The 230,686-nt window shown below is 42.6% G+C and carries 198 protein-coding genes and 1 tRNA gene (2 of these 199 only partly in view); 100 read left to right on the top strand and 99 right to left on the bottom strand.

Features of this window, described 5'->3' with window-relative positions; genetic code table 11:
• The 5 genes from G457_RS0104580 to G457_RS21035 form a co-directional block, all read right to left on the bottom strand.
• Positions 1-951 carry the 5' portion of a 6-bladed beta-propeller gene (locus tag G457_RS0104580; protein WP_081701378.1) on the bottom strand. Its footprint begins 174 nt before the window's first position, so 951 of the gene's 1,125 nt are visible here — the first part of the coding sequence; its start codon is at positions 949-951; its stop codon lies off the left edge, out of view.
• 48 nt (positions 952-999) lie between these two features.
• Positions 1,000-4,188: an efflux RND transporter permease subunit gene (locus G457_RS0104575; RefSeq protein WP_026945411.1), complete on the bottom strand. Its 3,189-nt coding sequence runs from the start codon at positions 4,186-4,188 to the stop codon at positions 1,000-1,002.
• A gap of 1 nt (position 4,189) precedes the next feature.
• On the bottom strand, positions 4,190-7,234 hold the full coding sequence (locus tag G457_RS0104570) for an efflux RND transporter permease subunit (RefSeq protein WP_026945410.1): 3,045 nt from the start codon (positions 7,232-7,234) through the stop codon (positions 4,190-4,192).
• A 3-nt stretch (positions 7,235-7,237) separates the two neighbouring features.
• Positions 7,238-8,308: an efflux RND transporter periplasmic adaptor subunit gene (locus G457_RS0104565; RefSeq protein WP_026945409.1), complete on the bottom strand. Its 1,071-nt coding sequence runs from the start codon at positions 8,306-8,308 to the stop codon at positions 7,238-7,240.
• Between the two features lie 241 nt (positions 8,309-8,549).
• Positions 8,550-9,053, bottom strand: coding sequence for a septal ring lytic transglycosylase RlpA family protein (locus G457_RS21035; protein WP_155847080.1), 504 nt, complete (start codon positions 9,051-9,053; stop codon positions 8,550-8,552).
• 533 nt (positions 9,054-9,586) lie between these two features.
• Here G457_RS21035 and G457_RS22180 point away from each other — a divergent pair.
• The 12 genes from G457_RS22180 to G457_RS0104485 all read left to right on the top strand — a co-directional run bounded on the left by G457_RS22180 (position 9,587) and on the right by G457_RS0104485 (position 28,277).
• Complete coding sequence (locus G457_RS22180) at positions 9,587-15,166, top strand: MBG domain-containing protein (RefSeq protein WP_051260702.1); 5,580 nt, start codon at positions 9,587-9,589, stop codon at positions 15,164-15,166.
• A 4-nt stretch (positions 15,167-15,170) separates the two neighbouring features.
• On the top strand, positions 15,171-15,665 hold the full coding sequence (locus G457_RS0104545) for a hypothetical protein (protein ID WP_035483132.1): 495 nt from the start codon (positions 15,171-15,173) through the stop codon (positions 15,663-15,665).
• The gene (locus tag G457_RS0104540) at positions 15,665-16,276 is read left to right on the top strand and encodes a hypothetical protein (RefSeq protein ID WP_035483130.1); all 612 of its coding nucleotides are present in this window, start codon (positions 15,665-15,667) and stop codon (positions 16,274-16,276) included. The genes G457_RS0104545 and G457_RS0104540 overlap by 1 nt, the downstream gene beginning before the upstream one ends.
• Positions 16,251-16,787 (top strand): hypothetical protein, encoded by a 537-nt coding sequence (locus G457_RS0104535; protein WP_155847079.1) that lies wholly within the window; start codon positions 16,251-16,253, stop codon positions 16,785-16,787. The genes G457_RS0104540 and G457_RS0104535 overlap by 26 nt, the downstream gene beginning before the upstream one ends.
• A 754-nt stretch (positions 16,788-17,541) precedes the next feature.
• Complete coding sequence (locus tag G457_RS0104525) at positions 17,542-18,117, top strand: DUF4402 domain-containing protein (RefSeq protein ID WP_026945405.1); 576 nt, start codon at positions 17,542-17,544, stop codon at positions 18,115-18,117.
• 61 nt (positions 18,118-18,178) lie between these two features.
• On the top strand, positions 18,179-18,997 hold the full coding sequence (locus tag G457_RS0104520) for a fimbrial biogenesis chaperone (RefSeq protein WP_026945404.1): 819 nt from the start codon (positions 18,179-18,181) through the stop codon (positions 18,995-18,997).
• Positions 18,998-19,048: 51 nt separating this feature from the next.
• Positions 19,049-21,712 carry a hypothetical protein gene (locus tag G457_RS0104515; protein ID WP_026945403.1) on the top strand — a complete coding sequence of 888 codons (2,664 nt, stop codon included), beginning with the start codon at positions 19,049-19,051 and terminating at the stop codon, positions 21,710-21,712.
• 207 nt (positions 21,713-21,919) lie between these two features.
• A complete protein-coding gene (locus tag G457_RS22500) occupies positions 21,920-22,141 on the top strand; it encodes a YgaP family membrane protein (protein WP_081701377.1) in 222 nt (73 codons plus the stop codon).
• A 258-nt stretch (positions 22,142-22,399) separates the two neighbouring features.
• Entirely contained in the window at positions 22,400-23,629 is a 1,230-nt protein-coding gene (locus G457_RS0104500) for a metallophosphoesterase family protein (protein WP_026945401.1), read from the top strand.
• On the top strand, positions 23,626-26,658 hold the full coding sequence (locus G457_RS0104495; RefSeq protein WP_026945400.1) for an AAA family ATPase: 3,033 nt from the start codon (positions 23,626-23,628) through the stop codon (positions 26,656-26,658). Before G457_RS0104500 ends, G457_RS0104495 begins: the two co-directional genes overlap by 4 nt.
• Before the next feature lie 106 nt (positions 26,659-26,764).
• Positions 26,765-27,337, top strand: coding sequence for a hypothetical protein (locus tag G457_RS0104490; protein ID WP_026945399.1), 573 nt, complete (start codon positions 26,765-26,767; stop codon positions 27,335-27,337).
• Positions 27,338-27,452: 115 nt separating this feature from the next.
• A complete protein-coding gene (locus tag G457_RS0104485; protein ID WP_026945398.1) occupies positions 27,453-28,277 on the top strand; it encodes a sterol desaturase family protein in 825 nt (274 codons plus the stop codon).
• 5 nt (positions 28,278-28,282) lie between these two features.
• Here the strand turns inward: G457_RS0104485 and G457_RS0104480 are convergent, their stop codons facing one another.
• Positions 28,283-29,371 (bottom strand): DegT/DnrJ/EryC1/StrS family aminotransferase, encoded by a 1,089-nt coding sequence (locus G457_RS0104480; RefSeq protein ID WP_026945397.1) that lies wholly within the window; start codon positions 29,369-29,371, stop codon positions 28,283-28,285.
• Entirely contained in the window at positions 29,352-30,641 is a 1,290-nt protein-coding gene (locus G457_RS0104475; RefSeq protein ID WP_026945396.1) for a glycosyltransferase family 4 protein, read from the bottom strand. The genes G457_RS0104480 and G457_RS0104475 overlap by 20 nt, the downstream gene beginning before the upstream one ends.
• Before the next feature lie 153 nt (positions 30,642-30,794).
• On the opposite strand from G457_RS0104475, the gene G457_RS0104470 reads away from it, so the two are divergent.
• Positions 30,795-31,670 (top strand): bile acid:sodium symporter family protein, encoded by an 876-nt coding sequence (locus G457_RS0104470; protein WP_026945395.1) that lies wholly within the window; start codon positions 30,795-30,797, stop codon positions 31,668-31,670.
• A 120-nt stretch (positions 31,671-31,790) separates the two neighbouring features.
• Here G457_RS0104470 and G457_RS0104465 read toward each other — a convergent pair whose 3' ends face one another.
• Positions 31,791-33,245: an NADP-dependent isocitrate dehydrogenase gene (locus G457_RS0104465; protein ID WP_026945394.1), complete on the bottom strand. Its 1,455-nt coding sequence runs from the start codon at positions 33,243-33,245 to the stop codon at positions 31,791-31,793.
• Positions 33,246-33,444: 199 nt separating this feature from the next.
• Between G457_RS0104465 and G457_RS0104460 the strand changes: the two genes are divergently transcribed.
• The 17 genes from G457_RS0104460 to G457_RS0104380 all read left to right on the top strand — a co-directional run bounded on the left by G457_RS0104460 (position 33,445) and on the right by G457_RS0104380 (position 58,030).
• Positions 33,445-34,230, top strand: a complete 786-nt coding sequence (locus G457_RS0104460; RefSeq protein ID WP_026945393.1) for an enoyl-CoA hydratase/isomerase family protein — start codon at positions 33,445-33,447, stop codon at positions 34,228-34,230.
• An 18-nt stretch (positions 34,231-34,248) separates the two neighbouring features.
• Positions 34,249-35,748 carry a lipopolysaccharide biosynthesis protein gene (locus G457_RS0104455; protein ID WP_026945392.1) on the top strand — a complete coding sequence of 500 codons (1,500 nt, stop codon included), beginning with the start codon at positions 34,249-34,251 and terminating at the stop codon, positions 35,746-35,748.
• Positions 35,749-35,858: 110 nt separating this feature from the next.
• Positions 35,859-37,589, top strand: coding sequence for a tetratricopeptide repeat protein (locus G457_RS0104450; RefSeq protein ID WP_051260701.1), 1,731 nt, complete (start codon positions 35,859-35,861; stop codon positions 37,587-37,589).
• Positions 37,590-37,677: 88 nt separating this feature from the next.
• Positions 37,678-38,322 carry a DUF4292 domain-containing protein gene (locus G457_RS0104445; RefSeq protein ID WP_248602818.1) on the top strand — a complete coding sequence of 215 codons (645 nt, stop codon included), beginning with the start codon at positions 37,678-37,680 and terminating at the stop codon, positions 38,320-38,322.
• The gene (locus G457_RS0104440; RefSeq protein WP_026945389.1) at positions 38,322-39,575 is read left to right on the top strand and encodes a murein hydrolase activator EnvC family protein; all 1,254 of its coding nucleotides are present in this window, start codon (positions 38,322-38,324) and stop codon (positions 39,573-39,575) included. The genes G457_RS0104445 and G457_RS0104440 overlap by 1 nt, the downstream gene beginning before the upstream one ends.
• A gap of 111 nt (positions 39,576-39,686) precedes the next feature.
• Positions 39,687-39,884, top strand: a complete 198-nt coding sequence (tatA, locus tag G457_RS0104435; RefSeq protein ID WP_024285007.1) for a twin-arginine translocase TatA/TatE family subunit — start codon at positions 39,687-39,689, stop codon at positions 39,882-39,884.
• Positions 39,885-39,903: 19 nt separating this feature from the next.
• The gene (gene gatA, locus G457_RS0104430; protein WP_026945388.1) at positions 39,904-41,334 is read left to right on the top strand and encodes an Asp-tRNA(Asn)/Glu-tRNA(Gln) amidotransferase subunit GatA; all 1,431 of its coding nucleotides are present in this window, start codon (positions 39,904-39,906) and stop codon (positions 41,332-41,334) included.
• A gap of 3 nt (positions 41,335-41,337) precedes the next feature.
• Positions 41,338-42,741, top strand: coding sequence for a lytic transglycosylase domain-containing protein (locus G457_RS0104425; RefSeq protein ID WP_026945387.1), 1,404 nt, complete (start codon positions 41,338-41,340; stop codon positions 42,739-42,741).
• Positions 42,742-42,867: 126 nt separating this feature from the next.
• Positions 42,868-43,965, top strand: a complete 1,098-nt coding sequence (locus G457_RS0104420; RefSeq protein WP_026945386.1) for a DUF4837 family protein — start codon at positions 42,868-42,870, stop codon at positions 43,963-43,965.
• A gap of 22 nt (positions 43,966-43,987) precedes the next feature.
• Positions 43,988-46,255, top strand: a complete 2,268-nt coding sequence (locus G457_RS0104415; protein ID WP_026945385.1) for an NADP-dependent malic enzyme — start codon at positions 43,988-43,990, stop codon at positions 46,253-46,255.
• On the top strand, positions 46,252-46,848 hold the full coding sequence (ruvA, locus tag G457_RS0104410; RefSeq protein ID WP_026945384.1) for a Holliday junction branch migration protein RuvA: 597 nt from the start codon (positions 46,252-46,254) through the stop codon (positions 46,846-46,848). The genes G457_RS0104415 and ruvA overlap by 4 nt, the downstream gene beginning before the upstream one ends.
• 90 nt (positions 46,849-46,938) lie before the next feature.
• A complete protein-coding gene (gene sov, locus G457_RS0104405; protein WP_456151122.1) occupies positions 46,939-54,003 on the top strand; it encodes a T9SS outer membrane translocon Sov/SprA in 7,065 nt (2,354 codons plus the stop codon).
• 56 nt (positions 54,004-54,059) lie between these two features.
• Positions 54,060-54,440, top strand: coding sequence for a glycine cleavage system protein GcvH (gene gcvH, locus G457_RS0104400; protein WP_026945382.1), 381 nt, complete (start codon positions 54,060-54,062; stop codon positions 54,438-54,440).
• Between the two features lie 7 nt (positions 54,441-54,447).
• Entirely contained in the window at positions 54,448-54,801 is a 354-nt protein-coding gene (locus G457_RS21020) for a VanZ family protein (RefSeq protein ID WP_134202375.1), read from the top strand.
• Between the two features lie 67 nt (positions 54,802-54,868).
• Positions 54,869-55,546 (top strand): energy transducer TonB, encoded by a 678-nt coding sequence (locus G457_RS0104390; RefSeq protein ID WP_026945381.1) that lies wholly within the window; start codon positions 54,869-54,871, stop codon positions 55,544-55,546.
• Between the two features lie 149 nt (positions 55,547-55,695).
• The gene (locus G457_RS0104385; protein ID WP_026945380.1) at positions 55,696-56,367 is read left to right on the top strand and encodes an energy transducer TonB; all 672 of its coding nucleotides are present in this window, start codon (positions 55,696-55,698) and stop codon (positions 56,365-56,367) included.
• 91 nt (positions 56,368-56,458) lie between these two features.
• Complete coding sequence (locus G457_RS0104380) at positions 56,459-58,030, top strand: N-acyl-D-amino-acid deacylase family protein (protein ID WP_026945379.1); 1,572 nt, start codon at positions 56,459-56,461, stop codon at positions 58,028-58,030.
• Here the strand turns inward: G457_RS0104380 and G457_RS0104375 are convergent.
• Genes G457_RS0104375 through G457_RS0104365 form a run of 3 tightly spaced genes read right to left on the bottom strand, consistent with a single transcriptional unit; the run spans position 58,017 to position 63,288 of the window.
• Positions 58,017-58,889 carry a YicC/YloC family endoribonuclease gene (locus G457_RS0104375; protein WP_248602817.1) on the bottom strand — a complete coding sequence of 291 codons (873 nt, stop codon included), beginning with the start codon at positions 58,887-58,889 and terminating at the stop codon, positions 58,017-58,019. The genes G457_RS0104380 and G457_RS0104375 overlap by 14 nt on opposite strands.
• A gap of 21 nt (positions 58,890-58,910) precedes the next feature.
• Positions 58,911-62,219: a biopolymer transporter Tol gene (locus G457_RS0104370; protein ID WP_026945377.1), complete on the bottom strand. Its 3,309-nt coding sequence runs from the start codon at positions 62,217-62,219 to the stop codon at positions 58,911-58,913.
• Between the two features lie 22 nt (positions 62,220-62,241).
• Positions 62,242-63,288 carry an NAD(P)/FAD-dependent oxidoreductase gene (locus G457_RS0104365; protein WP_026945376.1) on the bottom strand — a complete coding sequence of 349 codons (1,047 nt, stop codon included), beginning with the start codon at positions 63,286-63,288 and terminating at the stop codon, positions 62,242-62,244.
• 54 nt (positions 63,289-63,342) lie between these two features.
• Here G457_RS0104365 and G457_RS0104360 point away from each other — a divergent pair, with 54 nt between their 5' ends.
• From G457_RS0104360 to G457_RS0104340, 5 genes are read left to right on the top strand one after another with little or no spacing between them, the layout of a single operon-like run.
• The gene (locus G457_RS0104360) at positions 63,343-63,996 is read left to right on the top strand and encodes an MBL fold metallo-hydrolase (protein WP_026945375.1); all 654 of its coding nucleotides are present in this window, start codon (positions 63,343-63,345) and stop codon (positions 63,994-63,996) included.
• A 3-nt stretch (positions 63,997-63,999) separates the two neighbouring features.
• Positions 64,000-64,692, top strand: a complete 693-nt coding sequence (pssA, locus tag G457_RS0104355) for a CDP-diacylglycerol--serine O-phosphatidyltransferase (protein ID WP_026945374.1) — start codon at positions 64,000-64,002, stop codon at positions 64,690-64,692.
• Entirely contained in the window at positions 64,689-67,934 is a 3,246-nt protein-coding gene (gene porU / locus G457_RS0104350) for a type IX secretion system sortase PorU (protein WP_026945373.1), read from the top strand. The genes pssA and porU overlap by 4 nt, the downstream gene beginning before the upstream one ends.
• 47 nt (positions 67,935-67,981) lie before the next feature.
• Positions 67,982-69,145, top strand: coding sequence for a type IX secretion system outer membrane channel protein PorV (gene porV, locus G457_RS0104345; protein ID WP_051260719.1), 1,164 nt, complete (start codon positions 67,982-67,984; stop codon positions 69,143-69,145).
• Positions 69,145-70,416, top strand: a complete 1,272-nt coding sequence (locus G457_RS0104340) for a M16 family metallopeptidase (RefSeq protein WP_026945371.1) — start codon at positions 69,145-69,147, stop codon at positions 70,414-70,416. The genes porV and G457_RS0104340 overlap by 1 nt, the downstream gene beginning before the upstream one ends.
• Here the strand turns inward: G457_RS0104340 and G457_RS0104335 are convergent, their stop codons facing one another.
• The 3 genes from G457_RS0104335 to G457_RS0104325 are packed head-to-tail and all read right to left on the bottom strand — an operon-like array spanning position 70,417 to position 72,699.
• On the bottom strand, positions 70,417-71,370 hold the full coding sequence (locus G457_RS0104335) for a glycosyltransferase family A protein (RefSeq protein WP_026945370.1): 954 nt from the start codon (positions 71,368-71,370) through the stop codon (positions 70,417-70,419).
• Positions 71,371-71,372: 2 nt separating this feature from the next.
• Positions 71,373-72,287, bottom strand: a complete 915-nt coding sequence (locus G457_RS0104330) for a hypothetical protein (RefSeq protein WP_026945369.1) — start codon at positions 72,285-72,287, stop codon at positions 71,373-71,375.
• Position 72,288: 1 nt separating this feature from the next.
• Entirely contained in the window at positions 72,289-72,699 is a 411-nt protein-coding gene (locus tag G457_RS0104325) for a sugar 3,4-ketoisomerase (protein WP_026945368.1), read from the bottom strand.
• Between the two features lie 105 nt (positions 72,700-72,804).
• Between G457_RS0104325 and G457_RS0104320 the strand changes: the two genes are divergently transcribed.
• A complete protein-coding gene (locus G457_RS0104320; protein ID WP_026945367.1) occupies positions 72,805-73,431 on the top strand; it encodes an IMPACT family protein in 627 nt (208 codons plus the stop codon).
• On the opposite strand, the gene G457_RS0104315 is transcribed toward G457_RS0104320, so the two are convergent.
• From G457_RS0104315 to G457_RS0104305, 3 genes are read right to left on the bottom strand one after another with little or no spacing between them, the layout of a single operon-like run.
• Positions 73,411-74,010, bottom strand: coding sequence for a 3'-5' exonuclease (locus tag G457_RS0104315; protein WP_026945366.1), 600 nt, complete (start codon positions 74,008-74,010; stop codon positions 73,411-73,413). The two genes, G457_RS0104320 and G457_RS0104315, sit on opposite strands and share 21 nt — an antisense overlap.
• Entirely contained in the window at positions 74,007-75,470 is a 1,464-nt protein-coding gene (nhaC, locus tag G457_RS0104310; RefSeq protein WP_026945365.1) for a Na+/H+ antiporter NhaC, read from the bottom strand. Before nhaC ends, G457_RS0104315 begins: the two co-directional genes overlap by 4 nt.
• Positions 75,471-75,513: 43 nt before the next feature.
• Positions 75,514-76,641, bottom strand: a complete 1,128-nt coding sequence (locus G457_RS0104305) for an NAD(P)/FAD-dependent oxidoreductase (protein ID WP_026945364.1) — start codon at positions 76,639-76,641, stop codon at positions 75,514-75,516.
• Between the two features lie 79 nt (positions 76,642-76,720).
• Here G457_RS0104305 and G457_RS0104300 point away from each other — a divergent pair, with 79 nt between their 5' ends.
• The gene (locus tag G457_RS0104300) at positions 76,721-77,200 is read left to right on the top strand and encodes an Mpo1 family 2-hydroxy fatty acid dioxygenase (protein WP_026945363.1); all 480 of its coding nucleotides are present in this window, start codon (positions 76,721-76,723) and stop codon (positions 77,198-77,200) included.
• On the opposite strand, the gene G457_RS0104295 is transcribed toward G457_RS0104300, so the two are convergent.
• A complete protein-coding gene (locus tag G457_RS0104295) occupies positions 77,194-79,470 on the bottom strand; it encodes a patatin-like phospholipase family protein (RefSeq protein ID WP_026945362.1) in 2,277 nt (758 codons plus the stop codon). The two genes, G457_RS0104300 and G457_RS0104295, sit on opposite strands and share 7 nt — an antisense overlap.
• Before the next feature lie 297 nt (positions 79,471-79,767).
• Between G457_RS0104295 and G457_RS0104290 the strand changes: the two genes are divergently transcribed.
• Positions 79,768-80,259 (top strand): DUF4494 domain-containing protein, encoded by a 492-nt coding sequence (locus G457_RS0104290; protein ID WP_026945361.1) that lies wholly within the window; start codon positions 79,768-79,770, stop codon positions 80,257-80,259.
• Positions 80,260-80,269: 10 nt separating this feature from the next.
• Here the strand turns inward: G457_RS0104290 and G457_RS0104285 are convergent, their stop codons facing one another.
• Positions 80,270-80,878, bottom strand: a complete 609-nt coding sequence (locus G457_RS0104285) for an HD domain-containing protein (protein WP_026945360.1) — start codon at positions 80,876-80,878, stop codon at positions 80,270-80,272.
• 100 nt (positions 80,879-80,978) lie between these two features.
• On the opposite strand from G457_RS0104285, the gene G457_RS0104280 reads away from it, so the two are divergent.
• On the top strand, positions 80,979-82,013 hold the full coding sequence (locus G457_RS0104280) for a PAS domain-containing protein (RefSeq protein WP_162142687.1): 1,035 nt from the start codon (positions 80,979-80,981) through the stop codon (positions 82,011-82,013).
• A gap of 60 nt (positions 82,014-82,073) precedes the next feature.
• On the opposite strand, the gene G457_RS0104275 is transcribed toward G457_RS0104280, so the two are convergent.
• Positions 82,074-82,946 carry an SDR family oxidoreductase gene (locus tag G457_RS0104275; protein ID WP_026945358.1) on the bottom strand — a complete coding sequence of 291 codons (873 nt, stop codon included), beginning with the start codon at positions 82,944-82,946 and terminating at the stop codon, positions 82,074-82,076.
• Positions 82,947-83,107: 161 nt separating this feature from the next.
• Between G457_RS0104275 and G457_RS0104265 the strand changes: the two genes are divergently transcribed.
• A complete protein-coding gene (locus G457_RS0104265) occupies positions 83,108-83,905 on the top strand; it encodes a hypothetical protein (protein ID WP_026945357.1) in 798 nt (265 codons plus the stop codon).
• Between the two features lie 48 nt (positions 83,906-83,953).
• Here the strand turns inward: G457_RS0104265 and ahcY are convergent, their stop codons facing one another.
• Both ahcY and G457_RS0104255 read right to left on the bottom strand, forming a co-directional pair.
• Complete coding sequence (gene ahcY, locus G457_RS0104260; protein ID WP_024284973.1) at positions 83,954-85,273, bottom strand: adenosylhomocysteinase; 1,320 nt, start codon at positions 85,271-85,273, stop codon at positions 83,954-83,956.
• Positions 85,274-85,338: 65 nt separating this feature from the next.
• Entirely contained in the window at positions 85,339-86,115 is a 777-nt protein-coding gene (locus tag G457_RS0104255; protein ID WP_026945356.1) for a biotin--[acetyl-CoA-carboxylase] ligase, read from the bottom strand.
• Between the two features lie 64 nt (positions 86,116-86,179).
• On the opposite strand from G457_RS0104255, the gene rsfS reads away from it, so the two are divergent.
• The 4 genes from rsfS (at position 86,180) to G457_RS0104235 (ending at position 90,378) form a co-directional block, all read left to right on the top strand.
• Entirely contained in the window at positions 86,180-86,530 is a 351-nt protein-coding gene (gene rsfS, locus G457_RS0104250; protein WP_026945355.1) for a ribosome silencing factor, read from the top strand.
• A 67-nt stretch (positions 86,531-86,597) separates the two neighbouring features.
• Positions 86,598-88,694, top strand: a complete 2,097-nt coding sequence (gene ftsH, locus G457_RS0104245) for an ATP-dependent zinc metalloprotease FtsH (RefSeq protein WP_026945354.1) — start codon at positions 86,598-86,600, stop codon at positions 88,692-88,694.
• An 80-nt stretch (positions 88,695-88,774) separates the two neighbouring features.
• A complete protein-coding gene (locus tag G457_RS0104240) occupies positions 88,775-89,551 on the top strand; it encodes a UDP-2,3-diacylglucosamine diphosphatase (protein ID WP_035483123.1) in 777 nt (258 codons plus the stop codon).
• Positions 89,548-90,378 (top strand): hypothetical protein, encoded by an 831-nt coding sequence (locus G457_RS0104235; protein ID WP_026945352.1) that lies wholly within the window; start codon positions 89,548-89,550, stop codon positions 90,376-90,378. Before G457_RS0104240 ends, G457_RS0104235 begins: the two co-directional genes overlap by 4 nt.
• A gap of 64 nt (positions 90,379-90,442) precedes the next feature.
• Here the strand turns inward: G457_RS0104235 and G457_RS0104230 are convergent, their stop codons facing one another.
• Positions 90,443-90,871: an FKBP-type peptidyl-prolyl cis-trans isomerase gene (locus tag G457_RS0104230; RefSeq protein WP_026945351.1), complete on the bottom strand. Its 429-nt coding sequence runs from the start codon at positions 90,869-90,871 to the stop codon at positions 90,443-90,445.
• Between the two features lie 195 nt (positions 90,872-91,066).
• Here G457_RS0104230 and G457_RS0104225 point away from each other — a divergent pair, with 195 nt between their 5' ends.
• Both G457_RS0104225 and G457_RS0104220 read left to right on the top strand, forming a co-directional pair.
• Positions 91,067-92,449 (top strand): sigma-54-dependent transcriptional regulator, encoded by a 1,383-nt coding sequence (locus G457_RS0104225; protein ID WP_026945350.1) that lies wholly within the window; start codon positions 91,067-91,069, stop codon positions 92,447-92,449.
• Positions 92,439-93,782 carry a sensor histidine kinase gene (locus G457_RS0104220; protein WP_026945349.1) on the top strand — a complete coding sequence of 448 codons (1,344 nt, stop codon included), beginning with the start codon at positions 92,439-92,441 and terminating at the stop codon, positions 93,780-93,782. The genes G457_RS0104225 and G457_RS0104220 overlap by 11 nt, the downstream gene beginning before the upstream one ends.
• Positions 93,783-93,855: 73 nt before the next feature.
• Here G457_RS0104220 and G457_RS0104215 read toward each other — a convergent pair whose 3' ends face one another.
• Positions 93,856-95,205: a Gfo/Idh/MocA family protein gene (locus G457_RS0104215; RefSeq protein WP_035483227.1), complete on the bottom strand. Its 1,350-nt coding sequence runs from the start codon at positions 95,203-95,205 to the stop codon at positions 93,856-93,858.
• Between the two features lie 248 nt (positions 95,206-95,453).
• Here G457_RS0104215 and G457_RS0104205 point away from each other — a divergent pair, with 248 nt between their 5' ends.
• Positions 95,454-96,263, top strand: coding sequence for a metallophosphoesterase family protein (locus G457_RS0104205; protein ID WP_248602816.1), 810 nt, complete (start codon positions 95,454-95,456; stop codon positions 96,261-96,263).
• Between the two features lie 3 nt (positions 96,264-96,266).
• On the opposite strand, the gene G457_RS0104200 is transcribed toward G457_RS0104205, so the two are convergent.
• Together G457_RS0104200 and katG are read right to left on the bottom strand one after the other, a co-directional pair.
• Positions 96,267-96,998 (bottom strand): class I SAM-dependent methyltransferase, encoded by a 732-nt coding sequence (locus tag G457_RS0104200; RefSeq protein WP_026945346.1) that lies wholly within the window; start codon positions 96,996-96,998, stop codon positions 96,267-96,269.
• A 155-nt stretch (positions 96,999-97,153) separates the two neighbouring features.
• Positions 97,154-99,382 (bottom strand): catalase/peroxidase HPI, encoded by a 2,229-nt coding sequence (gene katG, locus G457_RS0104190; protein ID WP_035483119.1) that lies wholly within the window; start codon positions 99,380-99,382, stop codon positions 97,154-97,156.
• A 367-nt stretch (positions 99,383-99,749) separates the two neighbouring features.
• On the opposite strand from katG, the gene G457_RS0104180 reads away from it, so the two are divergent.
• Together G457_RS0104180 and G457_RS0104175 are read left to right on the top strand one after the other, a co-directional pair.
• Positions 99,750-100,511 carry a DUF6090 family protein gene (locus G457_RS0104180; RefSeq protein WP_026945344.1) on the top strand — a complete coding sequence of 254 codons (762 nt, stop codon included), beginning with the start codon at positions 99,750-99,752 and terminating at the stop codon, positions 100,509-100,511.
• Between the two features lie 268 nt (positions 100,512-100,779).
• Positions 100,780-101,136, top strand: a complete 357-nt coding sequence (locus G457_RS0104175; RefSeq protein WP_026945343.1) for a hypothetical protein — start codon at positions 100,780-100,782, stop codon at positions 101,134-101,136.
• A 168-nt stretch (positions 101,137-101,304) separates the two neighbouring features.
• On the opposite strand, the gene G457_RS0104170 is transcribed toward G457_RS0104175, so the two are convergent.
• Both G457_RS0104170 and G457_RS0104165 read right to left on the bottom strand, forming a co-directional pair.
• The gene (locus G457_RS0104170; RefSeq protein ID WP_026945342.1) at positions 101,305-103,779 is read right to left on the bottom strand and encodes a S9 family peptidase; all 2,475 of its coding nucleotides are present in this window, start codon (positions 103,777-103,779) and stop codon (positions 101,305-101,307) included.
• Between the two features lie 89 nt (positions 103,780-103,868).
• Positions 103,869-104,831 (bottom strand): glycosyltransferase family 2 protein, encoded by a 963-nt coding sequence (locus G457_RS0104165; protein ID WP_026945341.1) that lies wholly within the window; start codon positions 104,829-104,831, stop codon positions 103,869-103,871.
• 199 nt (positions 104,832-105,030) lie between these two features.
• On the opposite strand from G457_RS0104165, the gene G457_RS0104160 reads away from it, so the two are divergent.
• A complete protein-coding gene (locus G457_RS0104160) occupies positions 105,031-105,906 on the top strand; it encodes a UDP-2,3-diacylglucosamine diphosphatase (RefSeq protein ID WP_026945340.1) in 876 nt (291 codons plus the stop codon).
• Between the two features lie 2 nt (positions 105,907-105,908).
• Positions 105,909-107,033 carry a glycosyltransferase family protein gene (locus tag G457_RS0104155; RefSeq protein WP_026945339.1) on the top strand — a complete coding sequence of 375 codons (1,125 nt, stop codon included), beginning with the start codon at positions 105,909-105,911 and terminating at the stop codon, positions 107,031-107,033.
• Positions 107,034-107,047: 14 nt separating this feature from the next.
• Here G457_RS0104155 and G457_RS22175 read toward each other — a convergent pair whose 3' ends face one another.
• Positions 107,048-109,312: a M56 family metallopeptidase gene (locus tag G457_RS22175; RefSeq protein WP_051260699.1), complete on the bottom strand. Its 2,265-nt coding sequence runs from the start codon at positions 109,310-109,312 to the stop codon at positions 107,048-107,050.
• On the bottom strand, positions 109,312-109,677 hold the full coding sequence (locus G457_RS0104145) for a BlaI/MecI/CopY family transcriptional regulator (RefSeq protein WP_035483116.1): 366 nt from the start codon (positions 109,675-109,677) through the stop codon (positions 109,312-109,314). The genes G457_RS22175 and G457_RS0104145 overlap by 1 nt, the downstream gene beginning before the upstream one ends.
• Before the next feature lie 274 nt (positions 109,678-109,951).
• On the opposite strand from G457_RS0104145, the gene G457_RS0104140 reads away from it, so the two are divergent.
• Positions 109,952-112,624: an MGH1-like glycoside hydrolase domain-containing protein gene (locus G457_RS0104140; protein ID WP_026945337.1), complete on the top strand. Its 2,673-nt coding sequence runs from the start codon at positions 109,952-109,954 to the stop codon at positions 112,622-112,624.
• Positions 112,596-113,201 carry a ribonuclease HII gene (locus tag G457_RS0104135; protein WP_026945336.1) on the top strand — a complete coding sequence of 202 codons (606 nt, stop codon included), beginning with the start codon at positions 112,596-112,598 and terminating at the stop codon, positions 113,199-113,201. Before G457_RS0104140 ends, G457_RS0104135 begins: the two co-directional genes overlap by 29 nt.
• Position 113,202: 1 nt before the next feature.
• Here the strand turns inward: G457_RS0104135 and G457_RS0104130 are convergent, their stop codons facing one another.
• Genes G457_RS0104130 through tsaD form a run of 5 tightly spaced genes read right to left on the bottom strand, consistent with a single transcriptional unit; the run spans position 113,203 to position 116,449 of the window.
• Positions 113,203-113,652 (bottom strand): hypothetical protein, encoded by a 450-nt coding sequence (locus G457_RS0104130; protein ID WP_026945335.1) that lies wholly within the window; start codon positions 113,650-113,652, stop codon positions 113,203-113,205.
• Positions 113,653-113,691: 39 nt separating this feature from the next.
• On the bottom strand, positions 113,692-114,204 hold the full coding sequence (locus tag G457_RS0104125) for an HNH endonuclease (protein ID WP_035483114.1): 513 nt from the start codon (positions 114,202-114,204) through the stop codon (positions 113,692-113,694).
• A 2-nt stretch (positions 114,205-114,206) separates the two neighbouring features.
• On the bottom strand, positions 114,207-115,004 hold the full coding sequence (locus G457_RS0104120) for an SH3 domain-containing protein (RefSeq protein ID WP_155847078.1): 798 nt from the start codon (positions 115,002-115,004) through the stop codon (positions 114,207-114,209).
• Positions 114,967-115,434, bottom strand: a complete 468-nt coding sequence (gene smpB, locus G457_RS0104115; protein ID WP_026945332.1) for an SsrA-binding protein — start codon at positions 115,432-115,434, stop codon at positions 114,967-114,969. Before smpB ends, G457_RS0104120 begins: the two co-directional genes overlap by 38 nt.
• Position 115,435: 1 nt before the next feature.
• Positions 115,436-116,449: a tRNA (adenosine(37)-N6)-threonylcarbamoyltransferase complex transferase subunit TsaD gene (gene tsaD, locus G457_RS0104110; protein WP_026945331.1), complete on the bottom strand. Its 1,014-nt coding sequence runs from the start codon at positions 116,447-116,449 to the stop codon at positions 115,436-115,438.
• A gap of 29 nt (positions 116,450-116,478) precedes the next feature.
• Between tsaD and G457_RS0104105 the strand changes: the two genes are divergently transcribed.
• From G457_RS0104105 to G457_RS0104090, 4 genes are read left to right on the top strand one after another with little or no spacing between them, the layout of a single operon-like run.
• Positions 116,479-121,053, top strand: a complete 4,575-nt coding sequence (locus tag G457_RS0104105) for a translocation/assembly module TamB domain-containing protein (protein ID WP_051260718.1) — start codon at positions 116,479-116,481, stop codon at positions 121,051-121,053.
• A gap of 45 nt (positions 121,054-121,098) precedes the next feature.
• Entirely contained in the window at positions 121,099-122,397 is a 1,299-nt protein-coding gene (locus G457_RS0104100; RefSeq protein WP_026945329.1) for a cryptochrome/photolyase family protein, read from the top strand.
• The gene (locus G457_RS0104095; protein ID WP_026945328.1) at positions 122,394-123,344 is read left to right on the top strand and encodes a Smr/MutS family protein; all 951 of its coding nucleotides are present in this window, start codon (positions 122,394-122,396) and stop codon (positions 123,342-123,344) included. The genes G457_RS0104100 and G457_RS0104095 overlap by 4 nt, the downstream gene beginning before the upstream one ends.
• Before the next feature lie 3 nt (positions 123,345-123,347).
• Positions 123,348-124,181: a hypothetical protein gene (locus G457_RS0104090; protein WP_026945327.1), complete on the top strand. Its 834-nt coding sequence runs from the start codon at positions 123,348-123,350 to the stop codon at positions 124,179-124,181.
• Here the strand turns inward: G457_RS0104090 and G457_RS0104085 are convergent, their stop codons facing one another.
• Positions 124,182-125,339, bottom strand: a complete 1,158-nt coding sequence (locus tag G457_RS0104085) for a cystathionine gamma-synthase (protein WP_282705547.1) — start codon at positions 125,337-125,339, stop codon at positions 124,182-124,184. It lies immediately after the preceding gene.
• 196 nt (positions 125,340-125,535) lie between these two features.
• Here G457_RS0104085 and G457_RS0104080 point away from each other — a divergent pair, with 196 nt between their 5' ends.
• Positions 125,536-126,114, top strand: coding sequence for a TVP38/TMEM64 family protein (locus G457_RS0104080; protein ID WP_162142686.1), 579 nt, complete (start codon positions 125,536-125,538; stop codon positions 126,112-126,114).
• Here G457_RS0104080 and porU2 read toward each other — a convergent pair.
• On the bottom strand, positions 126,111-131,129 hold the full coding sequence (porU2, locus tag G457_RS0104075; protein ID WP_051260697.1) for a putative type IX secretion system sortase PorU2: 5,019 nt from the start codon (positions 131,127-131,129) through the stop codon (positions 126,111-126,113). The two genes, G457_RS0104080 and porU2, sit on opposite strands and share 4 nt — an antisense overlap.
• Positions 131,117-132,214 carry a putative type IX sorting system protein PorV2 gene (locus G457_RS0104070; protein WP_446698886.1) on the bottom strand — a complete coding sequence of 366 codons (1,098 nt, stop codon included), beginning with the start codon at positions 132,212-132,214 and terminating at the stop codon, positions 131,117-131,119. The genes porU2 and G457_RS0104070 overlap by 13 nt, the downstream gene beginning before the upstream one ends.
• Before the next feature lie 409 nt (positions 132,215-132,623).
• Between G457_RS0104070 and G457_RS0104060 the strand changes: the two genes are divergently transcribed.
• From G457_RS0104060 to G457_RS0104020, 9 genes are all read left to right on the top strand, one after another.
• Positions 132,624-132,953, top strand: coding sequence for a PadR family transcriptional regulator (locus G457_RS0104060; protein WP_026945322.1), 330 nt, complete (start codon positions 132,624-132,626; stop codon positions 132,951-132,953).
• A 139-nt stretch (positions 132,954-133,092) separates the two neighbouring features.
• Positions 133,093-135,063, top strand: coding sequence for a PspC domain-containing protein (locus G457_RS0104055; protein ID WP_026945321.1), 1,971 nt, complete (start codon positions 133,093-133,095; stop codon positions 135,061-135,063).
• A 62-nt stretch (positions 135,064-135,125) separates the two neighbouring features.
• Complete coding sequence (locus G457_RS0104050; protein WP_026945320.1) at positions 135,126-136,526, top strand: MBL fold metallo-hydrolase RNA specificity domain-containing protein; 1,401 nt, start codon at positions 135,126-135,128, stop codon at positions 136,524-136,526.
• A gap of 55 nt (positions 136,527-136,581) precedes the next feature.
• Positions 136,582-137,004 (top strand): carboxypeptidase regulatory-like domain-containing protein, encoded by a 423-nt coding sequence (locus G457_RS0104045; RefSeq protein ID WP_155847077.1) that lies wholly within the window; start codon positions 136,582-136,584, stop codon positions 137,002-137,004.
• 201 nt (positions 137,005-137,205) lie between these two features.
• Entirely contained in the window at positions 137,206-137,775 is a 570-nt protein-coding gene (locus G457_RS0104040) for an RNA polymerase sigma factor (RefSeq protein WP_026945318.1), read from the top strand.
• Positions 137,768-138,523, top strand: coding sequence for a hypothetical protein (locus G457_RS0104035; RefSeq protein ID WP_026945317.1), 756 nt, complete (start codon positions 137,768-137,770; stop codon positions 138,521-138,523). Before G457_RS0104040 ends, G457_RS0104035 begins: the two co-directional genes overlap by 8 nt.
• A 30-nt stretch (positions 138,524-138,553) precedes the next feature.
• Positions 138,554-139,591, top strand: coding sequence for a porin family protein (locus tag G457_RS0104030; protein ID WP_026945316.1), 1,038 nt, complete (start codon positions 138,554-138,556; stop codon positions 139,589-139,591).
• A gap of 43 nt (positions 139,592-139,634) precedes the next feature.
• Positions 139,635-140,465 (top strand): outer membrane beta-barrel protein, encoded by an 831-nt coding sequence (locus tag G457_RS22170; RefSeq protein WP_051260696.1) that lies wholly within the window; start codon positions 139,635-139,637, stop codon positions 140,463-140,465.
• A gap of 107 nt (positions 140,466-140,572) precedes the next feature.
• Entirely contained in the window at positions 140,573-141,502 is a 930-nt protein-coding gene (locus G457_RS0104020) for a DUF4097 family beta strand repeat-containing protein (RefSeq protein ID WP_035483104.1), read from the top strand.
• A gap of 56 nt (positions 141,503-141,558) precedes the next feature.
• Here G457_RS0104020 and G457_RS0104015 read toward each other — a convergent pair whose 3' ends face one another.
• Together G457_RS0104015 and G457_RS0104010 are read right to left on the bottom strand one after the other, a co-directional pair.
• Complete coding sequence (locus G457_RS0104015) at positions 141,559-142,050, bottom strand: hypothetical protein (RefSeq protein WP_155847076.1); 492 nt, start codon at positions 142,048-142,050, stop codon at positions 141,559-141,561.
• Positions 142,051-142,054: 4 nt separating this feature from the next.
• Positions 142,055-143,158, bottom strand: a complete 1,104-nt coding sequence (locus G457_RS0104010) for a ferredoxin--NADP reductase (RefSeq protein WP_026945313.1) — start codon at positions 143,156-143,158, stop codon at positions 142,055-142,057.
• Between the two features lie 200 nt (positions 143,159-143,358).
• On the opposite strand from G457_RS0104010, the gene purB reads away from it, so the two are divergent.
• On the top strand, positions 143,359-144,702 hold the full coding sequence (gene purB / locus G457_RS0104005; protein ID WP_026945312.1) for an adenylosuccinate lyase: 1,344 nt from the start codon (positions 143,359-143,361) through the stop codon (positions 144,700-144,702).
• A gap of 51 nt (positions 144,703-144,753) precedes the next feature.
• Here the strand turns inward: purB and G457_RS0104000 are convergent, their stop codons facing one another.
• The 4 genes from G457_RS0104000 to G457_RS0103985 form a co-directional block, all read right to left on the bottom strand.
• Entirely contained in the window at positions 144,754-145,266 is a 513-nt protein-coding gene (locus tag G457_RS0104000) for a UpxY family transcription antiterminator (protein WP_026945311.1), read from the bottom strand.
• 85 nt (positions 145,267-145,351) lie between these two features.
• Positions 145,352-147,100, bottom strand: a complete 1,749-nt coding sequence (locus G457_RS0103995) for an ABC transporter ATP-binding protein (protein ID WP_026945310.1) — start codon at positions 147,098-147,100, stop codon at positions 145,352-145,354.
• A 100-nt stretch (positions 147,101-147,200) separates the two neighbouring features.
• Positions 147,201-147,596: a DUF1573 domain-containing protein gene (locus G457_RS0103990; RefSeq protein ID WP_026945309.1), complete on the bottom strand. Its 396-nt coding sequence runs from the start codon at positions 147,594-147,596 to the stop codon at positions 147,201-147,203.
• Between the two features lie 124 nt (positions 147,597-147,720).
• Positions 147,721-149,142: an ATP-dependent DNA helicase gene (locus G457_RS0103985; protein ID WP_026945308.1), complete on the bottom strand. Its 1,422-nt coding sequence runs from the start codon at positions 149,140-149,142 to the stop codon at positions 147,721-147,723.
• 15 nt (positions 149,143-149,157) lie between these two features.
• On the opposite strand from G457_RS0103985, the gene G457_RS0103980 reads away from it, so the two are divergent.
• From G457_RS0103980 to coaD, 4 genes are all read left to right on the top strand, one after another.
• Positions 149,158-149,667 carry an NUDIX domain-containing protein gene (locus tag G457_RS0103980; protein ID WP_026945307.1) on the top strand — a complete coding sequence of 170 codons (510 nt, stop codon included), beginning with the start codon at positions 149,158-149,160 and terminating at the stop codon, positions 149,665-149,667.
• 52 nt (positions 149,668-149,719) lie between these two features.
• Complete coding sequence (locus tag G457_RS0103975) at positions 149,720-150,301, top strand: hypothetical protein (RefSeq protein WP_026945306.1); 582 nt, start codon at positions 149,720-149,722, stop codon at positions 150,299-150,301.
• 11 nt (positions 150,302-150,312) lie between these two features.
• A complete protein-coding gene (locus G457_RS0103970; RefSeq protein WP_026945305.1) occupies positions 150,313-151,131 on the top strand; it encodes a DUF3822 family protein in 819 nt (272 codons plus the stop codon).
• A 120-nt stretch (positions 151,132-151,251) separates the two neighbouring features.
• A complete protein-coding gene (gene coaD / locus G457_RS0103965) occupies positions 151,252-151,707 on the top strand; it encodes a pantetheine-phosphate adenylyltransferase (RefSeq protein WP_026945304.1) in 456 nt (151 codons plus the stop codon).
• Here coaD and G457_RS0103960 read toward each other — a convergent pair.
• Entirely contained in the window at positions 151,700-152,374 is a 675-nt protein-coding gene (locus G457_RS0103960) for an NUDIX hydrolase (protein ID WP_026945303.1), read from the bottom strand. The two genes, coaD and G457_RS0103960, sit on opposite strands and share 8 nt — an antisense overlap.
• Before the next feature lie 135 nt (positions 152,375-152,509).
• On the opposite strand from G457_RS0103960, the gene pyrE reads away from it, so the two are divergent.
• On the top strand, positions 152,510-153,151 hold the full coding sequence (gene pyrE / locus G457_RS0103955) for an orotate phosphoribosyltransferase (protein ID WP_024284917.1): 642 nt from the start codon (positions 152,510-152,512) through the stop codon (positions 153,149-153,151).
• Positions 153,152-153,159: 8 nt separating this feature from the next.
• Here pyrE and G457_RS0103950 read toward each other — a convergent pair whose 3' ends face one another.
• From G457_RS0103950 to G457_RS0103920, 7 genes are all read right to left on the bottom strand, one after another.
• Positions 153,160-154,356 (bottom strand): hypothetical protein, encoded by a 1,197-nt coding sequence (locus tag G457_RS0103950; RefSeq protein ID WP_026945302.1) that lies wholly within the window; start codon positions 154,354-154,356, stop codon positions 153,160-153,162.
• Between the two features lie 6 nt (positions 154,357-154,362).
• Positions 154,363-155,196 carry a type 1 glutamine amidotransferase gene (locus G457_RS21005; protein WP_035483101.1) on the bottom strand — a complete coding sequence of 278 codons (834 nt, stop codon included), beginning with the start codon at positions 155,194-155,196 and terminating at the stop codon, positions 154,363-154,365.
• Between the two features lie 38 nt (positions 155,197-155,234).
• Entirely contained in the window at positions 155,235-156,353 is a 1,119-nt protein-coding gene (locus G457_RS0103940) for a carboxylate-amine ligase (protein WP_035483099.1), read from the bottom strand.
• Positions 156,354-156,370: 17 nt separating this feature from the next.
• Positions 156,371-157,327, bottom strand: coding sequence for an ATP-grasp domain-containing protein (locus G457_RS0103935; RefSeq protein WP_026945300.1), 957 nt, complete (start codon positions 157,325-157,327; stop codon positions 156,371-156,373).
• A gap of 21 nt (positions 157,328-157,348) precedes the next feature.
• Positions 157,349-158,062, bottom strand: coding sequence for an esterase family protein (locus G457_RS0103930; RefSeq protein WP_026945299.1), 714 nt, complete (start codon positions 158,060-158,062; stop codon positions 157,349-157,351).
• A 98-nt stretch (positions 158,063-158,160) separates the two neighbouring features.
• A complete protein-coding gene (locus tag G457_RS22165; protein ID WP_026945298.1) occupies positions 158,161-158,682 on the bottom strand; it encodes a hypothetical protein in 522 nt (173 codons plus the stop codon).
• 69 nt (positions 158,683-158,751) lie between these two features.
• Entirely contained in the window at positions 158,752-159,273 is a 522-nt protein-coding gene (locus G457_RS0103920; protein ID WP_051260695.1) for a gamma carbonic anhydrase family protein, read from the bottom strand.
• A gap of 113 nt (positions 159,274-159,386) precedes the next feature.
• On the opposite strand from G457_RS0103920, the gene G457_RS0103915 reads away from it, so the two are divergent.
• From G457_RS0103915 to dinB, 3 genes are read left to right on the top strand one after another with little or no spacing between them, the layout of a single operon-like run.
• A complete protein-coding gene (locus G457_RS0103915) occupies positions 159,387-160,109 on the top strand; it encodes a YceI family protein (RefSeq protein WP_026945296.1) in 723 nt (240 codons plus the stop codon).
• 56 nt (positions 160,110-160,165) lie between these two features.
• On the top strand, positions 160,166-161,401 hold the full coding sequence (locus tag G457_RS0103910; RefSeq protein ID WP_051260694.1) for an anthranilate synthase component I family protein: 1,236 nt from the start codon (positions 160,166-160,168) through the stop codon (positions 161,399-161,401).
• A complete protein-coding gene (gene dinB / locus G457_RS0103905) occupies positions 161,391-162,491 on the top strand; it encodes a DNA polymerase IV (protein ID WP_026945294.1) in 1,101 nt (366 codons plus the stop codon). Before G457_RS0103910 ends, dinB begins: the two co-directional genes overlap by 11 nt.
• Positions 162,492-162,502: 11 nt before the next feature.
• Here the strand turns inward: dinB and G457_RS0103900 are convergent, their stop codons facing one another.
• Positions 162,503-163,807 (bottom strand): pyridoxal phosphate-dependent aminotransferase, encoded by a 1,305-nt coding sequence (locus tag G457_RS0103900; RefSeq protein ID WP_026945293.1) that lies wholly within the window; start codon positions 163,805-163,807, stop codon positions 162,503-162,505.
• Between the two features lie 210 nt (positions 163,808-164,017).
• Here G457_RS0103900 and G457_RS20995 point away from each other — a divergent pair, with 210 nt between their 5' ends.
• Positions 164,018-165,325, top strand: a complete 1,308-nt coding sequence (locus G457_RS20995) for a metallophosphoesterase (protein ID WP_211230219.1) — start codon at positions 164,018-164,020, stop codon at positions 165,323-165,325.
• Here the strand turns inward: G457_RS20995 and G457_RS0103890 are convergent.
• From G457_RS0103890 to ettA, 3 genes are all read right to left on the bottom strand, one after another.
• Positions 165,256-166,458: a 6-bladed beta-propeller gene (locus tag G457_RS0103890; RefSeq protein WP_026945292.1), complete on the bottom strand. Its 1,203-nt coding sequence runs from the start codon at positions 166,456-166,458 to the stop codon at positions 165,256-165,258. The genes G457_RS20995 and G457_RS0103890 overlap by 70 nt on opposite strands.
• 52 nt (positions 166,459-166,510) lie before the next feature.
• Positions 166,511-166,708: a hypothetical protein gene (locus G457_RS0103885; protein ID WP_026945291.1), complete on the bottom strand. Its 198-nt coding sequence runs from the start codon at positions 166,706-166,708 to the stop codon at positions 166,511-166,513.
• A 121-nt stretch (positions 166,709-166,829) separates the two neighbouring features.
• Positions 166,830-168,509 (bottom strand): energy-dependent translational throttle protein EttA, encoded by a 1,680-nt coding sequence (ettA, locus tag G457_RS0103880; protein WP_026945290.1) that lies wholly within the window; start codon positions 168,507-168,509, stop codon positions 166,830-166,832.
• A gap of 130 nt (positions 168,510-168,639) precedes the next feature.
• On the opposite strand from ettA, the gene G457_RS0103875 reads away from it, so the two are divergent.
• Together G457_RS0103875 and G457_RS0103870 are read left to right on the top strand one after the other, a co-directional pair.
• Entirely contained in the window at positions 168,640-169,887 is a 1,248-nt protein-coding gene (locus tag G457_RS0103875; RefSeq protein ID WP_026945289.1) for a DUF349 domain-containing protein, read from the top strand.
• 77 nt (positions 169,888-169,964) lie between these two features.
• Positions 169,965-170,186: a DUF2795 domain-containing protein gene (locus G457_RS0103870; RefSeq protein WP_024284896.1), complete on the top strand. Its 222-nt coding sequence runs from the start codon at positions 169,965-169,967 to the stop codon at positions 170,184-170,186.
• A 48-nt stretch (positions 170,187-170,234) separates the two neighbouring features.
• Here the strand turns inward: G457_RS0103870 and G457_RS0103865 are convergent, their stop codons facing one another.
• The 5 genes from G457_RS0103865 to queA all read right to left on the bottom strand — a co-directional run bounded on the left by G457_RS0103865 (position 170,235) and on the right by queA (position 174,837).
• Entirely contained in the window at positions 170,235-170,963 is a 729-nt protein-coding gene (locus tag G457_RS0103865; RefSeq protein ID WP_026945288.1) for a LytR/AlgR family response regulator transcription factor, read from the bottom strand.
• Positions 170,960-172,000, bottom strand: coding sequence for a sensor histidine kinase (locus G457_RS0103860; protein WP_026945287.1), 1,041 nt, complete (start codon positions 171,998-172,000; stop codon positions 170,960-170,962). Before G457_RS0103860 ends, G457_RS0103865 begins: the two co-directional genes overlap by 4 nt.
• A gap of 28 nt (positions 172,001-172,028) precedes the next feature.
• Positions 172,029-172,874 (bottom strand): LiaF transmembrane domain-containing protein, encoded by an 846-nt coding sequence (locus G457_RS0103855; RefSeq protein ID WP_026945286.1) that lies wholly within the window; start codon positions 172,872-172,874, stop codon positions 172,029-172,031.
• A gap of 127 nt (positions 172,875-173,001) precedes the next feature.
• Entirely contained in the window at positions 173,002-173,685 is a 684-nt protein-coding gene (locus tag G457_RS0103850) for a 2-C-methyl-D-erythritol 4-phosphate cytidylyltransferase (protein ID WP_026945285.1), read from the bottom strand.
• Between the two features lie 102 nt (positions 173,686-173,787).
• Positions 173,788-174,837 carry a tRNA preQ1(34) S-adenosylmethionine ribosyltransferase-isomerase QueA gene (queA, locus tag G457_RS0103845; RefSeq protein ID WP_026945284.1) on the bottom strand — a complete coding sequence of 350 codons (1,050 nt, stop codon included), beginning with the start codon at positions 174,835-174,837 and terminating at the stop codon, positions 173,788-173,790.
• A gap of 119 nt (positions 174,838-174,956) precedes the next feature.
• On the opposite strand from queA, the gene G457_RS0103840 reads away from it, so the two are divergent.
• Positions 174,957-176,207: an ABC transporter permease gene (locus G457_RS0103840; protein ID WP_026945283.1), complete on the top strand. Its 1,251-nt coding sequence runs from the start codon at positions 174,957-174,959 to the stop codon at positions 176,205-176,207.
• A 361-nt stretch (positions 176,208-176,568) separates the two neighbouring features.
• Here G457_RS0103840 and recA read toward each other — a convergent pair whose 3' ends face one another.
• Positions 176,569-177,597, bottom strand: coding sequence for a recombinase RecA (gene recA, locus G457_RS0103835; protein ID WP_026945282.1), 1,029 nt, complete (start codon positions 177,595-177,597; stop codon positions 176,569-176,571).
• Positions 177,598-177,768: 171 nt separating this feature from the next.
• Between recA and G457_RS0103825 the strand changes: the two genes are divergently transcribed.
• From G457_RS0103825 to tsf, 8 genes are all read left to right on the top strand, one after another.
• Positions 177,769-178,557, top strand: coding sequence for a DUF3108 domain-containing protein (locus G457_RS0103825; protein WP_026945281.1), 789 nt, complete (start codon positions 177,769-177,771; stop codon positions 178,555-178,557).
• 154 nt (positions 178,558-178,711) lie between these two features.
• Positions 178,712-179,401: a response regulator transcription factor gene (locus G457_RS0103820; protein WP_026945280.1), complete on the top strand. Its 690-nt coding sequence runs from the start codon at positions 178,712-178,714 to the stop codon at positions 179,399-179,401.
• Positions 179,402-179,404: 3 nt separating this feature from the next.
• On the top strand, positions 179,405-180,481 hold the full coding sequence (locus tag G457_RS0103815) for a sensor histidine kinase (protein WP_026945279.1): 1,077 nt from the start codon (positions 179,405-179,407) through the stop codon (positions 180,479-180,481).
• A gap of 204 nt (positions 180,482-180,685) precedes the next feature.
• On the top strand, positions 180,686-181,396 hold the full coding sequence (locus tag G457_RS0103810) for an RluA family pseudouridine synthase (protein ID WP_026945278.1): 711 nt from the start codon (positions 180,686-180,688) through the stop codon (positions 181,394-181,396).
• A 256-nt stretch (positions 181,397-181,652) separates the two neighbouring features.
• Entirely contained in the window at positions 181,653-182,096 is a 444-nt protein-coding gene (gene rplM, locus G457_RS0103805; RefSeq protein ID WP_026945277.1) for a 50S ribosomal protein L13, read from the top strand.
• A 10-nt stretch (positions 182,097-182,106) separates the two neighbouring features.
• On the top strand, positions 182,107-182,493 hold the full coding sequence (gene rpsI, locus G457_RS0103800) for a 30S ribosomal protein S9 (RefSeq protein ID WP_026945276.1): 387 nt from the start codon (positions 182,107-182,109) through the stop codon (positions 182,491-182,493).
• A gap of 39 nt (positions 182,494-182,532) precedes the next feature.
• Entirely contained in the window at positions 182,533-183,294 is a 762-nt protein-coding gene (gene rpsB / locus G457_RS0103795) for a 30S ribosomal protein S2 (protein WP_026945275.1), read from the top strand.
• A 146-nt stretch (positions 183,295-183,440) separates the two neighbouring features.
• Positions 183,441-184,271 (top strand): translation elongation factor Ts, encoded by an 831-nt coding sequence (gene tsf, locus G457_RS0103790; RefSeq protein WP_026945274.1) that lies wholly within the window; start codon positions 183,441-183,443, stop codon positions 184,269-184,271.
• A gap of 170 nt (positions 184,272-184,441) precedes the next feature.
• On the opposite strand, the gene G457_RS0103780 is transcribed toward tsf, so the two are convergent.
• From G457_RS0103780 to G457_RS0103725, 12 genes are all read right to left on the bottom strand, one after another.
• Complete coding sequence (locus G457_RS0103780) at positions 184,442-185,641, bottom strand: phosphoglycerate kinase (protein ID WP_026945273.1); 1,200 nt, start codon at positions 185,639-185,641, stop codon at positions 184,442-184,444.
• Between the two features lie 83 nt (positions 185,642-185,724).
• Positions 185,725-186,690, bottom strand: coding sequence for an L-threonylcarbamoyladenylate synthase (locus G457_RS0103775; protein ID WP_026945272.1), 966 nt, complete (start codon positions 186,688-186,690; stop codon positions 185,725-185,727).
• A 2-nt stretch (positions 186,691-186,692) separates the two neighbouring features.
• Positions 186,693-187,400, bottom strand: coding sequence for a tetratricopeptide repeat protein (locus G457_RS0103770; protein WP_035483097.1), 708 nt, complete (start codon positions 187,398-187,400; stop codon positions 186,693-186,695).
• A 32-nt stretch (positions 187,401-187,432) separates the two neighbouring features.
• A complete protein-coding gene (locus G457_RS0103765; protein ID WP_035483095.1) occupies positions 187,433-187,846 on the bottom strand; it encodes an acyl-CoA thioesterase in 414 nt (137 codons plus the stop codon).
• Between the two features lie 20 nt (positions 187,847-187,866).
• A complete protein-coding gene (locus G457_RS0103760; protein WP_026945269.1) occupies positions 187,867-188,418 on the bottom strand; it encodes an NUDIX hydrolase in 552 nt (183 codons plus the stop codon).
• The gene (locus G457_RS0103755) at positions 188,411-189,010 is read right to left on the bottom strand and encodes a hypothetical protein (RefSeq protein ID WP_026945268.1); all 600 of its coding nucleotides are present in this window, start codon (positions 189,008-189,010) and stop codon (positions 188,411-188,413) included. The genes G457_RS0103760 and G457_RS0103755 overlap by 8 nt, the downstream gene beginning before the upstream one ends.
• Positions 189,003-190,919, bottom strand: a complete 1,917-nt coding sequence (locus G457_RS0103750) for a RecQ family ATP-dependent DNA helicase (protein ID WP_026945267.1) — start codon at positions 190,917-190,919, stop codon at positions 189,003-189,005. The genes G457_RS0103755 and G457_RS0103750 overlap by 8 nt, the downstream gene beginning before the upstream one ends.
• On the bottom strand, positions 190,920-191,696 hold the full coding sequence (locus G457_RS0103745) for an enoyl-CoA hydratase/isomerase family protein (RefSeq protein ID WP_026945266.1): 777 nt from the start codon (positions 191,694-191,696) through the stop codon (positions 190,920-190,922).
• A 46-nt stretch (positions 191,697-191,742) separates the two neighbouring features.
• Positions 191,743-193,659, bottom strand: coding sequence for a ComEC/Rec2 family competence protein (locus G457_RS0103740; RefSeq protein ID WP_026945265.1), 1,917 nt, complete (start codon positions 193,657-193,659; stop codon positions 191,743-191,745).
• 82 nt (positions 193,660-193,741) lie between these two features.
• The gene (locus tag G457_RS0103735; protein ID WP_026945264.1) at positions 193,742-194,308 is read right to left on the bottom strand and encodes a DUF3575 domain-containing protein; all 567 of its coding nucleotides are present in this window, start codon (positions 194,306-194,308) and stop codon (positions 193,742-193,744) included.
• Between the two features lie 46 nt (positions 194,309-194,354).
• Positions 194,355-194,789: a GNAT family N-acetyltransferase gene (locus G457_RS0103730; RefSeq protein ID WP_026945263.1), complete on the bottom strand. Its 435-nt coding sequence runs from the start codon at positions 194,787-194,789 to the stop codon at positions 194,355-194,357.
• Positions 194,758-195,747, bottom strand: coding sequence for a PhoH family protein (locus G457_RS0103725; protein WP_026945262.1), 990 nt, complete (start codon positions 195,745-195,747; stop codon positions 194,758-194,760). Before G457_RS0103725 ends, G457_RS0103730 begins: the two co-directional genes overlap by 32 nt.
• A gap of 103 nt (positions 195,748-195,850) precedes the next feature.
• Here G457_RS0103725 and G457_RS0103720 point away from each other — a divergent pair, with 103 nt between their 5' ends.
• From G457_RS0103720 to G457_RS0103700, 6 genes are all read left to right on the top strand, one after another.
• Positions 195,851-196,621 (top strand): SAM hydrolase/SAM-dependent halogenase family protein, encoded by a 771-nt coding sequence (locus G457_RS0103720; RefSeq protein ID WP_026945261.1) that lies wholly within the window; start codon positions 195,851-195,853, stop codon positions 196,619-196,621.
• Between the two features lie 3 nt (positions 196,622-196,624).
• Positions 196,625-196,924 carry a putative quinol monooxygenase gene (locus G457_RS0103715; RefSeq protein ID WP_026945260.1) on the top strand — a complete coding sequence of 100 codons (300 nt, stop codon included), beginning with the start codon at positions 196,625-196,627 and terminating at the stop codon, positions 196,922-196,924.
• A 248-nt stretch (positions 196,925-197,172) separates the two neighbouring features.
• Positions 197,173-197,254 (top strand) — tRNA-Leu (locus G457_RS0103710).
• A gap of 50 nt (positions 197,255-197,304) precedes the next feature.
• Complete coding sequence (locus G457_RS0103705; RefSeq protein WP_026945259.1) at positions 197,305-197,553, top strand: GIY-YIG nuclease family protein; 249 nt, start codon at positions 197,305-197,307, stop codon at positions 197,551-197,553.
• 25 nt (positions 197,554-197,578) lie between these two features.
• Entirely contained in the window at positions 197,579-197,764 is a 186-nt protein-coding gene (locus G457_RS22730) for a hypothetical protein (RefSeq protein WP_155847075.1), read from the top strand.
• Between the two features lie 219 nt (positions 197,765-197,983).
• Positions 197,984-199,180 (top strand): ATP-binding protein, encoded by a 1,197-nt coding sequence (locus G457_RS0103700; RefSeq protein ID WP_026945258.1) that lies wholly within the window; start codon positions 197,984-197,986, stop codon positions 199,178-199,180.
• A gap of 12 nt (positions 199,181-199,192) precedes the next feature.
• Here the strand turns inward: G457_RS0103700 and G457_RS0103695 are convergent, their stop codons facing one another.
• The 3 genes from G457_RS0103695 to G457_RS0103685 are packed head-to-tail and all read right to left on the bottom strand — an operon-like array spanning position 199,193 to position 201,886.
• A complete protein-coding gene (locus G457_RS0103695) occupies positions 199,193-199,657 on the bottom strand; it encodes a hypothetical protein (RefSeq protein WP_026945257.1) in 465 nt (154 codons plus the stop codon).
• Between the two features lie 46 nt (positions 199,658-199,703).
• Positions 199,704-200,399 (bottom strand): ABC transporter ATP-binding protein, encoded by a 696-nt coding sequence (locus tag G457_RS0103690; RefSeq protein WP_026945256.1) that lies wholly within the window; start codon positions 200,397-200,399, stop codon positions 199,704-199,706.
• On the bottom strand, positions 200,396-201,886 hold the full coding sequence (locus G457_RS0103685) for a DUF5687 family protein (RefSeq protein WP_026945255.1): 1,491 nt from the start codon (positions 201,884-201,886) through the stop codon (positions 200,396-200,398). Before G457_RS0103685 ends, G457_RS0103690 begins: the two co-directional genes overlap by 4 nt.
• Positions 201,887-201,978: 92 nt before the next feature.
• Between G457_RS0103685 and G457_RS0103680 the strand changes: the two genes are divergently transcribed.
• Positions 201,979-202,710, top strand: a complete 732-nt coding sequence (locus G457_RS0103680; protein WP_026945254.1) for a nitroreductase family protein — start codon at positions 201,979-201,981, stop codon at positions 202,708-202,710.
• Between the two features lie 83 nt (positions 202,711-202,793).
• Here G457_RS0103680 and G457_RS0103675 read toward each other — a convergent pair whose 3' ends face one another.
• The 12 genes from G457_RS0103675 to G457_RS0103620 form a co-directional block, all read right to left on the bottom strand.
• Positions 202,794-203,789, bottom strand: coding sequence for an adenosine kinase (locus G457_RS0103675; RefSeq protein WP_026945253.1), 996 nt, complete (start codon positions 203,787-203,789; stop codon positions 202,794-202,796).
• A 156-nt stretch (positions 203,790-203,945) separates the two neighbouring features.
• Positions 203,946-205,109 (bottom strand): hypothetical protein, encoded by a 1,164-nt coding sequence (locus G457_RS0103670; protein WP_026945252.1) that lies wholly within the window; start codon positions 205,107-205,109, stop codon positions 203,946-203,948.
• Between the two features lie 115 nt (positions 205,110-205,224).
• Positions 205,225-206,541, bottom strand: coding sequence for a toxin-antitoxin system YwqK family antitoxin (locus G457_RS0103665; protein ID WP_026945251.1), 1,317 nt, complete (start codon positions 206,539-206,541; stop codon positions 205,225-205,227).
• Between the two features lie 148 nt (positions 206,542-206,689).
• Complete coding sequence (locus G457_RS0103660) at positions 206,690-207,367, bottom strand: LytR/AlgR family response regulator transcription factor (RefSeq protein ID WP_035483091.1); 678 nt, start codon at positions 207,365-207,367, stop codon at positions 206,690-206,692.
• Positions 207,364-208,374 (bottom strand): sensor histidine kinase, encoded by a 1,011-nt coding sequence (locus tag G457_RS20990; protein ID WP_051260693.1) that lies wholly within the window; start codon positions 208,372-208,374, stop codon positions 207,364-207,366. The genes G457_RS0103660 and G457_RS20990 overlap by 4 nt, the downstream gene beginning before the upstream one ends.
• Positions 208,371-209,273, bottom strand: coding sequence for a hypothetical protein (locus tag G457_RS0103650; RefSeq protein ID WP_026945249.1), 903 nt, complete (start codon positions 209,271-209,273; stop codon positions 208,371-208,373). Before G457_RS0103650 ends, G457_RS20990 begins: the two co-directional genes overlap by 4 nt.
• Positions 209,274-209,464: 191 nt before the next feature.
• Positions 209,465-210,778: a 30S ribosomal protein S12 methylthiotransferase RimO gene (gene rimO / locus G457_RS0103645; protein WP_026945248.1), complete on the bottom strand. Its 1,314-nt coding sequence runs from the start codon at positions 210,776-210,778 to the stop codon at positions 209,465-209,467.
• Between the two features lie 174 nt (positions 210,779-210,952).
• A complete protein-coding gene (locus tag G457_RS0103640; protein WP_026945247.1) occupies positions 210,953-211,753 on the bottom strand; it encodes a pseudouridine synthase family protein in 801 nt (266 codons plus the stop codon).
• A 55-nt stretch (positions 211,754-211,808) separates the two neighbouring features.
• Entirely contained in the window at positions 211,809-212,420 is a 612-nt protein-coding gene (locus G457_RS0103635) for an alpha/beta hydrolase (RefSeq protein WP_026945246.1), read from the bottom strand.
• Positions 212,413-213,369, bottom strand: a complete 957-nt coding sequence (locus G457_RS0103630) for a ring-cleaving dioxygenase (RefSeq protein WP_026945245.1) — start codon at positions 213,367-213,369, stop codon at positions 212,413-212,415. The genes G457_RS0103635 and G457_RS0103630 overlap by 8 nt, the downstream gene beginning before the upstream one ends.
• An 85-nt stretch (positions 213,370-213,454) precedes the next feature.
• Positions 213,455-213,982, bottom strand: coding sequence for a YceI family protein (locus tag G457_RS0103625; RefSeq protein WP_026945244.1), 528 nt, complete (start codon positions 213,980-213,982; stop codon positions 213,455-213,457).
• A 78-nt stretch (positions 213,983-214,060) separates the two neighbouring features.
• The gene (locus G457_RS0103620; RefSeq protein ID WP_026945243.1) at positions 214,061-214,513 is read right to left on the bottom strand and encodes a MarR family winged helix-turn-helix transcriptional regulator; all 453 of its coding nucleotides are present in this window, start codon (positions 214,511-214,513) and stop codon (positions 214,061-214,063) included.
• Positions 214,514-214,874: 361 nt separating this feature from the next.
• On the opposite strand from G457_RS0103620, the gene G457_RS0103615 reads away from it, so the two are divergent.
• Together G457_RS0103615 and G457_RS20985 are read left to right on the top strand one after the other, a co-directional pair.
• The gene (locus tag G457_RS0103615; protein WP_026945242.1) at positions 214,875-216,293 is read left to right on the top strand and encodes a COG1361 family protein; all 1,419 of its coding nucleotides are present in this window, start codon (positions 214,875-214,877) and stop codon (positions 216,291-216,293) included.
• A gap of 64 nt (positions 216,294-216,357) precedes the next feature.
• Positions 216,358-217,245 carry a glycoside hydrolase family 16 protein gene (locus G457_RS20985; protein ID WP_222584659.1) on the top strand — a complete coding sequence of 296 codons (888 nt, stop codon included), beginning with the start codon at positions 216,358-216,360 and terminating at the stop codon, positions 217,243-217,245.
• A gap of 26 nt (positions 217,246-217,271) precedes the next feature.
• On the opposite strand, the gene G457_RS0103605 is transcribed toward G457_RS20985, so the two are convergent.
• The 10 genes from G457_RS0103605 to G457_RS20975 all read right to left on the bottom strand — a co-directional run bounded on the left by G457_RS0103605 (position 217,272) and on the right by G457_RS20975 (position 228,376).
• Positions 217,272-218,072 (bottom strand): alpha/beta fold hydrolase, encoded by an 801-nt coding sequence (locus tag G457_RS0103605; protein ID WP_026945241.1) that lies wholly within the window; start codon positions 218,070-218,072, stop codon positions 217,272-217,274.
• Positions 218,073-218,096: 24 nt separating this feature from the next.
• Positions 218,097-219,725 (bottom strand): amidohydrolase family protein, encoded by a 1,629-nt coding sequence (locus G457_RS0103600; RefSeq protein WP_026945240.1) that lies wholly within the window; start codon positions 219,723-219,725, stop codon positions 218,097-218,099.
• A 133-nt stretch (positions 219,726-219,858) separates the two neighbouring features.
• Positions 219,859-220,674 (bottom strand): enoyl-ACP reductase FabI, encoded by an 816-nt coding sequence (locus G457_RS0103595; protein ID WP_026945239.1) that lies wholly within the window; start codon positions 220,672-220,674, stop codon positions 219,859-219,861.
• Positions 220,675-220,736: 62 nt separating this feature from the next.
• Positions 220,737-222,389, bottom strand: a complete 1,653-nt coding sequence (gene recN / locus G457_RS0103590; protein WP_026945238.1) for a DNA repair protein RecN — start codon at positions 222,387-222,389, stop codon at positions 220,737-220,739.
• 35 nt (positions 222,390-222,424) lie between these two features.
• Positions 222,425-223,327 carry a type IX secretion system protein PorD gene (gene porD, locus G457_RS0103585; protein ID WP_026945237.1) on the bottom strand — a complete coding sequence of 301 codons (903 nt, stop codon included), beginning with the start codon at positions 223,325-223,327 and terminating at the stop codon, positions 222,425-222,427.
• Positions 223,328-223,348: 21 nt separating this feature from the next.
• Positions 223,349-224,563: a bifunctional phosphopantothenoylcysteine decarboxylase/phosphopantothenate--cysteine ligase CoaBC gene (coaBC, locus tag G457_RS0103580; protein WP_026945236.1), complete on the bottom strand. Its 1,215-nt coding sequence runs from the start codon at positions 224,561-224,563 to the stop codon at positions 223,349-223,351.
• Positions 224,563-224,874 (bottom strand): DNA-directed RNA polymerase subunit omega, encoded by a 312-nt coding sequence (locus G457_RS0103575; protein WP_024284823.1) that lies wholly within the window; start codon positions 224,872-224,874, stop codon positions 224,563-224,565. Before G457_RS0103575 ends, coaBC begins: the two co-directional genes overlap by 1 nt.
• Before the next feature lie 2 nt (positions 224,875-224,876).
• Positions 224,877-225,785: an outer membrane protein assembly factor BamD gene (locus G457_RS20980; protein WP_155847074.1), complete on the bottom strand. Its 909-nt coding sequence runs from the start codon at positions 225,783-225,785 to the stop codon at positions 224,877-224,879.
• Positions 225,786-225,851: 66 nt separating this feature from the next.
• Positions 225,852-226,568 carry a T9SS type A sorting domain-containing protein gene (locus G457_RS0103565; protein WP_026945235.1) on the bottom strand — a complete coding sequence of 239 codons (717 nt, stop codon included), beginning with the start codon at positions 226,566-226,568 and terminating at the stop codon, positions 225,852-225,854.
• Between the two features lie 134 nt (positions 226,569-226,702).
• Positions 226,703-228,376 carry an OstA-like protein gene (locus G457_RS20975; RefSeq protein ID WP_051260690.1) on the bottom strand — a complete coding sequence of 558 codons (1,674 nt, stop codon included), beginning with the start codon at positions 228,374-228,376 and terminating at the stop codon, positions 226,703-226,705.
• Between the two features lie 48 nt (positions 228,377-228,424).
• Between G457_RS20975 and tilS the strand changes: the two genes are divergently transcribed.
• From tilS to mdh, 3 genes are all read left to right on the top strand, one after another.
• Positions 228,425-229,747 (top strand): tRNA lysidine(34) synthetase TilS, encoded by a 1,323-nt coding sequence (tilS, locus tag G457_RS0103555; RefSeq protein ID WP_026945234.1) that lies wholly within the window; start codon positions 228,425-228,427, stop codon positions 229,745-229,747.
• Positions 229,747-230,262 (top strand): Crp/Fnr family transcriptional regulator, encoded by a 516-nt coding sequence (locus tag G457_RS0103550; RefSeq protein ID WP_026945233.1) that lies wholly within the window; start codon positions 229,747-229,749, stop codon positions 230,260-230,262. The genes tilS and G457_RS0103550 overlap by 1 nt, the downstream gene beginning before the upstream one ends.
• A 132-nt stretch (positions 230,263-230,394) precedes the next feature.
• A protein-coding gene (gene mdh, locus G457_RS0103545; protein ID WP_024284817.1) for a malate dehydrogenase crosses the window boundary here: on the top strand, positions 230,395-230,686 show its beginning. Its footprint extends 644 nt past the window's final position; 292 of the gene's 936 nt are visible here — the first part of the coding sequence; its start codon is at positions 230,395-230,397; its stop codon lies off the right edge, out of view.

The raw sequence follows: 230,686 nt of genomic DNA, 5'->3' as shown, positions 1-230,686 counted from the left end.
CGGAAATTGATCTTGGGTAATTTCTATTTTTCGTTTATCACCGCTCAAGCGATCAATGATTAAAAGCTCCTTTCGATAGTCCCTTTCACGTTGTAAAACTATATCTATCAGAAAATATTTCTCGTTTTCGAAAATTGAATAAGAATCAGCAAAACCGTTTTTATTCAATTGCTCAAAGAGCTTAAATGGATCTTCAATCTCCCAGATTTCATCAGGAATGGAATAAGTCCCAAAGTCCATCTTATAGACTAGTTTCAAAGAATCTCCCTGTACTTCATATATCTCGGGAAATAGCGGCTCACGAAACAAAAGTCTTTCTCCCCCATCAAAAAATGACTTTTCGGTAAAGGGAATTAAGGCATCACTGAAGTCATTAAACAGGCGCTTTTCAATAATTTTACCTTTCTGATCGATACGCTGTAGCCGATAATCTCCTACAGCTTTGTTCAGCCCTGAATACAACCAAAAACTCCCATCTTCATTGGGATAAAAAGAAAAAGCAGAAGCTTCTGTTTCAATGGTTTTGACTAGGCGATGTTCAGGAATATGAAAGAAATTCAAATCGATGTGATCCCCCTTTCCAGTATTTACAATCAGTGTATCTTCAAGAATCCGAAACTCTTCAAAGCGTAAAACCTGACCTGGAGCCTCTCCCACTTCCACTATTCGTCCGAGATGCTCTCCTTCCATTGAAAAGTGATGAATCGCCTTTGGTCCATTGTAATTGGAAACAAAAAACCCATGCTCGGAAAATTCAGCTCTAAGTTCACTTCCCAATAGATCCAGACTATCTGATCCCAGTAAAATCGCCCGATCGATTAGTAATTTATTTTCTTGGATAGGAATTTTATCAAGCTGAATGGTTATTGCTCGATTTGAGTCCTCTTCAGAAGAGGTACATGCCAAAAAGCCCATCAAAACACTTAGGTATAAAAATTTGGACCATTTCATAATTCTTGAATTAAACTGGATTTGAGTGATAGTATTCGAGTAGCAGGATCAGTTTTTTTTGTCCCTCTTCCAAAACTTCCAATTCCGCTTTTTCTTGACCTTTTTCTCCTTGACTTGAACCTTATTGGTTAGCGCAACTTTCTCCTTTTTCCATAGGAAAACCGGCAGAGCCCAAAACACTCCCAGCATACTGAAAACCAGTCCCCCAATCGTACCGATCGCCAATGAGAACCAAAAAATCTCATTTTGACCTTCCATGATAAAGGGGATCAAACCAAAGCAGGTAGACAAAATCGTGAGCAAAATCGGAATGGCTTTTCCTGCTACGGATTTCAGCACGTTTCGATTATAGGCTCCTGTAGTTCGGTTGTTCAGGTCATTGACAATAAAGATCCCGGCATTCACAGCCAAGCCTCCCAGCATGACAAAGGCCGCATAGCCTCCCTGATCGAAGTAGAAATCAAAAAGCGAAAAGATCAAAAAGAGCCCGATAAAGCTGATCGGAATGATGGCAATGATGTACACAGGCTGCTTTAGATTCTCAAAAAGCACTGCACAAATCATAAAAATCCCCACAATCAAAAAGGCCAGCAAAGAATACTGTCTCTTTGCTTTTTCATAGCTGAAAGACCAGGTTCGCTTTTCAGCTGTATAGCCGATCGGCATGATTTGTTTCATCTCATCGAGTACTTCATCCAAGTATTCATTGCCAAATTTGGCGGACCCCATGTACTCAAAAGCCACTGCTCGGATGTATTGTCGATCTTCCTTATTGAGCGCATTGGTTGTAGTTTCCTTGGTAAGCGTTCCATAATCGGAAATCTTATAAATCCGCTCAGAACCACCAACCAGCCCTTTTTGCTCCAAATCAAACTTGCTGAAATCATTGGATTTAGCTTCCCGGATGACCATCCCGTAGTTTTTCTCCTCCAGTGTCAGCGAACCGGTAGGTCCTTGCGGTTTACTTAGGTCCAGCATGGTATTAATCAACTGGAATTGATTGGTCTGCCCTAGGGCGATTTGATTCTGATCCAGACGAAGTACGTATTCCTCAGTTTTCTGCTCACCCCAACCCAGTCTCTCATTGGTATTGACCTCCTGAATCCGCTTATGCTTCAAGAGTTTTTCTGCCAAAATCTCCGCCTGCCGTTCCAATTCATCGAAATTGTATCCCTTCATCGTCACCCGAAAAGAGGGTATTCCTTCCCCTCCTGCTCCGGTATAAAATCCCTGTCCTACTCCATAGATATTCCATTGGGCACCGCTCCAATCCGTGGATTTGACGGAGAGTTTTCCTTTGAGTTGATAGGGCAAAGCAGAATTTTCATAAGCCTCTTTAAATGTTATCTCAATTTGGGCACGCTGACCGGACATTACATAAGTCACAAACTTATCAATCCCCTCCACATCTTTCAGATAGGCTTCAAACTCCCTCATGATGAAGTCCATCTGATCCAGAGTATTCCCAAAAGGCAGTCGTGCAGAGACATACAATCGGGTCTTCGCGGCTTCACGATAGGAGCTTTTCTCAAAAACTCCCCTCACAAACATCCGCAAAGAACCACCCAAGGCCTTGTCCACGTAGGGTCTTATTTCCTCCTGATAAAAGGTGTTTCCGACGGTTTTATTGTACCACTCTTGATCATCCCACTTCGCAGGAAGATAGAAAATCGGAATGCCAAAAAGCAAAATGATCAGTGTGATAAATGCTTTGCGATAGCGAGCCGTCCAGGACACCGTCCGCTCAAATCGATTCAAGTATTTCGCCCGCTTTCGAAGTTGCGGGATACTAAGCTTCCGCCCCTTTTGAGAGGACTCTTTGAAAAGCACTTCGTAAAATGCCGGAGTAAAAAAGAGTGCAATCAACAATGAAATCCCCAACATCACAGAAACGACGATGGAAAACTCCGTCAAATTCTTTTGGTCTTCCTCAGGAAGGAAAAAGACAATCATTAATGCCGCGATCGTCGTCAGCGAGGCTGCCAGCAAGGCCAAAAACACCCGTCTGTTTCTATGCTTGTGCAGGTGATCGATCATGATGATGGCATTGTCCACGATCAATCCAAAACTAATTGTCAAACCGGCCAAGGAGTAGAGATGAATATCTACCTTGAGGAAATAGAGCACAATCGCACAAAGGCTGAGATTGACCAAAATACCTAAGAAAAGAACCGATAGGTATTTCAGATTGCGATTGATCAAAAAGATGAACACAATCAAAATCAGGATAGAAAGCCCAGAGCGCTTGTAGATTTTATCGAGCTCCTTGTCGAGAAACTCCGTATCATCCCGCTCCAAGCGAACTTCAAATCCTGCCGGAAGAAGGACTTTTGTGTTTTCCACAGCTGCCTTAAGATTTTGCGCGAGCAAGACCTTATTGACTCCATCTCGATTGAAGATGGTCAGGGTCACTGAATTATTTCCGTTGATTCGGTAGTAGGATGAGGGCTCAGCTTCTTCCAAGGTCAATTTAGCCACGTCCCGGAGCAGCACATCCTTGCCCTGTACTTGGGCAACCCGCAGATTCTCCAATTGATCCATGTCCCGAAGCGAGCGATCCACTCTGACGAAAAGGGTCTTGCCCTCATTGTTCAGCACCGAGCCAGGAAAAATCCGCCCGAATGCCTGATTGATCTGGGTGTTCAGCTGACCGCGACTCAGACCATAAGCTTGTAGCTTTTGAATGTCAAAAGTGATGTACAATTGTAAGTCCGTAGCTCCCCGGACCGACACTTCCTCCACTTCCTCAAAACGTGTCAATGCCGGCTTGATAATATCCTCGGCAATCTTTTTGATCTCAAAAGCCGCAAAGGGTCCATTGACGGAGTAGGTCAGAATCGGGGTCTTCTCATCGGTTCGGGCTTGATCGCTTTGAGATACCGTGGGATAGCTGAGTCTGGAGTCTAATTGTGGATAGATCTGCCGAATGAGCGAAAGCACTTCAAAGCGCTTCAATTCCATATCAGCTTTCTTATCAAATCTTAGCGTAATTTGACCTCGGTCATAGTTGGAAATGGAAGTGATATTTTTTAGCTCCGAAAGTTGGGAGAAAGCACCTTCCAGAGGCGAAGTGGCCAGTTTTTCGATAATCTCCGGCGAACTTCTAGGAATCCCATAGGCAATGGTCAAAACGGGTTCTTTTTCGCGAGGATTTAGATCAACCGAAAGCAAGGGAATGACCGCCACTCCAAGAATGGCCAATACAACAAATGCAACTAAAACCCGAAATGGTGTCATCTTACGCCTCCTTCAATTTTTTCTTTGACACAAAAAACCAATACGCCAAGGGAACAAAATACAAGGCTGTCAGTGTACCGATCGTCAGACCACCAATCACCGAAAATACCAAAGGCCGCTGCAAATCCGCTCCCAAGCCCGAACTGAAAATAATCGGAATCAAGGCCAAGATCGTGGTGATCGAAGTCATCAAGATCGGCTTCAATCGTATCTGACCCGCTCGGTGCAAAGCCATTTCCAAAGCCTCTTTCGGATCGATCTCCGGACTTTCCACGTATTCCTTTCGAAGTCGATTGATGGTATCGATTTTCAAAATGGCATCATTCACCATGATCCCCAGCATCACTACCAAGCCAATGGCAGACATGACATTTAGGGAGGCTCCGGCTAGGAGCAATACCGAAAATGCCCCAGCAATACCCAATGGCAAAGTCAAAACCACAATCAAAGGCTGAATAAAGCTTTCGAATTGCGCAGCCAAAATGAAGTATAGCAAGAGCACAGAAATCAGTAAAATCCCGATCAATTGCTGAATATTTTCCTGATCCTTGAAGTATTGCCCCACCATACTGACGCCGAGATTCCGATCGGCACCCCATCGGATAAATTCCGAATTGTAGCTATCGGGATTGGATGCTGTAACAAGGACGGATTGGTAGATTCCCCCTTTATCGGCAGTCACATATTTGTAGTGATCTTCATAGCGGAAGTCTACAAATTCACCCAAGGTATAAAAGGACGAATCGGAAGTAGTCAACTGCGTGGTTCGAAGCAGATCCTCAAAGCGAGTTTCTGATTCTTTCAGACGAATCGGAGTAATCTCTCCAAATCGACGGATATCGGTGATGGTGTAGGTACCAAACAAGCGGGACAGCTGCTCCTGCACCTGATCGACTGCAATACCATAAGTGGCCAAGCGATCTGCTCGGAGTGTAAAAACCACCGAAGCTTCTTTTTGCAAGCCCGGACCACGCTCCCAGTCTGATACGGGGAATTGACTGAGCCAAGGATCCATTTTCCGCTCCTCGATCGGCTCTTTTGATGTCAGGTCTTTCCAGCGCACTTCATAGTAAGGTAGTGTGGAATTGAAAAGCTGATCGAAGGCGTTTGGTGCATCGCCTAGTTGGAAGTTGGCAGTCGGGTAGTTTTCTGACAAGTAGCTTTCCAACTCCTTCAGCCGCTCTTCTTTGGCTTCAGTAGAGGAAAAAAGAAAATAAAGCAAGGACTGCTGAATGGAGTTTTCTCCATCGAACAGAAGAAATTGACGGACTCCCACATCCGCTTCTGCCTTTTCGTAGCGACCACCCAAAGAGCGCATCAAAGCGATGACCCGATCCCGGTTTTCGGATGCTGATATCGGTTCATTCCAGTCGATTTCCAGCGTGGCATCATACTTTTCGATTTGTGGCAAACCCTCCGAATCCAGTAAAACACTCAAGCCCAAACCTAGGGGAATCAAAATGGCAAAAATGGCCAAAGCGATTCTTCTGCCTCCAAAAACCGCCGCATAACCTCGATCATAGAGTTTCAGAACTTTACTAAAAAATGCACCTTCTCCACCCTCTTCGGTCTTTTTGCTTCTGCTGAAAAAGAGAAAGTACAATAGGGGCAAAAGAATAAAGGCCACTGCCAGTGAAACGGATAGAATCGCCGCCACTGCCACCGCCTGATCGAAAAACAAAGCTCCGGAAATTCCACTCAAAAAGACCAAGGGTACAAATACTGAAAGTGTCGTCAGCACCGAACTGATCAAAGCACTCATCACTTCATTGACACCGGCCACGCAGGCTTCGAAGAGCGAAAGCCCCGATTCACGCTTTCGGGTGATATTATCAAGTACAATGATGGAATTATCAATCAGCATTCCGATCCCCAATGCCAAACCTGAAAGGGAAATGATATTGATGGAAATGTCGAAGAAGTAAAAGACCAAAAAGGAAATCAATAAGGAGGAAGGTAAACTCACCCCAATAATGATCGGAAGTCGATAGTCTTTCATGAAAAGGAATAGAACTCCAAAGGCAAAAAGTCCACCGAAAAGTAAAGAGGTCTGTAGATTGGAAATAGCTGCGTTGAGTAAGTTGGATTGATCTTGGGTCAGCTCGAAATCCACCTGAGGATAATCGGTCTTGAAGAGCTCCAAGGCTTCTTTCAGCTCTGGAATCAGCTCATTCATTTTGGCAGCTGCCTGCTTGTGCACGGTGATCACCAAAGCCTCATTTTCCCCGAAAAGGTGATAGCCAAGCATTTCCTGTGCCTGATAGCTCACTTTAGCCAGCCTACCCAAAGGGATAATTGCCCCCGAAGGAGCTGAGACAGGAAGACTCTCGATATCACTCGGGGTATCGACCCGGGTAGCTAGTCGCAGGTAGTAGCGAAACTGACCATCCTTGACAGAAACTCCCGGGAGCTCAGAATTTCCTGCTTGAATTGCATTGATCACGTCTTGTTGTGTCATTCCCAAAGCTCGGATAGCAGCCTCATTGGGTTCGACCGTGATAATGCGTTCTTTTTTCCCATTGATATCCACCAAGGAAACTCCGGGTAGTTGTTCAATTCGCTTTTTCAGCACATTCTCCGCCAAAAGGCTCACCTCAATCTCATCCACTCCCTCTTTGGGAATGACCTGCACACGGGCTACGGGGATATCTGAGGTATTGATACGGATCACTTCCGGGCGGGTCAGGCCTTCTGGAAGTGAGTTGGTGATGCGGTCGATCTTTTCATTGACATCGATGTAGGCCAGTTCCATCTGCGTGGAGTAGTCGAAGGTAAGCCGGATGGTACCCACTTCAGAGCCGGCTTTGGAGTCCATTTCCTCCAAGCCATTGAGAGTAATCAAGCCTTCTCTTATGTTCCGGAGGACATTTTGCTCGATAGCCTCCGGAGAAGCATTGGGATAATTGACCTTGACCACGATCTGCGGCACATCAATCGGCGGAAGAAGTGAAATCGGCAACATCCGCAAAACAATGAATGAAAAGACCATCAAGGCCGAAAAAGTCATGAATACAGCAATCGGCCGCGCGAGTAAAAATCTTACCATGACTTATTCGCTTACGATTTGAACAGGTGCTTGATGGGCAAGTTGCAGGTTGTTGGTGGTGATGACAGTGCTGCCTGAGCTGATACCATCCAAAATCTCGATTTCCTGCCCATTATCTTTTCCTACTTCCACATAATTCCAGCGGGACTCATTGTCCTCGATGGTAAAGACCACCGCCCGGCCGGAGCGATAGACCACCGCATCTTTGGGAACAACCAAGGAATTGGACTGCGGAGCGCGGATGATGGCCCGGGCATTCATACCCGGCAAAAGATTTTTGGAACTTGTCAATCGGATGGCCACTTCCACTAGGCCATTTTCATCCACTTTGGGATTGATCGCGATTACTCTGCCTTCTAAAGCTTCTTGGGTATTAGAAACCGGATAAACTTCCGCTTTTTGATTGATAGAGATCAGGCTGATATCTGATTCGAGTACTTTCACCCGAAGCTCCAGATTATTGGTGCTGAGGATTTCACAAAGCTCAGCATTGGAACTGATGAGACTGCCCATTTTAAATTTGAGATCGGCCACTTTCCCACTGATTGGGGCTTTTACTTCACAGCGCTCGAGGTTGAGTTCGGCTTCTTTGAGTTCGATTTCGGCGAGAAAGACGCCATTCTTTGCTTTGAGCTGTTGTTCTAAAAATGTCTTCCGCTCTTCATCCCCTGATGCAAAATCACGGGAGAAACCCAATTTGTCATTTTCGAAGGATGCCTGCGCATTTTGAAGGGCGATTTGGGCTTTTTGAAGCCGGATCTCCGCTTCGGTGGGGTCGAGCTTCGCAATCACCTGCCCTTTGCTGACAGACTGACCTTCACGGATAGGTAGCTCGATGAGATAGCCCGGTTGCTCAATGACCGCCTTGACTTGGGCGGCAGCCTCCAGTTTCCCGGTGGCATTGATCAGGTAGTCAAAGCTTTTGGTTTCGGCCTTCGCCACCCGGACTTCCGTGGCGGCCACTTCATTTCTGAAAGATTCAGCAGGGATTTCTTCCTGCTTTTCGGTGTCTTCCTTGCAAGAAAAACTCAAGCCCATCAAAAAGATAAGCACAAAATAGCGGTTGTAGTTCATCTAAATAATCGTTAGAACCCTAATAAACTAATTAATTGAATTGAAACAAAAATTGATGTAAAAAAAGACTGTTAAAAATGGTGAATTGGGTTTGATACAAAAAAGTTAAGTCGCGTTCAAGAAAGCTATATGATACCCCAAGAGCTTGAAAACACCCTATTTAGCCGAAGTAAAAAGTCAATTTATATTGATTGAATATTTTTAGTTTCAAAACGATCCTATTTTTCAAAGAATCAACCCCTTACCAAATCGGCCAAGCCCAGGAAACCGGTCTTTTTCGAAATACTACAGCCTCCTCAAAATACCGAATCCGGAGTGTACCGGGCGCTTCCCCTTCGAATTGATCATACAATTCATTCATGGCGTCTATCGAAGTTACTTCAAGTTTGACCTGAGTGATTCCATCATCGAGCATTTGAAGTTGGGAGGCTGCATGCCTTGACAAATCAATGATCCTTCTGGAGGTTTTTGGTAGGCGGTCATTGATTCGCACCCATACCATATCACCGGTATCCAATCGGGTGACCTTCACCCGGGTACCAAATGGAAGATACTTATGCGCAGCCGTCAGACTGTCCACATGAAAGATCTCCCCGTTGGCGGTTTTCCGCAAATGAAAGCGCTTGCCATAAAAACTCGCCCATCCTGTCTGAATCTGTACAGAATCCGCTCCCTGAGCCCTGCTATCCCTGGGAAATCCAAAAATCAGAAGTAAAAGGAGCGGGAGTATAGATTTATTCATCATCAGATTCAGGTCAACAAGAATGCCAATTTCCTTCCAGCATAGATCTACCGATAATCAAATGGTTGAAGATAAAATATCCAAATATTGGTACTCAAATAAGCCTTTGGGAATATCTTCTTTGTTGTTTGTCCCTAGACGGTGGGAGAGTAAAGCAAGATGCTTCCGGATTAAGTTCCATTCAAGGCATTCAACTCTTCTCACTTTTTTTGCTTGAGATAAAATAGAAAATCATAAAAAATTTAGAGAAACTTATAACCCTATAAAAACCTAATCAAATATTAGAATAAGTCAATTTTCAATTAAAGAAAGAAAGAATTTATAACTTTTTAAACTTTAAATATTTTTGAATGAAAAGACACTTTTTTGAATTTCAAAACCATTAATAATATTTTGAAATACATTTTTTTGCGTTTCAAATATTAGCATGCATATTTGCGCACGATTAGACACCCATCTCTTCCCGGTAGCCCTAAACTGAATTTGTACAATTTTGTCCAAAGTACTAAACACGAATTTACCCTTGAAAAAAACCTATGATCTCTAGAATTTCCAAAAATATTCTTTCGAGGTTTTCAGCTCAAATGAAAGTCGTGGGGCTATGTTGGCTTTTGGCCTGCATAGGATATTTTAGCAATATTTCAGAGGTAAAGGCTCAGTTCCCGGTAATCGAATCCACCGCTACATTTCAGAATAATTCGAGACCGGATAATCATGATGTAGACTTACCAAATGGAATCCAAAATGGGGATTTGCTTTTGATGATTTTGAGACCACAACATAGTAGGTCAATCAGTATTCCCTCTGGATGGAGTCAATTAAGTACAAGAAACAGTAATGGTCGATCATATGTCATCTATCGAGAGGCTAATGGTAACGAAGGGACCAGCCAAAATATCAGGTTAAACGATGATGGACGACTTGCTGCAATTACCTACCGGATATCGAATTGGGAAGGTACTCCCGAGGCAGTTGTCGAAGATGACAACACTACCGATCCACCTTCTTTGACCACTTCTTGGTCGGCTAGCCCTACCTTGTTTCTAGCAGCGATCACCAACCGAATTAGTAACAACAGTGTCTCCGGAGCTCCAAATGGATTTTCAGATTTAATTAGCATTGCTAACCCAAATAATAATAACACCTCAAGAGTTCGAGTTTCTTCCGCAACTAAAAATTCTACAAATAGAACAGAAAACCCTGGTGAATTTTCCACATCTGGAACCTTCAATAGCCCTCACGCTTTTACCATCGCCATCAGGGGAAAGGCTGTAGAGAAAGTCTTAACGGTCACAGCCAATCCCATTACTAAAGTTTATGGGCAGTCCGACCCTGAATTAACCTACACCGTATCTGGATTTCAAGGCAGTGATAATTCCAGTATCCTTACCGGCACCTTATCTCGGACAGCCGGCAACAATGTGGGGACTTACAGCATCAATCAGGGTAGCTTAGCAGCACCGGATTACTCGATAGAATTTACAGGAGCAAATTTCTCCATCACTCCTAAGAATCTTACCATAACCCCTGATGCAGGCCAATTCAAACTTTTAGGTGAGGCAGACCCTAGCTCTTTCAGCTATCAAGCCTCTGGGTTTGCCTACGCTGATAATTCCTCCATTCTATTGGGCAACCTCTCACGGGATGCAGGTGAATCTGCCGGCTTCTATGAAATCAGGCAGGGCAGTCTAAGCAGTTCAAGTGGCAATTACACCATTGATTTTGTCTCGGGAATATTCTTTGAAATCCAGTCAAGGGTCTTAACAGTCACAGCTAATCCAATCACCAAGGTTTATGGGCAATCCGACCCAACCTTGACTTATTCGGTATCTGGTTTTCAAGGGAATGACAATGCAAGTATTATTACTGGCTCTTTATCTAGAGCTAATGGTCAAGACGTAGGTACCTACGCCATCAATCAAGGAAGTCTTGCTGCTCCAGGTTATACCATAGCCTTCACAGGAGCAAATTTGTCCATCACTCCTAAAAATCTTACCATAACCCCTGATGCAGGCCAATTCAAACTTTTAGGTGAGGCAGACCCTAGCTCTTTCAGCTATCAAGCATCTGGGTTTGCCTTTGCTGATGATCCCTCCATTCTCTCGGGCAACCTCTCACGGGATGCAGGTGAATCTGCTGGCTTATATGAAATCAGGCAGGGAAGCCTAAGCAGTTCCAGTGGCAATTACACCATTGATTTTGTCTCGGGAATATTCTTTGAAATCCAGTCAAACCCAACTCAATACCTAGTCACCGTTTCTTCTCAAAATCCAAAAAAAGGCAGCTCGATTACTATCACAGCTCAATTAGCAGATGTCAATGGGAATTCTGTATCAGAAGCGGGAAGATTAGTTTCCTGGTCCGAATTGAATGGAAACTCTGGCACATTCTCATCTTCCACATCCACTACAGACGGAGATGGAATTGCCACCATAGAATTTACTGTCGCTAATTCAGTAGGAGTTACAACTCAAATTACTGCTTCCGGATCAGGAGGACTATTCGGAACCTCCCCAGAAATCACTACGGTGGATGCCATTCCGACCCAACTGGTCTTTGTCCAAGACCCCTCAGGCAGTACGACAGAAGCGGGACAACCTTTTGCTCAACAGCCGATTATTGAAATTCTGGATGCAGATGGGAACCGGGTAGAAAGTGCTTCAGTCCTTGTTTCTTTAAGTTTGGAATCAGGATCTGGAGAGCTACGCGGGGAAATCGAACTTCAGGCAGTCAATGGTTTGGCGACTTTTTCGGGATTAAACATTGACTTGGTGGGAAATGATAAGGTGATTTTGGCAGAATCCGAGGGATTAACATCTACCTCCAGTGGGCAATTTGCTATCTCGGTAGGACCTGCTGCATTATTCACTCGCTATGCGGGAATCCAACAGGTGGCTCCCACAGGATTGGCGGTCACCACTCCTCCAGCAGTTAGGGTTCAGGATATTTTTGGGAATCCAATTTCAGGGGTTTCGGTAAGTTTTTCCGTCACTTCTGGTGGAGGCAATATTGAACCAACCACGGCAGTTTCTACGAATTTGGCAGGGATAGCCTCCTTGACTTCTTGGATTTTGGGTGAGTCTCCTGGCCAAAATACACTAACTGCAAGCTCTTCAGGTTTCACTTCTCTGACATTTACAGCCCTTGGCACCGAAGATGCAATACAAGAATTCAATACCAGTACCACTTGGACTGTGCCTCCGGGTGTGAACAGCATTATGGTCGAAGCTTGGGGCGGCGGTGGAGGCGGAGGCGGATCTGGTGCATTTTTCGGCACTGGTAGAGGTGGCGGAGGCGGAGGCGGAGCCTACTCTTCAGCCACCATTTCAGTCTCTCCGGGACAAACACTTAGCATCAATGTTGGTGTGGGTGGTATAGGAGGCGCTAATACTGATGGTCAAAATGGTGGTTTTTCTAGTATAGAAACCGGAGGCACCGAGCTAATGAGTGCCAATGGAGGAATAGGTGGCCAAGGAGCTGCTGGTGTTTTTGGAACATTTAATGGCAACGGTGGAAATGGAGGAAGTGGAGAAGGAAGTACTCCTGGAGGAAATGGGGGTAATGGAAATAATAATTTTGGAGGAAATGGGGGTGGAGATGGCGGAAGCGGCGGATCTGCGCAATCGAGTGGAAATGGAAATGATGGAAACTCCCCTGGAGGAGGTGGAGGAGGTTCAGTCAGTTCTGGATTTGGCTCAAATCAAGGCGGTAATGGAGGCTCAGGCAAAATCATTATCACTTACCCGAAGCCTGTCAACCAATTCCGTGCGGTAAGCTCCGGCAACTGGGAGGATGAAAATACCTGGGAGCAGCAGTTCTCGAATGGACAATTTGCAAAGATCAACTCCAAACCTGGGACAAACTCCATGGTGATGATTTCAGGAGAAAACACCAAGGTCAATGTCTCAGACAATCTTTCTATCTCAGGTTCAGTCAGCATAAACGGAAAAGGTGAACTGAGTCTAGCCTCCGGAAAATCCTTAAGCTTAAACTCAGGCTCAACGCTGACTGTAGGGAATGAAGGAATCCTTAGTCTCCCAGCCGAAGGCACTGTAAATGGAGCTGGAAATGTAACGATTAACAAAGGGGCAACCTTAGCTATTGCACATCCAGATGGAATAAGTCTTTCAGGAAATAATGGAGCAATTCAAAATACTGGAACCCGTACTTTCAGCAATGAAGCTAATTACATGTACAATGGGTCCGAAGCCCAATCGATAGGAAGCGGCTTACCATCAGTGGTCAACTCTCTGATGATTGACAATAGCTCGGTAGTCACACTGGATAGACCTTTAGAAGTTACATTGGATTTAGTCATGAATTCAGGTTCATTAGAACTCGAACAATCTCTGATAGTGGACTTGGGGATGACCCTAAATGGCTCTTCCCAAGTTCTGGTCAAAGAAGGGGTGTCTTTCACAGCTGATCTGCTGTCCAATCTGACTACCAATCAGAATTCCCGAATTGTATTAAAACCAGGAGCTAAATACAGTAATCTAGGAATCAGTGCCCCTACTATCGAAGTACAGCAACTTTTGACTGGGGTGAAAGGATGGAGAATGCTAGGTTCTCCTGTAAACGGAGCAACTTACCTCAATTTCTTGACTGGGCTGGAAAGCCAAGGCTTTACAGGAAGCTCCAACCCTAGCCTTCAGCCCAATGTACTTTGGTGGGACGAAACAGATGGTGGCACTACCCTGCAAGGATGGAGACAACCTTCCAATATAAGTGAGCAAGTTCCGAATGGAAGAGGCCACTATGTGTATGTCTTTGACGGAGGTTCCAAGGCTTCATCTGGCAATTACACCGATAATCTCCCCATAACCTTATCCGCTTTGGGGTCTGAGGTGAATTTGAACAATGGTGGATTTGATTTTGGAGTGACCTACACTCCACGCAATGAAGATTTCAAAGGCAATGTAGAGTCAGGGACCTACACGCAAGTGGAAAGCGCCGTGGAAGGCTTCAATTTACTTGCCAATCCAACAGCCAGTTTTATTGACTTTTTCAAAGAAAGCGGCTGGACTAAATCTGGAATCGATGAAACCATCTACATCTGGGATCAGAATTTCAACAATGGCCAGGGAGATTTTAGAGAAGTGACGGAAGATACCCCAGAGGCAAATCGGCTAATAGCTCCTTATCAGGCTTTTTGGGTAAGGGCAAGCCAAGAAAACCCAAGCCTGACACTTTCCAACGAAGCCAAGTCCTTTGCTTCAAGTATGTTCTATGGAAGAGTTATGAATGAAGTACCTACCACCACTACCTCTAAAATCAATCTTTCGATTCAGGGAGAGGAATTAAAAGCGAATGCCAGTCTGAGAATTTCCGATCAAGGAGAAGATGGCTTAGACCCTTGGGATGCATTCCAGCTGGAATCTCTCAACAGCACCTGGCTCAACCTCTACTCTTTAGGATCTCCCGATCACTTAGACCCATTGGTTATTAATCATTTAAGCTTGCCTGAGCAGGGCGAAAAATCAATCCCGCTTTACGTGGCAGCCGCCAAGAATGGTCAGCCTTTCTCAGGGAGCTACACATTAAATTGGGAATTACCGCTTGATTGGCCTTCTGATGTACAGGTGGTAATGATGGACCACATTTCCAAAACTGCTATTGACATGCGGGAGCTGCAATCTTATGAATTCAGCTTTGAGGCACCCACTTCTACCAATATGCGGATTCGAACAGAGGACGGGGAGATGAAACAACCACAAGCAGTGGTATTTTCGCATGAGATCAAAGACGGGGAAGGACAGAATTTCAGAACCAAAAGCGGTCAAATCACTCGTCCATTTACGATCATTATCGGCTACACAGGCGATGGAGCCAATCCAGAGTATCGTCCCGAAATACCAAAACTCTACAGCCCCTACCCTAATCCTTTTGTTGACCGTACGATGATCAAATTTTATCTTCCGGTAGAGGATGCTGCTGAAGTCAAAATTTACGATATGCAGGGGAGAGAAGTCGGAAGTTTCGAAAAGCAACTTTACCCAGCCGGAATTCACACTTTGGAATGGATGCCAAATGCAGTTCAATTACCAAAAGGAGTGTATCTAATTCATCTTCAAACGAGTAATCAATTGATGGTCCAAAAAGCAATTAAATTATAACTCAATGTCAAAAAAATTATTCCTGATTATGCTTTTTGGGTTTTTTGCGCTGCAAACTTATGCTCAATCGTCCTCTTTTTCCATCAAGGCTACAGCCGTGGTGATGGAAAATCTTCAGATGATCACGATTCGGGATATGGATTTGGTGAGTCCTCCTATAGTTGGAAATACCATTACGGTAAATCCGATCACGAGCACCTATGCTGGACTTTTTAAGATTTTGGGAAGTCCAAATGCCCGTGTTCAGATCAATTTTACCCCAAGAGAAACTTTAGTGGAGCAAAATGAAGGAATTGGAGTAGTCCAGGCAGTATATTCTATGAGTGCTGCTCCAGAAGATAATCAATCAGCCAGCTTTTTGCTGACTCAAGGAAATGCTGATGTCACTATTGGCCCGATGGGGGAGGTATTTATATGGCTTGGAGCGGAACTGGATATTTCCCAAGCTACTCAGGGGAATTATGTATCAGAATTTGTCATAGAATTTGAATACATGTGATGAAGAAGATTGCAATTTTGATTGGGCTTTTACTTTTATCGAATCTAGTGATCAGCGAGGCGATTGCTCAGCGGATCAATTTCTCAACTTGGACTGGAAGTGAGGACGTAAGCATTCGGTCAATTGGATCGGTGATTTCTTCCTTGAGATTCAATGAAAAGCAGCAGGTTCTTCTAGCAAACACACCCGCTATCGCAATAGCTAAAAATGACCCACAAGTTGCCATTTTTGAAATTGAAGCACCTTCTGAATTTGATATTACTGTAGAACTTCAGGCCCCTAACTTTCTGGCTAAAGAAGGCGATCCGGAAAATGGAACTATCCCTTTCGCCTTACAAATGTCATACAGCAATCAGGGACTACCCAATGAAATTGCCGCCCTCGGATCATCGATGGATGTACCCTTGGGTTTCACAAGCGTGACTTTTCCGGTTCATGCAGGAAGAAGAGGTGTACCCCTTCCTCCAAACCCAGAATTGTATGGAAATGCGCGACCAAAATCAACAGTCTACCTGTTTGTTTATGGCACTTTAGGCCCGATCGGACAGGTTAGTGCAGGAAATTATATCGGTGAAGTGTTAATTAATGTATATGTATCAGGTGGCGATTAAGGTATTCTTCTTAGTCTTGGGCATTGGCCTTGGTTCTTTACAAAAAGGATTCACTCAAAGTCAACCTGTCCGAATCAGTATTGAACTCCCAGCCGGGGTAGGCCTGAGCTCTAAGACTCCTTCTGCAACTAGCACAAAAGGAGGGAATTCTGGAACTTCCTCTTCTTCGGGAATTTCGGAATCTGAAAAGGTAGACTTTGCTTTGATTGCTGAAGACGGGACACTAATTCCACTCACCTGGATCCAAATGAGAAGCTTGGAAAACAGCCAATTTTTGATCGACCTTCGAGATGAAAAAGGTGTTCAAATTAAATTTCCTATTTACTTTTTGAATGATCAAACGGATGAACTTTCATCATCCAAAGCTTATGAAAGACTTCCAGCAATAATGCAATTCGATCGGTCTTCCCTACTAATTAGAAATAAAACACCCCGTCAAACTTCAGTTCGAGCTTGGTTGGGAATCCCGAGTCTGGTCCCTGGGACCACCTTGGTTTTGGAGTACTTTTGATCTGACTTCAAAAAGAGAAATTCAACTCCTCAAAACTCCTGGTAAAAGTAGAAGTATCGATTTTTTGACTTCACAATTTTTAGCTAAAGCTTGCAAATTTCCCATTCAATTGAAGTAGTAAAGTTTAGAAATCTGTCTTGTAAAAATTCTCTCAAAAGACTCACAGACAAGAGCAAAAAAAAGTCCGAAAACACCCTTTCCTGCCGCAGTTTTCGATTGCCTTAGCTGATTACTAATTACAGTATTTCTTGTTTGAATTCAATATGAATTCCATCAAAATAAAGGAGTTTACCATGAATCAATATTTTCTTTTTAGGCATTGATTCTTAAAAATTTATCATTTAAATAGAATTCTTTCTGATGAGTTAAAATTTCTTTTAAAAGAGCCCTGATTTTATAGATAAAAAATAAATTTTTTTCGAGTAAATTTAATATTAGTAAAATACAATTTTTATTAAATTATTGGTTAATTATTTTTATTTTTTATAATCCTACTTATTTATTTGAGAAATCCAAAAAACACGGTTTTTAATTTGAAATTATTTTTTATGTATTTCAAATACATTTATTTGGGTTTTAAATCATCTTTGCAGTATATTTGTAACAGTGAAAGTGATTTAAGGAACTCTTGATCAAAATTTAACTATTTCAAGATTACAAGAGGTCCTGAAAGTCAGTTTTCACTACCTAGGTAAAATCAAAATTGAAACACAAAAACAAACCTTAAACAATTAAAATCAAACAAGTACAAACCATGAAAAAACTAGTAAAAATTTTCGTTGTGGCGGCCTTCGCCATTGGATTCGGAGTAACAGCTCAGGCCCAAAACAGAGCTGCTGACATGAGTGCATCGGCTACTGTATTTGATGCTATTTCAGTAGAAAAAGCAACAGACTTAAACTTCGGTCAGGTGATGAAAGGTGCGAAAAAGTATATTTCCCCAGGAGGTACCGCATTTTCTTCAGATAACTCTGGTGTCTCTACTGCAGGCATCCAAGCAGGTTCTTTTAAAGTATTTGCCGGTGCTGGTTCTAGTGTGACACTTTCCTTCAATAACTTGACGGAATTAGCTAATGGGGATGCAAAAATGCCGATCATCTTTAATGAAGACCAAGGTGGTACTGCGGTGACTTCAATTGGCTATGGAACTGAAGCCTCCAGTTTGACTAAATTAAATGTCGCTACTTCAAATCCGATCACATTTCCTACATCCACTGTCGACGGAAAAAATGGCACCTATGTATATGTGGGAGCTACAGTAAATGCGGCTGCTGATCAAGAAAGTGGTTCTTATTCAGGCACTTTGACTTTGACTGCAACTTATAATTAATTCAAATCAACTGAATACCGGTAGAAAAGATTATTTCTACCGGTATTTCATTCAAAAATCAATGAAATCTCTCATCCTATCGATTCAATTTCTACTTGTCTTTGGCATTGTTCAAGCACAAGTTTCATTAGCTCCGACTACCGTATTTGCTGATGCAAATGGGATCGGTACTATGTACGTTTCTAATGGTTCGGATAAACCTCAAGAAGTTAATATCAGCTTTCTGTTTGGCTACCCCGGTAATGATGCTGAAGGAAATCTTTCGATGATCTATTCCGACAGTATCAGAGAAAATCAGTCTGGCTTAGGAGACCGAATTCGAACATTTCCGAGATCTTTTATTTTGGCTCCAGGTCAACAACAAGCAGTGCGCTTCCAAGTCCGTCCGGATAGAAACAGACCAGATGGAATGTATTTTACACGAGTCAAGGTAGCCTCCAATGAACAAACCGCTAGCGTAGAAGAAACTATCACCGAGGGCATCAGTACGCAGATTAGCTTAAGATTGGAACAAGTCATAGCCGTTTTTCAAAAAAATGGAGAAACCTCCACAGGATTGGAGTTCCAAGAACTGGCAGCAAGCAGAAAGGAAAATTTTATCAAGGTAGATTCTAAATTCACTGTATCGGGCAATTCCCCATATTTAGGAAGCCTGGAAGCGGTAGTGAAATCGAATTCAGGTGAAATAGTCGCAAGACATCAGCAGACGGTAGCCATGTATTTCGAAGGTTTTAGAAGTTATTCCATTCCACTTCCCGAGGAAATTACTCCGGGAGAATATGAAGTAGAGCTCCTATTCAAAACAGAGCGCTCTGACATCTCCAGTTCGGACTTGGTTCAGGCTCCTCCGATTAGCAAGAAACTGAGCATAACGCTCTAAATCAAGAAAATCCTTCTCCAAACATCCTAACAATCAGTCAAGGTGGACATAATGAATCCAGTTGTATTCTTCTGGAAGCGGGTTTTTTGTGCCCTTTCAATACTTGCTTTTTGCCTAGGTTCCATACCCGAACTGCAGGCTCAGCAAGAACCTGATGGAGAAGCCCTGTTGACTTTTTCCCACCCATCCATCGGACAATATTATGTAAATGCCGCCTTTTTTGAAGATGTAGCATTCTTACCACTCGGTGAATTCCTTAGCCTCACTGAGATTCCTTACGAACAAACAGATAATAAACTGGGGCTGCAAGGAGGTTATCCCAGCCCAGAAGAAATTTGGAAAATCGACCCTGTAGCAGGTTTCATTTGGATCAATGGAGTATCCGAACCCCTTCCTGCAGATAAGTTTTACCTGGGTGAACTCGACCTTTTTCTCCATCCAGAGTATTTCCAGCGAATATTTGGCATCGAGTTTACAGTAAATCCCTATGCCCTTTCTATGTCCCTCAAATCGGAGCGTCCACTTCCGATCGAAGAGAAAAGGAAACGGGAGGCTATCCGAAAAAAATTAATGGCAAGAGGAGGTTCTCAGGAAGATATTCCTATGGCCTTGCCTCGAGATCGGGCAATTTTAGGTTTGGGTATGCTGGACTATGCTGTCAATTTTGATCAATCCTCCGAAAATACAGCTACCTCCTTTCAGCTCAGAGCCGGTGGCGAGTTTTTAGGTGGGGATATTCAGGGAGCCTACACCGGTTCTGTAGGTGCAGAGGGCTTGAGCAGCCAATTCTCGGGATTGCGCTGGCGATATGTATTGCCGGGAGGATTAGAGCCCAACAAAAACGTCCTGCTGAGTAGCATCACCCTAGGTCAAATCAACACAACCAGTCTGACAGACGCCGTTTCTTTGACGGGCTTTTCACTGACAAACAATCCTGTAATTCCCCGGCAAGAGCTGGATGTCTATGTGATCGATGGCTACACCGAAAGAGATTCTGAGGTAGAGTTATTGATCGGGGGGCAATTAGTAGACTTTATGAGGGCCGATGACGTCGGCTACTATCGATTTAATGCCCCGGTGACCTATGGCACGGTCCGTTTAACGCTGAGAATCTACACTCCTCAGGGAGAAGTGATCGTTCAGGATCGTCAATTGCAGATCCCTTTTTCCTTCCTGCCCAAGGGGTTTTTGGCTTACAATATTCAAGGAGGTCGGCTTCAAAATGCAGCAGACTCCCTTCCGTCCGATCTTGTGGGGCATGCGGACCTTGCATTTGGATTGAGCAAGTCAACGACAATACGTGCAGGCATAAATTATGGGGACTACTTTGGCATAAGTAGACAGAATACTTCCTTTGGGTTGTCTACCCGTTTGTTTCAGCAATACCTCTTCAACGTAGATTATTTGCCCGAGCGCTACTATCGAGCCAATGCGAGTGTTTTTTATGCTAATAACATCAACATCAGTACGCAGGCCACCGAATATCTGACTCTTCCAAATGAAGAGAATGCGAGTAGCCAGCCGATCCGTGATGCCAATCTGAACGTCTTTATTCCATTTAAGCTTTTTGGGAGATTTTCGGGGATTCGATTCGGTGGAGAAAAGCAATGGCTAATGGATGGATACAAGGGAAATCTCCAGGCCGATTTTAATATGCAAATAGGAAAACTTGCCGGGCGCTTTAATTATCGGGCACAGCTATTGGGCCAAGGAAGTGGTGATGACCTTTCTTCCGAATTCGCTCCTGGTATTTTGACAGGCTCTTTCACTTACTCTCTTCCACGAAGCCCCAGTTTACCGGTATTTGTGAAAGGGATGTTTATCCGATCTCAAGTCAGGTACCATACTGCCTCCTCCCAATTGTCTAATCTGAATATCCAAGTTTCACAAACGCTATTTAAACTGGGACGTCTAACCATGGCGTATGATCGGGACTTGATCAATGGTTCAGGTCAGTTTCAGATTGGCTTTTTGTATGATTTTAACTTCTTCAGATCTTCAACCCAATTTTCTACACGAAAACAAGGGTATTCCGCTCGACAAAGCATCAGTGGATCCATCGGAATAGATCCAGTAGCTGGAGCCCTATTACCTTCCAATCGAGATCAAGTGTCTAGGTCAGGAGTATCTGTGCGGATGTTCATTGATGAAAATGAAAATGGGAAGTTTGATAAAGGAGAGGAAATAGTCCCTGCAAAAGCGGTGCGTCTAGATAAATCCGGAAATATGCTATTAGGATCTGATGGCGTACTGAGAATCACCCAATTGCAGAGTTATTGGACTTATGCACTGGAAATTGATACGCAGTCCTTACCCGATCCTACCTTGGCACCTAAAGAAAAGAAATTTGGCTTCGTAGCTGAACCGAACCGATTCAAGGTAATCGATATTCCGCTTTACCGAACAGGGATCATAGAAGGGGCAGTGCTTATGAAGCAAAAGTCCGGAGAACAAGGAATAGGCGGACTTAGATTGCTACTTACCAAAAAAGGAACAGGTGAACTTATAGAAACCCTTCGGACTTTTGCCGATGGATCCTATTACGCATTTGGTTTACTCCCAGGGAATTACCAGTTGGAGATAGATCCTAAACAGCTGGAGTTTTTGAATGCCAATGTGGATCAAAGTACCATCGAATTTGAAATCAAACCGCTGATAGATGGAGACTATTTAGAAAATCTGAATTTCACTCTTTCGAAGATCGAAGAAGAGTAGGCTTTGAAGACTCAATTAGTTTACCCTTAAGGCAATAAAATTGAACCTATTATGAACAAATGCATTCAAGATCAAGTTGATTTTGGGCGGTTTATATCTTGTGAGAGTAAAAAATCTATTGACTTTCGCTATTTTGTTGACAAATCGCAATCATTTAAATTTACATTTAAGCGAAACCCAATAATCTTATAATCACTAAAGTAAGCCATGAGAATTTTAGACAAGAATATGGGATCACTTGATATTGGGATAAGAATAATTCTCGCTGCGGTATTATTCACGCTATTTTTCACCAATACAGTTACCGGAACAATAGGTTTTATTGATTTGGGCGTAGCCATATTATTCACAGTTACTTCCTTTGTCGGATTTTGTCCTCTATATAAAGTTTTCGGATTTAAAACCTGTCCGAACAAGAGGCTAAAGTAAATTTCCTGAAAAAGAGACTCGAAGGCTCGATGGGATGAACCCTTTTATCGATTCATTTTTACCAAAATTCCTGAGGTAAAACCATACCCAAACAGCCAGAAAATCAGCATCAATATAAATGTGAGCAGGATTTGATTCATTGGCAGTCCCGTGTGAACAAAAATGCCAATTTCTGTCCAATTTAGTTTTTCCTTTGGAGGATCTCCCTCCATCAGGTATCTTGGATTAAGATTTTAAATTCAAGTTTTTTCATTCCAAATGCTCAAAATCCTTCATACTGCAGACTGGCACCTTGGCAAGCGCCTACAGGAATTTCCCAGAATCGAAGAGCAAAAGCACGTTCTGGATGAAATCTGCCAGATTGCCGATGAACAGGAGGCTGACCTTGTCCTGTTGGCGGGTGATATCTTCGATAGTTTCAATCCGGCACACGAAGCCGTGGAATTGCTCTACAAAACGCTCCGCAGACTATCCAAAAATGGAAATCGTCCCATCATCGCCATCTCTGGCAATCATGACAGTTCCCAATTTGTCGAAGCACCTGATCCCCTTGCTCGGGAAATGGGCATCTTTTTTTATTCCCGCTATGACAGTCTTATTCCCAGTGGAACACTGGACTCAGGAGTTAAAATTCTACGGACAGACCGAGGTTTTATGGAATTAAAGCTTCCAAAAATTAACTTTCCTATTCGGTTGATTTTGGCTCCATATGCGCATGAGGTCAGCTTACGCACCTATCTAGGAGAGGAAAACCGGGAGGAAGAATTTCGGAATCTCCTTGCTGATAAATGGAAAAACCTCGCTGATCAATACTGTGATTCCAATGGAGTGAATGCCTTTGTCGGACATTTCTTTTTTGCCAAAAAAGGAGCTCTGCTGGAAGCCGAACCTGAGTCAGAGCGCCCAATCCTACATGTGGGTGGTACACAGGCACTTTTTACAGAGAATCTCCCCGCACAAATTCAATACGCAGCGCTAGGACACCTGCATCGCTACCATGCGGTGGATAAAAATCCTTGTCCTGTCGTCTACTCCAGCAGTCCGCTGGCATATTCCTTTTCGGAAGCAGACCAGGAAAAGCAGGTAGTCATCGTCAGCTTAGAGCCTGGAAAAGCCGCTGAATACAAGCCGATTCCCCTAAAATCAGGGAGACCCCTTTACCGAAAAACCTTTGATAATCTGCCTGATACTTTGGATTGGCTGGAAAAACACCCTTATTGTTTTGTTGAGTTGACCTATCAAACCGAGCACTCGATCAATGCCAGTACTCGCAAAGCAATTAATCAGGCGCATGACGGTATCGTCAATCTGATTCCCCAAATCAATAACCCTCAAGGGCAAAAATCGCTCAGCCTGAAAGCTGAAGATCTCGAAAAAGACATGCTCAGCCTTTTCAAGCTTTATTTTCAGAGCGAACGTGGACAAGAACCGAATGAAGAGCTCCTCGAAATTTTCAAAGAAGTAATCAGTCAAGATTCCAACGCATGATTCCTGTACAGTTAGAAATTCAAGGTCTCTACTCCTACCGCGAAAATCAGACGATCAATTTCGATCCCCTGACAGCCGCTGGCCTTTTTGGTATTTTCGGAGCCGTGGGAAGCGGAAAGTCCTCTATCCTGGAGGCTATTTTGTTGGCGCTCTATGGCAGCACCGAACGTCTCTCTGATCGGGGTGAAAAAAACTCCATGCTCAACCTGCAGAGCGATCAGATGCTGATTCGATTTATCTTTCGCTCTGGAAAAAACAATACCCAAACCTTTCTCGCTCGCTATGAAGCCAAGCGCAATAAAAAAGATCCCGAACGGGTAGATCCGGCTTCTCATATTTTCTATCAGCAATCAGGTTCAGATTGGGAAGCGATCGATACTAAAGCTGAGGAAATCATTGGGATGAAAAAGGAGCATTTCAAGCAGACAGTAATCATTCCTCAGGGGAAATTCCGGGAATTTATCGATCTCACTCCGGGTCCACGGGCAGAGATGATGAAGGAGCTCTTTGGCTTGGAGCGCTTTGACTTGTCAGGTAAAACGGGTCATCTTCTTCGTGCTGTAAAAGATGAAAAAATCCGATTAGAAACTCGATTACAAAGCCTGGAAGCTTATTCCGAGGAAGGGGTAAAAGAGATTCAAACCCAATTGGAAGCGACTCAGAAAAGTTGGGAGAAAAGTCTGTCCGAGTTGGAAAAGCTAGAGAAAATCCTGAAAACCCAAGAAAACCTTCAGGAAAAACATGAAGCTTGGCAGCAAAACCAAAAGTCTTTGGCTGAGCTCAAAGCACAGAAACCTCAGATTGAAGAAAAGCGACAAATTCACAGGGATTTTATCACCGCAAAAACCTACCTGAGACCTGTTTGGAATCAGCTACAAGAGCTTCAAAAAGATGTCGAAAAATACCGGGTAAGCATTACGGACGCAGAGCGATTCGCAGTAGAATTTGAAAAGGAAATTGATCGACTACAGCAGGAGGAAACTGCCCTTCGGCAAAAGAATCAGGACAGACCCAAGCGGGAAGGAAAGATCCGCGACCTCAAGAAAGTCTTGGAAATTCAGGAACTGGACTCCAAGTTTCAGCTTGCCAAAAATGAACTGGATCAAATCCTTCCTGCTATTCAGACATTTCAGGCAAAGCGAAAAGATCTGGAAAGGGAAATTCTGGAAAAAGAAATACACCTACAGTCCGAATCAAGTACGGATGTCAATCAGCTAGCCGAATTAAAAAATCAATTGAGTTCCTGGAAGGATCTTTTGGAGCAGTTGGCACAAAAGGAAAGGCTCATTTCCCAATTTGAAAAGGAAAGCAAGAATGTAGAAAACACACTGGAGAAATTGCGGCATAGCATTCCGAGCGAATTTAAGACACTCGATCAGTGGCAACAAGCGCAAAAAGAAGTGATCAATAGCTGGGATGAAAAACGGGAAAATTTACTTCGCAAATCCGGACTTCACAGCCATGCCCACTTGCTGGAGGATGGAGAACCCTGCCCGCTTTGCGGTTCCTTAGAGCATCCCAATCCTTTGGAAAAATCGGCTGCTGACCGAAGCTTACGCGAAATCGAGCAAAAGATCGGTCAAGAAAAAGAGGAGCTGGAGAAAATCCTACTCATTCGGCAGCAGCTCAAAGAGCAAGAGATCTATCAGCAAACACATGGTGAAAACCTGAAAAGAAACCGTTCAGAAAAATCACTTCTAACAGAGAAACTTGAAAATTTGACTTCAAAGCTTACTGCCCAATCCATCCACCAAGTCGAAGAATTGGAGGCTTTCATCGAAAAGCTGGAAAATCAGAGCCGTTTGCGGGAGCAAAACCTTAAGCAGCTTCAAATCCTCAGAAAAGAGTTGGATCAAGCTCAGAAGCAGCTGGACAATTCGCGGGAAAACCTCCAAAAAGCCCAACTGAAAAAGGAAAGCACACTCACAGCAATCCAATCCAAAAGAGAGGAAATCAAGGACCCTGAATTTTGCAAAGGATTTTTCTCCAAATCCCCTGAGAGGGTACAGGAGACGATCCAAAAAGTAGAACGAGATATTGAGATCGCAGCTGAGGAACTCGAAAGCAAGCAAAAATACCTACAGGAAGTCCGAACCAAGGCCACGACCAACCTTGCGGACCTGAAGAATTTCAAAGCGACACTTGCATCTGTGACTTCGAAAAATGAAAATCTAAGTGCAGAATTTGATCAACTGAAAGTGGAACATGGGTTTCAGGATGAAGAGAAATTGATCGAACTATTCGAGCATTCACTCGATGCAGAAAAGACCGCAAAGGAAATTCAGAATTTTGATCAGCAATTGGCATTGGTAAAAAGTAAAATTGAAGAATTGGAGCAGGATCAATCGGTCGTTACTTTCGATCAAGCTGCATTTGAACAGTTGCAGAACGACTTAAGTCTTTCCAAAAATGAGTCAAGGGAGATTCAGAATCGCTTGACACTACTTCAGGAAGAGCTTAAAAACACCAACCAAAAACTGGAAGAGAAAAAAGAGCAGGAGAAGCTTCTAGTCGATGTAGAAAAGCGGGAAACTTACCTTCGCGAACTGGAAAAACTCTTCAAAGGAAGCGGCTTTGTCAAATACGTGAGCTCGATCTATCTCCGTGAACTTTGCCATACGGCCAATCAGCGATTTATGAAGCTCAGTAAAAACAGCCTGGCATTGGAGATTGATTCGGATAACACCTTTTGGGTGATCGATTATCTCAATGGAGGCAAAAAACGACTGCTAAAAACGCTTTCCGGAGGTCAGACTTTTCAGGCTTCCCTCTGTTTGGCTTTGGCTTTAGCTGAAAAAGTCAAAGCCCTCAATCAGGCAGATCAAAGTTTCTTCTTTTTGGATGAAGGATTTGGAGCTCTGGATCGAAATTCCCTCCGTGTTGTCTTCGAAACTCTCAAGTCCCTTCGCCACGAAAACCGAATCGTCGGAATCATCAGTCATGTGGAAGAATTACAGCAGGAGATTGGGGTCTTCGCTCAAGTCGAGCTAGACCCTGAGGTAGGTTCGCAGGTGAGTTATTCTTTTTGATGTGTGGATTATCATGGCGATCAGGCGCGGTAGAGAAGTCGCAGTGACGGGGTAAGACTCTTCCAATTTTTCCTTAAATTGATATCACCATCAAAATCTAATCCTCATGAGAACCCTAATCAGCATTTTCGTTTTATCGCTAAGCTTTTCAGCTTTCTCCCAAAATACACCGAGCAAAGACATTCAAATCAAACTGGCCCTTTTGGCTGCTCCTGAAGATCAGCGAAGCGAAGCCACTGTCTATGCCTATGATGGAACGCTCTTGAGAAAAGGAAGCAATCACACGATTTGCCTCGGAGACGACCCAAACCGGGAGGGGCTAAGCGTTTCATCTTACCATATCAGCGCACAGCCATTTATGGAGCGTGGATGGGCGCTTCGAAAGGAGGGAAAAGGTTTTCAAGAAGTCTTTGACACCCGAGAGGCTGAGGCAAAAGCAGGAAAGCTGCAACTACCCGATCAGGGCTCCGTACTTCATGCGCTGACAGCTGATGAGGCTGATGTCAATTGGGCAACCGGAGAGGCGCAAAATACTTATACGCGATCTGTGGTCTATATTCCTTGGGCTACTGCGGAAAGTACAGGTCTCCCACTGAAGCCCGCAGGTCCAGGGCTGCCTTGGATCATGGACCCTGGTACCCACAGAGCTCATATTATGATCAATCCTCCAAGGAATTAGTTTTTTTCGATTCTGAATTTTCAAAGAAAAATTCAGAAGAAAAGTATATTCAGTAGCCGTATATTAAACAAAGCATCGGAATTTGATTTTATATTAGCAGAAGAACAATTGAATTATGGAACAGTACATCTCCTTTTTCGAAGATTTGCCTGCGCTTTACAAACTCACTTGGGTAGTTGCCTGCTTGGGCTTGGTTTGGACACTTGAACTGGTCATTCCACTTGTCAGGCATCAATACGACAAGCTTAAACATGATGGTGTGAATTTGGTATTCCTGAGCATGTCCATGGTCATCAATGTCTTGGTTGGTATTGCTACCGTAGGTGTTTTTTATTGGATCAGTACTTCGAAAGTCGGGATTTTACAGTGGGTTGAATTGCCATTTTGGGCCGAACTGCTGATTGCAGTGATGGCCTTGGACTTTATCGCTCAATATGTAGCTCATTACATGCTTCATCGAGTGGCTTGGATGTGGAAGTTTCATTTGGTACATCATAGTGATACGAAAGTAGATGCCACCACAGGTACCAGACATCATCCGGGCGATTACTTTATCCGGGAACTCTTTTCGATTGCGACAGTGATCGTTTTTGGCATTCCAGTTGCCTTTTATGTTTTCTATCGCATTTGTACAGTATTTTTCACTTACATCACCCATGCAAATATTGAACTACCCCGATGGATTGATAGACCGCTGAGTTTCATTTTTGTCACCCCCAACGTGCACAAATTTCACCATCACTTTGAGCGGCCTTGGACAGATACCAATTTTGGAAATATTTTCTCGATTTGGGATCGGCTATTCGGAACTTTTGTATACGATGACACCAAAAAAATCCAGTATGGAGTCGACGTGACTGACCCGCTTAGAGATGAAGATTTACGCTACCAATTGGGTTTACCACTGAACAAATCGATCAAAACAGACAAGGATTTGTAGTCAGTTCATATTCTAAAAAAATCCACAATATAATCAGCAACATAATTCACTTCATCCTTGGTAATCCATGGATTCAAGGGTAGAGACAAGCCTTGTTCAGTGAGCTTTCTGGCGTTAGGAAAATCTCCATGTGATCGATATGGCTCCATATCTGGGATAATTTTTGGGTAATGGATCGCAGTTCCGATTCCTTTTTCTTTCAAAAAGTTTCTAAGCTCATCCCGTTGGTTAGTCTCCACGACAAAAAGATGAGCGTTATGATCGTCAGCAAGAATATCCTCAGGCAGACCAAGTTTTGGGAGTCCACCCAATTTTTCCAGATAGACTTTGGCCAAGTCCTTTCGTCTCTTTTGAAATACATCAAATCTCCCCAAAAACAAATTCAGAAAAGCAGCCTGAATCGTATCTATTCGACTATTGCGACCGACAGAAACATGCTCATCCCGGCTGACTTGACCATGATTGATTAAAATCTGGATTTTTTTGGCGATTTCTTCATCTTGAGTCAAGCACATGCCTGCTTCCCCCAATGCTCCTAGATTTTTGGTAGGGTAAAAGCTAAGACAGCCGATATCAGCCCAAGTCCCTGCTGCTTTTCCATTTCTTGTCGTCCCAAAAGCCTGAGCAGCATCCTCAATGACAGCAATTTTCGAGGCCTTGGCTGCTTCACAAATCGACTCCATATCTGCCATTCGTCCATACAGGTGAACGGGAATCACTGCTTTGGTTTGTTTGCTAATAGCTTTCACCCAATCCGCCCGCAAAAGCCCTTTCTCATCCGTATCCCAAAAAATCGGCTTCGCTCCTACTATCCTGACAACCTCGGCTGTACTGACCCAAGTGAGTGCCGGTACTATAACTTCATCCCCAGGTCCAATTTGAAGAGCCCGAAGAGCCAGTTCCAAAGCATCCGTCCCATTGGCACAGGCAATCGCATTTCTTATTTTTAGCTGGTTTTGAATCGATCTTTCGAATAAATCCACCTCTTCTCCCCCAGAAAAAACCCCCTTGTCCAATAAAGCAGCGAATTTCTGCTTCAACTCCTCTTTGAGTTCAGAATCAATCCTGCTTAGGTCAAGAAAGGGTACTTTCATCGAGTATTTTAGCTAGTTGTTTACTTAGATTTTTTCTGGAAAAATGAATAATCTTCTCAGGATTTGAACGTGAAAACTTACCGCTACTTAAAGCATTTAGGCTAGATCGGATCCCTTGCCTATCTTCCGCCGCAACTACCTTTCCACCCTTGGATTCCTTTAATATTTTAGCCGTATCACCCCCCGGATCACCCAAAGCCAATATCGGAATACCTGTCGAAAGGTATTCAAACAACTTCCCGGGGATATTTCCTTTGGCATTTTTAGTGGTGGTGAGAATCAAGACAAGCGCATCAGCCTGCGCGTAGTAGTCAAAAACCTCCGAATGGCTAACATAGCCGGGGAAATGAACATGGACACTCAACCAATAGTCATTATTTACAAATTCCCTTACCTGCTCACTGACTTTTCCAACGAAGGTAAATTTGACATTTTGTTCAGCCTGAGAAAACTCATCCCTTAAGGCATTCAAAATAGGTCTCGGATCTCGAATAGAGTCGATGACTCCAGTGTACACCAAGTGCAACTCGCCGGCATGAAATTTTTTGGGCTTAAAATCAGCGGGTAGATCATCCGGATCAAACCCATTCGTAAGCAAATCAATCTTCCTCCCTGCTATACGCTCTAAATCTGCTTGAAAGCTGGGAGAAATAGTCAAAACATGATCTGCTTGAGTCAACACTTCTTTTTCCAACTTTTGATGTTTTCTCCTCACCGTCGAAGTCATGGGAAGGGTATCCAAAAACTCCCATTCAGACCAAGGATCTCGAAAATCAGCCAACCAAAAAACTCCTGTTTTTTCCTTTAGCTGCTTCCCTATCAAATGCATGGAATGAGGAGGACCCGTCGTGATAATGGCCTGATAATGGCCTGACTGTACCGCTTCAAGAAGAAACTTTACTGAGGGTTTGATCCAAAATTTCCGCGGATCGGGAACCAGTAAATTTGCACGTACCCAAATGGCCATTTTTTCCAAAAGACTATGTTCCTTTTGCTCTTGGATTCTTGCTGGATGTGACTTCTTTTTACCTCTTAGTTTTGTCAAAAGGGAGTATGGTTCCCAAATCGGAAACTTAATTACTTCCAGATCCTTAGAAATCTCCCTCTCCAAACTTGCATCTTGAATATCAAAATCCGGATTTTCCGGGGTAAAAATGACCGGTTCCCAATCAAATTCGGGCAGGTATTTGGCAAACTTCAGCCAACGCTGTACGCCAGAACCTCCACTCGGTGGCCAATAATAGGTGATGATGAGAACCCGTTTTTTCATTCCTCTACAAAGTAGTAGCTAGCAGTGAGAAAGTGCAAGTTTGCTGAAAAGATTCTTACTTGGGTGAAAACTGATAGGAAAATTGGCAGTGAGATAAAAATTTCAGAACCGTGCTTTTCTTCCTATATTTTCCCAGCCTAAAACCTTGACAACATGGAAGGAAACATATTGACTGAAGTTTTTCTACCCCTGACTCTTGCAGTCATCATGCTTGGGATGGGGCTCAGCCTGACTGTTACAGATTTCAAAAGGATTTTTATTTATCCAAAAGCCGTGACTTTAGGGCTGATCAATCAATTGGTAATCCTACCCTTGATCGCTTTCTCATTGGCAATATTTTTTGATTTGAACCCGGGCCTTGCAGTGGGCTTGATGATTTTGGCAGCTTGCCCAGGTGGCCCCACATCCAATCTGATTTCCCATTTGGCAAATGGTGATACGGCACTCTCGATTACTCTTACCGCCTTTTCTTCCCTGATTACGGTGATTACCATCCCTTTTATCGTGAATTTCTCAATCTCCTATTTTATTCCTGGTGGAGAACAGCCCCCGCTGAATATATTCGGTACGGTGATTTCAGTATTGGCAATTACCATTATTCCGGTTGCGATCGGCATGTTGATTTTCAAAAAATCACCTCAGCTTGCACGAAAAATGGATAGACCTTTTCGGATCTTTTCCGCAGTTTTTTTCGTGGTGATCATTCTTGCAGCCATTCTGAAAGAGCGAGAAAACATAGTAGACTATTTCAGTCAAATTGGTCCGGTTGCGCTCGGCTTGAATGTTTTAACCTTAGCTTTTGGCTTTTTCTCAGCAAAGGCCTTGGGACTTGTGGCAAAACAAGCTCGGACTATTTCCATCGAATCAGGTATCCAAAATGGCACCTTGGGAATCACCATAGCCGCTACCCTAATAGGTAATTCGGAAATGACCATCCCTTCTGCTGTATACAGCTTGATTATGTTTGGAACGGCAGGCGTTTTGATTTTCATTGGGGGCAACAAAAAAGCGACTACAACAACGGGATAGTATCAGAGCACCCTTTTAAAAACAAAAAAGGGAAGATTTCTCCTCCCTTTTTTGAGCTTTATTTCAGTCGCACATTTATTCAGTGCTCCGTATTTTGTATTTCAATCTTCGTATTTGAAATTATTCTCCTTGTGCAAGCGAATAACCTCGCGCACCGTCGAAGATGTATAAATGTTCGGTCTTGATAAAGTCAAAGCCCAACTCTTTGATCTGCTTCAACAAATCCAATACGTGATCATGTGTTATGACTTTCTGATCAGCAGTCTTAAATCGGCATCTCCAGTGATCAGTACAGAAAGTCTCTCTAAGACCCTCTGGGAACACCTTTACTCCACGGTTGGTGATAAGATGCAATTGTAAACCATCCGCATTGGCTTTTCGAAGGCGCTCTCCGATGATATTGGGATCACGATTATCCTCGTCCCAGTCAATAAACACATCGATACCCACCAATTCCTTCTTAGCCTTAGGCTTTTTGGTCAAGGTGATATTCATTGGCTCAGTAGCATCCTCCCCAAAAACAGCGGGAGTCATTTTCTCAGGCTTTTGGCCAAGGCGCTCGATAACGGCATCAGCAAATTCCTTTGTAGAGGCTTTTTTGGAAGAAAGACCTTCTTGATAAATATCTCCGGTGTGGATTCCATCTTCCAAAGTCTTCATCCAAGCATTGGAAATCTTCTCGGCTACATCCGGCTGTCCGATATGCACCAACATCATGATGGCACCGTTCAGCAAACCAGAGGGATTGGCAATACCCATCCCTGCGATATCAGGAGCAGAACCGTGAATTGCTTCAAACATGGCCACCTCAGCACCCACATTGGCAGATCCTCCAAGACCTACAGATCCTGTCACCTGAGCCGCTACATCGGAAATGATATCTCCGTATAGGTTTAGAGTCACCACCACATCAAAAGTCTCCGGTCTATCTGCGATCAAAGCGGTACCGATATCGATGATCTTGTGATCGGACTGAATCTCTGGATATTCTTTGGCTATTTCATCAAATTTCTTGTGAAACAAACCATCGGCAAGCTTCATGATATTGTCCTTAGTCATACAAGTCACCTTCTTGCGACCGTATTTCTTGGCATATTCGAAAGCATAGCGAATGATTTTTTCGGAACCTGGCTCAGAGATCAATTTAAGAGTCTGATACACTTCCTCTGTCTGTCTGTGCTCGATACCCGCGTATAGATCTTCCTCATTTTCGCGGATAATAACCATATCCGTCTTAGGAAAGTGAGTCTTTACAAAGGGAGAAAAAGCCTTACATGGACGCACATTAGCATACAACCCAAAAGACTTCCGAGTAGTCACGTTAAGGGACTTGAAACCTCCACCTTGAGGAGTGGTGATCGGCGACTTCAAAAAGACTTTGGTTTCGCGAAGTGAGTCAATGGCTTTGGGCTCCATTCCTGAGGAAATCCCCTTCAAGTACACCTTTTCACCAATTTCGATCACGTCATATTCCAACTGAGCACCGGCAGCATCGAGTATTCTCAATGTAGCGTCCATGATTTCCGGACCGATTCCATCCCCGTATGCTACGGTTATCTTTCTTTTTGAAGACATATATTTTGAGGTTTTGATTAAAATTTCGTTCCGCAAAAGTAAGGAAAAAATGCTGTACCACGCCCTGAAATACCTAAATTGAATTTATATCTTGGATAAAATCAGGTTTGTATTCCCTACGATTTTTGGATTTTTCCAAGACTCCATTTGGGATTGAATACCCGAGACGTATATTTGTTTTCTACAGAACAAGAAGCTTATGGACCACTTTAAAAATATCCTAGCCGAAACAAAAGATGGAATTCTTTACCTCACCATCAATCGGGAAGATAAAATGAATGCCCTGAATTTTGCCACTTTGGAGGAATTGAGGGAGGTATTTGATACTGTTTTGGAGGACAAATCCATCAAGGCAGTCATTCTCACGGGTGCAGGTGAAAAGGCCTTTGTAGCCGGGGCAGACATCAGTGAAATCGCCGAGCTAAATGAGGTGAATGCACGGAAATTTGCCGAAAACGGTCAGGAAATTTTTTCTGTGATTGAAAATTGTGAAAAACCGGTAATCGCCGTGACCAATGGCTTTACGCTAGGTGGTGGCTGCGAACTCGCCATGGCCTGTCACATGCGAATTGCTTCTGCAAATGCAAGATTTGGACAGCCCGAGGTAAACTTGGGTATCATTCCAGGATATGGCGGCACCCAGCGCCTGACTATTTTGATCGGTAGAGGCAAAGCTAATGAGCTCATGATGACCGGTGACATGATCAATGCTGAAGATGCCAGATCGCTCGGGTTGGTCAATCATGTCCTTCCTACTAAAGAAGAAGCCATGGCTAAAGCCGAAGAAATTCTGCATAAAATCATGTCGAAGGCACCCTTAGCGATCGGAATGATCGTGGATTGTGTAAATGCAGTTTATCGCTCAGATGAAAACGGCTATCAAACTGAGGCCAATTCATTTGCCAGATGTGTCAAGTCCGGTGATTACAAAGAGGGGACTTCTGCATTTTTGGAAAAAAGAAAGCCTGTATTCAAAGGCGAATAAGCGGCGAATAGCCTATTCATGAGCAATCTCAAAAAACTAGCCGGTCAGACTGCGATCTATGGTCTCAGCAGTATTTTGGGCCGCTCGATCAATTTTTTACTGATCATCGTATACACCGCATACCTGAGTAAAAATGCCTTAGGGGCTTTTACAGGTATTTATGCGCTGATTGGATTTTTGAACATCATCTTCACCTACGGGATGGAGACGAGCTTTTTCAGATTTGCTACCGGTAAAAATCTCGATCCAAAGCGAGTCTACAATAATGCCCAAAGCCTCTTGGTTGGGACTTCATTGGTCTTGGGTACGGGCATTTACTTGCTGGCTCCACAACTCGCAAACTGGATGGACTATCCGGGTCAGGCCTACTTATTTCGCTGGATGGCCTTGATTTTGACTTTTGATGCGGTCTTGGCCATCCCTTTTGCGAAGCTAAGACTAGACAATAAAGCCCTGACATTTGCTGCAGCCAAATTGACCAACATCACCTTAAATGTCGGATTCAATTTGCTACTGATTATCGCCATTCCGATGTGGATAGATCAGGGAGTTATTGCCGAAGGATTCTGGGGTTACCGATCGGACTGGGGGGTTGAATACATTCTTTTGGCCAATCTACTCGCCAATGGCTTGATTATTCCTTTTGTCTGGTGGAAAGCGGGCTTTTTCAGTCCAAAACTGGAAAAAAGCATCCTTCAGCCGATGTGGAAATATGCCTTGCCCCTGCTCTTCATGGGTTTGGCGGGAGTTACCAATGAATTGGTCTCTCGACTACTTTTCGAATACATTCTACCCGAAAATTTCTATCCTGGCCTAAGCAGTCGTGATGCAGCTGGAGTCTTTGGCGCCAACTTCAAATTGGCGATCCTGATGAATCTAGTCATTCAAGCTTTCAAATATGCAGCCGAGCCATTCTTCTTTCGGGAGTCAGGAAATAAAAATTCTCCAGAACTCTATGCACGGGTCATGCATGCATTTATTATTTTTTGCAGTCTATTGATGATCGCAATATCTGTCAATCTTGAATGGATGGGGCCACTTTTTCTTCGAAGTGCAGGCTATGCAGAGGGATTATACATTGTCCCTGTTTTATTGATGGGATACCTGCTTCTGGGTGTTTATTTCAATCTTTCCATCTGGTTCAAAATCACCGACAAGACTCAATATAGTTTCTGGATCACTTTTGTAGGTGCCCTGGTGAGTGTTGCAGTCGTGATCCTTTTGGTACCGGTTTATGGTTTTATGGGAGCAGCTCTTAGTACCTTGGTCTGCTATGTGGTGATGTCAGTGATTTGCTTTGTTTTTGGTCAAAAATTTTACCCCATTCCCTATCAGACCGGAAAAGACCTCACCTACTTGTCGATTGCATTTGGGCTCAGTTATTTGGGATTTTGGTGGAGTACCGAATCCGAAATTCTCTCTTTTTTCCTTAAAAACGCCTTCCTGATTCCTTTCATAATCCTGATTCTGGTATTGGAGCGGAAAGAGCTGAACCGATTTTTTGCAAAAAAAGCCTAAATCGATTTCCATTTGGGATGATTTATCCGGGACTGCTGTTCCAATAATTCAATGCCTTTCGGCAAAAGGCATTATGTTTGTAATTCAAAGAGTAAAGGGAAAAAATCACCGTGCACATTCATAGATTATTGCTTGTTCTGGCACTTCTTTTTTCGGGAAGTATAGCACAAGGACAAGTCCAAAAAAAACTTTCAAAAAAGGAGCGAAAAATCCAGGAGCAGGAAGCACTGGCAGACCGGAATTTCATCGAGGGCACCAAGCAATTGGCTTTGGGTGAGTTTGAGAAAGCCTTTGTCTATTTGCAGAGAGCCTTGGAACTAAATCCTGATGAGCCTGCAATTCACTATAAAATCGCAGAAATCTACACCCGCGCCAATGACCCAGAAAAGGCTCTTCCTTATGCGAAGGAGGCTGTTAGACTTGATTCTGAAAATAAATATTATGCCTTGATGGTTGCAGAGATCTACAATAATCTCCAACAACCGCTGAGAGCAGCTGAAATACTCGATCAACTCACTGCCGACGGGGAGAGCAATCAGCAATATAATTTGGACTTGGCCTCCATTTATTTACAAGCTGGGGAATTTGACAAAGCCTTGGTCGTGCTGGATCGTGCAGAGCGGTATTTTGGTGTAATGGAGCCCATCACCCTTCAAAAACAGCGGATTTACCTTAGAAAAAATCAACTTGATCGGGCGATTGAGGAAGGTGAGCGGCTGATCGAAGCAAGACCGGGAAATCCTCAATTTGTCTTGGGCTTGGTTGAGATATTATTCAACAACAACCGTCTGGATCAAGCCATTGAATTGGTGAATGAGGAAATTGAAAAGTATCCCAATCAGCCTGAACTTCAAATGGCAGCCTATACCCTACTTAAATCAAAAGGGGATACTGATAAATCCACCGAATATCTGTTTAGCGCGTTTGCCAGCCCGGATTTGGACCCGGATTCAAAAGCCAGAGCCTTTGCAGGTATTTTGAATGAAATCAGCACCCCTGAACGAGAGCGAATTCTTGACTCCTTGACTGTTTTGATGCGGGCAGATGAAGCAAATAATGCAGCCATTTATGAAACGCTTGGAGATAGAGAGTCCAAGGAAAAGCGGATTCCAGAAAGTGTAGAGCTATATAAAAAATCACTGGAGTTGAAGCCTTCAAACCCAAGGATTTTAGAGCAAGTCATTCTCAATTCATTCGGAGAGAATGCCGACCTACAAGGCCTGGAAAAATATACTATCATGGGAGTGGACGAATTTCCGGAAAGCCCTCAGTTTTGGTTTTATGATGGTGTGGTCAAATCCGTTTTGCAAAAGGACAGTGTTGCCGTACAGTCCCTGCAGAAAGCTATCGAGCTGAACTCCGGACAAAATGATCAATTGGACCAAGTTGCTTTTGGGTCCTTGGGTAGCTCGTTATACAATCTCGGACAAAAAGACTCCTCCTTTGTCTACTTTGACAAGGCTCTACAAATCAATCCAAATGATGAGCAGGTACTGAATAATTACGCCTACTTCCTTTCCTTGGAAAAGAGAAACTTGGAGAAGGCTAAAGAAATGGCAGCCAAAGTTGTCAAGCGATTTCCAGAAAATGGCACTTTTTTGGATACGTATGCTTGGGTGCTTTTCCAGCTAGGTGAGTATGAGGATGCCTATCTATATATGGAAAAGGCACTTCAAAGCGAAACCGAGCCTAGCGGAGTTCTTTTGGAGCATTTTGGCGATATTTTGTATCATTTGGGCAAAAAATCAGAAGCCATTAGCTATTGGGAAAAAGCAGCTGATAGTCCGGAAGCATCCGAAAAACTACCAATGAAGATTAGAGACAGAAAATATTATGAATAGATTTTTAGGCAGCAGCCTGATTCTTTTATTATTGATTTTTTCGGCCAGCTGTGCAAAAAAGGTCATCCCATACCAATCGGACGGAAGGATGGAAAGCTTTCAGCCCAGCTATCCAAGCTATAATTATTTAAGTGCCCGGGCCAAGGTCATCATCGAAGAAGAGTCTGGAAAAGTCACTCGGGGAACGCTCAGTCTTCGCTCAAAAAAGGATTCAGTCCTTTGGTTTACCATTTCTCCCGGTCTTGGAATGGAAGCAGTAAGAGGCTTGATCACTCAAGAAAAAATCCAAATCAAGGACAGAATCGGAAAAGAAGACATCAACCTGACATTTGGGGAATTCAAGAACTTTTATGGCTTGGACTTGTCCTTAGACCTTTTCCAAAATATACTTTGGGCTAATCCTCCTTTTCGATTTGACTATAGTGACCGATTACTTCGGGTCAAGTCTCAATATGAATTGACGCAGGTGCGAAATCAGGTCAGGTATTTTAGCAAAATCGGAACTGAAAGCGCCAAAGTCATTGAACTGGCAGGAAATTCACTCGACGACAGAGGTTCCTTACTTGCGAGCTTTGATGGATTTCAGGAAGTAGATGGTCAACCATTCCCTTCCGATACACTCTACAAACTTGTTTATCAGCTTAGTACAGGATCTCAAAATACCATCTTACATGTGGACTGGACCTCCATCACTTTGGAAGACGAACCATTGAATTTTCCTTTCAAATTTTGATGAAAAACACTTCATATCGACTTTTTCTGATTACCTGCTTAGCCTTGATAAGCATGGCCGCCTTGTCCCCGGTGCAAGCACAAACATCACGGACGCGGGCAGATTTGGAACGGGAAAAAGCAGAAATTCAGGCCAAGCTCAAGGAATTTGATGCTATTCTCCGGCAGACAACTGCCAATAAAAAAGAAACCATTGGCTCACTCAATGCAGTCACTAGGCAATATCAGACTCAGTCACGTCTAGTCAGCACACTCGACAGGGAAGTGAAAGTATTGGATAGCGAAATCAAAAAAAATGAAGATGATATTAATCGTCTGGAAAATGACCTGGAGGAATTGAAGGCTGAATATGCCCGGATGATTTACAATTCATCCAAGCTCAATCGAAACTTATCCATTGTAGCTTTTGTATTCAGCTCCAACAATTTCAATCAGCTTTACATGCGTTTGAAATACCTGAAACAATACACGGATAGTAGAAAGCAGCAGGCAGCACAAATCCAAGCTCTGAGTCTGGAACTGGCTAAGGAAAAAGAGCTGCTCGAAATCCGAAAGCAGGACAAAGAAAAAATCCTGGCGGAAGCGCAGCGTGAGCGCCAGAAGCTGGAAGCCATGCGCAGAGAACAACAAGGCATAGTCAATACCCTAACCAAAAAGGAAAAGAGCATCAGAAGTCAAATCACGGCTACCAAAAAACAGCAACAACAACTCGAGTCCATGATTCGTAAAGCTATTGAGGAGGAGATCCGACTAGCTGAGGCGGCTGCGAAAAAAGAAAACAGCACAGCAACCAAAGCTGCAGGTAGCAGTCTACCGATGACTCCTGAAGTAGCGGCACTTTCCAGCTCCTTTGCCGGAAACAGAGGCAGACTCCCATGGCCTGTAGAAACGGGCTTTATTTCCCAAACCTACGGAGACCATCCTCACCCGACATTACGAGGCATTACAGTGCCCAGTGATGGGATTAATATACGGACACAGCCTAACTCCAATGTGAGAACAGTCTTTGACGGAACTGTAGCCAAGGTGGCGTCAATGCCCGGTTATGGTGAAACCGTTCTCATCAAACACGGTGAATATTATACCTTATACACTAAGCTTCAATCCACTTCTGTAAAAGTTGGCCAAGTTGTCAAGGCAAAGGACGTAATTGGACGAGTAGCTACCAATTCAGATGGAGAAGCAGAAATTCATTTTCAAACCTGGAAAGGTCTTCAGAAAATGGATCCTGCCTCATGGATTTCATCCCGGTAGTGTAAAAATCCGTATATTCAAGAAAAACAATCGAAGAGTCACGACGCTTCTTTGTCCATGCCAAGGACAATAGTATCTTTGTGGCTATATTTACCCTAAATCAAATTAACTATGGCAACATTGGGTTTCTTTCAAAATATGGGTGGCGGATCGATCGTCCTGATCGTTTTGGTCATTCTTCTCCTATTTGGAGCAAAGCGAATTCCTGAACTAGCTAGAGGTCTTGGACGCGGTATCCGTGAGTTCAAAGACGCTACTAAAGATATTCAAAATGATCTCGAAGAGGGATTGAAGGATAAGAAAAAGTAATTCCTTAATCTCTGAGACGTTGGAAAAATTTATTTCATTCGGGGAAATTCAAAAATCCCTCGAAAAAGGAGAAACGAATTGTCTTTCAATCGTTCAGTACTACCTCAAAAACATTCAGACGAAGGCGCACTTAAACGCCTTCGTCGAAGTTTATGAGCAATCCGCTCTTGCCCAAGCAAACCGTGTAGATGCAAAACTTGCAGCCGGAAAGGCTGGCAAACTCGCAGGAATGGTCATCGGCATTAAAGATGTCCTATGCTATGCAGGCCACGAATCCAATGCGTCTTCCTCCATCCTACAGGGCTACGAATCACAATACACTTGCACCGCTGTACAACGCTTGATTGATCAAGATGCGATCATCATCGGGCGGCTAAACTGTGATGAATTTGGAATGGGCAGTTCCAATGAAAATTCTTCGCATGGAAAAGTTCTGAACGCACTTGATGAATCCCGCGTTCCTGGTGGTTCCTCAGGAGGATCAGCTGTAGCTGTTCAAGCAAATCTCTGTACCGTCTCATTAGGAACAGACACTGGAGGATCGGTCAGACAGCCAGCAGCTTTTACAGGAGTAATTGGTTCTAAACCAACTTATTCCCGCGTTTCCAGATGGGGATTAATCGCCTATGCTTCTTCTTTTGATACAATCGGCGTTTTTTCTCAAACCATACAAGACAATGCCTTTGTCATGGAAGTGATCGCAGGGCATGATGAGTGGGATAACACTTCCTCTCGAAAACCAGTACTTCCATACAGTCAACTTTTGCACTTTGACAAGAAAGTAAAGATTGCATATCTGAAAGAAGCTTTGGAGTCTCCCATGCTTCAAGCGGAAATCAAAAAAAACACAGAGTCTGTTCTTAAAAACCTTGAATCCGACGGACATCAAGTAGAGGCTGTAGATTTCCCACTTTTAGAATACATTCTCCCGACATACTACATTCTCACGACAGCTGAGGCTAGCTCAAATTTGTCCCGATTTGATGGAGTCAAATATGGATATCGTAGTCCAAATACACATAATCTTGAGTCCATGTACAAGCTCAGCCGAAGCGAAGGTTTTGGGGAGGAAGTGAAGCGAAGGATTATGCTCGGAACTTTCGTTTTGAGTGCTAGTTATTATGATGCATATTTCACCAAGGCTCAAAAGGTCAGAAGACTGATCAAAGAATTTACGGAGTCACTTTTGGATGATTTTGATTATATTATCATGCCGACTACGCCTACCACGGCGTTTAAATTCGGAGAGCATAGTGATGATCCTGTATCCATGTACTTAGAAGATCTTTTCACAGTGCAAGCTTCAGTATCTGGAGTACCAGCCATTTCAGTCCCGAATGGTAAAGATCAAAATGGTATGCCAATTGGAATTCAAGTCATCACCAATTCCTTCAAAGAGGCAGATTTATTCTCTTTTTGTAACTATTTGAACCAAAAAACCGAAAAATAAACCATGACGGATCGCAACTTGAAAATATTTATTCTGATTGTTTTCACATTCAGTCTATCTATTTCTACTGCTTTCCCTCAGGAGAATGAACTAGTGGCTCCGGATCTTTTTGATGAAAACTTGGTTCAGCCTAATTATCATTACGAATACATCCCTGATTTTACATACGATCTAATCAAGGAGCGTGTAGATAAGATGGACAGCGAAATGTCCTTCGAATTGAACGATCGAATTTTCTCTTTTATCCAATATTTCACCGTCCGGAATCGCGACTACACCAAAATGGTTTTAGCTCGCAAGGACTTATTTTTTCCGCTTTTTGAAGAGACTTTGGCAGAGCATGAAATACCAGATGACATCAAGTATTTATCCATCATAGAGTCAGGGCTTGACCCTCAAATTCGGTCCCGTGTGGGTGCTATGGGCCTTTGGCAATTTATGCCAGCTACAGGAAAGATGTATGGAATGGATATCAACTGGGATATTGATGAGCGAATGGATCCTGAACAATCCACAGAAGCGGCTGCCAAATACCTAAAATCTCTGTATCGAATGTTTGGGGATTGGGAATTGGCGCTCGCAGCTTACAATTGCGGTCCTGGAAACGTGAGAAAAGCCATTAGAAGATCAGGAGGCAAAAAGAAATTCTGGGAAATCTATAACTACCTGCCTCGAGAAACTCGTGGTTATGTCCCCCAATTTCAGGCAATGATGTACATTCTTCGTCATTTGGATGCACATAATTTACACCTGGAAGAGCCCACCTACGCTTTTGCTACCGAATCTATCCGGTTTGAGAGAGCCTTTACTTTGGACAAGCTTTCAGAATTGACCAATCTCTGCCTAGCCGACTTAGAAAAATTAAATCCTGCAGTAAAACGTAGAAGAATCCCTGAAAGCCATAAAAGTATGGCTATCCGTGTACCGGTAAATCAGGCAAATTTTGTCAAAGAAAACTTTGCCTGGATCTCTGATTCCCTCGGAAATGAGCTTCGCCCACTACTGGCAAGCGATAAGTTGATTTATCGCTCAGAAGATGAAAAGCTGGATGAAATCGAGCGAAATACCATCACGTATCGGGTGCAAAGCGGGGATAACCTTGGGAAAATCGCACAGAACTATCGCGTATCCGTTTCCCAAATCAAGGAGTGGAACAACCTCTCTTCCAATCTGATACGTGTTGGGCAGCGGCTTACCTTGCATGCTCCTGAGGGTGCTGCTCCAGCGAGAACAGTCGCCAAAGTACAGACAAATTCGAACGGTCAAAAAACCTATGTCGTACAACCGGGAGATTCACTTTGGATCATTTCTCGGCGATTTGCAGGACTGACCGTAGACCAGTTGAAAAGACTGAACAACCTGAACTCCACTCAAATCAAACCGGGGCAACGACTCATCATTGGTTAATTTGACTGAGTTCACTCCTTAATTCTGTTAATTTTTTTTAACAAAATCCAAAAGTTCATAAGGGATTGAGTTTTCCCCTCGGAAAGTATTTATTTTACTTCCAACCAAATAAAACCAAACAACTTAATGAAGCCTCTTCTGAGATTTAGTATGTTCATACTTGGAGTAGGGATGTTTTTTGCATGTGATGCAAATGGCCCACTCTCCGAAAACACCAAACCCAAAGCCCGGGGTGCCATCGGCGAAATCATCCTAGTCATTGACTCTGCGAAATATGCTGGCCCAGTGGGTGACGCGTTGAAAAATATTTTTGAAGCTGATATGCCCGGAATGATCCGCTCCGAAAGTAAATTCAAGGTGAATACTGTGGATCCACGAGCAATGACCCGAATGCTGAAGATGTCGACCAATTTGGTTTACGTCACCACTTTCGACGATAAAGGTTCGGCTAGTCAGGTGATCAATGCACAGTTTTCTAAAGAATCCAAAGAGAAAGCGCTGAATGACCCGTCCATTTATTCCCTACGAGTAGAAGATGAATATGCGGTAGGACAGGAAGTCCTCTATCTTTTTGGAAACAATGAGGAGCAATTAGTAACCAACTTGAAAAAGAATTCAGACCGTCTTCAAAATCTTTTTGAGGTACGGGAAAGGGGTCGTTTGGAAAGCATTATTCTAGCAAGGAAAAATACAGCTGCCAATGCTGAGGCAGAAAAAAACCTAGGAATCCAAATCAACGTCCCTGCTTCTTACCAAGTCGCGAAGAGCCAACCGGGATTTCTGTGGCTCCGACAACCTACTCCTACTGAAAGAAGGCCTGATATCAGCCTGATTTTTCATGTAGAAGATTATGTCTCTGAGGAGCAAACATTCCCAGAGAACATCCTGGCTCTCAGGGACTCTATCACTAGACAACATGTCTTTGGCGACCCTGAAGATCCTACCTCTTATGTAGTAACTGAAAAACAAATCCCTCCAGCTTTCCGAAACATGGTGATAAATGATAATTTTACCACCGAAATCAGAGCCTCTTGGAGGACCAACAATATCAGTATGGGCGGAACCTACCTGGGATACCTGATGGTAGATCAGGAAAAAGGTAAACTTTATTATCTGGAAGGATTTGTGTACTACCCAAATGAAGTACACAGAGATGCTCTCAGAGAAATAGAGACCATTCTTCTCAATACGGATATTAGTTGGGTACCCGAGCAAGGCTCTTAAGTACCCAACTAACCCCATTTTTATGGCCATCAAAATCCGGAAAGAAGACGCCCTGAATTACCATACACAGGGCTCACCTGGTAAAATCGAAGTCATCCCTTCCAAGCCGCTTTCGAGTCAAATGGACTTGGCACTTGCTTATTCACCTGGAGTAGCAGAGCCTTGCAAAGAGATAGAAGCGAATGTAGAAAACGTCTACAAATACACTGCAAAGGGCAATTTGGTAGCTGTCATATCTAATGGAACAGCCGTCTTGGGCCTAGGAAACATCGGCCCTGAAGCTTCCAAACCCGTCATGGAGGGAAAAGGAGTCCTTTTCAAGAAATTTGCAGGTATCGACGTTTTCGATATCGAGATCAACGAAAATGACCCTAAAAAGCTCATCGATATCATCAAGTCTCTTGAGCCGACTTTTGGCGGCGTCAACTTGGAAGATATCAAGGCTCCTGAATGCTTTGAAATAGAGCAAACCCTCAAAAAAGAGATGAAAATCCCGGTCATGCATGATGATCAGCATGGTACGGCAATCATTTCTGGGGCAGCTTTACTCAATGCTTTGGAACTAGTAGAGAAAGACATCACCGAGATCAAACTAGTGGTCAATGGTGCAGGAGCATCAGCCGTTTCTTGTACGCGTTTTTACATGTCCCTTGGTGTAAAGCGTGAAAATGTCGTCATGTGCGACAAAGAGGGAGTCATTCGATCTGACCGCGACAATCTAGATAGCATAAAAGCAGAATTCTCTACCGATCGGGATATTCACACCCTTTCTGATGCGATGAGCGGTGCAGATGTTTTCTTGGGACTTTCAGCTGGGAATGTGGTTTCTCAGGACCAAATAAAGCTGATGGCTCCTAATCCGATCGTTTTTGCATTGGCAAATCCAGATCCAGAAATCGCCTATGATTTGGCAATCGCTGCTAGAGAAGATGTCATCATGGCAACAGGTCGTTCTGACCATCCTAATCAAGTAAATAATGTTCTTGGATTCCCATATATCTTCCGTGGAGCACTAGACGTTCGATCTACCGCCATTAACGAAGACATGAAGCTTGCAGCAGCGAAAGCAATCGCGAAGCTAGCCAAAGAGCCCGTTCCTGATATTGTAACAAAGGCTTACGGAGAAGCAAATCTGGGTTTTGGCAGAATGTACCTTATCCCAAAACCTCTTGATCCAAGACTCATTACCACTATCGCCCCTGCGGTGGCGAAAGCAGCCATTGATTCAGGAGTAGCTCGTAAAAGCATCACTGACTGGGATGCTTACGAATTAGAGCTACAAGAGCGAATCGGTATCGATCAGCGATTGATGTCTGTAGTCATTGCGAGAGCGAAGAAAGATCCGAAGCGAGTAGTTTTCGCAGAAGCCGACAACCGCAAGATCTTGAAGGCAGCCCAAATCATCCGTGATGAAAAGATAGCACAGCCTATCCTTCTTGGAAATAAGGAAAAAATTCTTGCTCTGATTCAAGAGAATTCTCTGGATTTAGAACATGTCACCATCATCGATCCGCTAGAAGAAACTGAAAAATTGGATCAGTTTACCAAGGTGCTATATGATAAGCGAAAGCGAAAAGGAATGACACTTACAGATGCTTCCCGATTGGTAACTCAAAGAAATTACTTTGGAGCCATGATGGTAGAAGTAGGTCTCGCGGATGCATTCATTTCAGGTCTTACTAGAGATTATCCGAAAACCATTTTGCCATCACTTCATACCATCGGAGTAAAGCCAGAGGCGAAGCGAGTAGCCGGAATGTATATCATGAATACAGACAAAGGTCCTTACTTCTTTGCTGACACGACTGTCAATCTAAATCCAAGTGTAGAAGAGTTGGTCGACATTATCGGATTGACCGCAGAGGCTGTGAAGTTCTTTAATGTACAGCCACGAGTGGCCATGCTTTCCTACTCCAACTTTGGCTCAGCTCAGGGAGATATTCCAGTAAAAATGGCGAAAGCAACCGCACTTGCCAAAGAAAGGTATCCTGACCTCATTATTGAAGGGGAAATGCAAGCAAACGTCGCAATCAATGACGAAATCCAAAAGGAGATTTATCCTTTCTCTCAATTGATCAATCGAAGAGCCAATACCTTGATTTTCCCAGATTTGGCTTCAGGCAACATCGCTTACAAGCTACTTTCAGAGCTTGGAAATGCAGAGGCAATCGGTCCTATTCTTCTTGGTATGAATAAGCCAGTTCATATCCTTCAATTAGGCAGTTCGATCCGAGAAATCGTGAATATGGTTGCTATCGCTGTAGTGGACGCACAAACAGCACAATCATGATTGCCTATCTTCAGGGAAAATTAGCATTCAAAGACCCCACCTACGTCCTCATCGACGTGGGTGGGATTGGCTATGAGGTCAAAATCTCCCTGCAGACCTACAGTAAAATCAAAGATCAGGAAGCCATACGTCTACACACTTACCTACACATCAAAGAAGATGCACACACCTTGTATGGCTTTTGGGAAGAAAGCGAAAAGCGTCTTTTCTTACTCCTGATCAGCATTAGTGGTGTGGGGCCCAATACCGGGTTGATGATCTTATCTTCAATGAGTACCGAAGAGGTGGAAAATGCGATCCTTTCGGGTGATGTGGCATCTATTCAACAAGTGAAAGGCATTGGATTGAAGACAGCCCAACGGGTGATTTTAGAACTCAAGGATAAAGTCAGCAAATCATCCGCAACTGGTACCGGACAGCAAATTGGCTTCCTTAAATCAAGCAATAAAGTCCGAGAAGAAGCGTTACAAGCCTTATTGACTCTTGGTTTTCCCAAAGCTGCCGCTGAAAAGAATATCAACCAAGTACTCAAAAAAACCAATGGAGAAATTTCTTTAGAAGATTTAATTAAAGCATCTTTAAAGACATCATAATCAAAACTTGGATTGAACTTTCGGACAATACTGACTTTTTGCAGGGAAAGATCTCTGGTTAGTTGGCCTTTTTGCTTCATCCTGTTTGGATTGTTGATCAGTTTATCGACTGCAGAAGCCCAGCAAACCAACCCGGACAGTACCCAAACTAGACTCGACTCGCTCAACCAGCGCCGCCTTGCACCCTCTTTTTTGCTTTGGAAAAACCAAAGTACCAATCCTCTATTTCCCTACCGAAACCCTTTTTTAAACTCATATTCGCCCTTTTTCCCAAAGTCTCTCCTTCAAAAATCTGTTGAGGTCAAAGTAGATTCCACCGCCGGCCTTCGATACAATATTGCCGATGAGTTGGATTCGACGCGGGTCGGCAATGAGCAGGAATACGATTTTGAGGAGTTTTCCCAAATTCAGGAATACAAGGTTCGACAGGATTATTGGAGAAGTAGGGCCCGGGGCGGAGATGGTGAAAGTGCCGTAGAGGGACGTGGACTTGTTCCTCCTTTGACAGTCAGTCCAAATTTTGATCGGATTTTCGGAGGTTCCGAAATCAACATTACTCCTACCGGATATGTAAACCTTGACTTGGGTGCCGTATTCCGAAGAATCGATAATCCTACCCTACCAATCCGGCAGCAACGAAACGGGGGCTTTGATTTCAATCAACAAATCCAAATGGCGGTCAATGGTTCTTTGGGTGAAAAAATGAAAATCGGAGCCAATTTTGACTCCAACAATTCCTTTGATTTTCAAAATCAATTGAAATTGGAATTCAATGGATTTGAGGAAGACATTATCCAATCTATTGAAATCGGTAATGTCTCGATGCCAGTCCAAAACCGACTGATCCAAGGCGCTCAAAACCTCTTCGGGGTGAAAACCCAAATGCAGTTTGGAAAGCTCAATGTGACTGCAGTAGCTTCTACTCAACGTGGTCGTAGAGACAACCTCACCATCGACGCCAACGGGCAGGGAAGAACTTTTGAAATCCAAGGTTCGGAGTACGATGAAAACAGACATTTCTTCCTTGGCCATTTTTTCAGAGAAAATTATGAAAGATGGCTAAGAGGTTTGCCGCAAGTACTGTCTGGTGTGAATGTGACGCGAGTGGAAGTCTACATCATGAACCGGGCGGCTAATACCGAAACCCTGAGAAATTTCGCGGCTTTCATGGACTTGGGAGAAGGCAGGGAATTACTCAACCCAAGTAATCCGAATATTGCTCCCGCTAATCCCAATTCCCCTGCAGCAAACGGAGCAAACCAGCTATTTTCGAATATTTCTACCAATCCGGCTTTCCGCCCATTCGACACCGGTTCGAGGGCAATGGAGAATAGCCTTGGTATTAGAAAAGGATTAGATTTTGAGCAGATCAACGGAGCCAGAAAGCTCGAGCAATCCGAATTTTTCTTTAATCCCCAATTAGGTTACCTATCCCTTTTCAGAAGATTGCAAAACGATGAAGTTTTGGCTGTTTCCTATGAGTACACCTACAATGGGCAAGTGTACAAAGTGGGTGAACTCACAGAGGATTACCAAAACCGGGCAGAGGATGAATTGATTTTCCTCAAGCTACTCAGACCAGCCCGAATCAATACGCGGGTCCCAACCTGGGACTTGATGATGAAAAACGTCTACAGCCTTAACGCCAGTCAGATCCTGAGAGAAGGTTTTCAGCTTCAGGTGATCTACCGAGATGACCGCACAGGTCTGGATAACCCATCCCTTTTGGAGGGGCAAGAGGTCAAGGATATTCCGCTGATCCGGCTTACGGGTTTGGATAATCTCAACCCTCAAAATGATCCTGCCCCAGATGGCAACTTTGACTTTGTCGAAGGCTTGACCATGATTTCCAATCGAGGGCTTTTGATTTTCCCTGTTTTGGAGCCTTTTGGATCCAATCTGGAGCGTAAGTTCCTCCCCACTGAAGGAGTACTGAAAGAAAAATACGTCTACGACACACTCTATCAAACTACCCAAGCAGATGCGGAGCTCGTCACGCGATTAAATAAGTATTTTATCAAAGGTCGACTGACTGCAGGCTCAGCTAGTGAAATCCAACTCCCCGGGCTAAATATATCTCCTGGCTCAGTGATCGTCACGGCTGGAAACATCCCTTTAACGGAAGGGGTAGACTTTACTATTGATTACAATGTAGGTCGTTTGGTCATCATCAATGATGCCATCCTTCAATCCGGAAAGCAAATCAATGTGAGTTTTGAAAAAGCTGATTTAGTCTCATTTCAGACACGAAGTCTCCTTGGAACACGCCTAGATTACCTTTTCAGCGATAAATTCAACCTTGGAGGCACCTTCCTATACCTTAATGAAAGACCAAATGTAACGCGAATTGCGACGGGTAGTGAAACACTACGAAACAGTCTTTGGGGCCTGGATGCAAACTATTCGGATGAGTCCAGATGGCTCACCAAATTGGCCGATGCACTTCCTTTTACAAATACCAAAGAAACTTCCGAGGTAAGAATCAGCGGTGAATTTGCACATTTGCTACCCGGTACATCCAACCGTGTAGACGGAGAAGGAGCATCCTACATTGATGATTTTGAAGCGGCCATTACCCCGTTCAATCTTGGAGGCGCTGCCAATCAAAACTGGAAGCTTTCTTCGACTCCCCAGACTCCTGACAATCGATTTGATCTGAGTTTCCAAACCGAAGATGAGCTAGGTTCAGCCTATCGAAGAGCCCGAGTGGCTTGGTACAACATTGACAATATTTTTTATCGAGAAAATGGCCCCGGAGTACCAACTAATATTACACGCGAAGACCGAAGAAACCACTATGTACGTAGGGTAATTCCTCAAGAAATTTTCCCTCAGCAGGATAGGGATGTGATCATTACTCCTGAGCCCCTTTTTGAATTGGCTTATTTCCCATCGGAAAGGGGTATGTTTAATTACAACCCAAATCTGCGACAAGATGGCTTGCTTCCTAATCCTAGAGAAAACTATGGTGGGGTAACACGGGCAATTACGACAGAGGTGGACTTTGACCGGACCAATATTGAATACATGGAATTTTGGTTGCTTGATCCGTTTATCGAAGGTGAAAACGGGCGAGTCCTGGATGGAATTTTCAACCAAAACAATACCACAGGGGGTAAGCTTTATTTCAACTTAGGAGATATTTCGGAGGATGTAATGAAGGATGGCAGCCATTCATTTGAAAATGGTCTGCCAGCAGATGGGGATCCTGCCGAGACTCGAGAAAATGAATGGGGTCGAATTACAAGAGAGCAGTTTTTACTTCCTGCATTTGATAACTCTGAAGAAGCTCGTGTAAATCAAGATATCGGACTAGATGGTCTTAAAAATGAGGACGAAGCCTCATTCTTTCAGAGTAGATTTCTTGACCGGATCAATGTCAATCAGCAAGGTTTAAACCGGATTCTTGCTGATGTATCTGCGGATAATTTTGAGTATTACTTGAATGAGGAATTCGATCAGCAGGATGTAAAAATTCTGGAGCGATACAAAAAATTCAACGGGATGGAAGGCAACTCCCCGGTCGAGCCACCGCAAACCGCTTCCTTCACCCCATCCGGCACCAACCTTCCGGACAACGAAGACCTGAATACTGATAACACGATCAATGAACTCGAAAACTACTATGAGTACGAAGTGGATCTCCGACCAGACAACTTGGTAGTAGGGCAAAACTACATCGTCGATAAAGTCACCGCCAATGTGGGTGGAGAGTCTGTGGATTGGTACTTGTTCCGTATTCCGGTTAGGCAACCTGATCGAGTAGAAGGCGACATCACAGGCTTTAAGTCCATTCGATGGATCAGAACTTACCTGACAGACTTCGAGCAGCCTGTAGTACTTCGAATGGCCAACTTCCGAATGATTGGAAGTCAATGGCGGGTATTCCAGGAGTCTCTGTTTGAGCGTGGGTTCTTCGAAATTCCAGAGCCTGACAATTCCAACGTGACTGTAGATGTGGTAGGGATAGAAGAAAACTCACAAGGCAGCGATACCCAAAGCCCCTATGTACTTCCTCCAGGGATCAACCGGGATCGAGACAATACTTCTACTGTTGAGCGGAGATTGAATGAGCAATCCCTTCGTGTATGTGTGGAAGATCTTGCTCCTAGAGATGCTCGGGCCGTTTTCAAAAACCTACAATTGGACTTGGTACAATTTGAGCGGATCAAGATGTTTTTCCATGCGGATAGTGAGGATGCTTTAGATGGGGAGATTACTGCATTTTTGAGACTAGGTACAGATTACACAGACAACTATTATGAAATCGAAGTTCCTCTGATCATTACTCCAAAGGGCACGCGAGATCCACGGCAGATTTGGCCGCTGGAAAATGAAATTGATATCGCTATTCAGGAAATAGTCTCCGTCAAAACCGAGCGGGACAATAATCAAGTCCCCTTAAATCTCCCCTACTCCAAGGATATCAGACAGTACAAAGTAACTGTAGTCGGTCGCCCCGAACTGAATCAGACTCAAGGTGCGATGATCGGGGTACGAAATCCCGGAATAGGTATTGGTGGAAGTAAAAGCGTATGTATCTGGGCAAATGAACTTCGGGTAACGGGCCAAAACGAAAATAACGGCTGGGCTGCAAATGCCTTCCTAAATGCCAAAATTGCTGACCTTGCTGTGGTCTCTGCTTCCATTCGCCATAACTCAATTGGTTTCGGAGGTCTAGAAACCAGAATATCTCAGCGAACTCGACAGGCCACTACTCAATATGACATTTCTACCAACATTAAGGCAGACAAGCTTTTGCCAGAGGAATTGGGAGTGAGTATTCCAGTTTACTTGAGTGTGGAAAATTCGAATACAAGGCCTGAATTTGATCCGCTTAATCCCGATGTGCCTTTTGAGGTCGCTTTACAAAAGTTCGAAACCGATCAAGAACGGGACGCCTATCGAGACATCGCACAGGACCAGCTAACCCGAAAAAATATCAGTCTTAACAATGTCCGAAAAATAAAAACCAATCCTGAGGCACCAAATAGAATCTATGACTTAAGCAATTTCTCTTTCTCCTACGCAGTGGGTACAGTCACCCAGACCAATGCTCAGATTCAGAACTACGAATTCAAAACGAATCGGGGAAATATCACTTATAATTTCGCCCCAAAACCGCTCAACATTGAGCCATTTAAGAATTCAGAGGGACTTTCGTCGCCTTACTTGAAACTGATCAAAGACTTTAACCTGAATTTAGCTCCAAGTCAGATTTTGGCTCGGGTGGATGTAGATCGGAAATTCCTCAGATCTCAATATCGCAATGATCAACTTGGTACTGCCGGTGTAGATCCCTTATTCCAAAAATCATTTTTTATGAACCGATTCTACACCCTCAACTGGGACTTGAGTAGGAATCTACGGGTAGATTATACTGGGTCAGTTATGGCTGTGGTGGATGAGCCTCAGGGAGATTTGGATTCACAGGAAAAAATTGACTCCGTCAGAACCAACTTCTGGAATTTTGGCCGAAGGACGAATTACAATCACACAGTCAACTTGAATTACACCATTCCTTTTGATAAGGTACCTTTGGTAAATTGGATAAGAGCTGACTATCGATACAATACGACCTATACTTGGATGACCGGTGCGATCGGGCAAAAGGACACTTTGGGTAATGTCATCCAAAATACGCGCGAGCAAACTTTGAACGGAAAGTTTGACCTAATCAGGCTTTACAATAAAAATAAAAAGCTAGAGGCACTCAATGCCCCAAAACGCCCAAGTATTCCAGGAAGAAATAATATCGCTGCCGAAGACACGATCGGTACGCCTTTTAGCAATCAACTGCTGAAATTTCTAATGTCTGTCAAGGAAGTCACTTTCAATTATGGAGTAGTTGAAGGGACATTCCTACCCGGATATTTGCCGAATACCGGTCTTTTGGGAATGGACCGGGCATTTAGCAATCCAGGACTTGCCTTTATTTTTGGAAGTCAGGACCCGATGATTCGAAATGAACTAGCGGCACGTGGTCTCATGGCTCCAAGTGCAGAACTTACCCAACCCTTCAGGCAAAACCGGGCCATGAATTTGAGATTGGGAGCTTTGGTAGAACCTATTCGAGACTTTAGGATTACTCTCAATGCCGACAAACGGGAAGTGGGTGATTATCAAGAAATATTCAGGAATTCGGCAGATAATCCTGGGGAATATTTATCCATCAGTCCTACCCGTACGAATACAGCCTATTCAGTGACTACCATTATGCTCGGAACGTCATTCTCTAGGGATGATTCACAAAACAACTCTCCGCTTTTCCAGGATTTCGAAAATAACCGGGCGATTATCAAGTCAAGGCTTGACGCTCAAAATGGATCAACAGGAGAGTACAGTATCAATGGTCAGGATGTATTAGTTCCTGCATTTCTGGCTGCCTATCGCGGTCAAGATGCAGCAGAGTCGAATCTTAATCCATTTCCAAAAACTCCGCTTCCGAATTGGAGGGTTGATTATGCAGGGCTATCAAGACTGAAAGGCCTAAGTGATATTTTCACAAGTATCAACATTACCCATGCTTATACCTCCACTTATGATGCGAGCAATTTCTCCAATTCACTCCAATATCAACAGGGACTGGAGCTATTTAACCGTCTACAAGAGCAAAGACTTCCAAACGAAGTAAATGACGATGGGTTTTTCATTCCAATTTATGTACTCAATCAAGTCGTACTATCGGAACGTTTTGCTCCGCTTATTGGACTGGATCTGATGACAAAGGGAAGAATGAATTTTGCTATCAATTATAACAAGGAGCGAACACTAGGATTGAATTTCTCCAATTCTCAGGTTACTGAGCGAAGAAGTAATGACTTCGGCTTGAACTTCTCGTATACAAAAGCAGGCACTAAAATTCCTTTCAAGATTCAGGGAAGGGAAACCATCCTGAAAAATGACCTTACCCTCCGGATGGATATGAAGATTGTCGATACCCGACAGGTACAGCGGAAGATCGAAGAAGGTAGCACAGTTACTAACGGAAACCTCAATATCCAAATCCGTCCCACGGTTAGTTATGTCATCAATCAGAACCTCAACCTTACCTTCTATTTTGATAGAAGTATCAATGATCCACGCGTCACCACTGCCTTCAAGCGTGCATCCACCTCTTTTGGCGGACAATTACGATTTAATTTATCCCAATAGATTTTTTAGCTCTCGGATTCCTCTTATTTTTGGAGACTTTAAAATCAAATCAAGAAATGAATTTTCCTCAAGAACTTAAGTACACCAAAGATCACGAGTGGATCAAAATCGACGGGGATGTAGCCACGGTTGGAATTACTGAATTTGCCCAGTCTGAATTGGGAGATATCGTCTACGTGGAAGTAGAGACTGTAGGTGAAAGTATCGAAGCCGGAGAGGTTTTTGGTACTGTAGAAGCCGTAAAAACTGTTTCTGACCTTTTCATGCCTGTAAGCGGTGAAATCCTAGAATTCAACGACGAGTTGGAAAGCTCTCCAGAACTAGTTAATGAATCCCCTTATGAATCAGGCTGGATGATTAAAATCAAAATTGACGGAGATCTTCCTGAAGATCTACTCAATGCTGAGGAATATACAGAACTGGTAGGCCAAAATTAAGATTCATTTGCGCTGGGTTGCAGGAGTAATCTGGTTGATTTTACTAGGCTTTGCGATGCTCTTGCCTGGAGAAAAATTCCCCGAGATTCAGGCCTTCGACTTTCAGGATAAATTAATCCATACTGTTCTTTTCTTCATCCTTTCCTTTATTTGGGCAGGAGTGAGATTGAAAGAACAAAAACCGAACTGGCTACTGTTCAGTCTCCTAGTGTTCCTACCATCTATCCTATTTGAAATAGGGCAATATTGGATCCCAAATCGCTCACTCGACATATGGGATCTGGTATTCAACCAAATCGGTGTTTGGGCAGGTCTGTTAGGATATTTTAAGATTTCATCCAAGGTATTTCGCTTGGATTAATCTTTTGAAATGCTTACAATTGTTGATTAGTTTCGAATACATTAACCTATAATAAACCAAAAACGCTATGGAATCAAAAAAGACTCCGGCAGCCGATCTCACCAAAAAGTCAGGAATGTTCCTGAACTTGGGTTTGATGGTAGCCGTTGGTGCTGTCCTAGTGGCTTTTGAGTGGAAATCATTTGATGACGGGGCTCTTAAGGATCTCGGAATGGGTGATGACAACTTTGAAGAGCTACTGGATATTCCTATCACAGAGCAGCCACCACCACCTCCACCACCACCAGTAGAGCAGCCAATCATTCAGGAGATTCCTGATGAGGTTGAAATCGAAGAAAAAATCGAAGTTAATTTCGATGTGAACGTGGAAGAGGAAACTGTAATTGAAGAAGTTGTAATCGCTGAAGCACCTGTAGAGGAGAAAGCCGATGAGATCTTTGACGTGGTAGAAACTCAACCAGTTCCTCCAGGTGGAATGTCAGGTTGGAATCAATACCTCAGCAAAAACCTTAAGTACCCAACTCAAGCTAGAAGAATGGGTATCGAAGGAACTGTAATTGTGGTATTCGTTATCAACACTGATGGATCTATTCAAGACGTAGAAGTTCTTCGAGGAATCGGAGGAGGTTGCGATGAGGAAGCCGTGAAGGTTGTAGAAAATGCACCTAAGTGGGAGCCTGGTAAGCAACGTGGACGTCCAGTTCGTACTCGAATGAGACTTCCAATCCGCTTCAAGTTGAGCTAATCACAGAAAAGCAATATTGAAAGCCCGGATTACCGGGCTTTTTTATTTTTAAAACTTTTAACATAGTTAAATACCGTTAATCCATTCATTCTGAAATCATTACATGGTAAATTCTAGGGTAATTTATTTTCAACCAAAACCCTCTTACCATGGAAACGAAAAAGAATCCCAATGCAGACCTGAGAAAATGGTCTACACCTCTCTTTTATTTTGGGCTGACCTGCAGCCTAGGCATTTGCCTCACTGCTTTTGAGTGGAAAAGCTACCCAGAAGGGAAACTCAAAGAAATCAACTCTCAGACTGATATCTGGGAAATTCCTGAGGTACCGATTAGTATTCAAACTCCTCCTCCCCCACCAGAGACTGCACCTCCCATAGTGAAGGAAGTACCAAATGATATCAAAATTGACCCGGAGGATTTCAACATTGATATCAATACTGAGGAAAATGTAGAAATACCTGTTGTGGCACTTCCCGAATCGCCACCTAATGTGGAACCAGTTGACGAAATCCTTGACTTCACGGAAGTTCAGGCAACTTTCAAAGGGGGAATGGAAGAATGGACAACCTACCTAAAGAAGAACCTTACCTACCCAAGTCAAGCCCGCCGGATGGGACTCGAAGGAGTGGTCTTGGTTCGCTTTGTGGTCAATAAGGATGGCTCTGTACAAGATGTAGAAGTGGTCCGACCCTTAGGCGGAGGCTGTGATGAAATAGCGTTGAAAGTCGTCGCAAACTCCCCGGAGTGGATTCCCGGAAAAATGGGAGGTAGACCTGTGAGGTCAAGAATGGTGATCCCGATTCGTTTCCGCCTAAATTAAAGGTATCAGAAAGCCCCAAAATCAAAATTTGGGGCTTTTTTTCGATCCTCCCTCCTAGACAATCTACCCGAATTATGTATTTTGGATACCTATGAAAGTCCAAAATCTAATACTCGCAATCCTCATCCTATTCGGTTCCTGTCAAAGCAAGGAATATGACTTGGTGATTCTCAATGGTACTGTCTACAAAGGAGATGGATCTCCGGGACAGATATTGGATATTGGGGTTTCTGGGGATGAAATAAGCTTTGTCGGAAAACTTGACAATTACAAAAGCAAGGAAACCATTGACGCTTCTGGACTTGCAGTTTCACCTGGATTTATAGATCTACATACGCACTTGGAGCCAATTTTGGAAATGCCCTTGGCTGAGTCCTTGATCAGACAGGGAGTAACTCTTGCTTTGGGTGGACCTGATGGAAGCAGTCCTTTACCCATAGGGAAGTTTTTAGATAGTTTGGAATCAATGGAGATCGGACCAAACTTGGCCTATCTTGTCGGACATAACAGTATCCGCCGAAAATACCTTCAAAACTCTAACCGACAACCCAATGAAGAAGAACTTCAGCAAATGATCCAAGAAGTAGATCGAGCGATGAAGGAAGGAGCTTTTGGAATATCTACAGGGCTAAAGTATTTGCCGGGTACCTTTGCGAAAAAGGATGAGCTAATAGCACTTTCCAAAGCTGCGGCGGAGCATGGTGGAATTTATACTTCTCACCTTCGGGAAGAAGGAATTGGCCTCATTGAGGCAGTGCAAGAGGCTATCGAAATTAGCGATAAAGCTTCTATCCCTGTGATTTTGACGCATCACAAAGCCATTGGTGTCAAAATGTGGGGAGCTAGCACAAAAACTCTTGCTCTCGTGGATTCGGCAAGAATACAAGGCCTCGACATCAAAATGGATCAGTACCCTTATGCTGCCAGTCATACGGGTATCAGCGTCCTGATTCCAAGTTGGGCCATGGAGGGCGGGAATTTTGAAGAAAGAGTCAAAAACCCCTCCCTACGCGATAGTATCAAAGATGGAATTATCTATTCCATTCTCAATGATCGCGGTGGAGCGGATTTGAAAAGGATACAATTCTCAACTGTCACTTGGGATCGATCCCTTGAAGGGAAAACTTTACATGATTGGCTGATTCGTGAAGGTAAAGAGCCCTCTGTAGAAAATGGGGCTGATTTTGTGATTCAAGCCCAACTCAATGGAGGTACAGGTACGATCTATCATGCCATGGATGAAGCTGATGTTCGGAGAATCATGCAACATCCTATGACTATGATTGCATCTGATGGGAGGTTATCCAGACCGGGAGAAGGCCATCCTCATCCAAGAGCATACGGTACTTTTCCTAGAGTATTGGGATATTATACAAGAGAAGAAAAGGTTCTTGACCTTTCTACAGCCATTTATAAAATGACTGGCCTTTCAGCTCAAAGTCTTGGTCTTTCAGACCGGGGACTGATTGAGGAAGGAATGAAGGCAGATTTATGCCTATTTGAACCTGAAACCATTCAAGACAAATCAACCTTTATCGATCCCCATCAATATCCTGAAGGGATTCTCTATGTATTGGTGAATGGGCAGTTTGCTGTTAAGGAAGGGGAATTTTTAAACAAAGGTTTTGGTAGGGTGATCCGAAAACAAGCTATAGAACGTTGAGGGTTTGTTCCTTGATTTTCTCCAACTCATCCTTCATCAGAATAACCCATTTCTGCATACCCGCATCGTTGGCTTTTGAACCTATGGTGTTGATTTCACGCCCTATTTCCTGACTGATAAACCCTAACTTTTTTCCTTGCTGGGTCTCTTCATTCAGAACTTTGATGAAATAATTGAGGTGGGTTTCCAATCGAACCAATTCCTCGGTGATATCAAGCTTCTCAAAATAATAGATCAACTCCTGCTCAAACCGGTTTTGATCAAAGTCATTTTCTTCTATCCAATCCTGGAAGTTTGATCTGATTCTGTTTTTGATGCGATCTTTTCGCTGTCCCTCTATTGCCTTCACTTGTTGAAGTGCACTTTCAATTACTTGTATATTTTCCTTTAGCTTTTCAAAAAGTGACTCCCCCTCATCTTTACGAAACTGATCGCATTTTTGAAGTGCTTCAATGATCACTTTTTGAATCAATTCCCATTCCTCCTCTGCTTCGGTAGCTTCATCCGAAGCCATGTTGACAATGACTGACGGCGATTGGAGAGCTAGTTTGAATAGCTCACTTTTCTCAGCTACAACCGAATTGGCTAGGTTTTGATACTTTTCGAAGTATGCCTGAAAAAGCTCCTCATTGATTGTAACTGGAATCTGATTGGACTTTTTTGGAATAAAGTCCAGAGCAAGATTTACCTTTCCTCTTTCCAATATCCCCTGTACCAGATTCCGTATCTCGTGCTCCTTTTCGGAGAACTGTCGAGGCAATTTCAATGAAAGGTCTAGAAACTTAGAATTGAGTGTTTTGACCTCAGCCTGTATGGTGCGAGAATCATCTTCCATTCCGGCTCTTCCGAAACCGGTCATCGATTTGATCATGTTATTACTTTAGAAGTTGTAACCCAAAGTTACATAAAATCTGAGGTCCTCAGTTTGATAATTTCTAATAGGCCTTGCTACATCAAACTTCACGTAGTAATTCAAAAGTACTGTACGCAGACCTGCACCATAACTTTGCAGCCATGGATTATTGAAGTTATTCAGCGTGATAGTAAATGGAGAGCCTTCTGTATTAATTACCTCTGTATTCTGATCATTGATCCGTTCCCATGGAGCTGCCTCATTCCAAGCAGAACCAATATCATAAAATCCGATAAGCTGGAAATTCCTCACAAAATTCGATGTAATGTTCCCTCTAGTCAGGTATGAGAAAATTGGAACTCGAAGTTCAGTTGTAAAGGTGACCACCTTATTTCCTCGAATTTCATCATAATCGTAGCCTCTAAGATCAACAAATTCTGCAAAGAGAATATTGGAATTTTCTGCGCCACTTGGGTTTCGAACAGGGGATGCTTCCGGTCTATTGGATGGTGGCTGATAAAATTCATTAAAAAGCCAATTATCCATCCCACCGACAAGGTAAGTCTGAGGATTGTTTCCAAAGAAAGATCCTGCGTAAAGTCGCGTCGCAAGTACAATGTTCTTATGAATTCGCTGATAATTTCTGACATCTAAATAGAAATTACTGAAACTTCTATCTCCTTGATTGAGACCCTGATAATGAACCAAACCAACTTTACCTTTGAGACCAGCTTGGGAATACAGTCCTATCTGCTGTGTTCGGTCGAAAACAAATTCAGCTCGCCCACCTACATAATTCACATCAAGGCGATTCTGCTCTGGATTGGTAGCTAGGATCAAGGAATCAGCATTCAGATTAAAATATTGGGACTTGGCAACAAATGGGGCTAAGGTGAATCTGGAATTCACATTGAAAGGATAAGATACTCCCACCTCAAATTTGGAAAGCACATAGCGCTGAAAGGTGATATCATCAAACTCTGATATCCGAATAGTCCTTCTATCAAATCGTGCTCTAAAATCTATTCTACTTTTCAGGTATTCGTATTCAGCAAAAATATCCCCTCCTGATCTGAAATCTAAAGCAGTTGAAATCCCACCATACAAGACATGATTGTCTAGCAGATCACTCATTTTACCTTGAAGGCTAATTCCAAAACCTCTTAGTGGATCGACAATAAATCGTGTGTTAATATTATTGGTAAAAAACTGAGGTTCCATGCCTCTTGGACCGGTCACTCGCTTTTTCAGGGATTGCTTTCTAAAGGCTTCTAGCAAATTGGTAGCCTTATCTTGGCTTTCCCCTTCCCTTTCTTGAGCAAGTAGAGTACTAGGCAAGGAGTCAAAGGTGTAATTCTCGGTATCAATTCCATTCCTATTTCGGAATTTCAAGCGATCCACATTGATCGAGGAAGTAGTTTTGGTGGAGGTGGTATCGATAGCTTGTGGTAGTGGCTGCACTTCAGGCTGTGGAGTTGGTTTGGGAAGAGGCTCTTCCTCACGCTTCGGCTGTGTCTGGGCTTCCATTCTCCTCCTTGCCGCAAGTCTTTCGTTTAGGCTTTTTGCTTGCTCCAACTGAATCCTTGGCGTACTCGGAGTAAACTGATCGGCACCGGAATAAGACTGCACAACCAAGAAGCTTTCCATTCCATCTCGAACAGCAAAGGCAATCTTATTCATCTGACTATTTACATCGAAGGTCTCGATACTTTTATTAAATCCAGAAATTTGACTGGAAACTTGATTGCCTACATTCAGCCTCATAAGGTTGTTTATCCCACTTTGGTCGCTCAGGAATACAACATTATTGCTATTGACCTTTCTAGGTCTCACATTCTTGCTAAAGCTATTGGTCAAGCGGGTCAACCTCACAGTATCCCTTACTTCAGCCATGAATATGTTATAGGTTTCTACGTATTGATTGAGATTTTCAAACTTCCCACTAAGGGAGTCTAATTCCTCAGAATAATTAGTCGAGTAAATGATCGTAGAATCATTCAAGAACATCGGGGTCAAATCATCAAACTCATCATTGGTCATTCGTCGCCCTTGACCGCGTACGTTGAGCGTGTAGATATCGGTTTTTCCATTTGAAATGGCGGAAAGAACCATATTTCTCCCAGTAGAATTAAAATCGATACTAAGAATCTGATTGATATTTCTCAGGAAGATTTTATCCTGATTGGTCCCATCCAGAGCTCTTAATCTCAGCGTCGTAAGCCCTCTTGTAAAGGATGCTATCGCCAAACTGGCAGAATCCCTCCAAGCGATTACCGGAGACCGAAAATTCGGAATTTGATCTTGATATACCGATCCTCCCTGCATTAGAGTTCTTTCTGTTCCTGTGGAAAGCTCTCTTACCTGTACCTTGTATTTTCCCTGATTATTGAGAACATAGGCTAGATTCAATCCATCAGGACTAAATTTGATGTCTGTAATGACACCAAGCATCTTCGGAGAGGTAGATGCGATGGCCTGAGAGCTTTCGATAGGTCGAAAATTATTGGTTACCTGCTCATTGATAGTCAGGTAGTATTTTTTCCAATCTTCTAAAAAAGTATCGAAATTCAACCCAACGGTATTTGCTATGCTGTTTTCTTCGTTTCGGTTGATTCTTGATAGATTTAGAATGCTCGACAAATAGCGTCGACCGTATCGCTCAGCGATGTAATTCCAAATCGATTGACCAACCAGCGCTGCTTCGATTCCTTTCAGCCTAAGGATTTTGGGCTTTTCATCTTCTTTGAGATAATGACGGATATAGTCATCCATCTCCATGCTCCAGCCCTTTGCCAGGTATAGAGATATTCCCTCTACATACCAATCCGGAAAACTATTCATCAAATTGGACTGGAACGCATCTGCAACGGATGCACCATAGAGCATCTCTTGAATAATTACTTTGGAAGTGGCATAAATCAAGTCTTCCTTAAACTGATCCATTTCGCCTTTGTAGGCAAGTTCCGCGATAAGTCTGCTAAAATTTGTCTGCCCTTCCTCATTAAACTCTTCCTTATTCAAATTCAAATTGCTTTGCAGCAATTCTTCGGGAGTATTATAAATATAGATCTTTGGCTTGGTGTAGGCGACATAGCCTATCATCTGTGTCAGTCGCTGAAATTCAGACTCTAAAAATTCAATTGCCTGCTTGGCATTTGCCCCTCCACGATCGTAATAATAAACCTCAAAATTATTTGAGCTATAAAAGTACCATTCGAACTGCTGATGCTGCAGTCGGTTTTTTCCGAAACGCTCCTGATCAAATTGTGCAAAAGAATTCTGCGAAAAGAGAATAGTAGTCAGAAGCAGAAATAACAGGAAAGACTTTACTCGCATATTTTTCCTTACTGGACAGAATTTAAATATAATCAAAATACCTAGCGATATCCACCTCAGGTGACAAGGAGCTGCCATTTAGAAGGAAATCACGCATCATTAAACTGAAATAGGGTACCAACGACACGCCTTTGGCACCAAACCCATTGAATATGTAAACGCCTGAAAAGTCAGGATGTTTCCCAAGAAATGGCTTTCGGTCCTTTGTGGCCGGACGGATGCCGAATTTATGAGATACTACCTCATCGACAGGAACTTGGACCAATGACTCCAATCGTCCCAAAATCTCATTTTTTGCCCGTTCTGTGGGACCCTGATCCAAGTCAAAATGTGTGTAAGTTGAGCCGACGCGAAAGACATTTTGACCCAAATGCACCCTGAAAACTCCGCGATTGACGATGAATTCCGGACAGTATTCCTGCTTTACTTCTAAGATTTCACCCTTGACCGGCGCAAAGGGTAAATATGAGAAAAACTTGGATTGAGCCGCATGAACCCCCGTACAGAAAATTATTTCATTTGCCACAATATTCTCATAGGACCAGTTTTGATCACTTTTAATCAATTTATCCTCTTCAAAAATCACATCCCGATACCGATCCCCAAAAAAAGTACGCATCCCCTCAAGAAAAGTGGGAATATCAAGCCACCCTGACTGGGTAAGCATCACACCTCCAAAAGGATCATTTAGAAAACTTGACTGAGAAGATTGAAACAATCCATCCAAATACCCTTGAAACAAAGGGTCAGAGCTATGCCCCATCCATTCATTTTGCTCTTCAACCGTGAGGAATGGTCGGTAAATTTTCTGAGGACGAAGAAAACTCCTACCTGTCTTCTGCTCAAGCTCTTGGTAAAAAGGTTCTATGTGAGGAAAAAGCTGATCCGCCAGCCAAGTTTTGACCATTTTTCGGCCAGTCACTGGATTATACAATCCCGCCGCTATCTGACTGGATTGGTTCCCCGACTGATGATCCAAAATCAGGATTTCTTTTCCGGACTTTTGCAATTGATAGCCAAGACTCATCCCGGCCAAGCCACCACCTATTAACAAAAAATCAACTTTCATGCATCAAAGAACGGGTTTTATTCCTTATTTTGTTATACGTACATAGACAAAATCATGCTTCGAATCAAATCATTTACATTCAACCCTTTTCAGGAAAATACCTACGTGATCTCTGATCAGGAAGGTCATGCAGCCATCATTGATCCGGGGAATTATGAAAATGCTGAAAACCAGCAGATCTTAACCTATATACGTGAAAATAATCTGAAGCCTGAGCTTCTATTGAATACCCATTGTCATATTGACCACGTGCTAGGGAATGATTTTATCAAGAGAACTTTCAGCATACCTCTTTTAATCCATGATCAGGAAATCCCGGTATTGAACTCTGTCAAGGCCTATGCCCCAAATTATGGATTTGCCAACTATTCACATGCAGATCCAGATGGCTACCTCAGCGAAGGAAAAAGCATTGAAATAGGTCATGAGCACCTTGAAGTCCTGTTTGTACCAGGGCACGCTCCAGGCCATGTAGTTTTTTATCATCCTGAAAGTCAGCAATGTATTGCGGGTGACACACTTTTTAGAGAAAGTATCGGACGGACAGATCTTCCGGGAGGTGACCACGACCTGCTTTTGGAAAAAATCAAAAGTGTATTATTTAAGTTACCCGACCAAACTGTCATCCATTCCGGTCATGGGCCCAGCACCACAATCGCTCATGAGAAAGCATACAATCCATTTGTGGGGAAAAATTCAAGATTCTGATCCGTGAGTATCAAATCCCACATCCCAAATTCGCTCACCCTCGGTAATCTACTCGCAGGTGTAATTGGTATTGTCACAGTTCTGGCCGGCGACTATCAAAGTGGAGCCTATTTTATTTTTTTAGCAGCATTTCTGGATTTTTTCGATGGTTTCGCTGCCAGACTTCTCAAGGTAAGTGGTGAACTAGGCAAACAGCTTGACTCTCTGGCTGATTTAGTCTCCTTTGGGGTATTACCGGGATTTGTGGTCTATGAGTGGATTTCCACTCTGACCTCGGTAGAATGGATGCCCTATCTTTCGCTGACGATTCCGCTATTTTCTGCCTTAAGGCTAGCCAAATTCAATATCGACACAAGACAATCAGACCGTTTTATTGGTTTACCAACTCCGGCAAACGCCTTGTTTTTTAGCACCTTGCCTTATTTGGCGGACTTCTGGAGTTTCACAGGGGATTACTTATCAAATCCATGGACCTTAATCATCCTTTCTTGGGTATTTTCCTTGCTACTAGTCTCCGAAATCCCTCTGATTGCTCTGAAATTCAAAAACTTTTCTTTGCGAGATAATGTATTTAGGTATGTGCTCTTGGCTTCGGGAGCATTGGCAATCCTACTGATGGGCTTGTCAGGGATACCCTTGGTTATTTTACTGTACCTAGGGCTTTCCCTTATCGAAAATTCATCTGCTTCTTTATGAAAAAAGCATGCCTAGCAGGTATTCTGGGGGGATTATCCCTCTTTTTTGGATTTTTCTTGCAGGGATTTTCTCAAGAAAGTTTCTACAAGTTTGGTGTAACCAAATCCGGATTATACCGCTTTGATGCTGATAGACTAAATGAATTAGGAATTAGCTCTTTAGACGAAGTTGCATTTTTTGGCTACCCGGGAAGACTTCCACAAAAGCTTGACAGTGGCTCCTTGTCTTTAAGGGAAATCCCAGCAAAAAGGGTAAATAATGAATTATTAATCTTTTTAACCGGGCCGCACAGCCTTGACCTTATTGATGGTGAATTAGAATATAGGCATCACTATTATTCGGACACCCTGTATTATCTGATTGGTAGTAGAGAAAATCCAAAAAGACTGGAGTCTGAAACCCAGGTCAGTCCACAGGCCGAACCAATCACGCTTTACGAATGGGCTACTGTCAAGGGAGAAGATCGAAATATTTTGAATTCGGGAAGAACATGGTATTCAGAACCCGTTAGTTCAGGTTCTTTACGATCTATCCCGTTTAGGCAAAGTACTGAATCAAGTGCAGATTGGCTGCTACAAGGCAGGGTGATGGCTCAATCTTTTCAAAGCAGTCAGGTATCTATTTTGGAAATCGGAAGTTCCATTTTCCAAACCAATATCTCTCCAATTCCAAATTCACTATATGGGATAAAAGGAGTAGAAGCAGCAGTAAATGCAAGTTTTAACCCCGCCAATCAGGAGGTCAATACCTTGGAACTTGCCTACAACAGCTCTGATAATAATGCCACAGCTTATTTCGAGCATTTGCTCCTTGGAGTGCCTAATGAGTCTTCGGAAATTCAATCTGGACTTTATTTTAATCTTAGCGGACAGTCATTCAGCCATGGCTGCAATGAATGCGAGGTTTGGGAGGTAAGTGATTTCTACAACCCCATCACTTTTCAGAATAATGGCTTCGCCCAAGGAGGGAAATTGGTTTTTTCAAGTAGTTCAGACCTCCTAAATATCCCTATCCTCTCGCCTGTTGAATCAAATATTCGAACAGTTGGAAACTGGCCTGAGCTCCTCATTATTACGGATCAAAATCTACTTCCAGAAGCTGAAAAACTGAGTACACATAAATTAGGTCAGGGCTTATTATCAGAGGTAGTTACTCTCAGAGAGATTTATGATGCTTTCGGCTATGGCAATAAAGATGTGGTGGCTATCCGGGATTTTATTGCCTGGCATTTTCACGAGGGAAAAAGGGTGAAAAATGTTCTCTTTCTGGGTAAAGGAACCTTTGACTACAAAGGTAAACTCGGAGGCAGACCAAATGTCGTCCCCACATACTCCAGTAGAAGTAGTCTAAACCCACTAACTACTTACAGCTCCGATGACTTTTATGGACTCATAGAATTTGGTCAAGGAGAGTGGGTAGAAAGCCAAAGCGGTGACGAAAAACTATCCATCGGAGTAGGTCGCCTTCCTGTGATCACCCGGCAAGAGGCGAATATCGTAGTTCAAAAAATCATTGATTATGAACAAAACCCATCCTTCGGGAACTGGAAACGATCTTTTAGCCTTTTTGCCGATGATGCCGACAACAATATTCACCTGCGAGATGCAGAAGCCCACAGCACCTATCTGAAAGAAGAGGATTCCGAATTCTTTCAAAATAAATTATACCTCGATCGCTACGAACAAATTCCAAACGGTGATTCCCAACAATCCCCCGAGGCGAAGCAAGCTTTGCGAGAAGTCTTGACAGAAGGCACCTTAGTGGTAAACTATATCGGTCATGGGAATGAAACCACACTTACTGCTGAAGAAGTATTTCGGGTGGAAGATATTCCTGACTTCCCGGAAACTTCCTTTTTACCGCTTTGGGTCACTGCCACCTGTGAGTTTGGCAGGCATGACAGCCCTTTTATCCGCTCAGGTGCGGAGGAATTGCTCACAGTACAAGGAAAAGGCGCCATTGGCCTTTTGACCACAGGACGGCCGGTATTTAGCAGTGTTAATTTCAGGCTAAATGAGGCATTTGTGAGAGAGATTTACAAAAAGGAAAACGGCATCTATCAGGATTTGGGGAGTATTTTTAAAAACACCAAAAACAATAGCCTGAATGGAGCTTTAAACCGAAATTTTAGTCTTCTTGGGGATCCAAGTCTATGTTTAAATTATCCGGATTTGGAAATCGAAATTGGAGAATTCAAGGATGCTGATGGAAATCCAATCGAGAATTTCGCCCCTCTTTCAGAGGTTTTTTATCAGGGAAAGGTGGTCAATCCCTTGGATAGAAACGATATGACCAATTTCAACGGTACTGTGGAGGTAGAACTGAGAGATCGATCCGTTTCAATCAAAACTCTTGGCGATGAAAGCCCGCCAATTGAATTCCCTGAGGAAGCCATTACTTTATTCAGGGGGAAAGCTGAAGTCAGAAATGGTTTCTTTGAAGGAAGATTTAGAGTTCCTGGCGGCATCGATATTGAAATTGGAAAAGGAAATATCCGAATGTATGCCGTTGACTCCACGAGCATGCTGGATGCACAAGGAGTGGCTCAAGTTGATGTAGGTGGTGAGCAGGCTGACAACCCTACAGATGAAGAAGGACCGAATATTGAAATACAAATCGAAGGACAACAACTCGAGCCATTCAACTTCCCTTCGAAGCAACTGGCAGCCATCATTTTCTTATCAGATAGCACAGGAATAGATATAAGCGGAATTGACCCAAGGAAAGATTTCACGATCCAAATTAACCAACAAACTCCACGGGTTTTAAATAAATCCTTTGTAAGTGATGGCGGTAATTATCAGAGTGGGCGAGCAGGAATCAAAATTGAAGGATTGGAAGAAGGTATAAATTCTATCCGGGTATCAGCAACTGACCTGGTGGGAAATAGTAATGAGGCTATCTTTGAAATTCGGGTAGAAGGCAGTAATAGAATTCAAATTCTAGATCACATCGTCTATCCCAACCCAGCAGATACAGAAACAATCTTTGAATTGACTCACAATCGTCCGGGTGAAAACCTTCTCATAGAGCTAGAAGTTTATTCTTTGACAGGCTCAATACTATTTTCTGCATCGCGTCGTTTGGTAGAAGCTGAATCACGCATCGAGGGATTTAGATGGATTTTTTTACAAAACCAATCTAAAATTCCAGCAAAAGGAACTTATATTTACAAATTGACGCTAAGTTCGGAAGCTGATAGTTCAGTTGCATCTGAAAGCGGAAAACTTATAATTGAATGAAAAGAAAAGGAATCATTAGGCCGATTGGATTACTTTTTGGGGTGTTTATGTCCACCTCTGTACTTGTAATGGCTCAAAATTCCATTGTAGTCTCAGGACAGGACAGACAGCGGAGAGTGATCACCACAGCAGTACCTTTTCTCAATTTTGCTCCAGACTCTCGCCATTCTGCCATGGGTGACGTGGGGGTGGCAACTACTCCAGATGCCAATTCCGCACATTGGAATAGTGGCAAACTAGCTTTCCTAGAAGATCAGACAGCATTTTCATTATCTTATTCTCCCTGGTTGGGAAGATTGGTCAATGATATGTCTCTAAGCTATCTAACCGGTGCTTTCCGAATCGATGAAAATTCTGCCTTCGGTTTTGACCTGCGCTATTTTAACATGGGCGATATTCAGTTGACAGATGGTCTAGGCAATGAATTAGGCCAATTTAATCCACGCGATATTGCCATCGGAGGCACTTATTCTCGAAAACTCTCCGCCAATCTTGGATTGGGGGTTTCAGCACGATTTATCTATTCCAATTTGTCAGGAAATATTTCCTCAGTGGGAGGAAGCGATGCAAGAGCAGGTATAAGTGTAGGAACGGACGTAGGACTTTATTACAGCAAAGACATTTTCACAGGTTCCAAGGAGGGTACGTGGTCTTGGGGTGTTAATATTTCCAATATTGGACCGAAGATCACCTATAATTCCGCTGATGACTTAGATTACATTCCTACAAATCTTCGAATCGGAACCGCTTATGGCATTTACTTCAACGAGTTGAATAAATTGACCTTTGCCTTAGATTTTAATAAACTTTTGGTCCCCTCTCCTCCTGTCTACGCAACCAATCCTGACGGGACGCTTTCTACAGATGAAGATGGAAACCTTATCATCGAGCAAGGAAAAGATCCAAATAGACCGCTTATTTCAGGTATGTTTGGTTCCTTCACCGATGCTCCTGATGGATTCAGTGAAGAGATGCAGGAAATCACCGTTTCTTTCGGTGCAGAATACCTGTACAATGAAAAGTTTGCCTTACGAACTGGTTACTTTTTTGAAAACCCTACTAAAGGAGGAAGGAGATATTTTACCATGGGTGTCGGCTTCAATTTGAAGCGCCTTGGATTTGATTTCTCTTACCTAGTCCCTCAAGTACAAAACCACCCTCTCGCTGAGACATTACGCTTTTCTCTGCGATACGCAATTCCATCCAATTGATGATTCTAGACCGAAGTACTCCACCGAGTTACTCCATTCCAGAAGACTTTAGCTTACAATCACCTGCTGAAAAAATCCTTCAAAATGGAGCTGCACATTTTCATTTTGATACTCCAGGAATTCAAGCTGTCAAAATCGACTTGATTGGAAAAGGTACTCGAGTATTTCTACCATTAAATGAAGCGCTAGTGCCATCATTCACTCTACAGATGTTGATTGAAGGCACTGCATCAAAAAGCAGTAGTGAAATTGCTCATCTCTTGGATTTTCATGCAAGTGAAATTCAGCCTTATTTGACATTTGGACAGGAAGGCATCACACTCATAAGCACAAAAAAGCATCTTTTTCAGGTTTTGGAGCTGCTTTTGGAAGTGATTACCCAACCGAGCTTCCCTGAGGAGCCGCTGGAAAAACGAATAGCTCAACGACGTCTCATGATTGAGATGGAGAGAAAAAAGACAGCATCACAGGCCTCTCAGCTTTTCCGAAAAACGCTGTTTGGAGGGGCGCATCCTTACGGAAACATGATCCACGAGGAAATGCTCGAATCCATTAATTCCGAAAGGCTTCAAAAGCATAGTCAGCATCTGCTTTGGCAGGGACTCGAGATCTTTACTGCCGGAGATTTTAGCAGTGAAGAAAGGGAAACTTTAGAAAGCTTTCTAGAGAGGCTTCCAAATCGAAAACCGCAAGAAGGTATTCTGCTCCCTGACGCGAAAAGCGAGGAATCAATTTATGAATCTCGGCAAGATGCGGTCCAAAGTAGTATCCGAGTGGGAAAATTTTCCATCCCAAAAAATCACCCTGATTTTATCCCACTTTCTGTATTCAATACCATCCTAGGCGGATACTTTGGATCTCGACTTATCAAAAATATACGAGAAGACAAGGGGCATACTTATGGTATCTACTCTAGCTTGGTTCAAATGGGTAACCTGAACTATTGGGCAGTGGGAGCTGACGTGGAAAAACAGTATCTCGAGCTAGTGAAAGCCGAAATCAAGCATGAAATCCAAAAACTCTCTACAGAGCTCGTAGAAGAGGATGAGTTGGAAACTGTCAGAAATTACCTGCTTGGTCAGATGCTTTCACAGTTTAGCAATTCCTTCGACCTAATCGATCGTTTCCGCTCTGTTCACCACTCTGGCTTGGACTTAAACTATTATTCGCAAAAACTTCAATTTCTAAAAGAATTTAAGGCGGAAGACATTCTTCAAATCGGTCAAAAATACTTCAAAGATCAGCCCTTGATAGAAGTAAGTGTTGGCTAATCAACTCGTGACACTGACGTAAAGCCAGGATATGTCAAGCTTGAATTTAGCCCAAGCTTTATAGAGCTTCAATTTTAGGCCTTTGCCATGTAAGCGTTCGGCCATTTGGATGAGTTGATCAGCAGCAGAGAAATTTGCCGACCATAGTGCATGTTTCAATTCAAAAAGAACTCGCTCCAGCAATGCTTTATTTTCATCCTGGCTTTGATTGAGCTCCAATGCCTTTTCACAGACCTTTACCGTACTAGGCAACATTTTTGAAAAATATCGCTGATACTGGTTTGCTGACATAGACTCCTCATGCTCACGCTTCAGGACACCTACATGATCCGAAAAAACCACATGATACTTCCTCGCCATTCGGATTTGAATATCAAAATCCTCGTAATACAGACTCTCATCATAACCCGACTCCTTTCGAAAGATCTTTGCATTGAATACCATGGTAGCCGCGCAGATGATACTTCGCCTCAATAGCGTTTCGTATATCGTGCCCATATGCAGCTTTTCCCTAAGCTCTCCGAATGTATTTCGCTTGTAGAAAGTCGTGATAGACCCCGATGACTCTAGTAAATAGGCATCAGAGAAACTAAAAGCTGCTTCAGTATCCTGTGAAAGTTGAGCGATCGATAGAGAGAGATGATCAGGATAAAGCACGTCATCTCCGGACAAATCGACCAGGTAGTCACCATTTGTCTCTGCAAACACTTCATTGAAGGTCTGACAGTAGGGTCTAGTATCCTCAAAAAAGTACGTTTTCACCGGAAATAAGCCAGAATACTGCGAGACCCAATCCTTGATACGTTCGGCAGTACGATCAGAACTTCCATTATCGACAATGACCAATTCTTTGTCATGGTAATCCTGCATTGCCACGCTCTCTAGTGCCTCCCAAATCCAGTCTTCGTGATTGAAGGCTGTGCAAATAACAGTGACTTTACCTAAGCTTTCCATGGTTAAAGTTTCCTGACCCAGGTGACTTTGTTAGAAATATCGTTGGAAAATCTGGACTTAAAAAACATTAAGTTATGATTGGCCGAACTTGGCTGATCAGAGGAGCCCAGATCTATGAAGTCTACCTTCAGATCCATTGCCAAAATAAATAATTGATATAAAAGCATTTCGCCTCCTTGCTTAAGCTGACTTTTAGGATCTATGGCTGATTGAAAATAATATAATGACTCTGAAGTCAGTCTAGTCGCTAAAGTGTGTGCTACAGCTTGCCCCTTTTTTTCTAGCGAAATCAAAAAATAACGCTCTGGATACTCCGACACTTGCGTGATTAACCGAGTTTCATCCAAGTTGGAGTCATAGCCTCTTGACTGATTCCATGATCGAATCTCCTGTAAAAAGCCAAAATTAGAGATTGGCCCTTTTCGAATTGTAAGCTCCCCTTCTTTTATGCGCTTCTGGAATCGATCCTGTTCACTTTGAATCAGTTTCTTAATCTTCTTTTTTCCCAAGAAAAACTGATGAGCCAAAACCTTTTCCTGCCTGAAACCAAGCTTGAAAAGCAGGTAATTCACCAAATCATGGTTTGACTGATAAGGCTTCGGAGCTTGAGTAATTTCCAATTCCAAAACTCCCCTTTTCCGGAGCTCTTCTTGAATTATCAATATAAAGTACTCTAAAGCTTCAGAACTTAGGTTATCCTGCATCCAAATTCCTCCAAAAGGAACCTGAGGAAGCGAAATAGCCTTTCCTCCCTCTGAAATACAAATGGTAATCCAAGCCTTAACTTTTTCCTTTTTGACAAGCTTAAAATCAAGGTACTCCCGGTATTCTGGCAACTGCTCATTTGCAAGAAAATAATCCTTTATTTCCGCTCGGCTATCCTGTACTTCAAGCTGATATTGATTGGAGATATCCATCTTAGAGCTTTGCAAATTCCTTTAAATCTCTGATGTAATCGGCTTCTGAAAACTCTCGGTCTGATAATGCGAGTAAGACTGCATCTGAGGAAAAATCGGTCTCTACCCAATGAAGCGGGGGAATCAAAAGACCTCTGGAAGGATGATTTAATTTAAATAACTGTGTAAAACCTAGCGTGTCGGTTATTTTTGCTTTAACCTCCCCAGCTAAAGCTACTAGCACCTGCGTTTCTTCACGATGAGCATGATTGCCTCGGGAAACTCCATTAGGGACTGCATGTACCCAAAAGCATCGCTGAATACCATTGGGAAATAGGTCCTGCTTTTCCCAATAATACAATTCGCCGGCCTGCCCTTTTTCCCCATCAAAATCAATCCATCTGGGCTGACTTGTTTTTTGTGGATGCATCATTACTTTTTGAATCGGACTAAAATTAAGATAAATACCAAGTAAAAAAGGTTACAGTTCCATTAAATTTAGATTTTCATTTCGAAACCTAGCCAAATAATCTGACCAGTGGAATCCAAAGACGATACAGATCGATTTTTTACCCTTAGCCGAGAAAGTGCCTCCCTATTTAAGGATAGAAACTCTAAATTCCACGCTCATGCTTTCCCTGTCAAATCGGAAGAGGAGGTAAAGGAAAAACTAGCAGAACTCCGAAAGCAATACTACGACGCAAGGCATCATTGCTATGCTTACAGTCTTGGAAAGGATGGAGAGATCTTCCGGGCCAATGATGACGGCGAACCCAACCATTCGGCGGGAGATCCGATTTTAGGGCAAATCAGATCATTTGAATTGACGAATGTTCTGATAGTAGTCGTCCGCTACTTTGGTGGAACCAAACTTGGGGTAGGCGGTCTGATTCAAGCCTATAGAACGGCAGCGAAAATGGCTATCGAGGAAAATGAGATTGTGGAAGACTTTGAAAGATGCTTTCTAAAGCTCCATTTTCCCTATCCTGTCATGAATGATGTTATGAAGTTGATCAAAAACGAGAATCTCGAAATCCAGTCACAAGAAATGGAGCTGGATTGTAAAATGGATTTATCCTTTCGAAGTAGCATGAAGGATCAGGTAATTGACCAACTGGAGACAATTGACGGACTGGAGTATAAATTAATCGAAGAGGGGGTCTAAGGCACCTTCTTCCCTCAGGCGCTTGAAAACTTCCAAACAAGCCCAGGCATCCGTCGCCGCATAGCGTTGCTGCTTTTCCGTCAGTTCTTGTGCCTCCCAATTAGAAACCTGCTCAGACTTGCTGATTCGGATGCCGAGAATCATACCGGATAGATTTCGAACCCCCACATTGTGAAATCCGACTTTTTTCAGCTCATCATTCAAGTCAAAAAATGATTGGGGGTAAAAGGAATCCGTAAGCTTGGAAAGACCTTTAAGGTCATCATGCACTGCGGCACCTATTTTTAAAATGTGCTTATGCTCAAGCAAGGCCCGTATTTCATCTGGAAAACCAATTGAATTCAACCGGAATAAAAAAGCCTGCTCTTCTGTCGAAAGCTGTAATAGGGCTACTTCATTGAAGACTCCTTTTCGGAAAGCAGGTTTGGTCTCTGTATCAAAACCAAGAATATGTTGCTTAGCCAGAAACTCGACTACTTCCTCCACTTGATCAGGTTCGTCAATCAAGTAAATTTCACCATCAAACTGCCCCAATGGCAGTGCATTTATTTCTTCTTTACTTATTCTTCTGAGATTCATGCCACCTCTAACTCTTCCTCTTCATAAAAGTTGATCCCAATCTTCAGATATCCATATAAAATAGTCATGAATGGGCTGATAATATTAAAGAAACAATACGGTGCGTATACCAATGTTGCTACTCCCAATACGGATGCCTGAGTTGCCCCGCAAGTATTCCACGGAACCAAAACTGAGGTAACTGTCGCGGAATCCTCTAGGGTTCTACTGAGGTTTTCGGGCTTCAGACCACGTTTTTTGTAAATATCGGCATACATCCTTCCTGGAACCAGGATAGCCAAATACTGGTCAGAAGTAGTTATGTTGAAAAAGACACAAGTCGCGGTGGTACTCGCAATAAGCGATCCAACACTATGAACTTTACGGATTACCGCTTCTGCCAAAACCTGTAGCATCCCCGTCACTTCCATAATTCCCCCAAAAACCATCGCACAGACAATCAACCAAATCGTATTCAACATACCTCCCATTCCTCTTGTAACAAGCAGCTCATTGACGATATCATTGCTAGTCAAAATAGATATCTCCCCATAAAGAGCCATCATTACAGCCTTGAAACTCAAATAAGTGTAAGACGCCCCAGATTCATTGGCGATGGTAGCGATAATTTGAGGTTGAAAAATCACGGCAAATACTCCACCTAATAAAGCTCCGATGAGTAAAGCTGGGATAGCTGGGACTTTTCTAATAATAAGCACCAAGACTACTGCCGGAACGATAAATAGCCATCCGGTAATATTGAATTTTTCTAAAATAACTGCTGAAATAGCCTTGACATCCTCGACCGACCCACTCACTTCATAATTCACACCGATGATGACAAATAGGATTATGGTAATGGTGATAGAAGGAATGGTAGTCTTCGCCATGTGCCGGATATGGGTAAACAAATCCGTCCCTGCCATAGCAGGTGCAAGATTGGTCGTATCGGACAAGGGAGACATTTTATCCCCAAAATATGCACCCGAAATAATCGCTCCTGCAATGATTCCTTCATCAAAACCAAGCGCTTTACCGATCCCTAAAAGAGCAACTCCTACCGTCGCCACCGTAGTCCAGGAACTACCCGTAGAAATGGATACAATCGCACTGACTACGCATGCCGCAATCAGAAATATCCCCGGACTCAAGACCTGAAGTCCATAATAAATCATCGCTGGAACTATCCCACTCAGTAGCCAGGTGCCTGCAAGGGCACCAATCAGAAATAAAATCAAAATACTGGACATGGCAGAGCTAATGCTTTTGACTATACCATCTTGGAGCGTTTCCCAATGAAACCCTAGGCGATAGACGGCCACTGAGCCCGCTACTGCTGCAGATAAAATCAATACGATCTGATTGGAGCCCGAAAGTCCGTCAGTTCCGAATATCTGAATATTGAATACTAACAAGACAATCAAAAAAATCAAAGGAATGAGCGCGTCAAGTATAGTTGGCGTCTTGGCTTTTTCTTGCATCAAATGTTTAAATAGGATGAACTCCCGAATCTAACCAAAAATTTTAAAACCCTTTCCGTAAGAGATCGGAGAGTTGCCTCCCAACTTCCCAGCCCATTGCCACTCCCATTCCTCCCAGACGTACTCCTACGGCTGTCCGATCACCGACTTTCTCCATGATTGGGAGCTTTTTTTGCCCAAATGCCATGATCCCAGTCCATTTGTGTTCCCAAGTAATTTTCTGTCCGGGGAAGATGATTGTTTCTGCCAAATTTTCTAAATACGACTCGATGGTGGGATTTATAGTGTTTTCCAGACTCTTTTCACCTTCAAAATCCTTATTTCTACCTCCACCTAGAAGAAGTCGGCCATCAATCTTTCGAAAGTACACATAGCCCTTGTCAAAATGAAAGCTACCTTTCCACGGAATCTTTTGCTCAAAAGGCCGACTCACCATTACCAAGCCACGTCCTGGTTCAAGATCAAATTCCGGGAAAAATTGCCCCGCAAAAGCATTGGTACAGACTGCCACCTTTGATCCTTGAAACTCAATCAGTTCATCCGTTCCGGTCTTTACGCTGATCAATCCCAAATCCTTTTCAACCTTCTGGACATGAGAACCTGTCAGAATTTTGATTCCCAATTCATTTGCTCTGGACCACAAGGCTGAAATATACTTCCCGGGATCCAATTCACCTTCAAACTGGTTTTTAACGACCGCCTTTACAGATTCGTCAAAACCAAAACTCCGATAGTTCTTAAGGTTTGAAAAAACGGGCTTTTTGAAAATAGGCTTAAGTAGCTTATTGATCAAGGAAAGCTGATCAAGCGCCTCCAGCTGATCCTCAGTGATCAATTCAAATCCTCCCGACTGCTTGAAATCAAGTGCTTTTCTACCGAATTCCTTTTGAATGAGCTCTAGTCCTTTGGCTCGTTTTTCTACCAGTTTGACTACCTCATCTTGTATCATGGACCACATATCGTCTAAGATTTCAGTCAGTGATCCAAAGCAGGCAAAGCCGGCATTTTTGGTGCTAGCTCCACTCGGGAAAGTTCCCCGTTCCAAAATCAAAACCCGGGCTTTTGGCCGCTTCTTTTTGAAATGGATAGCAGTCGAAAGCCCCACAAACCCGGCTCCCACCACTATCAAATCGTAATTCAAAAAACTCTTATTCTCCCAGTAACTCAGCATATACTCTTTGGCTTTCTTATTTTCTTTCCAAGATTTTTGATAATTTAATCTAAAGTTTGATATCAGCCCCAAAAAACCGATGCGAAAAATAGATGAACTCCTCCATGAATATGGCCTCAGTCACCAAAACCCCACCAATAAATTGATCCACTGGGTATGTGTGCCTGCTATTTTCTTTAGCATCGTCGGCTTGGTTTTCAGCATTCCTACAGGACCACTTCCAGAATACCTCGGCCTGTTGGGAGGCTTCGCAAATTGGGCGACCATCGCACTCTTTTTGGTTCTAGTGTATTACATCACGCTTTCGGCTCCTTTAGCCTTAGGCATGTTTCTGTTTTCTGCGATTTGTCTAGCCATAGCAAATTTCCTAAGCATTATTTTCCCGGGGAAACTTTGGCTAATCAGCTTGGGAATTTTTGTCATTTCATGGATCATCCAGTTTTATGGACACAAAATCGAGGGTAAAAAGCCATCTTTCCTGAAAGACGTACAATTCCTTTTGATCGGACCTGCTTGGTTGATGCATTTTATCTACAAGCGATTAGGATTGGCCTATTGAAGCTCCTTTTCTTCAGCTTTTTCTGCAAAAATGCCTTCTATTTTCTTCAATGAAGCTTGATTTTTCTCTGTTTGAATGCTCATCAGAATGGACTTTTTTTCCATTGCAGTCAATCTCCAATTCAAGGAAGCCCGCTTCATCGTCTCTTGGCTACCTGTCAGTTCCTCAGTTTGTACCAATTCCGGTGCATATTCAAATTCTACACGATCCATGGGAAAATTCATGGATTCTGACATATAATTGAAGAGCACTTCATTTTGAATGGTCTGCACATTATCCCAATTGGAGTAGATATTCTTCAAGGGATTGAAAATCTTTTCGGCGATTCTAGGGAGGGGGCTGGCAGGAATTTGCATGGATTTTTGAGAGTCTCGGATTGTGACCAAGACCACCCCGGAGGTATTTTGGCGAATCCAATCTTGAAACACATAAGTGAATCGAAGGGCATCCTGAATTCCAAAATTATCAGAAAGTCCCGTATCCATCGTCTTCATGGCAGGGTCAGAAGGCAATTGGATATTGGGAGTAATAAATGGGAAGGTTGCAGACATTCGAATAGCCGTCAAAAACCGTAGGTTTTCAGCATCTTGCTCATTGAAAAACCGAAGAAAATCAACGCTTTGCTTCTTTTCTTCAGCTCCAAACTGACCTTTGATCGAGGTCCCCATGTAAGACATCGAGTGAGGAGATATGATCAATTTCCTTCCGTCATTGGTAATTAAAGATGTCACGGGAAGCAAGGGGATTTTTCCTGAAAATTCTGGCTCTCGATAATCCTTAAGTTGCTTATCCATTACGCCAATCGTATTTGAATTCAATTGGCTTTCGAAAGCATAGCCTCTGTCCTTCAAATATCTTTGGCCATTGTAATGGAAGTATTGATTACGAATCAGTAGGTCGTTGACTAAAAGCGAAAAAATAATCGGGTTCAAATTATCTGCTGAAATCTGATCCAAATAGGCCGAATCAAGGGGATTGACAGCAGGATTATCCAGAGATTGTAAATAGATCTCCCGGAAAAAAGCTTCTCCCAAAACCCCTCCCGAAGCACCGGTAAATAGCTCTGTATGTTTTAGAATTTTCCCCTGATGCATGTCATACAAATGCTGTAGAACCACAAACGTCCATAATGCAGACCGTTGTCCTCCTCCACTAGCCGCTATCAGCACCAGTTTTGGTTTGGACTCTCCAGTTTTATTTTTCCAATTATCTAAAATCCGCATCGTATTATTGCGGTCTTTTGCCAAAGTGTCAGGATGCAGCAAGGAGTCCAATCGCTCCAAGGTATATTCGGCTGCAGGAACTTGATAATTCATCCCAAAAGCCTCATGCGGTCTATTTAGAAAAGAGAAATTCGAAAAATAGTTGAGGAGTAAAATCGCAGCAAACACTGTGACGGTGGCCCAGCCTCTCAACCAAAAACTCACCGCCCCAACCAACATCACCAAAATCGCAAAAAGCAATAATACACTCATCCCGGCTGGAAGCTGCATAATCGGCTGCTCTCTCAACAAACCTAAGCCGATCACCAAACCAATCAGCAGAACCTGAATCAGAAATAAATTCAGATGATTTTGGTCAAATACCTTCAGCAACTTGGCAGCTTGAAAACGGGAAATATCTGGCCTGACTGGCTCAAATCGCAAGGCAAGATTAAGATAACTCCTAACTGACTGAGGCTTATTCTTGATATCCTTGTAGCGACTGATGACATTTTTTCGAGTAAACTTCACTTTCCTCAATCGGCGGTCCAGAGTCCCCGCAAAGAGTACAAAAAAGTCTTTGTTGGTAAAGGCAAAATAGCCAAAGATCAGCCCATAGCTAAGAATGCTACCTATAGAAAATCCTCCAAATAGGATAAATACCTCCCATTCAGAATTTAAATCATTTTGAAGCTGAAATGAAACAAAACGAAGACAATAAGCAAGGTAAAAAAGGAGTGGTATGATCGAATTATTGATACAGAAGTGAATGAAGGGCTTTTTCAAAACAGCTAAAAAGGAAAACTGTCGACCATCCATGATGTAAGTAGTCATATGAAAGGCCATCGTAAATACCGAAAAACCAACCCCCATCAGAAAAAAACTCAACCAGGAGACTTCGTGCAGATACTCAGGATCCAAGAAAAGAAAGGGTATTCCTAAGGTGACACCGAAACCTTCAAAAATGATCAGAAACAGTAATGCCCACACCAGAACTAGTGCTAGATTCTTTCGGATGTGAAGCAGGAAAAGCTGTACAGGAAAGCTAAACCATATATTTCGGACCATAGTGTTGGATATTCATGTGTTTACAATTTGATTTTCAAAGGCCACATGGAATCTCGCATAAATTCTCCGATCCATCGGGGCATCCCTCTGTTTGATGAGTACGTTATACCTGCCTGCGGAAGGTAGGCTCGATTTCATGAAAAGTTAAAATTTTTCAACCAATGAAAAAATTTAACTCCGAAAGTACTGAGCATCAAAAACTTGAAAAAAGCCTTTTCATATAATCTAGATTTGACCAACTGATCTCATGGACTATTTAATGATATGCTGTACTTTCACAGTCTAAATGAGAATAAGATGAGAACGTGGTTTTTGTGTAAAGTAAAATACGCCAAAGAAAATGAGCAAGGCCTTCTCAAAAGCATCTCCGAGCAATATTTGGTAGATGCGGTATCCTTCACGGAGGCTGAAGCAATTTTATATGATAGACTAGGATCCCAGATTCGGGGAGACTTTCAGGTCACAGGTATCAGCAAAAGCAATATCGTAGATGTATTTTTCTATGAGGATGCGGATATCTGGCACAAATGTAAAATCACTTACCTAGTAGCAGATGGGGATAGTGGAAAGGAAAAAAAGGTAACCCAATACATGATAGTTACCGCTGAGGATGTCAAACAAGCCTACGAAAGGATTCAAGAAAGTTTGAGCAATATGCTAGTGAGCTTTCGGGTGCCAGACATCACCGAAAGCCCTATCGTGGAAGTATTCAACTATGATTCCGAATTGGAGTCCGAGCCACTTCAAGAAGGGAATTTCAGACCAGTTAATCAAGAAGAGGAGGATTAATTCTCCTCTTCTAGTTTAAGGCATCGGGTTGATTATCAATCACAAACTGTATCAGCTCCTCCACACTCATGCCAGCTCGATCTGAGCCATCTCTGATGTCTTCTCGGCTCACTTGAGCGGCAAATGTCTTATCCTTCAATCGCTTTTTCACCCCTTTGATTTCCATACCCTCATAGCCTGTGGGGCGCATGAGCGAATAGGCATGAACAAACCCACTGAGCTCATCAAAAGCATAGAGCATCTTGTCCATTTCACTTTTTGGCTCTACCCCAAAATACCTGGGTCCATGAGAGGCGATTGCGCGGATAATCTCCGGATCAACCTGACGTGACTCAAGTTCTTCGATTATTTTCTTGCAATGTAAATCAGGCCACTGATCCCAATCAGCATCATGAAGAAGTCCCGCCAAAAACCAGCGATATTGAGTTGATTCATCATACCCTTTTTCCTTGGCATAAGACTTCATAAGATGAGCCACTTGCCGCATATGAACAATCAATTTTTCATTTTTAACCCAGCTATTCAATAATTCAAAGGCTTCACTCTTAGGGAGTACATTTCCAACATTTTCAGGGTTCCCAAACTCAGACCTTCCGAGGTTTAAATCAATATTTGACATTTCAAATAATTTTAAATGTATTTTGCAATATAATTTATGTTTTTTATCTACTTTTGCGTATGCTTTTAGTACAATGAAGAATTTGGACGGACTTAATCTCATGGCTCAACTAGCCATTGCCTCAGAATACTTGATGCAAGTCACTTTGGATCGAGAGGGAAAAGTCCTTTCCAGTGATTCGGGGATAGGTCCAGTTCCTTCACTTTTTGATCAATCGAAAAAACCAATGGTTTTCGCCGATTGCTTCCTGTCATCCGACTGGTTAAAATATGAAAATAATCGCATAAAAGCCTGGCAAAACCACCATCAATCATTTTTTGTAGAGCTCCAGAAAATAAACTATCCCGATCAAACTTTATTAAAGACAAAGTGGGAGTTCTTCTTTATTTCAGATGATTTTGGGACTTGCCTAGGGATCGGTCATCCTGTGGATAGCCAAAAACCCTACAATCTTGCATTGGGCGAATACATGGATGGAACAGACCGTCCTCATGAATTTTTGGATAGTCTTCTAGAAAATAAACTTCTTGGGTTTTGGGATTTCAATCCATTCGAACAATCCAATACCATCAGTTCAGGACTTGCTCAGACCCTTGGGTATTCGGAAGAAGAAATTGACCAGGTGGGAAAAATAGCTTGGGAGAAGCATATCCATCAAGATGACTTTTCCCAATTGCGATCAGACTTAATTCAGCATTTCAAATCAACCGGCAGTATCCCTTTTAAAAGGGAGTTTCGATTGATTTCCAAGCGTGAGCAAATCATTTGGGTTGTGGGATTTGGTAAAACAACTCAATGGGACAAAGCGGGAAAACCCAAACAGATTCAAGGAATCATCATTGATATCAGTGAGCGAAAAAAACAGGAAATCTGGTTGAAAGAACATCATTACTTTTTGAAAGACTTAGCTTTTCAGCAGTCTCACACCCTCCGAGCCAGAGTAGCAAATATTATCGGACTTATTGATATTCTAGAAATAGAACAACAATCGCTAGAATCACGCCGATTGGTCGAATTATTAAAGAAAGAAACTTCCATGCTAGATTCAGCTCTAAAAAAGAGCATCAAAGAATCTGTCAATCAACAAAAGGCTTTCAAAGAAGAGACAAGCGATGCTGACTCTTCTTTAGAATGAGACCTTAAAGATTTCTGATTTTCCATTTTGCTTTCAGATAGCCCCAAATCACCTTGGGGCTCATCCCTTTTTTCCGCGACTCGCTTCTAGCATATCCCACATTTCCTGAGGAATCATATCCAAATTGTTGAATTCCCCGGCTCCTTTTAGCCATTCTCCTCCATCAATAGTCATCACTTCGCCATTGACATAGCTCGAAAAATCCGAAACCAAATAGGCTGCAAGGTTTGCTAACTCCTGGTGCTCCCCTACTCTTCCAACAGGTACTTTTTTGGCAGGATCAAACTTTTTCACCAAGTCTCCTGGCAATAACCTACTCCAAGCTCCCTCAGTAGGGAATGGTCCAGGTGCGATGGCATTTGATCGGATTCCGTATTTGGCCCATTCCACAGCAAGGGATCTAGTCATTGCCAATACTCCAGCCTTTGCCGCTGCTGATGGAACCACATAGCCAGAACCTGTCCAAGCATATGTTGTAACTATATTCAAAAATGTCCCGGCCTGCTTTTTGGCGATCCAGTCCTTACCAGCGTTAAGTGTCACCTGTGAAGTTCCTTTGAGAACGATATCAAGAACTGTATTAAAGGCATTGGTGGAGAGTCGCTCTGTCGGGCTGATAAAATTACCTGCTGCATTATTCAAGACGACATGGATGGTTCCAAAAGCCTCGGTAGCATCTTTCCACATCTGCTCAACTTGCTCTATATCCCGCACATCGCAGGCAAGAGGCAGTACTTTCCCTCCTTTTTCTGCCATCATCTCTTCGGCTGTTTGTTTGAGCACATCTAGTTTTCGGGAAGTGATGATCAGGTTTGCACCCAATTCTAGAAAATAACTCCCCATTGATCTACCCAAGCCAGTTCCTCCGCCCGTGACCAAAATATTTTTACCTTTAAGTGCCCCTTCACGAAGCATTCCTTCATTGAAATTCATGTCGAAAATTTATGTTTTTGGGTTAGACTGTCTCTTGATTTATTTTTAGAAGGTTCTTTTAAAATACGATCCTCAGAAGATCGAAATCCAAAATAAAATCCAAACAAGATAGTCATCAGGCCCAATATTTGAAAACAATACAGAAAAGAGTATCGCTGAAAATGAAACGTATTTTAATTCTCCTTTTTCCTTTAGCAGCACTTGGCTTGTTTTCTTGTCAGGAGGATGCAGAACGGACTATCCGAACTGATTTGACCCAAGAAGCCAACCAATTTTTAACCATTTCGGAAGCATGGGGTGAAAGTCTCTTTTTTGCAATGATCAGCTTCAATTCTTATCAAAATATAGAAAGTGATACCCTGCCAGGATGCCCTGAAATATCCGTCAATAGCACGGAAGGCACCGTAATCCTCAATTTTAGCTCCGGCTGTGAAGAAGGCGAGTCTGTACGATCTGGAAAATTAATTCTGCAGTTCCCTGTCTCTGGTTCTATTCAGGCCACTTGGTCCTTAGCCTATGAGGGCTATAGTTATCGGGATTGGGAAATTGAGGGTAAAAGGTCATTTACTTTTACCTCCCTTCGAAATATCCGTGAGGAATTTGACGGGCTATCAATTACCACTTCAAATGAATTGAACTCTACGCTTTCGGGCAGCTTCAATCACCAACAGCTACTGAATGGTTTTTCCTTGTCAGAAATAGTTTCCAGAGGAAGTATGCAAGGACTTAATCCTGCCGGACGAAGCATAAAAATGAGCTTGCAAGCTGACCGTATTGCTAATTTCACATGCTTTTTAAGCGGTAATAGCAGATTGGCAGATTCTGCTGCAGAGCTTTGGGAGGTAACGAGAGGAAACGAAAATCTCAGGCACTCATTGACATATACACCTTTGGATTCCTGCCAGACGCAGGTTGATGTTCTCCTCCCAGATGGCAGAACACTACAATTAAGGCCATAAAAAAACCCGAAGGCTGAGGCTTTCGGGTTTCAAAAATTAGATCGTTGATTAATATCTGTAGTACTCTGGCTTGAATGGCCCTTGTACCTCGACACCGATATATTCTGCTTGATCTTTTGATAAAGTATCTAGCTCTACTCCTAACTTTGAAAGGTGCAGGGCTGCAACTTTTTCATCAAGATGCTTTGGAAGAACGTAAACACCTGGCTGATATTCGTCAGTCTTAGTCCACAACTCAAGCTGTGCCAAAGTTTGATTGGTGAATGAGTTAGACATTACAAATGAAGGGTGGCCTGTTGCGCATCCCAAGTTTACCAAACGACCTTCTGCAAGAATGATCAAGTCATTTCCATCGAGGTTGTAAAGATCTACCTGTGGCTTGATGACAGACTTAGTATGTCCATAGTTTTTATTCAACCAGGCCATATCAATTTCATTGTCAAAGTGGCCGATGTTACACACGATCGTTTTGTCACGCATTGCTTTAAAATGCTCTCCAGTGATGATATCCTTATTACCGGTAGCAGTAACTACGATATCAGCTTCTTTCACTGCATCTACCATCTTCTTTACAGCAAAACCATCCATAGCAGCCTGCAAAGCACAAATTGGATCGATTTCGGTAACAATTACCCTTGCTCCAGCTCCACGAAGAGAAGCTGCGGATCCTTTTCCTACATCACCATATCCTGCTACAACGGCTACTTTTCCAGCCATCATCACATCAGTAGCACGACGAATAGCATCTACCAAAGACTCTTTACATCCGTACTTATTGTCAAATTTAGACTTGGTTACCGAGTCGTTCACATTGATCGCAGGAAGTGGCAAGGTGCCATTTTTCATACGCTCATAAAGTCTGTGAACACCAGTAGTAGTTTCTTCAGATAATCCTTTGATTCCAGCCACTAGTTCAGGATAGTTATCCAAAACCATGTTAGTCAGGTCGCCACCATCATCCAAAATCATATTCAATGGCTGTTTCTCTTCTCCGAAAAACAAAGTCTGCTCGATACACCAGTCAAACTCCTCAGCAGTCATACCTTTCCAAGCATAAACCTGAATTCCGGCAGCAGCGATCGCTGCAGCAGCATGATCTTGCGTAGAAAAAATGTTACAAGAAGACCAAGTGACTTCTGCCCCAAGCTCAACGAGGGTTTCGATCAATACAGCAGTTTGGATAGTCATGTGAAGACATCCAGCGATTCTTGCCCCTTTCAAAGGCTTGGAAGCACCATACTCTTCACGAAGCGCCATCAATCCTGGCATCTCTGACTCTGCAAGTTTGATTTCTTTACGTCCCCAATCAGCAAGAGAAATGTCTTTTACTTTGTATTGGATAAATTTTTCAGATTGAATCTCTGACATAGTTATAAATGATTATAGTTTGATTTGCTAAAACTTTTGCAAAGGTACCGCATAAATCCCGCAATCTAAAATGGCTTTGAATAGTCTGGAAAGCGAATAGTCTGAAAATCAAAAGACTTCGTGATTCCTCCTTGCAATTCCATCTCAAGTTTACCATCTGCTTGCACTGCAATGATTTTCCCCTCAAAGGGACCACTTTCACCTTCAAAGTTTGCCCACTCCTGATAGAGAAATAAATTGGAAAGGTATTCTGTTTGAATTTGAGCGAATTTTCTTTTGCGAAGAAACAAATAATACTGCTCAAGCTGAGTCACAAGCAGACGCAGAAGTTCTTGCAGCGAATAATCTAAACTTGTCAGCTTTTTCAGTGAGACCGCTTTTCCTGAGCCAAAATCGGTCTGATTGATATTCAAGCCTATGCCTACTACTGCCACTTCCCAACCTGACTTACCTATACTATTTTCAATTAGGACTCCACCTATTTTTCCACTTTGAGCGATAATCAAATCATTTGGCCATTTGATTTGAATCAAGGGAAAATAATCGGCAAGAACCTTTCGAATTGCGCAGCTTACCGCCATATTGAGATAAAATTGCTCGGACGCATCCAAAAACGTCGGCTTTAACACCAGAGAAAACGTCAGGTTTTTTCCTGGTTCAGACTCCCAGTGATTACCGCGCTGCCCTTTACCTGCTTGCTGATGATTACAAATTACAAGCGTTCCCTCCTGGGCAGTCTGATTCCTGACTAATTGGAAGGCAATGTCATTGGTAGAGTGACACTCTGGCAGATATTGAATATCTTTTCCTAAAAAAAGCGTATTGGCAAGAATTTTATACATTTTAAAATGGTTTGTCTTCTTAGCAGGTAGTTTTATAGACCGAAGACAAAATTAAACGAATAATATGACAGCAGAAGCGTTAAGTCAAGTCATCGCAGATGCAATGGATGATAAAAAAGCCATAGACATCGTTGTGATGGATTTGAGAAATATTAAAAATACCGTAAGCGATTTTTTTGTTATTTGCTCTGCCAATTCTGACACCCAAGTGGAAGCAATTGCAGATTCAATTGAGGAGAAAGTATCAAAAGCAGGTGAAGCCTCACCTTATCGGGTAGAGGGCAAAAACAACAATCAATGGGTATTGATAGATTATGTGGATGTAGTAGCCCACATTTTTCTAAAAGATAAAAGAGAATTCTACGGATTAGAAGACCTTTGGGGAGACGCAGTTCTTTCTAAGGTTCATGATTGATAGGTAACAAACTTTACTATCCCTTTTCCGTTTTACCATAAGTTTATAGAAATACCAAAAAAATCTAATGAGCGAACCTAATAAGCAAAAGAAGTTTGTCCCCAAACCACCACAGAAGCCCAATTTCCAAATATGGCTAATTGTCGCGGCAGTGGTTGTTTTGATCGGACTGACTTGGATACAGCAGCGCGGCGCAACCGTAGACGTTACCCAGAAGCGGTTTGAAGATATGTACAATGGTGGTGACGTAGCCAAGGTCATGATTGTGAAAAACATGGACCGGGTAGATATCACCCTCAAGCCAGCAGCGCTGAATGACCCCAAGTATAAAAATGAATTGGAGTCTAACTCTTCATTTTTCAACCCAAATGGTCCTCACTACTCACTTCAAGTAGCATCTTCGGACAAGTTTGCAACTGACTTTGATGCCTTGGAAGAAAGTGTCCCATCGGAAGATAGAATTGGATATAGTGTAACCACAGAAGAAAATTGGACTTCCTGGTTTGGAAGCTTTGGCTTCTTATTGCTACTGTTTGTCTTCTTCTGGTTTATGATGAGAAGAATGGCAGGTCCTTCGGGGCCAGGTGGTCAAATCTTCAATGTAGGAAAATCAAGAGCCCAACTTTTTGACGCAGAAAATAAAGTCAAAATCACATTTGATAATGTGGCTGGTCTAGACGAGGCAAAAGAGGAAATTCAGGAGATCGTAGAATTCCTTAAAAACCCTTCAAAATTCACCAAATTAGGTGGTAAAATCCCAAAGGGTGCTCTTTTGGTAGGCCCTCCAGGAACTGGCAAGACCCTTCTTGCAAAAGCGGTGGCTGGGGAAGCCGGTGTCCCTTTCTTTACCCTTTCTGGTTCTGACTTCGTGGAAATGTTCGTCGGAGTCGGTGCCGCTCGAGTAAGAGACTTGTTCAAGCAAGCAAAAGAAAAAGCCCCTTGTATCATCTTCATAGACGAGATTGATGCGATAGGTCGATCTAGAGGAAAAGGCCAAATGCCTGGTTCCAATGACGAGCGTGAAAACACCTTGAACTCTTTGTTGGTGGAAATGGATGGCTTCGGTACAGACTCCGGTGTGATTGTCGTAGCTGCCACCAACCGACCTGATGTATTGGATAGCGCATTGCTTCGACCGGGTCGTTTTGATAGACAAATCTCAATTGACAAACCGGATATCGTAGGGCGTGAGGCCATTTTCAAAGTTCATTTGAAGCCAATCAAAAGCTCTACAGACGTGGATGCTAAAAAATTAGCAGCTCAAACTCCCGGTTTTGCAGGTGCTGAAATCGCCAACGTTTGTAATGAGGCTGCTTTGATCGCTGCCCGTAGAAACAAGGAATCGGTAGACATGCAGGACTTCCAAGATGCTATCGACAGAGTCATTGGCGGACTGGAGAAAAAGAATAAGATCATCTCTCCTGAGGAGAAAAAAATCGTAGCCTATCATGAAGCAGGTCACGCAGTGGCAGGTTGGTTTCTAGAGCATGCTGATCCATTGGTAAAAGTATCCATCGTACCACGAGGTGTAGCAGCACTTGGTTATGCGCAGTACTTGCCTAAAGAGCAGTTCCTGTATCAGACCGAACAGCTGATTGATGAGATGTGCATGACCTTGGGTGGACGTGCAGCAGAAGAGATTGTCTTTGGCAAGATATCCACAGGAGCACTCAGTGACTTGGAACGTATCACCAAAATGGCTTATTCCATCGTTTCTGTATATGGTATGAATGAGAAATTGGGAAATGTATCCTTCTACGATAGTAAGAGCGACGGATACAAAATGACCAAGCCTTATTCCGAAGCTACGGCTGAAATGATCGATCAGGAAGTTCATAAACTGATTGAATTTGCCTACCATAGAACGCTCGATTTGCTCAAAGAGCGAAGAGAAGAATTGGAGACTTTGGCCAAAGAATTACTCGAAAAAGAAATTCTTTTCCAGTCTGATTTGGAGAAACTAATCGGAAAGCGACCATTTGCCAAAGAAACTACCTATCAAGCCTATACTAACGGCAAGAATAAAGAAGAGGTAAAGATGGCAGAAGATGCTGAAATCAAAGCCAAATCTGAAGAGGTTTCCTCAGAAGCTGAGGACAAGAAAGAGGTTTCTGTTGCTGAGTCTGAGTCTGAACCAGAGACTGATGAAAAGGCGAAAAGCTAAACTTAAATCGCACATTTAATTTGAAAGTCCTGATATCTATCAGGACTTTTTATTTTTGCAGACTAACTCTATCTTTCGATATGACCGGGAAGCCACACAATTATCAACTGAATGGGAAAAAACTCTTTTTTGCATCTGATTTCCATTTAGGGGCTCCCACCAGTCAGGAGAGCAAACTCAGAGAACAAAAAATAATTCATTGGCTGGGAGAGATAGAGGAAGAAGCTGCCGCAATTTTACTGGTTGGAGATATTTTTGATTTTTGGTTTGAGTACAAGGAGGTAATTCCTAAAGGGTTTATTCCTTTTATCTCCAAGCTTCATCAGCTCAGAGAACGTAAAATCCCTATTCTCTTTTTTACTGGAAACCATGATCTCTGGATGAAGGATTATTTCACCCAAGAGCTAGGAATTCCGGTTTACCATCATCCTATTGAGCTATCAGTGAATGGAAAAAGTATTTTGGTAGGTCATGGGGATGGCTTGGGGCCGGGTGACAAGCAATACAAGGTGCTGAAGAAAGTCTTTACCAATCCTTTTGCCCAATGGCTTTTTCGATGGCTGCATCCCGATTTAGGTGTTCGCCTCGCTAAAGCCTGGTCTGGTCATAGCCGAATTTCAAACGTAGAAAAAAATGAAAATCACTTTTTAGGCGAAGATGAGTGGCTGTGGCAATACTGCAAAGAGATAGAAACCAGGAAGCATTACGACTATTATGTCTTTGGGCATAGACATTTGCCTTTAGAACTGAAAGTAGGGACGAATGCTACCTATTATAACCTGGGAGAATGGGTGAGTCAATACACCTATTTGGAATTTGATGGTTCGGAAGCAAAGCTAATGGAGTTTGAAAAATGAAAAAGCTGGCCCTCACTTTGATTTTTTTTACCCTTTGGGCAGTGGAAAGCATGAGTCAAGATTTGCTGGAGAACGCCTTGGCAGAGATCGAAATCAATGGTCTTGACCAAGTCTCCATGGATAACCAGGATCAGATATTCATCAGTAGTAGACAAGGAGACCTTTATCTCTACGACTCAAAAGGAAATCGACTGAACTACTTCTCACCTCCACGCCAAGGTCGCATCAATCAATTGGAAGCTGCTTGGACAGTGAATATTTTTACTTTTTCGGAAGATCTACAGGAATACCGAGTTCTCGATAGGTTCCTAAATCCAATAGCTGAGCATAATTTCTTTGACGCTTCTATCAACCTGGCCAAAGCTGCCACATTTGGTAACAATAATATCGTATGGGTGTGGGATGAGTCGGATTTGAGTTTAAAACGGATGGACTATTTACGCAATCTGGTATTAGATGCACAACCCCTACCCCTACTCACAGACTCCAAAAACCTGAATATTCTCGAAATGCGAGAATTCAAAAATCGATTGTTTGTATTGGCGCCTGAAGAAGGGGTTTTCGTATTTGATAATCAAGGTAATCTGATTCGCCAGATCAATCTAAAACAAATTCCAAATTTATGCCTATACAAAGACTATCTATTGTGGATTGAAAACAACTACTTGAACACCTATTGCCTTTCCACCAAGGCGATTTTCAAGCTTTTTGAAGTCAAAGATTCCAAAGCCTCCAAAGTAGTCGTCGGAAATACCAAGCTTCTTTTAGTAGAAGGAGACAAGGTAAAAATATATAACATGCCTACCCTCCTGAAAAACCTCAAGTAGAAACCATTAGGCATAAAAAAACCGGTCAAATTTTCTGACCGGCTCTTTACTCTTGATCCTAAGATCAGGATATCTTCATCAACTCGATATCAAAAATCAAGTCTTTTCCAGCCAACTGATGATTGGCATCAAGCGTGATTTTTTCTTCGTCTACATGAGTCACGGTTACAGGCATTGGCTGCCCATTTCCGCCTTGCAGGGTTAACTGCATTCCAACTTCAGGGCTGATGTTAGCAGGAACTTGCTCCTTAGGCACATCAATCATCATATCGTCACGACGCTCACCATAGGCTTCGGCAGCAGGGATAGTTACAGTCTTTTTATCCCCTACAGCCATGCCATGAACTGCATCGTCAAAACCTTTAATCATATTGCCATCACCTAGTTTGAAACCAAGTGGCTGACGATTCACAGACGAGTCAAAAACGCTTCCATCCTCTAATTTTCCGGTGTAATGTACCTCAACGGTATCACCTTTCATTGCTGTCATAATTCTATTTGCTTTTTGTTCGCCTACAAAGGTACAAAGAATAAGCCGGGGGAGAAAACCGTACAGTATCGCAGACAAAGTGTCCGAATTCAGTATATTTATGTACAAAAACGGACATATTTTCTTCAAAACCCTTGAATTAAGCGGGAATAATGGATTGGCATCATTTTCCCCTATTAACCAGAAAAAACAGCAACCATGGAAAACCAAAATCTGGGAAAAATACTCATCATAGACGATAATGAAGATTTGCTTTTCGCTGCAAAAATGCTTTTGAAAAAGCATGCCAAGGAAGTGATGATCGAAAAGGATCCCCGAAGGATTCCCTTTTTGGTCAATAACAATGACTATGACGTCATTCTTTTGGACATGAATTTTCGGGAAGATACTACCTCCGGAAAGGAAGGTTTCCATTGGCTAAAGCAAATAAAGGAGATCGATCCCAAGGCAGTGGTGATTTTGATTACTGCTTTTGGTGATGTGGAAATGGCTGTGCAGGCACTGAAAGAAGGAGCGACCGATTTCATTTTGAAACCCTGGCAAAATGAAAAGCTGATTGCCACCCTTTCCTCTGCCATCAAGCTAAAGGAAAGCTACAACGAAGTTGATAAACTCCAGAAAAAGCAAAAGACCCTTCAAACCGACCTTAAGAAACCTTACACGGATATCATCGGGAGCTCGGCTTCTATGAAAAACATCTTTTCAATAATCGACAAAGTAGCGCAAACAGATGCCAATGTGTTGATTTTGGGAGAAAACGGAACCGGTAAAGAATTAATCGCCAGAGCGATCCATGAACGATCCCTTCGAAAAGATGAAATCTTTGTCGGTGTGGATATGGGTGCCATTACAGAAACACTGTTTGAGTCAGAACTCTTCGGACACAAAAAAGGAGCCTTTACCGACGCAAAAGATGATCGGGCAGGACGATTTGAAGTAGCGGATCAGGGCACACTATTCTTGGATGAAATTGGAAACTTATCCATGCCATTACAATCAAAGCTTTTGACAGTATTGCAAAGACGCGAGGTGACACGAATTGGTACCAACAAGGCTATCCCAGTGGATATTCGCCTGATTTGTGCAACCAATATGCCCCTTCATGAAATGATCATGGACAATGGTTTTCGGCAAGATTTGTTGTACCGAATCAATACAGTAGAGATTTTCCTTCCACCCCTTCGGGAGCGTCAGGATGATATACCTCAATTGGCCAATCACTTCCTGAAAATCTACGGGCAGAAGTACCGAAAAACGCTCAGCGGATTTACTGACTCTGCGATGGATCTACTTCAGCGTTATTCCTGGCCAGGAAATATCCGAGAGCTTCAGCATGCCATCGAACGGGCTATCATCATGTCCGAAGGGGATGAATTGGATAGCAGAGATTTCTTTTTCCTATCAGCGAAACCTACTTCCGAAAAAGCCCCTGTCTCCACCAACTTGAACCTGGATGACATGGAGCGCTCCACGATTCAGCGAGCAATTGACAAAAACGGTGGAAATATTTCTAAAGCTGCCAAGGAGTTGGGACTTACCAGAGCTTCTCTATACCGAAGATTAGAAAAGTATGGACTTTAAGGTAGGCTTATTGGGGCGAATCGCCCTCCTCTCTTTTTCCCTCTTTGCTTTAGGATATTCTATTGCAGATGAATGGGGCGTATTTATGACTTCCCTTTTCATCATTTTGGTAATCATTCAAGTCATATTCTTTCTTCGATACGCTGAGAGTTCATTTAAAAAGGTCCGGACCTTCCTGGACAATATTAAGCAAGATGAATACTCGCAGGTCTACCCTGTCAAATTTGACGGTACAGAGACTGATGATCTTCATATAGAATTCAATGCCATTCTGGCCAAACTCAAAGAAGATCAAGCCGAAAAGGAAGCCAACTACCAGTACTTCCGCTCTGTATTTAAACACCTGAGCATAGGTCTTATCACTTTTGGGGAAGATGGGAAAATCCAACTTTTGAATGTCGCTGCTAAACGCATATTGGACTTAGACGAACTCAAAAACATCGAGCAGATAGAGTCTGTCAATAAAGAGCTTTATCGAGCGATTCATGAATTAAAGACCGGAGGTAGCGAACTGATTAAAATAGCCCATCCAGACGGCATTATGCAACTCTCTGTCTATGTCATCGAGCTGATGATGCGAGGGGAGCAATTTAAACTGGTATCACTTCAAAACATTCAATCCGAACTCGAAGAGAAAGAAATGGAAGCCTGGCAAAATCTCGTGAAGGTGCTGACCCATGAGATAATGAATTCCATTACTCCTATTTCCTCTCTTGCCGGTACGATAAAAAGCGACATCGAGCAAAAACTAGAGCATGCAGAGTCAGTTTCAGACTCGGATTTGGAGGACTATCTGATGGGTATCGCCACGGTAGAAAAACGCTCAGAAGGTTTGATCAATTTTGTATCGGATTTCAGGAGTTTGGCGCATATCCCAGCACCGAAGTTTAGTAGTATCCGGCTTTCTCAGCTATTCGATCAGCTACAGGTACTTTTCCACCATCAGTTGGAGAACAAAGGAATCACATTTCGTAAGGAACTTGATCCGGAGGAGTTGATTCTATTTGGAGATCAAACACAAATTGAACAAGTACTGATTAATTTGGTGCAAAATGCAATTCAGGCAGTGGAAGATTCCGATCAAAAGCTAGTCAGACTTCGAGCATTTATTGATGAGGCAGGGAAAATCATCTTGGAAGTTTGTGATACTGGAAAAGGGATAGAGGAGGAAGCTTTGAGCAAAATTTTCATACCATTTTTCACTACCAAGAAAAAAGGTTCTGGGATCGGCCTAAGCCTTTCCAAGCAGATCATGCGCCGCCACAAGGGAAATATTCAAGTCAAGTCGCAGCTCGGTGAAGGAACTACTTTCAAACTGATCTTTAACGGATAAGTTTCCCAAATCCATTAAAAAGCCTTCGAATCTTCTGAATTCGAAGGCTTTTTAGCTGCTAGTAAGAACTAAATCAAAACTTCCTGTATTTCCCATCCAAAAACTCATTGGCTTTTTCTTCTTCAAAACGGGCCTTTTTGCTATCCCAGTGAAGCGTTTCGTTAGGAAATCGTCCTGCAATCACTCCTAGCAGGATCGTTTCTGTCAGGTTTGCCGAATAAGAAAATGGCGCACTACATTCTGTTTTCCCCAAACATGCATCTACAAATTCATGATAGTGCTTCTTACTTTCTGCGGCATAGTCTTTCACAGGCTCTCCTAGATTAAATTGAGCAATGTCCATTTCCTTGTATTGACCATCCACGATCAAGCGAGGAAGTTGCATAAAGTGCGGAAGTAGTAATCTACCCTTTTCCCCAAGAAACATGGCGCCCTGATCGGGAAGCTTGTCTCCATTAGGAAGGGCGAGATCTGGATGATCCGCAGGCGCACCTGGTCCGTCTGACCATATCCAAGTCAAAGTTTCTGCTGTGTAAGGCGTAGCAGGGAATTCGTAGGTTACAATATTATTTTCAGGAAATCCGAAACCGGAAGGCTGTCGGCACTCATTTTTGATCGTTCTAGGTACATCTAGAGCAAGTGCATTGTAGGGTGTATCAAAAATATGAACTCCCATATCTCCTAGAGTTCCACAACCAAAATCCAAAACCTTTCTCCAGTTGCCCGGGTGATACTCTCCTTCTTTATACGGCCGCTCAGGTGCGGTTCCTAGCCAAAGATTCCAGTCTAGATCAGCAGGAATCGGATCACTACCTTGCGGCATGGGATCATCTGTTCCCCAATTTTTGGGAGACCAAGCTCTGACAGTATGCACCTTTCCGATTATTCCAGATTGAATCAGAAGCGTAGCCAATTTGTAATCATAGAATGAGTGAACTTGAATACCCATCTGCGTAACCAAGCCTTTTTTCTCAGCTACTTTCTTCATTTCTCTGGCTTCAGAAACATGATGCGTCAAAGGCTTTTGACAATAAACCGCCTTATCCATTTTCATCGCCATTAAGGAAGCCGGAGCATGGGTGTGATCAGGAGTAGAGACAACTACTGCATCGATATCCTTTTTTAGCTCTTTCAAAAGCACCCGGTAATCCGCATAGGTCTTCGCTTGAGGAAAATCAGCAGCAGCTTTCCCAAGATTAGTACTATCCACATCACAAAGGGCTACAACCTCCACCAGTGGATGTGAGGAAATAGCCTTCAAATCTTCAACCCCCATCGCACCTACTCCAATTTGGGCAATCCTCAATTTACCATTGGCTTGTGCCTGTGCAAGAAGGGCTGGTGAAAGTGCAAGAGCAGCTGCCCCAAGGCCAGTTTTCTTGAGGAAATCTCTTCTGTCAATAATCTGGAAATTCTTCTTCATGATGTGCTTTTTGATCGATAGGATTAGTTTAGGTTTATTGGAAAAAAGAAATGATCGAAGCCTATAGAAGGGTTCTTTCATTTTGCATGCTTTTCGCGTTTTAAGATAGCTTCCAAAAATGGATTTGCAAATCCCAATTACTCAAAAGGTCATGTTTCAGCGACAAAGGCTAAGCATGAAAATCGGTAATTCTCCAAATCCTGACTATATTTTGCCAATATTTTAAAAGCCTGACACAAACCCTTGTAATGATGAATAGAAGGCCTTTTTTGCAAAAACTTGGAATCCTAACTACTTCTACGATGACGCTTCCTTTTTATCTTTTTGGCAAAATGCAACTCCCAAAGGAGACAAAGTTTAAGTTTATCACTGCCTCAGACGGTCATTTCGGACAACCTAATACCGATTTTGAAAAAAGCCATCAAGATCTAATCCAAGCGATCAATAAAGAAAAAGATGTGGATTTTGTGGTTTTCAATGGAGATCTGATTCATGACGAGCCAAGCTTGATGCCTGAAGTCAAAAAGGTCTATGATCAAGTGCAGCACCCCTATTTTGTGACGAAAGGCAATCATGATCGAGTGGATGAGGAGACTTGGAATCAAATCTGGAATCAAACTTCCAATTTTTCCAAAGTTCATCAAGACGAGCTGGGGATGGTTTTGCTGAATTGCTCCAATCCAAAAGGTGATTATTTATGTGCTGATCTTGATTATGCCAAACAGACTTTAGATGAATTTTCCACCCTTCCCCATGTCATGGTTTTCATTCATATTTCTCAAAATGATTGGACTCGTCATGGAGTCAGCTGTCAGGGATTTATGGATTTGATTGCTTCTTATCCCAATGTACGGGCAACTTTCCACGGACACGACCATGACGTAGACGGGGTTATGCTTTACCGGAAGAAGCCTTTTCTTTGGTCTGGGCATTTTGGGGGCAGTTGGGGAAATCCATTTCCAAGCTACCGAGTCTGCGAGGTTGGAGCTGATGGATCGGCCGCTACCTATTTAAAGCGAGTTTCGGACGGAGTAATTCTTAATGGCTACACCCTTTAAAACTCAATCCGAGACTTTTTGAAACACTAAAAAGTGCTGAATCTTTAAAAATTTCCCGTTTTCTACCAGCTTAAACCCATTTGCCTTCAGCTCCTTTTCAGCTTGGCGAGCGGTCATCTTATGAAGTGGCTTGATCGCAATCGTCGGGTCCTCACCTCTGTATTCGATTAGAATTAATTTACCATCGGGTTTCAGAGATTGATGAATGGATTGAAGCATTTCTTGTGGAAACTCTAATTCATGATAAACATCCACCATAAAGGCTACATCAATTGCTTCTTCAGGTAAATTGGGTGATTTAGAGCTTCCTTTGGTGGGAATTACCTGCTCAAACCCTAGTTCTTTTCGTTTTCGGTCCAGGTAATTCAATGCCTCATCTTGAACCTCGACTGCGTATATTTTTCCATCGGGAATTCTTTCTGCCACGCGAAAAGTATAGTATCCGGAACCCGCACCGATATCAGCGACCACACTTTCTGAAGTCAATGGTAAGTTTTTTACCGCTAAAGAGACCCCTTCTTCCCCCTCTCTACTATCACGCTCCAACCAGTCTTTTCCTGCAAAACCCATAATATGGGAGATTTCCCGCCCCATGTAGATTTTGCCTGTTCCATCCCAAGAGGGATTTTTGAATTTATAAGGTGAATCATCTTTTTGAGACCCATTCTGAGCCTGACAGGCTATAAGTGGCAGGATGCAACCTAAAACAAGAATTGAATATCGGAGAATCTTCATGATTATTTTTTTTATAAAAACCACTAAAGTGGAAAGCTGTTTAAATCATTGGTACTTTCTAATGGAATTCGCAACGATCTTATTTTCCATTCTTCAAAAAGCAAAAAAAATGGCTCCCATTTGAGAGCCATTTTGATATTATAAGTTATGATTAATTAATCATGAAGATCGAAGCGATCCAAATTCATGACCTTATCCCAAACTTTCACGAAGTCGTGGACAAACTTCTCAGCTCCGTCAGCGCAGCCATATACTTCGGCATAAGCTCTTAGCTCGGAATTAGATCCAAAGATCAAGTCAACTCGAGTACCAGTCCACTTTGGCTCACCTGTCTTGCGATCACTACCTACGAAAATGTTGCTCTTATCATTAGTAGCTCTCCAAGTGGTTCCTAAATCAAGGACATTCACAAAGAAATCATTGGTCAATTGTCCTGGCTTATCAGTGAAGATTCCGTGCTTTGATCCATCCCAGTTGGCGTTGAGTGCTCTCATACCACCAACTAAAGCAGTCATTTCCGGACCAGTCAAAGACATCAATTGAGCCTTATCGACTAGCAATTCTTCTCCTTTTACTTCGCAGCCTTCGGACATGTAATTTCTGAAGCCATCAGCGATAGGATTCAGGTATTCGAAAGAAAGAACTTCAGTCTGCTCTTCAGTAGCATCAGTACGACCTGGAGTGAAAGGAACTTTCACCTCATATCCAGCATCTTTTGCTGCTTTTTCTACAGCTGCACAGCCACCCAATACGATTAGGTCAGCTAGGGAAACTTTCTTTCCACCATCAGCAGTGCTGTTGAACTCTTCTTGGATGCTTCCCAAAGTACCCAATACCTTAGAAAGTTGAGCTGGATTATTCACTTTCCAATTCTTCATAGGCTCCAGACGGATACGTGCACCATTGGCACCACCACGCTTGTCAGAGTTTCTGAAAGTAGAAGCAGAAGCCCAAGCCGTACTTACCAGTTCGGAAACAGTTAGGCCTGAAGCTAGGATATTTGCCTTCAAACCTTCGATATCCTTTTCGTCTACCAATGGGTGATCTACCGCAGGAACAGGATCTTGCCATAGGAGATCTTCAGCAGGAACCTCAGAACCCACATAGCGAGCCTTAGGCCCCATATCACGGTGAGTCAATTTAAACCAAGCTCTAGCAAAAGCATCTTTGAATTCCTTCGGGTTTTCGTAGAATCTTCTGGATATTTTTTCATATTCCGGATCAAATCGCATAGACAAATCCGTAGTCAACATGAATGGCTTATGGAACTTACCTTCGATGTGTGCATCAGGGATAATCGCTTCTGCATCCTTAGCTACCCATTGATGAGCACCTGCTGGACTCTTAGTCAATTCCCACTCATATTCGAACAAGAACTTAAAGTAGTCATGGCTGAATTTAGCTGGGGTAGATGTCCATGCACCTTCTAGTCCAGAAGTAATGGTGTCAGCACCTGAACCTGAACCGTATTTGCTGGTCCAGCCCATTCCCATTTCTTCGATAGAAGCAGCCGCTGGTTCTGGTCCTACATATTCATCAGGATTTGCCGCTCCGTGTGTTTTTCCGAAAGAGTGACCACCAGCAATCAATGCTACTGTTTCCTCATCGTTCATAGCCATACGACCGAAAGTCTCACGGATCGCCTTAGCTGCTTCTTTTGGATCTGGATTGTTTCCAGGACCTTCTGGGTTGACATAGATCAATCCCATTTCAGTCGCACCAAGTGGATTTTCCAAAGCTTCTGGACTTCTGTGTGCTTTCCATTCGGCCTCTGAACCCCAGTAAATATCCTGCTCTGGCTCCCAAATATCTTCACGACCTCCTGCAAAACCGAAAGTCTTGAAGCCCATCGATTCAAGAGATACGTTACCAGCTAAGACCATTAGGTCAGCCCAAGAGAGCTTCTTGCCATACTTCTGTTTGATTGGCCATAGCAACAAACGAGCCTTGTCCAAGTTGGCGTTATCTGGCCATGAGTTTAGCGGAGCAAATCGCTGAGAACCGCTACCTGCGCCACCTCGTCCGTCATGAACCCTGTAGGTACCGGCACTATGCCATGCCATACGAATCATAAATGGACCATAGTGACCGTAATCTGCTGGCCACCACTCCTGAGAAGTAGTAAGCACCTCTTCGATATCCTTTTTCACCTCTGCAAGATCCAAGGATGCAAATTCTTTTGCATAGTTGAAATCTTCATTCATTGGGTTGGACAAAGAAGAGTGCTGTCTTAAAATATTCAAATTCAGCTGATTGGGCCACCAATCAACATTTTGAATTCCTTTGCCGGCAGCTGCCTTTGTAGGGCCATTATGAAAAGGACATTTGCTGATGTCTCCATTCACAGAATAGCTGCTACCGCCGTTTTCGTGTGGATTGTTCATGATGTTATCGTTTATAGTTAATTGTAAATTTCAAGTCTTACGAAATTACCAAAAATTTTATTGATATGAATTTTTTTTTGATTGATAAAAACTATGAGGCTTTACTACCCATGTCAGTTTTGCAGAAATGAATTTTTGTGAAAAAAAGCTGATAAAAGTCTCCATTTTTTCAAATGATTAGACTTAGAAAAATAGCCTAAAGAAATTCCAGATCGAAGAGGTTTTCTTTATATCAAAATGGTCATTACTGGAATCGTCGTGATGAAGATTATCGGGTGTTTAGACCATTCCTACCCATTTTCTCTCTTTTTTTCAGGCTTTTTTATTAGAATCACTTAGGTTAGATTTCAATATCCCACCAACACTCATGAGCAGGTTATTCAGAAAATTCAGACAAGAGATTATTTCCAAAGGTAAAATCCAAAAATATTTGCTCTATGCTTTGGGAGAAGTGGTCCTTTTAGTCATTGGGATAATGATTGCCCTAGCTATCAATAACGACAACGTCATTAATCAAAACCGGGTCAAGGAGCAAGTGTACCTTAAGGGGTTGAAGGAGGATTTTCAGATCAGTCAATTCAAACTAGAGGAATTGATCAAAGTCAACCGAAACAATCTTGAAAATGCCAAGAAAATCATCCAAGCTGACCCAAAAGACTCCAACCTTTTAGAAAGTCAATTCTCCCAATGGGTTTTTGAGGCATTGGCATTCGAAATTTCCTTTAGCCCAAACAATTCCCTGCTAATGGAAATGATCAATTCGGGAAGTCTCAAAGATGTATCCAATCCAGACTTGAGGAAATCCCTCACCGATTGGTTAGCTAATTTGGAGGATATTCACTCTCAGGAAAATGAATTAAGCATACAGCGAGAAAAAGTGATCAATGTATTTGACGAAGAAGGATATAGCATCCGGAGAGTCTTTGAAGATGCCGGGGTTACTCAGGCGTTGGGGATTTCAAAAGGTGATTTTTCAGGAAGCAATCTGCAGATTTTAGAATCTGTGTCTTTTGAAAACCGACTATTGATCTTTATTCTGACGACTCAAGCTACTGAGGAGGCGCATTACCTGCCTCTCATGGACAAATTAGAATACATTTTGGCCTTGATTGAAAAGGAAATTGATTGATATGATGATACACAATGATGGCTTTGTCATAGTCTTTCTAGCTGGAAGCTTGAAGGAGAGAGAGTGAAGCACCCTGATTCTAAACCTTGAGGGTTTATTTCTGGCCTTAAACTTCGCAAACTGGAAGAAAAGCAGAGATAGAAGTCGATTGATACTTAAGGCCTTGAAATATGGTAATTTCTTTTGCTCCTAATAAATTTTAACTTAAAAAAGTAAAAACTAAATTTTAGAATTTCATAGTTTAATGATTCAATAAATTACATTAGCTATGAAATATCTAGGGATTACGTTGATTCTTTTTTTCAGCACTATAGGATTGGCCTTTGCACAGGAAAAAATAGAATGGCTCAGTGATTCTCAAAAGGATACACTGAAGCACCGGTGGAAATCACTTCCTGAATTTAACATAGACTCTATTGGTAAAGGCAGGATACTCTTGGACAGTGGTTTTTTATTTTTACCCAAGAGTCTAAATCCAGAAAGGTATATGGACTTATTACCCAACCCTAAGTTTAGAGTAGGGATGCCTCCTATCTATCAATTACCTGACCCCCAAAGCCGCATGCCCATCAAGGAGTTTGATGATTCGGTGAATTACACTATTCAAATCAAAAAAATCGACTAAGATTCCAAATTGCTAACCACTAAAAAAGCCCGATTCCTACACGAAACCGGGCTTTATCATTTATCAACACTTGATTTTTAACTAAAATTCGGGTGGACTAATTTAAGACCTGAAACGTTAAACTTTTTCATTTCAAACCACTTACAATTCACTACTTTCAAAAACTATCTACTTATCCTGCGGCTTATCCCGCTGCATCTCAACCATATCTACAGGAGGCGGTGTATTATCACCCAAGAGGTGCCGCACGAAGTAATCTCCCATTTTCCAGAAGAAGTATTCGGCCATGGGTCCGTATCCATGACGCTGACCTGGCAAAATCACAAATTCAAATCGTTTCCCAGCTTTGATCAGTGCTTCGGCCATTCGAATTGTTCCCGCCGGGTGCACGTTGTTATCCACATCTCCGGTGCTGAGCATCAGATGGCCTTTTAGGTTTTTAGCCAAGTCGGGATTCTTTTCTATTTGGTAGACAAAAGTGGTATCACCTTTTGGAGTGACAACTTCTTTCACGCCGTGGTGCTTTTCAGACCACCAGCGGTTATAAATATTATTTTCATGATTTCCAGCAGATGAAACAGCTACTTTGAACACTTCAGGATAAACAAGCATTGCTGCCGTAGACATAAAACCCCCACCGGAGTGACCGTGAATTCCTACTCGATTTCTATCGATGAAGGAGTGCCGGTCTGCCAATTGATCTACTGCAGCTTTCTTATCTGCTAAGCCATAATCTCTCAGGTCGCCGTATCCATAATTGTGATACCACTTGGATCTCGCAGGATGTCCTCCTCTATTTCCTAAAGTCACAACTACAAAACCAAACTGCGCCAAACGGTCTGTTCGGTCCATGCTTCTTCCAAAGGACTTATTCACGGCCTCAGTCTGAGGACCTGGATAGACATATTGTACCAATGGATATTTCCGTGTGGAATCAAAGTCAAAAGGCTTGTACATCACCCCGTACAAATCCGTAATTCCATCATCCGCTTTAAACTTGAAGGGTTCTGGGAATTGGTAGCCTGCGGCAAAAAGCTGGGACAAATCGGCTGTTTCCAAATCCATCACCTTATTTCCGTTTCTATCCATGAGGACAGAAACAGGCGTTGTGTTCACTCGGGAGAAATTATTGACAAAAAATGAAGCATTGTCATTTATCTCGATGCTGTGATTGAAGTTGCCAGAATTGAGAAGACTGATTGCCCCACCATCCATGCTGACACTGTATAGATGTTCATAGTAAGGATCCTCATCCTTTTCACGTCCGTTTGCTACAAAGTAAACTTTTCGATTACGCTCATCTACTCTAGCCACACCACTTACATGGAATGGACCTGAAGTCAATTGTCTTTTGAAGCTTCCATCTTTTCCATAGAGGTACAAATGTGCCCAACCGTCACGCTCAGACCACCAGATCATGTCATTTCCGACCAGCTCCAACTTGTCAAAATCTATGTAAGTATTGCTACGCTCTTCGATCAAGACCTCCTTTTCACCGGTAGTGATATTCCAGCGGCAGACATCTACTCGCTTCAAGTCTCTACTGGTGATAGCAAAATAAAACTCATCCAAATCTCCCAACCAAGTTGCTGGTCGGAAGTCATCGTCTCTGGTATTTGCCGGAGGGGTAGTCGACCAAAGACTGACCGTCTGATCTTTAAAGGTGGAGATAGGAAGCTTGCTCATCTCTTCAGAGTCGAAGGAGTAGTGCAACAATTCAGTTTGTGGCTGCTCCTTTTCACCTGGCATCGCATACTTGTAGGTTTCCAAAGTGGGTCTTGGATCCCGGGTATTGTGAATGACCCACAGGTCTTTGACTTTTCGTTGATCACTTCGAGTTAAGATAAACTGCTTGGAATCACTGCTCCAAAGTACACCCACCCGCTTTCGGTCATTCTTCTTCTTTTCTTCCTCCACATTATCGTCTCCTCGGCCTCCCCAGCCATATTCATAATCTTTCTCGCCATCCGTGGTCAATTGGTTTTCCACGATAGTCGAATCTTTCTCATCCTTCACTGCCTTTAGGAAGTTTTCCTTATCCATCCAGTAAAGGTTAAAGTTTTTGGCAAAGACTACCTTGGAGGAGTCGGGTGCAATATTTGCCCAGGAAAGACGTTTTGGATCTTTTTCAGTCTCTATTTCTGTCAGCGTCTGAGACGAAATATTCCAAAGAAAAGTGTGGACTTTCTTCTCTAAAGAATCCTTGGCATTCTTATTTTTCTCCTTGATCTCCGCCCAGTCAGACTTTAGCACATCTGCAGTGGATTTCACCTTGAACCGAATAGTATTTTCATCTTCCAGAAGTTTCAAGTCATCAAGCTCCAGATGCTGACCGTCGTAGGGGTCTTTCACTGCTTTGGTTATTTCCGCAGCCAGTTTGTCCCGATCAAAAAGTTCGGTCTTGGTTTTCCTTACCGGGTCGACTACATACCAGCGTTTTCCATCACTAGTTTCGTATTCATACCAGAATCGGTCAGACTTCTTCATCCAATGAGGATTGACAGAAGTTGAGAAAATCATTTTGCGAAGTTTGGCAGGAGCAAAGCGGGAAGCTAGTTCATAATTTCCCTTGTATATGGGCTCCTGTGCTAAACCTAAATTGACGGTCAAAAAGAGACCTAAAATCAAGAATATTCGCTGCATTATTTAGTGAGTTTAATTCGAAAACGAAACTAAATAACAACTGCGAATTGCTTTTTACCACTTGCGTAAAAATCTCATTCTTAGCAGAATCAAATCTGCCAAGAAACCTTTGCATACCTCGGGGTAGCTTTTGTTATTATGCCACCGATCAGATAAAAAAGATAGTAAGTAAGCATCGTAATAGTCGCAAAGGGAACTTGCCAAAGACTCAAATTAACTTTTGCACGGTTTTTCCAAATTCTAACGATGGTGTTTTTACTTCGCAGCAGATAAATTTTGAAAAACCTAAATTCCGGATTACCAACTTGAAAATCCCTCTCAAAAAGGCGCAAATAATCATCCCTACCCTCAGCCAAAGCCCGGTTGAAAAAGTGTTCCCAACCATTAGGTGCGGGGTGTGATGCTTTTGCCTGATGGCAAATGAATAATTTCACTCCTTTTCTTTCCAAATCTTTCCAAAGCAAGGTGTCTGCACCTCGGGTGACTCCCTCAGCCATTTTTGGATAGGGATTGTCAATGAGGAGCTGCTTTTTACAAATAAAATTATTGGAGAAAATAAGATTTGCTGATTCCATATCGGATCGATCAGATGGGGCAGGGAAAAACCAAGCTAAAGCGAAACACTTTCCCATAAAATCGGAATAGTCAATATGTGTGGCCCCGGCGATGATAGCCTCAGGATATTTTTGGTGAGCATTCAATAGAGCCTCAAGCCAACCTGCCTGTGGAATGATATCACTATCTAAAATAATTACCGTCTCTCCCTTTGCATGTCTTACTCCCTCATTTTTTAATTGAAAATAGTGAGCATCTTTCACATCCAATACCCTAGTCTCTTCCATTTCGGGAAGATTTTTTTCATCAAGAACATTTCTTAAGAAATCAGATATAAACTCTTCGGAAACTTGCTCTGAATTGTGAAGAATAAGCAACTCAAATTGAGCTTGCTCTTGATTATTAGACTGTAAATGAATCTGAGTTAGCAATTCACTTGTCCGTTCTAGTTCAGAAAGAATGGCGTTTTCCCACTCTAATACAAAAGTGATTTTCATAGTATCTAAAATAAAAGACTGAAAAGGTAGTTATTTCATTTCAAAAAAGAAAGAAAAGCACGACCCATCTTATTTTTCACATCTGCTTAACACAGCCTTCACTTTCACCAAAGAAAATTTGGAAAAAATAGCAAATACTTAACAGACTAAGTGTTACAGATTTACAATACCACGCTACCTTTCAACCAAAACCAATAGCGTGAAAACTCACTTCAAAACGATCATTGTATCTGACGTTCACTTGGGTACCAAAGGCTCAAAAGCAAAAGAAATAGCGCGATTTCTCAAACAGTACCACTGCGATAATCTTATTTTGAATGGTGACATAATCGATGGGTGGCAACTCAAAAAATCGGGGGCTTGGAAGCGAAAACATACCCGTTTTTTCAACCGCATCCTCAAAATGATCGAAAATCATAATACGCAAGTTTTTTACTTGAGAGGAAACCATGATGATTTTCTGGATCAAATTCTTCCTCTTCAAATTGGCAACCTTTCGATTCAGACGGATATGATCTATGAATCTCAAGGAAAAAAATACTTCATCACCCATGGCGATGTTTTCGATAGCATTACGACCAATCTTCGCTGGATAGCCTATTTGGGCGATATGGGTTACACATTCCTCCTTTGGCTCAATCGAGTGGTCAATCACTACCGATTCAAAAGAGGCTTACCTTACTTTTCATTGTCTCAGTATATCAAAGGCAAAGTAAAGTCTGCGGTATCCTATGTGGATCAATATGAAACTGAGCTCGCCAAAATGGCAAAAGCCAAAGGCTGTGACGGGATCATCTGTGGGCACATCCACAAGGCAGAAAATCGATGGATAGATGGTGTTCATTATCTCAACTCAGGTGATTGGGTGGAGACAATGTCGGCTTTAGCAGAAGATCATGAAGGCAACTGGCAATTGATCTACTATTCCGAAATCAATTTCAAGGAAATCAGAGATCAGGAGATTGGCAGTTTCTTTTCCGGAAATGAAGAGGAAGATGAGAGTACCATCATTCCACTTCGAAAGGTATCGTTCGATAGCCCAAAAGACGACTTGAATCCACCTGCATTTCGATAAGTATGAAGTTCGTTTTTATCGTACAAGGCGAAGGCCGGGGTCACATGACACAAGCTATCGCGTTTTCAAATCTATTGCGCAGGCAAGGTCATGAACTCGCAGGTGTTTTGGTTGGGAAAAGTCATCGAAGAAGTATTCCGGATTTTTTTAAAAGAGAAATTCAGGCTCCAATCCTTGCTTTAGACAGTCCAAATTTTGAAGCAGATGGAGCAGAGAAAAAAATCCTTTTAGGAAAAACCATCCGCAAAAACCTTAAAAAAGCTCCCATTTTCTGGAAAAGTCTCCTGCAAATCGACGATCAAATAAAAAGCCTGAATCCAGATGTAATTTTGAATTTTTATGATCTTTTGGGAGGCTTGTATTCTTTTCTTTTCAGACCAAAAGCAGCCTATTGGGTGATCGGTCATCAATACCTCTCGGGACATCCTGATTTTATTTTTGCACCGGGAAGACACTTGGAGCGATTCCTTTTCAGACTCAATACCCAAATCACTGCCTGGGGCGCAAAGGAGATTTTGGCTTTGTCATTTTTGCCGCAAAAAATGGCAAGTCGAAAAATTCGTGTCGTACCTCCTCTCCTTCGACAGGAAGTCAAGAAGCTAGCTCAGCATCAAGGCGACTTTTATCTTGCCTATATGGTCAATCCCGGATACGGGCAGGAGGTGATAGCGTATGCCAAAGCTCATCCACACATCCAGATCAAAGCTTATTGGGACAAAAAAGATGCAGCCGAAGTTGAGCAAGTCCTTCCCAACTTGACCCTAAACCGTGTGCATGATCAGCGCTTCTTGCAAGATATGGCAGCTTGTAAGGGCCTAATCTGTACGGCTGGCTTTGAATCCGTCTGCGAGGCGATGTATCTAGGCAAGCCAATACTTGTCATCCCTGTAGCTGGACAGTACGAACAAGCCTGTAATGCACTAGAGGTATTTCGTTCCGGCATAGGAAAAACAGCTAACTCATTTGATTTTTCTATACTCGAATTGGCTGTTCTTGAAAAAACCAATCCTCTTCAAGAGGATTTTCAACGATGGGTAGAAACTTGGGAGCAAGTGCTCAAGCAGCTACTTCCGGTGCCTGAGAAGGTAAGCATTTTCATCCAGTCGTCGGATTTGAGCTATACTTGATTTAAATCATCCCGTCAACAAATGTCAGAACCCGACTTCGTACGGCTAGGCATGGAAGGCGAAGTCGGAGGATTCACGAGCTTCTTTTCAGCATCACCCAATGCCAGAAATACATTCTGAACTCGGATAAACTCTTCGAAAATAGCTTCTCTTTTGGCAGAGTTACCAGAAAACTGAAGCCCCATTTCGTATTTTTTTAAATCATAGGCCAAGAGCATTTTTTGGTAAGTTTCCAAAAGGCCTGAGGTAATTTGAGTTGATGCTGTACTTTTCAAACCATTTGCCGGAGGCGGAGGTGGTGGCAACTGCTTTAGTTCTTCCTCGGTCAAATCTTCCCGAAGCTTGAAGTAATATCCATCCTCCTTCTTCAATCGAATGTAGGGAGAGAATGGATGAGTCGGTCTTTCTGTCAGCCTTTTATCCTCCACTCTTAATCGGAAATACTTACCACCAAGATCCAAAAACTCCTCCATCAATTCCTCTTGATCCCTTTTGTCTTTCTCAATAAAATGAACTCCTGTGTTGAGTTTTTCATGGTAAGCTTTGAGCTCTTTTTGATAAAGAGAAACAGGGTTCGTATTCGTCGAGAAACTTTGATTTTTAGGTTCATCCACCGGGATCGTTACTGTCCCACGAAGAGGCTTGGTTCTAGGGTCCGAAAACTCCCCAAAATTATTTTCAAAGCCTTCTTTCGTGTACAAATTGACTTGATAATTCTGCGGAAAGCGTTCCGAACGGGCATTTAAATGAACAAAACTGGAAAAGAAATGGACGATTTCTTCCTGTGAAATTTCATCCAATTTTGAATTGGGAATAACTTCTCCATCAAGCCAAAGCGCAAACTTCTTACCATCCTTCCAACTTTCAATTTGCTCAGTTGATGGCCCTTTAGGGTCCATTTTTCTAGGTACATCCGGTAGTCCATCCTTTAATGGTTGAGGAAGCTCTTCATAGCTCACTTCTTCCAATTCCCCATCCGGGTATTTCAGAATGAATTTGGTCTGACTGTAATATTCAGCTTTAGTCATCTGCTGAAGCGGCTTTTGATAAACTAGCTGGTAACTTTGACTCAGGTTTTCTTCCAATTGGCTAACACCTTCGCCGTCAATCCACACCAATCTTCGGATGTCATGCTCCCTAAATATCTTTTTGACTGCATCAATTTCACCCATAGAGTTTCCCTCATGAATGATCATCTGGATCAAAAGTTCTTTATCAGGAAGCTGATCTAAAACAGTGGATAATTTGGCTATGGGTTGCACCTCATTGCTTTGTGGATCATTTAGGATGAAGCGGCCTTCGGTAGCCAGGTAGAAGGTTAAGTCATATAAATTTTCTGAGCTTTCAACTTCCGTGGGAAATATATGTACCTCATGCCTCGGCACATCGATTGGCTTCTTTACATGTTCACTAAATCCATAATAAATCAAGCCCATCATCGGGATCAAAAACAATAATTTCAGGGCTGTTCGGATAGGCTTCTGTTCTTTACTCATCATCTGCATTCGTTTTTTGGTTAAAGAAAAATTGAGACGGCTAGTCAAGGAATGTTGCGTACTTGAAATCGCCAAGGATAGGAGCTGTCGCTGATAGGAAATTTGATCTACTTTTTGGATGGCTGCTTGATCCGCAATAAACTCATGATTGAGCTGAATGGACTGCTTAGCCCAATAAAGACCCGGGTGAAACCAAAAGGGTATCATTAAAAATTCAATAAAAATCAAATCAAGGCTGTGTTTTTCCCGCACATGACAGCGTTCATGCTCGAAGATCGCATCACTCAATCCTTCCGCTTCAAAGCTTTTTTTGTGGACGAAAATAAAATTCAAAAAGGAATAGGGAAGGGTATCCTCCTCCAACAAAACCAAAACCTGATCTCGATAAATAATACGGATATTAGAATTCGCTTTAGTCTTCAAAACTCTAAAATTCCAAAAAAATCGATAAGCAAAAATCAAGGAAACCAGCCCGTAAAGCCCAATTCCAAGATATTTCCAAGAAAATTGCAGGGGAGAATTAGGTGATTCGGATTTTTCAAAATTCTGCTGAAAATCTCCTTGACTGTTTACTGACATACCATCTAGCTCCTCGAGTACAACCCATTCGCTAGGAGTAGAATCTGGGATTTCGATTTGATTCAGTGGCAATAGAAAAGAAATCAGCACTGCGAAAAGGAGGTAGAACCGATTAAATCGATACAAGACTTCCTGCTGCAAAAACAGACGATAAAATAGCAGCAAAAGCAGTAAGCAAAGGATGGATTTGAGCAAGTATTCCATTACTTTTTTTGGTTTAGTTGGTCATCTATCATAGACTTTAGCTCTTTTAATTGAGCCTCGGTAAAAGAGCTTTGCTTCGCAAAAAATGAAGCAAACTGAGCAGGAGAATCATTGAAAAAGTTCTTGATCAAACCTTGAAGGTGTTTGCCAAAATAGGACTCTTTTGATACAAGTGGAAAATAAAGCCTAGCCTTTCCCTCTGTCTGATAGTCCACGAATTTTTTCTCCTGCATTCGTTTGAGCAAGGTGGAAATAGTAGTCGCTGCAGGCTTGGGATCAGGGTACATTTCAATCAGATCTTTCAGAAAAGCTTTTTCCTTTTCCCAAAGGTGATTCATTAATTCTTCTTCGGCTTTGGATAGCATAGATATTTAGATTAATATTCTACAAATGTAGAAGAGTTTAATCATTCTACAAGTGTAGAAGAATAGTTTTATGATATTTTTAGAAAAACATAAGTGAATCCTAAAATCTGAGAAATAGGCATTTTAAAGGAGTTCGTTTCATAAACAGCTGAAAAACAACCTCTAAATACTTTCTCTCCAAGAAAAAATAATCAGCTGAGCTGAACAGAATTGCGAATTTTCGGCTTAAATACCCAGAAATTGATAATTTCACCACCTGCTCAAGAAGAAGACCATGTTAGCCGAACATATACGATTACACGAAGATAGAGAATACAAAAAGCATTGGAAAAAATGGGGCCCCTATCTCACTGAGAGACAGTGGGGAACCGTCCGTGAAGACTATAGCCCTGATGGTGCCGCCTGGGAAAATGTGACACACGATGAGGCACGTAGCAAGGCATATCGCTGGGGAGAGGAAGGCATCGGTGGAATTTCCGACCACAAACAAAAACTTTGTCTTGCCTGGGCATTTTGGAATGGAAAAGACCCATTTATCAAAGAGCGACTTTTTGGATTGACAGGAAATCAGGGAAATCATGGGGAGGATGTCAAAGAAATCTATTACTATCTTGACTCCACGCCGACTCACTCCTACATGAAGATGCTTTATAAGTATCCTCAAGCCGAATTCCCTTACCAAAAACTACTTCTGGAAAATAAGAAAAGGCAAAAGACCGACCCTGAATTTGAACTGATCGACACAGGAGTCTTTGACGAGGATCGGTACTTTGACATTTTTATAGAATATGCCAAAAATGACGCAGAAGACATTGTCGCGAAAGTAACCATCCATAACAGAGGTCCCGAATCAGCTCCCATTTGGGTGATGCCCACGCTTTGGTTTCGAAAAACTTGGTTTACAGGTCACGAACCCTTCATGCCAAAGTTGAGTCTGGTCCGCTCAAATAGAATCAAAGCGTTCAATCCCAAATCAGGAAACTATTCCATCACCTTCAGTGGCAACCCAGATATTCGGTTTTGTGATAATGAAACCAATCGGGAAAGGCTCTACAATATCCCCAACGAGCGGGAGTTTCATAAAGACGGTATCAATGATTATCTGATCAAAAAGGATGACTCCAAAGTCAATCCAAAGTTTACCGGCACCAAAGCAGCGGCCATTTACCACCTTGACATTCCAGCTGGAGAAAAAGTAGAGATCAAAATGCGACTTCAGCATCAGTTGGAAGATCAGCCACTAGAAATTTGTGAAACCTGCTTAGAAGAAAGAAAGCGGGAGGCCGATGAGTTCTATGGTCAATTGCAAGATCGGGTCACGGATCCTGACCTAAGACAAATACAGCGGCAAGCCTATGCGGGCATGATGTGGTCTAAGCAGTTTTATTATTACGACGTAGAAAGATGGCTGGAAGGAGATCCCGGAAGATATGTCCCTCCAGTTGCTCGTAAAAAAGGCCGAAATCACCAATGGCGACACCTTCAAAACTACGATATCATTTCCATGCCGGACAAATGGGAATATCCATGGTATGCGGCATGGGACTTAGCATTTCATTGTATTCCAATAGCTCGAATTGACCCGGAATTTGCCAAAGATCAGCTGCTACTGCTACTCAATGAGTGGTATATGCATCCCAATGGTCAAATCCCTGCCTACGAGTGGAACTTCTCGGATGTCAATCCACCGGTTCATGCTTACGCGGTGCAGCGCGTTTATCAAATAGATAAAAAAGCCAATGGAGGAAAAGGTGACCAGGAATTTCTAGAGCGTGCGATGCACAAACTCATGCTCAATTTCACCTGGTGGGTCAATCGAAAAGATAATGACGGCAAAAATATATTCGAGGGAGGATTCTTAGGACTGGATAATATTTCCATTTTCGATAGATCTGCAGCGGAGTATTATCAGGGCAAACTGGAACAAGCCGATGGTACTTCTTGGATGGCTATGTTTTCGTTGAACATGCTTCGAATGTCTTTGGATCTTTGCGAGTTCAACACTGTGTATCAGTACACTGCGACTAAATTTCTGGAGCACTTTCTCTACATCGCCGGAGCAATGAACAATATCTCAAAGGAACACATATCGCTTTGGGATGATGAGGACCAGTTTTTCTATGACGTTTTCCACTTCAAAGGAAAAGAGCCAGAAAAGCTAAAGGTTCGCTCTATTGTGGGTTTGATTCCACTTTTTGCGGTGGAGCCTATACGAGAAGAGCTCTTCGAAAGCCTGCCTGAATTCAAGAAAAGGCTGGACTTCTTTATGCGAGAAAAGCCAAAATTAGCAGCGCTGGTATCAAGTTGGATTCATCCAGGAAAAGGCAAACGCAGACTTTTCTCTTTGCTGCGAGGACACCGAATGCGAAGTGTCCTTCACAAGATGTTGGATTCCGAGGAGTTTTTGAGTGATTTTGGGATTCGATCCCTATCCAAATTCCATTTGGCCAAACCTTACACACTTCAAATGAACGGAGATGCCTATTCAATCAGATATACTCCTGGAGAGTCTGACACCCGGATGTTTGGAGGCAACTCAAATTGGCGAGGACCGATATGGTTCCCTATTAATTACCTGATCATTGAGTCGCTGAAGAAATTCAACTTCTACTATGGCGGTGACTTCTCGATCGAATACCCAACCGGATCGGGCAATTACCTTTCCATGGATATGATTGCAAAGGAACTTTCTCTGAGATGTATGAAGATTTTCATGAGAGATGCCAATGGAAACAGACCTGTCTTTGGGAATCAGGAAAAATTCCAGAAAGACCCTCATTTCAAGGATCATATTTTATTCTATGAATATTTTCATGGTGATAGTGGCAAAGGCCTTGGCGCTTCCCATCAGACAGGCTGGACAGGCCTAGTGGCAGAGATGATCCATAAATATTATAAAGAAGAAAAACTAGAAGTAAATGCCTCTACTCCCCTTTTTAGAAGCTAATCGCCTCGAAGCAGGCTGTGATGAAGTAGGAAGGGGCTGTCTCGCAGGTCCCGTCGTGGCAGCTGCTGTTATTTTACCTGAGGACTTTTCGAACCCTTGGGTAAATGACTCCAAAAAATTACTCAAATCGCAGCGGGAAGAATTGGTAGAAGAAATCAAGTCCACTGCACTTAGCTGGGCCATCGCAGAGGCAAGCGTAACCGAGATCGACCAAATCAATATTTTGAATGCCTCTTTCTTAGCAATGAAGCGAGCTGTTTTGGGACTAAAAACTCAACCCCATCACTTATTGATCGATGGGAATCGATGGAAGTCTGATTTACAAATACCTCATACCTGCGTGATCAAGGGCGATGGAAAGTTTGCCAGCATTGCAGCTGCTTCCATTCTAGCTAAAGTCTATCGAGATGATTTGATGGCTAAGCTGGCAAGGGATTTCCCTTACTACGGATGGGAAACCAATGCAGGCTACCCCACAAAAGTACATCGAAAGGGAATCTCAGACCATGGAGCTACGCCGTGGCACCGATCAAGCTTTAAGCTTTTACCAGATCAGTTGGAGCTCAATTTTAAGTAATTTATTTTTTAGGCTTTTCTACTACTCGCTCAAAAACCAGTTTACCACTATTGCCTGACTTTGTAATGGGTTCCAGCACCAATCTATTCTCATCAAAGTCTACGATTTTTGCCTTTCGCTCCATTTCTCCCTCACGGATGATCAATACATCCCCTTCACCGATCTCAATTTGAGCACGACGCTGTACGATGGTCTGATTGACCATGTCGGTATAGCGAAGGGAATCTCCTGGGGTAAATTGATATATCGTGGACTCAAGCCTATTCTTGATTCGATATTCCATATTTGCCCGGGTAGCTGAGTCGGCTTCTCTGAATTGGGCGGAATTTCTAATTCGATCAATCCCATCGAAGTAAACCAATTGCCATTTACCGATGAGTTGTTGTGCTTCTATGCTAGAAATGCTCAAGAAGAGCGAAAGCAGTACAGGGGAAAGAAAGGATAGGTTCATATTGATACCTAGGCAATTTTATTGCCAAAAAAAATTCTATCAGCCAGGAACGACTTTCACATTTAAAAAAGGAAGCCATTCCTCGGCATGTCTCTCGGCATAATCAGCCAAAAAATAAGATAGTGTTGGCTTAAAAGGAAGGATTTTTAAAGGCATACCTGCTTCTTCCGGTGTCTTGTTTCCTTTATTTACGTTGCAGCGATTGCAGGCGGTAACCAGATTGGTCCAGGACGTTTTTCCACCCTTAGATCGAGGTACAACATGATCAATTGTCAAATGCTTCACCGATCCACAATACTGACATTCTCCATTATCTCTTCGAAAAAGGTTAGCCCGATTGAGCATCACCCCCCGATAAGGAATGCTTTTATATTGATTAAGTCGTATGACAGCGGGATATTCAAAACTTCTACTAATGGTTCGGATCTGTAAAAGTTCGTAGGTGGATAGCATGGTTGCCTTCTCAAGCAAAGTAAGAACTATAGCCTTTTGGGCTGAGACTACTGCCACCGGTGAGTGATCTAAATTTAATACCAATACCCGCTTTTCCATCTTCAATTAAACACTGACCTAGCTTCCAAAACGACCTGTTTATTTCGATTGTTTGCAAGAAAACCCTCCCATTCCTCAAGATCTGATACTTTCATCCGACTATCCATCCAAAGTACTTCCTCCATGCCCAGGTAGATTGCAAAATGATCTTGACGAGAATCTTCATCATGAAAAATAAATAAATCTCCCGGCATGGCATGATTAAAAGGTAAAATTCTTCCGGGCAAAGTAGCTGAGGACCATTGATATCCGGCGATGGAGTAGATCAAAGCGAATCCCTGTAGCTCGTCCAGACCAAAAATACTTCGGCCTCCCGCTTGCCAAGGAGCATTGATATACCGAAGTGCAATTTCCAGTAATTCATCCCGATCTGCTCGCTTAGCATGGGCTCGGCTAGTTCCGGTAAAGCCTATAGTTTCCTGCCAATTGAAGAGCTCTAATTCCGAAAAGTGCAAGCGGCTTCCAGGCAGCAAATATAGATTTGTCCCCATATATTCTATGGCTGCTATGGGGCTTGTAACTATCTGAAAATCTTGGTCTAGAAAATTTTGATACTCGTCTTTGTGGATTTCCTTGAGTGACTTTGTCGAGATCCAGCCTCCCATTCTACTGTCCTCATGAAAAATGCGATACCACTGACGATCTGTAGACAAAGCAAGTACTTGATAGCATTCCCCAAATAAAAGTTGGGAAATCATCGCCGAATTGGTACTTGGCTGTCGATATACGGGCAGCAGGGTTTGCCTACAAATCCCGAAGGAATCAATTAAGGGCCATTCGTTGAAGTTCTCTTTTGGCATCTTTAGCTTTCAAGTCCTGTCGCTTGTCGTGAGTCTTTTTACCTCTTCCGAGGGCAATTTCCATTTTTGCCAGCCCACGATCATTGATAAATATACGAACAGGAATGATAGTCAGCCCCTTTTCTTGGGACTTCGTATGGAGTTTTTCAAGTTCTTTCTTATTGAGAAGGAGTTTCCGGTCTCTTACCGCCTCGTGATTATAGCTTGAAGCCATGGAGTAAGGAGCGATATGCATTTGCCTCACAAAAAGTTCCCCATTCAAAAAAACGCAGAAAGACTCCGTGAGAGAGACCTTTCCCTCTCGGATGGATTTGATTTCCGTGCCTTTCAGCATGATTCCAGCTTTGAACGTATCAATAAACTCAAATTGAAAGCTTGCCTTCTTATTCTTGATATTGACAATCTTATCAAACTTCTTCTTATCTGCCATTTTAGATTTTCATTTTTGCAAGAGGCGTGACCTCCAAAGAGGAAAATTCCCCTTCCAAATATTTAAAGTGTGCTGCCATGGCTATCATCGCCGCATTGTCTGTGCAGTACTCAAATTTTGGGATAAAAAGTTCCCAGTTTCTCTTTTTTGCCTCCAATTCCAATGTCTTCCTCAACCCTGAATTAGCAGAAACACCCCCTGCAATGGCTACTTGCCGGATCCCAGTTTCTTTGGCAGCTTGCACCAATTTGATACGAAGCATTTCGATCAAAGTATATTGAATGCTTGCACAGAGGTCGAATAAATTTTCCTGAATAAAGTCCGGATTTCCTTGAAGTTGCTCTTTCAGAAAATATAAAACTGCAGTCTTGATTCCACTGAAGGAAAAATCCAGATTCGGCATTCGGGTCACCGGAAAATCAAAAGCTTTAGGATTTCCCTCTTTTGCATATTTATCGATCAAAGGACCACCTGGATAAGGCAAGCCGAGAAGTTTCGCAGTCTTATCAAATGCCTCGCCTACAGCATCATCCCGAGTCTCCCCAATCACTTGCATGTCCAAGGCTGAATTTACTTTGACCAATTGCGTATGGCCTCCACTTACTGTCAAACAAAGAAATGGAAAAGTAGGCTTGGGGTCCTCGATAAAATGCGCTAAGACATGCGCCTGCATATGATTAACCTCAATAAGCGGGATATCCAATGCCTGTGCCATTGCCTTGGCAAAACTCACACCCACCAAAAGCGCTCCCATCAAACCGGGGCCACGGGTAAATGCTATCGCAGAAAGCTCAGATTTTGAAATACTTGCGGAATCCAATGCCTCCTGGACGACTGGCACTATATTTTCTTGATGTGCCCGAGAAGCTAGCTCCGGAACTACCCCTCCATATTTTTCGTGAACTGATTGTGTGGCGATGATATTATTAAGTACTTTGCCATTAGCGATCACTGAGGCGGATGTTTCGTCACAGGATGATTCGATAGCTAGTATGTAATTAGTCTTAGTACCCATTGGAAAATAAACCGAAAGTTACGGATTTTTTGCACAAAGCGTTCCGGATAGTCTTATGGGTAATCTTTTCTCTGACAGTGTTCCTGATCGCTGTTGCCCTATTGGTTCAAACTGCTCCAGTCCAAAATTGGCTCATTCAACGGGCTACTAATTTTCTAAATTCTGACAGTCAGTTTGAAACCTCTATTGGAAGAATTCATCTGAATTGGATGGACGCTTTGAGTCTCTCGGATGTGGAAATCCGAGATCACCGAGATAGTATCATGATTGGTGCAGGGGAAATCTTTGTGGATTTTGAATTGGGAAAGCTCCTTGCGGCAGGTCAGCCAAGCCTTGACCAGGTGAGGATCGAAAAAGCAAAAATTCAGCTTTTGACGCATCAAGGTGACTCATCGATGAATATTAACCTTTGGGTCAATGAATTAAGCAATCGTTTCAGTTCAGGAGGCGGAGGAGCAAGCCCGAAATTTGGGATTGGGCAGATCGATATGCGCAACTCAAGCTTTGCCTTGGTCAACTTCAATTCCGAGCCCATTTCCGAAGGCTTGGATTATAACCGAATGCGGTTTGAGGACATTAGCATTTCAGCCAGTGAATTCTACCTCGACGGAGGTGAAATTGGCATCAAGATAGCCCACATGGTTGGCCTCGAATCTGGGTCTGGATTAAATATCAAGGAATTTCGGACTGATTTCATTTACTCTCCCCAGTTTATGGAATTTGCGAATTTGAAGCTAGTCACGAATGAAAGTCACATCAAAGATTTTTTAAGACTGGAATATAGTTCAGTCGGCGCTTTCTCGGAATTCATTACCGAGGTGACAATCAATGCAAACATGAAAGAAACCACCTTAGGATTGGGAGACCTTCGCTTTTTCGCCCCTACTCTTCCCGATATTCAGGATGAACTAGTAATCACGGGAAACTTCACAGGTCCGGTTTCAGAAATCAAAACAGATGAATTTATTCTTAGACTCGGCGAAAAAACGGAGGTATTTGGATCGATTTTGCTAGACGGCTTGCCAGATATAGAAAATACATACATCAACCTTTCTCTTCAAAACTCCACGCTTGACACCAAAGATTTAAGTCCTTACTTGCCAGAATCCAGCAAAACGGAGGTTTTGAAATTTGGGACTATTCGCCTCAGTTCAAATTTCAGAGGTTTTTTAGACCGGTTCGATACGGATGGAGATTTTCGAACTTCAATAGGAAAAGTTTCAGGCAGGATCCGCTATGAAAACCAAAACGGGAAGAATGAAGTCGTGTCCCGAGTAGATGTTGAAAACTTCAATCTAGGCATCCTGACCGATCAGCGAGAAACTTTTCAAAAAATCTCATTAAGCGGTACGGTAGAGGCAGAAGGAAAGTCACTGGATGATTTGCTTTTGGACCTAGACGCCAATGTTTCAAATTTCGGACTATTGGGCTACAATTACACAGGGATCCAAACTGACGCAAAATACGGCTTGGAGCTTTTCGAAGGGAATATCAGCATCAATGACCCAAACCTAAAATTGAATGGTGGGGGAAGTATCAATCTAAAGGACAGCTCGGAAGCTATTTCTCTACTGCTCACACTAGATTCGGCCAATCTTCAAGCTATTAATCTTATTGACACACCAGCATATTTCAAAGGAAAGTTGGAAATTGACACCCAAGGGATCAATATCGACGATTTGACTGGTATTATGCGTTTCAATGATTTAGTCGTCGGCTACCAAGACAGGGTATTGGAAGTAGGAGATTTTTATTTTCAGTCACTTTTTGCCGGAGGTACGAGGACTATGTCTCTAAACTCTGACTACATCGTTGCTGGTGCCTCGGGTCAGTTTAAATTGGAGCAAATGGCAAAGGATTTACCTTTTTTGCTTCAGCAATATTTGGCCATACTTCTGCAAGACGAAGCCCCAGTGGCGGAAAACACGGACTATTTCTCTGTCCCCTACAATCTTGACCTGAATATCAACCTGATTGATATAAATCCCATTCTACGACTGCTCAAACCCGATCTTTATATTTCTAAAAACACCCTAGTCGAAGGAGCATTTTATCAAACAGAAGAAAATACGATTTTCAACTTTTTCTCAGGGATTGACACGCTACGATATGGTGCTAATGAAGCAAGGCAGGTAAATATTGATTTCAACACTTCCAAAATCATCAACAGTCCCGAGATTTTAGCTTCTTTTTACATCTTCTCAAAGCAACAAAATATTGGCGGAAAACTCGATTTCAGCAATTTGGGATTTGAAGCAATTTGGAACAACGATGCCCTGGATCTGAATTTAGCCCTGGATCAGGACTCGACTCAAAGCAAAGCCCGTGTCAATGCAGTAGCTCAATTTTCCCCTTCTCAAACCACTCTACAGCTCAAGCCTTCCCAACTAACTGTACTAAGTAGTAACTGGCAGTTTGACCCCAACAACCTTGTCACACTCCTTCCCGGTTCTGTAAAGTTTGAAAACCTGATGCTCATTTCTGGCGAACAAAAAATTGACTTAGAGGGAGTTTTAAGCAATCGCCCGGAGGATGAATGGACGTTGAGCCTTGATCAGGTGAATGCCAATATTCTCAACACCCTGACTCCACAGGAATATGAAGGAAAGGTAAACGGACTGATTCGCTCCAGTACAGGAGAGGCAGGTAAAATGACTTTGGATGCCGAAATCGGAATAAAGAATCTGACGATTAACGAAATCCCAATCGGAGACCTCTCAACAGAAGCTCATCTTAAGGATGATGCAATGGTTTTGCAAATTGAAAATATGCTCGATGGAAAAAAAACCATCACTCTGGTAGGTGACTTGGAGCTAGGCTCTCTTGAATTTGATCTCAACGGAAAACTTCAAGAGGCAGAAATCAAAATTTTCGAGCCATTTCTCTCCAATTACCTCTCTGACATGGGGGGTCAGATCACCGGTGACATTCAGCTGAAAGGTGATGCCATTAATCCTACCTTGGTGGGTGAGGGAAAGATCGATCAGGGAAAATTACGTGTCAATTACCTGAATACTCTTTATCAATTGGATGGGAGCGTGCTTTTCACTCCAGGTCAAGTTCGCTTTGACAAATTAATTGCAAAGGATGTACGGGGAAATACAGCTGACCTGAAGGGTGGATTAAACTACCAAGGCTTGGATAACATCAGACTTGACATACAGGCTGACTTAAGAAACTTTCAAGTCATGAATACCTCTGCCAAAGACAATGAGGTCTTTTACGGGAACATTTATGTCACAGGGGAAATGGATTTAAGTGGAAATACCGATAATCTCATCATGGACGCAAGAGCAAGAAGTGAACGCGATACTCGGATTTTCATTCCTTTGAGCAGCAGTAATGAGCAGGTCAGTGAAGATTACATCACTTTTGTCAATATTTATGATACAGTATCTGTCCAGTCAATTAATGAAGAAATAGATCGCCTAGACATTCAGAACTTCCAGATGAACTTCACCATGGAGGTAACTCCCGATGCCTACGCTGAAATTATCATTGACCCACGGACGCAGGAAAAAATCTCGGGGCGAGGCAGAGGTATCCTGACCATGAATATCGATACCCAAGGGACCTTCCAGCTGAATGGTACCTACGAGGTAACCGAAGCGAGTTATGATTTCTCCCTTTACAATGTCGTGAATAAAAAATTCACCGTACAGCCCGGGGGCAGAATATCTTGGTATGGAGATCCGTATGAGGGAATCCTCGACCTTACCGCACAATACACAGAGTCCGTGTCTATTCAGCCTTTACTGGCCACGAGTACGACACAAGATCAGCAAAATGGTACCAACAGGCGTTACCCAGTCAGTGTCATCATGAATCTTGACGGGGAACTGATGTCGCCTGATATTTCCTTTGGTTTTGATTTCTCTGAGCTTCCCAATAGTGGAGAAGTTCAAACTGCCATCTCATCCTTTCAGTCTCGTATCGCCAACGATGAGCAGGAAATGAACCGACAGGTTTTCTCCGTGATTATGAGCCGTTCATTTTCTCCGGAGGGTCAGTTTGCAGGCGTCAACTCCATATCAAATAGCTTGGGGCAATTGCTATCAGCCCAACTTAATTCACTTGCCAGCCAAGTGGATAAAAACCTTGAAATCAATATTGACCTTGCCAACCTGGATCAAAACACCCTGGAAACTTTCCAGCTAAGTGTTGCCTATACTTTTCTCGACGGCCGACTAAGAGTGTCAAGAGATGGAGGATTTACAGATAATACCGGGCAGGCTGGAGCTGCATCCATCATTGGTGATTGGCAAGCTGAATACTTACTCACAGACGATGGGGTATATCGAATGCGAATATTCAATAGAAATAACTTCAATACCTTCACTTCGCTCTCGCTATCACAGAATATTGTCACCTACGGGGTAGCACTCACTCAAAATGTTTCCTTCAATTCTTTCTCTGAACTATTTCAGAAAATTACACAGCGGAAGGAGAAAAAAAGAAACACCTCCCTGATTGAAGACTCTGATAACTACCTCAGATTTCAAGAAGAAGCCGATTGGAAACCGATCGATCTTAGCCCGGTAGTGGAGAGACTTGATTCTATTTACAATAAACCCGTTCAAATTATCCATATCGATCAACGATAAGAAAACATTTTTGTAGGCTAAGGGCTTATTTTGAAAAAGTAAATTATGCAAAAAATCACGCTGTTTTGGTTTCGACGAGACCTTCGTCTGGATGATAATACTGGACTGTATTACGCACTTTCGCAGGAGGAAAACGTGCTCCCTCTATTCATTTTTGATCAAAATATCCTCGAAAAACTGGAGGATAAAGATGATGCAAGAGTAGGCTTCATCCACGATCAAATCACAGATCTCAAGTCACAATTTGAAGAAAAAGACAGCAGCCTTCTGGTGAAAATTGGACGTCCTGTGGAAGTTTTCAAATCCCTTCTCGAGGATTACGACGTGCAGGCAGTCTATACCAACAGGGATTATGAGCCCTATGCCAAAGAGCGTGATAAGGAAGTGGCAAAACTTCTAAAGGAAAAAGATATTGAACTCTTCACCTTCAAAGATCAAATGATTTTTGAGCCGGGAGAAGTTTTGAATGGCTCCGGAGAATTCTACAAAGTCTTCACCCCCTACAGTAGGGTTTGGCTAGAGGAGTTTAAAAAACAGACCATAGAGCCCCTGAATTATTTCCATTGGAAAAATCTTCTAGGGTGCAAAGCATTTGATCTCCCCTCGCTCAAAGAGGTAGGCTTCGAAAAATCTTCGATTGAAATTCCTCCTAAAATGACAGACGAAGATATCATTCGGCATTATGATAAAAATCGAAACTTCCCTGCAAAAGAAGGAACGAGTCGACTTGGAATTCACCTACGATTTGGCACAATCTCGATTCGGAAATTAGCCCTTACTGCCTCGAAACTCAACGATACTTACTTGAATGAATTGATATGGAGAGAGTTTTACATGACTATTTTGGCATACAATCCACAGGTGGTGGATAAGGCATTCAAGCCGGCGTATGACCAGATTCCATGGAGAAATAACGAAGAGGAGTTCAAAGCCTGGTGTGAAGGCAAAACCGGCTATCCTATAGTCGATGCGGGAATGAGGGAACTCAACACCACCGGATACATGCACAACCGTGTACGAATGATCGTGGCGTCCTTTCTTACCAAACACCTTTTGATAGATTGGAGATGGGGAGAGGCCTATTTCGCACGTAAGCTTCTGGACTTTGAACTTGCCTCTAACAATGGTGGCTGGCAATGGGCAGCGGGGACGGGAACGGACGCTCAGCCTTACTTCCGAGTATTTAATCCGGAGTCTCAAACAGACAAGTTTGACAAGGATCTACGCTACATTAAAAAATGGATTCCTGAATTAGACAGCAATGATTATCCAAAACCCATCGTAGATCATAAATTTGCAAGGCAAAGAGCCATTGACACCTATAAAGAAGCACTAAATTCATGAATATCGGAGACCGAGTCAGACTACTACGAAGCACAGAAGAGGGAATTGTACGAAAAATTTCCTCCAGTGGTAGGATTGAAGTAGAAATCGAAGATGGGTTCACCATTCCTGCTCTCAAGTCTGAAGCGGTAGTCATCCACTCGGCCGAGAAAGCCTATTTTGGAAAAAAAGAAGAGGGAGTCGAGGAGGAAAAAACACCCTTATCTATTTCCAAGCCCAAGGATCAAGGTTTGTATCTTGCCTTTATTCCCATCAATGATCAAAACATCAGCCTTTACCTCATCAACGATAGCCGGGATGGATATTTGGTGCATTGCTCGGAGGTCTTCGGCACGAATCATCGGACGCTTTTCGCCGACAAATTACTTTCCGGAGAAAGCAAAAAATTTGATGACCGAATCCTAAAGCAACTCGATGAATGGCCGGCTTTTTTACTTCGGTTTTTTCCCATTCAAACCCAGCTAGGCCCGGAGAAGAAACCTTTTGAAAGAAAACTCAAGATCAAAGCTTCCCAGTTTTTCAAACATCTTGGAGAAGCACCTCTTTTGGGCAAGAGAGGTTATCTTTTTCATTTGGAGCAAACCACCCATGATTTGGACGTTCAGAAACTTAATCTTGAGCTGGAAAATATCAAGCCAAAACCAATCACCGAACCCATCAAAAAGCCAGCACAGCGAATCGATTTACACATCGAAGAGCTCGTACAAGACCCGACAGGAATGAGTAATTCGGAGATGCTAAGAATTCAGCTTGAGACCTTTGAAAAAAACCTCAATCAAGCAATTGCATCTGGAATGCATGAAATCACCTTCGTTCATGGAATTGGCAATGGAGTCCTCCGCAAAGAAATTCAAAAGCGACTGAGTGAATTGAGAAATATTCAGTACTTTAAGGACACCCAGAAGGATAAATGGGGATATGGGGCGACCCTAGTACGAATCTCTTGATCCATGCAGACTAAAGTTTCGCCTGTTTTTTCTGTTTTTGAAAAAAGCCATCATGAGGCTATTCAATTGTTTTTCGAGCTTAGCAAGCGGATTCGATCCAAAAAAGCCGGGCAACTCTATGACAAGCTGCTATACCTCGAGCTATTCGCAGATTTGATTGGCAAAATCCATTTTGAGCAAAAAGAACTCTCTAACCAACTCATTCGGGACTTCAGGCCTTTGGAAAAAGATCTAAAAAAAATCATCCGCCTAAAGGCCGTAGAACAAGGGTTGGAAAAGAGACAATCAAATCTAGCTATCCGATATAATTCCTATGAGCAGTTTATCCAAACTCACAAGAGGGGATTGCATAAAGTTGCTTTTGATAGGATTGTAGGCAGTACTACCTCTGAATGGAGTCAACTGCTCGACCAGGTCAAAAAATCAAGTAAGGGACTTAAAGTCCTTGAAGTGAGTACGGCGATTCATCAGTTGGTCCAAGATGAGTTGGAGTTTTTCGAACTCGAGTGGAAAAAAGGAATGGATAGCCGAGCTTATAAAGACTTGCATTTGGGACTGCAGAAAATCATGAAGCTGGAACAACTGTTAGGGCATTTGGGATTAAACCCGATTTTCATAGCGCGTATTCATGCAGAAATGAAGCAAATGATTAATAGCCTGGATAGCTGGTATATCAATCATTTGGAGATTCAATTTCTCAGTCAGTTTTTGGCAGAAAAACCAAAGATATCTCAGAAATACCTTGATTGGGCCAAGGAGTTGAAGCAGAAAAAGAAAGGCCTGTCTTCCGTGATCGAAAAACAGGCCAGTCAGTTATTTGCTAAAATTCTCGGTTAATCAGATACTAGATAAAGCTTGAGCAAGATCATTTTTTAGATCCTCAGCATCTTCCACACCCACACTGAGACGGATCAGGGAATCTACCAAACCAACCTTTTCACGCTCTTCTTTTGGAATGCTGGCGTGGGTCATACTTGCAGGGTGGCCGCAAAGCGACTCTACTCCTCCCAAGGACTCTGCCAATGCGAAAACTTGGAAGTTTTCCATCACTTTTTTGGCATCTTCCAGACGATTGCCCTTCAGCGTAAATGAAATCATGCCGCCAAAGTCACGCATTTGTTTTTTAGCAATATCATGATTGGGGTGATCTTCAAATCCAGGCCAATATACCTTTTCAACTTTCGGGTGATTTTTTAAATAGGCAGCAATGGTCTTCCCATTTTGGGAGTGACGCTCCATCCGTAGGTGAAGTGTTTTGATGCCCCGAAGTACCAGGAAGCAATCCTGAGGACCTGGAGTCGCTCCGGAGGCGTTTTGCAAAAAGGCCAAACGCTCTGCGAGCGAATCATCATTCACTACCAAAGCTCCCATCACCACATCCGAATGTCCGCCAAGGTATTTAGTCACCGAGTGCATCACGATGTCTGCTCCTAGATCGAGTGGATTTTGGATAAAAGGGGAGGCAAATGTATTGTCCACAGCCACGAGTACACCATGTTTTTTTCCCAAGTCTGCCACTGCCTGAATATCAATAATATTCATCATGGGATTAGTAGGTGTTTCCACCCAAATCATCTTTGTATTCGCAGTGATTTTTGACTCGATCGCTGCTGGGTCCGCCATAGGCACAAAGTGAAACTTGATACCGAAAGGCTCAAAAACTTTGGTGAAAAGCCGATAAGTACCACCATAAAGGTCATTGGTACTGATGATTTCATCACCAGGTCGGAATAGTTTGATTACGGCATCGATCGCACCTAATCCGGATGAAAAACAGATTCCATGCTTGCCATTTTCAAGTGCAGCAAGATTTTGCTGGAGAGCAGTTCGGGTGGGATTATGGGTACGGGAATACTCATAGCCCTGATGATCTCCGGGAGAGCGCTGCACGTATGTGGAAGTCTGAAAGATAGGGGTCATGATAGCCCCCGTACTCGGATCTGGCTCTACACCTGCATGAATGGCTTTGGTTCCGAATTTCATATTTCTTTGTATAGTTGATTGATGAATAAAGTTAATTTGGGTTGATTTTCACTAAACTTGCGACATCCCAACCGCCGTAGGGAAGCCAAAGATGACAAAAAAGAGGAGTTTTTTCAACCAAATTTTATATTACCTCCAGAGGCATCCATTGGCGCTTCTTTCTTGGATTTGGGTGACTCTTGTACCTTTTTTGGGCAGCTTATGGGTGGTGTCAAATTATACGTTCTTTTCTGAAATCCCGATAAGCGGTTTTTCTTCCTTGAGCCTTTTTGCACTCACAGCAGCCCTTGCTATGGGACTAGCTTTGATCCCTACCACACTTACCTCCTTGCTAACCGGCTATTGGCTCGGATGGTTTGGTTTTCCGATTATGGTTTTGGCTTATTCCTTGGCCAATGTACTCGGCTATCTGCTTGGTCACTACCTTAATATAGATTTCAGAGATTTTGTTTTTCAAAAGTATCCAGATTTGGAATTAGCTTTTGAAAAACGAATGCAGCGAATCGGTTCTCTGATTTTCTTTGTCAGAATCAGCCCGGTAATACCTTTTGCAATTTCCAATTTCCTCTTTGCTTCGCTGAAGATCCCGCTCAAACAAGTACTGGTCTACGGTATCCCGGGAATGCTTCCCCGGACCTTGATGGCATTTCTTGCCGGAATTATCGCCAGTGATTTTTTGGAAGCCCGCGAAAACCTTCGAGAACCATGGCAAATTCTTTTGGTACTCGCCCTTTTGATTGCCAGTATCTGGGGGATATGGAGAAATTGGAAACTATCAAAGGCTTAGCGAAGCAGATACATTTTCCCATAGCCTTGCTTGAAGGCTCGATCTCCGGCAGAAGGCCGGTGTTCCATAAACTGGCCATTCTTTCTGATCAACACCCGGTAAATGTAAACTCCATTGGCTAGCTGATCTCCATATTCATCTCTTCCATCCCAGGCATATTCGGTGATATTATTTCCGATTCGGATCGGCCCTAATTCATCCTGTAGAATTTCTCTGACCACCCGTCCTGTGACAGTCATGATCTGAATCTTGATCTCATCGGGAATTTCTGTTCCTGTCAGCGTGAAAACAAACCTCACACTGGTACTGAAGGGGTTCGGATAAGGATAGAAGTTGGTAATCTGAGATTCATTGATTACTTCAAAATTAACCTGATATGGCTCCGGTGAATCTTCATTTTGAACTCGCAGCGTATATAAACCATCCTCTAATGGTCCGGGTTGGAAGGCCACGCGGAAGTCAGTATTCTCAGAAGCAGGCGTCCAAGTCAGATTTGGATTGGAGAAATTGATTCGTTCGAAATCGCAAGATTCGCACTCTCGCTTAAGGAAAATATCCAACCCAACGGTGTCCTTCTTCAGCAAAATAGCTTGATCATTTTTCAGGATGGCATTGATCATGACTGTAGGGGATACAATGTCTCCATCCATGATATAAACTCCGTCGAAATTCACATCCAGAATATCTTGGCTATCATCCCCTTCTACTTCAAAGTATACGCCTAAGTCCAGCTGATTATTTCGGAATGTCTGCTCGAGCTGTATCCTTGGATTGGCGAAAATCTCAATTTCATAGCTTCCGTTTTTCCCGACGGAATTAAACTCGATCGTCTCGCTGAGTCTCTCACCTGCTTTGAGAGCTGGGAATTTTTTGGAGAATCGCTCCACCTGCCTTGATTGACTATTGGTGATCTCCCAATTCACCTGAATAGAATCCAAAAAGTCATTTCTGGAAACATTCACAAATTCGTATTCCAAAATCCCAGTTTGTCCTTCGATCAATTTGACTGTTTCGGAGCGAGGCTTTACCATCAATGCTCCTTCCGGAACTCCAGTGTAATTCACCTGCCAAAAATTCAAGTCTGCCGGATCCGTGGATTCTGCATCTTGCATGCGATAACGAAGGCGGAGGTATGGATAAACTTCAGAATTGATAAATGAAAGGTCCAATTGCGAATCAGTCACTTCTGTAAGCAATACTTCTTCCTCTCCATTGGACTTGATACCGATGATATCAAAATTGGTTTCTTCTTCTTGGATCCAAGGTCTATCATTGATCTCCTGGACAAAGGCCTCCCAGTTTCTTGCAGGACCGATTTGAGGGGTAATAATCAATCCCTCGCTTATATATCCTGTCAATTCTGTTTTGAAACTCAATGTTTGCTGGCTTGAAGGAACCTCAAAGTCAGGGTTGCCGATAATCTCAAGTGCTTCACCAGGCTTCATCCCTTTCCGTCCATACAGAATGTAGGGGTCACCAGACTGTAAGTTCCGAAGAGTCACTTCACTGGCACCAAATTCCTTCAATCTTGCATAGGCTTGATCCGGCCAATCATCGAAATTGACACCTCCTACTGTAAAAATCACCACATAATCTCCCTCTTCTACATTTTCGGTAAAATCATCCAAAATGGTTCTTCCAGGCGCTACTATCCAAGCATTTCTAATGCTCTGAATTAACTGAGGCGGTCGACCACATGATCTCCCATCCAAAATATCAAATCCTGGCACCGGTACTGGAAGGTAAGGTTGCAAGGTTTTCTGCTGAAAAGTCACCAAGCCCAAAGATCCATTTGGACAAAGTCGACTATTAGCATTGTTGACATTGTCAATGATTTGTGGAACCTCATTTAAGAAAAATTGGGTATTTCTAAATGACAAACTATCTACTGCTGAACCCACCGTAAATACCTCAAAACCTAAATCCTGATCCAAGTACTTTAATCTTGAGGCATTTGAATTGACCTCTAGATTATTCAAAATATTCTCTCCAAACTGTGGTAATACCCGCTGAGTCCACCCCTCAGGACCATTATTGATGTAAGAAAATGAGGTAGTCGTCCAGGAATCAGTTTCACCTTGTCTTGGTTCCTGATATTTGGATCTCCAGAAATAAGTCACGGAATCAGGGCCCGTGAGTAATTCCACCGGCCAATTGAAAATTCCTTTAGTAGGAATTCGGATTTCTTTTCGATAGGCCGAATTGAAGCTTGCTGCAGTATCAAGTTGAACGATGACAATCCTTTCAGTTTCGTTTTTGCCCGGAATTTGACCTATCAACTCCGCATTAGTTGAGTTTTCGATGGCATAGGCTTTAGGACTTAAGTGCAAAGTCCCACTGAGCGAAATAAATTGAGAAATACGAATCTGATTATTCGTCAGGGACATTTCCTCCACTTCCTGCTTGCTATTGACGATCAGTTCAAAGAAATTTTCTCCAGCTGAATTCACCTCCACATTTGGGATGGTGAAAAAGAGCGTATCCAACCTTTTTGTTGCCGGAATCTGGATTTCAGGGTAATTGATTACCGTCCCATTTGCCAGCTGTCTGCTGACTTTGTAATGAATAGAGTCAGAACTTGTAATCCCGATATTTCGAAGCACAAATGTCAGCTTCAGGCTATCCGTCAGGGTAGTAATGGGTTCATTTTCAAAGGTCCCTATCCTTGCCTCAGATTCTTCCAAATAATAATCGGGCTTATCGGCAGGGAAAAGTCGAGTAGCCGGATCTCCCAGTAGAATCATCTGCTCCATGTGGGAATAATTCAGTGGATTGAGGCCATATCGATTGACAAAATTGCCTTCCGCAGTCCGCTTGATCTCACCTACAGTTCTGAATATCTTGGCACTGTCAGCAAAAGCCTCCAGATAGAATTGCTCGGAATATCTTCGGAGAAATACGTCTACGCCAATTGATGAATTAGCCAGAATACCAGAAGCTCCTTTATCAGCTGTCATGACCCAGTCTTCTCCCTGCGTATAGTTAGTTCCGAAAGCACTTCCGTAATCACAGCCATTGAAGAGCATGATGGGATATTTCCCTTTATTTTGATAATTAATGGTAGGATCTGATGCAAAACCGATATCAATATCCAATATCGTAGGAGAGCCATGTCCGAAGAAAGTCACCAAAGAGCGTCCTTCATTTAAATCTCCTGTAATGTCAATTACCTCTACCACATTATTGGATCGCTTCCGGTAAGTGGTCACATTACCTCCTAAGAAATCAGATTCGGCGATAGCCTTAAATCCATTAAGGAAGCTGAAATATCGATCCAACTCAAACTCTGAAACCCCTCCTCCTAAATGGATGAGCTCTTTTTGCCAAGGTTCCGAAAGACCCAACTCATCCTTTTCAACAGCTTTATTTAAATAGATTTCAAGTTCCTGAGCATTCTTTGCTGGTATTCTTCCGATTGCTATCGCAGGCACGTTGGGGTTTTGGGGATCCAAATCGACCACGTACTCATTATCTGAAAAAGGATAACCTGCAACTGGCACTAAACTTTGGAAAGGGAAAGCTGAAGGCCTATTTCGGTAGAAGTAAGTCACACCTGCCTCCCGAGCAGTTGAATAGATTGCAAGCGCCCTACCTGCTAGTAGCACATGAGAAGGTCTATGTGCGGGATAATATTCTTTCAAAAAATTATACAGGGCTACAGGGCTTTCTTCACCATAGGCATATTGATTATACATCTCCTCCATGAGTAGCGTGAGAGTATCGTAGCTGCCCCCTGTAGAAGATGCCCGGTGAGATGCATAAGCCTCCAATACATTTTCGAATTCCGTACCTGCTTTCTGCAACTCTCGATGACCAACCAAAAGATAGTTGGCACTTTGAGATAAATAATCTCTGAATCTCACACGCTCCAGCCTATCGATAGTCTGTATTTCGGAAAGGTTCTGGATTTTGATTTTACTTGCCTCAGTAGCTACTCCAGACTGTAGAACAAATAGACTTCCATTTTGGGTAATATTGAGAAACTCCGGATTACTAGGATCAGTGATTTCAAATGCCCGATACGCTGCTGCATCGCCGGGTAAAGAAATCCTAGACTCAGAAGCAGGGACGGAAATCTCCTCAGACAAAAAGTCAACCGATGGCTTGGACTTTTGATAATAAATCTGAGCGTAGGTGATCGAGATATTATCTGCAGATTCAGGACCTTGAGGGCTCACAGAGATTACTATATTTCCGTTTGGGTCAAAATCCAAGAATTGTAGCGGAACTTCTAGCTCAAGCGATGAAAAACCTTCAAAAATAGCTTCCTGAAGTACTCGCTGTGTTCCGGCATTTCGACCAGCTCCAATTCTCACCAAATGAGGATTTCCTGACCGACCAGTTAGACCAATCACCAATCTAGGATTTCCTCCATTGACTACCTGGCCTAAATTTTCAAAGGTAATATTCCGAACAGCACCCTTGGTAATTACGGTACTCATCCAGCCCTCTCCATTGTCATAACTAGATAGCCGGAATCCCAAGGTATAGCTTGCACCCAATGAAAATTGATCTCCAAAAACAACTTTACGACTACTCTCAAAGCTGGTGATTTCAGGAATACTGCCCGATACATCCGCTCTTTCAAGCATTCGTTTTCCAGTTCCTTCAGACTTGACGGTCAGGAAAAACGCCGTACTATCTGAGTGTAAATTAAAGTAGGGATTGGCTGGAAACTTATCTCGATAAAGCAGAGAATCTAGCGTAGCATCATTTCTCAAACCGTAAAACTCTATAAAATCACCACTTCCCAATTGCCCGTCTGCTTCACCCTCTACGAAAATGGCTACTTCTTTCCCCCGATGATACAAGCTCAGCTTTCTGGGGTCTAGAGAATTGAGGTTCAATCCTGCTGCTTCCAAAGACTCAGCTGGGATTTGGTGGACACCGTCTTTGGCTGTTTTAATCTTGTAATAGTCCTGCCCATAATTATACCATCGGGCTATCTGAGCCTGTGAGGATCCTACAGCAAAAAGGACCAAAGCAATTATCAATATGCGTTTCAGTAAGCCCATCCTTTATACTTTCTATCTTCCTCTTTAAGATTTTCCAATGAAACTTTCACACTAAAAATATGTGAATAAGGTGTCTCTGAAATATTTCCAATATCCGAAAGTGCATAATCGATTTGGAAGCGCTGATTGATATTAAATCCCAAACCTGCACTAGGAAGGAAATTTAAACTTTCATTACCCTGAAAATCCTTGATGTACTGAAAATTACTCACTCCTGTACGCAGGAAAGCCACCTGCTTAAAACTCAGCTCCAAGCCAAGCCTTGGGTCAATACTCAGCAGAGAAGTAGAAATTAGCGTGTTTCTATTTCCATCAAAGGTCATATCTAGGTCAAGTGCTGAGACCAGACCAAATGTTTCTCCAAGCTGCCAGTAATAGCTGATGCTACTGATAGCCCTTGGCAAGGTGAGTTCCACGGAGTTGAGAGGCACTTCGTTATCTGTATCTGCGTAGATATCTCTTACCATCTCAGCATTATGAGCCCAAGCATTGAAGGTGGTGGTGATATCGCGCAGCATAAGGCCAACAGTCAGTTTATCCTTGTGATACATAGCTCCGATATCCAATCCGAAACCCCAAGCAGAGGCAAATTTTCCCACATTTCGGTGAATCACTTTGGCATTTGCCCCGACTTTGATTCGATCTGAAATCGCCCGAGAATACGTGAGCAAGAGCGCGTAGTCGGCTGCATTGAAAAACTGAATATTGTTGTAATTCAATGCACCGTTGGCATCATATAAAAACCTAGTATCAGGAATATCATCAACTCCAAAGCGGATTAAAGAAACAGCAATTTGACTTTGATCCTTGATCGGTGTGGTAAATGCCAAGTAATCGTATTGAGCTATCCCCGCAAAATATTCAGCATGCATCAAGGTAGCCTCATAGCGATTTTTAGTGCCAAAAAGCCCAGCGGGATTCCAGTAGGAGGCCGTTACATCCCTTACGGCCGAAACCTGCGCTCCTCCCATTCCCAAAGCCCTAGCTCCTACCCCAATATTCAAGAACTCATTGGAATATTTTGGAGTAAGATCCTGTGCCTTCAAGGAGAACCCTGTTCCTAGAAGAGTGATGAGTGTAAAAATCCTTAGATAAAAGGCCTTCGATTGATTCACAAGGCCAAAATAACCAAATTCTTGTTAGATGGATTAATCTCAGAAATATTCGATGGAGAAGCATAAAAAAAATGTACGAGACCGAACACTTTTTTGTACGGTTCTCTACATTTTTTTATACACAAAAAGTCCAAGGGCAGGGCGCTCATATTTTTTTCAAAATCTTTCAAATCCTACAAAAACCTCTTTTAAACACCCCAAATAGGGATTTTTATATGGTTTTCAATTCGAAACTCCCTACTTCATGCCTAGAATTAGGCATTACAAGGTAGCTTGGAAAAGATTGGTATCATTTTTCATTAAATATCAGCAAGGCAAAAATCTTTTCAGTGAATAGAAGAGAATATTTTGGCTGAAAAAGACTATCACCACTATCGACATGAATATAGCCAACACACAAATTCAAATGAGAAAGGGACTACTAGAACTCTGTGTCCTTCATATCATTTCGCGCGATGAAGTTTATACCTCTGATCTTATAGAGGAACTAACTCAAGCGCAAATGATCGTAGTCGAAGGCACATTGTACCCTCTTCTCAATCGTCTCAAAGCTGCGGAGCTGGTCAAATACCGCTGGGTAGAATCTGAATCTGGGCCTCCGAGAAAGTACTATTCTATTACAGAAGAGGGCAAAGAATTTCTCTCTACCCTACAAGAAACCTGGCAATCCATCTTGGATTCCACCCAAATGATCACCCGAAAAAAGTAATCCAAGACCAAAGCAGAAGTAGTCGAAAAAAGAAAAAATCATGAAATCGAGCATTACTCAAAAAATACTAGGGCCAAAGCCCTTATCGATTGAAAATCCCATGCGAGATTCCATGTGACCTCTTAAAAAAATCACACACATGAAAAAGACCATAAGTATCAACATAAGCGGAATTTTATTCCACATCGAAGAAGATGGCTACGATACCCTTCGAAAATATCTCGATGCGATCAATAGACATTTCTCCTCTTACTCCGATAATCAGGAAATCATTTCTGATATCGAAAACAGAATTGCGGAGATTTTTCTCAGCAATCTCAAAAACAACAAGCAGGTAATCACAGCAGAAAACGTAGACAACCTCATCAAGAAAATGGGGACTATTGCAGATTTCGTCTCCGTAGAACAAGGAGAAGAAGAAGCTGCTCCGGAGAAAGAAGAAACTACGCAAGAGGACTTCTATAAATACGTGACTCCTCCAGGAGATGAGAAGCAGGGGTATAAAAAACTCATGCGATCCGAACCCAAGAAAATTCTTGGAGGTGTATGCGCCGGAATCGCTAACTACTTCAGGATTGACCCGCTTTGGATTCGTTTGATTGCTCTTCTATTGCTCTTCAGCGGTCAGTTTAATAGCATATTCGAAGGCCCTGGGTTTTGGATTTTTGATGAGGTAAGATTTAAATTCTCATTTGGCTTCTTCACCCTGGTAGCCTACATCGTGATGTGGATCATCCTTCCAGTTAGCTATGATTATGAAGAAGATAAGTCGATCAAAAAGCTATACAGAAATCCTGACGACAAGGCCTTAGGAGGCGTAGCGAGTGGCTTAGCTGCTTATTTCGGAGTCGAAGTACTTTGGGTCAGATTGGCCTTCGTATTCCTTACCATAGCCGGTGGTTCCGGAGTATTGATTTACCTGATCTTGTGGATTATCACGCCGGTGGCCCTTTCCATCACTGAGCGAATCAAAATGAAAGGTGGGGAAATCACCTTGGATAATATTGATTCGACGCTAAAGGAAAACATGAACCCTATTCCTCCTCAGCCAGAATCTTCTGCAAAGAGAATTCTGATGGCACCGTTCCGGGTTTTGGGACAAGTAATTGAGGCAATAGGAAAAGCCTTAGGACCTTTGGGTAAATTTCTATTGGTAGTCTTTCGGGTCATATTTGGGATGATCGTCTTCTTTATTGGACTATCATTGACCATTTCACCTTTGATCGTACTAGCCTTCTTCTTTGAGTATCTCAACCCAAATGATTATGTCATGACGACAGGGGAAGTTCCTTTTGAGCTATTCACCGGAATTGTACCTAGTTGGCTAGCCATTAGTTCATCCTTCTTGATGATTATACCTGGTGTCATCTTTATGCTTCTTGGACTGAGTGTGCTGATTCGCAAGAATCTGGTTGCTAATCGATTCGGATTGATCGCATTTGCTCTTTGGCTCCTATGCTTGGGGATAGCTTTATTCCAAGTCCCAAGAATAGTCAGTCAGTTCAAAAACGAAAATCGATATCAAGAAACTGAAACTATTTCCGCAACCGGTAGGACGATGGTATTGACCTTGGATAATCAAGCCGAAGATCCAGATTTTAATGAGGTCAGCCTTAAGCTGATCGGAACTCCCGATTCCTTAGTAATGCTAGAGAAGGAGTTTTTCTCCAGAGGAAAAACAAAGGCTGAATCATTGGAAAACGCAAAACTATTGTCTTACAACATCAGCATACAAGATTCTGTAGTGACTTTCCCTCCTGGATATGATTACAGCGCCATTGAGATCTTTAGAGGTCAGCGCGTCAGTCTCACCATGTCAATCCCTTATGAAAAACCATTCATTATGGATCGATCTCTTCTGGAAATTCTCCGAAATACTATCTATAGAAATGGGTATAGAAATCGAGACGTACAGGAAGGAAATACTTGGGCCTTCAATGAGGCTGGCTTAGTTTGCCTTACCTGTGAAATTCCAGAAGTCAGTGATGAAGTGGATTATGAAGAGGAGGAAGATGCCGAAAACGAGGATCAAAATGAAAGTACGAGCAGAGAGACCTTAGACAGCCTTTCGAGGGCTAAATACCTGCAGCGACTCGATACTCTTGACTAAAAAAAGAGGGACATTCCTAACCGAGTGTCCCTTTTTTTGTAACTTCTCCAAAAAAAGATCAGATGAACATCAGCGCAAAATTTTTAGGAGGAGCAGGTTCAGTGACCGGTTCAAAATATTTGATTGATACAGGTGATTTTGAGTTTTTGGTGGATTGTGGGTTGTTTCAGGGAAGAAGAGAACTCAGAGAGCGAAACTGGGACAAATTCCCCATGCCTCTCGACCAAATGGAGGCAGTCATCCTTACTCATGCACACTTAGATCATATCGGATACCTTCCTCGTCTGGTAAAGCAAGGCTTCAATGGTCCGATTTATTGCACCGAAGCCACCGCAGAATTAGCCAAAATTCTACTGTTGGACTCTGGAAAGCTCCAGGAAGAAGAAGCTGAATATGCAAGAAAAAAAGGCTACTCTAGACATGACAACCCACAGCCACTTTACACAGCAGAAGATGCAGAGGCTGTATTTCCACTTTTCGTCACACAGGATTTCGAAAAGCCCTTTTCCATTCACCCCAAGATTACCGTCACCTATTATCATGCAGGTCATATTCTAGGTGCAGCCATTGTCAAAGTATTGATTGAAGGAGATACCCAAAAAAAGCGACTGGTTTTCTCTGGTGACTTGGGTAGGTTCCATGATCCGATTTTGTACCCTCCTACCCTTATCCCTAAAGCTGATATTCTCTGGATCGAGTCAACTTATGGAGATAGAATTGCAACAAAATCACGCCCAGGAGAAGAATTGGCAGCTGCAATTACGGACACTTTTGACAGAGGAGGTTTGGTGATCATCCCTTCTTTTGCCGTTGGCCGTACGCAACTGGTGATGTATCATATTTTTCAACTGATGCAAAAGGGAAAAATACCTAAAGTCCCTGTTTTTGTTGACTCCCCTATGGGTATCAATGCGACAGAGCTTTACATGAAGTTTCGAAATGATCATCAACTGAGTGCTGTACTTGAAGAGGAAGATGCTCATCCTTTTGATCATCCACAGCTCAAATACTATCGAAAACAAGAAGACTCAAAGTCATTGAATGAATTCAGAGGGAACGCGATCATTATTTCCGCCTCAGGGATGGCGACAGGTGGCCGGGTACTTCATCATCTATACCATCACCTTCCAAATCCAAAGAATGGGGTCATTTTCGTTGGTTTTCAGGCAGAAGGGACACGGGGTAGACGGCTTCTTGAGGGCGAAAAATTTATTACCATTTACGGAAATCAAGTGCCAAATGAAGCCAAAATCTATCAAATAGACGGATTGTCTGCACATGCTGACCAGGAAGAATTAATGGAATGGGCTGAAGGCTTTACCGAAAGTCCTAAAATAACTTTTATCGTTCATGGAGAAGGAAAAAACTCCGAGGAATTGGCACATAAGTTGGACTTCGAACTAGGCTGGAGAACGATTATTCCAAATTACCTAGAGTCCGTTCTGCTTTTTGAAAATATTTAAGCCTACAAACATGTCTTCGAAAATTATCTTAGCGCTTCTTCTAATTCCCATTCTTATGACAAATTCCTGCAAGCCTCCACTTTCTGACGGTCAGGGAATACAGGGGAAAGTCACTTGGCTCGAGGGAAATCAAATGCCTATGATAAGCGAAGACGGGAAATCCTCTGAAGTCAATCCTAAAGGAGTACCGGCAGAGCGAATGCTACTGATTTATCCTTTGACTAACCTATCCGATGCGGCGAGGGAAAGAGCTTTATTCAGTAGAGTAAAAGGTGAGCCGATTGATTCTGTCCGGTCCGATGCAGATGGTAAGTACAGCATTCAGTTAGCTCCTGGAACTTACTCCATTTTTGTGAAAGAGGAAGAAGGTTTGTTCGCCAATATGTTTGATGGAAATGGAAGTATACAACCTGTTGTCGTCAAAAAGGCCGAGTGGACTACGTTGGATATCATCATCAATTACAAAGCATTCTTCTAAATGCTTAACCTTCCAAGGCAAAACTTTAGTGGAATTCAGCATTTCATGCTTAGCAAAAGTATGGCGTAAATGCCATGCTAATTCAAACACCATATTTTATGCACTGATTTTCAGTTATTTAAATATTTTTTTAACTTTTTTTCACGCTGCATGCAACCAATTTTTCAAAAGTGACATCTACCTCATTGAAAGCCACCAAGAATGTTATTTAAAACCAACTATTCTTCAGACGAAAAGCTAATCAAGGGATGCCTCAAAGGAGACCGTTCGGCTCAGCGGGCATTGTACGATAGCTATTCAGGCAAATTTCTGGCGATATGCCTTCGCTACCTGAAGAATAGAGAGCATGCAGAGGACGTAATGATCGAAAGCTTCATGAAAATATTCGAAAAACTACCTCAGTACGAGGGAAAAGGCAGCTTCGAAGGCTGGATGAAGCGAATCGTCGTCACTCAGTCCCTCATGACTTTGAGAAGTAATCGCCATCTCATGATGGAAGTACATGTGGAAGAAGATCATCAATATGAGCACTTCCACTACGAAAGCACAGATCTCGAAGCAGAGGATTTAATGGACATGGTAGAAAGCCTACCTGTTGGATACCGGACAGTCTTCAACCTCTATGCAATTGAAGGCTATGCACATCAGGAAATTGCAGATCTATTGGGAATCAGTGAAAGCACTTCGAAATCCCAACTGAACCGTGCAAGGAATGTATTGAAAGAAAAAATCGCCAGTCAACAACTCATAAAAAAGAGAATCAATGGCTAAGAATAAAGAAAACTTGGATACGATTTTTCGGGAAAACCTGGAGAATCACGAAGTCAAACCCAGTCGATTGGCTTGGGAGAGACTTGAAAACCAGTTGCCTAAGCAAGAAAAGAAATCAGCCCCTTTTGTATGGTGGGCAGTAGCTGCAGCAGTGGCCTTATTACTTGCCGTCGGTAGTCTCCTTCGCAGTACCGACAGTCCAATTGAAGAACAAAATCTTCTTTCGGAGGAAATCACCGAGCCGAACTCTGAGGAAACTCCACCGGTAACTATCACTGAAACAGAAGAACCTCAGAAAACTGATGAAAAGGAATCAAGTATTGAAATCATTCAGGAAGAAGGATCGCCAAGAAATGAGCCAAAACCACCTGTGAAAAAAGAATTCCAGACTCCGCAAAACCTGATTGCGCAAGCGGAGACGGAAATCGAAGAACCAAAAGTCCGAGAGGAATTACCTGAAATCAGAATCAACAAAGAAGTAGAACTACCAAGTGTACCAACTGCAAAAATCAACCAAAGTCTATTGATCGCTGAAGCAAAACCTGTAGAAGAACCGGCATATCGAGTAACCATCATATCCGATGGAATCAAAGAAGATAAAAACCTGATCGCTGATATCGGTCGAAAAGTCAATCAAGTAGAGGGTCTTTTGGGGAAAGTCGATGAAGGCTTTGCAAATCTACAGGATGCCAAAAACAACTTGTTTACGGCGCTGGTGACTCGAAAAGAAAAAGTAACTGAAGAATAAAAAAACCACCACCTATTTATTTATACAAAAATGAAAAAGTACCTGCTATTATTCTGCCTGATGGCCCTTGTGCAAACTGCTTTTGCATACAATAGCTTGCCATCCAATGATCACCTAATCAACAAAGACTCTGTGATAGTCGAATTCGGAAAATCCGGTAAAGTCGTGATTATCGTCGAAAATAAGGAAGATTTTGAACGACTTAAATCGATGGATATCAATGAGATAATCAGATCCCTGGGTCTTGAAGAAGATGAAGAGACTGGCGAATTGACTATCGTAGAAATCCGTAAGAAAGATGGATCAACCAAAGAAGTGGTGAAAGTACGAGAAGATGGACTGGAGACCGAAGTGCAAATCGGAGGTATGCGCGTCTACGTAGATGAAACCGGCGCCAATACCAAAGTCAAAATCGAAACCAACCGGTCCAAAAAGGAAGAACCCGCTTTTCGAACCTTCTTTAATGTGGATCTGGGCGTCACCAATTACCTCGACGCAGATGGACAATTTCCAACTTCAGACAATCCCTACGCAGTCAAAGGTTGGGGAAGCTGGAATGTGGGACTGAACTGGATGGCTGCCCAGCGTATTTCCAAAGGATTTTACTGGAATTTCGGTGTAGGCTTTCAGTTCTACAACTTCAAGTTTGAAAATCGAGACTTCCAAGCAGTACGAGGAGACGACATGATTGAGTTTACTCAGCGTACAGATGTAGACGGATTTAAGAGCAAAATCTCAGCTTCTTACCTTACTGCCATGACCATGCTGGAGTTGGATTTTGGGAAAATGAATGATAATGGTAGAAGAGGACTTCGAATCGCAGCAGGACCTTACGTAGGTTACAGATTGGGAGGTCAATCTAAATTTGTCTACCGTGAACTTGGAGGCTCAGGACGTAAAAAAGACAAGCAAAATACCGGCTTATACCTTAACAATTTGCGTTATGGCGTCCGGGGAGAAATCGGAGTAGGACGATTTACTTTCTTCTCCACTTATGACCTCAACAATCTTTTCCAGGACGGAAAAGGACCTGAATTGAATCCGATTACATTTGGCATCGTATTCTAAACCATTCATTCTAAGCTTTTTACCAACTATCAATACAAAACCAATGAGAAAACTACCACTATTTATCCTAGCTCTTGTGATTTTTGCTTCGGGAACTTTTGCACAATCACAGGATACCACCAAAAAAGTGGAAAAGACTTTAGACTACACCATCATGGGCAAAAGCTGGACTGTCACCAAATACGCAGATGGCACCAAGCTCATAGAATGGGAAGAGGATAACCAGCTTGACAATGATTCCGAAAAGTACATCCGAAAGTCTACCAATAAGTTTTATTACAACTTTCTGGAAAGTGAAATAGGTCTCAGCATGTACCCAAATGATAAGGGCGCACCGCAGGTGAAACCTTGGGGAAGTTGGTATGTATCACTTCACTCCGTAGGTACTTGGAAGGCCAGTAAAAACTTCCATCTTCGATCTACACTCGGTGTGAATTGGTACAACTTTAAATTTGAGGATCGAGGTACTATCGCAGTGAGAAATCCTGATGGGCTTGACTTTGTCAACTTTGAAGATTTACCAAACGGTCCTGAAGGTGTACCTACCAAATCGAAAATTTCTGCTTCCTATGCCACGTTGACCCTAGTACCTACTTTTAGAACCAATGATGGCAATTTCAGAATTGGTGCTGGTGGCTATGCTGGATTTAGACTGGGAGGTAGAGGTAAATATGTCTATGACGACTTGGATGGTGATAAGCAAAAGGTCTTTACCAAATCCAACATGTATGTTGAAAACTTCCGTTACGGCCTCCGAGGAGAAGTAGGTGTCGGCGATGTGACCTTTTTCTTCAATTATGATTTGAATGACTTGTTTCAGCCGGGCTTAGGACCTGAATTGCAAGCGATTAGTTTTGGACTTCGAGTAGATTAAAACCAATAACACACTATGAAATCGAGTATATCGGAGTTAACACACTTCGAAATAATTGTAAACCATACAAGATTCCATGTGACCTTTGAAAAACAAATTAAAAACACATGAATAATATTTTGAAAACTTTCAACCTCTATTTTGCACTACTTCTGATCGGAAGTAGTGCTTTTGCACAAAATGTCCTTGTGGACGTCAACAAATCCTATTCAAATATCGAAAAACTCGAAATTGAGGGAGGTTGGCTTGAAGTGACTTACGAAGGAGGCTTCGGAGACGAAGTTCAGGTAGAAGCATATCTAGAGTCCAATGATGAAGATCAGGACATCGTATTTGTCACGCTAGGTAATGTATTGAAAATCAAGTATGAGCGCGGAAGTCGCAACTTAAGCTGGGGAAACTCCAAAAACAATGGATACATCCGGATCAAAGGTCCCGAATCCATTCAATTGGACGTTCAAAACAGCTCAGGAAGTGCCAGAATCAGCCGGGTTAATTCCGAGACGACTCGTCTCAAAGTAACTTCTGGTAGAATCATCGCAGAAGATATTCAGGGGGATTTAATTATCGGTGGAACCTCAGGTAATTTAATAGCTTCGATCATTGGTGGTGATGTAACTGCATCCTTGACTTCAGGTCGAGGGGAAATCTCACAAGTAGACGGAGATGTTTCTTACAAATCCACCAGTGGTTCATTAAACGCTTCTGATATCAGAGGAGAAATCAACGTGCAGTTTACCTCTGGGAGAGCAGAACTAGAAAATATCGGTGCACTCGGTGCCTTGAAATTTACATCTGGATCGATGCGAGCTGAAAATGCCGGGCTTGGCCCAAATACCAGTTTTTCAGGTTCTTCAGGAAACTTCCGAATTCAAACCAATTCGAACCTGGAAAACTTCAATTTTGATCTGAGCGCATCTTCCGGTAACCTACGAGTAGGAAACTCTAGGGGTAATAAAAGTCTAGAACTGGATAATGGGGCTGCCTCATGGGTCAAAGGTAAGATCACTTCAGGAAGCATTTCCATTGAAAACTAAACCAACTATTTAATCACAAAAAAGCCCTTTTTGACTATCAAAAAGGGCTTTTTCATTTATGGTCTTGAAATCAAACGGGCAATTTCGGCCTCTTCCTTACTGAGTTTCAGTAGCCGCTTCATCCGGTCAGGTGTGACTTTAGCTAAAGAGAAAAATACAAGTGCCAATGCAAACATGATCACAAACCAGGCACTTTGAAAAAACAGTAAACCTAGTGCACTGATCAAGGATATTAAAAACAGAAAACCAACGCGCTTTTGAGAAGCACGAAGATACTGCATCACTTTTCCTTCAAAAACATTTTCTGATTTAGCTCTTTTCAATTCGTCCCGGAAAATAAAAAATTGGCCAATCAACAAGCCGTATCCAGAACCAATCATTAAGCCCCTGAAGAAATCTGGAATTTGAGGTAGATCCCAGTCTAAATTACCAGAAGTATAATAGAGGTATACAATTCCGAATATAGGCAGAGCAACCAACATCAATATCAGCGAGATTACCTCCTGCTTTCGGTAGCTCTTTTTAAGCTTTTCTATATCTAATTCCAAAACTCTATTCGATTGTGATTTTAATGTCGTCACTCACTGCACGAGATGAACAACATAAAATATATCCTTCTTCGATCTCTTTTGGACTTAGACCTGCATCCTCGTCCATTTTCACCTGACCAGAGGTAATTCTACCACGACAAGCAGTACAAAGCCCACTTTGGCAGCTATATGGCATATCCAAACCAGCCTCCAAACCAGCTTCTAAGATGGTTTTATCCGGAGCTACACTTACAAGATGATCTTCCCCTTCCAAAGTAATTTTCACATCCCGTGTCAAAACTCCCGCAGCAATCCCGGCTTTTGCATCTGCCTTGGCTTGCTCTGCAGCTGCTGAGAAAAAGCTTTCTGTATGGACACGCTCATCAGGTACTCCGCTTTCGTTGAGGACATTTTGAGCAGTGCTCATGATTCCCTCCGGTCCGCAGAGAAAATAGATTTCTTCATACCGCTGCTCATATTCGGCATTAGCGACAAGTTCTTTGAATTTGTCTTGATTCAATCGGCCATGAGTTCCTGTCCACTCGGATGAAGGTTGACTAAGAACATGCTCTATCCTTAGGCGATCAGGGTTGGTCTTTTCCAATTTTTCGAGTTGATCCTTGAAAATGATCATTTCCTCATTTCGGCTGCAATAAATTAATGTCGCAATGGACTTGGGTTCATTGACCAAAACAGATTTTAATATCCCCATGATAGGCGTAATCCCACTTCCACCCGCTACCAGAATAAAGTGCCGCTGAAGTGAGCTGTGGAAATCAACCGTGAAATTTCCCAAAGGAGGTAGAACGTTGATAGTTTTACCCGGAAAAACCTTCTCATTGAGATAGTTGGAAAAAAGACCTCCGGCTACCTTTTTGACCGAAATCCCAGGAAAAGGATCGACAAAAGGAGATGTACAAAGGCTGTAAGAGCGTCTATGCTCCTTACCCTCAAAGTCCATAACCAAAGTCAAAAACTGACCGGGTTTGTACTCCAAGAAAGGTTCTGGCTGCTCAAAATATATACTTACAGTATCTGGCGTTTCCCTGACTACTTCCCTCACTTTTAGAGGTAAGAAATTTGACTTCTTCGCTTCAGGTTTCTTCTTCTTGAATAAATTAAACATTCCTACAGGGATATATTCGGGTGCAAAATTAATGAGGCAACTGACAATACAGAGCTTATGCCTGATTTTTCAATAGTCAAACCATAATTTCTTTCGCTTAGTTTGCTCTGATCGATAATTATTCTTCTATCAGGGCATATTTTCAGGCAATGCCGTAAATTGCAGCTCAAATTGGAAAGTACATCATCACCAATCTAATCATGGAATTCAATCCCCTGACCGCCATCAGTCCGGTAGATGGCAGATATGCCGGCAAAACCGAAGCTTTAAAAGCCTATTTTTCTGAATTTGCTTTGATCAAATATAGAGTTCATGTAGAGGTGGAATATTTCATCGCCCTTTGCGAACTCCCCCTTCCTCAATTGGCAGATTTTGACACGGATCTTTTTGCAGCTCTACGAAATATTGTCAAAAATTTCTCCCTTGAGGATGCAGAAGAGATCAAGGAAACTGAAAAGGTCACTAATCATGATGTAAAGGCAGTTGAATATTTCCTGAAGAAAAAATTTGATGAGCTTGGACAAGAGCCTTTTAAAGAGTTCATCCACTTTGGGCTTACCTCCCAAGACATTAATAATACAGCTACTCCACTCATGTTGAAAGAGGGAGTGGAGAAAGTAATCTTGCCTACGCTTGATAGTGTATTGAACAAACTGAGAGAACAAGCTAAATCTTGGGAATCCATTCCCATGCTGGCCAAAACCCATGGTCAGCCAGCTTCCCCTACTCGACTCGGAAAAGAGTTTCAGGTTTTTATCACTCGAATTGAGCAGCAACTTGAGCAACTCCAAGCAGTCCCCTATTCATCGAAATTTGGTGGCGCTACAGGTAATATGAATGCGCATTTGGTTGCCTATCCCCATTTGCCATGGAATGACTTTGCAAAGCATTTTGTAGAAAAATATTTAGGCCTTTCCCGCTCATTTCCCACTACTCAGATAGAGCACTATGATAATCTTGCTGCTCTTTTCGATGCAATGAAACGCATCAACACAATCTTATTGGACCTTTCGAAAGATGTCTGGCAATATGTGGCGATGAATTATTTCAAGCAGAAAATCAAGGCTGGAGAAGTAGGCTCCTCTGCTATGCCTCACAAGGTAAATCCGATTGATTTTGAAAATGCGGAAGGAAACCTCGGTATTGCCAACGCACTTTTGGAGCATCTCTCAGCAAAACTTCCCATTTCGAGATTGCAGCGGGACCTGACAGACAGCACCGTCCTTCGGGTCATTGGAGTGCCATTAGGCCATATGCTTATCGCTCTGGAGTCTCTAAAAAAAGGACTAGGAAAATTAGAGCTTAACAGAGCCGCGATCGATTCGGATTTACAAGAAAACTGGGCAGTAGTTGCTGAAGCCATACAGACTATTCTACGACGCGAGGGTTACCCAAAACCATATGAAGCACTGAAGGATCTTACAAGAACAAATGAAAAAATCACCCAAGATTCCATCGCCAAATTCATCGAGGGTTTAGCCGTTTCAGATAAGATCAAGCAGGAATTGAAGCAGATTTCACCCTTCAATTACACCGGTCTTTAACGTAAAAAAGGAATGCATGAGCATTCCTTTTTTGTTTTGGATAAATTTAATTTAGGATGCTTTGGAGGGAAGCACCTGTAGATATTTACGATGGAGATTAATCAACATATTCTGGTAAATACCCGGGATTCTGATTACGAAATAATCTTTATTTCCCTTTTCGATACATTCCCCAACCATATTTTGAAGTGGGCCTCCGATTACCTCCACTTGCTCGCCGGGCTCGATTTCAGTACCGTCAGTTTCAACAGCTACTCCCGTTTCTACTACCCGTTTGATTTTATCCAAATCCTCTTCCCGAACCGTAGCATGCTGACCTGAAAAGTGGACGAATTTCACTGCACCAGGCTCTTGGAGACATTCCCAAAGCTGGTTTCGTTGGGTTTTGACAAATACATAACCATTAAAAAGTGGACGTTCTACTTTTTTCTTCCTATCGGACCATTGACGAAGTTCTGTCACCAAAGGAAGATAAACGTCCCATCCCTTCTCTCTCAGTCTTTTCGCTACCTTTTTTTCCGAACGCGAAGCCGTGTACATCACGTACCATTGAAGTTCACTCATTTCTAAAATTTATTTGGGAGATCAAATTTACAAAATACCTTCTTGCAAATCGAATGCATTGGCTTTGACTATGATCAAAATGAAATCAAATCCTAGCCTGATAAGTATACAGCTGATAATATCGCCCTTCTAGCGCTATTAATTCATCATGTTTGCCGCGCTCCACGATCTCGCCCTGCTCGATAACCAAAATCTGATCTGCCTGTCGAATCGTACTTAATCGGTGAGCAATCACAAAGGTGGTACGCCCTTTCATCAATTCCTTCAAACTGGCTTGGATGAGCGTTTCTGACTCCGTATCCAGATTCGAAGTAGCTTCATCCAAGATGAGAATTTTCGGATCAGCCAAAATCGCCCTTGCAATAGCAATTCGTTGGCGCTGACCGCCAGAAAGCTTGACTCCTCGCTCACCAATCAAGGTGTCCAGCCCCTCTTCAAATCGATCGGTGAACTCCTGAACATGAGCAGCGTACACTGCTTGTTGAAGTTGGTCTTCTGTGGCGTCCGGCCTTGGAAAAAGGATATTTTCGCGGATAGTACCTTCAAAGAGAAAATCATCCTGGAGCACTACACCCAAGCGGGACCGATAGGATTCCAAGGTCACTTCACCCAAGTCATTTCCATCCAATGAAATCTTTCCAGAATCAGGATTCAGAAAACTAGCTGCCAAACCGGCGATTGTAGTCTTTCCAGAGCCCGAAGTTCCGACGAGTGCAGTGACTGATCCTGCAGGAGCTTCGAAACTGATTTCTTTCACCACTTCTTTTCCTTCCTCGTATGAGAATGAAACCTTATCGAAAAGGACATCTCCTTTAAAATCATGGAGTTCGATTTTCCGCTTTTTATCATCCGATTCCAGTGGAGCATTCATGATTTCCTCCGTTCTATCCAAGCCGGCGAATGCTTCTGTGAGTTGAGAGCCAATATTGGACATTTGAACGATGGGTGCAATCATGAATCCCAAGTAGAGCGTAAAGGCTAAGAAATCTCCAAAGGTCATTTGACCTTCCATAATCATCCAGCCACCAATCCCCATGATGCCGGCAGATGCTAACCCCAAGAGCAAAGTCCCAGCTGAAGTAACAAATGATGTCGCAGTAAGACTTGATTTTACATTCTGAAAAAGCTCATCCACTCCTTTTTGGAATGTTTTGATTTCCTGCTCTTCTGCATTGAAGCCTTTGATCACACGGATCCCCCCTAGTGTTTCAGTAAGCCTTCCGGTGACTTGGGCATTGATTTTTCCCCGCTCTCTGAAAATTGGGCGGATTTTACTGAAAGCTTTCAAAGAAACAACTCCAAAGACAATCACCGGAACGAGAACATACAAGGTCATCATCGGTGAAATGCTGATTAATAAAATCAAGGAAATCACCGCGGTCAAAATTCCACCTATCATCTGTGCAAACCCAGTCCCCACCAAGTTGCGGACACCTTCCACATCACTCATAATCCGAGACACCAATTCCCCGGTTTTGGTATTGTCAAAAAACCGAATGGGAAGCTTGATGATATGACTTTGGACTTGGGAACGAAGCTTGGCGATGAGGTTTTGTGCCTCTACCGATAGGATCTGTGTCAGAGCATAGGATGTGACCGATTGAATCACAATGGCTGCAACCACTGCAATTATCAGCCATTTCAAAAGCTGTAGATCATTGGAGGGGATGACATCATCTACCAAGTACTTACTCGCACCTGGAAGAACTAACCCTGCTAATCGACTGATTACAATTAAAAATAATCCAAGCAGTAGGTGCTTTCGACGGGGCCAGACGATGGTAGCAAATACTTTTTGGATACTGACCCGCTTTTCTTTTGGTTTCTGTTTCATGATGTAGACAGGCAATTAATAAAGAATTTGTGGATTTGGTTCCCAGATAATAAAAAAGCCCGTCAAAATGACGGGCTTGAATTCTTATTAATTGAAAATCTTATTTGGTCTTGGGCAACACATTAGAAATCAGTGAAACCTTTTCAATAGGCTCTGAAGCATTGGAATAAATCCTCACGACAGAGTTCTGCTTTCCCATTTTCCCAGCTGAATTAAAGGAAACTTGAATCTCAGCTGATGCCCCGGGAGCGACGGGCTCTTTTGGCCAGCTAGGTACTGTACATCCACAAGTAGCGGCTACATTTGAGATTACCAATGGAGACTCACCAGTATTGGTCAATTCGAATGTGTGAGAAACTTTCTGACCTTGTACGATGTCGCCAAAATCAACAGACTTTTCCTTGAAGGTAATCACTGCGCCAGATTCACTTTGTGCATTGACTTGGATCACAAATAAGAAGGCAAATAAGCCAAGTAACAAACCGAATTTTTTCATATCTCTCATTATTTAATTATTCAAATATTCAACTTTTCAATAATAACTCAAAATCCAGACCAGTATAAGATCTGAGGGGTATTTTAACTTTTTCTAACAGCCAGACATGCCCTTTTGTCAGCTTTTAGAAAAATTGCGGAGCAAAGTTCAGCAGGTAGAGTTCCTCCTTCGCACGGGTCACAGCAGTATATAGCCAGCGTATGAAATCACGATCAACCTGACCATCCGGTAAATATCCTTGATCCACAAATACCGCCTCCCACTGACCACCTTGGGCCTTATGACAGGTCAAAGCATAAGCAAACTTCACCTGAAGTGCATTTAAATACGGGTCTTTTCTGATCAATTCCGCTCGCTCAGCTTTACTTGCGACATCCGCATAGTCCTCCGAAACCTGATCGTAGAGCTTCCGGTATTCTTCACGCGTCAATGCTGGTGCAGCGGAATACAGTGTGTCTAGTAGCACCTTTGCTTCGAAATGAGGCTCATCCGGGTAATCCAAAAGCCTTAGCTCCAAAGTCGCAAATCGAAACCCATACAACTCCTCAAAACTTCTGATCTTCATAATTTCGGCCATGTCACCATTTGCCAAAAAATTCACCCGGTCTGAATCAGCCATGTAAGTGTAGTTGTTTTTGACTATCATCAGCAAGTCCCCCGTATCAATTTCATTTTCATAGAAAAAAATCATGCGCCTAATGTATTGATTGTACTGCACCGCATTTTTATTGGACCGGGTTACAATCACGGTGTTTTCTCTTCCAAATTTGTCATATCCATAGCGCAGTCCATCTTCAAGCCGCTCACCCGTCATTTTGAAAATATCTTTAAACCCGCCTGTTTTTAATTTGATTTGGGGGTCTTTTTCACCCAAAAGCTGCCTTAATCCCGTTGCATTAAATAAAATACCGGATTCTTGGCGCTGACGCATCACCTCAGTCAACTCAATTTGGGAGGCATTCAGCCGAAATTGCCTTTGCAAATATCCAGACTCCAATGCAGGACTGTATTCACTTCCCACCGGAGGTAGCTGTGCCGTATCCCCGACAAGAAGAAGTCGATTATTTTCCCCACTAAAAACAAAGCGAATCAGGTCCCCTAAAAGCGTTCCCGACATACCGCCATCGTCAGATAGCATGGAAGACTCATCGACAATAAATACCGTGTCCTTGAAGTAATTTTTCTGAAGAATAAAACCAAAGCCCAAACCCGACACTTCCTCTTTCGGCTTATAGATAATCTTGTGGATAGTAAAGGCAGATCGAGAACTATACCCAGCCATAACTTTGGCAGCCCTACCGGTAGGAGCAAGCAAAAGCGACTTCATTTTGAGTCGCGGAAGCACTTTGACCAGTGCAGAGACGAGCGTGGTCTTTCCAGTTCCGGCGTAGCCTCTTAGGATGAAGGTGGGCTTTTCCTCAGTCTCCTCTAGCAGAAATTCATCCATCCCAAGAAAAAACCGCTCCTGCCCCTCTGTTGGTTCAAAGGGAAAATATTTTCTGATAAAACCCGACGGTCTCTGACCTAGCTGAGTATCTTTACCCATAAGAGACGAAGGTAAATGAGAGAAGACAAAATAGGGCAAGAAATCGAATCGAAATTTGGAAATAAACTTCGAACGCGGGTAAACGGTGTATTGATCCGCGATGATAAAATCCTGATGGTCAGACATAAAATGAGTGATCAAAGGAATTTTTGGTCAGTACCTGGAGGTGGGATGGACTTTGGATCGGATGCACCCAGCAATTTGAAGCGGGAGTTTATGGAGGAAACCGGATTGGAAATCGAAGTTGGCAAATTCCTGTGTGTGCATGAATTTTTGAAGCCCCCTTTACACGCTATAGAATTGTTTTTCGAAGTAGAAATGAACGGCGGAAAGCTGCATTTAGGAATAGATCCCGAGCTCGAAAGCCAGAATCAAATCTTGAGCGAAATAGCATGGATGAGCTTAAAAGATCTTAAAAACGTATCTCAGGATTCTATTCATCAGGTATTTTGGGGAATAAAATCATTCCGAGAGATAGGATTGTGGAAAGGATATTTTAATTTTGGAAATAAATACCTAAAATAGCACGGCAAAAAAGAACCATCAACCTTACCCAGATTTTAAAACTCAAATCAAAATGAATCTAACCAAAGTCTTATCCTTCGTATTTCTTTTGGGTGCACTAGCACTTGGCTATTTCCTATGGAAAGGCGTAGATGATGTCGTAGAAGCAGAGAAAAGAATTGCTCTAATTGAAGGTGCTGTCATCGAAAAGCTTCAGATGCTTAGAGATGCACAACTTGCTTACGAAGCTTCCAATGGAAAATATGCTTCCACATGGGACAGTCTTAAAACCTTTATCCAAGAAGGCGAAATCTGGTTGATTCAGCGTACAGAAACAACCAAGCTACTTGACTACGGAAAAGAAGAGACAACTGTCACTTTCGATACGTTGGGTTCTGTTCCTGTGATTGACTCCTTATTCAATGAGCGTAAATTCCCTGACTTCGACCTTGATAGATTAGCAGTAGTCCCTGGTTCAGGTGGAAAGCAGTTTGAGTTTTTCGCAGATAAAATCGAGCGAAATAACTACATGATCAACGTTTTCGAAATTAGAGACCCTGCTCCTATCAACCCAGAAAGAAGATTGAACAACAACGAGAAGGCTCTTCGTGTAGGATCCAGAACAGATGCCTCGACTGAAGGTAACTGGAAATAATCCAAGCGAAATTGGAAACCACTCTAAAAGTATTTAAAAGTGATAAGTTTGATGCGGGTGATACCGCAAGCTTATCACTTTTTTTATACCCCAGCTTTTTAGCAATTTTTGCAAAGGATCAGAATCAAGCCAATATTGGTATTCATTTTTATCCAAAATTTGATTGGGGCTCTCTGGAAAAACTCATCATATCAGATCCATTGTTAAAAATCGATGTGCCAGCAAGGGTCTATCTTCATCAATCCGGATTCAGCTTGGTTCCTGGGGTTTTGTATTCGAGCGAAAATGACAGAACCTACCTTGAATATGTACAGGAACTTCCTGAAAAGTCTCATTTTTTCCACACATCACTGGACAGCAATAATGTTCAGATCGTTTCATTCATAGAAGAAAAGCTTAAGCGAAGCCTTCAGGCCCGGTTTACTGAAATTTCCTTTTATCATGGTTCCTGTTCTTTTCTGTCTTATCTCTTCAAAGAACGGTTCAATCTGATCGGGCAAGAAATACTTGTTAATCTTTTGGATGGTAAAATGTATCTAGCGGCCTTTACCGATCAAGAGCTTACTACCTTCAATATGTTTGAGATATCAAAGAAGGAAGACCTGCTCAAATATGTACAGATTCTGATCAAGCAATTGAATTTTAATCCAAAGCACGTTCGGGTTACAATCTACGGAGTGCCTTCTAAGTCCGAAATCACAGAAGAATGGGCTCAAGAGTATTTCCATAATGTGCGGATTTTAACCCCTCATGCCAATCAGAATTACTCTCACGGATTCAAAAAAATAAAGGATTTGGGTCTGTTTGAGGTATATTGGCAATATCAATGAGGATGATCCATCCGTTTGGATAAAAAACACTCTTTTATAAGAAAGAAACACCCTTAAGATTTATTGAAAGTCTCAAAGGCTATTTGAGCAAAGAACATAACTTTTGCGAACGACAAACCCATGAAAAAAACAGCTATTTTCCCCGGATCTTTTGACCCCTACACCAAAGGACACCATGACATCGTCATGCGAAGCTTGGATATTTTTGATGAGGTGATAATTGGCATTGGGTATAATTCGACCAAGAAAAATCGCTATTTTGATATCGACCTGATGGTTAAAAAAATAGAGTCAGTGTACGAAGGCATGGATTCAGTGAAAGTAATTGTCTACAATGAGCTTACTTCAACACTCGCCAAAAAGCATGGAGCTAATTTTCTGATTCGGGGACTTCGTAATACCACCGACTTTGAATATGAAAATACCATTTCTCAAATGAACCGCTATCTCAACGAAGACTTGGAGACAGTTTTCCTGATTACCTCCCCGCAGTACGCCGCTATCAGCTCCACCGTCATTCGGGAAGTGCATCGCTATGGAGGAGATGTGAGCGAGTTTTTGCCTTATTCTATTTAAAATTTCCCTTCAGCATTTGCTTGAAAAGCCAGCGCATGGATGGATAGGAATTGATCAAAGCTACTTTAGCCTCCTCGATTCCAAACCATCGAATATCATCAATTCCCTCCTCCAATTGTGGAGTCATTTGACTATCATCTGTACAGGACATCGTATACCAGTAGGTCTTTTTTAGGATGCTTTTTCGGTTTTGGGTGTAGGTATGCCAAGTGTTACAGATAGGACTTCCCATCTTGACCTTTATCCCACATTCTTCCTCCACTTCACGAAGTGCGCATTGCTCAGGAGTTTCGCCCTTATCGAATTTACCTTTTGGAAAATCCCACTTTCCCAATCGATGGATCAGAAGTACTTTTTTGTCTTTTAAGACTATCCCCCCAGCAGCTCTGATCGTGTAGAAGCGACTTTTGATAAAGCTCTTAAGATCCCCCTTAGTCTGGGAGACCAAAGTAATGGAGTCTAATTCTCTCAGCTTCCGGGTCCTTAATTGGTACAAAATTCGAATCACTAAATCAACCGAGGGGTCTTTGAACAAAATATCGTCCTGCCAGAGCTTGATTGGGGGTAATTCCTGAGAGTCAGAAAATACTCCCTCGAATTTTTCAGGATTGACTAATTGCTTGTAGCTGATTATATCCAGCGGTTTGTCATTAATAAAAATCCGCATAAAAGCACGGCTGGGTTTAATGGTTATTTTTGAATGGAGGTACGCTTAGGGTTCTACCATTTCTTTGAGATTTAAAAATGCAGATTTTTTATACCAAGACAAACATTCCTTTCGGGTTTCCTGTATTTTTGGGCTATGGAAATTTTATCGAATGAACTAGCAGCTGAAGTAGCCGATCAATTATTGAAAATTAAAGCGATTCGTCTTCAGCCCGAACAGCCCTTTACATGGGCCTCAGGTTGGAAATCCCCAATCTATTGTGACAATCGGCTTTCCCTATCATTTCCGAAGGTCCGTAATCTGATTCGGGATGGTTTGACTCAATCCATACAGCATTTTTACCCTCAAGCCGAAGCGATAGCAGGTGTAGCCACTGCCGGTATTCCACAGGGGGCACTTTTAGCCAATGAGCTTGAAATCCCATTTCTCTATGTCCGATCCAAACCAAAAGGTCATGGAATGGAGAACATGATTGAAGGCCAAATTACCCCAGGTCAAAAAGTAGTGGTGGTAGAAGACCTTGTATCTACTGGAGGAAGTTCCTTGAAAGCTGTTCAGGACCTTCGCAATGCAGGATTTGAGGTCTTAGGAATGGTAGCCATATTTAGCTATGGATTTCCGGTAGCAGCTGAGAATTTCGAGAAAGCAGGAGTCAAATTAGTGACGCTATGCGATTATGAGCATCTTTTGCCAAGAGCGGTTGCAAAATCCTATATCGACGAAAAGGCACTTCAGTCACTTGGAACTTGGAGAAAAGACCCATCTGCTTGGGGATAAAGGGATGACTAGGCTTTTTTTGTAAAAAGGCCTATTGACCCTCCTACCCAGTCTTTGTCTTTATTGAATTTGACCCCTATCATTTCGCCTCGACTGAGTCGGACAAGATTTCCGGCAAGGGTAGGTTTTTCGTCAGCCTCAGGCCAGATTGCTAAGATTCGGACCTCCACCTTTACCAATCCATCCGGTGCCTGGATTACAGGCTTATAGCTCACTTTCTTTTGTAGCATATATAAGCCTTTGTCTTGGACTGCCTCAATATCAGCTTTAGTCACATTAAATATTACTCCTGCACCCGAGAAAGAAAATAAAGGCTTCAAAACGTAATTTTCAAGATCCTCTGGTATTTCCTGAAGCTCACTCAACAAAGTGGACTCAATAAAATAAGGTCCATGAAGGTGGGGAAGAATAAACTTTGAAATCCGCGTGTACCAATTGGGATGCCCGGCCCATTCTACCTCGAGCTCATCAGTAAAGCTGAACTCCATTTTCAAGTCTGGTCGAGCAAACAATTCATCAAACACTACCCGATTGTAGATTCGCTTTATCTGAACTTCTTGACCGTCTCGGTTTTTATAAAAAAGCTTTTTCCCTTTTTTAATCACCTTAGTTACACAGCAAGTGGCAATCCCAAGGTCTTTTTCACAGTAGGAAAAATCTATTTTCGTATTTTGATTTTCAGGTTCAATTTCCAACAAAACCACTTCCTCCGGAGCATATTGACCTAAAATTGTGCTTTTCAGCAAAGAAAGACAGCTATCTTCATCCAGTCCTGATAGATAGGGAGTAAAGCCTTCCAGCATCGGGTAGACTTTCTTCAGCTTTTGAAAAAGATTATGCTGAAAATTGAAAATTGAAGGAAATCCCTGTACCTCAATCAGCTTAGGAGTAAGCACTCCATCTTCCTCACATACCCCAAAGTCAATTGCCATAAACTGCGTATGAAGGTCCTCATTAGGAACCTCAATATTCAGATCAAGCGCCCTTTGGGTCAATTCTTTGAATTTTGGCTGCCTAATAAAAGTGACTAAGTCTTCGCAGGCCTGAAGTAACTTTTCCTTGAAATCATCAGGAATAAAGAAAGGCGTTTCTGCTACCCGAAAAGTAGGAGAATATCCAAAGTCATCTTGAATCGAGTCAAGAAGCTTTTGGTATTTTTGCGTCGAAAACTCAGCATTGAATTGCTTACGGTAAGATTCAATCATCGAGCATTAGATTAAAATTTTCTTTTTTCTGTAGGTATAGACAGCCTTTATGCCCCTTTCCAAAAAGTTAGGGATCAAAACCTGATTGGTCCTGACAATTTTATCTTCATCTACCAAGTGCTCGATCATATCTCTAAACTTGGCTTTACCTTTGACTGCGATGATTTTTTCTTTCACCTCCGGCTTTTTGAGGTGTTCCAAAAAAGAAATCGCATCTGCCTCCGGGTGGAATTGGGTTCCTACGATCTCATCGGAAAAGCGAATTCCCATCAAAGCCCGCTCGTACTCTACATGATTTCGAATCTTTTCTAAGGCGATGATTTTGGCACCCAACTGCTTGAATTTTCGTTTTTCAGGACGAATAACTTGATAATCTCTGCTATCTACTGCCCAAAAGGGATTGTCCAAATTATAAAACAGTGGGTCCAACAAGCCTTCCTCCGTTTTGTGGATGGTCATCACACCAAAGGAAGTGGATTTCCTTTTAGTGATATCTCCTAGCCCAAAGTGCTTACAGGCCATCTGAAACGAGTGACAGATCAGCAGTAAAAACTTCTTCTGATTATGGTTTTGGTTCCAAATCCACACCTGATCAAGAAAGTCGAAGTATTTCAATTCCCATTCACCATTTCCCTCCAGTGGACTACCTGGCCCACCAGTCGAAATAAACAAGTCAAAATCCTGAACGTCCGGAACCTCTGATTTTCCCCGAACGTCAAAAACCCGAAAAGAAATGTGTTTCTGAAAACGTCCAACTATCTCTTGAATACAACGCATGCCCTGATTGGGCTCACCGTCGTACATATCCAAAATAGCCAGATTGATTTTTGATTTTGCCACTACGATTGAATTTTACGGGTCAAAGGTACGGCAAATACTCAAATACCTTCGGTAAATTTACCAGTGATATAGTCTACGACTTTTGCTAAGTCTCCAGTCTCACGATAGACTGCCAATTGCTGATCAGCTCCTGTGCCCTTAGCTAGAATTTGATGAACGTATTCCACTTCTTCTCTGCTGCCCAACTCATCTACCACATCATCAATAAAATCCAATAGCTCAGCAATCAATTCGATGGTTGGGACTTCTGATTTCTTACCAAAATCGATCAATTTGCCTTCAATCCCATTTCTTGCTGCACGGAATTTATTTTCTCGAATCAATGCGATACGGTAAATATTAAAGCTCGTGTTGCTCATCAATAGCTTGTAAAGCTTGGCAACCACAGCTTGAATCAGCGCGACGATGCAGGTAGTCTCTTCTACCGTCAGACACATATCGCAGATTCGAAATTCGATGGTACTAAAAAAGGGATGCATCCGAAGATCCCACCAGATTTTCTTTGGGTTATCAATGCAATTAGTCTTAACCAAAATCTCCAGATAATTGTCATAAGACTGAACCGAATCAAAGTATTCGGGAAGTCCTGTCCGTGGGAATTTTGCAAAAATCTTTGCTCGGAAAGCCTTAAAACCTGTATCTCTTCCCTCCCAAAATGGGGAATTGGTCGTCAGGGCATAAATATGGGGGAGAAAGTAGCAGGCCTGATTCATCAGCTGCAAGGCAGTTTCTCTATTTTCGATGCCGACGTGAACATGAAGACCAAAAATCAAATTGGATCTGGCGATATCTTTCAGCTCGTCCACGATATGATGATAGCGGGGCTCATCGGTGATAGCCTGATCCTGCCACTTGGCAAAAGGGTGAGTACTCGATGCTCCTACGATTAAGCCTTGTTTTCCGGCTAGCTCAGCAATTTTATTCCGTAAAAAAGCCACTTCCTTTCTGGCCTCCTGTACGTTTTGACAAATATTGGTACCAACTTCTACCACGGACTGATGCATCTCCGCTTTTACTTGCTCTCGGAGCTGAATCTTTCCTCCCTCCACAATTTTGGACATGTGTGAGCGAAGGTCCCTTGTTTCGGGATCGATGATCTGGTACTCTTCTTCTACGCCGAGTGTAAACTTCGGTAGTTTTTTATTGGAGATACTCATAATCAAACAGTTAAATACTAAAAGCGCTTAGCCATTTCCACGGAGTTTTTGACAAAGGTCCCCCAAGTCAAATTCATCTTTCCTGGTTTTTGAGCTTTTGCGTAGCGAATCGCCATGTTGGCTGCCTCCTCTACTACCCATTCAAAATTTTCCTGACCTACCGAATTGATGTCGGCATCAGGTGCTGGATTACCAAAGTCTATGGCGTAAGGAATTCCATCCCTCACAGCGAATTCTACAGTATTGAAATCATAGCCTAATCCTTTACATAGATCAATCGTATATTTTTTGACCTTAGCTAAAAGCTTTTTCGAGGATGGTGCCCTGTCCACAACATAGCGAAGATGGTGCGGGTTTCGGGGTTCATATTCCATAATGCGAACCTCCTTTCCGCCAAGGCAATAGACACGAAAGTACTCGTCAAATACAATTTCTTCTTGTAGCAACATCACTAGTTGACCGGTTTCGGGATGCTTCTGAAAAAACTCTTCTTTATTCTCAAGTCTATATACATTTTTCCAACCTCCTCCTGCATAAGGCTTCATGTAAGCAGGAAAGCCTATGTATTCAAACATGCCATCCCAATCGAGAGGACCTGCTAGATTTCGAAAGGACTTAGAAGTAGTATCCGTGGGGTGCTCTGCCGAGGGCAATAATACCGTTTTTGGTAGTGGAACACCCAATTGGTCTGCTAGGGCATTATTGAAAAACTTGTCATCTGCGCTCCACCAAAAAGGATTGTTGATTACGGCTGTACCTGTCAGGGCTGCATTTTTCAAAAAGGCACGATAAAAAGGGACATCCTGAGATATTCGATCAATAATCACCGCATAATCGGAAAGCTCATTTTGGATCACCTTGTCAATTTTCACTGCCTCGGCAATAATCCCCTTCTCTGCTTTTTGATTCACTCGATCGATAAAAGCCTGAGGAAAAGTATCTTCCATCCCGAAAAGTATTCCTATCTTCTTCATATTCTTATTGGATAAAATGGTTTAATCAAACTTAATTCTACTTAAATAGTGTGGAAACATCTCTTTCCAGACATCCCAATCATGGACTCTATCCTGCCTCACATCCAGCCAATGGGGGACACCTTTTTTATTGAGACAGTCGTCTAATTTCAGATTTGCATCAAAACAGATATCCCAATTAGAAGTACCCAGTACAATATCCATCTTCCACAGCTCATCATCATTTAATCCCGGAAGATATTCTAAGGGGCTGTTATAGTAAATATCATCATGGTTATATCCATCCATGAAATTTCTAATATCAAAGGCACCTGACATGCTAAACATGTGGCTTACATATCCTGGATGCCGGAAGGCAAAGTTGGCAGCATGATAGCCCCCAAAACTACATCCTGCCACCACCACTTTTGCTACCGCGGTGTTCAATCGAATACGCTCCACGATCTCATGGCAAATCATTTTATCATAAGCCACATGATTTTGGATGCGTTGATGGGGATGAATGTTTCTGTTGTAAAAGCTGTCAGCATCATTACTTTCCGGACAAAAAACCTGAATCAAGCCCTGCTCAATATACCATTGGGCAGAACCGATCAAACCCATATCTCGATTTTCATGAAAGGACCCTTTCGAGGTAGGAAAAACTACCACCGGATAGCCTGCATGTCCAAAAGTCAACATCTGAACCTCTCGATTGAGATGGGGAGAATACCATTTGAAATATTCCTCTTTCATAAAATTTCCTAAAAAGATTAATGGTCGTAAGTTTTGAAAAACTATTCAAAATATCTTGAAAAGCAAAGGATATTCTTCTTTACTCAAAAATTAAAAAATCAAAGCCTAGACCTAGAAGAAGATTGAGGAAAATATTTCTTAGAAAAGACTAATCGGAAAATACCGAACAGTACTATCCCAAGCATAATAGCCACGGCAATCCATTTTAAGGTCGTAGCAACGGAGGCTGTTAGGGTAAGTACCTTAGAAGGCTCTGGAAAAATCTTCAATAGTCGTAATACCAATAGGTTTTCAATAAAATCAAAGGAAGCTACCAAAAAAGGTAGGAAGACAACTCGCTTCATCCCCATCAGCCTGTGTAGTAATCCTGAGAAAAAGACACTGTATACAATCAAATACGGTAAATCAAGAAACCATATCCCCTTCCGATAAAGGTCCCTTGTATCCATATCCATTGCCGAGAGGGATTGCCATGCTTCCGAAAATGTGTAGGCAAATTTCAAATCCAGCGCATATTCCTTAGGCATAAAAAAGGAAAGCGATAAATTAAAGGCAATCATCATCAAGAAAAAGGCGATTAATGATCCCTTTTGAGATAAACTTCTAAAAGTTGATTCCATAAAAAAGCTTTAAAAGAATCCGAATTTACTCAATATCAATTAGTTAAAAAATTCTAAGTGGATTTTTTATCAGCCTTTTTGAAACCATTTAGAATACATTGGGTAATTTCTAGCTGTTCGTTCGATGACTTCTTTCATCTCAGGACCTATTTCTTTGACTTTTTTGGCTGGCATACCTGCATAAATGGAATTTGCCTCTACCACCGTATTTGCCAAGACCACAGCACCCGCGGCAATCACTGCTCCAGAGTGCACAACAGCTCCATCCATAATGATCGCCCCCATTCCTACCAAGACCCGATCATGGATCGTACAGCCATGCACTACCGCATTATGAGCGATAGATACCTGATCGCCTATGTAGGTTCCGGCTTTTTGGTAGGTACAATGGATGACTACCCCATCTTGAATATTTGTTTGATTGCCTATCCGGATCTCATGCACATCTCCTCGTACCACGGCATTGAACCAAACCGTACATTCATCTCCCATGATGACATCACCGACCACAGTGGCATTTGGCGCTAGCCAGCATGACTCTCCGAAAATTGGCTTTTTGCCGTTTAGCTCCATTATTAAGGGTTCCTGCATTGAGTTTTTGATTTTTGAACAAATTCAAAAAAAAATCTGAGAACCAGAACTTTTTGTTTTAATTTTGGTTTTCCGTGTATATACATCAAATTTGAAACTAAACACAAACCATTATGAAGTTATTTAAACAAACAGGCCTATTTCTTTCGGCTGCCCTTTTGACATTCGCATGCGGCGCACCAAGTGAAACTGTAGAAACATCTGAAGCTAAAGAAGTAGCAGAAGCTACTGGACAAACTCTAAACCTAGACATGGATGCGACTACCATCTCTTGGAGAGGATACAAGCCGGCTGGTCAACACTTCGGAAAAATCCCCGCTACCGAAGGTTCTTTGGTAGTGACTGGTGATGAAATTACAGGTGGAAAATTCACATTTGACATCACAGGTTTGAAAATCGAAGACCTAGAGGAAGGTTCTGAGAACTACGGCAAACTTTGGGGTCACTTGCAGTCTCCTGATTTCTTCGACGCTGCCAACCATCCAACTGCAACTTTTGAAATTACAGGAATCGAGCCTTTCGCTGCTGGTGATGTAATTGCAGATATGGAGCAATTCGAGACAGACAATACGCCAATGGCTGCATCTGAGCTTTCTCCTGAAACTCCTACTCATTGGATCAGCGGAAACTTGACTATGAGAGGTACTTCAAAAAACATCAAGTTCCCAGCTGCAGTTGCGATGGAAAATGGTGTAGTTACTGCAAAAGCAGGCTTCAACATTGATCGTACTGAGTGGGGTCTATCTTACGGAGACGAAGCTAATGCAGTTGACAAAGCAAAAGATCAGTTTATCTACAATACTGTATCTTTGATGCTTGACGTAAAAGCAAACTAATTACAATCAACCAATTTAAATCAAGGGAATTCTTCGGAATTCCCTTTTTTTGTATTGTGAACTCACACACCTATCCATTTTCAGAAGAAAAAGATCTCCCTCATTTACTTCGCTGGATTGATCAAAACTACAGCCACTATCTTTTTACTCATGGGAATAGTCACTCCTACCCCAAAGGCCCATTTCCCAATCAAATTCTAACCGGAAACCAAGCAATCAATTCAATCGAAGAGCTTGAAAAAAGATATTCGAAAGAAGCTCTGGCCGGTATTTTTTCTTATGATTTTAAAAATCAAATCGAGAAACTATCGAGTAAAAACCCGAGTTTTTTTGAGCTACCTGACTTTCTGTTTTTCCAGCCCGAACTCCAGCTATCCTGGAATAATTCGGAGATCAGTTCTAGCCAGCCATTACCACCAGAAATTTTCAATCTAGTTTGCCCAAAACCAAAAACGACATCAATTAACATTCATTCTCAGACAAGCAAAGAGGAATATCTGAAAAATTTTCGAATGATTCAGGATGAAATCCGTGAGGGCAATACCTATGAAATGAACTATTGCATAGCGTACCAAGCGGATTTTGAAGACATGGACCCAGTCTATACCTTTCTCAGGTTGAATAAAAAGTCTCCGATGCCATTTGCGGCACTTTTTAAAGCTGGGGAAAAATACATTCTATCTGCCTCACCAGAACGTTTCCTGAAAAAAACAGGGAATCAACTCATCGCCCAGCCGATCAAAGGAACTGCCAAAAGGGGACAAAATGAAGCAGAAGACCTCAAAAACAAAAAGCAGCTCCATGCAAGTGAGAAGGAACGTGCGGAGAACCTCATGATCACAGACCTCATGCGCAATGACCTATCCAAAGTCTCGGAAATAGGATCGGTTGAGGTTCCAGAGCTCTTTGGACTCTACTCTTTTCCCAGAGTACATCAGATGATCAGTACTGTATCAGCTACCCTCAAACCAAATGCGACCTTTAGACAAATCATTGAGGCCACTTTTCCCATGGGAAGTATGACAGGCGCCCCCAAAATCAAAACCATGGAGCTCATTGAACAATTCGAAAACTTCAAAAGAGGCTGGTTTTCAGGAGCCTTGGGATTCATAAACGAAAGTGGAGATTTTGACTTTTCGGTAATAATCAGGAGCATCATCTTAGATCAATCGAGCAAAAAACTCTATTTTGCTGTAGGCAGTGCCATCACCATCGATGCCGAAGCTGAGCAAGAGTATGATGAATGTCTGCTAAAAGCAAATGCCATCCTGGAGGTCCTGAGTGGAAAATAAAGAAAGTAATCCTGGCCAAATCATCCGAAAAATAATCCATGTCGACATGGATGCATTCTATGCCTCGGTGGAGCAACTGGACCATCCTGAATGGCGTGGAAAGCCTCTGGTAGTTGGAGGGAATGCGGCGAGAGGTGTGGTGGCAGCTGCTAGCTATGAAGCGAGAAAATATGGAATTCACTCAGCTATGTCCTCCGTTTTGGCAGCTAGGAAATGTCCGCATCTTATCTTTGCACCTCATCGATTTGACCGCTATCGGGAGCTCTCACGGCAGATCAGGGAAATATTCTTTGAATACACTGACTTGGTTGAGCCCCTTTCTTTGGATGAAGCATTTTTGGATGTGACGGAAAATAAAATGGGGCTCAAATCCGCCATTTTAATCGCCAGGCAGATACGGCAAAAAATCAAAGAAAAAACAGGCTTGAATGCCTCAGCCGGGGTCAGCTACAATAAGTTTTTGGCAAAAATCGCTTCCGATCTAAATAAGCCCAATGGACAAGCAGTGATTTTGCCTGAAGAAGCCGAAGAATTTTTAGAAAAGCTACCGATCAAAAAATTCTTTGGAATAGGAAAGGTCACAGCCGAAAAAATGGAAAAGCTAGGAATATTCAACGGCAAAGATCTCAAGGAATTTTCCCTCCAATTCCTCACCAAGAAATTTGGCAAGTCCGGCCTTCACTACTACAATATCGTGCGAGGAATTCACCTGTCAGAGGTTCAGCCTCACCGAGTTCGAAAGAGTCTCAGTGCAGAAAATACCTTCGAAAAGGACCTCATCAGCCTCGAGGAAATGGAAATGGAATTGAAATCAATTTTCGAAGAGGTAATCAAGCGAAGCCAAAAAGGAGGAATCAAAGGCCGAACGGTTACGATCAAACTTAAATACGCTGACTTTACCCAACAGACTCGAAGCAAAACTTTGGAACAATATCCCGAACCGGCTCAAATCTGGGAAGTGGGTATAGAGCTGTTAAGGCAGGAAGAAATCCCCAAAGCCATCAGGCTCTTGGGGCTTGGCCTTTCCAACCTCAATATCACTGAAGAACAGGTGCATTTTGGAGAGCAACTGAAAATCCCTTTCGAATAAAGCTGGACTTTTCAGCTATTCAAATAGAATTCAATGGCCTTCCCGAGTCGAGTAAAGGTATCCTTAAAAACTTCCTCATTCTCCTCCAGCAGCGTTACTCGAAATCCTCGCAAATCAGAACAAAACGAGGAAATCGGAACGACACAAATCCGCTCAGCAGCTAGTAAATAATAGACAAATCGCTTATCCAATGGCATATTGGGTTCAGTGAGCCAAGAATCCAGTAAATCTTTCAATTTCTGGTCTTCGATCGGCAGAAACTGATTTTCAGAAAGTCTTCCTTCCTCAAAAACAATGGTATTGTAAAAAGCCCCTTGGGTTGGGTTAAACTTAATCCCATTGATATCACCCAAAATCTCTCGCATCCAGTCACTGCGTTTTCCAATTTGCGCATTCGCTCTCTCTCGATAAGAGAAATAGGCAGGATGACTCATAATCCTTGGAATGGATAGCTGCGGTAAAATGGTCGAGCAAACCTCGATCATCTTGGCATTTTCCAATGTCTGGCAGAGCTTGGAGAACTCCTCAGAAGCTTCCCGATTGTAAAATTCCATCCAGCCACAGCGTGCTCCAGGCCATGGGAATTCCTTGGAAATCCCTTTCAATGAAATGGCAGGACGGCTTCCGATTACTTCAGCAAGGGCAACTGCTTTGATGCCATTGTAGGTAATATTCTGATAGATCTCATCAGCGATTAGCAGAAGCTTAAATTCCTCTGCTATTCTCACAAAGCCTTCCAAAATCTCTTTGGGATACACCATCCCGGTTGGATTGTCGGGGTTGATAATCAGAATCCCGACAATGGACGGATTGTATTTGACTTTCAGGTACAGGTCCTCCATGTCCGGAAGCCACTGATTATCCGGATCGAGTTTGTAGGTAATTGGAGCCGCATTGGCATGAGCAGCCTCTGCAGAGCTGTGGGTAGAGTATGCAGGAGAAGGACCGATGATCCGGGCTGTTGGTACCAAAAATTGATACAATTTGGCGATTGCATCTCCTAGCCCATTGAAGAATAAAACATCTTCTGCTGAAATTTGAGCGCCTCCTTTTTCATTATTGAGATCAGCAAGAAATCTCCTCGTTTCCAGCACCCCTTTGGAGTCGGCATATCCGTAGGTTTGATCTTCCTTAAGCAGCTCAGAAATAATGGATTTCATCCAGTCTGGAATCTGATTATTCTTCTGGATTGGATCCCCGATATTCTCCCAGGTCATCCCATAGCCCAAGGCCTCGATTTGCCTTGCTTTCTTGACAATTCCACGAATTTCATAGGAGAGTTCTTCGGCTCCTGGTCTGAGGAGTAGCTGTCTCATAGTGTAAGAGGCTGGTTGGTGAAAAATTCCTCACAAAGAAAAGGAAAAGTAAGGTGAATTTTTAAATGCCAGACAAAAAGGAAAGTCCATAAGCTCACGAAACTTCTTTCAGCCTAAGAGGTTTACCCAAAGGATTCCCCAACTTGATTAAATCCTTTCCGTTTAGCTATTTTATTGCCCGATTCCCTTCCTTTAAAATTCTATTTCTAAGTGGTTTTTATCCGTATTCTATTCTTCCTGCTCTTTCTAGGACTTATTGATTGGTATTCTTACCAAGCTTTCAAAACACTCTTTCCAAACCAAAACTGGGTCAAAATCGGTTTTTGGGTGTTTTCAATTGGGATTTACCTATTCGCCATCTTCGTTTTCCTGACTTTTGACCGAATCAATGTTGGTTTGAATTTCGGAAGGCTGATCTCACTTCTGGTGCTTTCTATCCTCCCTAAGCTGATTATTCTGGTTTTTCTTTTCGGTGAAGATATCACACGTATTGCTAGAGGTGTTTTTCAGTCGATCAGTGGAACTAACAATAGGGATTTCTTGCCAGAGCGACGGAAATTTATCAGCCAAACCGCCCTGCTACTTTCTGCCATTCCTTTTTTGGGAACCCTGCATGGGGTACTGATTGGAAAATACCGCTACCGGGTGATGAAGCATACCCTGGAATTTGATGACCTACCGGAGGAATTTGATGGATTTACTATCACCCAAATTTCGGATATTCACTCTGGAAGCTTCGACAACAAGGAGAAACTCGAATACGGAGTGGACCTGATCAATCAGCAGGAGTCCGATATGATTCTATTTACGGGTGACTTGGTGAATAATCATGCAGGAGAAATGGAGCCCTGGATCGAGACTTTCAAAAAGCTAAAGGCTCCGATGGGCAAGTATTCCATTTTGGGTAATCATGACTATGGGGACTATGTGGCTTGGCCTAGCAGAGAAGCCAAGGCACAGAATCTTCAGCGCCTTTGTCAAATCCAGGAAGAATTGGGCTTCAAACTTCTTCGAAACGAAAGTGTAAAAATTCAAAAAGGAAATTCCAGCATAGACCTAATCGGCGTGGAAAACTGGGGAAAAGGCTTTGCTCAATACGGGGATCTAAACAAAGCTACCGCCAATCTGGAAGAAAAAAGTTTTAAGATTCTGATGAGTCACGATCCCTCCCACTTTGATGAGGTAGTCAAAAAATTCTCCCAACTGATCCATCTCACCCTGAGTGGGCATACCCACGGGATGCAGTTTGGAATTGAGATTCCTGGATTTATCAGATGGAGTCCCGCTTCCCTTCGCTATCCGAAATGGGCCGGGCTCTACGAAGAATTGGGTCGCTACCTCCACGTCAATCGGGGTTTTGGGTTTTTGGCCTTTCCGGGAAGAGTGGGAATTTGGCCTGAGATTACTGTGCTGGAGTTGAGGAGGAAAAAGGAATACATTAATAAGACCTATGGAAAATCTAACTCTACCCTTTCTTTGAATCGAAAAAAGAGTAAAACTGGATTATCATCACTCTGAATATTTAAAGCTCGCAACCTCTCTAGGTAAAAATTATCTTTTGTTTCAACCTCCTCTAACATATCTAATAACATAGGGGCATCTATCACAAATAGATGATATCCTAGTTGAGAACTGAGTTCTACACTAATTCCAATCGAATTGATACCCGGAATAATAGTCAAATCATTCTCAATATTTTTAATTGGGTAAGCTATTTTTGACTTTTTATCCCAAATAGCCATTTTAGAGTAAATTCCTTCACCAAAGCCTAAAAACATAAAGTCAGAATGGACTTGTAAATTATTTGAAAAATAAACCAAATTAAACTCCTTGGCCATGTTGAGCTTACCTAGTTCGGAACCAGTATTGATTCTTGAATAATCAACCTCCCGTTCTGAAAAGCGAACACGATAAATATCTTTGAGCTGATCATTATCAAAATCCAAGAAATATGGATTTTCTGTATCAGAAAAATAAAAACCTTCTTTTTTCCATTTTGGAAAGATAAGATGATCCTTACCCATCCCATATTTGGATTGATCTTGAGAAAGAAACTTTTCATTTAAATCAATTTGTTTTAAAACCTTTAAGGACGAATCAAGAATAATAATCTGATTACTTTGGTACGAACTATTCTCCCGAGTTAGGTGATACTTACTATTGAACCACTTGAAATCTGTCAATGGACCTAGTGTATCTAATTTCAAATCGCGCCCTTTTTTCTCAAAAATGTTTTGAAAAACCAGTTTATTGGTAGCATTACTATAGATAATTATCTCATCATCAGATAGGAGCTGCACATCTCTCTGAAATTTATACTCTCCCGGCCCTTCACCTTCAGTTCCGATCAGCCTTAATAGATTCCCTTTCCAATCAAATTGAAAGATTCTCTGAGTGATTTTCCTATCTGTTATAATTATTTTTTCTTGATCAAAATACACCTCACTTACCTCCCCGATCAACTCCCTATCATCCAAAGGAACTATAAAACAGGTATCAAAAAATTGACTGGCATCGAAGGTGATCGGTTGGTCAAGGTCAATCAAAATCTCTTTTTCTTCTGTATCAAATCGATACTCCTGCTCGGAGTTACAGGAAAACAATCCAATGACAATCAAAAAAAGAAAAGAATATCTAAATATAGACTTCATAATTAGTCAGAAAATATCAATAGACTGTCAGTCATTTTTTTTTAAAATCAACCTAGTCTTTACCTTTTTTCAATCCTGCTTTCAGCATCATTCCCTGAGAAAAAACCAGAAACACCATAGCAATTGCCGTGAAATTAGGAACCTTATTCCGTCCATCCATCCAAAAACCAGATTGCCAAAGAGATAGACCACCAATCAATAAGGCAATCAAGATCATGGAAAGATGGAAATAGAGTCGACGTTTGCTCATTCTGAAAAACTAATTTTAGAGTAATAACTCAAAATCTTGATAGAAAAACAAAGCCTCTCGAAGATTTCTCCTCGAGAGGCATTATTTCAGCTTTCTGATTTTAGCCTTCTGACTTCAAAGCTTACTTCAGATTCTTATACCGAATTCGCTTCGGCGTCACATCACCCAGCCGCTTTTTCTTGTTTTCCTCATAGTCGGTGAAATTACCTTCAAACCAATATACCTGAGAATCACCTTCAAAAGCCAAAATATGCGTACAGATACGATCCAGGAACCAACGGTCGTGGGAAATGATCACCGCACAGCCACCGAAGTTTTCCAATGCTTCTTCCAAAGCTCGTAGCGTGTTTACATCCAAGTCGTTGGTCGGTTCGTCCAAAAGCAGCAAGTTTCCGCCTTCCTTGAGCATCATTGCGAGGTGAACCCGGTTACGCTCACCGCCTGAGAGTACTCCAACTTTCTTTTCCTGATCTGCTCCGGCAAAGTTGAACTTGGACACATAGGCACGGGAATTAACTTCCTTGTTGCCTAGTTTCATATGCTCATTCCCATCCGAAATAATCTGATACACCGTCTTATTCGGATCCAAAGAATCATGCTCTTGATCTACATAGGAAAGCTGTACGGTCTCTCCCACTTCAAAATTACCTGAATCAGGCTTTTCCTGCCCGGTGATCAGTTTAAACAAAGTAGTTTTACCAGCACCATTTGGACCGATGATTCCGACGATCCCACCTTGTGGCAAAGCAAAACTTAAGTTTTCAAACAATAACTTATCACCGTAAGCCTTCGAAACATTATTTGCCTCGATGACTTTGGCTCCCAATCTCGGCCCAGGAGGGATGAAAAGCTCCAACTTCGCTTCTTTCTCTTTTGCTTCTTCTCCGACCAACTTATCATAAGCATTTAGACGGGCCTTGCCTTTAGACTGTCGGGCTTTGGGCGACATACGAATCCATTCCAATTCCCGCTCCAAGGTCTTCTGACGCTTGGATTCGGTTTTTTCTTCTTGCTTTAGTCGGTTTTGCTTTTGCTCCAGCCAAGAGGAATAATTCCCTTTCCACGGAATACCTTCTCCTCGATCCAGTTCCAAAATCCAGCCGGCTACGTTATCCAGGAAGTATCGGTCGTGGGTCACTGCGATGACCGTACCCTTATAGTTTTGCAAATGCTGCTCCAGCCAGTGGACAGACTCTGCATCCAAATGGTTGGTAGGTTCATCCAAGAGGAGTACGTCCGGCTCCATAAGTAGAAGACGGCAAAGAGCAACCCTTCGCTTTTCTCCTCCAGAAAGATTTGCTACGTTGGCCTCTGCAGGAGGAAGTCTCAAGGCATCCATAGCCTTGTCCAGCATGACATCCAGTTCCCAAGCATTGGCTGCGTCCAGTTTTTCCTGAACTTCTCCCTGACGCTCGATCAGCTTATTCATCGCATCCGGATCTTCCATCAAGGCCGGATCCATGAATTTTTCGTTGATCTCTTCAAATTCTTTGAGCAGATTGACCGTGTCAGCTACGGCCTCCTCTACTACTTCTTTGACTGTTTTGGTCGGATCGAGCTTAGGCTCTTGCTCCAGCATTCCTACAGAGTATCCTGGGGAAAATACCACTTCGCCGAGGTAATCCTTGTCAATGCCTGCAATGATCCGGAGCAAGGAAGACTTTCCCGAACCGTTCAAACCTAGGACGCCGATTTTGGCACCATAGAAAAATGAGAGATAGATATCTTTGAGTACTTTTTTCTGCGGGGGATACACTTTTGAGACCCCTGCCATCGAAAAGATGATTTTTTCTGCGCTCATGCGTTGAATTTTTCCTGAAAATTTGCGTTAAATAGCAAAGATGCAAAAAAAGGCCATTCTTAGGATAAGTGCTTTTGAATTAATTAATTTGCGGAAAATTGAAAACAACCACCTAACCTACTGTAGTGCAATGGAGCATCCGTATGGATATATCAAAGACAACAAGGTCTTTCTGAAGGGATTTTTGGGAAAACCTGATCGGGAAATTGGAGAGGTGAAAGAAGATGAACCTTCGACCATTGCCTATTTTGAGGATAGATTTGCTCAGATTCAGGAGAAAGTAGAGAAGCTCAAAAAGGATATTGAAGAAAACCAAAACAAGGGTTCTTTCCTCATGAAGCTGATTCACCTGCGTGATTCGCTCTATGAATCCGATGCCTTGGGTGATTTCGTGCCGATGATCGAAGAGCTTAACGGCCTAGAAGAATACCTCAATGAAATCATCCAAGCCAATCGTGCCAAAAACTTAGAGATCAAAAAGGGTTTGATCCAAGAGGCAGAAGCCCTCAAGGATGATACAGACTGGAAAGAAACAGCACAGGCATTTAAGGATCTAAAGATGCGTTGGATCAAAACCGGTCCGGTAGAAAAAGAATTAGAGGAGGAGATTGAAAATCAATTCCAAGAAGCGGTTCAGCATTTCTTCGAAAACCGTAGACATTTCTTTGAAGGAATGGCTCTGCAAGCCGAAGAAAACATCAAGGTCTATGAGTCACTGGTGGTACAGGCCCGAGAGGCCCATGACTTGCCAGATGCGAAGATGGCCTTTGAGATCAGTAAGAAAATCCAAAAAGAATGGAAATCTGCTGGGAAAGTTCCTGCCGAAAAGCGTCAGCCTCTTTGGGATGAATTTTCCAAACTGAACAACCGAATCTTCTCCAAATACAAGCGCACCCTGAATCCAGGTCCTCAGATGCATCCCCGCGAGGTGATGAAAAAGGTGGAAACGCTAACAGAAGAAATCAAGAAACTGGCCGGAAAGGACACTTCACCTGAGTTGATCGCAAGAGCGAAGGAAATTCAGCAAGAATGGAGAAAGCTTCCTCCTAGGAAACCAAAAGACGCGAATTTACTAGCACGGTCCTTTCAATTCTTCTCAGACATTGTTTTTGAGAAAGCATTCTTGGACAAACTTGTGCATGGAAAATATGCTGATTTTGATCAAAAATCAGAAATGGAACAAAATCAGATCAAAACTGCTTTACTGAGAGATCTTCTTCATCGAGATCAGACAGAATATGAGACTGCTCAAAATAATTCGGACAATTTTCAGGTCAGGAGCAGCGATTTTGAAATCATGATGAAGAAAAAGTTATTTGGACTGAAGCGGAAAGTAGACGTAAAAAATTATGTTTTGAAGCAACTTTCTCAGAAATAATCAGTACAAGCTTACATATTTAAAAAAATAGATAATTTTGCAGCCTTTAAAATCCGGAACACTCTAAAACGAATACTATGTACTGGACACTCGAACTAGCCTCCTACTTGGAAGATGCTCCATGGCCAGCGACCAAGGACGAATTGATTGATTATGCAATTCGCTCCGGCGCACCGATGGAAGTGGTAGAAAATCTCCAAGAACTGGAAGATGATGGAGAACCTTATGAGACCATCGAAGAAATTTGGCCGGATTATCCGACCAAAGACGATTTCTTCTTTAATGAAGATGAATATTAATGCCAAAGCCTCGGATTTTTTCGGGGCTTTTTCTTTCTACCTGGGATTTTAAATTCCCAAGACCTGCCTCAGTCGGGAGTACCCGGTCTTACTTACAGGTAGCTTTTTCCCATTTCTCAAAAAGACTAAATAGCTATCCTTTTCATAGGGCTCTATCCGCGTGACTTCATTGAGATTCAAAATATAGGACCGATGAATCCGCGCAAAACGATCGTGCGAAAGCGCTTCTTCCAAGGACTTCATGGTCATCTTTTTTAGAAAAGCCCCTGATTCGGTCACAATATTCACATAGTCATCTGCCGCTTCGAAGTAGCTTACCTGATCAACAGGGATAATTTTGATTTCATTTTTCACCCGTACCACGAGCCGCTGACTCTTTTCGGCAAGTGATGAAATAGCCGAATTTTGCCCACCTTCCTCCACTTCATATCGCTCCAGAAAACGGTTTAATGCTTGCTGGAATCGTGATTTAGAGAAGGGCTTAAGCAAATAATCGATCGCCTTGGCATCAAAAGCAGCCAGCGCGTATTCATCAAAAGCCGTGGTAAATATCACAGCGGGAGGCTCATCCAAGAGCTCTAGCATCTCAAATCCCGTTATCTTTGGCATCTGAACATCCAGAAAAATCAAGTCAGGCTGATGCTTTTGAATGGCCTTCAATCCTTCAAACCCATCCTGACATATTTCCAAAATTTCGAAACGACTATCTGATCTCAGAAATTCTTCGACTATACCCGCAGCTAGGGGTTCATCATCGATAATGAGGGTTTTGATCATTTTGGCTGGGGGATTTTCAAAGTGACAGTAAATATATTTTCTTCTGAAAGGGTGCTGAGCAGATCATTTCTACCAAAAAGTAAATAAAGCCTACGCTTCACAGAACTCAGTCCAAAGCCCAATCCTTTTTGTTGGGGAACTTCAGAGTCATATGGGTTCTGCAAATGAACCAAAAGATAAGGAGACTCGACACTAGCCTGAACTCGGATTTGAACCTCTCCCCTTACTCCGTACAACCCGTGTTTGATTGCATTCTCAAGAAGTGGTTGGATCAAAAGTTGGGGAATTTGTAGTTCACGGGAATCATCCGAAATATCAAATTCAACTTTCAGTCTATGTCCAAAACGTACCTTTTCGATTTGAAAATACATCTCCAAGTACTCCAACTCCTCCGACAAAGTAGTCCAGGACTTCAGATCCTTTCGGATAGTTCCTCGCAGAAAATCTGACAGCAACAATACCATTTCTCTGGCTTTTTCAGGCTGACTGACTACCAAAGCACTGATGGAATTGAGACTGTTAAACAAAAAATGAGGTTGCAATTGCTGCCTTAATTGACTCAGTTCGGCTTCCTTGCTGAGCTCCAGCATATGCAATTCGCGATCCTGACTTTGCTCCTGCTCCTCCAATCGGGAGACAAGCATGGCTATCAGGCTAATCATCACTCCAGCCAATGCCAAAATAGCCCATCTCAAATAGAGGTTTTGCTTTAAAAAGTCCACATAATCAGGATAATCGACAAATAGCCAAGCCATAGTCAGCTTATGGATAAATATCAAAAGGAATGAAAGTGCAAGAGGCAAAGCCAAAAGAATTAGAATCTTCCCGCTTTTAGGATTGTAAAAAGTGAAAATACGATCCAAGACCGTCACCATTCCAACAAATACAAGCGAAAAAATCACACTGTCCACTCCAGCAATCAGATCCTCAACACCATAATAGCTCAGGACCAAAAAAGAACCAAGGAGCCAGGCTAATCCTGCTCCTTGGATAATCCAATAGTATGTTCTGGTAGATCGAAAAGCTCTAGCAAGCATTTATTGCTGATTTTTTCTTCAAAATCAATTAAAAGGATCTGATTTCCAAACCACCGAAGAAACAAGTACCACGTAGAACCAATACTTTCTCCGGATCTACTTCTGTCTGACTATACATTCGCTTATCTTCTACACCTGCAGCGATATTGGTGATCTCGACTCGGACATCCCAATGAGGTGGCACCAGAATCTTAGTCCCTCCGAAGATCACATCTATCTGTAAATAAACAGTTCCTGAAAAATCCGCCTGCGTCAGATCCAGATCTATTCCTCCAAATGCTGCAGTCAGTTTACCACCTTCAAATTTCTTGGAAAGAACCCGCTTGTTGACTCCTGAGAAAATTGCATCGATATTGACACGATCATTGTAAGAAATCCCAGAAATACCCTGAAAATTTTTCTTGGCTCCATCAGAGGTATTTGACTTCGACTCATCTGAACCGGCTTGAGCCTCTGCACTGCTGGAATCACTGGAGTCCAAAGGACTTGACTGGAATTGCTTATTCCGCATTTGCTCCTGGACATTTTCCATGATTCGTTTTTCCTTTTGCTTCTGCGTGATCAGGTAGATCCCCAATGCTATCAAGCCTAGCGGAAGCAGGTAATTTTCAAGTCCGAAATCAAAATAGAATTCCCGCTCTAGCAGAAAATACACCCCTAAAAAGAGCATGATAAATCCAAAAAAGGATTTGAATTGATGCTTAATCGATACCACAAGGCCAATTACAATGAGAATCATGGGCCAACTTAGTAACCATGAGGGATAGAAAATCCCGATCTTTCGAAGTAAAAGTAAAACGCCAAGGCCGAGAATAATGAACCCGAATATCAGGCCTCCGTCATTGTTGGATTTTGGTTTAGAATAGTTTGCCATCGCTTTGTTTGTTTAAAATTGATGATCAAAACTATCTCAGCTACCGCCAATTCAAGAATACTATTCGACTAGGCTGTTGAAAAATCGGTGAATGCGCCAAAAAAGTCGGTAAAAACTCCGGAGTTTTTTACCGACCGTTTCTCCTTTCGGCCAAATACGCTGCGTAATCCATATCTTCCGGCGTGGTGATCTTGATATTTTCCGGGTTTCCAGAGATAAGTGTCACTTCCCAGCCCTGATGCTCATAGACACTAGCATCATCGGTAAATTGTGGCAATTCCGTGACTTGGAAAGCCTTTCTGATCCGCTTCAAATCAAAAGTTTGTGGAGTTTGTACCAAGCGGAAATATTGACGCTCTTGATAAAAGTTTTTCCCATCGTCAGTAAGCTTTCGAATGGAATCTTTCAAGGCAATCACAGCTACCGCGCTTCCTGTTTCGGCTGCCTTATCAAAACTTTCTTGGATGACCGACTCATTCACAAAAGGTCGCACACCATCGTGGATAGCCACTAAACCTTCCTCAAAAGAGATTGCGGATATACCGTTTTTAACAGACTGAAATCTGGAATTACCGCCCGCTACTAGCTGATGGGGTATCTGGAACTGAAACTTATCGCAGAGCTCTTTCCAATAAGCAAAATCGTCTTTGGGAATCACCAAAATCAATTCAGTCGCTGAATCCACTTGATGAAAAACTGATAAGGTATGCATCAGAATTGGCAACCCTGCTATCGGAAGATATTGCTTGGAGATCGGCGCACCCATGCGCGTCCCACGACCTCCGGCTACTAGTACAGCCGCTTTTTGCATTTTGTTTTTTTGCAAATCTAAAGTTTCAAAATTTACTTCAGGTCAATTCCTGATTAAGTCCCTGTAAAAATAAAAAAAGCTCCTTTTGGGAGCTTTTAGTATTTAGAGAATCAGCATCGCATCTCCGTAGGAGAAGAACCGATACTTTTCTTTGATTGCTTCTTTGTATGCTTTCATGATCAAATCATAGCCTCCGAATGCCGCTGCAGTCATCAATAAAGTAGACTCAGGCAAATGGAAATTCGTAATCATCGCATTGGCGATCTTAAACTCGTAAGGTGGAATGATAAACTTGTCAGTCCATCCGCTGGAAGCTTTCAGATGATTGCTGGCGGTCACAGAAGATTCCACCGTCTTGAGAACGGTCGTACCTACCGCTACCACTCGCTTTTTGTGATCTAGGGCTTCGTTGACAAGCTTGACGGTTTTCTCAGGAATATCATAATTCTCTGAATCCATCTTATGCTTCGTCAAGTCTTCCACATCTACTTGTCTGAAAGTACCAAGACCCACATGAAGCGTAATTGGCGTTACTTCGATACCTTTCAGCTCCAATCGCTTCAAAAGATGCGGCGTAAAGTGAAGCCCTGCTGTAGGCGCAGCTACTGCTCCGACGTTCTTCGCAAAAACAGTCTGGTAACGGTCGCGATCTTCTGGCTCTACCTTTCTGTCGATGATTTCTTTCAATAATGGAGTCTCACCCAAGGTGTCGATAGCCTTATAGAACTCCTCGGGAGTGCCATCAAAAAGGAATCTGATCGTACGACCCCGGGAGGTGGTGTTGTCAATGACTTCAGCGACTAAGTCAGAATCGCCGAAGTAAAGTTTGTTTCCTACACGGATTTTTCTCGCAGGATCCACGAGCACATCCCACAGTCGGAGCTCAGGATTAAGTTCACGAAGAAGAAAAACTTCGATCTCAGCTCCTGTCTTCTCTTTGTTGCCGTATAATCTTGCCGGGAATACTTTGGTGTCGTTGGTGACAAAAACATCACCTTCGTCAAAATAATCCAGAATATCTTTAAAAGATCGATGCTCAAATTCCCCGGTTTTACGGTGAACGACCATCAAGCGTGATTCATCCCGATTGGGCGTTGGATACAAAGCAACAAGCTTTTTGGGGACGTCAAATTTGAAATCTGATAATTTCATAGAGAAGTTTTAGATGAATGGGATTCTTTAGAGTTTTTTCACTCTAAAAAGTGCAAAGATAAGAATATAATGTGCAAAATCCGCTAACTTTAGAGATTGATTTCACCAACTATAATGCCATGTTATTTTTGAGACTTTCTTGGGAAAGCTTCCGGTTCGCTATCAACGCACTAAAATCTAACCTTACCCGTACCACCCTTTCTCTATTGGGTGTGACCGTAGGTATCTTCGCGATCATCGCAGTATTCACACTGGTCGACTCCCTTGAAAACAATATCAAATCATCCTTTTCCTTTCTAGGAACCAACGTAATTCGTGTTGACAAATTCCCCTTCCAGTCTGGCCCTCCCGGAAATTTCCCCTGGTGGAAATATTTCAGAAGACCGAATAGCACTGTAGAGGAATATGAGTTTCTAAAAAGCAGATTGACCACCGCTGAGGGTATCACCATCGCAGCATCTGCTAGCACCACTGTCGCAGCAGGAAGTAATGCTTTCCAAGGTGTACAATTGACCGGAGCCTTCGAAGACTACTCAGACGTCTACGATGTACCCATCGAGGAGGGGCGTTTTTTCAACGGAAATGAAATTAAAGCTGCCCGAAACCTGGCAGTGATCGGAAAAACTATCGCCACGACCCTATTCCCTAATGAACCTGCACTCGGCAAAGAATTCAAAATGCGTGGACTCAAGTTTGTCGTAGTAGGTGTTTTGGAAGAAGAAGGTAGCGGACTATTTGACCTTCCATCCAAAGACGAGGCCTGCATCATTCCTTACCCAACTTTCACCAAGCTTTTCAATACCGGGAAAAATGGTATCAATCCTACCATTGCCGCCAAGGGAAAAGAAGAAGATGTAGGTTTGGTCAATATTGAAAATGAAATGATTGGTCTCCTGAGAGCAAAAAGAGCCTTGAAGCCAACCGAAGACGACACCTTTTCTCTAAACAAAACCGAGTTCCTCCAAAATGCCATTGGGTCTGTATTTGATGTAATTTCCGGTGCAGGCTGGGTGATCGGAGGATTTTCGATCCTTGTTGGAGGTTTTGGTATCGCCAATATCATGTTCGTATCGGTACGTGAGCGTACCAACATCATCGGAATTCAAAAGTCACTGGGAGCTAAGAATTACTTTATCCTTTTCCAGTTCCTTTTTGAAGCGGTCTGCTTAAGTCTAATCGGAGGAGGGGTTGGAATTATCCTGGTATACTTCCTCAGCTTTGTGCAGTTGGGAAGTTTGGACCTGGTCCTCTCCCCTGCCAATATCATCTTAGGTTTGGGTGTCTCATCGATCATCGGAGTGGTATCCGGAATCGTGCCTGCCACTTTAGCCGCCCGACTAGATCCTGTTGAGGCGATTCGAACGGCATAAAAATAATTGCTATCAAAAAAGGGAAGCTTTCAACGGCTTCCCTTTTTTTGTTTTGATTGTCTCGTCCTGAAATAAGTTGACACAAACACGACTTATTATGAAAAAAGAGGAATTGCCTTTACTTCATGAGACTGCCACGCTTCGCTACCGATGACGAATAACATTGTGCAAATTAAGTTCATGTCAGTCCGAGCGGAGTCGAGGATCCTTCGATTTCGAGACTCTCGTCTCTTAGGTGCTCAGGGTGACTAAAACAGCTGCTTAATTTTAACTTCCGTCATCTGGTTTTGTGTATTATCCTAAATGTTAAGCCTCGCAGTGACGTCACCTCTGATAAAACCATTGTTTTTCCCTAAAAACCCTATTCTTCCATATCCCCCGCCGGATCAACTGGAATCAGACCTGAAGCAGCTTTGATTTTGGTTTCTAGCTCTTCCATCAATTCAGGATTGTCTAGAATTAGGTTCTTCACCGCATCTCGACCTTGACCTAGTTTTTCACCATTATAAGAGAACCATGAGCCTGCTTTCTTGATGATATCAAACTCAACCCCCAAGTCAATGATCTCCCCGACTTTGGAAATCCCCTGTCCGTACATGATATCAAACTCCACCACTTTGAAAGGTGGTGCCACCTTATTCTTGACCACTTTGACACGGGTACGGTTACCAGTGACATTATCAGCACTTTCTTTGATCTGACCAATACGACGGATATCCAGACGTACGGAAGCATAGAATTTCAAGGCATTACCACCCGTAGTAGTCTCTGGATTTCCAAACATCACCCCGATCTTCTCACGGAGCTGATTGATAAAAATACAAGAACAACCCGTCTTATTGATTGCACCGGTGAGCTTACGCAATGCCTGAGACATCAAGCGAGCCTGAAGACCCATTTTGCTATCTCCCATTTCACCTTCCAATTCACCTTTTGGCACCAAAGCAGCTACGGAGTCAATCACGATGATGTCAATTGCTCCAGAACGAATCAGATGCTCAGCAATCTCTAGAGCTTGCTCACCATTGTCAGGCTGTGAGATCAAGAGGTTTTCGATATCGATGCCCAGTTTCTCGGCATAGGTCTTATCAAAGGCATGCTCCGCATCAATAAATGCCGCAAGCCCACCCGCTTTCTGTGCTTCGGCAATGCAATGCATTGTCAAAGTCGTCTTACCGGAAGATTCCGGACCATAAATCTCAATCACACGACCACGGGGAATACCTCCAACTCCCAGAGCCAGGTCTAGACCAAGCGAACCGGTAGAAATAGCAGGGATATCCGCTACATGATTGTCACTAAGCTTCATGACAGTGCCCTTTCCATAGGCCTTCTCCAGTTTATCGATGGTCAGTTGTAGTGCTTTTAATTTTTCTGCGTTATTACTCATGTGGATATTGATATAGATATTTCAAATAAAGTTAAAACTTGCTAAGCCATGGCCAAAATCATCCGACGACTTGCTTTCGATAGGCAAATTCGTATTTTTCGTCACTATTCGGCATGCTTTTTCGTACCAAGCATAAAAATACCAGCTTTTTGTCAGGGATTGTCATAAAAGATGAACGTAATTACTAAAATAACATCACTTCTTCTCGCTTTGGCTCTTTTTCAGCCTTCTCTATGGGCTCAGGAAAAAAACTTTCCCTTCACCTACGGAGAGGAGTTGAACTTCGAAGTAAGCTATGGCTGGTTTAATCTGGCTGATGCCAAAATGGTGATTGCCAAAAATCCTGAGAAAATCGAGGACAAGGAGCATTTTAAGATTGACGTCTACGGAAAAACCAAAGGAGCCGCTACCATTTTTGGAAGAGTGAATGACAACTGGGGCACGATTTGGGACAAAGAAACCAAGCTTCCCTCAAGATCTTATCGACATATCGAAGAAGGCAGATACCGAAAGCATGAACAGGTATATTTTGACCATCAGGAAAAAAAAGCCGTGATGGAACTCTACGATCGGGAAAATAAAAACCTGGAGAAGGTTCAGGAATTTGTTCTGCCCGGCAGCGTGCAGGATATCGTCAGTGGATTCTATTACCTCCGGACCCTAGACCTATCTAAAATGAACAAGGGACAGAGCGTAAACATCAAAGGTTTCTTTGACAAAGAAATATATAACATAAAATTAATCTACGAGGGTCAGGAGAAAATCAAAACCGACCTGGGCGAGGTAGATACCTACATTTTTTCACCACAAATCCCCAAGAACAAACTTTTCCGTGGTGAATACCCTGTGACTGTATGGGTGACTCAGGATCAAAACAAAATTCCCGTAAAAATTAAGGCCAACCTCTTCTTGGGATCCCTGAATTTGGACCTGAAATCAGCCAAAGGACTTCGTTATTAACAGTCACAAATTCTTAACCCTGTCTTAACATTTCGGTCAAGGAAAGTCGCTGGGATTGATGTAAATTGGATAATTGCTGAACTAGGCCTCAAAAACTTGCTGCCTATCCTCAAATATTCTTTAATTTTATCCAAAATCAACTCCAAGAAACCCAATGGGCGACAAGAAGAAAATCAAAGTCCTGGTCGTAGATGACGAGCCGGACATTGTTGAGATTCTAAAGTACAACTTGCAGAAAGAAGGTTACGACGTCGAGACTGCCGAAGACGGAATCAAGGCGGTGAAAAAAGCCTCCAAATTTCATCCCGATGTCATACTACTCGATATCATGATGCCCAATCAGGACGGGGTAGAAACATGCCTGCAAATTCGGCAAATCCCTGAGTTGAAAAATACCTTCATCATCTTTTTGACAGCTCGAATGGAAGAGTATTCCGAAGTAGCTGCCTTTGATGTGGGTGCTGATGATTACATTACCAAGCCTATCAAACCGCGGGCATTGATGAGTAGGATATCTGCACTATTCCGGAGAGAATCCAAAAAAGAGCAGGAGCAGTCCCAAATCAAAATTCGAGATCTAGTAATCGATCGAGGCAGCTATACCATCGAAAAATCAGGCAAAACCATCACCCTTCCCAAGAAGGAATTCGAACTGTTGTTTTTCCTTGCCAAAAACCCTAATATGGTATTCAGTAGAGATGAGCTTCTTCAGAATATTTGGGGTGCTGACGTATTTGTACTGGCCCGCACCGTGGACGTACATATCCGAAAGGTTCGCGAAAAAATCGGAGACGACTACATCACTACTGTGAAAGGTGTAGGATACAAGTTCGATTTAGGATAATTCATGCTCAATACTTCCAGGGGGATTTCTTTTGTACTGGCTTTAGCCATTGCCTTGCTTGTCGTGGCTTTTTTATCCTTGCTCGATGAGGCTAGCATTATTCTTATTTTGGTAGCAGGCGGCTTGGCTTTTTCATCTGCTTACCTGCTGATCACGATTACGCTGGAGTTTTTGGTCTTTCGGGAGATTGGAAACATCTACACCATGCTGGAGAAGATTCAGAAAAAGGATCTGTCCGAAATCTCTGACAAAAAATCCAAGTCATCCATCTCCCCACTTCGAAAGATCAACGCCGTGATCAATTCCTATGCAGTTGCAAGACAAAAGGAAATCGATGCATTGCAGAAAAACGCGGAATTCAGAAGGGAATTTATCGCGGATATCTCCCATGAGCTCAAAACACCCATTTTTGCCACGCAAGGCTATATCCATACTTTATTGGATGGGGCGATTGATGATAAGCAGGTGAGGATGAAATTCCTGAAGCGAGCTGCCAAAAGCTTGGATTCCCTTGACAACCTGGTACAGGATCTTTTGACTCTTAATCAGATGGAAAGTGGGGTCATCAAGTTTGTCTTTGAAGACTTTGACCTGAAAGAAGTCATCGAAGAGGTCATGGAAGAGCTGGAGCACAAGGCCAGCAAGCGAAAGGTACAGATTGATTTCAACTACGAAGCTGATAAGAATTACATCACTCATGCCGACCGGCAAAAAATCTATCGGGTCTGCCAAAACCTGATCTTCAATGCAGTCAAATACAATCATGATAAAGGCGAAGTCATCATTGGCTTGAAAGCTCACAAAAATCACATCCAAGTAGATATCAAAGACGATGGACAGGGAATCCCTCCTGAGGATCTGAAGCGAATTTTTGAGCGATTCTATCGGGTAGAGAAAAGCCGGAATAAAAAAGAAGGTGGTACCGGACTCGGATTGGCTATAGTCAAGCATATTCTGGAAGGACACAAAAGCAAGATTTCTGTGAGCTCTACAGTGGGAAAAGGATCGATTTTTAGTTTTTCACTGCCTTTGGTGAAAGTTTCCGCTTCCGAGGAAAAAGAGGAAATTCAGAAAAATTAATTCCATTTACCAATCTTTATGAATCGGAGAAGAGCGATTGATAATGGAATGGATCTACTATATAAGCAGGAAGAGGATTTTCCGCCATCAAAGAGCGCTAATCCCATTCCAACTAATTGATCAAATCCTTCTACGCGGAAGGATTTTTTTTAACCTTTCATTTCCCTACCTTTGCGCTCCCCTTGAAGTGACAGGGGAGATTTCATGAAGAAAGTAGATTTTAAGGCTCTTATTCTATTTGAAAACGAGGATTACTTGGTAATCAACAAGCCGCCTTACCTGTCGAGCTTAGACGATAGGCACGAGGCGCAGAACATTCTGGACCTTGCCAAGATGCACACAGCAGATGCCCAGCTGTGTCATCGCCTGGACAAGGAGACCTCCGGATGTCTGGTGATTGCCAAGAACCCAGCCGCCTACAGGCACTTGGCGATGCAGTTTGAAAATCGAAAAGTCAACAAAGTCTATCATGCTGTCGTCGAAGGGATCAAGGAATATGAGCAGTTGCTCGTAGATCGCAATCTCATCGCCTCGGCCAAAGGAGTCGCCAAAGTAAGTAAAGAAGGCAAGCCAGCCCAGACGGTTTTTCATACGATGAAGACCTACCGAGCCCACTCCCTGATCGAATGCCGCCCCATCACAGGAAGGCTACATCAGATTCGGGTTCATCTCGCTTTCCTTCAATCACCGATCTGCGGAGATGATCTTTACGGCGGGAAACCGCTCTACCTTTCTTCACTCAAGCGTCGCTTCAACTTGAAAAAAGAGACCGAAGAATTACCCATCATGCAGCGGGTTTCTTTGCATGCTTTTTCCATAGGATTTGAGGGTTTGGATGGAAAAGAGATCATTGTAAATGCTCCTTATCCAAAGGATTTTCAAGTATTGGTAAACCAGCTGGAGAAAAACAGCTGAAAATCAGTGTGAAAAAGTATCGAGGAATTCAGGTTTCTGAGGCTAAACCTATGAAATCGAACATTTTACCTATCCTAATTTAAGGATTACGGTAATGATGTGAGATTCCATGTGACCATTGAAAATCATCATAACCACATGAAAATTAGGAAGTAGCCTTGGAAATATTTTGCATGGAAAATAAAATACTTCTATCTTTGTGTCCCTTTTTGGGGGTCGAAAACATTTAACAAGCTAAAAATTAAACAGTTACACAGTGGATACTCTAAGCTATAAGACCATATCTGCCAATGACGCGACTGTAGACAAGCAATGGGTGGTAGTGGATGCCCAGGCTGCAGTTTTAGGTCGTTTGGCCAGTGAGGTAGCAAGAATCTTGAGGGGGAAAAACAAGCCCAACTTCACCCCTCACGTGGATTGTGGTGACAATGTCATCGTAATCAACGCAGACAAGGTCAGACTGACCGGTAGAAAGTGGGACGAAAAGGTATATGTACGTCATACCGGCTATCCCGGTGGTCAGCGTATCTCTACACCAAGATTGCTAAAGGAGAAATCCTCAGCTATACTAGTAGAGAAAGCCGTAAGAGGCATGCTGCCTAAGAACAGACTCGGAAGAAAAATGTACGGTAATCTGTATGTGTATGAAGGTGCTGAGCATCCTCATGAAGCACAGCAGCCAAAAACCATCACGCTCTAATCGATAAATCATGGACGTAATCAATACAATCGGTAGAAGAAAAACCTCTGTAGCCAGAATTTACCTAGCTCCAGGAAAAGGTGAAATTACCGTCAACAAAAGACCGATCGAAACGTATTTCCCATTCGATCTACACCAGATCGTCGTAAGACAACCTTTGGCTCTCGTAGGAGAAGAAGGCAACTTCGACATCAAGATCAATGTAGATGGTGGTGGAATCAAAGGACAGGCAGAAGCTGCCCGTATGGCGATCGCCAGAGCACTTTGTGAAGTAAATGAAGAGCACAGAGGCGCATTGAAAAAAGAAGGATTCTTGACTCGTGACCCAAGAATGGTCGAGCGTAAGAAGCCAGGACGTAGAAAAGCAAGAAGAAGATTCCAATTCTCCAAGCGTTAATCGGAACTTCCTCCATTATATTAGAAACCAATTTATTTCATGTCAAAAATCGAATACAAAGACTTACTGGATGCTGGTGTCCACTTCGGACACTTGACGAGAAAGTGGGATCCCCGTATGGCTCCATTCATTTTTATGGAGAAAAACGGAATCCATTTGATCGACCTCAACAAAACCCTTGCCTGCCTCGAAGAAGCATCCGCCGCAGTCAAGCAGATCGTAAGATCAGGAAAGAAAGTGATGTTTGTCGCTACCAAAAAGCAAGCTAAAGACTTGGTAGCTGATGAAGCACGTCGTCTCAACATGCCTTACGTGACCGAAAGATGGTTGGGTGGTATGCTGACCAACTTTGCCACTATCCGCAAATCCTTGAAGAAAATGTCTTCTTTGGATAAGATGATGAAGGAAGATGCCTTCAAAAACATGGCAAAGAAAGAGAGACTGATGATCTCCAGACAAAAGGACAAAATGGAAAACGTATTAGGCGGTATCGCTGATTTGACTCGTCTTCCTGCAGCCCTTTTTGTGGTAGACATCAAGCGTGAGCACATCGCCATCGCTGAAGCACACAAGCTTGGTATCCCTGTTTTCGCCTTGGTAGATACGAACTCCAACCCTAACGAGGTGGACTTCCCTATCCCAGCCAATGACGATGCGTACAAATCTGTCAATCTTCTAGTAAAAGCATTTGGTGCGGCCATCGAAGAAGGTCTAGCTGAGCGCAAGAAAGAAAAAGAAGAAGCTAAACTTACCGAAGAGGAAGAAGCTAAAAGAGCAGTGGACGCAGAAACCAAAGAGTAAAATCCACACAGATTTTGAAATATTAAAAAATTGAACATCCGGCTCAGGTCGATGTTCAATTTTTTGTTTTAACCAATCTCCGGGTCGCTAATTTGCTTCCCAATCAAGAAGAATTTCTATCGTTTAATTCCATAAATAGATCAAAAATGGCAATTACTGCACAAGACGTAAACAAACTGAGACAAATGACCGGTGCCGGTATGATGGACTGCAAGAAAGCTTTGACAGAAGCAGAAGGTGACTTCGACAAAGCGGTAGACATCCTCCGTAAAAAAGGTCAAAAAGTATCTGCTTCCAGAGCAGACCGTGAGACCAAAGAAGGTCAAGTAGTAACGCATGTATCCGAAGACGGAAAAACAGGAACTATCCTTTCATTGACTTGCGAAACTGACTTCGTAGCAAAGAATGATGAATTCGGAGCTTTTGCCAATACACTTTTGGACTTGGCAGTAGAAAAAGGAGCTAAGTCTGCTGAGGAACTATTGGCTCTACCTTTCGAAAACATCACTGTAGCTGAGAAAATCGTCGAAATGACCGGTAAAATCGGTGAGAAAATCGAAGTATCTCATTTCGAAATCGTCAACGCTGAAGCGGTAGTTCCTTACATCCACTCCAATGGCAAATTGGGTGTATTGGTAGGTCTAAGCAACACCAGCGGTGCTGATGTTGAAGAAGCCGGAAAAGACGTTGCGATGCAAATCGCTGCTATGAATCCTGTAGCAGTAGATAAAGACGGCGTGGATGCCTCTACAATCGAGCGTGAAATCGAAGTAGGTAAAGACCAGGCAAGAGCTGAAGGAAAGCCTGAAGAGATGTTGGAAAAAATTGCGATGGGCAAATTGAACAAGTTCTACAAAGAGAACACTTTGCTTAGCCAGTCTTTTGTGAAAGACAATTCTAAAACCATCGCTCAATACCTTGACGGTGTGAGCAAAGGCATGACTGTTTCCTCATTCAAGCGTATTTCTATCGGGTAATCAATCCATGAATGATATCAAAAACCCTTCTGGAGAAATCCAGAAGGGTTTTTCTTTGGATCAGCACAAAGAAAAAGGTCACTGCTTCCAGCGACCTTTTCTTATTTTTTCCCCTTCATAAATAAAAGCTCTTTGATCTAGCTTCTTGTCTCTGATTTCTTACTTCTATCTTAGGGTTCCAAAGCCGCTACTCCAGGAAGCACCTTGCCTTCCATATATTCCAGCAGAGCTCCTCCACCGGTAGAAACAAAAGATACCTGATCACCATAGCCAAATTTATTGACGGCAGCAGCAGAATCTCCACCACCGATCAGTGAAAAGGCTCCCTGCTGAGTGGCTTCTACGACCGCCTCAGCAATCGCCTTGGTTCCTTTGTCAAAGGACTCCATCTCAAACACACCCATCGGGCCATTCCAAAGAATAGTCTTGGACTTCAATACTGTCTCGGCAAACAGCTCACGGGTTTTAGGACCGATATCCAATCCCATCCAGCCATCCGGGATTTCACCCTTGTTGGCCAAACCCTGCTCCGCATCATTTGCAAAAGCTTTCGAAATCACTGTATCCAAGGGAAGAATCAAATTCACTCCCTTGGCCTTCGCCTTTTCCATCAGTTCCAATACAAAGTCCAACTTATCAGCTTCCAAAAGGGAATCCCCAATCGTACCTCCCTGTGCTTTCGCGAAGGTGTAGGACATTCCTCCACCGATAATCAGATTATCTACCTTGTCCAAAAGTCTTTCGATGATCAAAATCTTATCTGAAATCTTAGCGCCACCCATGATTGCTGTGTAAGGACGCTCAGGATTTCCGAGAACCTTATCAGCATTCTCCAACTCAGAAAGCATGACATAGCCACAAACTTTATCATTGAAAAATTGTGCAATCACTGCCGTGGATGCATGCGCTCTGTGGGCTGTTCCGAAGGCATCATTGACATAGATATCACCCATGCCAGCTAATTTCTTGGCAAATTCAGCATCTCCTTTTTCTTCCTCTTTGTAAAAACGGAGATTCTCCAGAAGCAATACCTCCCCTGCCTTCAATCCTGCAGCCAGATTCTTAGCTTCAGACCCAATGCAATCCGGTGCAAACTTGACAGGACGTCCAAGAGCTTTCTCCAAATCAAGAAGGATATGCTTGAGGGAAAATTTATCCTCAGGTCCGCTTTTTGGACGTCCAAGGTGGGACATCAAAATAGCCGAACCTCCATCATTCAAAATCTTTTGAATGGTTGGTAAAGCAGCTTGGATTCGGGTATCATCCGTTACTTTTTGGTTATCATCCAAGGGAACATTAAAATCCACACGGATCAGTGCCTTCTTACCTTCAAAACTTAAATTATCGACATTTTTAATTCTAGGATTCATAATAGAATTTAGTTTAATAGATTTCAGTTTATTTCAAAAACTGCTTGAATTTATTAAGAATTCGGACAAAAAACGACTTTCGATCAGCCTAATGCCGCTGCTCGGCGAAGACGATCATTGATCGCTCGTCCTAAGCCCTCCTCGGGCATCCACTCTGCCAAAATAAGATTCACATCACTTTCGTCCAGACTTCGCATATAGCCAAAAAGATGGCGGGCTGCTTCGGCCAAATCAGCCGCATCACTCAGTTGATATTGGGGAAAATCTGCGGGAAGGGGAAAGTCCCGAGCTAGGCTTAATACCGCAAAACGCTCGCCTTTCTCCAAATATTCAGGAATCAATCTTTCCAAATCACCCACCAAAAATGGTTTTCTCGGTGCATAATGGCTTTTGAGTAGTCCCGGTGCTGCAGGATTGGAACTGCTATGAGATCGAACCTCTACCTTTCCAACAATCTTTTCAATTTCCAGAAGGTCCAAGCCGCCCAAGCGATAGACCACAATTTGATCTTCCTCCATCCCAACGATGGTACTCTCTAAGCCTATCTGACAGGCACCTCCATCCAAAATATACTGAATTTTATCACCCAGCTGGGCTTGTACGTGCCCAGCCTGCGTCGGGCTGATATACCCAAATGGATTGGCACTTGGTGCAGCTAGGGGGAAAGCTAGCTCTCCAAGAAGCTTCAAAGCGACAGGATGCTGAGGAACCCGAACGGCAACCCGCTCCAGGCCGGCCGTTACCAAGTCAGAAATGATTTCTTTTTTCGGAAGTAACAGGGTCAAAGGGCCCGGCCAAAAAGCTATCGCCAAGTTTTCCAAAGGCTGAGGAACTTCCTTCACGAAAGTCTTCAATTTCTCAAACGAGTCCGTATGAAGAATTAAAGGATCGAATGAAGGTCTGTTTTTGGCTTCAAAGATTTTGGCGACAGCCTGATCATTCAAGGCATTACCTGCCAAACCATAAACCGTCTCAGTCGGAATAGCGACTAAGCCCCCCCCTGATAATAGTTGCTTTGCCTCGGCAATATCTTTTCCGATGACAGCCATGATCAATCACAGAAATCGTTGATCCAGGTTTCAGCCTCTTGATAGCCTAGAGAAAAGGCCATTTTCAGATCCGCACAACCTTCATTCTTTTGGTTGAGTGCACTCAAACGAGTGACGCCCAAAAGATAATAGGCCGCTCCGTTTTTGGGATCAAGGTTTACCGCATTGGTCAGGGACTCTAGTGCACCTACCGGGTCATTGTTACCCATTTGCGCTTTTCCTTTGTTGAAGTGAACTAAGGCCTGATTGGGGTTGGTTTGAAGCGCCATATCAAAATCCAAAATAGCGTCTTCATAGGATTCATTGCTCAGCAAAGCAACGCCACGATTATAGTAAATATCAGTTTGGGCAGGATCCAGGCGATTAGCCATGTTGTAATCGGAGATTGCTTCCTTGAAATTCCCCAACTCAAAATGGGCATTTCCACGGTTGAACCATGGCTTGTAACTGGCGGAATCTGCCTCAATTCCCTGAGAAAAAACAGGAATCGCTTCTTTGTATTTTTCCAGTTGGAAAAGCGCCACGCCTTTAGCGTTCAATGCTTGTCCTTGAGAAGGGTTTTGATCCAATACTCGGTCGAAAAGGGAAATAGCTCCTTCCCATTCCTGAGAATCCATTTTCTCTATTCCCGCTTTCATCAGCTCCTCCTCACTAGGCGAACAAGCAGTGAAACCAATTAGCAATAATGCAACTATCCAGATTTTTCTCACGATTCAAATGATTTTGGCGCAAAGATAGGTAATCAGGCGCTCTTGTGCAGGTCAGATTCCAAAATAGCTCTATGTTCGGCTGGAATCGGAACTGGCTTCATATTTTTCATGGACACAGAGACCATGACAGTTTTACATTTTGCAAAAATGGTAGATTGATCTTCACTGGCTAAAACATGCTCCAAATCAAATGATGAATTCCCCACACGGGTACAACTGACCCAAGCCTGGACTTTGTCATCCAAATGGATGGGCTTTACATAATCGAGCTCAATTCGGGCCACTACAGTACCGATCTCCATGATGTTCCAGTCGCATTTCTCGTAAAGGTATTGGGCACGGGCATGCTCGAAATAATTGAAGAAGATCCCATTATTGACGTGCATGTAGCCATCTATGTCCGAAAAACGAACCTGAATAGGAACGGAGAATTGAAAATTTTCCAAGGGGAAAGATCGCTTTTGGGTTACAGTAGAATCTCGGATTTGCTGGTTTTCTCTAGCATGCGAAGGATGGATGGGTTATATCCAATCATATCAGCCACCGCATCAAAGCTAAACCAAGCCAATGAAATACTTTCATCACTCATCTGTAGCGGCTCATCGATATCTGCCTCAATCAGAAACCGTACGTCGTAATGAAAATGCTCGGGAACGTGAGGACGCTCAGGAATGATGTGTTTGTCCAAATCAAAAATTCGTTCTTCGACGAGCATAAGGTTTTTAAGCCCGCTTTCCTCTCCAGCTTCCTTGAGAGCTACCTCGAAGAGATTCTCATTTCCGTCTGCGTGCCCTCCCAGCTGCAGCCAGCGCCCGAGTTTTCGATGAAGTGTTAATAGCGTATGTGTCCGATCCTTATTGACAATCCAAGATGAAGCCGTGAAATGCCCTGCCAATCGCTCCCGCTTATAGGCCAAAGGATCCAAAGTCAATTCTGCAAAATCCTTGACAAATGCCGATTCCTCCTCGTATGGAGTTCTGTAGGTTTCCAGCTGGTTTTTTAATATCGTTCTATCCATGTTGTGTTTCGAATAATCGGTCCATCATCTGATCAAAAGGTTTGGCATTTTGATATAGGCGATCAGAATAGACCGTGACTAAGAGTTTTAGGTAGCTGGGCTTATTGTCCACACTTATTTTCTCGATGCTTACATTGCCGAAGAGCTGAGAAATCAACTCATTCTCTACGGGAGCTTGAAGCGGAGGCTTCAAGTAAAACTTTTCGGTAACTCGAACCTGATTATTGATTTCTTCCATTTTCCGGTCCAAGCTCACCTGCTTATACCCCAAAGCTAGGATGCGTCGGGAGAAAGCCAAGAAAAGTTTAGAAAAAGTTTCTGCTGTAAATGGAGGCTCAAAGGTGACAGCAAAGCCATTCGCATAGGGAGACTGAAAAAGATGTACCTGAGGGCTCTCGTTGATCCCTGTTCGCTTGAGATGATAGCTTCTATACACCTTATCAAAAAGGCCAGCTGCTTCTTCGGTTTCTATCCACCGATCGATCTCTTCCAAGTCAGCCTCCTTGACCGCATAGTTTTCCTTATGCTTGACAGGTGATTTGGCTGGGTTTTTAAAGATTTTGCCAAATAGATCATCGAAGAAATTATTCATTGATGGATAGTTTAAGATTCCCTTGGGATGTCACTTGAAGTTGGCCTTCATCTGTAAGTCTTCGTACCAATTGGGCAAGAATCTCAGACTTTTTGCTGCTGAGGTGACTTTGTAATAGACTCTCTTTTAACTCTCCATGCTGCCTCAAAGTTTCGAACAGCCAGGCTTTCAGGTTCCTTTCTTCCTGCTCGGGGTACTTGGAAAGTTGGATACACCAGTCACAAATTCCACATTTTTTATCAGTTTCTTCTCCGAAATACTCCTGGATAAATTGTGTCCGACAAAGAAGATTTTGATGAGCATACATGACCATACTTTTAGCCTTTTCCAGTGTCAACTCTCTTCGAAGGTCTATTCGTTTTACATTCAACGGCAATTTTCCCGCATCGTATCGCCCTGTCAAAAAGGTGATTTGCGGCTTGTCCTTGCGCTTTTCATAGTCAATGATATCCATTTGGGCCATCTTCTCAAGCGATTTGACAACTTGGCTTTCGGAAGTTTCCAGCAGCTTAGAGAGCTTCGATTCCTGAATTTTGATGTACTCTGAAAACAGATTTCCCCCATAGGTTCGAAGCAAGATTTTGATCAATGGATCTAGCTTTGCCTGGGAAATCTGAAACTCATACAGTTGCTTGGGATTGACCAGAAAATGAATTTTTGAAGGGCTAAAAAAGCTTTCATTCATTCCGATAAAACCTTCCTCTTCGAGAACTTTCAAGGCATAAAAAGTTTCCAGCACACCAAGGTTATACGTTTTAGCGAACTCTCCCCACTCAAAATCGAAGCTGCTGAGCATATTACTTCCCACCGCGATCTGAAAATAATTTGCCAGGGACTGGTAAACCCGCTTGACAAATTCAATGGGAGGATAGACCAGGGCCGCCCGCTCCATCAGTTTTTCAAGATTCTCCTCGCTGCAAAGCAAAACCGCATAGGCCGGCTTGCCATCTCTTCCTGCTCTTCCAGCCTCCTGATAGTAGCTTTCGATATTTTCAGGTGCATCCGAATGCAAAACGATCCGGACATCCGGCTTGTCAATCCCCATCCCAAAGGCATTGGTGGCAACCATCACCCGAACATTCCCCTTCATCCATTCTTGCTGACGCTTAGAGCGGTCTGCCATGGACATTCCGGCATGGTAGTACGTTGCAGAAATTCCCAATTGGCCCAAAGCCTTGGCAATATCCTGCGTAGCCTGCCGATTACGAACATACCAAATTGCTGAACCAGGAATACGGCTAAGGATTTCCTTCGCTTTGACGAGCTTGTTTTCAACCATGCGAACATGGTATCCTAGATTTTCACGGGCAAAACTCTGTCGGAAAATCACCGGGTTTTTCATTTCCAGCTTTTCCTGGATATCCTCCACGACTTGGGGGGTAGCAGATGCAGTCAATGCCAAGATCGGCACATTCGGATGAAAGGGCTTAATCTCAGCAATCTCCAAATATGGTGGCCGAAAATCATAGCCCCACTGTGAAATACAATGAGCTTCATCGACGGCAATCAGATTGACGGGCATTTGCTTGAATCGCTCCAAAAAAAGCTCCGATTTGAGACGCTCGGGAGACACATAGAGGAATTTATAATTCCCGTGCACGCAATTATCTAATACTCGGTCTATTTCCCGATAGCTCATTCCTGAATAGATGGCTTGAGCCAAAATCCCCTTACTTTTGAGTTGATCGACTTGATCCTTCATCAAAGCAATCAAAGGGCTAATGACCAGACAAATCCCCTCCTGTACAAGAGCCGGAATTTGGTAGCAGAGAGACTTCCCTCCGCCAGTAGGCATGAGCGCAAAAGTATCTTTCCCATCCAAAACAGACAGGATCACTTGCTTTTGGACCGGACGAAAATCATCGTGCCCAAAAACCTGCTTTAAGATATCTTTGGCCTGCTTTTCCAATTACCAGTTTGGGGTTTCTTTATTCAAAAAAGCAGCAATTCCGTCCTTACAGTCCTGATGCGAGCGGGACTCTGCATTCATTTTTGCAGCGAGCAGCAATTTTTGTTCGCGTTCCTCCCGATGAATATTTCGCAGCAAAAGTTTGGTTGCCCGCATAGAGTTCGCAGAATTCTTTTCCACTAGCTTTTCCGCAAATTCGGTAACCGTTTCCATCAGTTGATCTGACTCAGCGAGTTCGGTGATAAGGCCAAGATTAGCTGCCTTTTGCGCAGAAATCAAATCACCAGAAAGGAGTAATTCCTGAGTTTTGGCGGCACCAATCTGCTCCTGAAGGAATACAGAAACCAAGGCAGGAATAAAGCCGATTCGAACTTCCGTGTAGCCAAAAAGTGCCTCAGGCACTGCGAAAGCAAAATCACAAACTGTCACCAAACCACAGCCACCTGCCAAAGCATGCCCTTGCACAGCGGCTATAATGGGCTTGGGGAAATTATAAATCCGATCAAACAGGCTCATCAGCCGCATACTGTCCTCCAAGTTTTCTTCGGGAGTAAAGTCCTGCATCTTTTGAATGTAAGCGAGGTCAGCCCCGGCACAAAATGCTTTCCCTGCAGCTGCCAAAATCACCACCTTCACATCCTCCTCATTCTCCACCCGATCCAAAATTTCCAAAAGGCCACTGACTAATTCTGGACTCATTGCATTTCGCTTTTCGGGGCGGTTAAGGGTTATTTTTCCTATCCTATTGGATTTTTCAAAAAGGACAATATCGTTCATTATTCTTTGGGTTTACTTGGACAAGTTAGGACAGTGTAGGGCTTTTTCAAAAAGTCAGTCGAAGAGCAGTAAAAGGAATCTCTAAGCTTTTGGAATCTGAATGTTTAATCCATCCTTGAGAATCCCACATTTGAATATTCTGAGGAGATTTTTGACCCAAAACCATTCGCTTTTCATTTATTGTCAAATCCAATTCGGAGAAATATAAATCACCTTCTTGGGTTGAGAAAACCTGAAGTTCCTGAGGATCATTCCCCCAATTGCTTTTGACACGATTTGGAAGAATCACATAATCTGCATCTTCCGAAGAAATACTTTGATTATAGGATTTCAATTCTACTCCTGTCCAATAATCAATGGCCCAACCTTCCTCTGCCCGGTAGATGACCACTTCTGGCTTTTGATTGGAAATCAACTGAAGCATGCCACTCATAGCCCAAACAAACAATAAAGCTACTGACCAAAAAGCAAGCTGTTTCTTTGGAACATACTCCCATGCCGCCCAAACTAGCAGCAATGACCAAACCAAAAGCATGGTGACTGGCTGAATGGTGAGTTCATTTAAGCGGAAGGGCAAAAGACGAAAGGCCTCCAAAATCCAAAGTTCGACCTGAATTAAACTCCCGACTACCCACCCCAAAGCTTTTCCCAGAAAAGGAATCCAGCCGATTAATAACATGGGAATTCCAACCTGCATGATTAAGAATGTGATAGGAATAACCAACAGGTTGGCTGGTAGAAACCAAACCGGAAAACTATGGAAATACCAGACTGAAAGTGGAAAAGTAGCGAGCTGTGCCGCAATTGAGACCGCACCAAGCTGCCAGAGGTATTCCAAAATTCGACTTTTTGGATACCAGACCCTTACGATGAGTGGTTGAAGCAAGATGATTCCTGCCACTGCCAAATAGGAAAGTTGGAATCCAACTTCTGTGATCACTCCCGGGTTAACGGCAATCATTAAAATCGCCGAGAAGGCCAAAATGTTAAATATGGGTGGCTTGCGATCCCGAAGCTGACCGAGCACAATCAAGGTAAACATGACAGATGCCCGCACTACTGAAGGAGAAAGACCCGTGATAGTCGCGTAAGTCCAAATGACCAAAACCAGAACTAAGAGATAGCTTTTTCGAGCCAATCCCGATAATTTCAGAGGCCGAATCAAGAACAACAAAACCGCTACCAGAATCCCAACATGAAGTCCAGAGACTGCCAAAATATGCATAACACCAGACTCAGAATAAGCCTGCCGGGTAGAATGATCCAAATGGTTCTTTTGACCGAGAAGTAGGGCTTTAGCAATAGGCAAAGAAGAATTCTGAGGAATGTGTTTCTCTAGGAGATCACTTAGACTTTTCCGTAAATCATCAGCAAAGAAGTAGAATGGTCGATTAGTTTCAATAGAAATAATCTGTGATTTTCCCTCTGGGATAAATTGTCTGGCAGTGATGCCTTTTAGCAAAAGAAAGCCTTTGTAGTCAAATTCATTTGGGTTTCTGGGAGCTTCAATCTGCTCCGGCTTATCGGACACGAGTACCCATTGGCCGGGGATAAACTCGCTTGCTGATTGATGATAAATGATGATTTGCTGGTTGACTTTGATCCATTTGGAAGAATCAAAATAATACTGGGCTAAAAGCAGATTTTCCTTGGAGTTGGGCTTTTGCAGATCATAAGCTTGTACTTGGGCAAGGTAAGGACCATCCAATACAGTTTCTTTTTGCTCTTCCCGATGAAAAGAAGGGAGCAACCAACCCAACACAATCAACTGTGAATACGCTAACCAGGTCAATATGGAAAGATTTGCCTTTTGACGGACTGCTAAAAAGTAAATCAACCACAGAAGTACTATCGAAATCAAAAAAACCAACTTGGAAACCCCAAAAGGAAACAGAAAACTCAAGCAGATTCCTGCCAAGAAAAAAAGAAGGTATCTCAAAAAAGGATAATCGGAAAACCTCATCTTCAAAAAGCTTTCCTACAATTTACGGTAAAAAAAAGCCATCCCAAAAACTTAGGATGGCTTCATAAGAAATTTTTAGATCTTAAAACCGATAGCCAAGGCTAAACCCACCGTTGAGTTCTATTCTTGTAAATCGATCTGCGACCTCATTACTAAATCCTCTAGCAATACTGACATAGGGTCCAAATGCAAAGCTTTCTGAAAGCTCCCACTTAAATCCGGCACCGACTCCAATCATAAAGGCATTCATATTGGTGGTTGCAATACCGCCATCTACAGGCTCTTCAAATTCACCAAACCGAATCTTCGCTAGTGGGTAAAGAAAGAACCTACCGTTTGGGTTGGTCCCAAAGTAAAAATTCATGGCAGCCTGAACAGAATTTGTTTTGTAATTTTTTCCGTTAGCCTGAGAATTATACCCAAATCTATCATTGATATGCAATTGCAGATCGAGTGAAGTATCCTCTGAAAGAAACTTCTCGTATCCAATTTCAATCGATCCAAGGGCAATCAGATTTGCGAAATTTAGCTTGATTTCATTCGTTCGATCTCCACTAAAGGCATTGCCACTACTACTGGAGACGACGGTTTGACTGTAAGCATTAAACCCGAAAATGAGGGTTAAAAGAAGAATAGTTAAATTTTTCATATCTAGATTTTAAACAATAAATGGTAAAAACAAAATTACTATTTTTTTAGCCTAACTCCATTTTGTAATGGAGAATATTACATTCCTCGAATTGATCACCTACTTTTTTGAAACCAAACTTGGCATAGAGAGGAACAGCTTCCAGTTGAGCATGTAGGTAGCGCTTTTTGCCTGCAGCGTCCGGATGAACCATAATATCTCTTAGAACGGCTGAGACCAAAGCTTGCCCTACACCTTTTCCTCTGGCATCTTTTCGAACAGCAAAGCGCTCCAATTTGATGCCATAGGGAGTAAACCTCCATCTAGCAGTTCCTACAGCCTTTCCTCCTAATGACGCGAGAAAATGGGTAGATGTTTCTTCAAATTCATCATATTCATCAGCAGCGTCCACTTTTTGCTCCACCACGAATACTTCCTCCCGAATTTTGAAAATGATATCCCTTCCGGCTTTACCGGTCACTTTTCCTACTAGCAGGCTCATTTCTTGAATTTTCCTTTTCGATTTGATGCTTATCGTATGCTTCGATTATAGCTTTGACAAGTTTATGTCGGATCACATCTTTTCCGCTCAAATTGACTATTCCAATACCTTTAACACCATCTAGGATACGAAGTGCTTCCCGAAGACCGGATTTTTGCCTAATTGGTAAATCCACTTGAGTCTGATCCCCCGTGATAATCACCTTGGAATTGGGCCCCATTCGAGTCAAAAACATTTTAATCTGCTCAGAAGTGGTATTCTGCGCCTCATCCAAAAGCACAAAGGCATCATGAAGCGTCCTGCCTCGCATATATGCAAGGGGAGCGATTTCGATCACGCGGGTCTCTTGATAATACTTAAGCTTCTCCGGTGGAACCATGTCCTGAAGCGCATCATAAATGGGTCGCAGGTAAGGATCGAGTTTTTCTTGCAAGTCCCCTGGTAAGAAACCAAGATTTTCACCAGCTTCTACTGCAGGACGGGTAATGATTATACGTTTGACTTCACGGTTCTTCAATGCTCTCACAGCGAGCGCCACAGCAATGTATGTTTTCCCGGTACCTGCCGGTCCCAAAGCGAAGACCAAATCATTTTTGAAAGAGGCCTCCACAAGTTTGCGCTGATTGGGGGATTTGGGCTTGATGACCAAGCCTTTATTCCCAAATACAATGACCTGATCCCTGCTTGACTGCTCGAAAGGGATCCCTTCCATATCGAGATAGTCCTTCACCTTATCAGGACTGAGGTGTCCGAATCGCTCCACGTGCTCCAAAAGAAGGTTGATCAGATTATTAATGCGTAGGATTTCAGGAGCACCGCCTTGAATTCGGATTTCGTTGCCCCGAGAGATGATTTTGCTTTGTGGAAATGCCTGCGCCACCTGACGGATGTTTTCATTTGCTTGCCCTAAAAATTCTGCAAGGGGCACATTTTCCAGCGTGATTACTTTTTCTACCAAATTTTTTAATCAGTTAAATATTCTTGAAGGGGCTGAGATATTATTCTATTTTTGTCTCAAAGCCCTCTCAACAAAAGTACATAATTTTAATTGACTTGCTTCTATGGCCTTGGTGACATTCATCTCAGATTTTGGAGATCAGGATCATTACGTACCTGCTGTGAAAGCCAAAATGTTGGCGATCAATCCGCAATTGAATATCATTGACTTATCTCATCATATCAAGTCATTTGATCTGGAGCAAGCTGCTTTCATTTTAAAGGCATCATTTAGAGATTTTCCGAAAGGAACAGTGCACTTGGTAGCGGTCAATACTACCGGCGAAATGACTCAGGGATACATTGGTGCAAAACTGGAAGAGCATATTTTTATCGCTCCAAACAACGGCATTCTAAGCCTTCTGGCTGATAAAGAACCGGGGATTCTAGTCAAATTTGCAGATATCCATGTGCAGGAAAGTAGCTTCCCAGCAAAAGACATCCTAGCTCCGATCGCTGCCAAAGTAGCGTCGGGAGCTGCCATCCATGATTTTGGTGGGCCTTTGGATCAATTTAAAAAAGCCATGCCACGCAATCCCAAGGCCACCCGAGAATTTATCACAGGACATGTCATCCGAGTGGATCGCTATGGAAATGCTATCACAAATATCAGTAAAGAACTATTCGACAAATTGAACCCGGGTAATTTCACTATCGAAATCGGTAGGGAGAGGCTTGATCGCCTTCATACTGGATTTGGACAGGTGGACCTAGGTGACTGTTTCGCCTATTTCAATAGCCTAGGACTGCTAGAAATTGCCATTAATCACGGAGATGCAGGTTCCCTTCTTGGCTTGCGCTTTGAGTCTGTGGTTACCATTTATTTCAATCCCTAACTCATGCTAATCCGAATTGTACGAATGACCTTTCAGGAAGAAAAGGTCGCTGCTTTTTTAGAAAACTTCGAATCCAATAAGAAAAAGATTCGCTCATTTCCCGGTTGTCGGCATCTTGAACTTTGGCAAGATGAAAATCAGAAAAATATTTTCATGACCTACAGTCATTGGGATAGTGAGAAAAGTCTGAATGAATACCGTGATTCTGAGCTTTTTAAATCAGTTTGGAGCTATACGAAGACCCTTTTTTCGGATAAACCTCAGGCCTTCAGCACAAAAAAGTTGGATGAAGTAGAAATCTAGGGTTGGAGAAAAATAAAATTGTATTCATATTTGCATCCCGTTTGGAAAGCAACGGGGAATATTGAAATGCCCAGGTGGCGGAATTGGTAGACCTGCCTTTGCCGGCAGGCAGGCGCGTTGGTCTCAAACACCAACATGCCTAAATTGAAATATTAGCTGCCCAGATGGCGGAATTGGTAGACCTGCCTTTGCCGGCAGGCAGGCGCGTTGGTCTCAAACACCAACATGCCTAAATTGAAATATTAGCTGCCCAGATGGCGGAATTGGTAGACGCGTTGGTCTCAAACACCAATGCCTTCGGGCGTGCCGGTTCGACTCCGGCTCTGGGTACAAAGGCTCACAGAAATGTGGGCCTTTTTTATTTTTGCCTACTTTTAGAAATGGATGAATATTTTGTCTACGCCAACAAAAGTCTTGAAAAGAATTATATCTACGTGGGAATTACCAATAATCCAGAGAGGCGATTTGAAGAACATAACTCTGGAAAAGGAAGATCAACAAAACCTTATGCTCCATTCCGTATGATCTATTTAGAAAAAATTGGAACTAGGGAAGAAGCTAGAAACAGAGAAAAATACCTAAAAAGTGGTACTGGAAAGGAGTTTTTGAAGCAGATTATTAATTCCTAGGCAACGGTCTCGATGATTATCGGGTTTGTATTCTATTCTATTGGTATCAAACACCAATGCCTTCGGGCGTGCCGGCCTGCATCCCGAAGGGATGTTCGACTCCAGCTCTACCTCCGTTAGGCAGGCCTTGGTACACCTTAAAGCTCCTTCTGAAAAGAACGGGCTTTTTTTGTTTTCCGGATCACTGGAGGAGAAGTCTATTCCGATGTAGCGTAGCGAATATCGGGAACTCCGGCCCTACCTCCGGTAGGCAAGCCTGGGTACACAGGCCCTCGGAAATGAGAACCTTTTTTGCTTAAATATCCGCTATCGATAGACTTTCAGATTACATACTTTTAAGTCAAAAATCATGTAATTTGAAAGTTAAACTTTCAAATTACATGATTTTTGATTAATTTTCATGCAAACTGAAAGTCAATAAAGCATCCGAATGATCCATCGAACTCTGGAAAGTAAGCTGATCCAAAGCCTAAAGGCCATGCCTGTGGTAGTAATTCTAGGTCCGCGACAGGTTGGAAAGACCACTCTAGCATTAGAGTTTGCAAAGCCATTATTGGAAAAGCCAGTCCACTATCTTGACCTTGAGCTAGATTCAGATTTAGCCAAGCTTGATGATCCGGAAAACTTCCTTCGAAGGTTCAATAATCAATTATTGGTAATTGATGAAGTGCAGCGAAAACCTGATTTATTTCGAATTATCCGCGGTTTGGTAGATATCCGAAAAAGAGCTGGAGAAAAGGCAGGACACTTCCTTTTGCTTGGTTCTGCATCAAAAGATCTATTGCAACAGTCTTCAGAGTCACTAGCTGGGAGAATCTGCTATTTGGAATTGAGTCCATTTAATTTTCAAGAACTTTACCTAGAGGATCAGCTTGGTTTTAATTCGGAAAAATTATGGTACCGTGGAGGTTTCCCTGATAGCTACCTAGCTGATTCTGACCAGGAAAGCTGGGATTGGAGACATGACTTTATCACCACTTATGTGGAAAAAGACATTCCTTTATTTGGCCCACAGGTTTCTGCTACACGGATGAAGCGCTTTTGGACTATGCTCGCCCATTTCCATGGTCAACAAGCTAATCTGAGCGATATTGGAAAAAGCCTAGAAGTAAGTCACACCACTGCAAGGACTTATCTTGATATTCTCCAAGATTTTTTCATGATTCGACAGTTGCAACCCTATTCGGGCAACACAAAAAAAAGACTGATCAAATCTCCTAAAATTTATATCCGGGATTCTGGTTTGCTACATAGTCTACTGAGTATTCACAGTTTTGACCAATTACTTGGCCATCCTATACTAGGAGCTAGTTGGGAAGGTTTTGTGGCAGAGAATATTCTCAACTCAATTTCAAATCAATGGAAAGCTAGTTACTACCGATCTAGCAATCAAAGCGAAATCGATTTGATTTTGGAAAAAGGTAATCAAGAAATTTGGGCTGTAGAAATAAAACGATCAGTCTATACGACACTATCATCAGGTTTTCACAGAGCTTGTGAAGATATCGGCGCAACTCGAAAAATGGTTGTTTACTCAGGCAATGAACAATTCTATTTGAAAGAAAAAACAGAGGTAGTTGGGCTTAAAGATTTTCTAATGGAAATCTTGAAGGAACATAGGCCTTAATTTCCTACAAAGTCATTTTGTTTCCTTCCAATATTCAATGCAGGGACAATATTCACCAAGCTCACACCCCTCAGGATTTCCCGTACAAAAATCAAAATGCTGTAAGCCGTATTTCCCAACTAAAACCGAACGATCAAGAATACCCAACATTAATTCATACGCTCTCGCTTCTGGAAAATTATTAGGTAAATCTATTTCCAAATTCCAAGAACGCATCATTTGTTGGAATTCAAAGTTAACTTTTTGCAGCTCTACTTGATCGTAATATTCCGAGGCGGGAAACATCTCCTTCTTCAACCCACAATAACTTGAAAAAGTAGGTTCTGAATCTATGTTCAGGTATCGATCCACTTCTGCGAAATGCCCATCTAATTCATCTTCCCCACTTATTATACTTGATTCTTTTTTTTCAAAGAAGTCCTCTGGCCGATGCGAATTGCGAATATCTTCCAATAAATGCCGTACATATTTTTTCATGTTGAATAATTTTGAAGTTCTTCATCAGAAAAAATCACGGCTCCTTCTACCCCACAAAATAAGCCTCCAATTCCCGCATCATTTCTGATTTCTCACTGAGATCACGAATGATCTTCCCCTTCTCCAATAGCACGATCCGATCGCAGATTTCTGTCACATGATTCAGGTCATGGGAAGAAATTAAAAAGGTCCGCTTAAACTCATCCTTTTCCTTAGAAATCAATTTTTTCAGCCGAATCTGTGAACTTGGATCGAGATTTTCGAAGGGCTCATCCAAGAACACGACCTCCGGATTACCCAATAAAGCAGCTGCAATCCCAACCTTTTTCAAATTCCCTTTTGACAGGTCACGGATGTATTTCTTTTTGCCTCGGACTTCATCATTGAATAACTCAGCAAACTTCTCGAGATGAACTTGAAGATCAGCTTCAGAGAGTCCGTGAATCTTTCGAAGCGTCTCGAAATACTCATCCGGAGTCAGGTAGGAAAGCAACATATGTTCATCCAAATAGGCTCCTGTGAATTTTTTCCACTCCTCGCCTTGATTGACTACATGCCCCTCTAGCGACACCTCTCCTGAGGTGGGTCTTACAAGGTCAAGCATAATTCGAAAAAGCGTAGTCTTACCAGCACCATTATTGCCAACCAGTCCGAAGCACTCTCCCTTGGGGATTTCCAAAGATTCCACATCGAGCACAACAGCCTCCTTGTATTGTTTCTTGAGATTGGTAACAGTTATCATAATTCTTGTCTAAATGAAGATGAGATTTCGTATTTATTTTGATAGACGCGTCGGATATTCAGCGCACTTAATTTTTTATAAAACAGGATGCCGAACAAGCCAAAAATTGCCAATGCCGCCAATCCTGCGAAGTCATTAATCAGCAAAGCAAATGGAAGGTATATCACATAAGGAAGGATCATCATGGGAATCACCATCAGCCATTGCGCGGCGCCAACTCCCTCATAATTAAACATGGCTCCCTTATTCAAATCCATCGGCTTAGGCTTCCAAAGCGCCAGATAAATAATGACATGAATCAATACACCGATATTGAATAAAAAAGTCGCGATGTGAACCAGCAAAATCTGCCAACCAAAATAGACATAAGGGACTGAAGCAAGAAAGCAAATCACTGAAATAGAAATGAAAAGCAAGTATTTGCCACGTACCAATTGCTCAACACCATCCTTTCGGTTCAGGTAAAAATCAAAGCTCCCGGAATTCCAGCTGAGGAACAACTGACCATACTGAATCATAAATATCCCGGTGATAAAAACCCCAACAAATACGAATATGAAACTAATACCCCCATCCTCTGAGGCATAAGCCGGATTGGTGTAGAAGATCAAACCATAGAGCAAAAAGAAAGCAGAAAGCATTAGGTAAGTTCTACTCTTTTTGTGCCGGACAATCAACTTCCATTCTACATTGGCGAGCTCCCCTGCCAAACCAAATCGCGAAAGAAAACCAATCGATTGCCCTCGTACTTGAGAGTCATTGTCAGAAGAAAGATCCTCGAGATAGGCATTATCCACATGATAGCGAAAGCATAGCCAATAACTCCCAACAAAAACCAAAGACAGAACTGCCAGTGGTAAAATTGAATTCACGGCCAGGTCGAATATTGGTTGAGTCAATTCATCCAAATTATACCAGCCCAAATAGGTAGAACCTCCACCTAAGACCAAAACCGCCATCACAATGATCAATCCAAGGGTAGAATCCTCGAAGCGCTGCTTAAACCAGAGCATAAACCAATGCAAAATCCAGCTTGTAAGCACCAAAGAACCTATCCATCCCAATGCACCCATGCTACCAAATTCGGGAGCAATGCTTTGAATGCTAAATGGCAAAAAGATCAGTAATGCAATAATATTCAGCGGAGAAATAAAAGAGCGGATCAGCAACAAATGCATGATTTTCCGCTTACCGACAGGAAGGTGCAAGAGACTTTCCAAATCTACCACTGGTAAATTTTGAATAAAGTACCGATAAAGAAACTCGGTTAAAAAGTAAAAGATCAGAAAGCTATTCAGAAAAGCAATAGGGTCCTGACCTTCGGCAAAATTCTCAATGATCCTTCCCAAGAAAAGACCTGCCAAGAGCAGATAGCTTAGCAGGAGTAGAATAATGAATCCCAAGAAAATATTGGTCATGAGGCTTTTGGCAAAAGCTGTGGACCTGACAGATTTCAGGTATTGCAGTCGAATTAATTCAAAAAACATAGGCAGTCAGATAAAGGGCTTTTGTTTATTTTGCTTGAAATTAAGGATTAAGCTTACATTTGATCGAGTTAAATACCAAAAAAATCGGATAAATGCAGGAATTAAACCAAGAGCTAGGATTTTTTGATGCTGTGGAAGCACGGAGGTCGGTGCGGATTTTTGATCAAGAAGGCTCATTTGACCATGAGAAAGTCCAAAAGTGTCTGGAAGCTGCCATCCTTTCCCCCAATAGCTCCAACCTACAGTTATACCAGTTTATTCGAGTACCGGAATCCTCTCCACTTAAAGACCCGCTAGCCCAACTTTGCATGCGACAGAAAGCTGCTACCACTGCGCGTGAATTGGTTGTGGTAATTACGCGTAGGGATGTGTGGAAGTCTCGAGCCAAAGCAAACTATAATTTCATCCTCAACTCCAATCAGAATCAACCAGAGAAAAAGGTCAAGCAAGCAGGAAATTATTATAAAAATCTAATCCCTAAACTTTTTGGAAAGTACCCTGGCTGGTCACTGATCAAAAAGCTGATCGCTTGGTGGGTGGGAATGCGAAGACCTATGGTCCGGGAAGTCGGAGAAACAGAGGTACGAATTTCCGTCCATAAAAGCGCTGCTTTGGCGGCCATGACTTTTATGCTGGGAATGAAAGCAGTAGGCTATGATACTTGCCCTATGGAAGGCTTTGATTCCAAGCGGGTGAAAAAGTTGCTGGACTTACCAACCGGCTCTGAAATCTGCATGATTATCGGATGTGGCAAAGGACTACCGGAAGGAATTTATGGACCTAGATTTCGAGTACCAAGCTCAGAGCTTATAGTCGTGAAATAAAACTAAAGGATGATAATATTTATCAGTCCGAGCGGAGTCGAGGACTCTTCGACTCCACTCGAACGGACAAAGTTTAGCCTCAATTAGGGATTCAACCTTCCTAAAATATCCTTTGCCTGATGCCACTGAAGTCTTGGCCCAAATTGGCTGACGATCTGAGAACTCGCCATCGATGCCAGCTTTCCGCTTGACGCATAGCTGTGACCATTCGTGATCCCATACAAAAAGGCGCCTGCAAACATATCTCCTGCTCCATTACTATCGATCGCATTGGTCTTGTACGGCTCAATATCTATGAATGTATCTCCATCGAAAATCATCGCTCCATTTTTACCCTGAGTAATCACAAAGTGCTTCGCAGCTTTCTTCATCTCTTCACGGGCTTCCAATAGATTGTCCTTGCCGGTGTAAAGCATGGCTTCTTCCTCATTTGCAAAAAGCAAGTCCACACTTGGGCCGATTACATCGTCGAAGTTCTCTTTGAAATATTTGACCATTGCAGGGTCGGAGAAGGTCAAAGCTACCTTGGTTCCGGCGTCTTCTGCTACTTTTTTGGCATGGATCATGGCTTCTTTTCCATTCGGAGAAGTCACTAGATATCCCTCTATGAACAAGTACTTGGAGTCTTTAATCGCCGAGTCATGAATATCCTTTACAGAAAAGTTTTGGGTGATCCCCAAAAAGGTATTCATCGTACGCTCAGAGTCTTCGGTCACCATCACCAGACATTTTCCAGTGACGCCATTTTCCAATCTCTCCGGCACTAAGGCCACGTCGACTCCAGAATCATTCAGGTCTTTCAAATAAAAATGTCCTAATTCATCATCCGCCACTCGAAAACAGTAAAAAGACTTCCCTCCAAATTGACTTACTGCAACAATGGTATTGGCTGCTGATCCACCGGCTTGCTTCTTAGCTTCGGCAGTATTGATTACTCCCATCAGTGAGTTTTGTCGCTCTTCATCAACTAGCGTCATTAAGCCTTTTTCTACTCCATTGTTCGCAAAAAACTGATCAGTAACTTTGAACTCGATATCTACCAAGGCATTTCCTATGCCTGTTACGTCGTATTTTTTCATTTTTTAATAGTTGGAAAGTTGTAATGTGTAAAGGTTGTAAAGTTGGTTCACTTCATTATTCGAAATTCAGCATTCGATATTCGATATTATAACGTCAAGCTCTAAGAAAATGGGCTGAAGCTCATTAAAACAGCGTATTTCGTAAATCGTACTTCATCAATCAAAAATCGGGTGTCTTTCAAATGGTTTTTCCCGATCAAACAAGTAGCGATAGGTATGATGAGTTTTGTAAATCTCTGCCAAAAGCTGCTCACAAACACGCATCATCTTGGGATTAAAATCCCCAATCCAGTTCATCTCGATAGTTTTGTAAGGAAACTTGGGACTGTTGCTCATTTTATCATAGCTGATGATCATGGCACTTTCTACGCCCTTGCTTTGATGCTCCGGTACCACCCCAAATACCAAACCGAGCATTTTATTGGGAGGTGAAAAGGTCTTATACCAGAGAAATTTCAACTTCCCAAGTAAGTCCATTTTCCCATTGACATGCTTGAAAATCTGATTGATCTCCGGTATTTGAATAAAGAATCCTACTGGTTCGCCTTTGTAAAATGCGAAGTAAATCAAACGAGGATCAATGATGGGTTTCATTTTCCCAAACATCAACTTGGCTTCCTTCAGCGCAATGGACTTCCCCATGTGACGCGCCCAAGCCTTATTGTAAACCGTCATAAAATATTCCGGGGCCTTCTCCTGAAGCTCTTTTCCTTTGATATATCGGAAAGAATAATCAGGATTGTCGATGACCGCATTAGCACGCTTGATCATTTTTGCATCAAATCCCACATCCTGAACCGGTCGCATGTAGGTAAACTGCTTGAAATACAGTTTGAACCCATAGTCTTCGAAAAACTTCTGATAGTAAGGGAAATTCCAAGGCATATTATAATTCGGCTCGGAAAATCCATCCACAAGTAGCCCCCACCATTTGTCCCGCTCTCCAAAGTTTATTGGCCCATCCATCGCTTGCATCCCTTCGCTTTCCAGCCAATCTTTTGCTACATCAAAAAGCATAAAAGCCGCCTCCTGACTATCAATGCACTCAAAGAAACCCACTCCGCCAGTCGGTTGCTTTTCCTTCATCTTTGGATTGATAAAGGCCGCAATTCGACCGATTGTCTGCCCTTTTTCGTCCTGAAGCAGCCAGCGCTTGGCTTTGGCACCATTTCGAAAAAGCTTATTTGTCTCAGAATGAAAAAGCCCTTCGATATCTTTATCAAGGGGACGGATCCAGTTTTTCTCGTTTTTGTAAAGCCTAACAGCCATCTCGATAAACTCTTTCTGATGGGCAGGTGTGGTGACTTCGATCAGCTTCATTCGGGTGATTTTAGATCGGCTAAATTAGTGGATCGAGGGCAAAGGGCAAAAAGTATTTAGGAGGCGAAGTTTATGTTGCCTCTGAGTAGAAACATTTGGAAAATCAGGAATTACTTTATCTAAAAATACCAAACTGGGACCAGTAGACCTGACTATTCATCCTTGAAGTTTGATCCATAATACTTGAATTAAAGGAGTTCCCGGTATTATTCTGCGTAATAGATTGCCCTCCTCTATTATTTAAAGTTCCAAAATCTTTTTCATCCAAAAAATCTCCCTCAATGGTATAAAAAGTCCATAACCCCACTTTTTCGGTTCGAATATATTTACCTGAACTCAGGATTTGATTTGTTCCGGGGTAATAATGGTACCAGACACCATTCCTAAAGCCAGATTGAATTCTACCTTCAGCCACTTTATTTCCTGATTCATCAAAAAATACCCGCTTGCCCTTCCCATTTTTCACCTTATTCCCTGGAAGAACTTGGTCTCCAATTTGAAAATCACTAAGTGACATAAGCTTTCCTCCCTGATAATATTCCTTTTGGACCACCTCCCCATTAGAGTTTATGACAATCCACTCTCCTTCCTTTTCCCCAGCTAAAACAGACCCTTTCCGCATATACGTTGGCACTAAATCCAACCGCTCAATCGAACTCCCATTCGCTAACCCACTCTCAAACTGACCTTCAAATACTAGATTTCCATTTTCATCATAGCTCTTCCAAAGCCCATGTTGTTTTCCTGCTAGAAACTCTCCTTGAATCTTGATAGGATGGTCAGGATAATACTGAATAAACTCTCCATCAAGTGCTCCTGATCGGTAGGAGCCTTTTTCCAGAAAGGATCCATCTGGATTGAAGTGTGCATAATCTCCATTGAGTTCACCCTCTTTATTCATGAAAAACCACTTGATTTTTCCATCAGGGTAATAGCTCTCCACCAGACCATCCAACAATCCAAGTTTATAAGAATAGGATTTGCTGATTTGGCCATCAGGATAAAACTCCTTCCAATCCCCGGTTTTTTCACCTTCATGAAAAGAACCTGCTGTTGCTATTCCGCCATTCTCAAAATATTCGATATGCTCACCATGTATTTTTCCATCCTGATAATTACTCAAAGTTTTGATTTGTCCATCTTCAAAAAACTCCTTAAGCGGACCGTTGGGTTGATCATTTTTAAAGGAAACACTGTATTTGGTTTTGGAATCAAATTCCTTTAAAAGAATGGTCTTATTAACGGACTTTAAACTAGGTTTTGGATCAGGTTCAGGATTCACTTTTTCATAAACCTTCCACTCACCTTCTTTTCCTTCGGGTCCTATAAGACCTGTACCTAGATAATTGGTAGTTCCAAAATAATAATAACCCGTATCAAGATCTTGAATGGGCGATAGTATGCTGAAAATCAGAAAAGTCAATATTATCATATTGGAATTTAACTGTTAATTTGGAAAAAAGGTTGGAGAAAGAGATCGTCAAGCTAGGATGAAATTTTTATCTAGATGACAGTTGGCTTTACCAGTTCTTCTTTTGCTCTAGAAGCTGGAAACTTTTATATGTAGCGCACATTTATATTTATCTCAGTTTCCCCAAAACTACCTCCCGGTATCGCAAACCTATTGGTATCATTCCACTCCCAATTTTCACCTGATTCCCTTCAATAAATTCCACTTTGGAAATATTGATGAGGTAAGACTTATGGGTCCGCACGAAGAGCTCCGAGGGCAGCTCTGCCTCCAGCCTTTTCATTGTCGATGTGATAATCAGCACCTGATTTATCAAGTGAACCTTCGCATAATCCCCAAAAGCTTCTAAATATAAAATATCATCAAAAGCGGCTCGATAAAGCTTCTTATCCACCTTCAGCATAATATGCTCCGGAATCTCCTCAGATGTAGTTCTGAGTCGGTTCTTCACCTTTTGGATAGCCTGCAAAAAGCGGTCAAAAGCGATAGGCTTCATCAGGTAATCGACCGCATCCAATTCAAAACCCTCCAAAGCAAACTCAGGATAGGCCGTCGTGAATATCACCAAGGGCTTTTCCTGAAGGGATTTGTAAAAATTGACACCTGAGAGCTTGGGCATATTGATATCCAAAAGCAATAGTTCCACCGACTGATTCTCAAGCCCCGAAATAGCCTCCAAGGCATCTTTGTATTCAGCAGTCAGAATCAGGTCCGGATGATCTTCGATAAATTGTCTTAAAATATCCCGGCTTAAAGGTTCATCATCGATAATGGCGCACTTGATCATGATAAAGTCAATTTAACAAAAAACTCTTCCGCACTCTTTTTCACCACTAGCTCATGCCTTTCTGGATAAATCAATTCCAGCCTTCTTTGGACATTTTCCAGGCCAATGCCTCCATACTTACCTCTTTCCATATCATCTACTTTACCCAAATTATTCCTTACCTCAAGCACAATTTGAGTGCCTACGATTAGTGAGATTTGAACAAACCCAGCTTTGGTTTCCCCTTTCATGCCATGCTTGAAGGCATTTTCTACCAAAGGAAAAAAAAGCAAGGGTGCCACCTTGGCAGAAGCTAGTTCTCCTTTGACCAAAAAGTCAACCTGCGAATGATCGTCCAAACGAAGCTTTTGCAATTCGATGTAATTTTCCAGCATCTCCACCTCTTTGGAAAGAGGTACCTTTTCTTCGCTTACTTCATAGAGCATGTAGCGAAGGAGATTGGAAAGTTCCAAAACGGTCTCCGCTGTTTGCTCACTTTTTCCCAAAGCCTGGGAGTAAATACTATTCAGGCTATTGAACAGAAAATGAGGATTAATCTGGGTTTTCAGTGAATTCAACTCGAGGGAAAGATTCTCTTTTTCTACTTCTTGTAGCTTGTACCATGATTTGGACAACTTGATCAAGGTCGTCAAAACGAGATAGATGACAAATATAAAAATCAAAATCTGCCACTCTGTAAATGAGACCATGTAGTAGTCCGAATCCATCAAGGGGAAAATCACCTCAAAGGTCAATTCGTGCACCGCATAACTGGCCAAAAGAAGCATGGGAATACTGGCAAAATAAAGCAGATACTTTTCCCTTTCAAGAAACCTCGGAATCAACACCCTCAAATTCACATAGACCAAAAACACCAAGGGGACGTGAAACAACAGAGAGTAAAAAAAGTCGATAAACTTGAAGAGGCTGGCTATGGAAAAATAGCTCCCGATGGCATATATGGATAGTACCCAAAAGGCTCCATGCTGAATCCATTTCTTATTCAAAATCGTTGGTATGCCCTTCATGAGTCTATCCTTTCGTAAATATCAGCGTCTTCAAATACTGTCTCATCTTCAGAATATCGCTCGAGAAACTTCTGAATTTCTTTAGGCTGTGCCGTTATCAAAACGGTCCCATCGACATTCTCATGTCTGAGCCGAATAAGATTGCTTTCAAAAAGACGATTAAGCTTTTCCAGATCAAAGGGAGTCAAAACCAATTTCTGCCCAGTAAGACGAAGCTTCAAGAAGGTATGAACGGGTAAGACATTGGACCCAAAACCATCATCGGAATACTCAGCAAGAGGAAAAATGTCCAAGAAATAATCTTTCCCGATTTTGGCTATGTGACCGATATATTCAATCAACTTCCCATTGTCCATTACGCTGACTCGATAGCTTTCCTCAAAATTAGAGTATGCTGTGCCTTTTATACTCGTGGAACGCTTACTTACTTTGGCTACGGCTTCTACAGTATTTCCTAGCGCAGTAAAGGTTTTTCCCAAGGCGTCTACAACTTCTGCCATATCCGAAAAAGACTGATCAGGATCAGTAACCGTCTTTTTGGCAATCTCTTGATAATACATTCGAATACTATCCCGATCATAAATCATTCGACCATTGACGAGTATGCCGTCTGCAGCATTATAGCGTATCGTCATTTCACCCACTGTTACTGAATCGGTATATTCTTCTCGGGATTGATCTGTAGAAGATTCTGCTGAACTGACCACCAAATCTTCCTCTTCAGACATTCTGGTAAATTCAATGTAATCCCCATCTTCCTCAGGCAATTGCCAACGACCGACTAGCTCCGGGATAAAAACCAGTGTGTCTTCCGTGTAAATTGGAAAAAGGGAATAGACACAGGAATTGAGTAAAACTAGGAGAGCTCCTACTGCAAAATAAGCGCTGAATCTTTTCATGATAAATCGTTTGAGTTGGTTATGAACTCAAATTGTGACATAGCATGAAGATCCTAAAAAAATATCGATGAACTCATTAAAAATCCAGACAAACGCAAAAAAGTCCCTAGCTAACCTGCTTCCTCTCCGATTGTGATCGGAGCATGTTCTTTGGTTAAAATAAATGCTGCTTTCGGAAAAGCAGCATAACCTTAACTTTCAAGAGTCGCATACAAATCAAACTCCGTCGCCTCAAAAACCTTGGCTTGAACAAAATCCCCCACTCGGCAGTAAAACTTCGAGGCATCGATCAGCACTTCATTGTCCACCTCCACAGAGTCAAATTCTGTTCGGCCCACGAAATACCCTCCTTCTTTCTTATCAATGAGCACTTTGAAAGTTTTCCCAACTTTCTCCTGATTCAGGTCATAGGAGATTTGCTCCTGAACCTCCATCAAATGGTTGGCTCTTTCCTGCTTTTCTTCCTGTGAAAGTCTGTCCTCCATCCCAAATGCATGGGTGTTTTCTTCATGCGAATAAGTAAATACACCCAATCGCTCAAATTTCATTCGCTCCACAAAGTTCACCATCTCGTGGAATTCCTTTTCTCCCTCACCCGGATGGCCTGCAATCAAAGTAGTACGGATGGCTATTTCAGGAATCATTTCCCGTATTCTATAGATCAATTCCTCTTGTTTTTCACGGGTGGTACCGCGACGCATGGCCTTTAGCACATCTGTAGAACCGTGCTGCAAAGGAATGTCCAAATAGTTGCAAATATTGGATCGCTCCTTCATCACTTCAATCACATCCATCGGAAAGCCGGTTGGGTATGCATAATGCAGGCGAATCCAGTCGATCCCCTCCACATCAGAAAGCTGTCTCAGCAATTCGGCAAGATTCCGCTTTTTGTACAAATCTAATCCGTAGTAGGTCGAATCTTGAGCGATCAAAAGTAGCTCCTTGGTTCCTTGAGCGGCTTTATGCTGTGCTTCCTTGACCAATTCCTCAATCGGTCGGGATACATGTCCTCCTCGCATCAGCGGGATGGCACAGAAGGAGCAAGGCCGATCACAGCCTTCGGAGATCTTCATGTAAGCATAATGCGCATTATGCGTCAATAACCGCTCTCCTACCAGCTCATGCTTGTAGTCCGCCTTAAACTTTTTCAAAATTGCCGGCAAGTCCCGCGTTCCAAAAAAGGCATCCACCTGAGGAATCTCCTTTTCTAGGTCATCCTTGTAGCGCTGTGAAAGGCAGCCTGTCACGTAGACTTTTTCGACCAAGCCTCGCTCCTTCGCATCCACATATTGGAGAATGGTATCGATGGACTCTTGCTTGGCATTATCGATAAAACCGCAAGTATTGATGATGACGATGTTATTATCATCCGAGTTGGACTCATGACTAGCATTGATCCCGTTTCCTTTCAATTGTGTCAAAAGGACCTCGGAATCCACCAGGTTTTTGGAGCAACCCATGGTGATGATATTGACTTTGTCTTTCTTTAATGTTCTCGCTTTCACAGAATTCGCTTCAAATTTGGAGTGCAAAGGTAGGTAAAAAAACTGCTTTGCAGTTTTTAGATTGGAAAATTGAAAAATTGAAAGATTTGAAAATTCAACCAAACCGCTTTTAATCAAATCTAATTGTAAATCTTAAATCATAGCAACTTTAGAACCTTCAAATTCTCAAATTTTTCAATCACACTTTTCACCATCTATTTTCACCTCCCACAAAACCAAACCTGTCGCAGGAGCAGGTGGGATTTTTTTCCAATCTTCTGAAGGCATCTTTAGTCTATTTTCGATTTCGGACAAATCCCATTGCCCTGAGCCCACATACCATATGGCCCGCATCATTTTACGCACTTGATGATACAAAAAGCCGGTTCCTACTACTTCCAGGTAGTACACCGAATCAGCTAGATTTTTGTAGGGAATCTCATCCGCTAGCAAAATCTGACAGCGTGAAATTTCACGCTTGAAATCTGTCTTAGTCGGCGAAGGAGTACAAAAAGCGCTGAAATCATGTTTGCCCACAAATGCTTTGGCAGCTTCATTCATTTTACCCAAATCCAGCTTTTCGAAAACTAGCTGAAGCCAAGCAGCATGCAAAGCGGGAGTGTCGCTGGTGTCAGTGAAAAAATAGCGATAAACCTTCCTTTTTGAGGCTTTGATCAAATTAAAATCCCGGCGAACAGGCCCCATGAATTGAATCTGTATTTCTCCTCCTAGATTTTCATTGATTGCTGTTACGGTTTCCTCAGCAAAGTCATTTTTATCTGAAAGAAAAAGCTGAAAGTAGCCCTGCTTGCAACTCACCCCAGAGTCTGTCCGGCTTCCACCCAACAAGGTGAAATCGTCATGTCCCAAAACGAATCTCAGCACACGCTCTAATTTACCCTGAATGGTTGGCTGTCCTTTTTGGATAGCCCAGCCCTTGAAGCGGGCACCAAAGTAGGAGATAGAAAATAAGTAGGAGAAGGCTTTGGTCTGCATCCTCAAAAGTATGAATTTAACTTTTGACAAAAACCAAAACCTTCCCGAGATTCCTTTAGCCCAAAATATGCTGGTTGACCCAGTCGATCTCCTCCTGTCGAATCGTGTGAGCAGAATCAGCAAAGGTGAGCAGCTTAACATCTGCCCCATTCTTTTTCAGTAGCGACTCCGACTCTTTCATCCGCTCTAGGGGTACATGCGTGTCTTGCTGACTACCGGAGATTAAAACCGGCGTATCCTCAAAGTCTCCTTGATAATTATCCGTATTAATCTGCTCTCCAATCAAACCTCCTGTAAAGGCCACCACACCACCGAGCTTTTGGGCATTTCGAGATGCAAACTCCAAACTCAGGCATGCCCCCTGCGAAAAGCCTATCAGATAAATATCGCTGGCTAGCACCCCTTCTTGGATCAAGGAATCAAATGCATCATTAATCTGCTGAAGTGAATTACTCAAAGCAGGCTGATTGGAATGGTCAGGTGCCATAAAGCTGTAAGGATACCAAGTTCCTCCTGCCGCTTGGGGAGCAATCAATGCAAAATCATCCAACTTCAAATACGATTTCAAAGAGAGGATACTTTCTGCAGAGGCTCCTCTGCCATGAATCATGATTGCTGCTTTTTTTCCTTTTTGGGGTTTTTGTCCTTCATTGATTAGCTTATTCATAGTCTGATAGGTTTACTTCAACTTTTGGAAGTGCTTTTTCAATTCTTTCCCGAGATGATTCCGCCCAGTCGGGTAACTTCAGCAATTCACCCAAGCGCTCTTCATCTTCATCTATTGCAAAACCAGGTGCGTCCGTTGCTACTTCAAATAGTACACCTCCCGGCTCACGGAAATAAATGCTTCTGAAATAATTCCGATCCTTTACTTCGGTGACACCCAAACCATTTTGCATCAATAAGTGCTGTACTTCCAGTTGGGTGGCTTCATTATCCGTACGGAAAGCAATATGATGAACCGTCCCGGCGCTTTGCATCCCTCTTCGGGCATTTGGATCAACTAGGATATCCACGATATCGCCCGGCTTTCCTGCTGTGGCATAGCGAAAGCGATTGGCCTCTTGCCCAACAAAATGATAATTCATCAGCTCTGTCAAAAGCTTCTCAGTGGGCTCCTTGGCTTGTAAGTAAAGGGTTGCTCCAAAAAATCCCTTGATTGAATGCTCATCAGGTATATGTCCCTGTGGCCATCCTTTTCGATCATCTCGATCACTCGCGATCAACTCCAGTCCCATCCCATCATGATCTTCAAATCGGATAAGGGAATCTCCAAACCGAGTCAAATCATCTGAAACTGCAACTCCAAATTTCTTCAGGCGGCCCCTCCAGTAATTAAGTGAATTTTTCCCGATGGAAAAGGCTGTATAGGTCAACTCACCAGTTCCTTTAGTCCCGCGCCGAGCACCTTTGAAAGGGAAGGTGGTAAAGACTGTGCCTGGCCTACCCAACTCATCGCCAAAGTAAAAATGGTAGACATCCGGCGCATCAAAATTGATGGTCTTTTTTACAAGTCTTAATCCTAAGATTCCTGTATAAAAATCAATATTTTGCTGAGGATTACCAGCTATCGCTGTGATATGGTGAATCCCGGAAATTAATGGCTTTGTGGTCATAAGATTGAAATTTTAGATGAATGAGATTTTACAAAAAACCCCAAAGGATAGCCTTCGGGGTTTTAAAACAAAACCTCGGAGGCTTTTATGCTTGCTTTACGAGCTGTACACTTAGCATTAAACGAACCTGATCAGAAACAACTACCGAGCCTGCCTCTGTGACTGCCGACCAAGTAAGTCCAAATTCTTTCCGATTGATTTTTCCTTCAATTTCGAAGCCCGCCTTAGTCTGTCCATAGGGATCACCGGCTACTCCACCAAAGTCTACATCAAGCGTTACCTCTTTCTTGGTTCCACGGATTTCTAGGTCTCCTACCAATTGATAGTTCCCTCCATTTTTTGAAATTTTTCCAGAGAAAGAAAGCTTAGGATGATTAGCTGCGTCAAAAAAGTCAGCTGATTTCAAATGATTGTCTCGGTCGCCCTGATTGGTATCAATGCTATCAATATCCGCAGTGAAGGAAATACTAGCTCCATCAAAGTCATCCGACTCACTTTCTGCGGCTCCCTCAAACTTTTTAAAAAATCCAGTTACGGTGGAAATTACTAGGTGCTTTACTTTGAAAGATACCTCTGAATGTGTTGGGTCAATTACCCATTTTGCTGTACTCATAATTTTTATTGATTTAAGTGAAATGAAATATTATTTGTTTTTACAATTAGTGTTTATACATAGATAAACGTAAATTTTTTAGCCTCTCAGTTTATCAAGCAGCATATTGAGGTTTCTAACCTCAGATTCGCTGAGCTTGATGTAATATTTATTCGAATCCTGAATCCGTGTCTCCAACTTCTCCAGCAACTTCAGTCCTTCAGCTGAAATCATCACATCCACTTGCCTTCTGTCAGTTGGACATTCTTCACGCAGTACCAAACCTTTGGCCTTTAGCTTTTCTACCAGACGAGATGCATTGGACATTTTATTGAGCATCCGTTCCTGAATAGAGGATACTGTAGTGGGATTCCCATTTTGACCTCTCAGTATTCTCAATACATTGTATTGCTCTGGAGACAAATCATAGGGTTTCAAAAGAGCATTTTGATAGCCCACAACATAACTATGCGTGAATAATAAATTGACCACAGCCTTATGATAAGGATCTATAAAATCTTTCTGCTGGATGGCTTCTTCTAACTTCCCCATTTTAATACAATTGAATTTAATGTATATACATAAAAATATATTAAAAGGTTTCCGAATTGGAAAAAAATTATCTTAAATGAGCGAAAAAGTGGAAATCATACTTCCGAAAAAAACTCCTTAACTGAAGCGGATTTCTTGAGTCTGAGCCTTTTCAAAAGGCTTTGACCAGAGAAAATAAAAACCGGAAGTGTGAAAAGAATTTCAGATCAAAACATTGATTTAAACTAGTTTAAAAGGGTTTTTTACAATATTTGATGTGTTTTTGATGTAGCCAAATTCTACATTTGATGAATAGTTGTAGAAGCTCTTTATTTGGGGTCTGCGAATCGGTTTAAGAAATTAGGGAAAAAAACTAATACCCATGAAAAACAATTTTCCCAAAATTATCACAATGCTCTCCCTGCTCGTAGTAAGCTGGGCCTGCGACAACGGTTTCGCAGACATTGATGTGATCGACACTCCTCCAAAAATCACTCTGGGATCCATCACCTCTGGATTGACTGAAGGAGAAGATTTTAGAATTTCCGTAACTCTGGATGACGGTACGGATGACGGAGCCATTAGCTCCCTTGCCTCCCTTGACTACACCATCACTTCAGGAGGAGCCACAGTTACTTCTGGATCAGAGGCGCTAAGTGGTGATCAGCAGACAGTTACTATTAGTGTTCCGGGTGGATTTGATGCTGGTACTTACAACTTTGACGTTGTAGTTTCAGATACCAATGGCAATACAGCAACTGATAATGTAACATTTGAAGTGGCCTCAGCACAACCAGACTTTGATATCACTGGTACTTGGGTGGTTGAGCCAGTGGCAGCTTCTCTTGCAGTGGGACCAAGCCCTGGAAGCACGGAGTGGTTCGCAATTGACGGAGCAGGAGTATCCACAAGAGCTTGTTTCTATGACGACACATATACTTTTGGAGCCGATGGATCATTCGTTATTGACCTTGGAGATCAAACTTGGTTGGAAACTTGGCAAGGAGTTGACTCTGACCGATGCGGTACTCCAGTAGCTCCTTATGCAGGAGGCACCTATCAATATACTTATGCTGGATCCACTTTGACTGTTATTGGTGAAGGTGCTTATCTAGGTCTTCCTAAGGTGAACAATGCCGGTGAAGTTTCTCAGGGAGCAGCTATTCCTGACCAAATTACATACACCATTGTTGACCCAGTTGTAGACGGAAATACCCGCCGAATGACTCTTAGAATCGAAGCTGGTTCTGGTGTATGGTGGGACTTCAAACTGATTTCTGGTGAAATTGACAATGGTGGAGGTGAATCTGCGTCTATCTTCGGAAATTGGAAAATGGAGCCAATAGCAGGAGCCTTTGGTGTAGGTCCTTCAGCTGGAAGCACCGAGTTTTTTGCTAACTCCGCAGACGATGTGACTACCAGAGCCTGCTTCTTTGACGATATCTACACATTCGCTGAAGATGGCACCTACTCTTATGATCTAGGCGATCAGACTTGGCTTGAAACTTGGCAGGGTGTCGCTGCAGACGGTTGTGGCGCTCCTGTAGCACCACATGATGGCTCAGGAGACTACACCTTCACCTTCGATGGCAGCTCCTTAAAGTTAATTGGAGAGGGAGCTCATCTGGCTCTTTCTAAAGTAATCAACGGAGCAGAGTTGAGCACAGCGGGAGTAGCAGTTCCGGCTGATGTGACTTACCAAGTAGTAAGCCTGACCGAAACAGATGGTGTGAAGCGAATGACACTTCATATCGAAATCCAAGACGGTATCTGGTGGACTTTCAAGCTGATTTCAGCATAATCTAATAATGTGGCATCTGGAAGGTAATATCCAGATGCCTTTTTTTTCTTTAACCCAAAATAGTATGAAAACTATCTTTAACTACACAAGCCAAACCTTTTCCGCATTTTTTCTAATTGGAGTTTTATTTTCCTGTGATTCGGAAACTGCGGACAATCCCACAGGTTCAAACCCCGGTAATAACGTCTCTGAAGTTCCAATTCCTGACGGTGGAGCCACCTCCCCTACTTCCTATCCTGGGATGACACTAGTTTGGGAAGATGATTTTGAAGGAAATAGCCTAGATGCAGCCAATTGGTCCCATGAAATAGGAACTGGCAACAATGGCTGGGGAAATAACGAACTTCAATACTACCGCTCACAAAATACCTCCGTTGAAAGGGGGCATTTAATTATCACAGCCAAAAAAGAGTCCTTTCAGGGAAGTGAGTATACCTCCTCACGCATTATCTCGATGAATAAACAGCAATTCCGTTACGGGAGGGTTGATATACGTGCTGTTAATCCTCGAGGACAAGGCTTATGGCCTGCTCTCTGGATGCTTGGATCAAACTTCCCTGAAGTAGGATGGCCAAGATGTGGAGAGATTGACATCATGGAGATGGTCGGCGGACAAGGACGGGAAAACACAGTCCATGGAACAGTTCACTGGGATAATAATGGAAGCCGGGCGGAATTTGGCGGTTCTTATAAGATTCCTTCAGGTACTCTAGCCGATAAATTCCACGTCTACTCAATCGAATGGACCTCAAATAATATTAGCTGGTTTATCGACGATGTGAAATATCATGAGATCGATACCACTCCTGCCGAACTAGATGAGTTCAGAAGAAATTTCTTCTTCATCATGAATGTGGCTGTCGGTGGAAACTGGCCCGGATCTCCGGATAATAGCACAACATTTCCACAACACATGATTGTGGACTATATAAGAGTCTTTCAATTTGATTAAAAAAAAGCCCCTACGGGGCTTTTTTTTTATGCATTTTCGCTCAACCAGTCTTTCAACAACTGGTTGACTACTTCAGGCTTCTCAATGCAGGAACTATGACCTGCACCGGGAATCATATGAAGCCTCGATCCAGCAATTCCCATTTGAATGAATTTTGCCTTTTCCGGTTTTGTGGCAACATCTTCATCACCCACCACAATCATAGTAGGGCATTTTATGGCACCTAATTCAGCTTCCACGCCTTTTCGGTAAATCACTCCCTCTACTGGTCCTGTAATCGTTTTCTTATTGGACCTAAGTTCCTTTTTCCACTTCTTAATCGCTTCCGAATTCGATTTATTGTTCAGCCAGGATTGAGCAAACATGATAGGCATGACCTTATTGGCGACTGGTGGAATCACTCCAAGCCATTTGACAATTCCGTTTAAGGTTTTGTATTTGGGCAAGTTTTCTACCGGCTCACTGTTCGCAGAGGTCTCTAAAAGGGTCAAAGACTTTACCAAATCAGGCCTTCTAGCAGCCAAACGCATTCCTACAAATCCACCCATTGATAGTCCGACAAAGTGTACTTTGCCCAAATCGAGCTTTTCTATCAATGCCGCTGCATCTTCAGCTACGGTTTCCATGTCAAATGGCTCCTTCACCTCGCTTTGGCCTTGGCCTCGATGATCGTACGCAATGACACGGTAAGACTTCGCCAATTCATCGGTCTGAGCATCAAACATTTTATGACTCCAAAGTAGTCCATGAGAGAAAACTACCGTTTCCTTTCCTTCTCCTTTGTCGATGTAATAGAGCTTAATTCCATTTGCTTCGATGTGCGGCATTTGAATCCTTTTTAGGGTGAAAATCTACCAATCTAATCCCGGCTGAGTGATTCGAGCATTTTCGCGAGCCTTATGCTGATCTACAATTTCCTTGACATCTGCCAAAAGCTGCTTTGCATCGTAAACGATCCCGTCCTTAACTGTATATTTAACGCCCCCAACACGGATGGGTTGGTTATTTTCATCTATTCGAATCGCACCAGTTCCATAAAGAACCTTGAGGTTTTGAAGTGGGTTTTCTTCCAAAATCACAAAATCTGCCAGTTTCCCTACTTCTACGGTTCCAATCTCCTTGTCCATTCCCAAAGCCTCTGCCCCATACATCGTTGCTGAGCGAATCACTTCCAATGGATGAAAGCCTGCCTCACGGAGCAATTCCAACTCTCGGATATAGGCAAATCCATACAATTGGTAGATAAATCCTGAATCAGAACCGGTAGTCACTCTTCCTCCTCGGTTTTTATACTCATTGACAAAAGTCATCCAAAGACGGTAGTTCTCCTTCCAAAGCAGCTCCTCCTCTGTCGTCCAGTCAAACCAATATGATCCATGCGACTGTCTACTTGGCGAGTAAAAACGCCATAAGGAAGGTAAGGTGTAGGCGTCATGCCACTCTGCTCTGCGAGCCCGCATCAAGTCCCGGTTTGCCTCATAAATATTAAAGGTCGGATCAAGCGTAAAATCAAGTTCCAAAAGCTCATTCATCACCTTATTCCAATGCTCTGAATAGGGCTTTGCCGCTTGCTTCCAAAGTTTGCCAGCTTCTGCAAATCGATGCTGCTCATTCTGGTAATTGTAATCCAATCGGAAATCCTGAATCGTTCGATCTTCAAAAAGTGCTTCTGGAAGACCGTACCAATGCTCCATGGAAGTTAGCCCAGCCCGTGCAGAATGGAGTACATTCCAACGAGCCACGTCCAGCTGCTGATGATGCATCGCAGAGCGAAGACCAATCCGTTTGTTTTCAGAAATGGCCGCCTGCATCACTTCGGGCTTTGCACCAAAAAACTTGATGCCATCAGCGCCCTTTGCTTTATTTTCATTGACCCAAGCTTTGGCCTGATCAGGTGTAGTTATCGGCAGTCTTTCTTTTTTTTCTTCTTCGGTGGTATCTTTCACCATCTTTTTATCCAAGTCTGCTCCAAATGCGGTATAGGCCAAGATCCTAGGAGCTGTAATTTGATTGGAAAGCGAGCGTTTTTTTTCATTCAAAACCCAATTAAGCCCATTACCAGCCGATGGGTCCCGAATGGTAGTAACTCCATGTGCCATCCAAAGCTTATATACATACTCAGCGGGAGTTCCTTGCCCTGTCCCTCCTATGTGTCCATGCATATCCACAAAGCCAGGCAGTAAATAATGCCCCTCCAAGTCCAAAACTTGCGTATTTTCATCTGCCTTGGGTCTACGGCCTTCAGAAATAGGTAAACCGGGATAGCCTACTGTTTGAATGCGGGTAATTCTGTTTTTCTCCACCACGATATCAACAGGGCCGACAGGAGGCGCCCCGGTCCCATCAATGAGTGTCACTCCTCGAATGATCAATCTATCATAGGGCCCATCACCCTCCTCCCGGTCAGGAGCAGGCATGATTTGAGCAAAGGCATGAAGCGAAAAGACTGAAAGAATCAGCCCAAGAATAATTTTCCGCATGATTTCTGGGTTAGGTGGTTAATTCAAGTCTATAAGTTAGCCGAAAAAACAAAAGGGAAAAATGACTTTTGGACAAGGCAAACAAAAAAGTCCGACAGAAGCCGGACTTTTAAAACAATTCTTATCAGAATAACTATAGATCCTTAAACTGTTCCATAATTTCCTCTGAAATACCTGTGTGAGAATATCCTCCGTCATGGAAGAGGTTTTGCATGGTCACCATTCTGGTCAAATCCGAAAACATCGTAACAATGTAATCCGCACAAGCTTCAGCAGAAGCATTTCCAAGTGGGGACATCTTTTCGGCAAAGTTGAAGAAGGAATCAAATCCTCCAATACCTGTACCGGCAGTGGTCTTGGTTGGCGATTGAGAAATGGTATTGACCCGTACATTTTTCAGCTTACCTAGTCTATATCCATAGCCTCTAGCGATACTTTCAAGCAAGGCTTTGGCATCAGCCATATCCGTATAAAATGGATAAACCTGCTGAGCGGCAATGTAAGAAAGGCCTACAATCGAACCCCATTCTTTCATGATATCCATTTTCTCTGCCACCTGCATCATCTTATGGAATGAAATTGCGGAGACATCATAAGACTTCATCGCCCAATCGTAGTTAAGGTCTCCGTAGGAGCGGCCTTTTCGGATATTTGGTGACATACCGATGGAATGCAACAAAAAGTCAAAATCGCCTCCGAGGAACTCTTTCGCCTCAGCGTATAGCTTCTCAATATCGTCCAAAACCGTAGCATCCGCGGGAATGACAATGGTATTACACTCTTCTGCAAGTTCTTTGATGGCACCCATCCGCATGGCGATAGGGGCATTAGTCAGGACAAACTTTCCACCTTGTTCTTTAACTTTTAGCGCGGTCTTCCAAGCAATGGAATTTTCATCCAAGGCTCCGGTAATGATTCCGACTTTACCTTTTAGCAAATTTTCTGGCATATTTCTATTGGGTTGATTTCAAAAATTCTTAGCAAAAATAGCTAAAAATTGGGTAAAGCCCCTCAATTCACCAGAAGCTCACGTGCACTCTGCAAGGCATTCTCTGAGGGCTGAGCTCCAGCTATCATTTTGGCTAGCTCCTGAATACGCTCCTGCTCATCCAAAAGCTTGATTTTTGATATAGTTTTGGAGGCTGAATTGTCTTTGAACACAAAGTAATGCATATCCCCTTTCGCAGCTACCTGAGGGAGATGAGTGATGCAAATAATCTGATGATTCGCTGAAATATCTTTCATCATTCTGACCATCTGTAGGGCTACCTCTCCAGAAATCCCTGCATCAATTTCATCGAAAATCAAGGTAGGCAAAGCCATTTTGTCGGCCATTAAATATTTGATTGCAAATAGAAGACGTGAAAACTCTCCTCCTGAAGCAACCTTTTTAAGCGCCTGCAAAGTGCCTCCCTTATTGGCGGAGAAAAGGATTTCAATCTGGTCGAGCCCGGTACTACTTGGGCTAATTTCCTGTCGCTGAAAATTGATTTGCGCATTTTCCATCCCCAAATCTTGCAAGAGGCTTTTCATGGATTTTTCAAAGTCGGAGAAACAACTTACACGCTTCTTAGTGAGCTTTTCTCCAAAAGACTGCATTGCCTTCTCAGCTTCTGCAAAGTCATTTTCAGCTTTTTCCAAGCTTTCATCCAAGTTCTGAAATTCGAATACCTGATCGGCTAACTGCTGTTCAATCTCGATCAGTTCTTCGACGGTAAGCACCCCATGCTTCTTTTGAAGTTGGTAGATTTTACTCAGACGCTCCCTGATTTCTTCCAGTTTTTCAAAATCCACTTCGATTTGTCCATCCTCTTCCTCGAGTGTAGCCAAAATATCCTTAACCTCAATCAAGGCAGACTGAAATCGCTCTCGAATAGACCCAAAAGTATGGGCCAGTCTCTCCAGACTTTGCAAGTGCTGCTGTATTTGCCCCATCCCCTGCAAGATCCCAAACTGCTCATCTGCAAAAAGACCACTAGCCTCCTGAATCTTAAGCTTGATCTCCTCAGCATTTTCGAGGATTTCTTGCTTGGATTCCAATTCTGTCTGTTCCCCTTCCTGAAGCGAAAGGGCACTTAATTCATCCAGTTGGAATTGATTGAAATCAGCCTCTTTCTGAAGCTCCAAAGCTTTCTTCTTGAGTTGGTCTAAGTGTTTTTTTGCTTTTCGAAAGTCATGGTATGCTCCTTGATAAGCACTCAACTCCCGATTTGATTGAGAATAGGCATCGACCAAGCCCAATTGATAGGCTCCGTCTCCGAGCAAAAGGGTATCATGCTGAGAATGTACATCCATCAGCTTTTCACCAAGACTTTTCAGCACGTCCAATAATACAGGCGTATCATTGACAAAAGATCTTGATTTACCGGAAGGGCTGATTTCTCTACGAATGATACAAGGCTCTTCGTACTCCAAATCATTCTCTTCAAAAAATCCTTGCAAACCGTAAGATCCAAGTTCAAACCAGCCTTCCACAATGCATTTTTTATCCTCGTGAAGGAGCACTTTGGTATCGGCTCGTTTTCCAAGTAGCAATCCTACGGCTCCAAGCATGATGGATTTTCCCGCACCCGTTTCGCCAGTAATCATATTCAGACCGGCTCCAGGTTGCATTTTCAGATCATCAATCAGTGCATAATTGGATATACTGAGGGATTTGAGCATGGATTTTACGTTTGTACAAAGCTAAAAAATCAAGCTTAGCTTTTCAGCAGCTCGTTGTACTTTCTCGCATTATTTGGATCCACTTCCAGCAGCAATTCTACTGCTTCTGTCCGTATCTCAAAAGAGGCATTCTTTAATACCTGTGCTATCTCATCTCCTTTGGCATCCATAAAGGAAATCGTGAAGATCCCATTGGGTTGTGCTTTATTGGCCTCTGCCACCAAGCGAATTGCTTCAAGCATATTTTGGTAGGCCTTCTCAGGGTCTATCTGCAAAATATCCAATCCCTGTCTATGATAGAGGTAATACGCCTCTCGAATCGAGGAGTATACAGAAGATGTATAAATATCATTGATCAACCAAAATCGATTTCTCCGGTCGGAGTTACTTTGCCCCCAGCCTGCTCGACCGGATTGTTGGGCATTATTTACTATATCATTGGCAACTGCAAAAAAGGGATCTCCGCCTTTATTCTGAAAACTATCGTAATCTAAACCAAGGGCGATATTGGCATAGTAAGCTAAAAGCGAAGAGATGTTATTAAGGAAGGTAAAGCGGTTAAACTCCAGGGGTTGAGATTCGATGAACTCAAAATTCCAAGTTCGATCGGCAAAATTGAAAAGGAGACTTTCATAATTGGTTCCGTAAACCGGCCGTACGGTTTGCACTTGAACAGTTGCAGAAAATGACCCTACCGTTGTGGCCTCATTGATGGTAATCAGTAAATTTCCCTTGATCCGCTCCTCCGGCCGAAACTCGTCAGTGGTCCATGATCGTCCATTAAGGAACTGCTCAAAACTAGCCTTCATTTGGTTAAAAATATCCGTATTCTGAAGATTGGAGCGCTCACTGTTGATCGTGACTGTAAAGTTGAGCTCTTGGGCATTTACAATTCCGGCCAGCAGAAACAAGGAAAGAAAGCTGATTATTTTTGTCATTCTCTTACAATAAAGAAAAAATCAGATCAGCGTCCAACTGCTCTCCCGCTTGATATGATCCAGGATCAATTGGGCGATTTCCGACTTAGATGCGAGTGGAGATTTCCACTGACCTCCATTTTTGGAGAAAACAGTCACCCGATTGGTATCCAAACGAAAACCTGCACCACTTTCTTTCATGGAGTTGAGAACAATTAGATCAAAATTCTTGCGCTGAAGCTTCTCCTTTGCATGAAACTCTTCATTTTCTGTTTCGAGTGCAAAGCCTACATGAAATTGTTTGGGCTGCTTTTTACTTCCCAACTCTTTCGCGATGTCAACATTCTTCTTCAGGCGAATCTGCATAGCATCCTCATCCTTCTTGATTTTTTCGGTAGCGACGGTAGCCGGTGCATAATCTGCCACCGCAGCCGTGAACACGACGATGTCCATCTGACTATGAATAGCTGAGGCTGCATGAAACATCTCCTCTGCACTGTCCAAATCTTTCCAGTGAAACTTCTCTTTATTCACAGGAATAGCCACAGGACCTGAAATCACCCAAACCTCCGCACCTCTTTCCAAGAACGCCTCGGCGAGTGCTAGTCCCATTTTACCGCTTGAATGATTGCTGATGAAGCGAACAGGATCAATCGCTTCTTGAGTCGGTCCCATGGTGAGGGCTACCTTTTTACCGGAAAAATCACCTTTGGATTCAAAAAATCGCTGTATTTCTTCTAGAATCTTTTCAGGCTCCATCATCCGACCCTGGCCAGATAGCCCGGAAGCTAATTCTCCACTTTCGGCATCCAGTAGTCGGTTTCCAAAACCTTGAATAGTAGCTAGATTTTTTCTGACGGATGGATGCTGATACATATCTAGATCCATCGCAGGAGCTACCCATACCGGACATCTTGCTGATAGGTAGGTAGCTAGAAGTAGATTATCACAAAGCCCATTTGCCATTTTCCCAAGGGTATTGGCTGAAAGAGGCGAAATGATCATCAAGTCTGCCCAAAGCCCCAATTCCACGTGGTTGTTCCAAGTGCCCGTTTCATTTTTTTGGAAAGTATGTAAAACTGGATTTTTGGAAAGGGTAGCTAGGGTCAAAGGGCCTATAAAATCAAGAGCAGAGGCCGTCATAATGACTTGGACCTCTGCTCCTGCCTTTACTAATAATCTGACCAAGAAAGCGGACTTATAGGCAGCAATGCTACCTGTGACTCCAAGAAGTATTCGCTTTCCTTCGAGATTCATTATTCAGTTTCTTCTTCAGGATATCTGTGGTATAATTTCCCATCCAGATATTCTTCCATTGCCAAAGTAGATGGTTTTGGCATACGCTCATAAAACTTGGAAATTTCGATTTGCTCCTTGTTTTCGAAAACTTCTTCAAGGTTATCTACTGTAGAAGCAAACTCAGAAAGCTTGCCATTCAATTCCTCTTTAAGGTTATTGGAAATCTGCTTTGCACGCTGACCTACCAAGTGGATAGACTCATAGATGTTCCCGGTCTCCTCGGATACTTTGTCCAAATCTCGGGTAATGATTGATGGATTAACTGCCATGTTTATCGTTGTTTAATTTCTTCTGTTGGTTTTATTGCGCTGACTGAGGTAGTGTCAGCAGCTTTTTCGGATCGCTCCGCAATATCTCTTTTCACCTTTAGGTGACTATTCAACTCTTCACGAGCTGTATTTTCATAGTCTTTCACCTCTGCCGTGAAATTACTATCTGGATATCTTCGGTAGAAATTCATCGAATATTGGAATACATCGTTGAGTCGCTCTTCTTTTTTGGAGAAAATACTGTTTACAGCATACTCTGTACTTACCTCTACCAGTTTGTAGGCCAACTCTTCGTTGTATTCACTATCAGGATAATCCTTTGCGAAATTCTGGAAATTGACAATGCAGGCTCTCAGAAAGTCTCCTGGAAATAAGCCGTCTTTCAAACGGTAATACATCATCGATTCTTCATAGGCTTTCTGCTCAAACCGCTTCTCTAAGTCGGTCAACATTTCCAAAGCTCGCTCATAACTATCCGAGCCGGGATACCTCGTCACAAACTGCTGAATTGCTGCTACTGCCTCTTGGCTACTCTGCTGATCCAAATTGAAATCAGGAGCATCTAGAAAAAGGGAATAAGCATGCATAAACAGGGCTTCTTCTGCCAAAGGGCTTCGGTTGTATGTCCTGTAGAAATTATTGAAATAACCGGCAGATTCGATGTATCGCTTAGTTTTGAAATGACAATAAGCGTAATTGTAATCCGCCAATTCTGCCTTTTCGCTACCTCTGATGATAGGAATCACCTTGTCATAAAGAATGATTGCCTTGTTGTATTCTCCTTTTTGATAGTAGTCATTGGCACCTTCGTAGAGCTCCTCCCAGTTGGTACTTTTTTCCAACTTGGCAAATGGGCCACAGGAGAGGCTAAGAGTGACAAAAACAAGTAAAATAAAGGGGACTTTTCGCATATTCATTTTCAAGACCGCAAATATACGGGATAATAGTTGGTATTCAAATGGATAGGGTGGCTCAGTTTACTTCTTCACAACGAGTTTTTTGGTGACAATATTTTTATTGTCAACAAATAATGTGTAGAAATATACTCCTGGGTTGAAATCTGAAACATTGATCAGTAAAGAGGAGCGCTCAGGATCTAGCTCATATTCTGCTACTGGGTTTCCGATAAAGCTATTTATGGTGATTTTAGCTAATGTTTCTCGCTTTTTCAGCTTGTAATCTAGTTGTGCTACCCGATTGCTTGGATTAGGATAGACCTCAGAAATAGTAATTGCGTCATAATCCGATTCATCGATTTTCTTGGCAGGGTCAGTGACATCGTATTGAGCTTGGACAATAAATGATTCCCGAATATTAGACGTATTCACAAAGATTAAAGCAAAGGCTCCACGAGTCTCTGCGATACCAAGAGAAAACTCCAAATAAAGATCCGTAATAATCTCTCCCGGAGCTAGCGTTACTTTTATTTTGGCTAAATCTCGCTTTGCATCAAAACAGGCATCTCCGATACAGATTTTCATCTCCTGCGAAGAACCAATATCTCCACTGATATTTTTCAGGAAATAGGTTTTTTCAACCTCGGATTCGTTTTGAAGGATGATGGTTTTCCGCTGTGATGCACCGATGTCGCCATCGAATGAAAGTCCCTCACTTAGCACACGGACCTCTTGTGCTTCCGCCAATAGCGGAAGGGTCACAAAAACCCATGCAAAAATTCTAAGGAAAACTTTCATGTAAAATTCTATTCGATAAGCCTGTCGTCTGATACTTTCGAGAAGTAATATACTCACAAAAATACGCAGTAGGTAATCTTGGGACGAAAATTTGCGGTTAATTGTTGTTAACCTTTATAAAATATTTCCGGCTTTTATTCGTTCGAAAAACCTTTGACCTTTTTCAAGGGGATCAAACCGCCTTTATTGGTATTTGTATCCCACTTTTCTAGGGACTTTTGCATTTCTTCATCAGAAGGCATTCGGATTTCAGCCTCCGGAACTTCAAAAAGATTTTCGGCTTCCAGATCCACCTCATTGACAGACCTCCAAGCAAATATTTTCTCCATAGTAGGCTTTTCTTCTTTTCGCCAGACAAAACCTTCTAGCTTCCCTCCCTCTTCACCGATATCCTGCACAGGTATAAACTTTCCCTCCGGCTTTACCCCATAGTTGACCTTTTTCAATTGCCCCTCCGAAAAGGTCATTTTGATCGTGGCAGAAAGGGTCCTATTGACTCCCTGCAATAAGGTGTCACCCTCTAAGGCATAATACAAGGATTCGCCATTTCCAGTGATATCCAATGTATTTAGATCTCCATTTTCGAAAAGCCCCGTCATAGACCTGCCTTTCATTTGATTGAAATTGACTAAGGTATCAGTCATGACGGCAAATGCATTGTTTTTTACAAAAAGCTTCCGAAGCTGTTCGTTTTCAATGAAAAACGTCATGGAATCTGCGGTAATCTGACTTCTATTATCCCAAATAGCAGGATCTTGAAATAGGCGGATCGTCGAATCTGAATAATTGTACGACAGCGAATCGGCTATTCCTGACATCTGTGACTTCACCAACTGTATGGATGAAAAAGCCAAAAGGTATTTTAGTGAGTCTGATTCGTGATCCTGAGAAATCAGCGTATCGGCAGTCATGTACAGGGTATCTGTTTCAAAATACCTTCTGACCAGAGCGTTGCCATGAACCAAGCTGTATCCACGATCCTCCCAATATTGACCTTGATCTCCAAATATTTCGACCTCCCGTTCCTTGTTCAATACTCGAACATCTCCCTTCCCCTCATAATAAGCCTCATTTTCCCGATACAGCAATTCATCGGCTTTGACCCGACTTGTCTCGGTCTCCACCAAGCCATCAAAGAATCGGAAATTTTTCGCTTGCGTATCGTAAAAACTCCCTTTCGAAGCATCCAGGGTATTTCCATCTTTGGAAATCAAATTGGTTAGCCCTTTGGTTTCAGCAGTTTTGGGAATGGTGAGATAAACCAGAAAATTGGTTTTCATCGTGTAGTCAGGATTGACCAAAACCACGTCATCGGTGAAAGTAATTCGTTCCCGATTCACTTCATATCGCCCCTTCTCACTAGTCAAGACATTGGTAGAGTCTACCACCCGACCATCATTGAAATAATAGGCGATATTTCCAGCTCGGTCATAATCCAAATAATCAGTGTAAACGGTCGTCTCCATATTGGTGAAGACTACGTTGGTCCTAAGTTTCGCCAGTTTCGTATTCCCGTCATATTCTGCATAAGCACTTCGGGTGGTCACCGAATCTTCTTCACTTCGGATAAAAACCCGACCATATAGTTTGGCTTTATTATCTGCTCTGAAAAAATGAGCTGAATCACACTCGATCAAGGTGCTTTGATTTTTCATTCGGACAGAACCAAGCAATCTTTCAAAACCCATCGCACCTTTTAGCGAGTCTGCACGAAGGATTTCCAAGGCATTGTTTTCCTGAGCCCGAACCAATAAAATCGGAAGGAATAAAAATGCTATCAGGCAAAATGATTTGAGGCGGCTGTTCATAGACTTGTCCAAGTGGGCAAAATTAGTAGAAAAAGCTATTTTTGATCAATGTTAACAGTATTTAAGGAGCATATCGAAAAACGGGGCCTTTTGTCTCCTTCTAAAACCTACCTACTCGCCTGTAGCGGAGGAGTGGACAGCATGGTTTTGGCACACTTGCTTTTGGAAATAGGAATCCCCTTTGAGATCGGCCATGTGAATTTCGGACTGAGAGGAGCTGAAAGCGATGCAGATGAATCCTCGATTGAAAAGTGGAGCATGGAAAATAGCATTCCTTTCCATAGCCATCACCCGGACACCACCAGTAAAGCCACGGATGAGAAAATCTCCATACAGATGGCCGCTAGGGACATTCGATACGCTTGGTTTGATGATTTAATAAAAAAGCGATCCTTGGATGGGATCGTTCTTGCCCATCATCAGGACGATCAGTTGGAAACGATCTTTCTAAATCTCCTGCGTACTACCGGATTGGATGGGATACAGGGTATGGCGGATAAAAAGGGCTACTTGATCCGTCCATTACTCCATTTTTCAAAAGAAGAGATTCTGGCTTTCGCCAAAGAAAATGGAATCACTTGGCGTGAGGATGCTTCGAATCAAAAAACAGAATATAAGCGAAACAAGCTCAGGCTGGAAGCACTCCCCGCCCTCTATGAGGTAAGTGAAGATGCTAAGCAAAACCTCCTCAGCAGTTTTAACCGCTTACAGGATGCCGGTAAGGCGCTGGGTGGATTATCAGAAATTTGGCTAGCGCAAAACCTTCAAAAAGATTCAGAAGTAGAAAGCTTGCCTTTTCGGAGCTTTATCAATCAGGCAGGTGCTACCACATTGCTTTTTTACTGGCTTCGGAGCTACGGCTTCAACTCGGATCAAGCCGAATCAACCCTCCACTCGGCTAAAAATCAGGAAAGCGGGAAAGTTTTCTTCAGCGCAACTCATCAGTTGACTGTAGACCGGGAAGCCTTGCTTTTGGCGCCAATTTCAGAGCGGTTTGATCCTGTTATCCTAGATGAAAAAGACATCGAACTCGTACTCCCGGAGGGCACCTACGAATTACTGAAAGAACCTTTTGACCGGAAAATTGACACGTCCCGTCAGAATGCCCAGTTGGATTTGGATCGACTGAGTTTTCCTTTGACTATCCGGACTTGGGAGTTGGGAGACAAATTCATTCCTCTAGGGATGAAAAACGGAAAAAAAGTCTCTGATTTTTTGATAGATTTGAAAATAGACCGTTGGCACAAAGATCAGGTCAAGGTGCTTGTTTCGGAAGGAAAAATCGCCTGGGTGATCGGCCACCGGATTGCAGACTGGGCCAAGTGCGACGAGGCTACACGGGTTGCTTTACATTTCAAAAAGAAAAACTGATGCAAAATCCTTTTACCAAATCCTACACCGAATCTGAGCTTCAGACTTTTGATTTTATGAGGCCGATCAAATTTTTTGAAAAGTTGAAAAATAAAGAGCTCTCCCGTTTTTTACCGGCCATGCATGTCCGCAAATATGTCAAAGATGAGGTCGTCTTTTTCAGTAAAGACCCTAGTCAAGCCATCTACTTGATCAAGAAAGGACAAGTGCATCTGACGATAGATGTGAAGGACAATTTTGAGATGATCATGGAAATCAATCGTGGCCAGGCATTTGGAGAAAACTCCCTTTTACAAAACACCAAACGAATCTACACCGCGATTGTCAGTTCGGATGAGGCAGAGTTGATCGTGATCCCGCATTTTGCTATTCAGGAGATCTTCGAAAGCAATCCAAAAATCAAAGCCAAGGTGATGACATCGCTTGCAGAATATTACAACGAAAACAATCAGCGACTTTTCCGCTCCTATCGGGAGTCCTTCGGATTTTTTAGCCTTCGGCAAATGTTTGAGTGACAATTGACAGCCGCTTAGCCTTAAGTCAAATACCATCCAACAAAGTATTTCCTTTCGGGTTTCTAATCCTGTCATTGTTAATTAACTTAGCGGCGCTTTTTAGGCAATTCATTCATAAAAATTTATAAAATCATGAGCAAAGTAACCGTAGTTGGGGCTGGAAACGTAGGAGCAACTTGCGCTGACGTTTTGGCCTATCGCGAAATCGCGGAAGAAATTGTTTTAGTAGATATCAAGGAAGGCGTAGCCGAGGGCAAGGCTTTGGATATCTGGCAAAAGGCCCCGATCAATCAATATGACCCGCGTACAGTCGGCAGTACAAATGACTACAGCAAAACCGCAGGATCAGATGTAGTTGTCATCACTTCAGGCCTACCACGCAAGCCAGGGATGACCCGTGACGACTTGATCGAAACCAACGCAG

The organism is Algoriphagus marincola DSM 16067, assembly GCF_000429405.1.
In the GTDB taxonomy this organism is placed as follows: Bacteria; Bacteroidota; Bacteroidia; order Cytophagales; family Cyclobacteriaceae; genus Algoriphagus; species Algoriphagus marincola.
The sequence above is the reverse complement of the archived record's forward strand: the minus strand, read 5'-3'. Positions and strand labels throughout refer to the sequence as shown.

Coding starts and splice junctions, on each gene's coding strand:
- G457_RS0104575 (WP_026945411.1), bottom strand. CDS start 4,188: ATGACACCATTTCGGGTTTTAGTTGCATTTGTTGTATTGGCCATTCTT.
- G457_RS0104570 (WP_026945410.1), bottom strand. CDS start 7,234: ATGGTAAGATTTTTACTCGCGCGGCCGATTGCTGTATTCATGACTTTT.
- G457_RS0104565 (WP_026945409.1), bottom strand. CDS start 8,308: ATGAACTACAACCGCTATTTTGTGCTTATCTTTTTGATGGGCTTGAGT.
- G457_RS21035 (WP_155847080.1), bottom strand. CDS start 9,053: ATGATGAATAAATCTATACTCCCGCTCCTTTTACTTCTGATTTTTGGA.
- G457_RS22180 (WP_051260702.1), top strand. CDS start 9,587: ATGATCTCTAGAATTTCCAAAAATATTCTTTCGAGGTTTTCAGCTCAA.
- G457_RS0104545 (WP_035483132.1), top strand. CDS start 15,171: ATGTCAAAAAAATTATTCCTGATTATGCTTTTTGGGTTTTTTGCGCTG.
- G457_RS0104540 (WP_035483130.1), top strand. CDS start 15,665: ATGAAGAAGATTGCAATTTTGATTGGGCTTTTACTTTTATCGAATCTA.
- G457_RS0104535 (WP_155847079.1), top strand. CDS start 16,251: ATGTATATGTATCAGGTGGCGATTAAGGTATTCTTCTTAGTCTTGGGC.
- G457_RS0104525 (WP_026945405.1), top strand. CDS start 17,542: ATGAAAAAACTAGTAAAAATTTTCGTTGTGGCGGCCTTCGCCATTGGA.
- G457_RS0104520 (WP_026945404.1), top strand. CDS start 18,179: ATGAAATCTCTCATCCTATCGATTCAATTTCTACTTGTCTTTGGCATT.
- G457_RS0104515 (WP_026945403.1), top strand. CDS start 19,049: ATGAATCCAGTTGTATTCTTCTGGAAGCGGGTTTTTTGTGCCCTTTCA.
- G457_RS22500 (WP_081701377.1), top strand. CDS start 21,920: ATGAGAATTTTAGACAAGAATATGGGATCACTTGATATTGGGATAAGA.
- G457_RS0104500 (WP_026945401.1), top strand. CDS start 22,400: ATGCTCAAAATCCTTCATACTGCAGACTGGCACCTTGGCAAGCGCCTA.
- G457_RS0104495 (WP_026945400.1), top strand. CDS start 23,626: ATGATTCCTGTACAGTTAGAAATTCAAGGTCTCTACTCCTACCGCGAA.
- G457_RS0104490 (WP_026945399.1), top strand. CDS start 26,765: ATGAGAACCCTAATCAGCATTTTCGTTTTATCGCTAAGCTTTTCAGCT.
- G457_RS0104485 (WP_026945398.1), top strand. CDS start 27,453: ATGGAACAGTACATCTCCTTTTTCGAAGATTTGCCTGCGCTTTACAAA.
- G457_RS0104480 (WP_026945397.1), bottom strand. CDS start 29,371: ATGAAAGTACCCTTTCTTGACCTAAGCAGGATTGATTCTGAACTCAAA.
- G457_RS0104475 (WP_026945396.1), bottom strand. CDS start 30,641: ATGAAAAAACGGGTTCTCATCATCACCTATTATTGGCCACCGAGTGGA.
- G457_RS0104470 (WP_026945395.1), top strand. CDS start 30,795: ATGGAAGGAAACATATTGACTGAAGTTTTTCTACCCCTGACTCTTGCA.
- G457_RS0104465 (WP_026945394.1), bottom strand. CDS start 33,245: ATGTCTTCAAAAAGAAAGATAACCGTAGCATACGGGGATGGAATCGGT.
- G457_RS0104460 (WP_026945393.1), top strand. CDS start 33,445: ATGGACCACTTTAAAAATATCCTAGCCGAAACAAAAGATGGAATTCTT.
- G457_RS0104455 (WP_026945392.1), top strand. CDS start 34,249: ATGAGCAATCTCAAAAAACTAGCCGGTCAGACTGCGATCTATGGTCTC.
- G457_RS0104445 (WP_248602818.1), top strand. CDS start 37,678: ATGGAAAGCTTTCAGCCCAGCTATCCAAGCTATAATTATTTAAGTGCC.
- G457_RS0104440 (WP_026945389.1), top strand. CDS start 38,322: ATGAAAAACACTTCATATCGACTTTTTCTGATTACCTGCTTAGCCTTG.
- tatA (WP_024285007.1), top strand. CDS start 39,687: ATGGCAACATTGGGTTTCTTTCAAAATATGGGTGGCGGATCGATCGTC.
- G457_RS0104425 (WP_026945387.1), top strand. CDS start 41,338: ATGACGGATCGCAACTTGAAAATATTTATTCTGATTGTTTTCACATTC.
- G457_RS0104420 (WP_026945386.1), top strand. CDS start 42,868: ATGAAGCCTCTTCTGAGATTTAGTATGTTCATACTTGGAGTAGGGATG.
- G457_RS0104415 (WP_026945385.1), top strand. CDS start 43,988: ATGGCCATCAAAATCCGGAAAGAAGACGCCCTGAATTACCATACACAG.
- ruvA (WP_026945384.1), top strand. CDS start 46,252: ATGATTGCCTATCTTCAGGGAAAATTAGCATTCAAAGACCCCACCTAC.
- gcvH (WP_026945382.1), top strand. CDS start 54,060: ATGAATTTTCCTCAAGAACTTAAGTACACCAAAGATCACGAGTGGATC.
- G457_RS0104390 (WP_026945381.1), top strand. CDS start 54,869: ATGGAATCAAAAAAGACTCCGGCAGCCGATCTCACCAAAAAGTCAGGA.
- G457_RS0104385 (WP_026945380.1), top strand. CDS start 55,696: ATGGAAACGAAAAAGAATCCCAATGCAGACCTGAGAAAATGGTCTACA.
- G457_RS0104380 (WP_026945379.1), top strand. CDS start 56,459: ATGAAAGTCCAAAATCTAATACTCGCAATCCTCATCCTATTCGGTTCC.
- G457_RS0104375 (WP_248602817.1), bottom strand. CDS start 58,889: ATGACCGGTTTCGGAAGAGCCGGAATGGAAGATGATTCTCGCACCATA.
- G457_RS0104370 (WP_026945377.1), bottom strand. CDS start 62,219: ATGCGAGTAAAGTCTTTCCTGTTATTTCTGCTTCTGACTACTATTCTC.
- G457_RS0104365 (WP_026945376.1), bottom strand. CDS start 63,288: ATGAAAGTTGATTTTTTGTTAATAGGTGGTGGCTTGGCCGGGATGAGT.
- G457_RS0104360 (WP_026945375.1), top strand. CDS start 63,343: ATGCTTCGAATCAAATCATTTACATTCAACCCTTTTCAGGAAAATACC.
- porU (WP_026945373.1), top strand. CDS start 64,689: ATGAAAAAAGCATGCCTAGCAGGTATTCTGGGGGGATTATCCCTCTTT.
- porV (WP_051260719.1), top strand. CDS start 67,982: ATGTCCACCTCTGTACTTGTAATGGCTCAAAATTCCATTGTAGTCTCA.
- G457_RS0104340 (WP_026945371.1), top strand. CDS start 69,145: ATGATTCTAGACCGAAGTACTCCACCGAGTTACTCCATTCCAGAAGAC.
- G457_RS0104335 (WP_026945370.1), bottom strand. CDS start 71,370: ATGGAAAGCTTAGGTAAAGTCACTGTTATTTGCACAGCCTTCAATCAC.
- G457_RS0104330 (WP_026945369.1), bottom strand. CDS start 72,287: ATGGATATCTCCAATCAATATCAGCTTGAAGTACAGGATAGCCGAGCG.
- G457_RS0104325 (WP_026945368.1), bottom strand. CDS start 72,699: ATGATGCATCCACAAAAAACAAGTCAGCCCAGATGGATTGATTTTGAT.
- G457_RS0104315 (WP_026945366.1), bottom strand. CDS start 74,010: ATGAATCTCAGAAGAATAAGTAAAGAAGAAATAAATGCACTGCCATTG.
- nhaC (WP_026945365.1), bottom strand. CDS start 75,470: ATGCAAGAAAAAGCCAAGACGCCAACTATACTTGACGCGCTCATTCCT.
- G457_RS0104305 (WP_026945364.1), bottom strand. CDS start 76,641: ATGCTGAGTTACTGGGAGAATAAGAGTTTTTTGAATTACGATTTGATA.
- G457_RS0104300 (WP_026945363.1), top strand. CDS start 76,721: ATGCGAAAAATAGATGAACTCCTCCATGAATATGGCCTCAGTCACCAA.
- G457_RS0104295 (WP_026945362.1), bottom strand. CDS start 79,470: ATGGTCCGAAATATATGGTTTAGCTTTCCTGTACAGCTTTTCCTGCTT.
- G457_RS0104290 (WP_026945361.1), top strand. CDS start 79,768: ATGAGAACGTGGTTTTTGTGTAAAGTAAAATACGCCAAAGAAAATGAG.
- G457_RS0104285 (WP_026945360.1), bottom strand. CDS start 80,878: ATGTCAAATATTGATTTAAACCTCGGAAGGTCTGAGTTTGGGAACCCT.
- G457_RS0104280 (WP_162142687.1), top strand. CDS start 80,979: ATGGCTCAACTAGCCATTGCCTCAGAATACTTGATGCAAGTCACTTTG.
- G457_RS0104275 (WP_026945358.1), bottom strand. CDS start 82,946: ATGAATTTCAATGAAGGAATGCTTCGTGAAGGGGCACTTAAAGGTAAA.
- G457_RS0104265 (WP_026945357.1), top strand. CDS start 83,108: ATGAAACGTATTTTAATTCTCCTTTTTCCTTTAGCAGCACTTGGCTTG.
- ahcY (WP_024284973.1), bottom strand. CDS start 85,273: ATGTCAGAGATTCAATCTGAAAAATTTATCCAATACAAAGTAAAAGAC.
- G457_RS0104255 (WP_026945356.1), bottom strand. CDS start 86,115: ATGTATAAAATTCTTGCCAATACGCTTTTTTTAGGAAAAGATATTCAA.
- rsfS (WP_026945355.1), top strand. CDS start 86,180: ATGACAGCAGAAGCGTTAAGTCAAGTCATCGCAGATGCAATGGATGAT.
- ftsH (WP_026945354.1), top strand. CDS start 86,598: ATGAGCGAACCTAATAAGCAAAAGAAGTTTGTCCCCAAACCACCACAG.
- G457_RS0104240 (WP_035483123.1), top strand. CDS start 88,775: ATGACCGGGAAGCCACACAATTATCAACTGAATGGGAAAAAACTCTTT.
- G457_RS0104235 (WP_026945352.1), top strand. CDS start 89,548: ATGAAAAAGCTGGCCCTCACTTTGATTTTTTTTACCCTTTGGGCAGTG.
- G457_RS0104225 (WP_026945350.1), top strand. CDS start 91,067: ATGGAAAACCAAAATCTGGGAAAAATACTCATCATAGACGATAATGAA.
- G457_RS0104220 (WP_026945349.1), top strand. CDS start 92,439: ATGGACTTTAAGGTAGGCTTATTGGGGCGAATCGCCCTCCTCTCTTTT.
- G457_RS0104215 (WP_035483227.1), bottom strand. CDS start 95,205: ATGAAGAAGAATTTCCAGATTATTGACAGAAGAGATTTCCTCAAGAAA.
- G457_RS0104205 (WP_248602816.1), top strand. CDS start 95,454: ATGATGAATAGAAGGCCTTTTTTGCAAAAACTTGGAATCCTAACTACT.
- G457_RS0104200 (WP_026945346.1), bottom strand. CDS start 96,998: ATGAAGATTCTCCGATATTCAATTCTTGTTTTAGGTTGCATCCTGCCA.
- katG (WP_035483119.1), bottom strand. CDS start 99,382: ATGAACAATCCACACGAAAACGGCGGTAGCAGCTATTCTGTGAATGGA.
- G457_RS0104180 (WP_026945344.1), top strand. CDS start 99,750: ATGAGCAGGTTATTCAGAAAATTCAGACAAGAGATTATTTCCAAAGGT.
- G457_RS0104175 (WP_026945343.1), top strand. CDS start 100,780: ATGAAATATCTAGGGATTACGTTGATTCTTTTTTTCAGCACTATAGGA.
- G457_RS0104170 (WP_026945342.1), bottom strand. CDS start 103,779: ATGCAGCGAATATTCTTGATTTTAGGTCTCTTTTTGACCGTCAATTTA.
- G457_RS0104165 (WP_026945341.1), bottom strand. CDS start 104,831: ATGAAAATCACTTTTGTATTAGAGTGGGAAAACGCCATTCTTTCTGAA.
- G457_RS0104155 (WP_026945339.1), top strand. CDS start 105,909: ATGAAGTTCGTTTTTATCGTACAAGGCGAAGGCCGGGGTCACATGACA.
- G457_RS22175 (WP_051260699.1), bottom strand. CDS start 109,312: ATGGAATACTTGCTCAAATCCATCCTTTGCTTACTGCTTTTGCTGCTA.
- G457_RS0104145 (WP_035483116.1), bottom strand. CDS start 109,677: ATGCTATCCAAAGCCGAAGAAGAATTAATGAATCACCTTTGGGAAAAG.
- G457_RS0104140 (WP_026945337.1), top strand. CDS start 109,952: ATGTTAGCCGAACATATACGATTACACGAAGATAGAGAATACAAAAAG.
- G457_RS0104135 (WP_026945336.1), top strand. CDS start 112,596: ATGCCTCTACTCCCCTTTTTAGAAGCTAATCGCCTCGAAGCAGGCTGT.
- G457_RS0104130 (WP_026945335.1), bottom strand. CDS start 113,652: ATGAACCTATCCTTTCTTTCCCCTGTACTGCTTTCGCTCTTCTTGAGC.
- G457_RS0104125 (WP_035483114.1), bottom strand. CDS start 114,204: ATGGAAAAGCGGGTATTGGTATTAAATTTAGATCACTCACCGGTGGCA.
- G457_RS0104120 (WP_155847078.1), bottom strand. CDS start 115,004: ATGCCAAAAGAGAACTTCAACGAATGGCCCTTAATTGATTCCTTCGGG.
- smpB (WP_026945332.1), bottom strand. CDS start 115,434: ATGGCAGATAAGAAGAAGTTTGATAAGATTGTCAATATCAAGAATAAG.
- tsaD (WP_026945331.1), bottom strand. CDS start 116,449: ATGGGTACTAAGACTAATTACATACTAGCTATCGAATCATCCTGTGAC.
- G457_RS0104100 (WP_026945329.1), top strand. CDS start 121,099: ATGCAAAAAATCACGCTGTTTTGGTTTCGACGAGACCTTCGTCTGGAT.
- G457_RS0104095 (WP_026945328.1), top strand. CDS start 122,394: ATGAATATCGGAGACCGAGTCAGACTACTACGAAGCACAGAAGAGGGA.
- G457_RS0104090 (WP_026945327.1), top strand. CDS start 123,348: ATGCAGACTAAAGTTTCGCCTGTTTTTTCTGTTTTTGAAAAAAGCCAT.
- porU2 (WP_051260697.1), bottom strand. CDS start 131,129: ATGGGCTTACTGAAACGCATATTGATAATTGCTTTGGTCCTTTTTGCT.
- G457_RS0104060 (WP_026945322.1), top strand. CDS start 132,624: ATGAATATAGCCAACACACAAATTCAAATGAGAAAGGGACTACTAGAA.
- G457_RS0104055 (WP_026945321.1), top strand. CDS start 133,093: ATGAAAAAGACCATAAGTATCAACATAAGCGGAATTTTATTCCACATC.
- G457_RS0104050 (WP_026945320.1), top strand. CDS start 135,126: ATGAACATCAGCGCAAAATTTTTAGGAGGAGCAGGTTCAGTGACCGGT.
- G457_RS0104045 (WP_155847077.1), top strand. CDS start 136,582: ATGACAAATTCCTGCAAGCCTCCACTTTCTGACGGTCAGGGAATACAG.
- G457_RS0104040 (WP_026945318.1), top strand. CDS start 137,206: ATGTTATTTAAAACCAACTATTCTTCAGACGAAAAGCTAATCAAGGGA.
- G457_RS0104035 (WP_026945317.1), top strand. CDS start 137,768: ATGGCTAAGAATAAAGAAAACTTGGATACGATTTTTCGGGAAAACCTG.
- G457_RS0104030 (WP_026945316.1), top strand. CDS start 138,554: ATGAAAAAGTACCTGCTATTATTCTGCCTGATGGCCCTTGTGCAAACT.
- G457_RS22170 (WP_051260696.1), top strand. CDS start 139,635: ATGAGAAAACTACCACTATTTATCCTAGCTCTTGTGATTTTTGCTTCG.
- G457_RS0104020 (WP_035483104.1), top strand. CDS start 140,573: ATGAATAATATTTTGAAAACTTTCAACCTCTATTTTGCACTACTTCTG.
- G457_RS0104010 (WP_026945313.1), bottom strand. CDS start 143,158: ATGTTTAATTTATTCAAGAAGAAGAAACCTGAAGCGAAGAAGTCAAAT.
- purB (WP_026945312.1), top strand. CDS start 143,359: ATGGAATTCAATCCCCTGACCGCCATCAGTCCGGTAGATGGCAGATAT.
- G457_RS0104000 (WP_026945311.1), bottom strand. CDS start 145,266: ATGAGTGAACTTCAATGGTACGTGATGTACACGGCTTCGCGTTCGGAA.
- G457_RS0103995 (WP_026945310.1), bottom strand. CDS start 147,100: ATGAAACAGAAACCAAAAGAAAAGCGGGTCAGTATCCAAAAAGTATTT.
- G457_RS0103990 (WP_026945309.1), bottom strand. CDS start 147,596: ATGAAAAAATTCGGTTTGTTACTTGGCTTATTTGCCTTCTTATTTGTG.
- G457_RS0103985 (WP_026945308.1), bottom strand. CDS start 149,142: ATGGGTAAAGATACTCAGCTAGGTCAGAGACCGTCGGGTTTTATCAGA.
- G457_RS0103980 (WP_026945307.1), top strand. CDS start 149,158: ATGAGAGAAGACAAAATAGGGCAAGAAATCGAATCGAAATTTGGAAAT.
- G457_RS0103975 (WP_026945306.1), top strand. CDS start 149,720: ATGAATCTAACCAAAGTCTTATCCTTCGTATTTCTTTTGGGTGCACTA.
- coaD (WP_026945304.1), top strand. CDS start 151,252: ATGAAAAAAACAGCTATTTTCCCCGGATCTTTTGACCCCTACACCAAA.
- G457_RS0103960 (WP_026945303.1), bottom strand. CDS start 152,374: ATGCGGATTTTTATTAATGACAAACCGCTGGATATAATCAGCTACAAG.
- pyrE (WP_024284917.1), top strand. CDS start 152,510: ATGGAAATTTTATCGAATGAACTAGCAGCTGAAGTAGCCGATCAATTA.
- G457_RS0103950 (WP_026945302.1), bottom strand. CDS start 154,356: ATGATTGAATCTTACCGTAAGCAATTCAATGCTGAGTTTTCGACGCAA.
- G457_RS0103940 (WP_035483099.1), bottom strand. CDS start 156,353: ATGAGTATCTCCAATAAAAAACTACCGAAGTTTACACTCGGCGTAGAA.
- G457_RS0103935 (WP_026945300.1), bottom strand. CDS start 157,327: ATGAAGAAGATAGGAATACTTTTCGGGATGGAAGATACTTTTCCTCAG.
- G457_RS0103930 (WP_026945299.1), bottom strand. CDS start 158,062: ATGAAAGAGGAATATTTCAAATGGTATTCTCCCCATCTCAATCGAGAG.
- G457_RS22165 (WP_026945298.1), bottom strand. CDS start 158,682: ATGGAATCAACTTTTAGAAGTTTATCTCAAAAGGGATCATTAATCGCC.
- G457_RS0103920 (WP_051260695.1), bottom strand. CDS start 159,273: ATGCAGGAACCCTTAATAATGGAGCTAAACGGCAAAAAGCCAATTTTC.
- G457_RS0103915 (WP_026945296.1), top strand. CDS start 159,387: ATGAAGTTATTTAAACAAACAGGCCTATTTCTTTCGGCTGCCCTTTTG.
- G457_RS0103900 (WP_026945293.1), bottom strand. CDS start 163,807: ATGAGACAGCTACTCCTCAGACCAGGAGCCGAAGAACTCTCCTATGAA.
- G457_RS0103890 (WP_026945292.1), bottom strand. CDS start 166,458: ATGAAGTCTATATTTAGATATTCTTTTCTTTTTTTGATTGTCATTGGA.
- G457_RS0103885 (WP_026945291.1), bottom strand. CDS start 166,708: ATGAGCAAACGTCGACTCTATTTCCATCTTTCCATGATCTTGATTGCC.
- ettA (WP_026945290.1), bottom strand. CDS start 168,509: ATGAGCGCAGAAAAAATCATCTTTTCGATGGCAGGGGTCTCAAAAGTG.
- G457_RS0103875 (WP_026945289.1), top strand. CDS start 168,640: ATGGAGCATCCGTATGGATATATCAAAGACAACAAGGTCTTTCTGAAG.
- G457_RS0103870 (WP_024284896.1), top strand. CDS start 169,965: ATGTACTGGACACTCGAACTAGCCTCCTACTTGGAAGATGCTCCATGG.
- G457_RS0103865 (WP_026945288.1), bottom strand. CDS start 170,963: ATGATCAAAACCCTCATTATCGATGATGAACCCCTAGCTGCGGGTATA.
- G457_RS0103860 (WP_026945287.1), bottom strand. CDS start 172,000: ATGCTTGCTAGAGCTTTTCGATCTACCAGAACATACTATTGGATTATC.
- G457_RS0103855 (WP_026945286.1), bottom strand. CDS start 172,874: ATGGCAAACTATTCTAAACCAAAATCCAACAATGACGGAGGCCTGATA.
- G457_RS0103850 (WP_026945285.1), bottom strand. CDS start 173,685: ATGCAAAAAGCGGCTGTACTAGTAGCCGGAGGTCGTGGGACGCGCATG.
- queA (WP_026945284.1), bottom strand. CDS start 174,837: ATGAAATTATCAGATTTCAAATTTGACGTCCCCAAAAAGCTTGTTGCT.
- G457_RS0103840 (WP_026945283.1), top strand. CDS start 174,957: ATGTTATTTTTGAGACTTTCTTGGGAAAGCTTCCGGTTCGCTATCAAC.
- recA (WP_026945282.1), bottom strand. CDS start 177,597: ATGAGTAATAACGCAGAAAAATTAAAAGCACTACAACTGACCATCGAT.
- G457_RS0103825 (WP_026945281.1), top strand. CDS start 177,769: ATGAACGTAATTACTAAAATAACATCACTTCTTCTCGCTTTGGCTCTT.
- G457_RS0103820 (WP_026945280.1), top strand. CDS start 178,712: ATGGGCGACAAGAAGAAAATCAAAGTCCTGGTCGTAGATGACGAGCCG.
- G457_RS0103815 (WP_026945279.1), top strand. CDS start 179,405: ATGCTCAATACTTCCAGGGGGATTTCTTTTGTACTGGCTTTAGCCATT.
- G457_RS0103810 (WP_026945278.1), top strand. CDS start 180,686: ATGAAGAAAGTAGATTTTAAGGCTCTTATTCTATTTGAAAACGAGGAT.
- rpsI (WP_026945276.1), top strand. CDS start 182,107: ATGGACGTAATCAATACAATCGGTAGAAGAAAAACCTCTGTAGCCAGA.
- rpsB (WP_026945275.1), top strand. CDS start 182,533: ATGTCAAAAATCGAATACAAAGACTTACTGGATGCTGGTGTCCACTTC.
- tsf (WP_026945274.1), top strand. CDS start 183,441: ATGGCAATTACTGCACAAGACGTAAACAAACTGAGACAAATGACCGGT.
- G457_RS0103780 (WP_026945273.1), bottom strand. CDS start 185,641: ATGAATCCTAGAATTAAAAATGTCGATAATTTAAGTTTTGAAGGTAAG.
- G457_RS0103775 (WP_026945272.1), bottom strand. CDS start 186,690: ATGGCTGTCATCGGAAAAGATATTGCCGAGGCAAAGCAACTATTATCA.
- G457_RS0103760 (WP_026945269.1), bottom strand. CDS start 188,418: ATGGATAGAACGATATTAAAAAACCAGCTGGAAACCTACAGAACTCCA.
- G457_RS0103755 (WP_026945268.1), bottom strand. CDS start 189,010: ATGAATAATTTCTTCGATGATCTATTTGGCAAAATCTTTAAAAACCCA.
- G457_RS0103745 (WP_026945266.1), bottom strand. CDS start 191,696: ATGAACGATATTGTCCTTTTTGAAAAATCCAATAGGATAGGAAAAATA.
- G457_RS0103740 (WP_026945265.1), bottom strand. CDS start 193,659: ATGAGGTTTTCCGATTATCCTTTTTTGAGATACCTTCTTTTTTTCTTG.
- G457_RS0103735 (WP_026945264.1), bottom strand. CDS start 194,308: ATGAAAAATTTAACTATTCTTCTTTTAACCCTCATTTTCGGGTTTAAT.
- G457_RS0103730 (WP_026945263.1), bottom strand. CDS start 194,789: ATGAGCCTGCTAGTAGGAAAAGTGACCGGTAAAGCCGGAAGGGATATC.
- G457_RS0103720 (WP_026945261.1), top strand. CDS start 195,851: ATGGCCTTGGTGACATTCATCTCAGATTTTGGAGATCAGGATCATTAC.
- G457_RS0103715 (WP_026945260.1), top strand. CDS start 196,625: ATGCTAATCCGAATTGTACGAATGACCTTTCAGGAAGAAAAGGTCGCT.
- G457_RS0103705 (WP_026945259.1), top strand. CDS start 197,305: ATGGATGAATATTTTGTCTACGCCAACAAAAGTCTTGAAAAGAATTAT.
- G457_RS0103700 (WP_026945258.1), top strand. CDS start 197,984: ATGATCCATCGAACTCTGGAAAGTAAGCTGATCCAAAGCCTAAAGGCC.
- G457_RS0103695 (WP_026945257.1), bottom strand. CDS start 199,657: ATGAAAAAATATGTACGGCATTTATTGGAAGATATTCGCAATTCGCAT.
- G457_RS0103690 (WP_026945256.1), bottom strand. CDS start 200,399: ATGATAACTGTTACCAATCTCAAGAAACAATACAAGGAGGCTGTTGTG.
- G457_RS0103685 (WP_026945255.1), bottom strand. CDS start 201,886: ATGTTTTTTGAATTAATTCGACTGCAATACCTGAAATCTGTCAGGTCC.
- G457_RS0103680 (WP_026945254.1), top strand. CDS start 201,979: ATGCAGGAATTAAACCAAGAGCTAGGATTTTTTGATGCTGTGGAAGCA.
- G457_RS0103675 (WP_026945253.1), bottom strand. CDS start 203,789: ATGAAAAAATACGACGTAACAGGCATAGGAAATGCCTTGGTAGATATC.
- G457_RS0103670 (WP_026945252.1), bottom strand. CDS start 205,109: ATGAAGCTGATCGAAGTCACCACACCTGCCCATCAGAAAGAGTTTATC.
- G457_RS0103665 (WP_026945251.1), bottom strand. CDS start 206,541: ATGATAATATTGACTTTTCTGATTTTCAGCATACTATCGCCCATTCAA.
- G457_RS0103660 (WP_035483091.1), bottom strand. CDS start 207,367: ATGATCAAGTGCGCCATTATCGATGATGAACCTTTAAGCCGGGATATT.
- G457_RS20990 (WP_051260693.1), bottom strand. CDS start 208,374: ATGAAGGGCATACCAACGATTTTGAATAAGAAATGGATTCAGCATGGA.
- G457_RS0103650 (WP_026945249.1), bottom strand. CDS start 209,273: ATGAAAAGATTCAGCGCTTATTTTGCAGTAGGAGCTCTCCTAGTTTTA.
- G457_RS0103640 (WP_026945247.1), bottom strand. CDS start 211,753: ATGCAGACCAAAGCCTTCTCCTACTTATTTTCTATCTCCTACTTTGGT.
- G457_RS0103635 (WP_026945246.1), bottom strand. CDS start 212,420: ATGAATAAGCTAATCAATGAAGGACAAAAACCCCAAAAAGGAAAAAAA.
- G457_RS0103630 (WP_026945245.1), bottom strand. CDS start 213,369: ATGACCACAAAGCCATTAATTTCCGGGATTCACCATATCACAGCGATA.
- G457_RS0103625 (WP_026945244.1), bottom strand. CDS start 213,982: ATGAGTACAGCAAAATGGGTAATTGACCCAACACATTCAGAGGTATCT.
- G457_RS0103620 (WP_026945243.1), bottom strand. CDS start 214,513: ATGGGGAAGTTAGAAGAAGCCATCCAGCAGAAAGATTTTATAGATCCT.
- G457_RS0103615 (WP_026945242.1), top strand. CDS start 214,875: ATGAAAAACAATTTTCCCAAAATTATCACAATGCTCTCCCTGCTCGTA.
- G457_RS20985 (WP_222584659.1), top strand. CDS start 216,358: ATGAAAACTATCTTTAACTACACAAGCCAAACCTTTTCCGCATTTTTT.
- G457_RS0103605 (WP_026945241.1), bottom strand. CDS start 218,072: ATGCCGCACATCGAAGCAAATGGAATTAAGCTCTATTACATCGACAAA.
- G457_RS0103600 (WP_026945240.1), bottom strand. CDS start 219,725: ATGCGGAAAATTATTCTTGGGCTGATTCTTTCAGTCTTTTCGCTTCAT.
- G457_RS0103595 (WP_026945239.1), bottom strand. CDS start 220,674: ATGCCAGAAAATTTGCTAAAAGGTAAAGTCGGAATCATTACCGGAGCC.
- recN (WP_026945238.1), bottom strand. CDS start 222,389: ATGCTCAAATCCCTCAGTATATCCAATTATGCACTGATTGATGATCTG.
- porD (WP_026945237.1), bottom strand. CDS start 223,327: ATGACAAAAATAATCAGCTTTCTTTCCTTGTTTCTGCTGGCCGGAATT.
- coaBC (WP_026945236.1), bottom strand. CDS start 224,563: ATGAATCTCGAAGGAAAGCGAATACTTCTTGGAGTCACAGGTAGCATT.
- G457_RS0103575 (WP_024284823.1), bottom strand. CDS start 224,874: ATGGCAGTTAATCCATCAATCATTACCCGAGATTTGGACAAAGTATCC.
- G457_RS20980 (WP_155847074.1), bottom strand. CDS start 225,785: ATGCGAAAAGTCCCCTTTATTTTACTTGTTTTTGTCACTCTTAGCCTC.
- G457_RS0103565 (WP_026945235.1), bottom strand. CDS start 226,568: ATGAAAGTTTTCCTTAGAATTTTTGCATGGGTTTTTGTGACCCTTCCG.
- G457_RS20975 (WP_051260690.1), bottom strand. CDS start 228,376: ATGAACAGCCGCCTCAAATCATTTTGCCTGATAGCATTTTTATTCCTT.
- tilS (WP_026945234.1), top strand. CDS start 228,425: ATGTTAACAGTATTTAAGGAGCATATCGAAAAACGGGGCCTTTTGTCT.
- G457_RS0103550 (WP_026945233.1), top strand. CDS start 229,747: ATGCAAAATCCTTTTACCAAATCCTACACCGAATCTGAGCTTCAGACT.